Below are 229,934 nucleotides of genomic sequence, written 5' to 3'. Positions count from 1 at the left end.
CCCGGACTGGCACCTGACGATTTTGTCTGGCGAGGCGTCGGCTCGGACGTCACCGATGTGAAGATTCAGAGCGACGAAATCGTTCGCATGGGTCTGATCGACGCGCTGACCGGGATGCCCAACCGACACAATTTCTGGTTGGAACTCGAACGCAGCGTGCGTAACTCGGAGCAAGGGAAACCTCGGATCGCGCTTGCGATGCTCGACCTCGACAACTTCAAATCGGTGAACGACACGCTGGGACATTCGATAGGCGACGAAGTGTTGAAAGAGGTGGGAGCACGCCTGGTGGAGGTAGGCGGAGCAGCACACCTGTGTGCGCGTCTCGGCGGTGACGAGTTCGCAATCTTGTTCCGAACGGTTGACGATCACGACAGCGTGCACACGGATCTGCTGAGTTACGTCGATATTCTCCGAGAACCGGTTTTGGTGTCCGGTAACCGGTTGGATATCGGATGCAGCATAGGGTTCCACGTTCCGGCCGATCGGGGACAAACCGCTGATGCGCTACTGGTGGCCGCGGACCTTGCGCTCTACGCAGCCAAAGAATCGGGGCGAGGAACAATCCTCCAGTATCAGCATTCGATGCAACTGACCGCGACCAGACGCGCACATCTGTTGGAAGACATCGGAAATGGCGTATCGCCCGACGATATCGAGCTCCGCTTTCTGCCGCAGCTCGACGTGGCTTCGCGCTCGATAGTCGCGGTCGAGGTCAAAGCGACGTGGAACAACGCGAGGCTGGGAATGGTGCCGGCAACCGAATTCATGGTTGTTGTCGACGACGCCGGACTGTCGTCGACCGTCGGCTCGATGCTGTTCGAGAAGGCATGCAGCGCTGCGTCGAAAATGCCGGGTGATATCCGGTTGGCAATCAGCGTCTCTGGGCGCGAACTCGAATCGGATGGGCTTGTCGACCATGTTGCGGACGCGCTCGACAGATGGGGTGTTCTTGCTCGTCGAATCGAGTTGCAGCTCACCGAATCATCGGCGATCTCGGATCGAGCGAAGGCTGGGATGCGTGGAGTGGCTGGGCTTGGTGTTTCGTTGACCGTCGACGAGTTCGGAACCGGATTCTCTTCCCTTGCATCGCTGTCGGATCTCCCTTTTACTCGAGTCCGCGTCGATCGGTCGTTCTCGGGAACCGTTCCGGGGCAGTGGCCGATTCTTGCCGCCGTTGTGACTTTGGTCGAGTCGTTGGGTTTGGAGGCGGTGATGCTGGGGGTCGACAGCGAGGTGCAACTCGCGGGTGCGGCCGACATGAAAGTGCGGACGGTGCAGGGTCGTGTCGCGGGTGAGGCGATGACGCTCGAGAATCTGATGCGGATCTTGTCGGTGCACCATGAGTGAGAAGCGAGGGTTGAGGCAGCGGGCATTCCACACGGTGTTTCATCTCATCGACCCGTCGTGGACGGGCGACCCCGCGTCGTACTACGAAGATCGAAGACTTCTCATCCGCCGATTGCACTACTCTGCGCGCGTCGCGCCCATGGCATTCCTCGTCGCGGCATTCTCACTGAGCTTGGTCGTCGCTTTTATGCCTGTCGAAACCGGTTGGTTCCGGTGGACTTGGATGGCTTTGGTACTTGGATCCAATATCTCGCTCGCCGTGTTCTGGTTCACGAGACTCAAAAAACGCGAGGCCGAGCGGGAGATCACGGATCTTGTCGTCGTGGCGATTCAGGTAGTCACATGGGCGGCGTTGCTGGCTTGGGCCGCTTTTGTTCTCTTTCCAATTCTCGGAGCGGCTCAAGAGCTGACGCTGACGGCAATTTTGTTGGGAGGCGTGGTAGTTGGGATCATTCCGGTAGTGATGTTCCGGGGTTTGACGACTGTGTGGATCGTGATTGTCGGCGGTGGTCTGGCGTGGGGATTCTGGTCTGAACCAGGTTCGGAGCGTTGGGTACTACTAGGATTGCTCGGTCTCTATCTCGTGTCGCTCCAATGCGGAACATTGGTGTTGGCAAACGTTTTCGAGCGTCGCCTCCGCGCAGAACTCAACGCGGAGGATCAGCGCGATCTTGTCGAACTGCTACTCAACGATCTCGAAGACGGTGCGCAGGACTGGCTGTGGGAAACCGACGACAAGGGTATCGCGGTGGCTGTGTCCCATCGTTTTGCGGAGAGTCTGGGATTGCCGGCCGCCGAGATCAGTGGACGGGCTATGAGCGAGATTCTGAAGGGCGTCGGGGCCGACAGAACAGCGACCGGACGCATTGCGCTCGACACACTTGTCGAGCGCCTCGACAACGGTGACGCATTCCGTGACATCGAATTGGACGTGTGGATCGGCGGTCGACCTCGACGGTGGTCGATGTCCGGGCATCGTAGGAGTGACAGCCTTTCCGACGGCGGTTGGCGCGGCGTCGGCTCCGACATCACGCGCGTTCATCAGCAGCGGGAGTACATTCGCGAACTTGCCGAGGTGGATTCGCTCACCGGACTTCAGAATCGGTACACGTTCACGGCGCGGTTGTCGAAGATGATCGCCGACGGAGACGATGTCTGGCTGGCCATGCTCGACCTCGACAATTTCAAGTCGATCAACGACCGCTGGGGGCACCGCGTCGGCGATAACGTGCTGGTCGATGTGGCGGCGCGGCTGAACGCCGTGCTGCGCCTGACGGAAATCTGTGCTCGACTCGGTGGGGACGAATTTGCCGTGGCTTTCAGCGGGATCGACGACGAGCAGGAAGTCAAGGAGCGGTTCCAGTCGATCGTCGATGCGATCGATGTTCCATTCGACCTCGCCGGCAACTCGATTCGGGTTCGGGGAAGTCTTGGATACGGTTCACTTCCGAATGATGCGGCAAACCTCGACGATTTGGTCGTTGTCGCGGACCTCGCGCTTTATCACGCGAAGGTGAGTGGTCGGAATCAGATTCGACGGTTCGACTCGACTCTGCGTGAGCGCGCTACCGGTAGGGCCAGGGCACTCCTGGATCTTCGAATGGCGGTGCAGAACAGCGAGTTCGAACTTGCCTACCAACCGCAGGTGTCGGCAGCTACTGGAGCCGTCGTGGGATTCGAGGCGTTATTGAGGTGGAACCACCCCGTCTCGGGTGTGGTTTCACCGGCTGACTTCATCTCGGTCGCGGAGGAAACAGGGCTTATCGTTCCTATCGGGGCAGAGGTCTTGCGCACCGCATCCGCGCTGGCGACGACGTGGCCCGACCACGTGCGTATTGCAGTGAATGTTTCTCAGGTGCAGTTGCGTTCCGTGGGGTACGTTGACTCCGTTCGCGACGTTCTCCGCGAAACAGGCTTGGCTGCGGAGCGACTGGAGATCGAGGTGACGGAGTCGCTGGTCATCGACGACTCGGATCGAGAAGTCCTGCTACGGATCGCGGAGTTAGGTGTTGCCATTGCCATGGACGATTTCGGCACCGGGTACTCCTCGGTCGCGAGCCTGTCCTTGCTGCCGGTGGACAGATTGAAGATCGACCGAGCTTTCGTGAGTCAACTGGACGCGGATCCGACGGAGTCGAGAACCGCGGTATTTCGCGCCATTGTCGACATTGCCGAGTCGATGGGCTTGGAAACGGTTGCCGAGGGCGTCGAAACCGATCGTCAGAGAGCCGTGGTGACCGAGTGTGGCTGCCGCGTCGTTCAGGGCTATCTGGAAGGTCGCCCGATGCCGGCGGCGGACGTCGACGCGTTCATCGAGTCTCGCCGGAATTACAGATTGCCTTCTGCCGCTGAGTGAGAACGCGCGCCGCGTTTGGTTTCTCTTTGTGTGATGGTGCATTGCGGAGCGGCCTCATCTCGAGTTGCCGAGCGAGAACAGTGACGGAGTGATGTGTGGTGAGCGATTCGGCGTTTGTCCCGGGGCCGATGTTGGTGGGCAAGAAGGCGGTGGTGACGGGTGGCGCGCACGCCATCGGCGCCGCAATCGCACGGGCCTATGCGAGTCATGGCGCCCAGGTGCTTGTTGTCGACGTCGACACCGAGCCTGTCGCGGACATCGAATTCGATTCCACAGCAGGTGGTTCGGTTGCAAGTTTGTCCTACGACGTCCGCAAGGCCGAAATTCCGCAGGAGCTGATCGACTTCGCACCGGACATTCTGGTGAACAACGTCGGCCACTTTCTGGCACCGCCGCAAACCTTTTCAGCCACGACGCCGGCGTTCTGGTCGGACATGGGCAATATCAACTTCGACCAGGTTCTGCGCCTGACACATGCGCTGCTTCCCGGCATGATCGAACGCGGCGCAGGCGGATCGATCCTGAATCTGACCACGGTGGAAGCGCATCGGGCAATCCCGGGACACACCGTGTACTCGGCGTACAAGGCCGCGCTGACGCAGTTCACCCGAAGCCTCGGCGTCGAGATCGGTAGAACAGGCGTGCGCGTCAACGCAATTGCGCCCGATCTCATCGAGTCCGTGCAGGTGCCGTACCGGTCGATCGTGGCCGCCGACGACTGGGCCAAGTGGCCGCAGTGGGCGCCGTTGGGTGGTCCGGGGCAACCAGTGGATATCGCCGGGCCGGCACTGTTTCTTGCATCAGATCTGGCAAGGTACATCACCGGCACCGTCATCCATGTCGACGGTGGCTCCCACGCCGCGGGCGGCTGGTTCCCCACCGAAGAGGGTGGTTGGACCAACCGCCCCCGAAAGGCTTGACCCATGACAACTTTGAGTCTCAACGTTCCGAACTTCGGCACTACGTTGGCAGCGGATTCCTACGGGAAACTGGTTCAGGTCTGTCAAAGCGCGGAGTCAGCCGGGTTCGATCGAGTCCTGGTCACCGATCACGTCGTGATGGGTTCGGACAACTCCGCATACACATGGTCGGCGTTTCCCACCGAGCCGGACGCGAATTGGCTCGAACCCTTGAGCGTGCTGGCTTTTGTTGCCGGACAGACTACAACGATTCGACTGGGCACTGGCATCGTGATCGCGGCGTTGCGCGGGGGAGCCGTGCTGGCCAAGACCGCGGCGACCATCGACCTTCTCTCGCGGGGCCGCTTGGATCTCGGAGTCGGAACCGGTTGGCAGGAACGTGAATACGATGCTGCGGGAATCGACTTCGGCAAGCGCGGCCCGCTTCTCGACGACGCATTGGCGATCTGCCGGGCACTGTGGACTTCGGCACCGGCGAGCATCGACACACCCCGCCTGAAGTTCGACGACGTGTACTGCGCGCCTCGGCCAGCCACTGGAATCCCGATCTGGGTGTCAGGTTCGTTGTCGAAGGCCGTCGTGCGGCGTGTCGCAACCTGGGGTGACGGGTGGATTCCGATCATGGGCGCCACCAACGACGACCTGCGAGAGGGTGGAGCGCTCATCCGTAAGGCGATGGCGGATCTCGGACGGGATGCGTCGACCCTGGACATTCGTGGACGTCTGACGATTGTCAGGGCGTCGGACGGATCGATCGACCTACATGCGACGATGCTCGGGGCCGAAGAACTTGTCGAGGCCGGCGCGACCGATGTGCTGGTGGCACTGGGAGCGCTCGACCCGAACCCGGACGAGGCGATGGCCGTATTCGGGGAACTGGCATCTGCCTTCACATCCGTAACCACGTAGTGTCTAACGAACGCTAGTAAATACTCGCTGGTCAAGCCCGAGGAGACGCATACATGACCGAGACCACCGCCACCTTGTCGAGCCTGGAATCTCTCCTCGACTCCCGAATCAGTTGCCGGGCATACGAGGATCGTCAGGTTCCTCGCGAGGTCGTCAACGAGATCCTGCGGCTCGCGCAGAAGACCCCGTCCTGGTGCAACACACAGCCGTGGCAGGTGGCAATCACGGAAGGTGAGGGGACCGAAAGGTTCCGGGCCGGTCTGGGCGCCTATGTCATGGCCAATCCACAGGAGTCCGATTTCGAGTTCCCGCGTGAGTACCAGGGTGTCTACAAGTCGCGCCGGTTCGATTGCGCGATGGCGCTGTATTCGAGCGTAGGTATCGAACACGGTGATCGTGCCGGGTCCGGTGCGCAGACCATGAAGAACTTCGAACTCTTCGGCGCTCCGCACGTCGCCATCATCACCACGGACGAGGCATTGGGGACCTACGGGGCCGTCGATTGTGGGCTTTACGTCAACAGTTTCCTGCTCGCTGCTCAAAGTCTTGGTGTCGCCACGATCCCGCAGGCAGCGCTTGCCGGTTGCTCCAAGTTCATCCACGAGCACTTCGGCATCGACGACACCCGCAAGGTCGTGTGCGCGATCTCCTTCGGATACGCGGACACGGAACACCCCGTGAACGGGTTCCGCACAGCCCGCGAGGACGTCGACAACGTCGTGCAGTGGATGTCGAACTGATCACCTGCTCGGAGCGGGATTGAGTGTTGGGCAGGCGGACCTGAGAGACTGGTCCGCATGTCCGACACCCCCGAAATGTTCGATCGACTCCGCCGCTTTCCCGACATCGAGGCACCCAATCTATTTGCTGTCGATGCGGCTGATCGGCTGATCCTCGACGAGGCGGCCGACGCCCTTGCGGCGGCGCCGTCGGGATCGGTAGTTGTTGTCGGCGATCACTACGGAGCGTTGACGGCCGGAGCGGTTCTCGAGCACGGCCGGTCCGAGGTGCGTGTCTACCAGGACCCGCTCACCGGCGAACTGGCGTTGGCGAACAATGCCCGCGAACTCGGATTCACCGAGCGCTACACATCGCACGGACTGGGCGAAGCCCTGCTGCGCGGCGCTCGCGTTGTCCTCATGCAGTTGCCGCGCAGCCTCGCCGAGCTGGGGGAGATCAGCCAGCTGATTGCGCTGCACGCCGATCCAGAGGTACGCGTCTTCGCAGGAGGGCGCGACAAGCACATCACTCCGGCCATGAACAAGGTTCTCGCAGAGTCCTTTTCGGCGGTAAGCGCGTCGCGAGGCCGGCAGAAGTCCCGGGTTCTGCGGGCCGCTGAGCCGAAGGCCGACGCCGCCGTCACGTTCCCGAAGACCGAGTGGCTCGACGAATTCGGTCTCGACGTGGTTGCCCATGGAGCGGTGTTTGCCGGTGCGAGTCTCGACATCGGAACCCGGTTGTTGCTCGAGAATCTGGGCAAGATCGACATCACGCCCCGCGACGTCGTAGACCTGGGCTGTGGCAGTGGCATTCTTGCGACAGCGATCGCGCTGAAGTTCGCAGACGCGCAGGTCGTTGCCACGGACCAGTCGTCGGCGGCAGTGGCGTCGTCGATCGCCACGGCGTCGGCCAACGGTGTCGGAGATCGAGTGCGCGGCCTGCGTGACGACGCGATGAGCACTCTGCCCGACGCCAGCGTCGACCTGGTCCTCCTCAACCCGCCGTTCCACGTCGGTGCCGCCGTTCATACCGGAGGTGCACTCAAGCTGTTCGAGGCAGCAGGTCGGGTACTGCGTCCGGGCGGGCAGCTATGGACCGTGCACAACGCCCACCTGGGCTACCGGGAACCGTTGAAAGCTGCAGTCGGTGAGAGTCAAGCGATGGCCAAGAACGCGAAGTTCATCGTCATGCGATCGATCAAAGCGTCCTAGTATCGGGAACTGTTGACCCGCCGGAAACCTGCCGGGAACTACGGCGAACGCTCCGACGTTGTAAATTACGAGTGCTTTACTTTTGTAAGTACACGGACCGGTCGGAAACTCGGATCCGTTCGGCGAACCCGCGACGCACCCGTCGCAGGTCACCACGATGAAGGGATGATCACGGTGCGCACCACCAGCAACCCGGTGTTCCGCAATCTGCCCAAGCAAGAGGGCAACGGATACGCCTCGTTCGGATCTGCGACGGCGGGCGCCTCGCAGGTCACCCAGCAGTTCGGTCAGCCGCAGTACGCTCCGGCCGAGCCGTACCAGACCGGCCCCACCTCGCGGGCTATGACAATCGACGATGTTGTCACCAAGACGGGCATGACGCTCGGTGTGCTTGCGTTGACCGCGCTGGTCTCGTACTTCCTCGTGAACAACGACCCGAGTCTCGCATCGCCGTTTGTGATCGTCGGCGGTCTGGTCGGACTTGTCCTGGTTCTCGTTGCGACTTTCGGTCGCAAGATGGACAACCCGGCCATCGTGCTGGCTTATGCCGCGTTCGAGGGCCTCTTCCTGGGTGCTCTGTCATTCATGTTCACTGCCCCGATCGAAGCGGCTGGCGGTGTGTCGGCCTCGGTGCTGATCTCACAGGCAGTTCTCGGCACGTTCGGCGTGTTCTTCGGCATGCTTGTGGTCTACAAGACCGGCGCCATTCGTGTGACGCCGCGACTGACCCGCATGATCATCGGTGCCTTGATCGGCGTCGTGGTTCTGGCTCTGGGTAACCTCGTCGCCAGCTTCTTTATCGACGGCGGACTCGGCCTGCGTGACGGTGGACCAATCGCCATTATCTTCAGCCTGGTCTGCATCGGTCTCGCAGCCTTCAGCTTCCTGCTCGACTTCGATGCCGCTGATCAGCTGATCCGCGCACAGGCTCCCGAGAAGGCAGCCTGGGGCGTCGCCCTCGGCCTCACCGTCACCTTGGTCTGGCTGTACGTCGAGATCCTGCGCCTGCTGAGCTACTTCAGTCGCGACTGACAACTCGCAGTAACAAGAATGGCCTCCGCGATGCGGGGGCCATTTCTTTTGTCATAGCGCGTTCTGTCGACGCCTGCTCGCGAAGAACCATGCCGCAGGCCCGACGATCGGCAGGATGACGGAGAGGGCAGACCATCCGATTTTTGCGACCGGATCGGCATCGGACCTCACGATGGACACCACCGCAGTCACCGTGAGAACGATCCACAACAGCATGAACACAGACCAAACGATGTCGAAACCGATCGGCACCGTCGGATTGTGAGTCTCTTCATTCACGTCGTACTCCTCCATTCCCGCTCCCGTCCCCCGTAGACGAGTCCAGGGAGGCACTGGCATTAACCGTATAGACAGGGTCTCCCTCCTTCGGACAAACCGAGTTTGACTGTGTGTCATGTCTGAAAAGAAGGTGTGGTTCATTACCGGCGCTGGTCGAGGAATGGGTGTCGACATCGCCCAAGCCGCGCTCGCCGCCGGACATTCGGTCGTCGCGACGGGACGAAACGCGGACCGGGTCGAGAAGGCTATCGGTGCACATGAGGAGCTACTCGCCGTTGTTCTCGATATCACCTCAACCGAAGCGGCGCAGGCGGCAGCTGCGACTGCAGTCGAACGATTCGGTCGAATCGACGTGTTGGTCAACAACGCCGGAAATTTCTACGCCGGTTACTTCGAGAACATCAGTCCTGAACAGTTCCGGGCGCAGATGGAAACCAATTTTTTCGGCCCGCTCAACGTGACTCGTGCTGTCCTCCCCGTCATGCGGCGCCGGCGCAGAGGTCAGGTCATCACCATCACATCCACTGCCGGTCTGATCGGTCAGGAGTTCTGCGCCGCCTACGCCGCATCGAAGTTCGCTCTGGAAGGGTGGATGGAGTCTCTGCGCTTCGATCTCGAGCCGTACGGCATCAGCACGATGGCTGTAGAGCCCGGATTCTTCCGGACGGAACTGTTGGTCGAAGGCTCGTCCACGATCTGGCCGGAGCTCGAGATCGAGGACTACGCGGAACGTACTGCCCAGACGATCGAGGCGTGGAAGAGCATGAACGGACAACAGGGCGGCGACCCCAAGAAGCTCGCCCGAGCTCTCGTTACTCTTTCCGACTCGGAGACATTGCCGCTGCGATTCGTCGCCGGCACTGACGCGATAAGCGGAGTCGAGCAGAATCTCGTCGTCATTTCGGGCCAGATCGATGCGAACCGCGGCCTTTCGGAATCTCTGTCCTTCGACTCCTGACAACTTCTTTTGTCGGTGCGACCGGGTTACGGTGCTTGGGATACCTAGCAGTTGCTTGGTTCCTCTAGCTGAAGGGCGTGCGTATATCCATGTCGACACCTGTACTCGTCTCGGACAACGGATCTGTACGGACAGTGACGTTCAACAAACCGGAGCGACTCAACGCTTTTGATGCCGCAGGCTTCCGGGCTCTGACCAAAGCGCTCGACGACGCGGCCGCAGATTCAAGAGTCGCGGTGGTGGTGATCGAGGGTGCGGGCAAGGCATTTTCGAGCGGAGTGGACCTGCGCGCGCTCTCCGCACCTGGGGCGGACACCGCTGATTTCGGACACGCATTTGCTCCTTTGATCGTGGCGCTGGTGGAGTTCCCGAAGCCGCTCGTCGCTGCCGTGCACGGCGCCGCTGTCGGCATCGGTCTGACGATGCTGCTCTTCTGCGACGTCGTCTACGTTGCCGACGATGCTCGGTTGCGTGCCCCGTTCACATCTCTCGGAACAGCGCCAGAAGCGGCAAGTAGTTGGATGCTGCCCAAGGTGATCGGCGCGCAACGCGCGTCCGAACTTCTGTTGACGGCCAGGTGGCTGAACGGAAAAGAAGCAGCCGAGATCGGCATTGCGGTCGCGGCAGTTCCGGCTGATCAGCTGCATCCCCGAGCGATGGAGGCTGCGTCGCAGATCGCGGGCAATGTCGGACCCGCAGTCCTGGCCGCGAAAAAGCTACTGCGCCAAGGATGGTCGGAGGAAGCCCGAGCGGCGGTCCAACGCGAAGACGATGCCGCGCGCGAGCTGATCCGCGAGTTGGGAAGTTTTGCTCAGAAATTCACGACTACCTGAAAACGGCCGCCCGGCAGAAGCCGGGCGGCCGTTTTCGACGTGCTCAGGAGATCAGCTGAGGCGCTCGATCACCATTGCCATGCCCTGTCCGCCGCCGACACACATGGTCTCGACGCCGAAGGTCTTGTCCTGCTCGCGCAGGTTGTTGATCAGGGTGTTGGTGATACGTGCACCGGTCATACCGAAGGGGTGGCCGAGTGCCAATGCACCGCCGGAGATGTTGAGCTTGTCCTCGTCGATGCCGAGCTCACGAGCAGATCCGATGACCTGGACCGCAAAAGCCTCGTTGATCTCGAACAGGTCGATGTCGGAAATCGACTTGCCCGCGAACTTCAGGGCGTTCTTGACGGCCTGGATCGGGCCGAGGCCCATGATCTCGGGGGACAGACCCGAGACGCCGGTGGAGACGATGCGGGCGAGGGGCGTCAGGCCCAGAGCCTTGGCCTTGGTGTCGGACATGATCACCAGAGCGGCAGCGCCGTCGTTGAGCGGGCAGGCGTTGCCTGCGGTGACGGTGCCGTCGGGACGGAAGACGGGCTTGAGGCCGCTGATGCCTTCGTAGGTGGTGCCGGCGCGCGGGCCGTCATCCTTGGAGACGACGGTGCCGTCGGCGAGGGTGACCGGGGTGATCTCACGCTCGAAGAAGCCACGGTTGATGGCTTCCTCTGCGCGGTTCTGGCTGCGAACAGCGAAGCGGTCCTGATCTTCGCGGCTGATGCCGGTAGCGGAGGCAACGTTCTCTGCCGTCTGGCCCATGCCCAGGTAGACGTCGGGGAGCAGTCCCTCTTCGCGAGGATCGGTCCAGGCGACTCCACCTTCGGCGAGCTTGGCGCTACGCGCCTGCGCTGCGTCGAAGAGCGGGTTCTTGGTGTTCGGCAGGCCGTCTGCGTTGCCCGTGACGAAGCTGGAGACGGACTCGACGCCGGCGGAGATGAAGACGTCGCCCTCGCCTGCGCGGATGGCGTGCAGTGCCATACGGGTGGTCTGCAGCGACGAGGAGCAGTAACGGTTGACCGTCACGCCGGGGAGGAAGTCGTAGCCCAGCTGAACTGCGACGACGCGGGCGATGTTGAAGCCCGACTGTCCGGCAGGCTGACCGCAACCCATGATGAGGTCGTCGATCTCGGTGGGATCGAGCTCGGGGATCTTCGCCAGCGCGGCTGCAACCATCTGGGTGGCGAGGTCATCGGGGCGGATGTCCTTGAGCGAACCCTTCATTGCGCGGCCGATGGGCGACCGTACTGCTGAGACGATTACTGCCTCGGGCATGAAAACTCCTTTTGTGTACTGCGTGGTCGGCGCAGACGACTGCGCGACGAGCAGGGCAAGATGAATGCAGCTTCGACTGCCAATTTACGTTGCCGACCCGAAAACAGGGGCACGGAGTCTCACTCAGTCGTCGCCAAGCTCCTGTACTGCGGGTTTCGGGTGGCCGATCCACCCAACGCGGTGCAGAGCAGTGGATACGCGGGCAGCCATCGTCTGTGCCTGTGCGGCGTCCGAGACCTGGGGGAGATCGGGGAGTGGCCCGCCAGTCCATTCGCCTAACGCCGCAGCGAGCACCGGCACGATCTGGCGGGCCGCGAGCTCGTAGCCGGCCGCCGACGGGTGGAACCGATCAGCCGAGAACATGGTGTCCGGGGAAGCGAGGAATTCTTTTGCGAGCAGATCGGCCAGCGGAACAGGATGCCCACCCGCCGCTCTCGTCGCCGACGCCTGCGCTGCCGCCAAACGATGTCCCCACTCGCGTACGACGGTTCGCAGCGGTTGTGGGATCGCGGTGACCACCCCCAGATCGGGACACGTGCCGACCACGACGACGGCGCCGCTCTCGCGCAAGCGCCGTACTGCGTCACCGAGACGCCTGGCCGATGCTCGAATAGCGTTCTTGGCAGTCACGTCGTTTGCGCCGATCAGGATCACCGCCGCGTCCGGCGCCGCCCCGGCAATGAACATGGCGTCGACCTGGCCACTCAAACCGCGCGACGTGGCGCCGCCGATAGCCTTGGTACTCAGGCGGATTCGCTTCCCGGTCTCCTCCGAGAGGAGTTTTGCGATCCGCACCCCCGGTACCTCGTCCGCGGTCACGGCGCCAACACCAGCGGCTGACGAATCGCCGAAAATCATCAGATGGAGGTCGAACGGAACGCCGCGCCACCACCGCTCCGGTGCGTCGATGCCCGGCGAATACACACCGTCCGCTTCGGGTGGTTTGGAGACATTGCGTCCGATCACGCCGCGTGCGGCACCGGCCTGCGACATCAGGTACTGGTACGCCAACCACGTCGCCGTGCCGGCGCTCGACCCGGCCACCACTGTGGCCACCGACGCTTTCACTCCGGTCCGACTCACAGTGGTCAATCTAGCCGGATCGCCGCACCTTCGCCCGACGTCTACGCGCAGCGATTCGCCGGATCTGGGAACATGGAGCGATGCGCATCGCGGAACACGTCGTAGACCTCATCGGCAACACCCCACTCGTCAAACTCACGTCCGTCACGGGCGAGAACTACGGCACTGTGGCAGCCAAGGTCGAATACCTCAACCCGGGCGGTAGCTCCAAGGACCGTATCGCCGTCAAGATGATCGACGCGGCGGAGGCCTCCGGAGAATTGAAGCCGGGCGGCACCATCGTCGAACCGACGTCAGGCAACACCGGAATCGGTTTGGCGCTCGTCGCTCAGAAACGCGGATACAAGTGCGTGTTCGTCTGCCCCGACAAGGTCAGCGAAGACAAGCGAAACGTTCTGCGTGCTTACGGAGCCGAGGTAGTCGTCTGCCCCACAGCCGTCGCACCCGAGCACCCCAACAGTTACTACAGCGTCTCCGATCGGCTCACCCGTGAGATCCCGGGTGCCTGGAAGCCCAACCAGTACTCCAACCCGGGCGGACCGGCAAGCCACTACGAGACCACCGGCCCCGAGATCTGGGCAGACACCGACGGCAAGATCACGCACTTCGTCGCCGGCGTCGGCACCGGTGGAACCATCACCGGCACCGGCCGCTACCTCAAGGAGGTGTCGGGCGGCAAGGTCAAGGTTGTCGGCGTCGACCCCGAAGGTTCCGTCTACTCCGGCGGCACGGGTCGTCCGTACCTGGTCGAAGGTGTCGGCGAAGATTTCTGGCCCACGGCTTACGATCCGTCCATTCCGGACGAGATCATCGCCGTGTCGGATGCGGACTCCTTCGAGATGACGCGTCGTCTGGCCCGTGAAGAAGGCCTGCTGGTCGGTGGATCGTGCGGCATGGCTGTCGTCGCGGCACTCGAGGTCGCCAAGCGCGAAGGCCCCGACGCACTTGTTGTCGTACTCCTTCCCGACGGTGGCCGCGGCTACCTGTCCAAGATCTTCAACGATCAGTGGATGGCGTCGTACGGCTTCCTGCGGACTCCGCTCGACGGCAAGGCAAACGTCCCCACCGTGGGCGACGTGCTGCGCGGAAAGTCGGGAGAACTGCCCGATCTCGTGCACACGCACCCGTCGGAAACCTTGCGTGACGCCATCGAGATCCTGCGTGAATACGGTGTGTCACAGATGCCGGTGGTTGGTGCCGAACCGCCCGTCATGGCAGGTGAGGTGGCCGGCAGTGTCACCGAACGTGATCTGCTCAGCGCAGTATTCGAAGGCCGTGCGCAACTTGCCGATTCGGTCGAAAAGCACATGAGTGCGCCGTTCCCGCTCATCGGATCGGGCGAGCCGGTCTCGGCCGCGACCAAGGCACTCGGCGATACTGACGCCCTCATGGTCGTCGACGACGGTAAGCCCGTCGGTGTCATCACCCGCCACGACCTTTTGGGATTCCTCAGCGCCGGATCCTGAGACATCCGAGTTTGTCCCCCGGAAGGTAGGGTCAGCGCCCATGGGGGACAAACTCGTCGGATATATCGGTGTTCTTGCGGCAGTACTGGTGACAACGGCCTGTAGTTCGACGGTTGCCGGCACTCCGCAAGCAGCATCGGGGGCAAAGGTAGCGGTGTCGACTAGCGCCCCGCCTGGGAAGTCGACTACCGCCGAAACGGCGCCGACGACGGTTAGGCCGACGGCATCGCTCGCTCCGGCCTTCTCAGGCTCGGTGAAATGCTCGACCCTCATGCCGGCAGTCCGTGACATCGTCGAACCGTACGGCGCCCCCAACGACATGCCGAACGGGTGCATCTGGATGGACGGCGGCAGGTCCATCGCCATCACGTCCTTTACGATGACCAACTCGCAGAGTACGCGCGAGACGATGGCAAAAAGTGGATACGACCTGCAGGACCCGCGACTGAGAAGTTTGGGTGCGGTTGCCAAAGGTGGTCTGACGATCACTGTTCTCTCTCCCGAACACATGACCATGGTGATGTACAGCCCCGACCTCGCCGAGACCGCCGCGTTGGATGCGGCAATCAGGGTCGTGGAGTTGGTCGAGAACTGACACAGCCGCCCTGCATCGGCGAGGTGGCTACTAGTCTGGTGGGCATGAGCGAGCAACGCAGCAAGGCCGACAACATCAGCTGGCAGGGTTTCTCCACGAAAGCGGTACACGCGGGCTACGAGCCCGATCCGCTGACCGGTGCCGTCAACGTTCCGATCTACGCGAGTTCCACCTTCGCGCAAGACGGTGTGGGTGGGATGCGCAGCGGATTCGAGTACGCGCGCACGGGCAACCCCACTCGTCGACCGCTCGAAGCGAACCTGGCGGCACTCGAATCAGGTAGCTACGGTCGGGCTTTCAGCTCGGGCATGGCTGCCACTGACTGCCTCCTCCGATCCGTTCTGCGCCCGGGTGACCACCTCGTCATCCCAGACGACGCTTACGGCGGAACCTTCCGACTCATCGACAAGGTCTTCACGCAGTGGGGCATCGAGTACACCCCGGCTCCGGTGTCGGACGTCGACGCGGTACGCGCAGCGATGCGACCCAACACCAAGCTGGTGTGGGTGGAAACACCCACGAACCCACTGCTCAACATCGGTGACATCGAACTCCTGGCCGAGGTTGCGCACGAGGGCAATGCAAAGATCGTGGTGGACAACACCTTTGCCTCGCCCTACTTGCAGCAGCCCCTGCAGTTGGGCGCCGACATCGCTCTGCACTCCACTACCAAGTACATCGGTGGACACTCCGATGTGGTCGGTGGCGCACTGGTCTGCGACGACGAAGAGCTCGACCACGCTTTCGCGTTCCTGCAGAACGGTTCCGGCGGCGTCCCCGGTCCGTTCGACGCCTTCCTCACGCTGCGCGGCATCAAGACATTGGCATTGCGGATGGAGCGTCACAGCGACAACGCCGAAAAGGTTGTCGAACTGCTCGACGGGCACCCCGCCGTCGCGAGCGTCATCTACCCGGGTCTCGCCTCGCATCCGTCGCACAAGGTTGCGGCCAAGCAGATGCGGCGATTCGGCGGCATGATCTCCGTGCGGCTCAAGGGTGGCAAGGCTGCTGCTCTCGACTTGTGCTCACGCACCGAAATCTTCACGCTCGCAGAATCTCTCGGCGGCGTCGAATCGCTCATCGAGTTCCCCGGCGCCATGACCCACGCGTCGACCGCCGGTTCGGCGCTCGAAGTTCCCGACGACCTGGTCCGTCTGTCGGTTGGTATCGAAGATGCCTCCGACCTGGTCGGCGATATCGAGCAGGCGCTGGCGTAACTCTGTGCTGTGCGCCTTTGTCAACCGCGGGCGGTTGACAAAGGCGCACAGTGTCAGTCGTCCGGCCACCCCGCCAGGGTGGTGACCCGGAACTCCTGATCGACCAGGCGGGCCGGGCGATCCAGCTTGTGGAGCCAATCGATGGCGGAGCCGCTCATTCCCACGGCTACCCGGCTCAGTGCTGCTGCCTCCGCACAGGATTCGGCTATCACCGATACCGTGCGCCACATCGATGTTGCCGTCGATTCCCGGGCAAGCGGCTTGACGGTGCTGGCCGTCGCGATGCCGCACCCGGAAGGAACGGCAACCTGACACGTGGGGTCTCCCGGGAGATCTTGAACCTGAATCTGCCAGCCGCCTTCCGGCGACGGTCCGGCCACGGCTATGTCTCCGCCCAAGGCAACGAGAACCCCGCAGCCGAGAAGTTCGGCTGTGGTTGCGGCGCAATGGTCAGCGGAACTGGCGCGCGCAGTGGCGGATAGATCGAGGACAACGTCGGCCGGGCTGAACACCCGGTTGCTCGCGACGCGGATCTTCCACCAGGAGTGTGGATCTCGCGAGCCTGCCGTTGGGGTGAGTTTGCCGTCGGTGAGGCGCGCGATCGCGAGTGCGTCCGTGAGGAAATGCGCAAACATCGGCGTTATGGGGGCCCCGTCGACCTCGAGAGCCGGCCCGGATCCGAATGTGCGGATCTCGGAGTCTGCGCGATCGCGATTGGTGGCCGCGTCGGCAGCGCTCAGATAACCCCGCACGAGACTGGCGGCGGAGGCGAGGGTACCGGGATCGGTGACGACTACGCGGGCCTGGACGCCCCATGTGAGCCATTCGGTTGCGGCGCGTGGTGCGTTCACGAACCGTTCGAGACGGCGTCCGGAACTCCGAACCCGCTGGCTACGACCAGTCGTGATGCGGCCGCATGCTTCGAGGTGGTGTCGGTGGAGATGGCCGTCGTGGTGGAACTGTCGGTGGGGTTGGAAACGAGGGATAAGCCACCACTTGCGATGGCGCCCGCAACAGCCGTCGCAGCAAGCGCGAGGTGAACGGGTCGGTATGCCGAGGTGCGAGCCCGAGTGGGCCGTGTCCGATCGTCGCTCATGTCCACAGCCTGCCCGCCGAACCTGAGAAAAGCCTTGGGGTATGTGGTCATTTGGGTAACGTCTGACGTGATAAATGAGACATTGGTTACAGGTTGGTGTGCCACCGGGGGTATCGAATGCATGTTCGAAACCCTAGGCGGTGCCACCGACAGGTTCGACAGGCTCGTGGATCGATCAGTTACCGGAGGTTTTTGATGGCAGTGAGTGTCCTGGCGATCACTGTGTCGATCGGTACTGCACTGGGGGTGATAGGAGCAACACTGGGGACGCCCGCAGAGGCGAATGCAGCTCCCGCCGCGGAAATCTCACTCGCGGCCTGGGGCGGGCCGGTGCGAGCACAAGAGAATCCGGAAGGGCTTGTGCCCTCGGTGCCGTCCAATTTTCCCGGTGCTGCTCTGGCGCCGGTTGGCGCGGTCGCGGTATTTGCTCCGTGGGTCAAGAAAGCGGGCGCAATCTGCCCGGAGATCACGCCGGCGGTGGTGGCATCTCTGTATTCGACGCGCAGTGGCTTTCAATACGGCCCCGGCGCAGAAGTGTCAGACGAGGGTGGGCGCGGACCTGGCCGATTCACCACAGCAGCGTGGACGGCGTACGGCAAGGACGGCGACGGCGACGGCAAGATGGACATCTTCGGTGTCGCAGACCCCGTGATGACGTCCGGCTACCGACTGTGTGAACTGGTGAAGCAGGCCCAGTCGTGGCAGCAATCAGGGGAGGTCCAGGGCGATACCGTCGAACTGGCGCTGGCAGCCTACGACGTCGGGCCCGAGGCAGTGCGGGCAGCGCACGGCGTTCCGCAGGATCAGACTGCGGCACCCTTCGTCGCGCAGGTCACGTCCTTGCAGGATTCCTTTGCCCTGATGCTTGCGCCGTTCAATTACAACAATCTTGCGGCCGCGGTAGGCGGTGTAGTCCAAGCCGGACTGAAATTCCTCGGACTGCCGTACGTGTGGGGCGGAGGAAACATCAACGGTCCGTCGATGGGCGGGTTCGACTGCTCGGGACTGACGTCGTACGCCATCCACGCCGCAACCGGGATCACTTTGCCACGCACGTCGGAAACCCAATGGGGTGTTGGCGTCGAGATTCCCCTCGATCAAGCGCAACCAGGTGATCTGCTGTTCGGAAACTGGCAGGCAGGCGGCCCCGGACACGTCGCGATCTACGTCGGAAACGGGCAGATGCTGCACGCGCCGACCTTCGGTGACGTAGTGAAAGTCGGTCCGATCTTCGCCGGTATGAAGGCGCGACGAGTGATCTAGGCAAGAAAAAACGTCGCCCGGACGAGTATGTCCGGGCGACGTTTGTTTCGTGTGTAACCGATCAGCTGTGGTACGGCTCCGCGCTAACGAGGGTGACCTTCATGGTGCCGCCGTTAGGCAGGTTGTACTCGCGAGTCTCGCCTTCCTTGGCCTCGAGAAGTGCGCTACCCAGCGGAGAGTTGGGGGAGTACACCTCGAGCTTGGCGTCACGCGCGCCCTCTTCGCGGGTTGCGATCAGGAAGGTCTCGGTGTCGCTCTCGTCGCCGTCGTAGTACACCTTCACTACCGAACCCGGGAGTGCAACACCGGACTGAGTGGGTGCTTCGCCGACCTTTGCGCTGTTGAGCAGATCCTGAAGCTGGCGGATACGAGCTTCCTGCTGCCCCTGATCTTCGCGTGCAGCGTGGTAGCCGCCGTTCTCCTTCAGATCGCCCTCTTCGCGACGCTCGTTGATCTCGGCGGCGATGATGGGGCGGTACGCGATGAGCTGGTCGAGTTCCTTCTTGAGCCTGTCATGTGATTCCTGCGTAAGCCAGGTCACCTGGGTCTCGGTCATCTCGATCACTCCCTAGTAGTCGGAGCCGGGGGCTCCCTCGACAGATCACTGCGACAGCACTGAACTCACTGCAACAGCAATAAACAACGGCTCGAACGCGCCTGGGCTAGGCGTGATCTTGCCGTCAGCGCTGCGCTCGACGCCAACCTGGCCGTCAATGCAGCAATACACGGTTCCACCCGGAACCGTGTACCAAGCAATTCTATCACGCAGGACTACCCGCCCTGTCGGAACTCAAACGTCGGGCAGGGCGGGTAGTAGGCGCAGTCAGTTTTTGGTCAGATACTCCGGGACGTCGAGGCTGCATCCGAAGACGTCGGCCATGCCTGGTGGGAGGGACGTTTTGATCTCGGTGTTGAACTCCAAGGTCTGGTACGTCGTAGCCGGAACGTAAACCTCGCGTCGACCGGTTTCGGATCCGCCCTTGGAGCGGGCGCGAACGATGCACACAGCTTCCTGGCTCGGATCGTCACGCGTGACGGTGAACCGGATCTTCATGGTCGAGTCGTCGGCGATGTCGTACGAGATCGTCTCGGTCGTGATCTCTTTCACCGAGAATTTGGTGTATCCGACGTAGGCGATACCGGTGCCCACAACGATGACGAGGGCGGTCAGAGCCCACACGATCCACTTCTTGGAACCGCCCGTGCGAGTCGCGCTCGGGTACCGATCTTGGGGAAGCGTATTACTCATCACTCTGCTCTCGAAGACTCGAGTTCGTGTTCTACGCAACCGCGGACTGGGGTCATGGCTGCATCAGGAACTCTCGGGTGGAACTATAGAGGACGCGCCCACTGGCGCTGCCGGTAGGTTTGACGGCAAGAGTTCGGAGCAGACGCCGGTAACGGCTACAGGTGAAGTTGAGGTGAACGAACACGTGAGCGGATTCCGGCTCATGGCCGTACATGCCCATCCCGACGACGAGTCGAGCAAGGGTGCGGCCACCACCGCCCGTTATGCAGCCGAAGGCCACGAAGTGATGGTCCTGACGCTCACCGGGGGTGAACGTGGCGACATTCTCAACCCGGCCATGGATGTCCCCGGCGTCCGCGACCGCATCAGCGAGGTGCGCCAGGAAGAAATGGCGGAAGCTGCGCGGATTCTGGGCGTCAAGCACCGCTGGCTGGGCTTCGTCGACTCGGGCCTGCCCGAGGGTGATCCGTTGCCGCCGCTTCCGGAGGGCTGCTTTGCGCTGGTGCCGCTCGAGGAATCGACGCGCGCACTCGTCAAGGTGTTCCGCGAATTCCGTCCGCACGTCATCACGACGTACGACGAGAACGGTGGATACCCGCACCCCGACCACATTCGGTGCCACGAGGTGTCGATGGCTGCGTACGAAGCGGCTGCCGACCCGGAATATCATCCCGAGGACGGCGAACCGTGGGAGATCAAGAAGGTCTATTACTCGCACGGCTTCATCCGTAAGCGTCTCGAACTTTTCCAAGAGGAGTACGAGCGCCGCGGCGAGCCGTTCCCCATGGCGGATTGGCTCAAGAAGTGGAAGACCGAGCGCGGTGACATGATGGTCCGGGTCACCACCCAGATCGCCTGCGGCGATTACTTCCCCCAGCGCGACGACGCTTTGCGTGCGCATGCGACGCAGATCGACCCCAACGGTTCGTTCTTTGCGGTGCCGCTCGATATTCAGCAGAAGATCTGGCCCACAGAAGAATTCGAACTCGCGAAGACGCGGGTTTCTACGTCCATCCCGGAAACCGACCTGTTCGCAGGTCTTGAAGAGGACGTCTGAAAGTGAATGCACTATCCGCCGAGTTGGTAATCGGCACAACACAATTGCTTGCACAGAGCCCGAGTAACCCCTCCGGGCCCGAGTTCGGCAAGTCGTCGCCGGTCGGACTGGTTGTCGTCTTGGCATTGTTCATCGGTGTGATCCTGTTGGTCGTGTCGATGAACCGTCAGCTCAAGAAGTTGCCGGAAACTTTCGAACCCGAACACCCGGAAGCCGATCAGCAGTTGGATGAAGGAACGGATCGTGGTGCGATCGCCACCCCGGAAACGGATGCCGGCGACGCATCAGCCGAGAAGACTCCCAAGCACGATTCCTGACGCGAGCGAGGTAGGGCACATGGACCCACGGATGAAGAACAATCTGGGTGGGTCCACCAGTCCCTACCTTCGTCAGCACGCCGACAATCCGGTCCACTGGCAGCAGTGGGGGCCGGAGGCCATGGAGTGGGCACGCGAACGTAACGTGCCGATTCTGTTGTCGATCGGATACTCGGCGTGCCACTGGTGCCACGTGATGGCCCACGAATCGTTCGAGAACGACGACATCGCGGCGATCATGAACGACAACTTCGTCTGCGTGAAGGTGGACCGCGAAGAGCGGCCTGACATCGACGCCGTCTACATGAATGCCACGGTCGCGATGACCGGTCAGGGTGGCTGGCCGATGACGTGTTTCCTGACTCCTGACGGTTCGCCGTTCTACTGCGGCACGTACTACCCGCCGGCGCCGCGCGGTGGAATGCCTTCGTTCATACAGCTTCTCGAAGCGATTGCCGAGACATTTGCCAACCGTCGCGGCGAGGTCGACGATGCTGCGTCGTCGATCGTGACGGAGTTGGCGCGCGCGTCGGGTGGAATCCCGTACAGCGGTGCGCCGATCGATGCCGCGCTCCTCGACGCAGCGGGCCAGGCAGTATTGGTGGATGAGGACCTGCCCCGCGGCGGTTTCGGCGGCGCCCCGAAGTTTCCGCCGTCCGCGTTGCTCGAAGGACTGCTGCGGCAGTTCGAGCGGACCGGTTCGAACAATATTCTCGGTGGACTGCAGCGCACTGGTGAAGCCATGGCGCGCGGCGGCATCTACGACCAGTTGGGCGGCGGTTTCTCCCGTTACTCCGTCGACGCGGAGTGGGTGGTTCCGCATTTCGAGAAGATGCTCTACGACAATGCGTTGCTGCTCCGGTTCTACGCGCACTGGGCACGTCGGACGGGTTCCGAGTTGGCAGCCCGCATCACGGAGGAAACCGCAGGATTTATTCTCGGCGATCTGCGAACCGAAAACGGCTGCTTCGCTTCGGCTCTGGACGCGGACACCAACGGCGTCGAAGGATCGACCTATGTGTGGACGCCCAGCCAGCTGATCGATGCGCTCGGCGAGGACGACGGACGGTGGGCGGCAGAGTTGTTCCGCGTCACCGACGACGGAACCTTCGAAGAAGGTGCATCGGTGTTGCAGTTGCTCAGCGATCCCGACGATTGCTCGCGCTGGCAGAAGGTTTCCGACGCACTGCGCGCAGTGCGAAAAGACCGTCCGCAGCCTGGCCGAGACGACAAAGTCGTGACCGCATGGAACGGGCTCAGCATCACCGCCTTGACGGAAGCCGGGCTTGCACTGAATCGACCCGAATGGATTGACGCTGCACGGGTGTGCGCGCACACCCTTCTCGGCCTGCATCTCGTTGACGGCAGATTGCGCCGCGCATCTCTCGGTGGCGTTGTCGGTGAGCCGGCCGGGGTCCTCGAGGACTACGCAGCCCTGGCCACCGGACTCCTCGCGCTGTACCAGGCAACCGGGGAATCGGAGTGGTTCGACACCGCCCGGCAGTTGCTCGACCTCACTCTCGATCATTTTGCCGACCCAGCCGAGCCCGGAAGTTGGTTCGACACAGCAGATTTTGCCGAAAGCTTGGTGACCCGACCCCGCGATCCGATGGACGGCGCAACACCGTCGGGAGCGTCAACTGTCACGGAGGCGCTGTTGACGGCGGCTGCGCTCACCGAACCCGAGCGCGCCTCCCGCTATGCCCAAGCCGTATCCGACTCCCTTGCACGCGCATCGTTGCCGCTCGAGCGTGCTCCGCGCTCGGCCGGGCATTGGCTTGCGGTGGCGGAAGCGTCGCTGCGCGGGCCGATCCAGGTAGCTGTTGTGGGTGACGGTGATCTGCTGGACGCGGCCCGTCGCCTCGCCCCCGGCGGCGCCGTGATCGTCGCAGGTGAGCCGGATTCCTCACCGCTGCTGGCAGATCGGCCGTTGGTCGACGGCGCTCAAGCGGCCTACGTCTGCCGAGGCTTCGTCTGTGACCGCCCGGTCACAGACGAAGCAGGCTTGGCGCTTGCGCTGGCGCACTGAGCGGGTCAGGACTTGGCGTGCCGCTTTGCCAACATCCAGCGCGAGATCTTCATGTCGCGCGCCTTCCGCTCGATGGTCAGTAGATCCAGTGGTGCGCTGAACTTCTGAACTGCCATCGATTTGACGCTGCTGAACTCGCGCAGTCCGTCTGCCCCGTGGATGCGGCCGAATCCGGAATCACCGACACCGCCGAACGGGAGGGCGGCGATTCCGGCAAATCCGAGAACCGAATTGACGGTGACCACACCACATTCGAGTTTCTCGGCAATTGCCCGCCCCTTCGATGTGCTCTTCGTGAACACCGACGCGCCCAATCCGTACTTCGACGCGTTGGCGCGCTCGATGCCTTCGTTCATGTCGGCAACCTTGTTCACCACGACGCTCGGTCCGAACGTTTCCTCGGTGACCGCGGTGGAATCTTCCGGTACGTCGGTCAGGACGATCGGGTCTATGAACGGGCCACGGAAGGACTCGAGGCCGCCGAGAACAGCTTTGGCTCCTCGGCCGAGCGCGTCTTCGATCTGACCTCGCACGATCGCCGTCTGCTTGCCCAGCGTCATGGGGCCGTAGGTCGAACCGGCGTGGGCATCGCGCAGCGCCGCAGTGAGTTTCGACAGGAAGGCGTCGTAGACCGGGGCGGCGACGTAGATGCGCTCGACACCGGCGCAGGTTTGCCCGGCGTTGCCGACCGCACCGAATGCCGCGAAGGCTACGGCGGCATCAAGGTTGGCGTCGGAATCCACCAGCATGGCGTCCTTGCCGCCGCACTCGGCAACCAGGGGAGTCAGGGTATCGGCGCAGGCAGCCATGACGCGTTTTGCGGTGGCCGTCGAACCGGTGAACGCAATCTTGTTCACCCCGGACGAACACAGCAGTGCGCCGGTCTTGCCGTCGCCGGTAATCGTTTGGAGGACAGGGTGTCCGGGTGCGGCGAGGTTCCACAGCCGAGCCAGTTCGACGCCGACGCCTGGTGAGAGTTCGCTTGGCTTGAAGACGACGGCGTTTCCGGCGGCCAGTGCGTAGCCGATCGACCCCATCGGTGTGTACAGCGGATAGTTCCACGGACCGATCACACCGACGACGCCCATCGGCCGATAGCCGACGGAAGCGGATTGGTTGGCGCTGATCAAGCCTGCACCGACGCGTCTGCGGCGCAACACCTTCTGTGCGTTGCGGGCGGCCCAGTCGAGATGTTCGACTGCCAACATCACTTCGAGTAGCGCGTCGTCGCTCGGCTTTCCGGTTTCCGTGGAGATGATCGACGCCATCGAATCCGCATGGGAGGCAATGGCAGCCCGGAAGTCACCGAGGACTTTCTTTCGCCCTGCAAAACCGAGTTGATCCCACCACGCCGCTGCGGTGTGTGCTGCGGCCACGGCCTTGTCGACCGCCTGCTGATCGGCGACGGGGTACTGCGCGATCACGGTGTCATCGCGAGGGTCGAGGCTCGCGAAGGTGGGATCGCCTGACGTCGGATCTGTGGACGTGCTGTGTCGGCCGAGCTGTTCGGTCATATTTCTCAGATCCTCCAGGAGTCGACGCATCACATATATGTGATGTGATTTACTGTGCTGGTAGTCACAGTATGCGTCGGACGGAGCTCCGACAAGCCTCCAGCCATTTCTCACCCGGGAGTTTTCGATGCACATGGATTTCACGCAGGAGCAGTCTGATTTTGCCAAGTCGGTGGCCGCGTTCTGCAAGAAGGAAAGCGGTACGCGCGAGCAGCGAGACCTGCTGACCGATCACGGAGCGCACAACCACAATCAGGCGTACTACGAGAAAATGGCGGAACTGGGATGGCTTGGACTGACCGTGCCGGAGGAGTACGGCGGATCGGCCGGCAGCACGGTTGACCTGTGCATCTTCCTCGAGGAAGCGGCCAAGGGGATGGCGCCGATCGGCGGACTCGGCCCGACGGTCATCACGGGGGCGGCGTACGAGAAGTTCGGCAGTCCGGCGCAGAAGGAAGCGGTACTCGGCGGCATCGTCCGAGGGGCTTCGCAGTCGATCTCGATGTCGGAACCCGAGGCGGGCTCGGACGTCGGTAACTTGAGTTGCCGTGCCGAGAAGGTCGACGGTGGATGGCTGATCAACGGACAGAAGACGTGGTGCTCCAATGCGCACTTCGCCGAGAACATCCTGCTCGTCGCGCGTACGTCGAGAGGTGAGGGCAAGCACGAGGGCCTGACGATGTTCCACGTTCCGGCAGATATTTCCGGCCTGAAGATCAGCGGAATCGACACGATGGGCGGCAAGGAGGTCAACGACCTCTACTTCACCGACGTCCTGCTGCCTGACGACGCTGTGGTCGGCGAGGTCGGCAACGGCTGGCGTCAACTCATGGCGGGGCTCAATATCGAACGGCTCATCCTGGCGGCGATGATGCTCGGAACGGCGCAGCGGGCTTTCGATGACACCCTCGAATTCATCACCACCCGTAAGCAATTCGGGCGTCCTGTCGGTTCGTTCCAGGCGCTTCGGCACCGCGTCGCGGATCTGGCTACGGAGATCGAATGCGGCCGACTGCTGGTCTACAGCGTCGCCAGGATGGTCGACGCCAATCCGACGAAGATGTTCCCGCGCGAGGCGTCGATGGCAAAACTGAAGCTCACCGAAACCGCCAAGAAGGTTGCGCTCGAGGGCATGCAGATGATGGGCGGGTACGGTTACGCCACGGAATTCGACATGGAGCATCATGTGCGAAAGACTCTGGTGTCTTCCATTTATGGTGGTACCAACGAGATTCAGCGAGACATCATCGGCAAAACGTACGGACTGTGAGGATCGGTTGTGGCAACGTCTGCACGCACTCGGAGGGCGACGTCTGAGCTGAGGAGACGGCCACAGCTGTCCGAGGATGTGGCGAACCATGTTCGCAACCTCATCATGTCCGGGGAGGTTCGTCCGGGCGAGTTCGTTCGCCTCGACGAAACCGCAGCCGACCTCGGGGTCAGCGTCACGCCAGTTCGGGAGGCTCTGGTCGCGTTGCGCGGCGAGGGGATGGTCGAGTTGGTTCCCCACCGTGGCTATCTGGTATCGCCGCTCAGTCGCCAGGACATCGAAGACATCTTCTGGTTGCAGGGGCAGATTGCGGTCAAATTGGCGTTGCGGGCCGCTGACAAGATCACCGCTGACCAGCTTGCAGAGTTGGTCGAGCTCAATGCCGATTTACGGGCAGCGGTCGACGCGTCGGATGCTGCTGCGATCGAGCAGTGCGAATTCCAATTTCACCGCCTGATCAATCTTGCCGCGGGCGGGGCAAAATTGGCGTGGTTCCTGTTCGGTGCAATCCGCTACACCCCGGCGCGGCTGTACGCGACCGACGCGGGCTGGGGTGAGCTTGCGGTGTCGAGCCACGACAAGTTGATCGAGGCGTTCGAGAATCGAGACCTCGAGCAAGTGGACGCGCAGATGCGAGTTCAGTTCTCCGACGGTGCCGCTCGTCTGCTCGCCCACCTCGACAACATCGGCCTCTGGGACTGAGCTTCGAGTAGGGCCCTCAGGACGGCGGCATTGCCGGAGCGAGCAGGATCGCCGCACATTCGGCAACCAGTTCGTCTTCCGTGACGTCGATGTATCCGTCGAGCCATGCGCTCAGCGTTTGAGCGAGGCCGCCGACCAGGAAGGTTGCCGTCAGCGTCAGCTGGCCGCTGTCGCCGAGTCGGTAGAAGCTCTTGGCGTTGGCGGCGAGGAGACCGATGAATATCGTGGTCGACGCCCGGCGTTTCTCGACGAGGAGCGGGCTTGTGAGCGCGCTCGAGAAGAGTAGTCGCCCGCGCCTTGGGTCGCGGGCAACGGTGCGGACGATGTTGGCTATGGCCGCCACTGCCTTGTCTCGTTCGGCGTCGGCCGCGTCCACTGCTGCCTGGGTGGAGACGGCGATATCCGTGATGACCGTGTCGTACACCGCGGAGATCAGGGCGTCGCGGTCGGTGAAGCTCTCGTAGAAGTACCGGGCAGCTACACCAGCCTGTTTGCACACCCCACGCACCGTCAGTTCGGGTTCGGCTGATCCCATCAGTTCGAGCCCGGCTTCGATCAGCGTCTCGCGGCGCGCAGCGACGCGGAGGGCGCCGTCGACGCCACCGTACAAACGCGGTTGGTCATTCATGTAGACCATCTTGGCATCTCGAAGCTATTGACATCGTGAGGTTTCAGCGCTTCACTCATCTGAGAACACGCGTTCGCAGATATCCGACTCGAAGGGGTTAATGCCGTGACGGTGAGTAGAGATTCGATCGACATCGATGCTGAGGTCGAGAAGGCGATGTCCGGGTTGGGACTGTTGGCCGCCGGCGCAAACGTGATCATGCAACTTGCGCGCCCCGCGGTGGGTTACGGCGTGTACGAGAGCAAGGTCGAGACCGGCAGGTTGGACCGTCATCCGGTCAAGCGCACTCGCACAACGCTGACCTACCTGGCGGTGGCAAGCCTCGCCACCGAGGACGAGAAGAAGCAGTACCGGCGCGCAGTCAACGGAGCACACAAGTATGTCCGTTCGGACGAGAACAGTGCCGTCGAGTACAACGCGTTCGACCCCGAACTCCAGTTGTGGGTTGCTGCCTGCCTGTACCGCGGCTTCGAGGACGTCTACAAGGCACTGTACGGAGATCTCGACCCCGCAACCCAGGACGCCTTCTATCAGCGTAGTTCAAGTTTCGGCACCACCCTCCAGATGCGCCGCGACATGTGGCCGGTGGATCGAGACGCGTTCGAGGTCTACTGGAACGAGAACCTGAACAAGGTCAGCATCGACGACACGATCCGTGAGCACCTGTACGGGATCGCATCGGCTACTTTCACCCCGAAGCTGTTGCATCCCTTGGTCGGCCCGCTCAATCGCTTTCTCACGACGGGATTCCTGCCGCAATCCTTCCGGGACGAAATGCGCCTCCCGTGGTCCGAACGGAGGCAGCGCGGATTCGACCGATCGATGCGCGTCGCGGCGGCAGTCAATCGCGTTACCCCGAAGGTCATTCGCATGTTCCCGTACAACTTTTACCTGTGGGATCTGCGTCGTCGAATTGCCAAGGGGATTCCGTTGGTCTGACGGGACAGTCCACAGTTCAGACGAGGTTCTTGCTTCGCTTGATCCGGCGACGGAGGTCGCGCATCTGAATGGTGTTGCCTGCCTGTCGGATCGATCGAGGTATGAATCTGTTGACGAAGGACACGAAGATGAAGAGATGTTCGAAGCGTCGACGGTCGTCCTCGGTCCACTCGAGTCCGAGTTGGTCACGGTAGATCGGGGGAAGAAACCCGATTGTCAGAAATCGCAGCAGGTTTCGAAACACCAGGCGCAGTGGCCAGGCAATCATGCGTAAGTCGATCAGATCGTTCAGATACCGGCTGGTGCGTTCGTCGATGATCACACGTTCACAGCCGAGGTTCCAGTACCGTTCGAAATCCGCGCGCGTGGCCGGCCACATCTCTTCGGTAACCTGCAGAGTGGTTCCCAGAGTAGAGGCGGATTGGTAGAACGACTCCGCTTGTTCTTCGGACATCACACCGTGCAGCAACTGGTGACTGTCTTCGAATCCGATGAACAGGCAAGCCGCGACCCATAATTGGAGTTCACGGTTGAAGGCGTTGTACTTGACCGGGCTGTTTGCATCTGACCGTACGTGCCGGTGCACCGAGTTGACTGCTTCGCGGTACGCCAGACGCTCTTCCTCGTTACCCAGAATCGCGACAGTCAGATATTGCGTGGTGGTCCGCGCGCGTTTCCACGGATGTGCCGTCAGAGCGCCTGATTCGACCTTGCTTTCCATGACGCCGTACGCCACTTCCGGCCAGCCGAGTTGCAGGACGACGTTGGCGGCGGCGCCGGCAAACGACCAGAAGTCGAGCGCATCGGTGATGTGAGCAGGTTTCCTGGCCCACCGCCGGCGCAGGCCGGTGATGGTGATTCGCGTCTGATCGGTTCGAAGTGACGACTCGGTCTGTTCGGAATCCAGGTAATGAGTGGGCATCGACCCTCCTATTTCGTCTCTACGTTGCTGACGAGCCACTGGTCGTTCGATCGGACCATCGAGATGACCATCCGATACTTCTGCGCATTCCCTTGCGGCGCAGCAACATTTTTGGCTTCCTGATCGACGAACACCAGAACTGTTGCCGATGAACTGTCCATGGACTCGATACCTACGTGTGCCGCCGTAGCGGTTGCCTGCCCCTGCCCGCCGGCGACGACATCGCGCAGCGAATCGACCATGGTTCGGTAAGTGCCGGCAAACTCGTCGGTCGACATGGAGGCAATCGAGTCCTTGTTCGCGTCCAGATCCTGGTAATCGAAGGAAGACATGATGACCGAGTATTCGCGGGCAGTGTCGAGAGCTTCCTGGCGCAGAGTGTTGTCCTGGCTTTCCGAATACATCTGAAATCCCCACGCCGCCACTGCTGCGACCAGTGCCAGCGCCAATACGGCAGTCAGGGCGGTGCGCGGCGTCTTCAGGCGTCGCAGCAACGACGGACGGCCCGGCTGGTCACCCGATTCCTGCTCGGTCGTTTCCATCAGTGTGCTCTCAGCGGGTGCCATTTCCCAGTCCTTCCAACATCGATCTCCAATAGTTCAGTGCGTCTACGCCGGTCGGAATGAGAATGGGATCATCGACAACCGGCGGGCCGATCGGCGTGCCGGGGATGGTGGCATTCTGCAATCCGAGATCGTTCGGTCGCGGAGCATTTCGCGCTCCGCGTTGGACCAGATCATCGGCCGGTGGGCAGTACATCGCGAGGTTCGGGCTGGTGGGGGAGAGATCACCGACTTCGCGCCTGGGAGTGTCGTAGTTGCATACCGGTCCTTGTGTGGCGACCAGCGCAAAATCGGCGCGATCACCCTTCACGATCGAAGCCAGATCCGCGAGGCCTCGAGGGATCGTGACCAATCCCGTTTCCAGGGCATCCGTGCGGTCGGAGATGATCGGAGCAACTGTCACGAGATTGGCCAAGACGGCTCCAAAAGTGTTGTGGTACTGGTCGAACAACTGTTGTGCACTGCTCAACGCTGCCGGTGAATGATCGGTGAGATAGATCAGTACCGGCGCGTTGGAATCGAGTTGCTCGGTGAAGTTCTTGGCAGCCGACATCCCGCGGACAAACGAATCCGATTGTGTTGCCATGGAATCAACCAACGTCGAGGTGCGTGAGAGCAGCGCCGCGAGTTCCACGGACTGATCGTTCAACTGTGCGGACAGCGTCCCACCGTTCTCGATCATCGTGGACAGACTTGGGCCGAGTCCGTTGAACGAGTTTCCCAATTCGGTTCCGATGTCGCTGATCGCCTGCGGATCGAGACCCTCGAGCACATCCGACGCCTGAAGCATCAACTGGCTCATCTGAACCGGCTGTTGATCCGCCGGCATCGCGATCTCGTCGCCGTCCTGAAGGTAAGGTCCCTGATCGGTGTTGGGATAGATGTCCACGTTCTGAATTCCGGCGGCAGTTCCCATCGTCACTTTGGCAACACTGTCGGCGGGTATCTCGGCGTTTTCGTTGAGCGAGAGCTCTACGCGAGCGGAACGGGTACTCGAGTCGAGAGCAACCTCGCTGACCTTTCCCACCTGCACCCCGCGGTACGTGACCACCGTTCCCGCGGTCAGGCCGAAAGCGTCGGACATGGTGGCGTGAAGCCGGATGTGATCTCCGAAACCTTGTGGACCGACGACGTAGACGATGCCGAACGGAATGACGACGGCAGCGGTGAGCGCAAACAAGACAAGTTGCACGAGCGCAAGACGTTTCATCGTCGGCCTCCCTGCAGAAGATCGGTCAGAGTTCCGGGCGCCGCGATAGCTGCTGCGCCGCCGGTCATCCCACCGGTCCAGAGTTTGTCGATCGTGCCGGGAATGTCGAGGGCGCCGTCGAACATCAGGTAGTCGCCGCGCACCGCATAGGTGAAACTTTCGAGCATTCCGTTCATATTTGCCAGTGTCTGGCCCATCTCGGAGTTGAACGAATCGAGAGTCCCGACAACGGTCGACGCATCCTGGAGCATGCTGTCGAGCCCGCCCGGAGAGGAGTCGAGAATCGTGTTCGCGTTGACGGCGAGTTGAACCGTCGAGTTCAACAGGCTGGAAATCTGATCCTTCTGACCGACAAGAATCGACACCACCTGAGGGACGGAATCCAAATAGTTGTCGATGATCTCGCGTTGCCCGGCAAGCTGCGAGGAGACCCGAGCGGCGAGATCGACGGCCTCGTTGAACTCGTCCTGATGACTACTGGCTTCCGCCATGAGGGAGGTGAGAGTATCGGTCAGGGAGCGCACCTCACCGGACCGGCCGGAGAACGCAGTGTTGAGTTCCCTCACGACGGTATCGAGTTGGTCGATGCCGCTCCCGGTGAGAACTGTCCCGAGTGTCGCGAGTGCACTTTCCACCTGCGGGCCGATCTCGGTGCGGGACTCCGGAATGGTGTCACCGTCGCTCAACACCGAACTCGATGGTACTTCCGGCAGAAGTAGTCGAATGAACGGATTACCCAGCGCTGAGGGAAGTTCGACGGATGCTTCGACATTGTCCGGCAACTGAGTCGCAGTGTCCAGACTCAGACTCACCCGGGCTCCGACCACGTCTGCGGACAGTGCGGATACCCGTCCGATCACCTTCTGACCACTGCGGACGTCGGCTCCCAGAACAAGACCGTCAGCGCCCGCCAACTGCACTGCCACGGTGTACGCATCACCGTCTGCCGAGCGGCCCAACGGAAGATCCTGGATTCCGGCGCTGCAACCGCCGAACGCAAAGACCACCGCGCAACCAACACCGACTGCCGCGACTGCGGTGAGTATCCGAACAGACTGCCGCATCAGTTGCCACCTCCCGAGGCCACGCCGCCGGAAACCGCAGACGCGATTCCGAGCGGATCGGACGCACTGAGCGGGAAGGAAATGGGGTTGGTGAAGCCGGCACCGGTGCAGATCGGCAGCTTGTACGTCTCGCACAGCGGTTGCGCCACAGCAAATTGCGTCAGTGCTGTCGAGACATTGAGTCGAATACGTCCACGCTGATCGGGGCCGATGGTGCCGGACAGGTTTGCCATCATCAACGGCACAAGGTCCATGAATTCGGCGAGACCCGGTTGTTTTGCCGCCAGTACGTCGCCGAGGACCGCAACGTTGCCGGCGATGGCACCGACGTCGTCGCCGTGAGTGGTCATGAAGCGCTCCAGCTGATCGAACACTACCTGTAAATCCTGAAGTGGTTGGGAGATGTCCATGTTCTGGCTCGACCACTGATCACCCAATTGGCCCAAGTCGCCGACAAGTTCGTCGAGACTGACCTGCCGGGCGTCGAGAGCGGCCATCAAGGTGCTGAGGTTGTCGACGAGTGCGCCGATGTCTTCGGACCGAGCACCGACTACTCCCGTTGCCGTACTGAGGTTTCGGATTGCCATGTTGAACTGATCGCCCTGGCCCGCCCACCCGGCCGCACCGCGACTGACAAGATCCCCGAGATTGCCGCCGTCGCCGGCAAACGCTTCGGCCAAGGTGCTGACACTTCCCATCAAACCGTCGAAATCGATTGGGGAATGTGCGCGTTCGACGGGAATCTGATCGCCGTCTTCCAAAGTGTCTCCGCCGGTGTACGCCGGTCCGAGTTCGATGTGGCGATCACTGATCACCGAAGGATTGAGAACATACGCCGACGCATCTGCCGGAAGTTCCACGGACGTCGGCATGGACATCGCCACCCGAACCGATGTTCCTCGGGGCTCGACCGACGTGACTGTCCCGACGCCGACACCGAGAACTGTGACCTTGCTTCCCTCGTAGATCCCCCCGACGTAACTGAAATCGGCGTAGACGGTCTTCGACTGATCGGTTCGTCCGAAGATGTACCAGCCTGGCAGCGCGATCGCGAGGGTCACGACGAGCAGGGCAGTGACGGCTTTTCGTGGATTCACTTGCAGCCCTCCATGATGCCGAGCGCGCAGAGCAGATTGTCCGGGATCACGGCTGCCGGTGCGTTGACGTCGGTCCAGTCGCCCGTGCCGGTGGCGTCGGTGACCGAGCGCAACGCAGACGGAAGACGTGTCATCAGCAGGTCGATCTGATCGGCATTGTTCTTCAGCGTTGTGGTGACGGCGACCAGGTTGTCTGTCAGTGCTCCGAATTCGCCCTCGCGTGCGGTGAACGTAGTGGACAGCTTCGAGATGATGATCGTCAGGTTGTCGACGAGTTGAGTGAGGGCGTCCTTGCGCATGGCAAGTGTGCGCACGATGGTCTGAGCGTTTGCGGCCGTGTTCACTATCGAATCAGTCTGCGCCACAGCCATGTCCGACAGCTCTCGCGACATCGTCAGGATTTGGTCGATCTGCTCGCCGTTCTGTGCGAAGGCTGCGGAGGCACCACTGATTCCGGCCAGCGCTCGGCCGACCTGATCGGAGTCGGTCGGAATCACCTGCGAGAGAGTGTCCATCATCGACTCCATCGCTTGCAGATCTACGCCGGTTGCCGCGTGGGTTGCGTCGGCGCTGACGTCGTCGAGGCTGTACGGCACCGTTGTTCGCGAGAGTGGGATGACGCGTCCGTCGTTGTCGTCCACAACACCGGCAGGCACCACTTCGAGGTAACGCTTACCCAGGACGGTCTTGAGTCGGACGGTGGCGGTGCTCTGGTTGCCCAACGGTTGATCCTTGTCCAGGCGGAAGCTGACGATCACGTGGTCTCCGGCAAGTTCGATGGAATCCACCCGTCCGGCGGGAACTCCGGCTACGTACACCGGGTCGGTGTCGGAAAGGCCACTGGCATTGGCAAATTCAGCTGTGTATGCCGACGTTCGAACGTTGTACCAGAGTTTCGGAATACCCAGCGCGGCAGCCAGTCCGACCACCAGAACAAAGATCCCGAGGCTGCCCAACGCCAAAGCAGTTCCGCTGCCGCTCTGGCGACGGTCCCCTTTGAACAGAAAAAGCATGATGCCCACAAAAACGTCGATCAGCTTGACCAGAAACATCATGAGCACACCGGCGAATGTGTTGCGCCGAAGATGTTGGCTTCCACGTCCCCTGCCTTCAGTGTGAAATTGCACAGATAAAGATTGATGAAACTTCCGTAGCTGCCGATCCTGTTTGCGGCATCGGCAAACTGGGGGAGGTTCGCGACAAGTCGATTGAATTCGTCGGTGCTCGCAATCCAACCGGCGGTCACATTTTCGAGTTGCGCAACCGTCGTGCCGAAAGATCCGTTCGATCCGGTCATCAGCTGAGCCAACGACGAGACGGTGCGGTTTCCCTGGTCCAGAAGTGCGGCAAGTTGGTCGTTCTGTTCGACAACCGAGGTACTGAGATCGTTCAAACCGTCAAGGAGGCTGACCATTTCGGGTTGGCGATCGTCGACGGAGGTGAGGAGTGTGTTCATGTTCGTCAACAGTTGCGCAAAAACATCTTGGCGGTCGACGAGACCTGATGTCATGGCGGCGATCTGGTCGAGAAGCGCGGAGATCGCGCCACCTTGCCCGTTGAACGTTTCGACAAAACTCCGAGTGAGTGTGTTGACCTGCTCGGGTTGTAATGCGGCAAACAGTGGTTTGAAGCCGTTCATCAATGCGGTCAGGTTGATCGGGGGCGTTGTCTGCGTCAGCGGAACAGTCCCACCAGGTTCCAGCGTTCTCGCTGACACCGATGCTGGTCCCGATTGCGCACCGTCATTGTGAGTCAGTGCGAGGTAGCGGGCGCCCAACATGTCGCCGTAGCGGACGGTAGCCCGAACATCGGACGCGAGAGAATACTGCGATTCGATCTCCACGTCGACGATCGCTTTGCTTGTGCCACCACCGTTGTCGGCAAACGCGACCGAGTCCACCCTGCCGATCCGGACACCCGACATGGTCACCGGATTACCGGGATTCAAGCCCTCCACGTCCGTGAACTCGAACGAATAGGAAGCGGTGTCCCCACGAACCGGTACCGACAGCGTGTTTGCCACGAACGACGCGCACGCGAGTCCGGTGATACAGAACAGTGACAAGCGAACTACCTGAGCGGTCCGAATTTTCACGGAATACTCACCTCGTTTCCCCGGACCAACGGCCCCAACATGAGAGTTGTTGCGGGGTTGGGAGCGGTGGCCTCGCCGGCCGTGTTGTCGAGTGGCGTGTTGTCGAGTGGCGGGTTGCCGAGCAGCTGATCCTCGAGAATGAGAAGCGCTGAGGCTTCGTCAGCGCCACCGGTAACCGGCACCAGATTGGTGCCCGAACTCAGATTGGTACCCGAACACTGCGCGCCGCGCTCATCCACGTACTGAGGGCAATCCTCGCCTGTGTACGGAAGCGGATCGGCAAACGTGGGAACTGCTGTGATGTTGAATTTTCCGGTGGAGAATACCCGCGCACCGGCGGCACCGAAAGCGCCGGCATTGGCCAGAGTGGAGCGTAGGCCTTCGGGGTTGGCTGCTGTTGTTGCGAGTATCTTTCCGGTGGAGTCGATGACGGTGATGATGTTGCCGGTGTTCTCGTCGACAAAGTTGTCGAGCGTCGCGGCGAAGACCGCGGCCGCACTCATCGATCTCTCGAGGTTTTCCTGGTTGGCGACCATGCTGTTGGAGACTGACGTGGCCGCTGCAAGGGTGTCGAGTATGTCGGGAGTTGCGCGGTCCAATGCGTCGACAACCGACGTGAATTCCGGTGTCGAATCGAGGAATTGGTATGCCGCCGGTGTCAGCACTGACGAGGCGGCGCTGAGATTGTCGATAGTGGCACCGATTTCGGCGCCGTTCCCGTCCAAGGCCTGACCCAGCGCGGTCAGAGCGGTGTGCATTTTCTCGGGGCGCATCGCGGTGAGTACCGACACCAGTTCGGTGTACACGTCGTAGAGTGCGACGGCTTCGGGACCGGTGTCCATGGGGATGGTGTCACCCTGCGACAGCGTTGTCTGACTCTGGGCATTCGGATTGTCGACAAGCTGCATGTAGATGTCGCCGAAAAATGTCCGGGGTACTACTCGTGCCACGACGTCTGCCGGGATCTTCGACGCTTCACCGGTATCGATCTGCAGCTGCACCACTGATTCTGTAGTACCCGAATCGATGTCGCCGATGCGGCCGATATTGACCCCGTGGTATCGAACCGGGGCCTCGCCACTGATCAACCCGGCGTCGGCAGGAATCGCGACGTACACATCGGTGCTGCGTTCGAGATTGCCCGAGCCGCGCAACACCATGGCGACTGCGGCGACGACGGCTACCGCTATAGCCACCGCGCCGCGCAGTGCGTAGGCCATCTTGGTGCGCGTAGTAAGTCTGTCCACGGCTCAGACCCCCATTCCGGGGATTTGGGGAACCAGACCCCACAGGCCGAAAGTCATGATGACGTCGAGGATTCCGATCGCGAGGATTGCAGTACGGAGCGCGCGGCCGGCTGCCTGACCCACACCCGCCGGTCCACCGGAGGCGTAATATCCGTAGGCGCAATGCACCAGCGCGACAACGGCTGCGAAGACCACAGCTTTGAGACCGGAGTAGAGGAGATCCTGCGGGGAAATTGCGAGGTGGAAGAAGTAGTCGTACGTTCCGGCCGATGCGCCGTTGAAGAACACGACGACAAGTCGGGTCGACAGGTAGCTGGCCAGCAGGCCGATCATGTAGATCGGAATGACGCAGATCATTGCCGCGATCACCCGAGTGCCGGCGAGGAACGGGATGGATCTGATCGCCATCGAGTCCAAGGCGTCGATCTCATCGGAGATGCGCATAGCGCCGATCTGCGCAGTAAAGCCCGTTCCGACCTTGGCGGCCAACGCAATTGCAACTACAACCGGCGCAAGTTCACGTGTGTTGGCAACGGCCGACAGCATTCCGGACAGTGAGGTCATGCCCACGAGTTCGAGTCCTCGATGCATTTCGACACCCAGCATCATTGCGGCTGCCAGGGACATCGCGAACACGATGCCGATAGTTCCGCCGCCCGACAGCAGCGAGTTCGTGCCGAAGCTGACTTCGCTGATCTGGCCGAGTACATGCTTGCGATACTTGGTGAGGGCAAACGGAATTGACGCGACTGTACGGACGTAGAACGTCACATGCTGACCGAGCGACACCAAACCGTCGGCAGCGGTCCGCAGCGGTCTGCTTGCCTGGTGTGCTCTGATCCGTAGATCGACGAGCGACATCAGAATTCACCGACTGCCGGAACTATGACGGTGTACAGCGCGGACAGAACCGTGTTGGCGATGAAGACCAGAGCAAAGGCGATGACCACGGCTTCGTTCACGGCATCGGCGACGCCGCGCGGGCCGCCCTTGGCGTGGAGTCCTTTGAAGGTGGCGACCAAAGTCGAAGCGATACCGAAGATCGCGGCCTTGACCAAGGCCATGACAAAGTCGGATGACCGGCCGTACTGGCTGAACGTCGCCATGAATGTTCCGGCAGGCAGATGCTGAACGTAGATGTGGTAGAGGTAGCACGCAATCACTCCGCCGAACGTGACCATGGAACATAGTGCCAGGGAAACAACTACCGCTGCAACCAATCTCGGAGCAACAAGACGCTCGATGACGTCGATACCCATGACTTCCATGGCGTCGATCTCTTCGCGGATCTTCCGTGAACCCAGATCGGTACAGATTGCCGATCCGGCAACCCCTGCCATCATCAGCGCGCACACCAGCGCTGCGGCCTGACCCACGATGATGAACGCGACAACTGCACCGGAGTAACCGCCTGCGCCGATTCGCCCCGCGAGCTCACCGACCGACACCGCGATGAAGACGCCGATCGGGATCATGAGCAGCAGGGACGGACCGGTGCTCACCCGGCCGATGAACAGCGTTTGAGTTATCGTCTCGTGCAACGAGAGCCGCCTGCGGATGATGGCCGTGAACAGGCCGAACAGTGCCTGCACCGAGAATCCGATCAGGTAGCCGCCCTCGAGCGCTACGTCTCGTACCGGGCCTTTCGAGGCTGGCAGTTCGTACGTCACCTGGTTCTATTCCTTTGCAGCTCAAGTTCTTTCATTGAAGATGTCGAGTGTGTTCAGGCGTCGAGACGGGCCGACGTGCAGGGGTGCGATCGTGGCGGATTATGTGTGAATCATTTCACAGCAACTCGCGTGCGGCAATAGTTATGTGAATGGGAATTCTTCTCAGAACTTGTCTGGTTGGCGACGGAAACTTGATATAACTACAGTTGAAAGCTGCATCTTCGAGTGCGTGCACGGTAGGTGCGCGCAAGATGTGTACGACTATTCTCGATACGGAAGCAGGCCGGAGACAGTGACAACAAGAGACCTGAGGGTTGCTCCGGCCGTCGGTCGGAGTCGTGCGGTCGAAGCAAAGAAGAGACCGAAAGACCGCAAGGCACAAATTGCGGCCGCAGCGGCAATCGCCTTCAGTGAGCGCGGCTACCACGGTGTCAGTGTCGAAGACATCGCGTCGTCGGTGGGCATCTCGCCCTCGGCTCTCTACCGCCATTTTCCGAAGAAGTACGCACTGTTTCAGTATTCGGCGCTGTCGTTGATGGAAGCGCTCACCGAGGCTCTCGATGCGGTGGAGAGCAGCGGGCACGATGCCGATCGGCTTCCGCGCGATCTGCTGGCTGTAATCCGAACCACGATCAGCAATCGCCGGACCGCGGGTATCTACCGTTGGGAGAGCAGGTTTCTCGAACCATCAGACAAAGCGGTGATTCGCGAGCATTCGATTCTGATCAATCGCCGGGTGGGTGCCCATTTGTCACCGTCGGACACTCCGGTCAGTGAGCGCGACGCAAGGCTTGTGGTGGCCGCGATGTTCAGCGCGATCGGAAGCATCACGGCCCACAATCTCGTATTGCCGCAGAAGACAATTGAACGCATCCTGCTGAGTGCATGTGTGGCGATAGATCAGGCGAGATTTGCGCGAGGTCGCCAGGACAATCCACAAAGCCGCCGCTCGGTGCTTGCGCCGCTGGGGGACAACAAGCGGGAGCGTCTACTGCATGAAGCGGTGCGGCTCTTCGACTCCCATGGCTACCACGACGTCAAGATCGAAGAGATAGCTGCCGCAGCTGGTTTGAACGCGTCCGGCATGTACCGATACTTCCCGAGCAAAGCCGACCTTCTCTCCGCCATCTTCTACCGGGCTGCAGATCGCCTGGACGTCGCTACGGTGTCGGTGCTGGACGCGTCGGATTCACCGGCCGAGGCACTGACATCACTGTCGTTGATGTATGTCGACTTGTCTTTTGCGCAACACGAGTTGATGTCCATCTACTTCTCCGAGATGCACAATCTGTTGCCCAGTCATCGAAATGACTTGAAGAGTCGGCAAAAACTCTACGTGGTCGAATGGGCGCGATTGCTCCGTGAGATCCGACCGGAGCTCACGGAGCCCGAGAGCATGTTCGTCGTGCATGCTGCGCTGAACGTGGTTCCCGATGTCGGCCGTCTGCTCGGATTCGATCCTGGGCCGGAGAATGTGTGGAAAGTTCACTGCTTGGTTTCGGCAGTTCTGTTCGGTGGACCAGCGCAGCGGTGATGCGTCAGTTGAAGACGACGAGCCAGACGGCGATGTAGTGGCAGATTGCCGCGACGACCGTTGCGGCGTGGAAGAACTCGTGATGTCCGAACGTCGTGGGCCACGGGTTCGGCCATTTGGTGGCGTAGAGAATTGCTCCGACGCTGTAGAGGATTCCGCCGACGAGTAACAGCACCATCGGCGCGACGCCAACCTGGTGGGTCATCTCACCGGCGACGGGCACGATGGCCCATCCCAGAATCAGGTACAGCGGCACACCCACCCACTTAGGGGCTGTCGGCCACAGCATCTTGAGCGCAACGCCTGCGAGTGCACCAGCCCAGACGACCGCAAGGACGACAGTGCCGGTCTCGCTGGGCAAGCCCAGCATCGCAAACGGTGTGTAGCTGCCCGCGATGAACAGGAAGATCATCGAATGGTCGGCGCGCTTCATCCAGATGCGGGCGTCGACGGTTTTCCAGTGGATGCGGTGATAGGTCGCGCTGATGCCGAAAAGGCCACAGATGGTGATGCTGTAGATCGCCGTGGCCAAGGCCGCCTTGGCTCCGACTTGAGCGCCCGCCACCGCGACGAGAACGATGCCCGCTACGACGGAAACGCAGAGTGCCCACAGATGGATCCATCCGCGCATGCGTGGTTTGACCGGAAGTGCATCCAACCCGAGTGCTGTCATCGTTTAACTCCTTTCGGCAACGCTGCCAGAACCTACGGTACCGTAGGTTACGTGTCAGTAGCATAACCTACCTGCAGCTTTTCGACGCGCCCATAAAGCGTGACGGCGCTCGCAAGTGGGGACAAGGTCCCGGCGTAGTCTTTGTCACCATGGTGATGTCACGGTGAAGGTGCGCGGACTGCTGTACAGCATCTACGAGCGACGGCTCTTGAAGCATTTGGATGGACTCACCCATCCGAGGCACGTCGCGGTGATGTGTGACGGTAACCGACGCTGGGCGCGCGAGAACGGTTTCACGGACGTCAGTCACGGGCACCGGATGGGCGCACTCAAGATCTCCGAACTGCTCGACTGGTGCGATGCCGCCGGAATCGAGATGGCAACGATCTACCTACTCTCCACCGAGAATCTGCGCCGGGACCCCGAAGAGTTGGACACACTCCTCGAAATCATCACCGATGTGGTCGAGGAGATTTCCGGGCCGAGCAAGAACTGGAGCGTGCAGATCGTCGGCGCTCTGGATCTGTTGCCGGCCGAGCAGTCGCGGCGCCTTCGTGATGCCGCGGACGGAACCGAAGGCCGCACCGGAACTCACGTCAACATCGCGATCGGATACGGCGGCCGCCAGGAGATCGCCGACGCCGTTCAGTCGCTGCTGAGTGAGAAGCTCAGCCAAGGACTCAGTGGCGACGAACTGGTCCAGGCGATCACCGTCGACGGTATCGACAGTCACCTCTATACGTCAGGTCAGCCCGATCCCGACCTGGTGATCCGCACGTCGGGGGAGCAGCGGCTTTCGGGATTCCTGTTGTGGCAGAGTGCCTATTCGGAAATTTGGTTCACCGAGGCGTACTGGCCCGAGTTCCGCCGGGTCGACTTCCTCCGGGCCCTGCGTGACTATGCGGCAAGGCACCGCCGGTTCGGCGCCTGAGCGAAATCAGAGCTTGCGCAGGCGCAGTCGGTTGATCGTGTGATCGGAGTCCTTGCGCAACACCAGCGTTGCTCGCGGACGGGTGGGGAGGATGTTCTCCACCAGGTTCGGTTGATTGATCGAGTTCCAGATGTCCTTGGCGGCGCTGGTCGCGTCGCGGTCCGATAGTCCCGAGTAGTGGTGGAAGTGCGCGTTCGGGTCGGCAAACGACGTTTTCCGTAGTGCCAGGAACCGTTCGATGTACCAAGCTTCGATGTCCTCGATCCGGGCATCGACGTAGATGGAGAAGTCGAACAGATCCGAGACCATCAGACGCGGACCGGTCTGCAGCACGTTGAGGCCCTCGATGATGAGGATGTCGGGCTGACGGATCAGGTGGAATTGGCCGGGGATGATGTCGTACAGAGTATGCGAATAGACCGGGGCCGCTACCTCTTCGGCGCCCGATTTCACCTCGGTCACGAATCGCAGGAGTTTGCGGCGATCGTAGCTCTCGGGAAAACCCTTGCGGTGCATCATGCCCCGACGGTGCAGTTCTTTGGTGGGGTACAAGAACCCGTCGGTGGTGACAAGATCGACGCGGGGGTGATGGTCCCATCGGGCCAGGAGTGCTTGCAGCACACGGGCCGTCGTGGATTTGCCGACAGCCACCGAACCGGCCACGCCGATGACGAAGGGAACTTGTCGATCGGGATGTTTCTCGCCGAGGAACGTTGCGGTAGCGGCAAACAGTCGCTGCCTTGCGGCAACCTGTAGGTGGATCAGTCGAGCCAGCGGGAGGTACACCTCGGCAACTTCCTCGAGGTCGATCTGCTCACCGAGGCCGCGGAGGCCGTACAGTTCGTCCTCCGTCAGGACGAGAGGAGTCGACTTACGCAGTGTGCGCCACTGCTTACGGTCGAACTCGACATACGGGCTGGATTCGCCGGCGCGTGCCATCAGCGCAGCTCGCCGGTGCCGAGGAACTGTGATGCCGTTGGTACGGGCGAAGCGTGCGAGCAAGCCAGGCGCGAGTGCGCACGATCCAAGTGCATAACCGAATTGTGCTTGGTGCCACGTAAGGAGTTGTCGTCGGGTCGCATTCCGGGCGCGGGCGCTAGGCTTGTGCCTTATGGATCCAGACTCGCTCGTTCGCCGATATCTGCTGCTGGGACTAGGTTTCGATCGACTCGAGGAAGGGTTTGTCGACGCGTTCACCGGCGATCCGGCACTCCGTCAGCAAGTTGAAAATGCAACGAAGCCCGATCCGGGCGTACTCGCCCGCACCGCTCGAGAGCTTCGCGCCGAGTTGCCGGCAAGTGGTCTGAACGCCGAGCGGGCTCACTTCATCGACGTTCACCTACGGGCTCTCGAATGCTCCGGCCGCAAGTTCGCGGGCGAGGAGATCGGGTTTGTCGACGAGGTCGAGGCCTACTTCGACGTGCGAATTTCGAAGGGAAACGAAGACGCCTACGGCGATGCTCACCACCTGATGGGTGAGGTGCTACCAGGCCCGGGAACGCTGGTGGAGCGCGTGCAGGCACATCGCAAGGCCGACGAGATTCCGGCTGCGAAACTGGCCGAGTGCGTCGACGCGATGTCGAGTGCCCTGCGTGATCTGGTGCGTGGCACGTTCCCGCTGCCGGCGTCGGAAACCGTCGAATACGAAGTGGTGGGGGACAAGCCGTGGTCCGGGTTCAACTACTACCTCGGTGACTATCGCTCCAAAGTTGCGATCAATTCCGATCTCCCGCAGTTCATGGCGAATCTGCCGAGACTGATTGCCCACGAGTCGTATCCGGGCCATCACACCGAACATTGCCGCAAGGAAGCCGGATTGGTGGGTGCCGGGCAACTCGAGCAGACGCTCTTCCTGGTGAACACGCCGCAGTGCCTCATGGCAGAGGGCCTGGCGGATTTGGCACTCGAAGCGATAGTCGGCCACGACTGGGGACTATGGGCGCAGGAGATCTACGCGGATCTGGGGCTGGCATTCGACGGAGAGAAGGCCCAGCAACTGTCGGCGGCATCGGGCCAGCTGATCAGTGTGCGGCAGGACGCTGCGCTGATGCTGCACGACGAGGGACGCAGCCACGACGACGTTGCCGGATTCCTCGAGCGGTGGTCACTGTCGACGCCGGAGCGGGCACGGCAATCGCTGCGATTCCTGTCCTCCCCGTTGTGGCGGGCGTACACCAGCACGTACGTCGAGGGATACCGGTTGCTCGGTGGGTGGCTCGATCAGGCTGCAACGCCAGCCGACCGCACAGACCGATTCCGGCGTCTGTTGGACGAGCCGCTGGTGCCGAGCTCACTGCGTTCGGCACCGGGTGGAGACACGTCGGGTGACCTTCGTAGACTGGACACATTCGATCCCGCATCCACCTTGGAGATTCCTCGATGACCGCTGTGCCTGGCTCCGACGTCAACTCTGCACCACTCGCCGAACTCGACCCCGAGGTCGCCGAAGCTATGGCGGGTGAATTGGCTCGTCAGCGCGACACTCTCGAGATGATCGCGTCGGAGAACTTCGTCCCCCGCTCGGTTCTGCAGGCTCAGGGCAGTGTCCTGACCAACAAGTACGCCGAAGGCTACCCGGGACGCCGTTACTACGGTGGCTGCGAGAACGTCGACATCATCGAGGACCTCGCGCGTAACCGCGCCAAGGAACTCTTCGGCGCCGAGTTCGCCAACGTGCAGCCGCACTCGGGCGCACAGGCCAACGCTGCGGTTCTGATGGCTCTGATGAACCCGGGCGAGAAGCTGCTCGGCCTCGACCTCGCTCACGGTGGTCACCTCACGCACGGCATGAAGCTCAACTTCTCCGGCAAGTTGTACGACGTCGCGTCCTACGGCGTCAGCAAGGAAGATCACCGCATCGACATGGACGAGGTGCGTTCCATCGCCCTCGCCGAGAAGCCCAAGGTCATCGTCGCCGGTTGGTCCGCGTACCCGCGTCAGCAGGACTTCGCAGCCTTCCGTGCCATCGCCGACGAGGTCGGCGCGTACCTGTGGGTCGACATGGCGCACTTCGCCGGTCTGGTTGCAGCAGGTCTGCACCCGTCGCCCGTCCCGTACGCCGACGTCGTGTCCTCCACCGTCCACAAGACCCTCGGTGGCCCGCGCTCCGGTCTGATCCTGGCGAAGAAGGAATGGGCCAAGAAGCTCAACTCCGCAGTCTTCCCCGGCCAGCAGGGTGGACCGCTCATGCATGCCATCGCAGCCAAGGCCGTCACCTTCAAGATCGCTGCCGGTGAAGAGTTCAAGGACCGTCAGGTACGCACCCTCTCCGGCGCCCGCATCCTCGCCGAGCGTCTCGGCAACAAGGACGTCGCAGATCAGGGCATCAGCGTTCTGACCGGTGGCACGGACGTTCACCTCGTTCTCGTCGACCTGCGCAACTCCAAGCTCGACGGCCAGCAGGGTGAGGATCTTCTGCACGAGGTCGGCATCACCGTCAACCGCAACGCAGTTCCGTTCGATCCCCGCCCGCCGATGACCACGTCAGGTCTGCGTATCGGTACCGCAGCCTTGGCTACTCGCGGATTCGGCGACGCCGAGTTCACCGAGGTCGCCGACATCATCGGCACCGCCCTCGCCGGCGATGCCGATCTGGTTGCCCTGCGCGCCCGCGTTGCCAAGCTCGCTCTCGACGTCCCGTTGTACGACGGACTCGAGGACTGGGGCTTGCTCAGCAAGAACGTCTAAGCAGTAGTTCCCGACAGCCCGGTACCCGTTGTGGTGCCGGGCTGTCGGCGTTCTTACGGCGCCTACGATGGGCCAATGGCTCAGTCTCGGACAGTTGCATTGGCACTCGGTTCCGGTGGCGCGCGAGGCTACGCCCACATCGGTGTCATCCAGGTGCTCGAGGAACGTGGCTACTCGATAGTCGGGGTGGCAGGTTCGTCGATGGGCGCGTTGATCGGCGGCTTGTACGCAGCTGGGAAACTCGATGAATTCACCGAGTGGGCGACGACGCTGAAGGCCCGCGATGTTGTTCGGTTGCTCGACGTATCGGTGTCGGCACCCGGGGCGATCCACGCGGAGAAGGTACTCGGGCGGGTTCGAGAGATCCTGGGCGAAACGTGCATCGAAGACATGCGCATCCCGTTCACCGCCGTGGCCACCGACCTGGCGGCGGGTAGGTCTGTGTGGTTTCAGCACGGGCCGGTCGACGCCGCGATTCGTGCGTCCATCGCTATCCCCGGAGTCATCACTCCCTTGGTTCTCAACGGCCGGGTGCTGGTGGACGGCGGCATCCTCGATCCGCTTCCCGTCGCGCCGACGCTCTCGATTCGTGCAGACCTGACGATCGGTGTCAGTTTGGGCGCCGACGCCCGTGAGAATCGAACGCCCGCGCGGGTGGGTACGGAGCCACGGCCCGTCGACGAGTGGGTCGGCCGATTCAAACGGGGGACCGCCCAGTTTCTCGATCGGGAGACAGTGAAGTCTGTGGTGTCTCGATTCGGTGGTCACTCGACGGGCCTGGGTCTTGAAGAGGTGGGCCTGGATGGGGTGAGTGTGGACGAGGTGAGTGTGGACGAGGTGAGCCTGGACGAGGGAGTCGTCGATACGGGTCGTGATATCGCTCCGAAGATCGGGCGTTTGGAGATCATGGGTCGTTCACTCGAGGTCGTGCAGTCCGCGCTGGCCAGGTACCAGCTCGCCGTGTATCCACCGGACATTCTTATCCAGGTACCCCGCAAATCGGCCAGGAGTCTCGACTTTGCGCGGGCTACCGAGATGATCGCGATCGGTCGGGCTTTGACCGAGTCGGCGCTCGATGCCGAGGATTTCTGAGCTCACGCGTCGATAGTGCGGACGGCGTCGACAAGCACCTCTGTGGCGGTAAATGACACGAGTGGCATTTTGTAACCTGGCGTTCACGCATTGTGTGTCGGAATTCGTGGCGGGATGGCCCGAAGCACAGTACCGTCGGCAGTATCGAGTAGCGCAGAAGTTACTTGTGCGGGAGGTTCTGATCGTGACTGAAACATTCAGTGCGAGGGGGCCGGCGCCCGGCCCTCGTGTCACCTGACACAAGAGCCGACCGGTCCAGCGAGAACTAGTTTGTGCGGCGTAGCGCAGACCTAGGAGCCCACCGTGACTGCATCACGCTCCGTTTCTGCCCACTCGGTTCCGGGCAGTATTTCAGCCGGTAATTCAGCCGGGAGTCATTCGGTAGATGCACTTCGCACGTATGTCTTGGATACGTCGGTCTTACTGTCCGATCCGTGGGCCGTCACCAGATTCGCCGAGCACAATGTGGTTCTGCCCCTTGTTGTGGTCAGTGAACTCGAAGGCAAGCGACATCATCACGAACTGGGATGGTTTGCGCGAGAAGCACTCCGCATGCTCGACGACCTCCGGATCGAATACGGCCGGCTCGACCGTCCGGTGCCGATCGGTAGCGAGAACGGTACCTTGCAAGTCGAACTCAATCACACTGATCCCGCAGTACTCCCCGTCGGATTCCGCACGGACAGTAATGATTCGAGGATACTTGCCTGCGCGCTCAATCTTGCGGCCGAAGGCAAAGATGTAGTCCTGGTCAGCAAAGACATTCCGCTCCGAGTCAAAGCGGGCGCCGTGGGGCTTCCCGCCGACGAGTACCACGCGCACGACGTCGTTCCCTCCGGGTGGACCGGTATGACTGAGTGTGATGTCGCGTCGACGGACATCGACGAACTGTTCTCCGAGGGCTTTCTCGATCTCGAGGAGGGGCGAGATCTGCCGTGTCACACCGGGGTTCGGCTGCTCGGCGGTTCGTCCAGTGCCTTGGGGAGGGTGACACCGGACAAACGGATTCAGCTTGTCCGCGGTGAGCGTGAGGCATTCGGTCTGCACGGCCGCAGCGCCGAGCAGCGGATTGCACTGGAACTGCTGATGGACGAAAGCATCGGAATCGTCTCTCTCGGCGGCAAAGCGGGTACCGGAAAGTCGGCGCTGGCCTTGACCGCGGGACTCGAAGCGGTACTCGAGCGTCGAAGCCAACGCAAGGTGGTGGTCTTCCGGCCACTGTATGCCGTTGGCGGACAGGAACTCGGATATCTCCCGGGCAGCGAGAGCGAGAAGATGGGCCCGTGGGCTCAGGCCGTCTTCGACACACTCGACGGGTTGGCGTCACCCGAAGTTCTCGAAGAGGTCCAAGCCCGGGGGATGTTGGAAGTCTTGCCGCTCACGCACATTCGTGGACGTTCTCTGCACGATTCGTTCGTGATCGTCGACGAGGCGCAGTCCCTCGAACGAAATGTGTTGCTGACGGTGCTTTCTCGACTCGGAACCGGATCGCGAGTGGTGTTGACGCATGACGTCGCGCAGCGTGACAACCTGCGAGTCGGCCGCCACGACGGTGTTGCCGCCGTGATCGAAAAGCTGAAGGGGCATCCACTGTTTGCGCATATCACGCTCACTCGAAGCGAGCGTTCGCCGATCGCCGAGTTGGTTACCGAAATGTTGGAGGAGTTCGGACCGACTCCCTGAGAATAGTTCTCCCCGTGCGGCATTCTTGCCGCACGGGGAGTGGCTCAGTTCTCCAGCGGTCCCAATTCCGCGTTGAGGACTTCCTGGACAACGCGCATAGCAGCGAGTCCGGCCGGGGCGCCGCAGTACGCGCTGGCATGTATCACTGTTTCGACGATCTCGGTGCGCGTCAAGCCATTTCGCAAAGCGGCACGGACGTGGCCTTTCAGTTCGTTCTCCGCCCGCAGGGCGATCAGCATTCCCAGATTGATCAGGCTGCGACTGCGTCGATCGAGGCCGGGACGCGTCCACACAGATCCCCACACATTGGCCGTCACGAAGTTCTGCAATTCTTCGCTGTCGGTTCCGCGGGTGCGCTCGAACGCTGCGTCGACAAAATCGGCACCCATGACTTCTGTGCGCACGGCCAGTCCGGCGTCGAAGGAATCGGATGTGTTGTATTCGGTCATCGGGCGAGTGCTCTCTTCCGGCAGGTGTTGTCAGGCCGGAGCCAGCCTACTGCGAGAGCCGATACCCAACACCGCCTGCCCGATCGCGGTCACCACACCCCACGCAACGTCGCGCAGCGAGAAGTAGTCCCGCCACACGGCGATCTTGCCGTCGCGTAATTCGAAAGTTCCACACACCCAGAACTCGATGCGCAGTGGTCCGACGGTCAGGATGTCGGTGCGTTCGGTGAGGACGGTGAACTCGTCGCCGATGATGTGATGCATGTCGGCCTCGAACTTGAGTGACGGCTTCGTGACCATTCGAAGCGCCCGGACCACGGCATTTCTCCCGCGCAACGTCGGCAGCGAGACGTTCTGCCAGATGATGTCCTCGGTCATCAACTCGGCGGCGCCGTCCACATCGAAATCGGTGAGGGCGCGGAACATCTTTCGAACTGTGGTGACCGAATCAGTGTTCATCGAAACCCCTGTTCATCACGAGCCTGTGTTCATTCGGTGCTCTGACAAATGTGCCCAAACCGTCGCTGTCGAAGTATTCCAAGGTTAGCGAGTTTCCGTCGAATATGGCTCGGGATGGTTCTGTTCGATCGACTATCTGGGAGATCCCGTGAGGTCAGCTACCGAATCCGGTGAACTCGAGTGATCCCAGGGATCCTGTGGTGGGTTGTTCGGGTGTGATCGGGGCCTCGGCGACATTGACGGTAACGACAAGGGTCAGGTCGGGATTGACGCCGTTGGTGGCGTTGAGGGTGAACGTGTAAGAGCCTGCAGCGGCGGGTGTTCCGGACAGTGTTCCGTTAGTGAAAACCATGCCGGTGGGCAGTTTTGCCGGGTCGATCACTGTGATGGTGGGGGCAGGGTTACCGGTGACGGTGAATTCACGGGTAAGTGCTGTTCCGGCAACAGCATCGAGCGTCACGGGTCCGGCATCGGTGAACATCGGGGCGGCGGGTGCTGCTGCGACGATGAGAGTGGCGTTGAGCGTTGCCGGATTTCCGACGCCGTTGGTGGCGCTGACCGTGAAGGGGAACGATCCTTCGGTGGTGGGTGTTCCGGTCAGAGCCCCAGTTTCACTGAGCGTGAGTCCGGCCGGGAGTCCGGTGGCGGTGACAACGGGGGTGGGGTTTCCGGTGGTGGTGAACGCGTGGGAGATTGCTGTTCCGGCAATACCGTTTACGGTGACGGGGCCCGCATCGGTGAACGCAGAAGCGGTTGCAGTTTTCAATGCCAATGAACGGTTGCCGCCGCCGGCGATGGCGGTGTAGCCGGTACCGGTCGGGGCGGGAAGCTGCCCACCACCGCTGCTTCCCCATTCTGCGATGGTGCCGTCGGCAGTCAAAGCCAGTGAATGGAAGTCGCCGCCACCGATGGCGGTGTAGCCGTTGCCCCTTGGGACGGTGCCTAACCCGTTGCCACTTTGTCCCCAGGTTGTGATCGTGCCGTCGGCGGTCAACGCCAACCCATGGAAACCTCCTGAAGCAATAGTGGTGTAGCCGTTACCGGTCGGAGTGTTGGTCTGACCTTCGTAGTTGTATCCCCAGCCGACGATGGCGCCGTCGGCGGTCAACGCCAACGAATGAAGGCTGCCGGCTGCGATGGCTTTATAGCCGTTGCCAGGAAGCGTGTCGGCCTGTTTCCAGTAGTTGTAACCCCAGCCCACGACGGTGCCGTCGGCGGTCAACGCCAACGAATGGTAACCGCCGGCCGCGATGGCTTTGTAGCCGTTACCAACTGGGATGTTAGCGAGTTGCCCGAGGCTGCTGGCTCCCCAAGCCACGATGGTGCCGTCGGCGGTTAAGGCCACTGAATGAAAGGCGCCGACGGCGATGGCTTTGTAGCCGCTGCCGGCCGGGATGTTGTCGAGTTGACCGTCATTGTTGTTCCCCCACCCCACGATGGAGCCGTCGGCGGTCAACGCCAACGAATGGGAGTAGCCGGCCGCGATGGCGGTGTAACCGCCTCCCGCCGGGAAGTTGTCGAGCTGCCCGTTGTCGTTGTTTCCCCCTACCCCGTAGCCCCAACCTGTGATTGTGCCGGGATCGGTGACCGGCACACCTTCCGCCGCGGCAGTGGTCGCAGCGGCGAGGGCGAGTGCTCCAGCGGCAATGAGAGCGGTGAGCCCTCGCAGTCGTCTGCCTCGGTGAGGTCTGTGACGGTGATCGAGTGGTGCCATCGTGGTGTGCCTTTCCTGGCGGATTCCGCCGGGAGGGCGGTGCGGCCACGGTTAGTGACCACGCAGTGACGATAACGGGCGGGGAGGCACAAAACGCCCATTTTTGCTGGCCATTTTAGGCCAGAGGGCATTGATGGCCGAAAATGGCCTTCTTGTGCCGAGCTGTGAACAGCGCGCCCCACGCGGCCCAAGGCAAGCATTTGAATCAGTGCGAATTGAATGTGCCGGTGCGGAATTAGCCCGCGGTGATCCGTTGTTGAGGCATGCAGCAGTCGCGGAGTGTCGCGACACTCGACGAAGGAGCACAAGAATATGCGCATCGGAATAATCGGAGCTGGTCAGATCGGTGGAACGCTTACCCGCAGGCTGACCGCGCTTGGTCACGACGTGCGCGTCTCGAACTCTCGGACGCCCGACACTCTGGCAGACCTCGAGGCGGAAACCGGTGCAAAAGCGGTACTGAACACCGAAGCCGCCGAAGGTGCAGACCTGGTGATCGTGAGCATCCCGCAGAAGAACGTCGTGGACCTTCCCGCCGGCATTCTCGCGGGCGCTGCCGACGGCGCTCCGGTGATCGAGACCAACAACTACTACCCGCAGCAGCGAGACGGATTGATCGCCGCAATCGAAGACGGTCAGGCAGAAAGCGATTGGGTGCAAGAGCGCCTCGGAGTTCCGGTCTTCAAGGCATTCAACGGAATCTGGTGGAAGCACCTGCTCGAGAAGGGTCTACCGGAAGGGTCGAGCGGCCGCATCGCGCTCCCCATCGCCGGTGACGACGAGCTGAAGAAGCAGGTTGTCTTCGACCTGATCAATCAGCTCGGCTTCGACCCCGTCGACGCGGGCACCATCGAAGACTCCTGGCGCCAGCAGCCGGGAACTCCGGTCTACGGCAAGGATTTTGGTCGCGACGCTACGTTGAAGGCGCTGGCGGAGGCAACTCCCGAGCGCACGGACGAGTGGCGAGCTGTCGCGGAGTGACTGACTGACCTGTGCCTCGCGGCGGTTCCCGAATGCGGAGCCGCCGCGAGGCCGGTGGGTTAGTCCTTGACCTTCGCCATCGCGAGAACGTCGAGGCGTTTGTCGAGTTCGGCTTCGCTGAGCTTGTCCGGAACCAGTCCGCGCTCGAGCACAACCTGCCGAATCGTCTTTTTCTCCTTCAATGCTTGCTTGGCAACGGACGCGGCTTCCTCGTATCCGATAGCCGAGTTGAGTGGCGTCACGATGGACGGCGAGGATTCGGCAAGGGTCTTGAGGTGTTCCTCGTGCGCAACCAAACCGCTGACACACTTGTCCGCAAACAACCGAGAAACGTTGGCCAGCAACGTGAATGACTCGAGTAGATTACGTGCCATCATCGGGATGTAGACGTTGAGTTCGAAAGCGCCGGCAGCGCCGCCCCACGCGATGGCTGCGTCGTTTCCGATCACCTGTGCGGCTACCTGCGTAACAGCCTCCGGCAGAACCGGATTGACCTTGCCCGGCATGATCGAGCTACCCGGCTGCAAGTCGGGGAGCGCTATCTCGCCGAGGCCCGTCAACGGTCCCGAACCCATCCAGCGAATATCGTTGGCGATCTTCGTCAGAGAGACCGCGATGGTGCGCAGGGCGCCTGACGCTTCCACCAGTCCGTCGCGGGCAGCCTGCGCCTCGAAGCTGTTCTTTGCCGGGGTCAATGCGTCGATGCCTGTCGACTTGACCAGTTCTGCAACAACTTTGGGCCCGAATCCGTCCGGCGCGTTGAGTCCGGTACCTACTGCGGTGCCGCCGATCGGTAGTTCGCCGAGTCGGGGGAGCGTTGCCTTGATTCGTTCGATGCCTGCCTCGATCTGGCGGGCGTAACCGCCGAACTCCTGGCCGAGGGTCACCGGAACTGCGTCCATCAGGTGGGTGCGTCCGGACTTGACGACGGACTTCCACTCCGCGGACTTCGCGGCGAGTGCAGCGTGCAAATGCTCCAGAGCCGGAACAAGATCCGTGACGGCGGCTTCCGTCGCTGCGACGTGCGTGGCCGTCGGGAAGGTGTCGTTGGAGGACTGTGACATGTTGACGTGATCGTTCGGATGCACATCCACGTCGTTGGCCTGTGAGATCGACGCGATGACCTCGTTGGCGTTCATGTTGGAACTGGTGCCGGAGCCGGTCTGAAAGACATCGATGGGGAACTGATCGTCGTGCTTGCCGTCGGCGATTTCATTGGCTGCCGAGATGATGGCATCGGCCTTGTCCGCGTCGAGCAGGCCCAGATCTTTGTTGACCTGCGCACACGCGGCTTTGAGAAGGCCCATCGCACGAATCTGAGTGCGTTCGAGAGGTCGGCCGCTGATCGGGAAATTCTCGACTGCGCGTTGGGTTTGCGCTCGCCACAGTGCGTCGATGGGCACCCGAACTTCACCCATGGTGTCGTGTTCGATCCGGAACTGCTGTTCGTTGCTTTCCGTCATGGTTCCAGAGTAGGGGCCTTCGGCCCCTGTGCGCCTTTTTGGTAGCGGTGACTACCAGAAAGGCGCACAGGCGGAGCCTGTCAGAACGTCGGCGGAACCGCGCCCTCTTCGCCGTCGAAGTCCACCGAGCTGTACTCGCGGAGCTTCTCGAGGCGGTGGTACGCGTCGATCATGCGGACGGTGCCGGACTTGCTGCGCATCACGATGGACTGCGTGCTGGCGCCGCCGCCGTAGTAGCGGACACCGCGCAGCAGGTCACCGTCGGTGACGCCGGTGGCGCAGAAGAAGACGTTCTCGCCCGAGACCAGATCTTCGGTGGTCAGGATGCGATCGAGATCGTGACCGGCGTCGATGGCCTTCTGACGCTCTTCGTCGTCGGTGGGAGCCAGCTTGCCCTGCAACGATCCGCCCATGCAGCGCATGGCCGCAGCGGCGATGATGCCCTCAGGGGTGCCGCCGATGCCGACGAGCATGTCGGTGCCGGACTCCGGACGCGCTGCGGCGATAGCGCCGGCAACGTCACCGTCGGAGATCAGGCGGATACGAGCGCCCGTGTCGCGAACGTCCTGGATCAGCTGGTTGTGGCGAGGACGGTCCAGGATGCAGATCGTGATGTCGGAGACCGACGCCTTCTTGACCTTGGCGACGCGCTTGATGTTCTCGGCGATCGGCGCGCTGATGTCGATGACATCTGCAGCGTCCGGTCCGACAGCGATCTTCTCCATGTAGAACACAGCAGACGGATCGAACATCGCGCCGCGCTCGGCAACAGCCAACACCGAGATGGCGTTGGGCATGCCCTTGGACATCAGCGTGGTTCCGTCAACCGGATCGACAGCGAAGTCGCAGTCCGGGCCGTCGCCGTTGCCGACCTCTTCGCCGTTGAACAGCATCGGCGCTTCGTCCTTCTCGCCTTCGCCGATCACAACGATGCCGCGCATGGACACCGAAGAAACGAGCTGACGCATCGCGTCGACGGCAGCTCCGTCGCCGCCTTCCTTGTCGCCGCGTCCTACCCAGCGACCTGCAGCCATCGCGCCGGCTTCGGTGACTCGGACCAATTCGAGAGCAAGGTTACGGTCCGGGGTCTCACGATGAATGCTGCTGGCCGTCATGTGCGGTGCCTCCTGGCGCGGTCGCGGTCGACGGGGTGTGTCGACGCAAGTGGTTTCTACAGGCGTGATTGTCCCAGATGGGAGCCACTGTGTGCGCTGCTGGGTCAGGGGCGTGGTGATTTGTCACGCTTAGGGGTACCGGGAATCGTTACAAGCGGCCGGTACCTGGATACTGGGAGTGTGGCATCGAAGAAACCCCGCATTCTCGAAGACAACAAAGACATGGTCTGGTCTCTCGTACCGCTGGTGCTGTTTTGCATCATCATCGCGGGCATCGCCAGCCAGTGCACGTTCAGCCCGGGAGGCCCCACTCAGGGACCGATCCCGAGCGTCGACATCGACGCAGCGCTGAACTACGACGCCAAGGAACTGGGTTTCCCGATCCGCAAACCTGTAGTTCCCGAGGGCTGGACCCCGAACTCGGGTAGTCGGAAAGTGATCACCGGCGACGGCGGCGGCGATTCCAGCACTGTGGGATTCATCACGACCAACGGTAGCTACATTCAGCTGACGCAGAGCAATGCCGAAGAATTCCCCCTGGTGTCCTACGTAGCAGGCGGACAGCGTTTCGCGACGGGTGTCGAGGACATCGACGGCCATACCTGGAACGTCTTCGGCGGCGAGGGCGTCGAATCGATCTGGGTTACCGACGTCGACGGAGTTCGTCTCCTGATCACCGGCGCCGCTCCGGCCGAGGACTTCACGACCTTGGCGCGCAACGCCGGCCAGGCCGAGCCGATCGTCCCCTAGCTACTCGTCCGACGCGGACAGCCTCTACTCGTCCGACCCGGACAGCCTCTACTCGTCCGACCCGGACAGTGCCGTCTCCACACGAGCCCTAGCGCCCGCCAGGTGCTCCTCACAGCGCTTGGCGAGCGCTTCGCCACGCTCCCACAGAGCCAACGAGGCATCGAGGTCCAGACCGCCCTGCTCGAGGATCTTCACGACGCCCACCAGTTCGTCGCGGGCAGCTTCGTACCCGAGTTCGCTGATGTCGACGTCTGCGGGGTTGTTCTCGGCGTTGCTCATTTTTCTCTTCCCATTACTGCGGCGCGAACAGCGCCGTCTGCAAGTCGAACTCGTATCTGCGTGCCGGGCGGCGCATCCTCGACCGAGCGCAGCACTTCCGGATCTCCGTCGGCGATGATGCGCTGCACCACGGCATAGCCCCGGGCCAGTGTGGCTGCCGGACCAAGAGTTGTCAGGCGTGCCCGTAAGTGCTCGACGGTTCGGGATTCGGAGTCGATCAGCCTGGTGACATCGCGTCGGCCTGCGGCTTGCAGTCGTTCGATTTCCTCGGCCCGACGGTCGATGGCCAGTAGCGGCGACGCCATCACGGGGCGGGTGCGCAGTTGCTCGATGAGGTGCGATTCGCGCTTGACCCAGCTGCGTAGCGCTGCGGCACTGCGATCGCGGAGTTCGGAGACCAGCGCTGCTTCCGCAACGGCGTCGGGAACTACCCGCTTGGCAGCATCGGTAGGGGTGGCGGCGCGAAGGTCGGCGACGTGGTCGCTCAACGGACTGTCGGGTTCGTGGCCGATTGCGCTGACGACAGGAGTCGTACAGGCGACGATGGCCCGGCACAATGCTTCGTCGGAGAACGGAAGCAGATCTTCGACGCTTCCGCCGCCGCGCGCGAGGATGATGACATCGACTTCGGGGTTCGCGTCGAGATCCTTCAACGCCTCGATGATCTGAGGCACGGCTGTCGGACCTTGAACTGCGGTGTTGCGCACAGCAATTGCGACAGCGGGCCAGCGACGATGGGCGACGGACACGACGTCCTTCTCGGCAGCACTGGCTCGTCCGGTGATCAGCCCGATTGTCCCGGGCAGGAACGGCAGCGGACGCTTGAGCCGGGGATCGAACAGCCCCTCGGCGGCAAGCAGTGCGCGTAGTCGTTCGATGCGCGCGAGCAGTTCACCGATGCCGACGGCCCGGATCTCGGTTACGCGCAGCGAGACGGTGCCGCGTCCGGTGTAGAACGAGAGCTTTCCGAACATCACTACCCGAGAACCTTCCGTCAACGGGACGGGAGAGTTGTGCAGTAGTTGCGGTGAGCACGTCACGGACAACGACATGTCGGCCGACGGATCACGAAGAACCAGAAACGCCGTCCGGGTGCCGGGGCGCGCATTGATCTGGGTGATCTGGCCCTCGACCCAAATGCTGCCGAGACGGTCGATCCATCCTGCGACCTTGGCCGAGACGGTACGAACCGGCCACGGTTGTTCGGGGGAGCTGGCACCCGAACCTGTCGGGCGTTGCTGTGCGGGCGGACGCTGGGCGGAAGTCACTTTGCCTTGGCTGTGGTGATGCGGTTGGTCAACATGGTGACGTACGGCGCGCGCGAACGAGTTGCGTTCTCGTAGTCGAGCAGCGTCGTCAGGTTCTCGACGCTCAACGACTTGATGCGGGCACGCAGCTCCGCGAGCGTGAGGTTGGCGTAGTCCAGTTCGGCAACAATGGGCGGTTCCGACGCAGCAGTGTTATCGGTATCACTGTCGAGATCAGCCTCCGCGTCCGGTTGGGGCGCGGTATCAGCTGTGGGATCGACCGAGTAGAGAGCGAACCGTCCGGCGTTGGTCGGGCTCTCCCGAGTCTTCGGCGACGACGGCTTCACGTCCTCGTCGAAAACGGCCCACTCCGGCTGCTCGTCGTCGCCGGACCAGCTGAGCAGCGCAAACGCCTGATCGCCCTTGATTGCGAGCGACGTGATGGACTGCTGTAGCCGCATGCTCGTCTGGAGCATCTGACTGACGGCGGTCATGGGCAGGGCGACTGCGGTTTCCGGAAGCTTCTTGGCTTCTTCCAACGCGGTGACGGCGAGTCCTGCAGCCACACGTGCCACGAACGGGGGTCGAATCATTCCAACAGCTTGCCGTAAAGCACCGACAATCGGTAGCCGACTCGGCGCTAGCGCGGAGGTAGACCTTCGCCGAAGTGTTGCACAAGGAAGCTGCCAGTAGGCTGGTGCCATGTCTTCGGCTGTTCCTCTCAATCTCGGTATCGCGCACTCCGCGGATTCGGCGTCCATTCGCAAGGGCACAGGCAAGCGGGTACTTCTCGCTGAGCCACGCGGCTACTGCGCCGGCGTCGACCGGGCGGTGGAGACCGTCGAAAAGGCGCTGGAAAAGCATGGCGCGCCCATCTACGTGCGCAAGGAAATTGTTCACAACCGTCACGTCGTCGAGACGTTGGAAGATCAGGGAGTGATCTTCGTCGACGAAACCGACGAGGTTCCCGAGGGTTCCCTTCTGGTCTTCTCCGCGCACGGCGTCTCACCGGCCGTCCACGAATCGGCTGCCGAACGCAATCTGCGCACCATCGACGCGACGTGCCCACTGGTCACCAAGGTGCACCAGGAAGCAAAGCGGTTTGCACGAGACGACTACGACATCCTGCTCATCGGCCACGAAGGCCATGAGGAAGTCGAAGGCACCGCAGGTGAGGCACCCAACCACGTCACGATCGTCGACGGCCCCGACTCTGTGGATGCGGTCACTGTCCGCGACGAGAACAAAGTGATCTGGCTGTCGCAGACCACGTTGAGCGTCGACGAGACGATGCAGACTGTCGCTCGTCTGCGAGATCGCTTCCCGAATCTGCAGGATCCGCCGTCCGACGACATCTGCTACGCGACGCAGAACCGTCAGGTCGCGGTCAAGGCCATGGCGCCCGAATGCGATCTGGTGATCGTGGTCGGCTCGCGCAACTCCTCGAACTCGGTTCGGTTGGTCGAGGTCGCACTCGGTGCGGGCGCCCGGGCGTCGTACCTGGTCGACTATGCCCGTGAAGTTGATCTGAGCTGGCTCGAGGGCGTCGAGACGGTCGGAATCACGTCCGGCGCTTCCGTCCCGGAGGTGCTGGTTCGCGGAGTGATCGACCTGCTGGCAGATCATGGTTTCAAGGATGTGCAGTCGGTGACCACAGCCAACGAGACGCTGGTGTTTGCGCTACCGCGCGAGCTGCGAGCAGCTCGCACCTAGTAGTCGCTACGAAAAACCCCGAACCAGCACACACAGGTTCGGGGTTTTTCGTTTGGTACAAGTGCGTCAGGTCGGCGTTTCGTCGCGGTCGCGGTAACGCACGCGCGGAGCCGGGTAGGCCGGCAGGTCCGCGCCCGCTGGGCGCCGACGCGGGGGGAGCGGCACGTCGTCGGCCCCACCGGAGGCAAAGAACGGTTCCATGCGTTCTTCGGAGGGTCGACCGGCTTCAGTTGTACGACGCTCTCCGTACGACGGGTACTCGCGGCGCTCGTACGAAGGGGAGTCGCTCCGCTCGCTGACCGGCTGGTTGCGTCGCGGCGGTTGGTAGCGATCGTGGTCTGGTTGGTAGCGATCGTGGTCGACGGGAGCGGAGCTACGACGCGGTGGTGTGCGATCAGGCGCGGCAGCCGGGCGGTACGACGGCCGCTCGTTGTAGACGGGACGTTCGCTGTACGCCGGGCGATCGGCCTCGCGTCGCCGGGGTTGCGGCGGGATCAGGTCCGTTGCCTCTGCGGCATCCGGTCGGCTCGGTTCCGGCCGACGGCGACGACGTTGCGCAGAATCGTCGCCCGTACTACGTGAGCTCTTGGCCGGCGGCGTGTCGCGCCGGGTTCGGGTGGATCGAACCGGACCCGTCGGACGCTGCTGCAGCAGGAAGTAACGCAGGCAGCCGATAATCAGGACCACGATGCTGGTAGCCAGCATGACGGGGAAGCGGTCTACCAGCGGGTATGCGATGTTGATGGCAATGTCGCGGAGTGAAGTGCTGTTTTCCTTGCCGATCAGGGTCTGAGCAACCGGTACCGCGACCAGAAGCAGGAGCGGGGGCTGCGCCATCGCCGTGAACAGTGACTTGTTTGCGGCGGCAACCACGGCGAACAGGCAACCGAGGAAGTAGAACGTCGAGAAGACGGAGGTCAGCTCGCCGCCACCGCCGGATGCATCGATCAGGACACCGATCGAAGTGACTCCGGCAGCGAGCAGAATGACTCCCCACCAGGGCAGGCCGGGGACTGTGACGACCAGAGATCGTTTGTCCAGCGGTACCCCGGAGCGAGCACGTTGGGTTGCAGACACACATTGACATTAGCCGCTTTCTCGGTGTGAGCAGTGTTTGTGCCGGTCGTGGCTTCGGGTTTATCTGTCGGTGGGGTCCTCTACCGTCACTGGAATGAAGATCCTGCACACGTCTGATTGGCACATAGGTCGCACTTTCCATGGTGTGGACTTGTTGGCCGATCAGGCGAGTGTGTTGAACACCATTGCGGCTCTGGTCCGTGAGCACGGCGTGGACGTCGTGGTTGTTCCGGGGGATATCTACGATCGCTCCATTCCCAGTTCCGACGCGGTCACGGTGTGCAATCGAGGGTTCGAGGCCATTCGTGATGCCGGGGCGATCATCGTCGCCACGTCCGGCAATCATGATTCGGCCGTGCGCTTGGGTGCCGGTGCGTCGTTTGCCGCGGCCGGCGGGCTGCATCTGATCACTCGAGTTGGTCAGGTCGATTCACCGGTTGTGGTCGAGGACGAGTTCGGCCCCGTGGTGTTCTACGGAATTCCGTATCTCGAACCGGAGATTACGAGAGTCGAGTTGGATGTGCCCCGTGCGCGTAGCCACTCGGACGTTCTCGGGGCCGCTATGGCCCGGGTGCGGGCAGACCTGACGGGTCGGCAAGAGAGCGACCCGAAAACCCGGTCGGTGCTTTTGGCACATGCCTTTGTAGTCGGCGGCGAGGCGACGGGTGAGGAGCGTTCCATTTCTGTGGGTGGCGTCGAGACGGTGTCGGCAGCGGAGTTCGACGGTGTCGATTACGTCGCGTTGGGGCATCTCCATTCGCCGCAGATGTTGTCGGAGCGGGTCTGGTATTCAGGTTCGCCGTTGCCGTACTCGTTCGGTGAGCGCAGCCATAGGAAAGCGGCGTTGTTGGTTGAACTCGACGGCAGCGGCCTCGTCTCGACGTCGCGTCTCGATCTTCCGATTGTTCGGGGATTGCGACAGTTGACGGGCACCCTCGAGGTGTTGCTGAGCTCGTCGGATTACGACGATGCCGAGGATTGTTACGTCTCGGCGCTGCTTACCGATCAGGTTCGCCCGATCGATGCGATGCGCGCGTTGCACACGAGGTTCCCGTTTGCCGTCCATCTCGAATGGCAGCGGCCAGAAGGTAATTCGGAACTCAAATACCGCGACGCAGTGCGTGGTCGAGACGATATCGAAATCGCCCGGGGGTTTGTTTCCGCGGTCCGCAGCGAGCCTACCGAGGGCGAAATCTCTCTGATGGAAGCTGCACTCGGTTCGGCTGATCGAGCCGACGAAGCCACAGCTGAACTGGGCGTGAGCGCGTGAGACTTCATACGCTCGAGGTCAGGGCCTTCGGCCCGTTCGCTGACACCGTCACGGTCGATTTCGACAGGCTGGGGGCCGACGGACTTTTCCTGTTGCACGGTGATACCGGCGCGGGCAAAACCACTGTCCTCGACGCCGTGGCCTTTGCGTTGTACGGCCGCGTGCCCGGTGCTCGAAACGAGGGCAAGCGGTTGCTGTCCGATCATGCTCCGGTCGGGTCCGTACCGCAAGTGACGCTCGAAGTGACCATCAGCGGTCGACGCCTCAAACTTGTTCGTAGTCCTGAGTTTTCGCGTCCGAAAAAACGTGGATCCGGTTCGATCGTCGAGAATGCCAAGGCGACACTGACGTGGCTCGACGGCCGCGGCGAGAACCTCTCGCGAATTCCGGATATCGGCGACGAGATCAACCGACTGATGGGAATGAGTGCCGATCAGTTCTTCCAGGTTGTTCTGCTCCCGCAAGGGGAGTTCGCCAAATTCCTTCGAGCCGAGAACGAGGAGCGCGGCAAGCTGCTCGAGCGACTGTTCGACACCAAGAAATTTGTGTCGGTCGAGGCGTGGTTCGACGAGAAGAAGAAAGCCAGTGCCAGTGCTCTCGCCGACAAAGAGCAGGCCGTGCAGGTCTTACTTGCGCGCGTCGAGACTGCGGCGGGTTTGGAAGTGGGAGCGGAAGCGCATCCGCTCGAATGGTCGCGCAAGTTGCTCGCGGAGGCGCAAGACGGCCGCGATCTGGCAAACGGAGTACTCGAGAAGTCCAAAGCTGCTGCAGCGGAGGCAAACCGAATTCTCGGGGTTGCCGAGCGTACTGCGGATTTGGTGCGCCGTCGAGACCGTGCGCGCGCAGAGATCATTGCACTGGACGAGGGGTCGGCAGACCTGGCGGTCATTGCAGACGAGTTGGCTACAGCCACACGGGCGCAACCGGTTTCGGTAATCTCTCAGGATTCGGATTCGGCGCAACGGGCAATGGCGTCGGCACTCGCCCAGGCTGAGAAGGCGGTGACGCTCTACTCCGAGCACGGCGGTCCCGACATCTTCGGTGGGGGAGGGTGGCCGGCGCGAGACGGTGAGCGCGGCGAGGTCTTGGCCCAGGTCCGAGACTGGCGAGACGAGATCGTGCGACTGGATTCGGTGGCCGAGCAGGCGCGGATCGCGGATGCGGCAGAGTCGGAGATCGGCACATTGTCGGCGCGGCACACCAAGATGATCGCCCGCACCGAGGATATCGCCCGCCAGCGCGCGCAGCTGCCGGAACAATTGAGCTCTGCCGCATCGGAACTCGCCGATGCGCAGCGCTGCGAAGCGTCGTTGCCGGGCCTTCGAGCTGCCTATGCAGCGGCGGCAGACAGTGCTTCGGCTGCGCGCGACATCGTTGGTGTGCGGGCAAGGGCCGAGGCAATGCGCGCCACAGTGCTTGATGCGCGGGACGCCCATCAAGCGGCGCGCGGTCGCTGGCTTGATCGCGTGCAAACGCGTATCGAGGGAATGGCGGCGGAACTGGCCGGTTCACTGAAACCGGGTGACGCGTGCCAGGTGTGTGGTTCTCCGGAGCATCCCGCACTGGCGCAGCCCGGAACCGACACCGTGACCGAGGTGGACGTGGAGAAAGCCGCAGTTCTCGAACGCGCCGCAGAAGGTGCTTTGACGGTCGTTCTCGAGCAGGAGAGCGCTCTGGCGTTGGAGATCGAGCGTTTGATCGCCCGCGGCGGCGATGGTGATGTCACGGAACTCGAGGCAGTGCGAGAGCGGGCACAAGCGGCGCTCGAGAGTGCAACATCCATGGCGCGTCGGGCAGCCGATTTGGCTGCAAAGGCAGCGGAACTCAGCGGCCGCGACAACACACTCGAGCAGGAGTCCGCAGCGTTGGCCACGGAAGCGGCCACAGTCATCGAGCGTATCTCTGCTCTGACGCTGCGCGCGCAGGAGATTCGCGCCGCGATTGTCTCTGCAGCGGGCGAGGATTCGAGCATCTCGGCCAGGCGGGCCCGGTTCGAGACCTGGGCAACTGCAGCTATGACGGCTTCGGAGGCCCGTGACGACGCGGCTCGAGCTCGAGCTCGAGCTGTCGAGTTGTCGGCAAAACTGGTGGATGCGGCACGCTCCGCTGGTTTCGAGTCGGCTCCGGCCGCGCTGGCAGCTGTTCGGACGCCGGCACGCATCGCGGCTATAGAGGCTGAGGTTACCCGGGCACGTGATCGCAGGGTCACTGCGCGTTCAGTTCTCGACGATCCGGATGTTGCTGCAACGGCCGATATTGCGACCGTGGATGTGGATGGACCCGCGCTGGTTTCGCGTGAATGCGCGGCGGCGGTCAACGAGGCTGTGGCAGCGGCGTCGTTGGCCGAGAGTCGAGTTTCGAACCTCGAGCGGCTCAACGGCCAACTCGAGAATGCCTACGAGGCAATCGCACCCCAGCGAGCGCGTCACGACGAGTTGGCGGCGCTGGCAGACGTGATCGCGGGCAAGGGGCAGAACAACCGCAAGATGTCATTGCGGTCGTATGTGTTGGCGTCGCGACTCGAGGAGGTTGCATTGTCCGCGTCGGTTCGCCTGCGTCGAATGTCCGGTGGACGATACGAATTCGTTCACAGTGACGAAGCCGGATCCCGTGGTCGCCGCGGTGGGCTCGGGCTTGATATCCGTGACGATTTCACGGGCGTCGTGCGGTCGGCAAAAACGCTGTCGGGCGGTGAGTCCTTCTTGGCGTCACTGTCTTTGGCATTGGGGCTTGCCGATGTTGTCGCGGCTGAGTCCGGTGGCGTTGTGCTGGACACCATGTTCATCGACGAGGGATTCGGGACGCTCGATGCAGACACACTCGACTCGGTGATGGGTGTGCTGGACGAACTTCGCGACGGTGGACGTGTTGTCGGGATAGTCAGTCACGTCGACGAAATGCGGCAGCGAATCCCGAGTCGCCTGCACGTCATTCGGGGACGTGCAGGCTCCTCGGTAGAACTGATTGCCGGCTGATCAGGCCTTCTGGTCTCCGGCGGTGTTTGCACCGTTCTCGGACTGCTCGACCAGGTCGGCCGCGTCGCCCTTCGGCATAGGTTCGTTGTCGGTTGCGCGTTCGTCGATCTGCTCGCCGATGTAGCGGATGACGACGGCGGCGACAGCGGCCACGGGGACTGCGAGGAATGCGCCGATGATTCCGTAGAGGGAGCTACCCGCCGCGACGGCGAGAAGCACGATAACGGCATGGAGCTTCATCGACTTGCTTTGGAGGACAGGCTGAAGGACGTTTCCTTCGATTTGCTGCACCAGCAGGATGATGATCAACACGATGATCGCCGTGGTCAGGCCGTTGGCTACCAACGCAACCAGCACCGCAAGGGCGCCGGCAACAAATGCGCCCACAATCGGAATGAAGCCACCGATGAAGGTGAGAATCGCGAGCACGGGTGCCAGAGGGACGCCGAGGATCAACAGTCCGGCGCCGATGAACACTGCGTCGATCAGACTCACCAGAGCCTGGGTGCGGATGAATCCACCAAGGGTGTCCCACATGCGCGTCAGAACTTCTTCGAGGTGCCGTCCGGCCTTTCCGCCGCCCACCGCGTGGAGCCACGGGATGAATCGCGGGCCGTCCTTGATGAAGAAGAACGACAGGACCAGAACGAGGCCCAGGGTGACGAGAAGGGAACCAGCGGTACTCACGCCACTGAAAACGCCTGAGGCGATAGCGGTTCCACTTTCCTGGACCTTGGCGACAACTGAATGGATGGCGTTGTCGATCTGATCGTCTTGCAAGTTCAGCGGCGGTCCTTGGAGCCAGTCCTGAACTTGGTTGATGCCCTCGGTTGTCTTGTTCGCGAGTTCAGGGGCCTGCCCGACTACTGACGGGATGATCCCGGCGATCACACCTGCGAGCACTCCGATCGACAGCAGCAGGGTGATGCCGGCAGCGGCTGCCGGCGGTAATCCGCGTTTGACCATTTCGCGAGTTGGCGGCCACATGACAGTCGCAAGGACGATCGCCAGAGCCACGGGCAGCACGATTACCCACAGCTTTTCGACGAGCCAGCCGAAAATCAACGCGCCGATCGAAATGGATGCCAGCACCAACGACCATTTGGCGAGCCACAGGCCGCCCTGTCCGATGATCTCGCCGCGGTCGCGTGTACGCACGGGAGTCGGCCCAGCTACCTCGTTGCCTTGCTCGCTCACTGATCGTCCTTTCGGTCGGCGTGGGGTTCTCCCCGCCGATGTAATTGACGTGGTTTCGCTTGCCTGATCGTAACGCTGTCCGGTTTGGTGCAGTACGCGCGACGCTAACGGTTGATCGGTATCTGGCGGCGTCGGTGCGCGGCTACCATTTCCGTTATGAGAATTGCAGCAGCAGTTGTGGCAGCAACAATCGTCGTTCTGGGTCTCACCGCGTGCAGCGAGGAACAGACGAACGATGCACAGGACAAGGTCAACAGCGCGATCACCAGTGGGCAGCAGGCTTTCGAGACTGCAAAAGAGTCAGCGGGCAATGCCATCGATCAGGGAAAATCTGCCCTGTTCGTGGCAACGTTCCGCGGTGCGTACGCGCCGTTGGCGGCTGATCGTGATGACGCGGACATCGAGAAGATCCTGACGACAACGTGTGACGAAGTCGCCAAGGGCACCGACGAGGCAGAAGTGAAGGCAGAGATCATCACTCTGGCGGAAAACAACGGAACTGTTCCGACTCAGGAGCAGGCCGACCACATTTACTCTCTGGCCAAGGCAGCCTGCCCCTGATCGTCAGTCAGCAGCAGCGGGCACCAGGATTGCTGTCCGCTGCTGCGTGACGTCGACGCCAGAACTCACGCTCGCTCAGAACCGGCGCATCGGTGTGGTTCCGCCGTGTGTGTTCGACGTACCGGGCGTAGTCCAGATCGCCCATCACCGAACGGATCCACCACAGGATGCCGCGCAGGGTTGTTGCGACGTGTGCAGTCATGATCAGTGCCCACCCGCATGTGCGGCGCCGGGTGCGCGAACCTTACCCGCCTTGATGAGCTCGTCCCATTCCTTCTGAACTTCCTTTTCTGCCGGTGTCGGGATGAAGCTCGCGGGACCGAAGATCTTCGACGGTTCCTCGGGGGATTCGGTTGTGGGTAGTCCACCGGCCCTGATTGCCTTGATGCACACGATGATTCCGGCAATCACCACGACGATGACGAGTGACGCGAAGATGATCGACAACGTGCCCTGAATGAACGTGTTGCGAATGACGGCGTCGATTGCTTCGGGAGTCTTCGCGGAGCCGTGCGACGTCTCGCCGGCGGCTTTTGCGTCCTTGAACACGTTGTGCTGAGCCCAGTATCCGATTGCCGGATTGTCGGAGAAGATCTTCTGCCACGACGCCGTCATGGTGACGATCAAGTCCCACACCAACGGAACTCCGGGGATCCAGGCCCACTTGAACAGTCCCTTTTTCATCACGATCGTCATGACCACTGTCAGTGCGATGGCTGCGAGTAGCTGATTGGCGATTCCGAACAGGGGGAAGAGCGTGTTGATGCCGCCGAGTGGATCGGTGACGCCCATCAGCAGGATTGCGCCCCAAGCCGCAACAACGATCAGCGAGCAGAGCCATGCACCGATGCGCCACGACGGATCCTTGAACTTCTTTGCGGGACCGCCGAAGTTACCCAGTGAGTCCGAGAGCATGAACCGCGCAACTCGGGTGCCGGCGTCGATGGTCGTGAGAATGAAGAGCGCCTCGAACATGATCGCGAAGTGATACCAGAACGATTTCAGTGAGTCACCACCGAACACGTCGCTGAGGACTTCGGACATGCCGAACGCCAGCGTCGGAGCGCCGCCCGTTCTCGAGATGATCGATTCCTCTCCGACGGCCTCAGCTGCCTGAGACAGGACGTCGGGGGAGATGGGAGCGATTCCGAGGGGCAGGTTGTTGACGTATTCTGCTGCGGTTTCCGGTGTTCCGCCGGTCAGTGCGGCGGGAGCGTTGAGCGCGAAGTACAGGTGCTGATCGAGGATGCAGGCGGTAACCAGGGCCATGATGGCGACAAACGATTCGGTCAGCATGCCGCCGTAGCCGATCATCCTGGTCTGGCTTTCCTTCTCCAGCAGCTTCGGTGTGGTTCCCGACGCGATCAGTGCGTGGAACCCCGAGAGTGCGCCGCAGGCGATGGTGATGAACAGGAACGGGAACAGCGCGCCGGCAAAGGCAGGGCCCTCTCCGTTGGAAGCGAATGGCGTAACGGCAGGCATGTTCAGTGCTGGTCGCGCAACCAGAATTCCGATGGCCAGCAGGGCAATTGTGCCGACCTTCATGAACGTCGACAGGTAGTCGCGGGGTGCGAGGAGAAGCCACACGGGCAGGACAGAGGCGGCAAATCCGTACGCGATCATCAGCCACGCGATGGTGACCTTGGACAGCGTGAACCAGTCTGCGCCCCAACCGGTATCGGCGACCCAGCCGCCGGAGACGATGGCCAGCAGCAGCAGGACCACGCCGATCAGCGACACCTCGGAGACCTTGCCGGGGCGAAGGTAACGCAGGTAGACGCCCATGAACAGTGCGATGGGGATGGTCATCGCGATAGAGAAGACGCCCCAGGGACTTTCGGCGAGCGCGTTGACAACCACAAGTCCGAGAACGGCGATGAGGATGATCATGATGACAAAAACGCCGATCAGTGCCGCGACGCCGCCGACGAGGCCGAGTTCTTCACGAGCCATCTGACCGAGGCTGCGGCCGCGTCGTTTGGACGAGATCCACAGAACCAGGAAATCCTGTACGGCACCGGCAAAGACGACTCCGATGATGATCCACAGAGTGCCTGGCAGATAACCCATTTGCGCGGCCAGGACCGGACCGACCAGTGGGCCGGCGCCCGCGATGGCTGCGAAGTGGTGACCGAAGAGAACCCGTCGATCCGTCGGCATGTAGTCCGCGCCGTTTTCCATGATTTCGGCAGGGGTGGCGACGTCGTCGCGTGGTTTGACGATTTTGCGTTCGATCAACCGCGCGTAGAACCGATAGGCGATCAGGTAGGTGCAGATTGCGGCCAACACGAACCAGACGGCGCTGATGTGTTCGTTTCGCACTATCGCGATCATGTACCAGGCGAGGCCGCCTACCAGTCCGATGACCAGGAACACGAAGCGCGCAGTCGGTGAGATGGGGGTGCGGTCCACCACGCCGACGGGTGGCAGGTCAGGGTCTGTTTTCAGGTACTCGACATTCGGTTCCGGCGCCGTCGTCAGGCTCATCGTCGAACTCCGTCCACTAGTTCAGATGTGGCCGCCGTCACAGCGGGCCATCTGTCACTGTAGGACTAGAAGAGTGAATCCGCGCGGCACCTGGCCGGTATTTCAGAATCGATGGGCGTCGGCGTCGATCCAGTCGGTGAGCCAGCTTTGTGGCGGGGAGTCGAGGAGTTCGCCAGGCATGAGCCAGTCGAAGAGATCGGCATACGTCCGGGTTGTGAGGCCGTCGATCCGGCGGTTGAGCATCGCCGGTTCCAACTGATCGAAGGAGTCGATACCCATCGACGCGATCATCTGTTGCGCGCTTGCGACGGTTGCCTTCTGGAATCGATACACGCGTTCGCTCTTGTCGGGGATGTCGAGGGCGCGGGTGCGGGCCGGGTCTTGAGTCGCAACGCCGACGGGACAGCGGTTGGTGTGGCACATCTGGGCCTGAATACAGCCAACGGCAAACATCATGGCGCGGGCGGCCATCGTGAAATCGGCTCCCTGAATGATGCGTTTGACGATGTCGGAGCCGCTGGCAACCTTGCCGGACGCGCCGACCTTCACGAGACCCCGTAATCCCGTCCCCACCAACGCATTGTGGACCAACATCAATCCCTCGGTCAGCGGCATACCCATGTGGTCCTCGAACTCGACCGGACCTGCTCCGGTTCCGCCCTCGGAACCGTCGACGATGATGAAGTCGGGCGTGACGCCGCGCTCGATCATCGCCTTGCAGATGCCGAGGAACTCACGACGCGAGCCCACACAGAGTTTCAGTCCGACCGGCTTGCCGCCGGACAATGTCCGCAGAGTGTGAACGAAGTCGACCAGTTCGACAGGGGTACTGAATGTGGTGTGCGCAGGCGGCGATATGACGGTCTGGCCGACGGGAACGCCTCGGGTGTCGGCGATTTCGGGGGTGACCTTGACTCCGGGAAGTACCCCACCCAATCCGGGCTTGGCGCCCTGCGAGAGCTTGATCGAGATGGCCTTCACCTGGTCAAGAGCCGCACGCTCGGCAAAGCGGTCCGGATCAAATTGCCCGTCAGCGGTTCGGCATCCGAAGTATCCCGACGCGATTTCCCAGATCAGATCGCCGCCGTGTTTGCGGTGATACGGACTGATGGCTCCTTCGCCGGTGTCGTGGGCAAATCCGCCCTTCGCGGCGCCGGCGTTGAGTGCCTCGATTGCGTTGGCGGACAACGACCCGAAGCTCATCGCGGAGACGTTCAGAAGAGCGATGTCGTACGGTTTGGTGCAATCGCGTCCGCCGAGACGCACTCGCGGAATAGTGTCGGGGGCCTTGCGGGCCCGGATCGAATGTGTCATGAACTCGTAGCCGATTGCATTGACGTCGCGCTCGGTCCCGAACGGTTCCTCGGCCAGAGTGCCTTTGGCGCGTTCGTAGACCAGATCGCGTGTCTCGCGATCGAATGGCGTTCCATCGGTGGATGATTCGACGAAGTACTGCTGAATCTCCGGTCGAATCTTTTCGAGCAGAAAGCGGGCGTGTCCGATGACGGGATAGTTGCGCAGAATGCTGTGCCGCCGTTGACTCAGGTCGTACGTGCCCACCACTGCCAGAGCGAGCGCGACGACAGCGATCACCCACCACCCCGGGACGACGACGCTCGCAAGCGTCGCGGCTCCGAGGCCAACTATCCATATGGCGAGCACGATCAGCATCCGGGTCACACCGCGAGCGTAGGCGCTCACTACGACACGGCAACGCCTGCTTCCGTTAGGTTCTGCAGTAGAGGAACTTAAACCGAATTTTTGGGGGAACGATGACCGAACCGCAGGAACCTAAACCGACTTACGGCGAGACACCGAGTTACGACCAATCGGGCAACGCCGGCCAGCAGTATCAGCAGTACCCGACCGAGCAGTATCCGTCAGGTCAGCAGTACGGCACGCCGCAGCAGTACGCCGCCCCGCAGTCCTACGCGCAGCCTCAATACGGTCCGCCGAAATCGAATGCAGGTTGGGCCGTCGCCGCGATCATCTTCTTCTGGCCCGTCGCGTTTGCCGCGTTCAATCATCTGCACGATATCTACCCGAAGTGGGCGATGGGCGATCACCAGGGCGCGCAGTACGCGTCAGAGCGGGTGAAGAAGCTCGGCCAGATCGCGCTCTTGATTGCCGTCATCGGATGGATTCTGCTGATCGCGTTCTACGTCATCTTCCTGGTCGCGGTCGTGGCGTCCGTCGACAACTACAACTACAACTGATCACCTGCGGCGACGTGACGGTGGGGCGAGTACCCGTCGCGTCGCCGCGAGGCCGTAGAATCCACAGACCGTGAGCCTTACCCTCGGAATCGTCGGACTGCCCAACGTCGGCAAGTCCACCCTTTTCAATGCACTGACCAACAACGACGTGTTGGCTGCGAACTACCCGTTCGCGACCATCGAACCCAACGTCGGCCTGGTCGAGCTGCCCGATCCGCGGCTGCAGAAGCTCGCCGAGATCTTCGGCTCCGAGCGCATCCTTCCCGCGACCGTGTCGTTCGTCGACATCGCCGGAATCGTGAAGGGCGCCTCCGAGGGCGCAGGCCTTGGAAACAAGTTCCTCGCCAACATTCGTGAAGCTGACGCAATCTGCCAGGTAGTGCGCGTCTTCGCCGACGACGACGTCATCCACGTCGACGGCAAGGTCGACCCGGCCTCCGATATCGAGGTCATCGAGACCGAGCTCGTGATCGCAGACATGCAGACGCTCGAGAAGGCTCTCCCGCGTCTGGACAAGGAAGCTCGCAAGAACAAGGAGCTCAAGCCTGCCCACGACGAGGCACTCAAGGCTCAGGCCTTCCTCAACGAGGGCACGACGCTCTTCAGCGTCAAGGACAAGCTCGACTTCTCGCTGCTGCGTGAACTGAGCCTGCTCACCACCAAGCCCTTCCTGTACGTCTTCAACGCCGACGAGTCTGTGCTCACTGACGCAGCGAAGGTCGAAGAACTGCGCGCATCCGTCGCTCCGGCCGACGCCGTGTTCCTCGACGCGAAGGTCGAGCAGGAACTCCTCGAGCTGGACGAGGAAGACCGCCAGGAAATGCTCGACTCGATCGGTCAGACCGAGCCCGGCCTGCACGCTCTCGCACGCACCGGCTTCCACACCCTCGGGCTGCAGACCTACCTGACGGCCGGTCCGAAGGAAGCGCGCGCCTGGACCATCCACAAGGGCGATACCGCGCCCCAGGCTGCCGGCGTCATTCACACCGACTTCGAGCGAGGCTTCATCAAGGCTGAAATCGTGTCCTTCGACGACCTCGTCGAGGCCGGTTCCATGGCCGCAGCCAAGGCTGCCGGCAAGGTACGCATGGAGGGTAAGGACTACATCATGGCCGACGGTGATGTGGTGGAGTTCCGCTTCAACGTCTAAATCCTCTGTACTGTCGCAGGGCGATTATGCGCTCGCGTGGGTTATCAGCCGCGCGTATGCATAATCGCCCTGCGGCGTCTGGTCCTCACCCTGCTGGAATTTCGCTGAGCGTCCGACGTGTGACAAACCGACGCGCTTTCCCCGACAACGGATCGTTGAATTCGAGTTCCCGCGCGAGCAATTGGAGTGGGAGGGAATGATCGTCCGGGGCGTCGGGCAACAGGTCGGGGTATCGCCGGTCGCCCAGGATCCCGGCGCCGAGAGCCGCCAAATGCACCCGCAACTGATGCATCCGTCCGGATTGCGGACGTAGAACCGTGTGCAGCACAGTACGTCCGGAGGCGCTCACGCCCGTCCCTCGCGCCTCGATCATGGTCTCGGAGTTAGGTTCACGGCTGTCGTCGACGAGGACCCGCAACTCGCCGCGCCGAGCTTCGATGTGGTTGCGGTAGACGAGGGGACCGTTGGATTCGCTGAGCCCCGGTGCGCCCTGGACCCACCGGGGCGGTCGCGCCGACACCGCCTCGTAGACCTTCGTGACCTGCCGCTTCTCGAACAGTGACTGGTATGCGCCGCGTGTCGCGGGGCGGGCCGAGAACATCACCACCCCTGCGGTGCCGCGGTCGAGTCGATGGATCGGGGTCAGATCTGGGTTGTCGAGGCGGACCCGCAGTCGGACAAGCGCGGACTCGCGCAGGTAGCGCCCACTGGGGGTGGTCGGGAGAAAATGTGGTTTGTCGATCACGACGAGGTCGTCGTCGACGTGCAGGATCTCCTCGTGGAACGGCACCGGGTCCTCCGCCGGTAACTCGCGGTAATACCAGACGAACCGGTGCGCGCTGAGCTCGGTGCTCCGGCAGATCGGGTGGCCGTCGATACCCACGAACTCGCCGTCGTCGAACCGCCGATACAGGTTTTCGGCGTCCAGATGGTCGAACTTCGCCACGACGTACTCGGCGATCGTCGCCCACGGCCCGGACGGTGGGATGCGTAGGCGCGTCGGGCCAACTCCGTTCTTGACGGGCAGTGGTGGGGACATGGACACGCAGGTCATCATCCCATCGACTGCTGATCAGCGGTGATTCGGTGTGGGCCTTGACGGAGACGTCCCCGCGGGGACGCCGGGACCAACTCGGAGCGGTGGCCACCCAGAGATTCTCGGTTCAGGAAAATCCGAAGTGCGCGTCTGATTCCTACACGCGACGACCCGAGGCCCTCAGCCGGGACAGCTGTTCGACCAACCTGAGGCGATGTTCTCTGAACCTCCGGACTGCATCACCGTTGCCGGTGAGTTCCGCGTCAGCCAGTAGGTATTCACAGTTGTCCAGCTGATCCGCCAAGGTCATCACCTGAAGTCACCTTTCATCGCCTGAATAAGTACCGATTCAGAATGCGGGCGGGGGACGGCTGGAGACATCCGCTGAACTACCTATCCAGGTACCTATAACGGCGTCCTCGCCATCGTCGGTAACGATCCAGCGACACCTGCGGTCAAAGTTGCGCATGGTTCGCCTGTTGTCGTAGATACTTCACCGGTGAATCCGACAAAACGGACCGTCCTTTCTGCTGTATCGATGGTGATGCTTGTTGTCGCGGGATTGCTCGTCGCAGCCCCGGCCAGCGGCGCCGAACCGCCCGCCTGGCGATACACAATGGTGGCGTTCAGCAATGCCAGCGATCGCGACATGGATGTATTCGAGTCCGCGGACGGCACTGGATTCCAACTCGTCAAACCGTCGGCGTATCGGCCCCCGTCCGGGCTGGTACGTGATCCGAGCATCTTCCGGAATACAGACGGAATGTATTACCTCACCTACACAACGGGCGGAACGAGTATCGGCTTCGCGCGCAGTAGCGACCGCATCACCTGGACACCTCTGGCGAACTATTCACTCCCGTTCTGCTGTGCCTTCATGCCAGGCACCGGGGACGGCACGGGTTCAGCGAGCCCGCCGGGTTTCTCGGGGTCGGCCGGCTTCAGCGACGGCCCGTCGTTGTCACCGTTCGTCACCAAAGCCTGGGCGCCCGAGTGGTTCGTCGACGGCGGCCGCGTCAACGTCATCGTGTCTATGTCGACCGGTGGAGGATTTGTGCCGTATCTGATGACGGCACTGGAACCGTCGCTGCGGTTGTGGAGCCTGCCTGTTCCGCTCGCCGGGATCGGTGCGGACCACATCGACACCACCGTGGTCAAGGTGGGATCGACCTATCATGCGTTCACCAAGAACGAGACGAAGAAGGTCATCGAGCATGCGGTCGCGCCGTCGGCGACGGGACCCTATTCCTTTGTCCCGCCGGGAAATTGGGGCACCTTGGTGGAGGGCCCAGCCTTGGCTCAGTTGCCGGACGGCACCTGGCGGCTCTATCTCGACGCCTATACCGAGGGGAAGTATCTCTATTCCGACAGCACGGATGGGTTGAGCACGTGGTCTGACGCGCAAGAGCTTCCGGGTCTGTCCGGGACGGTGCGCCATATCGGAGTGATGAGAGAGCCGGCGTAGCGGCGCCTACCCGTAGGGCTGCAGATTCAGGCTGCGGGGACGTGCTCCCTGACGTCCTGAGCCTGTGCCGTCATCCAATCAGCCAGCACTTGGCAACCCGTGCGTCCGCTGGCGTCGAAGGCCTCGCTCGCATAGCTGACATGCCGGCCGCCACGGGGGTTCCGGATCTGAAAGCGTCGCCAGCTCACAAGGCTCGGTAGGTATCCGAGGACTTCGAGGAAGGCGGTGCGTAGGCGTCGTAGATCTTTGCGCCATTGGCTCGGGCTGAAGCGAGTCTTCTGCGCGTTCTGAAATGTGTTGCTGCGGAGTAGTTCCCACACCTTGTTCGCCCACACTCGCGCTTGGGTGAAGGACATCCAGCCGGTGAGGTCGGCGATGTCGCGAATGTAGCTGTCGTCGCTGGCATTGCAGATCAAGTCCTGCGGATGCCCGATCCACTTGGCCGGAATCCAGGACGGAATTTCAGGTCCGTCGCCGGCGACGCCGTACCCGTCGCAACCTGGGAGAACCCCCACTGGTTGCTGCGGATCGGAGATCAGCCCGATCCCGATGATGTTGCTGCCGTTCGCTTCTGGCAGGGCGGCGCGAATAACCGAGCATCCCTGGGAGTATCCGATGAGCATGACGGGTCCGCGGACCTCGGCGAGAGCTGCCAAGAGTGCCCGGGCGCCCATTTCGGTGCTCCGGCGAAAACTGGAGCCGCCGTCGGCAACAGGTCCGTACGATGCGGGGTAACTCACCCACTTCGCGTCGAACCGATCGTCGAGTTCACGTGTGACAGCGCTCAGTAGTCCGACAACGTGGGTGCGGGTGTCACCGTCGTACGACTCGCCGGTGCCGCCGACTGCAAAAACCGTTACCTCTGTCATGTTCACCATGGTCTACGGCAATTCTGAGAGGTCTGCGATCAAAGCCTGAGAGAACGCTGGCAATCCCGATATCCTGCAGAATCGTTATAAAGGGCGCACCATCAAAGCTATGACGACGGCATATCGCTCTCGGAAGAAGAAGGTTTCCATCGTCGGCGCCGGCAGTGTCGGCACGGCTATCGCCTATGCGTGCCTCATCCGCGGATCAGCGGACGTACTGGCCCTCTACGACACAAACGCCGCGAAGGTGCGAGCGGAAGTGCTCGATCTCAACCACGGCACTCAGTTCACCCCACCGTGTTCGGTGGACGGTGGTGACGACATCGCGGTCACCGCAGGGTCCGATCTGGTTGTAGTGACAGCCGGAGCCAAACAGAAACCCGGCCAGTCCCGTCTCGAGTTGGCGGCGGTCAACGTCAAGATCGTGCAGACCTTGACGGAGCAACTTCTCTCGCAGTCGCCCGAAGCAATCATTCTTTTTGTCAGCAATCCCGTCGACATCGCGACGTACGCAGCGGTTCAGGCCGCGGGTCGGCCGTACCGTCACCGGATTTTCGGATCCGGGACGGTGTTGGATACAGCACGTCTGCGCTTTCTCATGGCGTCGAAGTTGGGCGTGGCGGTCGAGAATGTGCACGCCTTCATCGTTGGCGAGCATGGGGACTCCGAAATTCCTTTGTGGTCCAGCGCCACCATCGGCGGGGTTCCGGCGACGGCATTTGTGGGTCCTTCGGGGAACACACTCGACAGCGCGATCCGTGACGAGGTCGCGACCGCGGTGGTGCAAAGCGCGTATCAGATCATCGAGGGCAAGGGCGCGACCAATCTGGCCATCGGATTGTCGAGCGCCTTCATGGTGGAGGTGGTGTTGCGCGACGAGCAGCGGGTGCTGCCGATTTCGACCCTGCAGAACGGGGTGCACGACCTCGAAGGGGTATGTCTGTCGTTGCCAACGCTGGTTGGTGGCGGCGGAGCCGGCCGAGTGCTGGAGGTGCCGTTGTCGGAAGGTGAACGCGAGGGTCTGCATGCGTCGGCGCGGGCATTGCGCGACGTTCAGGATTCTCTCGGATTGTGAAGTGCTGCCGTGACGTATATCGGGCATATAGGATCGGTTAATGATTAGTTTTCTGATTCGCGCCGCGATATTCCTCGGGTCTGCCGCGGTCGGACTTCTTGTTGCGACGTGGTTGCTTTCGGGGTTTTCTGTGAGCGCGTCGGGTTTCATCACGGCGGTTGTCATCTTTGCGATCGCGCAGTCGGTCCTGTCGCCGTTCATCGCCAAAATGGCTAAGCGCCACGCGCCGGCATTCCTCGGCGGAATCGGGTTGGTCTCGACTTTCGTCGCTCTGCTGATCGCATCGATTTTCGGCGGGCTGACAATCACCGGTGTGTCGACGTGGATTATGAGCACGGTCCTCGTGTGGCTTGTCACGGCCCTCGCGACTCTGCTGCTCCCACTCATCTTCGTGCGTAAGAAAGTTGCGGAGAAGAAGGCTTAGCGATGCACCCGGATATCGGAATGGACTACACAGTCCTGGACTGTCCGGATCCGGCTGCGCTGGCACGCTTCTACGAACAGGTTCTCAGATGGAGAATTGTTCGCGCGGAGGATGATTGGCACGTCATCGAAGGCCTGCCAGGTCAACGACTCGCGTTTCAACTTGCCCCGGGTTTTGTTCCGGTGGACTGGCCGAAGGTGGGTGTGGGAATCCACCTCGATCTCCTGGTAGAGGCTTTCGACCCGGCCGAGGAGTGGGTACTGAGCCTCGGAGCGCAACGCGTCGACGGGATTGCTGAGCATCCGACTTTCCGGGTCTACCGCGACCCGGTCGGCCATCACTTCTGCCTGTGCCTGCGCGATTGAGTTCTGTCTCGACGGCGGCAGCGTCACGGTGGATAATTCCGTCAGACTGATCGCCCCGAGAACTTCTGGAGAGACGACTATGGCTTCACCGAATTCCGACGAGTTTCTTGTCGAACGCTCCGCTGTGATCAATGCGGAGGCTGCCACAGTCTTCGATCTGATCAACGACTTCCACCGCTGGACCACCTGGTCCCCGTGGGAAGGACTGGACCCGGCGATGCAGCGGACATACTCGGGACCGGATTCCGGTGTTGGTGCGTCGTACGCCTGGTCTGGCAACAAGAAGGCCGGTTCAGGCTCGATGAAGATCACCGAATCGGTGCCGGGTAGCCGTGTTGTCTTGGATCTTTCCTTCCTCAAACCGTTCAAAGCGCAGAACGTCACGACGTTTCTTCTCGAACCGCAGGACAGTTCGACTCGGGTGACATGGCAAATGACAGGGAAGAAGAACTTCTTCTTCAAGATTTTCGGATTCATTTTCAGCATGGACAAGATGGTGGGCAAGGACTTCGAGAAGGGCCTTGCACAGTTGAAAGCCGAAGCCGAAAAGGGCTGATGCCGCGGTGGTACCGTCACCCGGTGTTACGGATGACGCCCACCGACGCCCAAACTTTCTGGATTTCGGAAAAGATCCCCAACGATCAACTCCTGCTGTACTGCTTCGAGGGGCAATCGGAATCGCTCGAGGATGTACGACGCGCGGTCCTCGATCGCGCGTCGTCGATTCCGGATCTGTGCGTGCGGATTCGTGAAGTGCCGTGGCATCTGGATTATCCGCTGTGGGAACCGATGCCGGTCGACCAGTCGTTGGTCGTGACGCATCGACTTCCCGACTCTTCGTGGGAGCAGTGCATCAATGCGATCGAGGTGTTGCTCGAGAACCACGTCAATCCGCGCGCGACACCCTGGCTGCTGCATCTTTTCGAAGGCGTGCACGGCGCACCGCGCTGCGACGGCCCTGCGTTGATTGCCGTTCTGCAAGTGGCTCATTCGCTGGCGGACGGCAAGCGGGCGAGTGCTGTTGCCCGCACGCTGTTCTCGGCAGACGAGCCGAAAACCACAGAGATCGACAGACGCTCGATCAGTTCGGTAGAAATACTCGCCCGGGCGGCACTGCGCCTGCCCAGCCAGATCTACCGACTGTTTCGCGACGGCCGCGCGGGTCATCAGGCTCAGCTACAACTCCAGGCCGATACCGAGTCGGGAGTTGTTGCGCCGCAGGCCCCGAACCGTCCGAAGGTTACCTCGAACATCGCCCCGGATGCGCACAGGCTTGTTCGGATGGTCGTGCGCGACGCGGCAGATCTCCGAGCCGACGGGGTCTCCGTGACAGTGGGGGCGATGACGGCTATCTCGGTGGCCATGACCAAGTACCTGCTGGCCGCCGATGGCGTCGTTCCTCCTGAGTTGGGCGCGGAGGTCACGATCGCGAAGGATGGAAAACCGAAATCGCGCAACCACTTCCGGAACGCAGGTGTCGGTTTGTTTCCGGAGGTGGCCGATCTTCGCGAGCGAGCCGAACGCATCACGGAATCGCTGGCCGAGCGCCGAGCGCGAGCAGCGCACCCATCCAGTGCGGCGTCGGACCGGGCGCTCGAGGCTGTTCCGGGGCCGCTGATTCGTTGGGGCGTGCAGCAATACGACTTCACCGCGATTCCCGAGACGGTGACGGGTAATACGGTGGTGTCGAGTGTTGCTCGCGGAGCCGCGGACTTGGTGTTCGGCGGCGCAACGGTGCGATTCACGGCAGGGTTTCCGAGCCTGTCGCCGGTCATGTCACTCACTCACGGTGTCCATGGAATCGGTGACACCGTGACCATCAGCATCACAACCAGTCCGTCGGCGATTGCGGATATCGATCACTACGAACAGTTGATGCATGACGCGATCGACGAGGTGCGCGATACCTTTGCGCGGCGGGTCTGATGTACTGGCGCTATGGGATTCACGCGCGCGGAGTTGGAGTCGTATCGCGACGCCGAGATCGACGATCTGATCGGACCGGGTTGCCGATTGCTGTTCGTGGGTATCAACCCGGGATTGTGGACGGCGGCAACTGGTGCGCATTTTGCGAGGCCGGGTAACCGTTTCTATCCGGCGTTGTTGCGGGCAGGCATCATCGAACGCCCGATAGATCCGTCAGACGGTATGTCGGCAGCAGACACACAACACCTGATCGATCGGGGAGTGGGCATAACGAATCTCGCTGTGCGGGCAACGGCGCGGGCCGATGAATTGACGCCGGAGGAGCTGGCGGCGGGTGGAGTTCGGGTGCGAAACATCGTGCAGGACACCAAGCCTGTTGTTGTTGCCTTCGCCGGGATCACCGCCTATCGAACAGCTTTCGGCAACAAGAAAGCCAAGGCCGGCCATCAGGACCATGATTTCGAGGGGGCGAAACTCTGGATCGTGCCCAATCCGAGTGGGCTCAATGCGCACGAAACGGTGGATACGCTCGCCGCTAAATACCGCGATGCGGCCCGGGACGCCGGAATCCTGTAACTGATAGCGGAGTTCGGTAAAAGCGGCGTGAACTAGGCGCTACAGTGCAGATATGTCATTTCTTTACAATATCTTTGTAGTTATTCACCTGCTCGGTATGGCGGCCCTTGTCGGTAGCTATTTCACAGTCCTGAAGGCTCCGAAGATCACCGAGGTCATGGTCTGGGGTGCACGCCTCCAGTTCCTGTCCGGTCTCATCATCGTCGGACTCGGCGAAGGTGCCCTGGACAAGAACTACATTCACGCGAAAATCGCTGTGAAGCTTGTACTTTCACTGGCCATCGTCGCGTTGGCGGAGATCACGCGGGCCAGGCAGAAGAAGGGGCAGCCAAACCCCAACCTGGTACACGTGGTCGGTGGACTGTCCGTCGTGACTGTTTTTGTGGCTGCTCTCTGGACCTGACAAACCCACAAACAAGCCCCGGCGAATCGGAATTCGCCGGGGCTCTTTGCTATTGAACTGTCTACAGACCCGGACGCTTGCCGATCGTCAGGGTTACTTCACCGGTATGGGCAAAGAAGTCGTTGCCCTTGTCGTCTACGACGATGAACGCGGGGAAGTCCTCGACGTCGATCTTCCAGACGGCTTCCATACCCAGTTCGGCGTACTCGAGGATGTCGACCTTCTTGATGCAGTCGAGTGCCAGACGAGCCGCCGGTCCACCGATCGATCCGAGGTAGAAACCGCCGTGGGTGTTGCACGCGTCGGTGACCTGCTTGGAACGGTTTCCCTTGGCCAGCATGATCATCGAGCCACCGGCGGCCTGGAACTGCTCGACGTACGAGTCCATACGGCCGGCCGTGGTCGGGCCGAACGAACCGGAGGCCATTCCATCCGGAGTCTTGGCAGGTCCGGCGTAGTACACCGGGTGATCCTTGAGGTACTGCGGCATTTCCTCGCCGGCGTCGAGGCGCTCTTTGATCTTGGCGTGCGCGATGTCGCGGGCCACGACCAACGGACCGGTGAGCGACAGACGCGTCTTCACCGGGTGCTTGGACAGCTCGGCGAGGATCTCGGCCATGGGCTTGGTGAGGTCGATCTTGACCGCTGCGCCCTTGCCGGTTCCGGAGATTCCGTCGGTTTCGGAGTCGAGCTGCGCGTCGGTGACCTCGGGCAGGAAACGGCCCGGGTTGAATTCGAGCTGTTCGAGGAAGACACCCTCGGGCGTGATCTTCGCCTTGGCCTGGCGGTCTGCGGAGCACGACACGGCAATGGCAACGGGCAGCGAAGCGCCGTGGCGGGGGAGACGGACGACGCGGACGTCGTGGCAGAAGTACTTACCGCCGAACTGTGCGCCGATGCCGATCTTCTGCGTGAGCTCGAAGACCTTCTTCTCGAGTTCGTGATCGCGGAAGCCGCGGCCCGTGATGGCGCCTTCGGTGGGGAGCTCGTCGAGGTAGTGCGCGGACGCGTACTTGGCCGTCTTCATCGCGAACTCGGCAGACGTGCCACCGACGACGATCGCGAGGTGGTACGGCGGGCACGCTGCGGTACCGAGCGAGCGGATCTTTGCCTCGAGGAACTGCATCATCGAGTCGGGGTTCAGGATCGCTTTGGTTTCCTGGTACAGGTAGGACTTGTTTGCGCTGCCGCCGCCCTTGGCCATGAACAGGAATTTGTACGAGTTCTCGTGTCCGGCAGCAGTATCGGCGTACAGCTCGATCTGCGCGGGGAGGTTGTTTCCGGTGTTCTTCTCGTCCCACATCGTGATGGGGGCGTTCTGCGAGTAACGCAGGTTGAGGCGTGTGTAGGCGTCGTACACACCGCGGGCGATGGACTGCTCGTCATCACCGGGGGTCAATACGTGCTGTCCGCGCTTGCCCATGACGATTGCGGTACCGGTGTCCTGGCACATCGGGAGAACACCAGCGGCTGCGATGTTTGCGTTCTTCAGGAGATCGAGAGCAACGAACTTGTCGTTGTTGGATGCCTCGGGATCGTCGAGGATGCTCGCCAGCTGCGTCAGGTGATCGGTGCGCAGGTAATGGGAGATGTCGTGCAGAGCCGTTTCGGTCAGCAGACGCATCGCTTCGGGCTCGACCTTCAGGAAGGTCCGACCGTCCGGGCCTTCGACTGTCGACACCCCTTCAGTGGTGAGCAGTCGGTACTCGGTGGTGTCCTCACCGATCGGCAACAGGTCCTCATAGAGGAAGTCGGCCATCTTTTCTCCTGAACAAGGGTGCGTGCGAAGGTCCCGTTCAGGTTATCGTTGGGGGTTTTCCTCGATTACGCCGGGCGGTCGGACGGTAGTCGTGACTGGGTCGTTTGCCCTCGAAACGGAGCATTTCGGGCAATAATGTCCATCTGTGCTCGGCAACTCGAGGGACGTTTTCATGAGAGGTATCCGCATAGCGCGTGCATTGATCGGTGCTGCGACGGCCGCAACCGTTCTCTTTGTCGTGTCGTCGCCGGCAGTGGCCGAGACGGGCGGTCCACGCGTGATCAGCGCCGTACCCGCGGAAGGCCGTCTCGTCGACGTCGTCGTGTATTCACCGTCGATGGATCGCGGAATTCCGGTCCAGGTGCTTCGCCCAGCCGACACGTCGACACCCGCGCCGACGCTGTATCTGCTCAACGGGGTGGATGGTGGGAAGAACGACGCGACATGGTCGGTACGTACCGACGTGCCGGAGTTCTTCGCCGACAAGCACGTCAACGTGGTCACTCCGTTGGACGGGGCGTTCAGCTATTACACCGATTGGTTGCGGCCGGATCCGGGGCTCGCACAGATCAACGACAACAACGGCGTGAACAGGTGGACCACGTTTCTCACGTCGGAACTGCCGCACGTGATCGACGAGTATTTCGATACGACGGGCGAGAACGCACTCGGGGGGATCTCGATGGCGGGTACATCTGTGTTGAATCTGGCGATGAGTGCGCCGACGGTCTACAACAGCGTCGCTTCGTTCAGTGGCTGCGCGATGACCAGTCCCGGTCCGGGACAGGATTTCGTCAAAGTGGTCGTCGGGATCGGTGGGGGTAACCCCGAGAACATGTGGGGGCCGTACAACGACCCCGCGTGGGTTGCACACGATCCGGTGGTGAATGCGGAGAAGCTACCGCGAATTCCGATGTACATCACGACCGCAACCGGCATCCCCGGCCCGTACGACACGTTGGCAGATCCGCGAATCGACAACGACGTCGCGGTGCTGGCAGCGACGCTGGCTCTGGGTGGGGGCATCGAGGCTGCGACACATTTCTGCACAATGCAGTTGGCGGATCGCACCACCGCACTGGGCATGGACAACATCCGATACAACATCAAACCGGCCGGTACCCACTCGTGGGGCTACTGGCAGGACGACCTGCACGATTCGTGGCCGATGTTTGCCGCGTCCCTCGGCTTGTAAGGACTTTTGCATGCGTATGTCTCAGATCGCACTGGCGTGCGCCGTGTCGCTGGCGTCGGTAGTCGCTCTCCCGATCGTTGCGAGCGCGGACGAAGCAGCGCCGCCGGCACAAACCGTGTCCGCCGATGCGTCGCCGCGAATCGCCGCGACCACTTCGGTGTCGGAGCGGGAAGTGCTGCTCGACGTCGACAGTCCGGCGATGGGCCGCACGATGGCCGTGCGGGTGTTTCTCCCGGCCGATAGTTCGGAGCCTCGGCCCGTTCTGTACCTGCTCGACGGAAACTCGGGCCAGATCGAGGACAACAACTGGTTCGAACCGACGAAGGGCAATGCTCGGGAGTTCTTCGCGGACAAGAACGTTTTTGTGGTTGCGCCGATCGGCGGAACCGGAACCATGTACACCGATTGGCAGGAAGACCACCCGAAATTCGGCAAGCTCAAGTGGGAGACATTCCTGACCAAGGAATTGCCGCCATTGATCGACGGGGCGTTCGACACCAGTGGGCGCAACGCGATCGGTGGCATCTCGATGGGGGCCGAGGCCGCGCTCATGCTTGCCCAGCGGGCACCGGATCTGTACGACGGGGTAGCTGCCTACAGTGGGTGCTACACGACGGTGGGTGGATTCGGTAAGGCTCTGACGGATCTTGTTGTCATCAACGGAATGGCCACATCGGAACAGATGTGGGGTCCGGTGGACAGCCCCGCGTGGCGCGAGCACGACATCTTTGCCAACGCGGACAAGCTTCGCGGCACAAAGGTGTACCTGTCATCGGGCACAGGATTGCCGGGCCCCCACGAAACACTCGAGACGCCCGACCTTGCTCGGGTCGTTGTCGTCGGTGGTGTCATGGAACTCGGCGCCAATCTGTGTACCGATCAGATTTCCGGTGTTCTCCGCAGTCACGGCGTCGATGTCACGCGCAGCGCGCAACCGGTGGGCACACACGGTTGGCCGTATTGGTCCGACGAACTGGCGCGTTCCTGGCCGGTGATCGAGTCGGCTCTGTTCGACTGAACTACCCGATGATTTCCGGCGGCCGCGACGGTCTATCCCTGTGAAGACCGTCCCGACCTAAGGAGTAGTCATGCCCTCGATCACCCCGTGCCTGTGGTTCGACACGCAAGCGGAGGAAGCAGCACAGTTCTACATCTCGGTTTTCGGCAAAGGGAAAATCATCGGAATCGAGCGATACGGCGAGGGATCGCCGTCCGGTCAACCGGCAGGGTCGGTCATGACGGTGGTGTTCGAACTCGACGGACAGCGGTTCACCGGGTTGAACGGCGGACCGATGTTCACGTTCTCGGAGGCGGTGTCGTTCGAGATTCCGTGCGCCGACCAGGCTGAAGTCGACCACTACTGGTCGGCTCTGACCGAGGGCGGTGAGGAAAGCCAGTGCGGTTGGCTCAAGGACAAGTTCGGTCTGTCGTGGCAGGTGGTGCCGAATCGATTGATCGAATTGATGCAGGATCCTGATCGCGCAAAAGCCCAGCGTGTGATGGACGCGATGATGCAGATGAAGAAGATCGACGTGGCAGAACTCGAACGTGCCGCACTCTGAGAGTCGACTGTGAGTGTCGACGCAAACCTGGCGGGCACGTCAGCAGCGTCGGTACACTTGAATGAGTGAATTTTCAGCTAACTGCGGCGATGGGTGACGGCCTTATATGAGTTTTTCAACCGTGTCTGATGCTGCTGTCCTGAACACGGCCCCGTCTACCTCGCGTCCTCGCGTTCACGCGTACATCGACATCGTGGTGGTCATCGCGGTTCTGGTGGGAACCAATCTGATTGCGCACTTCACCACGGTGTGGGCGAGCATCGCGACGGTTCCGATCTCGGCGCTTGTGCTGCTCGCGATGAGCAAGCGCAGAGGGCTGGGCTGGGCGGAGTTGGGCCTGTCCCCGAAGCATCTCAAAAGCGGTTCGAAGTACGCACTCATCGCAGTCGGACTTGTTCTGACCGTCGTGGCGGTCGGCGCGTTGCTGCCGCTGACCAGGCCGTTCTTCATGGCTGATCGTTACGCGACCATCTCGGGCGCAATCATCGCGTCGATGATCATCATTCCCCTGCAGACCGTCATTCCGGAGGAATTGGCATTCCGCGGTGTCCTGCACGGGACGCTTAACCGGGTCAGTGGCTTCCGGGGCGTCGCCGCAGCGGGTTCGTTGACGTTCGGGCTGTGGCACATCGCGTCGTCGATGGGTCTGACCAGTGGAAACGAGGGACTGTCCGGCTTCCTCGGTAATGGGGTCGTCGGTCAGATCGCCGGTATTCTCGGCGCGGTTCTGGCTACCGCGGCGGCCGGTCTCGTCTTCACGTGGCTTCGCCATCGAAGTGGCAGTCTTCTTGCGCCCATCGCATTGCACTGGTCCCTGAACGGCGCGGGCGCTTTGGCCGCAGCGTTCGTGTGGCACGCCACCATGAACTGATCCGGACAATTCGAACGCGCGGTATCGCCGCGACTGTGATTTGCTCAATGAGTGATACAGCTGCATCGGGGCCATATCTTCCACATTTCCGGTAGCCCGACGGTCGAGGGCGCGGCCGACGCGCTCGTCTCCCTCCCCGACGGTGTGCTCGCGATCGACGACGCCGGTGTTGTGGCTTTCTGCGGTGAATTCGACGCGTTGCCGCAGCATCTGCACGGCGGCGACGTCCACGATCATCGCCCAGGGTTTCTACTCCCCGGATTCATCGACACTCACGTTCACTTTCCGCAGATCTACGCCGGTGACGCCTACGGCGGTGGACAACTACTCGAGTGGCTCGATCTCTGCGTGTTCCCCTCGGAATCACGATTGGCCGATCCGGAATTTGCCGCGCATGCCGCTGCCGCGTTCTGCGCTCGCCGGATAGCCACCGGAACTACCGCGGCAATGGTCTTCGGTTCCGCTTTTCCGCATGCGCAGGACGCGTTGTTCGCGGAAACTCAGCGAACCGGGCTTCGCCTCGTCAGCGGCCGTGGCATCCAAACCACGGGGCCCGAATCTGCAGCAGCGCTCATCACGTCCGAGGACGACGCGATCACGCTGACCCGCGACGAGATCGATCGGTGGCACGGTGCGGACACCGGTGACGTTGACACTGCTCTCCTGCACGTTGCCGTCGTACCGCGGTTTTCCCTGGCCGTAACGACGGAGACCTTGAAGAATCTGGGGGAGTTGTACGACTCGGTGCGAGGCCGTGGCGTGTACTTCCACAGTCACCTCAACGAGAACAACAGGCCGGGCACAGGCGAAGTGGCGACGACGCTCGAGCGTTACCAGGTTCAGTCGTACCTCGATACGTACGACGGCAAGTTCCTGCCAGGCTCCGAAGTCGGTGGCAAGTCTTTCCTCGGACCCCGCGCAATTCTTGCGCACTCCGTCCACTGCCAGGATTCCGAATTGGCTCGGATGGCGGAGACCGGGACGTCGATTGCTCATTGCCCGACGTCGCAGCAGTTCCTCGGTTCCGGCACGATGCCGTGGAAGCGAACGGTGGCGGCGGGAGTCAACATCGCGATCGGTTCGGACTTCGGCGGCGGCGACGAATTCCTCCTGTCGCGGGTTCTGGGCGACGCTTTCAAAGTGCACATCTCGGAGGAGGGCGACAGCGCGCTTTCGCTCCACCCGGCCGAATTGCTGTTCACGGGGACACTGGCCGGAGCGCGTGCGCTGGACATGGAGAACCGCATCGGAAACCTCGACGCCGGTAAAGAGGCAGATTTCCTCGTCGTTGATCCGGCCGGGTGGCCGGCGCTGGGCAGTCTGATCAACTTCGGCACGCGGTCGCCTGATCCGATTCTGGCGCGTGATCAAACTCTGTTCGGATTGTTGATGGCGATGCGTGAGCCGGCGATCTCGCACGTGTACGTCCAGGGTCGCAGGGTGTCGACCTGACGTGTCCGGTTCGGCGACGGTTGTCACGGCCTATCACCGCCTCGAAAACGGTGGTGATGAGCGCTTTGCCGAGTGGACCGCTCAGGCTGTCAGAACAGCGAGATCGGCTCAGGGCTATCTCGGCAGCGCAATCAGTGACGGTTCAGAGCTTTCCGATTACGGTGTGTCCCATACCTTTTCCAGCGTCGAAGAGCTACATGGCTGGCTCGACTCGCCAGAGCATGCACGTCTTGTCGACCACGGGGTGGCGCGGGGGATCCGCGCCAAGAGTTCGGACCTTGTCCTTGTGGACGATGCTGTGCCGCCGCCCGGCATCGGCGTGTACGACCACACGGTTGTCGCCGGACGGCAAGACGAATTTCTGCGGACCCAGCATCGCCTGATCGTGGAAAGTTCGCGTTTCTCGGGGTACGAGAGCGCATTGCTGCTGTGCTCGACTGCCGATGCGACGCGGTGGCAATCGGTTCTGCGCTTCCGGACGGAACCGCAACTGTCCGCGTGGATGCGATCGGAGCAGCGGGCGGCGGTGTTGCCTGCGCTTCGCGAGGAGTTGGCGGAAGACTTCACCGAATCCGTGCGTTCCACCCCGTTCGGCACGATCTTGCGCACCGAGAACGGGCAGACGCGGGCGACTCCGAACTGGAAGACCGCGATGATCATTCTTCTGGTCCTCTACCCGACAGTGATGACGTTGTCGCGATTTCTCGGTCCGGTGCTCGACGGGATCGGCGCACCGCCCTGGCTGTCGATGTGGCTGAGCCAGATCGTCAGCGTTGGGGCGATGACGTGGTTCCTGATGCCGGCGGCGACGCGTCGGTTCGGTCGATGGCTCGACCCGTTCGACGGAGCGAAACTACGCACGAACGTCCTCGGCACCGCCGCTGTCCTGGCGATATATGCCGGGACGCTCGGGCTGTTCGCTTCCGTGAAGTGGTTGCAGTTCTGGGACTACTTCGACTGAATCCTGCCGCGCCGGAAGTACGTGATCGGTCCGAAAAAGTTGATCGCGATGATCGCTGCCCATTTGGCCTTACTGCCGTTGACCGCCGCGCGATCGCGCTTCGCCAGATCGGCCCAGGCGGCGATTGCCAGAATCGACTGGATCGACCCCATCACGATCACAATGCGTCGTTGGCGCGGTGAGAGTTCACTCCATGACTTCTTGTTGCGGCTCATGACATCAACTGTGCCCGATGCGTCTGCAACGGCCCGGACATTTGGTGTGAATAGCATCACGTTCTGGGAGGTCGGGTTTGTTTCGGGCTTCGTTGCGATCGGACTCGACAGGCATCAATGTTCTGTTAATCGCAGCCGTGGCTGAAGAGTTGCGCGGCATGGCCTCCGTGCGCCGATCGGCCTCGCGGGGAATCGTCCCATTCCTGGTCAGGGCGGCGCTAGTGCTGAAACAGGATCAATTAAGTTAGGCTTACCAACATCATTTGGCTGAATTGAGAGATTGCGAAGTAATAACCACTAATGGAAACCGTGTTCGGATATCGTTAAAAATAGGGCGAATTATCTCGATCGGATCACGCCTGCTGGGCGTTACCTGTGAATATGCGTTTGCCGCCTAGGTCCGAAGATGTAACGTCCCGGACACATTTGGTGTCGCGGAAGTAACGGAAGACCTCTAGTCTTAGTCCAGCAGGTCAGCAAGAGGGCCTGTTAGACCACTGATGTTTCATCTTCGACAGGAGTTAACACATGACCAGCGCTGAACTCTCGGGCCAGTTCTCTTTCATCACCGACTTCCTCAGCAACGCATCTGACCTGTTCAGTGCTCTGACGTTCTTCACGTCGCTCAGCTGATAACTTCCGGCCGCTACGGCCGATGACGATGGCCCTCGAAACGAAAGTTTCGGGGGCCATCGTTTTTGTTGTCGCTGGTCACGGCGGTGGTGTGGCTGGTGTTGGTCAAGTGCAAGGCGGTGGCCTTGTGACTGTGGTGCAATCGAGTGAACAAAGAAACTCGACTTTCCGCCTAGATCGGGCGGGATACGCCGATGATCGGAGCAGTGTGCACGTCTCACGAAGAAGTTTGTTCAAGTACGCGGCCGCAGGTTCTGCCGCCGCTGGACTGGCCGCGCTCAGTGGCACGGCCACGGTGGCCAATGCCGGCTCGCTCGGAACTCTGCTCGACTACTCCGCCGGGGTCCCGTCGGCGCAGTCGATTCGGGCGGGCGGCTACGCGGGCGCGATCCGCTACGTATCCGACCGCCGCCCTGACGCAAACTGGATGGTGGGGAAGCCAGTCAAGGCGGGTGAAGTGAACGCTCTGACAGCAGCGGGACTGCAGGTCGTGTCCTGCTACCAGTTCGGAAAAAGTGCGACGGCCGATTGGCGTGAAGGCCGCGAAGGCGGCAAGAGGCATGCAACACGGGGCCTCGAATTGCACCGCCAAGCGGGTGGACCCGAGGGGCGTCCGATCTACGCGTCCATCGACGACAACCCGTCGCCGGCCGAGATCAACAACCTCATCAGGCCCTATCTCGAGGGATGGGCGTCGGTAGTCGGCAATCAGAATCTTGGTATCTACGGAAACACCGGCGTGCTCGACGCGATGATCGGCGTGGGGGTCGGAACCTGGTACTGGCAACATAATTGGGGCTCGCCGAAGGGCTACGTCCATCCTCGCGCGCACCTGCATCAGTTCGAGATCGACAAGCGCACGGTCGACGGAATCGGCGTCGACCTGAATTCGATCCTTGCCCTCGACTACGGGCAGTGGTCATTGGCCGGTTCGATCGTGCCCAACATTCCGATCGGCTCTATCGCACCATAGCGCCGAATTTTGCCAACCAGGCGCGGGCATCCTCGGGAAGGTTGCCCGCGGCTTCGGCGGCCAAGCACCAGGCTTTGGTCATTGCCAGGAAATTCATCGGGTTGTATGCGTCTTCCTCGCGGGAGAACAATCCGTCTCCGGCGTAGTGCAGGATCGTGATGTTCGCGGCGCCGTGAGTGGATCCGTCGCCCGGGTCTTCCATAGGATTGTCGATTTCGCAGATGATCCACCCGCGCTCCTCGTCGATCACGTACCAGTTTGCGGGGAACTCCGTCATGCGTTTTCCCGGGAACTCGGTCATCGTGCGGGTAACCCACTTACGCACTGCCTCACGGCCGTTGAGGGTCCCGAAGGCATGCTCGACGTAGACGACGTCTTCGGTGAACATGTCGGCAAACGCATTCCAATCGCCGCTGCGCGTGCATTCGACGACGGTGTTCTGGAAACCCGCAAAGGCCTGATCGAGTTCAGCGCGTGTCCATGCCATGTGTGACTCCTCGGGTAGACGACCGAGTCAAATTAGAACATGTTCTCGTGTCCGAGAGGTGCGGATTCGGCCGATCTTGTGTTGCGGTACCGTCGTTGACGGGTCGGGACCCGTATTTGCGAGAGGAAATATTTCATGGAGTTTCTCATCGACTTCATCTACACCCTGCTGTCGAAGCTGCAGATTGCCGGCAGCATCGAAGGCGCTCCGGAGAAGTAGCACCTCCCGCAGTTCTTACGGCCGTGTCATTCTTGCGGCCGCGACGTGGTTGATTCCCTGTGCGGCGCTTTCCGTTTGGGAATCAACCACGCGAAGATCATCGCCACGGCCGCCGCGACAATCGAAATCACGAACGTGGCTTTGAACATATCGAGCGTGGGGTAGACGCGGTCGTGGACCATGATGGTGGCACCGGCAAGCACAACGCTCACCACGGCGGCGGAACTCGAGGTTCCGATCGACCGCATCAGTGAGTTCAAACCATTCGCGGCAGCCGATTCCGTGATCGGAACCGAGCTCATGATGAGGGCCGGCATCGCCGAGAATGTCAGTCCCACACCAGCTCCGATCACCATTCCGGCCAGCGCGACTTGCCACACCGCGGACGTCGCGAAGAGGGCGGCGACGTAACCGAGTCCGATGACCAGCGATCCGGTCAGCAAGGTGATGCGCGGACCCTTCCAATCCGAGATGCGGGCGGAAACGGGGGAGAGTGCCATCATCACCAGTCCGGCGGGTGCGAGTACCAGGCCGGTGGTCACCATCGACAATCCGAATCCGTAGCCGGTGTCCTTCGGAGCCATGAGAAGTTGTGGCAACGACAGCGAATTCCCGTACATCGAAAAGCCGATGGCAATGGATGCGAGGTTGGTGAACAGCACTTGTTTACGTGCCGCGATTCGCAGATTCACCAGCGGCGCACTGCGTCTGAGCTCCCAGAAGCCCCACGCCACGAAGATGACGACCGACGACGCCAGTAGCCCCAGGGTCTTGGGATCGGTCCATCCCCACGTGCCGCCCTTGGTGATCGGCAGGAGCAGGGCGATCAGGGCAGCGGCCAGGCCGAGGGCACCGACGAAGTCGAAACGTCCCGGCTTGCGGACGGATGACTCGGGAATGACGAAGAACACCAACAACATACAGAGGCAACCCAGAGCCGCGGACACGACAAACAGGAAGTGCCAATCGGCGCTCTGAGCGATGAGTGCGGCGATGGGAAGGCCGACAGCGCCGCCGACGCCCAGGGTGGCGCTCATGACGGCCATCGCGCCGCCCACCTTCTTTGGTGGCAGAACGTCACGCAGGATGGCAATGCCCAGCGGGATGGCACCAACGGAGGCGCCTTGGAGCGCGCGCCCGATCACCAGCACGATGAGCGACGACGACAGCGCGCAGATGACGGAACCGAGAACCACCAGGCCGAGACTGACCAGGATCATGCGTTTCTTGCCGAACATGTCGCCGAGGCGGCCGCTGATCGGGGTGATGACAGCAGCGGCGAGAAGCGTAGCGGTGATGGCCCACGACGTGTCGGCCGGCGGCGCGTTCAGCAGGCTCGGTAGCTGCGGGATGATCGGGACGACCAGCGTCTGCATCAGGGCGACGACGATCCCGCACAGGCCGAGGACAGTGAGGATCAATCGTGGGCGCGGGGACACTGTCGCGTCGACGGCTGTTTCCGTGTTCGACGGATGGGCGTGAACGGACATTCGGCTCCCGAAGTATGTGGGTAGCGCTTGCCACCTATTCTGTGCACGCTACACATTCTGTGTATCCTGCACAACGTGACGAATGTGCACGGACAAAAGCCGGACCCAGACCGCGACCTTGTCGACATCGAATACGAGTTGACGCTGTTGTCGCGGTATCACGCCCTGGCACAGCGCGCCGAACTTCATCTGGACCGCTCGGCATACCTGCTACTCGGGCGCCTGGAACTACAACAACCGATGAGCTTGAAAGAGCTGTCCTGCGCCTTCGGATTGGACATTTCGACCATCAATCGGCAGATCGGCGCTCTCCGTCGCCAAGGCTTGGTCGAACGCGTCGAAGACCCGGACGGCGGACTCGCGAGAAAGGTCCGCCCCACCGAGTCCGGTCTGGCTCAACTGCGCGCAGACCGTGAACATTCGACTGCCGGTGTGGCAAAGGTGGTGCGAAACTGGACGCCGGAGTCGCGTCGGGCGTTGGGTGACCTACTGCGGCACTTGAACCAATCGGTGGAAGAACTCGAAGGTCGGACCTGGCCGCGGCCGGCACCCGACGATCACGTCTGAGTGTGAGCTAGCGTCGAATCCGGTTCGGGCGCAATCACAACCAGATTCGGCCGGTCGTCCGGCGACGAGTGATTTCCGCGCCACGACATCAGTGACCACCGAGACAGCGCGGAAAACGCCGATCCGAGACTGGCAAAGGAACCAGAGCTCAGGATCGACCCGGCCGAACCGATGCTGCCGATCGACAGTATCGAGAAGGCGCTGCCGATCGACAAGATCGAGTGAGTGCTACCGATCGAAAGAATCGATCCTTCGGAGCGGATCGACAGAATTGATCTGGAATGTCCCATTCCTTGGTCTATCACGAGCACTGCACACACAAAAGAGGCCCGCCGAAAATTCGGCGAGCCTCTTTGCGTCGTTTGTGGATCAAGCCACTGCGAACATACCCACGGTCGGCAGGAAGCTGCAGGTGATGCGATCTGCGCCTTCGGGCTGGGTGGTCAGCGAACCGCTGATCACGGACAGCACGCGTCCCGGGCCGGTGTCGGCGATAGCCGACAGGGTGGCGGGGCCGTCCGGGTTGATGCGAGCGGCCGTGGTGAGATTCTGCGTAGCGCTGCGACCGTTGTCGATGTTGATCCAGGTGACCGTCAGCGGGACGGGCTGGTCATCGGTGGCCGGAGCAGTGCCAAGCGCGGTGAAGACAAACCCGGCCTGACCTGCGGCAGGTCCCGGAGGCGGCAGGTGTGCCGGGCCGGGAACGGCAAGTGCGGTGCCGACGGAATCAGCCGTCGCGGAGATGCAGCCCTTACCCAGAGTCGGGTACAGGAACTGTGCGATGACGGGGGCGTTTTCGTCCGGAATCGCCGGTCCGCCGCCGCCGCTGCCGTCGAGGAAGGTGATGACCTTCTCGAGCGTCGCCTTGATCTCGGGCGGGAGCCCGGCGGAATTGAGAATCGCGCGAGCCTGTGCGAGCAGATCGGCCTGCGGATTGCCGGCGACCTGGGTGACGCCCTGGGCGTCGACGGGGCCTGCGGCTGCGCCGATGATGGCGGGAGCAAACGATGCCAGGAACTCGATCGGCACACTGTCCGGTGTCGGCGCGGGAGCCGGATCGGCCATTGCCTGTGCCGGCAATGCAAGTCCTGCTGCTGCGGCAATTGCGACGGCGGTGAACGCCTTACGCATACCTCGGGTTCGAAGCACTGTTTCCCCATCCTTAGTCAGACCGCGCAGGCGCCGTAGCGCCTGCGTTGACGGCTCGAGGGGTCACTCTATGTAAGTGAGCCCCGGGTTGTACAGCCGTTCAGTTTCTGAGCAGCTACGGATCCCGGTGGAGTCTATTACATGACTGGCCTCGAAATGATTGCTTGCAGACCATACCCTGTGACAGAAGTGATCAATGTGAATATTGATGCAACTGTTATGTCGGTTCAGGCGGTTTCAGACGTCAGCTTTTTGCCGAATCTGCGACGAGCGCATCGATCTTCCGAGCAAACTTCACGTCGAGTTCGGTAATGCCGCCCGCCGAATGTGTCGACAGTGTGTAGGTGACTTTCCGCCACCGGACGTCCATGTCGGGATGATGATCGGCGGCTTCGGCAGCTGCGGCGACGTCCTGAAGCAGCGCGACGGCTTCGGGGAATGTTGTCGATTCGACCACCCGCGCAATTGCATTGTCGGATCTGTGCCAGTCGGGCAGTTCCGCGAGAGCAGCGTCGATCGCGGAATCGGACATCACGGAAGCCATACTCCATCATGGTGTCATGAGCGACGAGGCTGCAAGGGGTGGCGGGGCTGCCGACGAGTACGAGATAGTGGCCGGTGCGATCTTCCGCGATGGCCGGTTGTTGCTGGCGCAGCGCATCCGCCCGCCGGAGTTGGCGGGGATGTGGGAGCTTCCGGGTGGCAAAGTCGAGGCGTTCGAGACGCCGCAACACGCTCTCGAGCGGGAACTGGCAGAAGAATTAGGTGTTGTTGTCCGCTGTGGGCGTCGAATCGGCGTCGACGTTGCATTGGGGAGTGGACGAGTTCTGCGAGCGTATCGAGTGGACATCCTGGCCGGGGAGCCCGCGGCACTGGATCATGCGCAGCTTGCGTGGGTGGACGCCGACGATCTGGAAAAGTTCCACATGGTGGTGAACGATCAGGCGTGGATACCGGATCTGCTCACCGAATTGCGCAGGCTCAGGCTGCCCGAGCCATCTTGAGGCCGACCTTGAGTTCCTTCTTGGAGGCGCCGTTGTTCTCGAGCTTCCGCATCCGCATGATCACAACCGGGCACTTCACGCAGCGAGTCTTCTTGCGGCAGCACTTCTTCTTGGGCTTGAGCTGCGAAACTTTGCTTGGCTTAACTTTTCCCATGTGGCACTGCGTCTTTCCTTCAACGGCGATGGCGGAGAACCGCACTGCAGACAAGGTTAGCGTAACCTTAAAAGCGCTGAATTGCCAGCAAAAGATTTACCCGCTGCAGTAGTGGCGAAAATCACTATCTGCAGGTCGTGGCCGTGATAGAGGACGCACTTTGCGCGAGCAGGTCTTCGGAGCGAGTAGTATTTACTAGGCCGCGGTGCCTTCTCGAGGCGATTCGTGCACGTACTCGGATCACACATTCGTGCAGCGGCCACCAGAAGAGCCGTGCGATGCGAGTTTCGCGTGGCCGATTACTTAGCCGAATTACTCAGCCAGGAGAGCCATCGCGTGACCACCACCAGCTTCCGTAACGTTGCCATCGTCGCACACGTCGACCACGGCAAGACCACCCTCGTTGACGCCATGCTTCGTCAGTCCGGCGCCTTCGAGGAGCGCGCCGAGCTGGTCGATCGCGTCATGGACTCAGGAGACCTCGAGCGCGAGAAGGGAATCACGATTCTCGCGAAGAACACCTCCGTACACAAGCGCAACGACGACGGCTCGATCACCGTCATCAACGTCATCGACACCCCCGGCCACGCCGACTTCGGTGGAGAGGTCGAGCGCGGCCTGTCCATGGTCGACGGTGTCGTTCTGCTCGTCGACGCTTCCGAGGGCCCGCTTCCTCAGACACGCTTCGTGCTGCGCAAGGCGCTTGCTGCGTCGCTGCCCGTCATCCTGGTCGTCAACAAGACGGACCGCCCTGACGCCCGCATCGAAGAGGTTGTCTCCGAGGCACAGGATCTGCTCCTCGACCTCGCATCGGACCTGTCCGACGAAGCCGCCGAAGCCGCTGAGCTCGCGCTCGGTCTCCCCGTCCTCTACGCCTCCGGCCGTGAGGGCAAGGCCTCGACCGTGCAGCCCGAAAACGGCCAGGCACCCGACGCTGAAGACCTCACCGCACTTTTCCAGGTCTTGATGGAGTACGTCCCGGCCCCCAAGGGCACGTCCGACGCACCCCTGCAGGCTCACGTCACCAACCTCGACGCGTCCGCATTCCTCGGCCGCCTCGCGCTGGTTCGTATCCACAACGGTGAGCTGCGCAAGGGCCAGACAGTGTCCTGGTGCCGCGAGGTCGACGGCGAGCCCGTCATCACCAAGACCAAGATCACCGAACTGCTCACCACCATCGGTGTCGAGCGCGTTCCGGCAGAGGTTGCCTACGCAGGCGACATCTGCGCAGTGGCAGGCTTCCCGGACATCATGATCGGCGACACCCTCGCTGATCTCGAGAACCCGGTGCCGCTGCCCCGCATCACCGTCGATCAGCCGGCCATCTCGGTCACGATCGGCACCAACACGTCGCCCCTCGTCGGCCGCGTCAAGGGTCACAAGCTGACCTCGCGCATGGTCAAGGCTCGCCTCGACCAGGAGCTCGTCGGTAACGTCTCGCTCAAGGTCCTCGACATCGGTCGCCCCGATGCGTGGGAGGTCCAGGGTCGTGGAGAGCTCGCTCTCGCCATCCTCGTCGAGCAGATGCGTCGCGAGGGCTTCGAGCTCACCGTCGGTAAGCCGCAGGTTGTCACCCAGGTCGTCGACGGCAAGGTCCACGAGCCGTTCGAAGAGCTGACCATCGACAGCCCGGAGGAATACCTCGGCGCCATCACGCAGCTCCTCGCAAACCGCAAGGGCAAGATGGTCCAGATGTCGAACCACGGCCAGGGCTGGGTTCGCATGGAGTTCATCGTTCCTTCGCGTGGACTCATCGGTTTCCGTACGGAATTCCTCACGGATACCCGCGGAACCGGTATCGCCAACGCCGTGTTCGACGGTTACGGCCCGTGGGCCGGCGAGATCCGTGCGCGCCACACCGGTTCGCTCGTTTCGGACCGCTCCGGCACCGTCACCCCGTTCGCCATGATCCAGTTGGCTGACCGTGGAACGTTCTTCGTCGAGCCCGGCGCAGACACCTACGAGGGCATGGTCGTGGGCATCAACCCGCGTCAGGAAGACCTCGACATCAACGTCACCCGCGAGAAGAAGCTGACCAATATGCGTCAGTCTTCCGCAGACGTGATGGAGACCCTCGCAAAGCCGATCAAGCTCGAACTCGAAGCAGCCATGGAATTCTGCTCCGGCGACGAGTGCGTCGAGGTCACCCCGGAGGACGTCCGCGTCCGCAAGGTGCACCTCAACGCAACCGAGCGCGCTCGTGAGCGTTCACGCAGCAAGTCCCGCGACAAGGCTTCTCTGTAGTCTTTCGCAGTAACAATCATGACAAGGCGAATGTGCCTTTTGCTCGGTGTTCTTCCGGCAAAAGGTACATTCGCCTTCATGGTTTCCAGGCATCGTGTTGGTTGGGAAACCGTGGACTCAGGCTGCGCGTGCCTGAAAACGGAAGGATATCTCTGTGGTTGCTGGACGTCGGTACCTGGCGTTGGCCGTGGCGGTGACAGCGTTGTCTCTGACGGCGTGCACTGCTGATCCACCGCCGCCTGTCGAGAGCACCGAGACGGTCAAGCCGACTACGACGCCCGTCACGCCGGCAATGCGGGTGGTGTCGGTGGCTATCGACCAGGTGGGTGACGGATTCAATCCCCACCTCCTCGCCGATTTGTCCCCGGTGAACTCTGCCGTCGGTAACTTGGTGTTGCCCAGCGTATTTCGTCCGATCAGCTCGCCCGTGCAGCCCGGCCAGGCAGAGTGGGTCCTCGACGACTCGTTGGCCGTCTCCGCGGAAGTTGTCTCGGAGGCGCCGTTCACGATTCGCTATCAGCTCCGCAACGAAGCACAGTGGTCCGACGGCGCACCGATCGCCGCCGAGGATTTCCGCTACCTGTGGCAGCAGATGATTTCGGTTCCCGGTGTTGTGAACCCGGCCGGGTACCAGTTGATTTCGGACGTCACCTCGTCCGGTGGCGGAAAGACCGTGAACGTCGTGATGCGCGCGGCGTATCCGGCGTGGCGTGAACTCTTCACCGATCTTCTTCCGTCGCACCTTGTCAAAGACACCCCCGGCGGTTTCAGTACCGGGTTGAGTGAGGGAATTCCGGTGTCGGGGGCACACTTTCACGTGCGCTCCGTCGACCGTGGCCGAGACGAGATCATCCTCGAACGCAACGACAGGTTCTGGGGAGAGCCGTCGGACCCGGATCAGATCGTGATGCGCCGGGCCGGGTCGGCGGCGCAGTTGGCCGAAGCGATGCGCACCGACGATTCGCAGATCGCGCAGATTCATGCGGGTAGTGCTACCGACATTCAGCTGTCGGCGGTTCCGGGAGTGAGCACGGCATTTACGTTCGTGCCGCGCACTCTCGACATGACGATCAACGGACGCAGCGCCACGTTTGCCGATGTCCGGGTCCGCAAAGCTGTTCTGGGACTTCTGGATTCCGATCTCCTGGCAGTAGTCGCCGCAGGCAGTGAATCTGCTGCGGTTCCGGCAAAAGCGCAGATACTCTCGCCGTCCGATCCCGGCTACGTACCGACGGCGCCGCCCAAGCAGAGTCGTGAGCGTTCGATGGAGCAATTGGTGGAATCCGGCTACGTCGTCGTGCCGCCGGCGGGACCGGTCGTGGTCGGGGGAACAAACGGAAGCGTCGTCCGTGACGGCAAGCCGCTCGAACTGACGCTCGGGGCGCCGGAGAACGACGATATCGCGATCGCGGTGGCCAACACCGCTGCCGATGAACTGCGGGATGCGGGGATTGCGGCAACCGTGAAATCTCTTCCGGCAGAAGAGCTGTACGGTACGGAGCTCACGACGGGGAGCGTAGACATGGTGGTCGGCTGGATCCGCGCCGGCGTCGACCCTGCCACGTCGTTGGCGTCTCGGTTCAGTTGCCCCCTGACTCCCACCGTGCCGGTAACCACTACCGAGACTCCGGAGTCGACGTCTACCGCGCCGACGCCGACGACGGCTCGCGAGTCCGATTCGGAAGCGCCGAGCAATATTTCAGGACTGTGCGACCCTTCGCTGCAGCCGCGGATCGACGAAGCTCTCAGCGGGATCGGTGATTTCGGGGCGCTGATCGCCGACGCCGAGCCCAAGTTGTGGGATCTCGCGGCGGTTCTGCCCATCGTGCAGGACCGCACGTTGGCAGCACTGGGAACCGGCGTCGAAGGTGTCACCCTGACCAGTCCGGTTCAGGTTGGAATATTCGGTGACGCAACCAACTGGGTGAGGGTGAAGGAATGACCGTCGTAAAGAAGAGACTGCTGCTGGTTCACGCGCATCCCGACGACGAAACGATCACCACCGGCGGCACCATCGCCAGGTACGTCGACGAAGGTGCCGAGGTGACCGTCCTGACCTGCACGTTGGGTGAGGAAGGGGAGGTAATCGGTGATCGGTGGGCCGGACTGGTTGCCGACGCCGCTGATCAACTCGGTGGCTACCGGATTGCGGAGCTGACCGCGGCGTTGTCCCGTCTCGGTGTGAGTGAACCCCGATTCCTGCTGGGAGCCGGTCACTTTCGTGATTCCGGAATGGCCGGGACGCCGTCAGCTGCCAATCCGCGGGCATTCGTCAACGCCGATCTCGACGTTGCGGTTCGCGCGGTGGTCGAAGTGATCCGGGAACTGCGCCCACATGTGGTGATCACGTACGACACCAACGGCGGGTACGGCCATCCCGATCACATTCAAGCCAATGCCATCACAACCGCTGCCGTTGCCGCGGCCGGAACATCGGTCTATCCCGAGGCCGGCGAGCCGTGGAGCCCTCAGAAGTTCTACTGGACCGTGACCGAACGTAGCTCTCTGGAGCGGGCAATCGCGTCGATCGCTCAGGTGCCGGCGCAGTGGCGGCTACCTGAGCCCGGTGAGCTTCCCTGTGTGGTCGACGCGGATGTCACGACGGCGATCGATGTGAGCGCCGTTCTCGAGTCCAAGGCCGCCGCGCTGTCCGCGCACGCCACTCAGGTGACTGTCGCGCCGAGCCGCACCGAGTTCGCCTTGTCCAACAACGTCGTGCAGCCCATCCTGCCGGTCGAGCATTTTGTGCTTGTCCGCGGCGAGTTGGGTCCGGTGGACGCAGACGGCCGGGAGGCCGACCTCTTCGGTGGGATCTCATGACCGGTGCCTCACCGGATGCGGTCGAAACACCCGACGGTAGATTTGCGTTTCTCGACCCGGTCATCCTCGGCGTCTTGATCTTCGACGGATTTCTGTGCGCCGTACTGTCGGTCATCTTCCTCCCGAGCTACCTCGGCACCACACCGTTTCCGGTCAGCATCCTGGTGGCAGCCGTGTTCAACCTCGGGTTGGTCATCGCGGCGCGGACAGTGACGACAACCGGTAAGGCAGCGCTTCCGCTGGCCGGTTGGATCGCCGGATTCCTTTTCTGCATGGTTGGCGGGCCAGGCGGCGACGTTCTTGTGTTGTCGTCGCCGCTCACGTTCCTGCTGCTTGTCGGCGCGCTGGCACCGGCGATCGTCTTTTTGTTTCGAGTGGCAGGCAAGGCGCTCGCGTCTATCGATACTTCGAAGCGTTCATAAGGGACACTTGCAGTGTGGCTGAACTAGATCTTGCGGGCGTCACGATCGCCCTGACCGCGGAGCGTCGTTCGGAAGAATTTGCGACGCTCCTCGAACGGCGAGGTGCGGAGACGGTCCGGACCCCGGTGATTCATGTGCTTCCTCTGGTCGACGACGCTGATCTGCGAGTTCAGACCGAGGCATTGATTGCGGATCCGCCGGAACTCGTGGTGATCAGCACGGGAATCGGGTTCCGCGGTTGGCTGGAGGCGGTGGAGTCGTGGGATCTGACGGAGCAGTTTCTCGGCGCGCTGAACCGGACTCGCATCGTGGCTCGCGGTCCGAAGGCGATGGGGGCGATCCGCGGCGCGGGCTTGCGTGAGGAATGGTCGCCGTCCGGGGAGTCGTCCGAGGAAGTGCTGACGCACTTGGCCGGCGAGGGCGTCGACGGCGTTCGCGTGGCCGTTCAACTGCACGGGATCATCACCGAATGGGAACCGCTGACCGATCTGAGTGCGTCGTTGACCGACATCGGCGCGGTGGTCACGGCAGTCTCGGTCTACCGGTGGATTCGGCCGCCGGATCAGTCGCAGGTGCGGGCACTGGTCTCCGCTGTGCGTTCGGGCAGTATCGACGCACTCACTTTCACCAGTGCCCCGGCAGTGTCGTCCATGCTCAGCACGGCCAAAGAGATGGGGGAGTTGGAACGTTTCGTCGCGGCGATGCGAGACAACGTGCCCACCTATTGCGTCGGCCCGGTGACGGCCGCGCCGTTGGAACTTCTCGGAGTCCCCACCATCCAACCGGAACGCTCGCGCCTCGGTGCGTTGGCGCGGTTGATCATCGAGGATTTGCCCAGACGTCGCGCGCTCCGGGCGTGACGGCTTCGATCAGACCCCACGCGCTCTCGGCGGGCAGGTCGATTACGTCGTAGCCGCCGGTGCCTGCCGGGGTTGCGGCGATGACGGTGGCAACTCCGGCGCGTCGCTGGAAGAACGTTTCACGGACCGTCCAGCCGATCACGCCGTCGGCTTCGAGGCTGTGCCGTTTGCGGTCGAGGGAGCCGCTGCGGGTGATGAGCCAGCCGGGTAGTACCGCGTGGCCGAGTCCGTTGTACCGGTCGTAGGCAAGCCCCGTTCCGCCCACAGCAAGCACGACGACGGCGACCCAGACATAGGTGGGCACGTGAACTCCGAAGATCAGGCAGAGCACTGCCGCGACCGCAACGGCCACAGCCGGGAACAGGGCTCGGGTGTATCGGCGGCGGCGGGCCGCCCCGCCGTGGGGAATGAGCGGAACGGACGCCTGCCGGCTGTCGCCGATGACCGTTGCCATGACGCGTTCCGCTTCGGCCCGTGGGCCTTGCGGCAGCAGGAGCGAGGATTCTTTTTTCTCCGCACTCACTCCCGTCATGATCGCGTCCAGGCGCGCACCGCCCGCAAGTCGAAGCAGGAGAGGTTCTTTGAGCGTCGTACCGCGCAGCCGGGCCCGGTCCAACGTTGTCGCCCTGGTCTTGAGCAGCCCGTGGCTGACGTGCAGGATGCGACCGTTGTCGGTGAGCGTCATGTCGCCGAACGCGATCAGATACTGAATGCACGCAAAGGCGCTGGAGAGGATGAGCAGCGCCACCAGCAGAACAATGACCAGCACGGTGATGCCGAGGCCTTCGAGCGATTCGACGCCTCCGGTGACCGCGGACGACTTCGCGATCGCAGAGCCGATTCCGTATTGGAACGCGATGCCGACGATTGCCGCGATGATCGCGATGCCGGTGAACGAGAAGGGCGCAAACCGAACCCAGCTCACGTGCCAGTGCCCGATTTCGACGTCCGCAGACACCGGCGCGGTCGGTGTATCGGGTGTGGGCGTGCCCCGAGACTCGCTCAGCAAGGCTGCGCGTAGATCCGGAACCAGCGCACTCGAGAGTGCGTTGAGCTCGAATTTGTTGGAATCATGGCCGTTTCCGGCACGCTGCCCCGTGCCGATTCGCACGATCGACAGCCCCAGCACGCGGTGCAGGACTCCGGCTTCGACGTCGACTGACCGGATGCGACTGCGCGGCACCGAGAGCAGCTTCTTCTGGAAGACGCCGGTGCGGAGCTGAACGTGGACGGGGCCGATGCGATAGGTGGTGGTGAAATACCGCAGGAGGCCGTAGATCACGAGCAGCGTGACAACACCGAATCCCCAGTAGTGGTTGCCGCTCTGGCTGCCGAGAACAAAGGAAATCAGCAGGACCGGAAGCAGTTTGACCACTTCGTTGATCGGATGGACCAGCAGCATCCGTCGGTCGAGGCGAAGCCACGGCTGTTCCTGCTCCGCGGCCTCGGCGGCTGCGGATTCTGCTTCGTCGGGAATGTCGATCATGAGTTTGTCGATTTCGTTCATGTCGCGTCGCTCGAATTGGTCCCGGCGATTGCAGTCAGTTGTGCAACTGTACGGTCGGCCACGTCCTGATCGAGGGCGGAGATCTTCACGGCGCCTGCCGACGACGCCGTAGTCACGGTGACGGTCGCGAGCCCCAGCATCCGGTCGATGGGGCCACGTTCGGTGTCGACGGTCTGGACCCGTGAGATCGGGGCGATGCGTCGTTCCTGCGTGAACCAGCCGGTGCGGGTGTACACGGCGGTGTCGCTGATTTCCCAGCGATGCACCCGGTAACGCCACATCGGCACCATCAGAATGTGTACCGCTGCGCAGAACACGGTGACCGCACCTACTGCCCCCACCACCCAGGTCGGCAGGCCGGAGATCAGGATCGCGCAGACAATTTCGGCGACGATGACCGGCGCCCAGAAAAGCGCTGCGGTGATGGCCCACAATCTGGGTGCTTTGGTGCTCGGACGCCACAGCGGATCGGCCATGGTGATGGTGTTAGACGCGGTCATGGTGCTTACTTTGGTCGAGTTGAGGCGTTCTGTCGACAACCACCCTATGGTGGAGTGTGGCGACCATGAAGGGAGCACGTGATGACTGAACAGGATTCGGCATTCAGCTCGGAGGCACCGGAGTCCGATGCTCTGGAACAGGCAACACCGGTAGATCCGAATACTCCCGACGAACCTGACCTGACCGATATTCCGCTCGACGCACCGGCGGCCGATGTTGTCGATCAGCGGCGTGAAGTTGCGATCGACGAGGAGTATCCACCCAGCTGAGTTCTGGTACTTCCGGCACCGAGTGGCAGTAGTCGTCGGGTATGGCGCATGATCGCTAGGTGAACCGAACTGGTGATGACTCCGTCAAACCCACGATGCTTCCGATGCCTGGACTGTCCGCGTCGGCAACTGGGACCGCGTCGCCGAGCCCATCAGCGATGCGACGCGTGCTGCGCCGCGCGCGCGACGGCGCGACGCTGAACGTGGACGAGGCAACGACGCTGCTGCAGGCCCGGGGAACCGATCTGGCGGACCTGTGCGCGTCGGCGGCCAAGGTTCGGGACGCGGGTTTGTTAGCTGCCGGCCGCCCGAATACGGTGACGTACTCGCGGAAGGTGTTCATTCCGCTGACCCACCTGTGCCAGGACAAGTGCCACTACTGCACGTTTGTCAAGGTCCCTGGCAAGTTGCGGGCCGAGGGACGCGGCATGTACCTCGAACCGGATGAGATCCTCGAGATTGCTCGTCAGGGCGCTGAATTAGGTTGCAAGGAAGCGCTGTTCACCTTGGGGGATCGTCCGGAAGCGCGCTGGCCGGAAGCAAAGCAGTGGCTCGACGAGCGTGGATACGACTCGACTCTGGACTACCTGCGGGCGATGTCGATTCGGGTGCTCGAGGAAACCGGCCTTCTTCCGCACCTGAACCCCGGTGTGATGAGCTGGCAGGAACTTTCGCGCCTCAAGCCGGTGGCGCCGTCGATGGGCATGATGCTCGAGACCACCGCTACCAGGCTGTTCACGGACAAGGGTGAATGCCATTACGGCAGCCCGGACAAGGACCCGGCCGTCCGGTTGCGGACCCTGACCGATGCCGGTCGCCTCAACGTGCCGTTCACGACCGGCATTCTGGTCGGCATCGGCGAGAACTTTGCCGAGCGGGCCGAGTCGATCATGGCGATCCGTAAGTCGCAGAAGGCTTTCGGTCATATTCAGGAAGTCATCATCCAGAACTTCCTGGCCAAGCCCGATACAGCGATGCGAGACTCCCCGGACGCCTCGCTTGACGAGTTCCTGGCTGCGATCGCCGTGGCGCGTCTGCTGCTCGGTCCGTCGATGCGGATTCAGAGCCCGCCGAATCTGGTCTCGAACAGCGAGTGCCTGGCACTTCTCGGCGCGGGCGTCGACGACTGGGGCGGGGTATCGCCCCTGACTCCCGATCACGTCAACCCCGAGCGTCCGTGGCCCAACCTCGAGACTCTGGCAGCGATCAGCGCGGAAGGCGGCTTCACTCTCACCGAACGCACCGCCGCTCAGCCCGCCTACGTCCTGGCCGGTGCTCCCTGGATCGACCCGCGGATCGCCGGTCACGTTCAGGCACTTGCCGATCCGAAGACCGGACTGGCCAAACTCGACACCAAGCCGGTGGGCCGGCCGTGGCAGGAACCGGACGAATCCTGGGAGTCGAGCGGACGCGTCGACCTCAATACCGAGATCGACACCGACGGCCGCAACACCGAGACTCGCAGCGACCTGGGCAGTGCCTTCGGCGACTGGGAAACCGTGCGTGAGCAGGTTCTGGAATTGAGTGCTCCGGTTCGCGTCGACACGGATCTTCTTGCGGCACTGCGCAGTGCCGAGCGTGATCCCGCCGGGTGCTCGGACGACGAATACCTGGCGCTGGCCACCGCGGAGGGCCCAGGCCTGGAAGCCGTTGTGGCACTGGCAGATGCGCTCCGCAAGGAGGCCATCGGCGAAGACGTCACCTACGTCGTGAACCGGAACATCAACTTCACCAACATCTGCTACACCGGCTGCCGATTCTGTGCGTTTGCGCAGCGCAAGGGCGACGCCGACGCTTTCACGCTCTCGGCCGAGGAAGTGGCGGACCGGGCGTGGGAGGCGCACGTCGCCGGCGCCACCGAAGTCTGCATGCAGGGCGGAATCGACCCGGAACTACCGGTCACCGGTTACGCGGATCTGGTGCGTGCGGTCAAGAAGCGCGTGCCGTCGATGCACGTCCACGCGTTCTCGCCGATGGAAATCGTCAACGGTGCTTCACGTAGTGGTGAGAGCATCCGCGACTGGCTCACTGCGCTGCGCGAAGCCGGTCTCGACACGATCCCCGGCACCGCGGCGGAGATCCTCGACGACGAGGTGCGATGGATCCTGACCAAGGGCAAATTGCCGACGGCGGAGTGGATCGAAGTGGTCACCACGGCGCACGAAGTGGGCCTGCGATCGAGTTCGACCATGATGTACGGGCACGTCGATCAGCCGCACCACTGGGTCGGCCACCTCAACGTGCTGCGTGGAATCCAGGACCGCACTGGCGGATTCACGGAGTTCGTGCTGCTGCCTTTCGTGCATCAGAGCGCCCCGCTGTATCTGGCGGGTGCGTCCCGTCCCGGCCCGACCATTCGCGACAACCGCGCGGCGCACGCGCTTGCCCGCATCATGCTGCACGGGCGGATCTCCAACATCCAGACCAGCTGGGTCAAACTGGGTATCACCGGAACGCAGATGATGCTCAACGGCGGCGCCAACGACCTCGGCGGAACCCTGATGGAAGAGACCATCTCCCGGATGGCCGGGTCCGAGCACGGCAGCGAGAAGACCGTCGCAGAACTGCGGGCGATCGCCGAAGGCATCGGTCGACCGGCTCGTGAGCGCACCACCACGCACGCGCGTCGTGACGGGGTGGCCGTCTGATGCCAGACATCCTGGGTGATCGCCGAGTAGTCGAGGTACTCGACCGAGCGGTCTGGGGCATCAACCCAGTCCTCGACCTCGCGTACAGCGATCCGTTCGGCATCAAGCGTCGTAGTTTCGAGCCCACGGACCCCGAGCGCAGCGCGGCAGAGACAGTTCTCGACGCCGTTGCCTGGGTTCTGGACGTGATCAAGTTCCCCGGTACCGCGGCGTGGTCCGTCATGACGGATGAGCAGCGATCGAAATGGTGGACCACCCGACTGGGCGCCCTCAACACGGTCGCTGTGGCATTTCCCGGAATTTTCGGGGTTTTGCTCAACCGGTTTCCGATCCAGGACTTGCTGGCCTTTGCCAACCAGGCTGTCGTCCTGGTGGCCGTCGCCCGCGAGCACGGCGTGACGGAACGTGATCAGCAGGTTGATCTCCTGGCGTCCGTTCTGTGTCGCCGAGAAGTCAGCACTCGCGATCTGCTGGACGACGAGGACTTCACCGAAAAGGCTGTCACCAGTACGGATGGGACATGGCGACCATTCGCTCTGATCGGAACGCTGTGGCAAACCGCACAAACTTTTCGAGCAATCGGCGACGAACTGCATAAGCGTCCGCTGCGCACCAAGCCGTACGAGATCGTCGGGAAGATTCCGGTGATCGGCGTGGTCGCGGACTATTTCGGTGAGCGCGGCGCGCTTGTGCGGGCCGCGTCCGCGGGCGAGAAGTGGATCGCGATTCGGTCGCGGAACGCCACCACAGTAGGCTGAAATGTGTTAAGTCGCTTGCGCGCAGCAGGCGCACCTCTGGAAGGCAGGGAGAGAAGGCAGTGACCTACACGATTGCTGAACCGTGTGTAGATGTGATGGACAAGGCATGTATCGAAGAATGCCCCGTCGACTGCATCTACGAGGGTGGACGCATGCTCTACATCCACCCCGACGAATGTGTCGACTGCGGCGCGTGTGAACCTGTCTGCCCTGTCGAAGCGATCTTCTACGAAGACGACGTTCCGGAGCAGTGGAGCCCCTACATCAGCGCAAACGTCGATTTCTTCGACAACCTCGGCTCACCGGGTGGAGCCGCCAAGCTCGGCAAGGTCGACTACGACACGCCATTCATCAAGGCGCTGCCTCCCATGGGTGAGGAATAGAGATCTTGTCTCGTACTCCGGTGGCCGCCGGGCTTCCCGATTTTCCCTGGGACTCCCTGGCGGATGTCACAGCCACGGCACACGCACATCCCGACGGCATCGTGAATCTGTCGGTGGGCACCCCGGTGGATCCGGTGGACCCGCTCATCCAGGAAGCTCTTGCATCCGTTGCGGAGATTCCGGGCTACCCGACCACCCACGGCACCCTCTCCCTGCGTGAGGCGATCGCCGAGTCACTCGATCGGCGATACAACATCCCCGATATCGATCCGGCGGCAGTGCTGCCCGCGATCGGTACCAAGGAAATGATCGCGTGGCTGCCGACCCTTCTGGGTCTGGGCGGCGACGATCTTGTGGTCATTCCGGAGTTGGCATACCCCACCTACGAGGTTGCCGCGAAGCTCGCCGGCGCTCGGATCTTGCGGACCGACGGCTTGAACAAGCTCGGTCCCGAATCGGCGTCGCTGATCTTCGTGAACTCACCGTCCAACCCCACCGGCAAGGTTCTCGGTCTCGAGCACCTGCAGAAGGTGGTGGCGTGGGCACGTGAGCGCGGAGCCATCGTCGTATCCGACGAGTGCTACCTCGGCCTGACCTGGGAATCGGACGCACTGTCCATCCTCGATCCCCGCGTCAATGACGGTGACCTCACTGGTCTGCTGGCCGTGCATTCACTGTCGAAGACGTCGAATCTCGCGAGCTACCGCGCCGGTTTTGTCACCGGAGATCCGGCATTGGTCGCGGAACTTCTCGAAGTCCGCAAGCACGCTGGAATGATTCTGCCGCTGCCCATCCAGGCCGCGATGGAAGCCGCGCTCGGCGACGATCTGCACGAGAATGTGCAGCGTGAGCGGTACCGTGAGCGTCGGACCATCCTGCTCGACGCGGTGCGCAGTGCAGGATTCACCGTCGACAATTCCGAAGCCGGCCTGTACCTGTGGGCTACGCGGGGCGAGGCCTGCCGAGACACTGTTGCCTGGTTCGCGGAGCGAGGCATCCTGGTTGCACCGGGCGAGTTCTACGGCCCGACCGGCGGTCAGCACGTGCGGATCGCACTGACCGCCACGGACGAGCGGATTGCCGCTGCGGCAAAGCGGCTGACGACAAGCCTTTAGTGGCCCTTAAAGGCTTCGGCTAACCACCAGGATCCGCCGTCGCTGCTGATCTTGGCGTCGATGACAAGCGGGCCACTACGTGGCCCGCTTACCCATGTACGCACGGCGTCCAGGTCTCGGGCCGTGCGTACCGTGAGGCCGTCGGCGCCGTAACCGCGGGCAACGGCCGCGAGATCGGTGTCCGGGAAGGTCACGGTAGTGCGGTCAGTGTCTGGGTCGGTGAAATGATGGACTTCGGCCCCGTACGCGCTGTCGTTGTAGACCACGATCAGCAGGGGAAGTTTCAGCCGCGCAACGGTTTCCAGCTCCGAAATGCCCATCAGGAAGCCGCCGTCGCCGAGGGCCGCGACGGGCAGACGATCCGGCTGCGCCAACGCGGTGCCGATAGCGGTGGCCAATCCCAATCCGATGGACTGGAAAGCCTGCGTGAAACAGAACCCGAAGTGATCCGGCACCGACAGGTAGGCGCTGGGGTATCCCATGAAGTTCCCCGAATCCACGGACACCGTGCGCTCCATGGGGAGGATGGTGTCGAGTTCGAGCGAGAGCAACCGGGGATCTATCGAGTGCTCGGTGCTGAGATCCTCGAACGGAACCTGACTCCACTTCGATTCCGTCGCAATCGAATCCCGAACCGCATCGGTGCGGTAGCCGACCCGGACGGGTGCCTTGTCGAGTGCGTCCAAGGCGTCGGTGGCCGTGGCCGCGCTGTCGCCGACAATGCCGAGGTGGATCGGCCGGTGGGCACCCAGTGCGGCGGAGTCGAGATCGATTTGAACAACCGTCGTGTCTTTGCCGATCAGATGTCCCTGGCGCATGGTCCACATGTTGAGCGCGCATCCCCATCCGACAACAAGGTCGGCGCCGGCGATGAGTTCCGCGGATCGAGGGGACGAGAACCCGCCGGAGATGCCGAGGGAGAAAGGATCCGAGTGGAACAAGCCGTTAGCAACGGCAGATGTCGCAACCAACGCGCCGGTGTGGCGGGCAAGTTCCGCGATCTCAGGTCCGGCGTCACGAGCACCGCGTCCGGCCACGAAAACGGGGCGGTCGGCGGCGGCAAGTAGTTCGAGGAACTTTTCGAGCGCGATCCCATCCGGCCGAATATGTTGGAGTGCAGGCGCATTGGGTGGCGTGTTTGCACTGGCCGCGATCTGGCTTTGCACATCGAGCGGAAGATTCAGTACGACGGTGCGGCGCTCGCGCCAGGCAGTATTGAACGCTCGAACGGTATCCGCGACAGCAGAATCCGCGCTGTGTACCCGCTCGGCCACTGCGCCCACGCTCCGAGCGAGACCGTCCTGGTCGATCTTGAAGTTGGATTGCACTGCCGTGCCGGCGGTATCGGCGGTCAGCACGATGAGCGGGGTGCGACTCTTGGCGGCTTCGGTGATGCCGGTCAGAGCATTGGTCAAACCACATCCCTGATGGGTGGTGACCACAGCGACCGTTCCGGACATGCGCGCGTAGGCATCGGCCATGGTGGCAGCGCCGCCCTCGTGCCGGGCGGCGACAAACGGAACTCCGTGCCGCCGTAGCGCATTGGTGACGGTGAAGTTTCCGCTGCCGACTACCCCGAACGCATACCCGACGCCCAACTCTGCGAGGGTGCGTCCGACCAGGTCGGCAACGGTATTCACGAGCGTCACGAGCGCTCGACCAATGCAAAGACCCGGGCCGGACTGCCGGTTCCCCCGACGATCGGCAGGGGTGAGACCACGAGTACAGCGCCGAGTGTCGGCAGCTTGTCGACATTCAGCAACTGGGTGAGTCCGTATTTGTTGCTGCCCAACAGGTAGTAGTGCGCCGGAAACATCGGCTCGAAACCGCCTGCAGCGCCGGCATCGATCCCCACCGTCTCCACTCCGAAACCGCTGATCGGACTCGATTCGGCCAGCCACTTCGCTGCCGCTGCCGAGATACCCGGGGTGTGCGGGCCGTCGGCGTCGGCGTTGGCAAAGCGCTCCGGGTCGCCCACCCGCGAACCCCATCCGGTGCGCAGGATCAGCCACGCGCCCTCGGGAAGGGGCCCGTTCGCTGATTCCCAGGCTTCGATGTGCTCGGGTTCGAGCACGAAGTCCGCGTTCTGCTCGACCTCGGCGGTGACGTCGATGACGGCGATGGGGCCGATCAACCGGTTCGGCGGGATCTGATCGACGCTCAGGCCGTCGCGGCCGCTCACCCAGTGCGTCGGCGCATCGAGGTGGGTTCCGGTGTGCTCACCGGTGTGCAGATTGTTCCAGCTCCACATCGGTCCGGCGTCGTCGAAATTGCTGACGGGTTCGAGGCTGGCGGGGATCGTGTTGGCAAAGGGCTCGGGCAGCGACAGGACCGGGGTGGTGGAACTCAAGGGGGCGGTGAGGTCGACGATCTCGATGGACTGTGAACCGATTTTTGTGAGCAGGTCGTTCAGTGTGGTCATGAGCCATCCTTCGATTCGAGCGCTGCGGGTGTATTCGCACACTATCGAGGGCATTCCAGGGGAGATACTGAAGGTAGGCGTTTTTCGGTTACGGAGGGCGATATGGACGGCGTTACTGCAGTTCCGATTCCGGCCAACGAGCCGGTTCATTCCTATGCGCCCGGCAGCCCCGAGCGGAAAAGGCTCCGATCGGCTTTGCGGACTGTGTCCGACGAGCACCTCGAGATTCCGCATGTGATCGGTGGAGTGGAGGTGCGCGGCTCGGGTGCGTCGGTTGATGTTGTCGAACCGCACCGCCGCGCCCACGTCCTCGGCACGTTTCAGAACGGCACCGGTGAAGACGCTGCCCGGGCGATCGAGGCCGCGTCCGCAGCAGCGCCGGGTTGGCGCGAACTGTCGTTCGACGACCGAGCTGCCGTGCTTTTGAGAGCTGCCGACCTTCTGTCCGGGCCCTGGCGCGAGCGGATCGCGGCGGCAACGATGTTGGGTCAGTCGAAGTCGGTGCAGCAGGCCGAGATTGACGCTCCTTGCGAGTTGGTGGACTTCTGGCGATTCAACGTGCACTTCGCGCGTCAGATCCTGGAGGAACAGCCGCAGTCGTCGCCGGGCGTCTGGAATCGGATGGACTACCGGCCGCTCGAGGGGTTTGTCTACGCAGTCACGCCGTTCAATTTCACCGCGATTGCCGGCAATCTTCCGACCGCCCCGGCGCTGATGGGCAACACCGTTCTCTGGAAGCCGTCACCAACTCAGAGCGTGGCGGCGTATCTGACGCTGCAACTGCTCGAAGAAGCGGGTCTGCCTCCTGGCGTGATCAACCTGGTGACCGGCGATGGCCCGGACATTTCCGCAGTGGCACTGCAGGATCGACGTCTCGCGGGAATTCACTTCACAGGTTCGACCCGAACATTCAAGTCACTGTGGGCGCAGGTAGGTGCGAACATCGACAAATATGCAGGTTATCCGCGTCTGGTCGGCGAGACCGGCGGCAAGGACTTTGTTGTCGCGCATTCCTCGGCGGACCCGGAGATCCTCACGACTGCGCTGATCCGAGGTGCCTACGAATACCAAGGTCAGAAGTGTTCGGCGGCTTCACGCGCCTACATTCCCAGAAGTCTGTGGACATCGATGCGGGACGGCTTTCTCGGGCAGGTCGACGCAATCAGTTACGGCGACGTCAACGATCTCGAGAACTTCGGCGGCGCCGTCATCGACCGTCGGGCGTTCGACAAGAGTGCGGCGGCAATCGAACGGGCGGGGGCCACCCCCGGTATCACGATCGCGGTCGGCGGCAAGTCCGACGACAGCGTCGGATACTTCGTGCGGCCGACGGTCCTGCTGGTGGACGATCCACGTGACCAGGCCATGACCGACGAGTATTTCGGTCCGATCCTCTCGATTCACGTCTACGACGACGATTCCTTTGCCCAGATGCTGGAAGAGGTGGATGCTGCGACGCCATACGCGTTGACGGGATCGATTTTTGCCACCGACCGAGCGGCAGTAGCTCAGGCAACCGCCGCACTGCGATTCACGGCCGGCAATTTCTACGTCAACGACAAGCCGAGCGGAGCGGTAGTGGGGCAACAACCTTTTGGTGGCGCCCGCGGATCCGGCACCAACGACAAGGCGGGTTCGCCCATCAACCTGTTGCGCTGGGTGTCGGCCCGTACGGTCAAGGAAACCTTTGTCGCTCCGACGGACTACCGATATCCGCACCAGGGGAACGAGACGTGAAACCGTCTGCTGTGCTTACCAATTCGCTACGCCCCGTCATCCTGGCGGCCGCTCGTTCTCCTCGATGCGAGCATGCGATTACCCGGGCGCCGCTCAGCCGTCAAGTGGTGAACCGGTTTGTCGCCGGCCGCGAGCGCAGCGACGCGATAGCGGTGGTGAGCCGATTACTCGACGACGGCCGGTACGTCTCCGTCGACTTCCTGGGAGAGAACGTGACGGACGCAGGGTCGGCGCGGGCAACCGTGCACGAATATCTGTCGCTGATCGAGGAATTGGGGAAGTTTTCCGGCGCGCTTGCTCCGGTACCGCGGGTCGAGGTGTCGGTGAAACTGTCGTCGTTGGGCGCAGAGCTGAATACCGATGTAGCCGCCGAAAACGCTCGAACTATTTGCGCGGCAGCGCAGTCCGCCGGGGTGTGGGTGACCGTGGACGCGGAGGACCACACCACCACCGATGCGACGCTCGCGACCGTGCGATCGTTGCGCGCCGATTTCCCGTGGCTGGGCACTGTCCTGCAGGCCTACCTGCGGCGCACCGAATCGGATTGCCTCGCTTTCGATGATGCGCGGATCCGGCTGTGCAAGGGTGCGTACAACGAGCCCGAGGCGGTGGCCTATATCCGGCGCGAGGATGTGACGGCGTCGTACCTGCGGTGTCTCGATATCCTGTGCCGGGGAACGGGATACCCGATGGTGGCGTCGCATGATCCGGCGGTGATCGCGGCGGCGGCGCGGATGTTTTGTGGTGTCGAGCGATTCGAGTACCAGATGTTGTTCGGTATCCGGGAACCCGAGCAAGCACGGCTGGTTGCCGAGGGGCAGCATGTCCGGACATATGTTCCGTACGGCTCCGCGTGGTACCCGTATTTCATGCGCAGGCTCGCGGAACGGCCGGCGAATCTTGCGTTCTTCCTGCGCTCGGTCGTGGCCAGACAGTGATGCTGCGACGCAGTGGGATTTCTGCGTTGTGAGATGCTGTCAAAATGCTGCTTCGATCACTGAATCCCCTTGCCATCGCCCGCGGCGACGACGTCGACGACGCGATCACCATCGGGGATACGGTTCTCTCGCGCAGCCATATTCTCGGCGCTGCCACGTCGGTGGCAGAGCGGGTTGCGCAGGCCGAGCGTGTTGCGGTGCTGGCGACTCCCACGGCAAAGACCATCCTGGCGGTAGTCGGAGCGCTCATCGCAGGCGTCACTGTTGTGCCTGTGCCACCGGATTCGGGAACGGCCGAACGTGAACACATACTGAAGGACTCCGGCGCCCAGGCGTGGCTGGGGGAGACCGACGAATTGTGCGTCGGCTTGCCGGTGGTTCCGGTTCGCCTGCACGCCCGTTCGTGGCACAGCTACCCGGAACCGGCGCCGCAATCCACTGCATTTGTCCTCTACACCTCGGGAACGACCGGACCGCCGAAGGGTGTGCTGCTGAGTCGGCAGGCAATTGCCGCAGGTATCGATGCCTTGGCGGAGGCCTGGCAGTGGACACACCGAGACACCGTTGTCCACGGATTGCCTCTCTTTCACGTCCACGGACTGATCCTGGGCGTGCTCGGACCACTACGAGTGGGCAGCCGGTTGGTCCACACTGTGAAACCGACACCGCAGGCGTACGCGGACGCCGGCGGCTCCCTCTACTTCGGGGTGCCGACGGTGTGGTCGCGAATTGCCGACGACGAAGCGTCGGCGCGGGCGTTGGCTTCAGCCCGGCTGCTCGTCTCCGGTAGCGCACCGCTGCCCGTGCCGGTATTCGAGAAGCTGCGCGCCCTCACCGGCCACGCGCCTATCGAGCGGTACGGAATGAGCGAGACCATGCTGACCCTCAGCACCCGCGCGGACGGCGAGCGTCGGCCAGGCTGGGTGGGTTTACCGGTGCGCGGGGTCGAGACCCGGTTGCGCGACGAGGCCGGTAACGACGTGCCTCACGACGGCGAGAGCATCGGTGGACTTCAGGTTCGTGGACCCATGCTGTTCGACGGATACCTCAATCGCCCTGATGCCACTGCCGAATCGTGGACCGAGGACGGTTTCTTCAAGACCGGTGACGTCGCGGTCGTCGACGAGGGGGGATTCCACCGCATCGTGGGCCGTGAATCCATCGATCTGATCAAGACGGGCGGCTTCCGAGTGGGTGCCGGCGAGATCGAGACGGCCATCCTGGGGCATCCCGGTGTCGCTGAGGTCGCGGTGGTCGGCGTTCCCGATCCTGACCTCGGCCAGCGGATCGTGGCATGGGTTGTTCGGCGGCCCTCAACACCCGAGGTCACAGAACCGGACCTCGTGGATCTGGTGGGTGCGCAGTTGTCCGCGCACAAGCGTCCACGCGAAATTCGGTTTGTCGACACCCTGCCGCGGAACGCGATGGGCAAGGTGCAAAAGCGCTTGTTACTGCCCGAATAATCTTGTTTGGTTGGTTTTTCTGTGTTTTTCGCTACACTACCCGCCGGTAAGACTTGCTCCAGTTGCGTGCGCAACTGGCATCGGAGGGACAGGTTTCATGGCGGGCGGACGGCATTCGAGCGCTGACAGCGGGCGATCATTCGGTTTTTACGCAGTCGGCGGGATGGTTGCGCTGGCGCTCGTTGCCACCGGAATTGTCGTCTTCAAGTCCGTGCAACCCGATACCTGCGACAGCGTCGAAGACTTCACCCTGGCAGCAGACCCGTCCATAGCGCCGTCGATATCCGAGGTGTTGGCCGGAACCACCCCGGAGCAGACGGACTGCATGCACGTCGTTGTCGAAGCAGCACTACCAGGCGACGTGGTCGGACGATTGGGTAAGGGCGCCGACGCACCGGATCTGTGGATTCCGGACTCCACGTCGTGGATCAGCAAAGCAGCTCTCACCGCGGCCGGTCCGGTTGCCGCCGCCGGCGGTTCCATCGCGACGTCTCCAGTGGTGCTGGCATCCGGGGGTGAGGAGTTTGCCGACTGGCTGTCGGTGCTCCAAGTGCCCGATCTTGCCCTCGGCAATCCGCTGTCCACCGGAATCGCGTCCGCCCCGATCCAGGCTGCACTGGCCGAGAGTGGGAGCGGCGCGGATGCTGTTCGCACAGCTTTGGTGCCGCACGCCCAGGCCGAAAGTGTGCGCGCCGAGGACCAGCCTGTCGGCGCGAAGATGCTGACCGAACTTGTCACTACCGGCAAGGTAGGGGTGTCGACCGAACAGCAGGTCACCCAGTTCGCAAACACCGCCATCAGCGCGACGGTACCGTCTACCGGAACTGTGCTGATGGACTATCCGTTGGTGGTAAGTGCCTCGGCGCCCGATCGTCATTACGCCGCGGCGCAGAAAGCAAAAGTCCTCGCGACGCTTTTCGAGAGCCCGGAGTCACAGGAAATACTGGCTCGCAACGGTTTTCGCGACCCGTCCGGCCAGGGACAGGTAGATGGGGGCGTCGGAGCTGTCCAGGCCTTGCCGGTGCCGGACCAAGCCGCACTCGACAAGACGCTCGGATCCTGGGCATTGTTGGCTAAACCGATCCGTACTCTCGTCGCGATCGACGTGTCGTCGTCGATGGACTTCCCGGCCGCCGGTGGGAAGACCCGCATGGACCTCACGACAGCTGCCGCGCTCACCGGCAACCAGGTGTTCCCGGACAGTGTCGCAGCCGGACTCTGGGCCTTCTCCCAGGGCATGAACGGAACCCAGGACTACCAGGAACTGGTTCCGATTCGCCGCTACGACACCATGGTTGGTGGATTAACGCAGCGAAGCCTCATGGCAGAGCAGACCAAGACCTTGACGAAACTCAAGCGCGGCGCAACGGGCCTCTACGACACCACACTCGCGGCGTTTCGGAAGGTTCAGGAATCGTACGACCCGCGCGCGGTCAACAGTGTGATCATCCTGACCGACGGTGCCAACGAGGATCCCGACAGCATCACGCGCGAGCAGTTGCTCGACGTGCTCGAACGGGAGCAGGACCCAGCGCGACCGGTGATCATCGTGACCATCGGAATCACCGACGACGCCGATGCGGCTGCGCTGGCAGACATTTCACGGGTGACCGGCGGGTCCACCTACATCGCCCGTGATCCGTCGGAAATTTCCGGCGTGTTTGTCAACGCATTGGCTCACCGCGGCGCTTAGCGCGTCAGGACGAGCGCATCACCGTCGGTGACGGCAATGGTGTGTTCGCTGTGCGCTGTGCGTGATCCGTCGGCCGAGCGGATGGTCCATCCGTCGTCGTCGAAGATGATCTTGTCGGTTGTGAGAGCGAACCACGGTTCGATCGCGAGGGTCAGTCCGCGTCGCAGTTTCATGCCGCGACCTGCGCGTCCGATGTTGGGGATGTGCGGATCTTCGTGCATGGTGCGGCCGAGTCCGTGGCCGCCGAATTCGGTATTGACGGGGTAGCCGTAATCGGCTGCGACAGCGCCGATCGCAGCGGAGATGTCGCCGAGGCGATTGCCTGGCCGGGCGACTGCAATAGCTGCGGTGAGGGCACGTTCGGTGGCTTCGATGAGGCGTTGGTCCTCGGCGCGGGGAACGCCGACGATGAGACTGCGCGCCGAGTCTGCAACCCACCCGTCGATGGAGACCGCGATGTCCATGGTCAGCAGATCGCCGTCCTGTAGCACGTAGTCGTGCGGAAGTCCGTGCAGCACCGCGTCGTTGACGGAAAGGCAGATGACGTTGCGGAAGGGTCCACGTCCGAATGACGGTGAGTAGTCCCAGTAGCAGGACACGGCGCCGCGTTCTTCGATCAGGTGGCGGGCGCGGTGCTCGAGGTCGAGGAGATTGACTCCGGGCTTGGCGCGAGCAGCGAGATCGGCGAGTAGTTCGGCGATGAACGCGCCGGTGACGCGCATTGCTTCGATCTCGTTGGTTGTTTTCAGTTCCACCACAGGAATTTCCTTTCGGGCCGGTATTAAAATACCACCATACGGTACTCTGGTCGCATGGTGCGACTTCCGTTAACTCCGGCCCAGCTTGCTGTCGGTCAGCAGTTGGGCGCCTATCTGCGTCAGGCCCGCGGTGGTCGCACGCTTGTCGATGTGGCGGAGGCCGCCGCGATTTCGCCGGAAACACTGCGCAAGATCGAGACCGGGCGCATGCCGACGCCGGCGTTTGTCACGATTGCCGCACTCGCCGATGTGCTCTCGGTGCCACTCGACGAGCTTGCCCGGATCTGCCTCGCCCGCGTGACTGTTTAGGCGGCTTCGGGGCTGACCCACGGTATCGGAAGTGGCGGAGCGACCGACGAATACCGGTGGCCGGTAGGCGTTGTGGTCGTGAAGGAGTGCCTGGTGCCGGGTGCGTGATCGTCGGTTTCGGCGTACCAGTCCAATCCCTGTTTGGCGTAATTGCATGCCGCGCACAGTCCTGCACCGTTGACTGCGCTGGTGGCGCCGCCTCTCTGGTGGTCGCGAATGTGGTCGCGATGACGAACGGGTGCGTCGCACCACGGTGTGCGGCAGCTTCGATCGCGGAGGTCGATCAACTGCGCCAGTCCCTTCGGGAAGATTCTGGACTTGGACTCCATAGCTGTCAGCTCTCCCGTGGAGGGGCAGGCGTAGAGCCTCCGGATGTCTTTGACGGACTGCGCAATCCACTCTCGGGCAATGCCGGCGGGGATAGGCCCGTAGCCGTTGGCGTGCGCGGGATCGGTGGCGTCGCCGAACAGTGCTTGGTCGGAAATCACAAGATTCACGGTGACGGGTGTGGGCGTTGCGCGGCCGATTCCGGTGACTCGCTCGACGACGAGATCGGCCATGATCTGAGCGCGAGTGCGATCATCGCCACGCGCGAGGATGGAATCTGCATCTCGCATCAATGTGGCGTGAACGGCAACCCCTTCCGTGACAGGGAGCAGAACACTGAGGTAGCACATAGTGTCGGGCGCCGGCCGTGATGTCACCCGCCGGTCACCTACGGCTTTGCGGGCGCGCCGAACCATGCTTTCGGCATCTACCTCGGCGGTGCGTGCGCGGATTCTGGCGGTCAGTTGTTGGTCTCCGCAGCCGGCCAGGTTATCTGCGTCGCAGCAGAACTCGCGATCGAGTGCGGCGCGATCTTGGACTGTGAGGCAGGCGGTTTCGCGCATCAGTATAGTGGCCCGCTGCTCGTTGATGGCGCCGTAGATCAATAGTTTGAGTGTGTAGGGCATCTCGTCGTTCAATGCGCGGGCAAGGCTCAGGTGTTGAGTGCCTGACCAGACTGATTCGCGACGAGCGAGAGCAACTTGGGCGTTGATTCCGCGACCTTGATGTGCAACTGGAACGCCGCGTTCACCACGGCCTTTGCGAGTGGAAGCATCCAGATCAGCAGCTAGCAATGCTTGTGCGCCTGCACAACTGCCTTTCAGTTCCTCGAGTGCACGCAGCAAGTCAATTCGTGCTGCATTGTCGACGGAACGATCCATGTCGATGAGTACTGAACGAAACTGTTTAATCGTGTGGTCGGAAACTGCGGTCGTCATCATGCCCCCCGGTAATGTCGAACGTGTATTCGATCTTACCGTCGAACATCCACCTGCGCAATAGCTTTGACCAGAAAGAAGGTCTTTGGCTCAAGGACATTGACGTGCGCCGCAGATTGGGACCGATATGGTGTCCTCATGCTCCGCCGATGGTTCGCAATCATGATCGTTGTACTCGCTGTCGCCGGCATCTGGCAGGTGACCACCCCTGACCGTCCTGTTGCCGTAATCGTCGACGCCGAGACTCTGGAGTGCGCGACCCCGTATCCCATCGGCCCACTCCAGGCGACACCAAGGGCGACGGTTCCGGACGATTTTGTACCCGTCGCGGCTGTCACGTGCGACCCGATTGTCAGCGGCGACGTGGCGGCCGACCGAACCGTCAGCTTCTCTGAGCACAGTTGGGAGGGCGATTTCGGTTGGGCGGTGGAACTGCTGAACCGCTCGTCCTCGCACAGGGCCGGGTTTCCCGGCTGCGGCGACAACTACAGCTTGGCCGTGCTGGAGGAATTCTGGTTGGTCGACGACCGAGGCCGCGCAGTACGGCCGGGGTATCCCTCCGACTCGTGTGGATCACCGAAACCCGGTGGCCTGGCCGCTGTCAAAGAATTGACGCCGGTCGGCAGTACCGAACATCGAATACCGTTGTCCGACGATCAGATCTACGAACTGTCGAATTGCCGGCCGACGTACCATCCTCCGACAACAGGTACCACGATGCCGACGTCGCTGTCTGTGGGCAGCTATTTCTGTCGATTCTCCTCCACCGAATTTGTCGGTACATCGTCGACAATGGAAACCATCGACGGTCTCCCACCCGCACCCGACTGTGACGCAGTGGCCACCGAGGTGGCGTCGACGAATTACGTGGACAGTTTCACGAACCAGGAACAATTGCTCACCGTCGAGCTCGATGGCTGCCGCCGCGTCATCGCCGACGGGTATGCCCCGCTGCAGGCGTCCGACGAGCTGTTGGAATCATTCGGGTAGGCCTGCGCGACCGCGAGTTTGCGTATCCGAGCGTGGCGATCACTGCAACAAGGAGCTCGAATGAATTCGTGGGATGTGGCTGCCGATGGAGTGATGCCGCTGCCGTCGGGGCGGCTGGTTCGGGGTAGGGGATTGCGCAATCCACTACCTGACGGGCCACTGCCCGATTTCGGGTTGTATGCGCAAGCGCGTCAACCGTCTTCGTTTGAGTGGGAAAGCCGATGGATACGCTGGCCCGACTTCTGGCTGCCAAGCGATCGCCCGGAGTTTCGGCGTGCCCTGGAGGAGCTCTTGCTGCGATCCGAAACCGAACGGGTGGAGATTGCGTGTGGCGGTGGGTTCGGTCGTACGGGAACAGCGTTGGCTTGTCTGACGGTGCTCGATGGTGTTGCCGCCGAGGGAGCGGTTGCCTACGTGCGCGAACACTATTCGCGACGAGCAGTGGAAACTCCGTGGCAGCGGCGGTTCGTTTCCAGATTCGCGTAACTCGGGAGTCCGCTAACTGGTTTCTGCGAGCGCCTTGGTCCTGCGCCACCGCGAGTTTGCGTATCCGAGCGCGGCGATCACCGCAAAAAGGACTGCCGTCGAGATCAACTGATCCCGGGCGTCTTCGTCGAACAGCATGAGGACAACAAACGCTCCGAGCATCGCCAGTGTGGCGTAACTCAGGTACGGGAACAGCCACATGCGGATGGTCAGTTTGCCTTCGGCTTCGAGTTGCTTCCGCAGCCGAAGGTGGGAGATCACGATGAAAATCCAGATGACGAGCAAAGCGGCGCCGACTGCATTGAGCAGGATGCCGAGGAGGTCGTCTGGCAGAAGCCAGTTGAGCATGACGGAGACGAAGCCGAAGAACACGGACAGCAATACCGCATTGGTCGGAACTCCCGTGCTCGAGAGTTTGGCCATGAATGCGGGGCCGTCGCCGCGTCGTGACAGAGAGAAGGCCATCCGTGAGGTGCCGTAGATGTTGGCGTTGAAGGCCGACAGCAAGGCAACAACCACAACAAGTTCCATGAACCCGGCAACACCGGGGATGTTGGCCAGATTGAGGACGGAGACGAAGGGACTTGTCTCGAGATCGGGATCGTTCCACGGCAGAACCAACACCATGATCGAGATAGCGCCGATGTAGAAGACGCTGATACGCCAGACGACGCTGCGGACGGCGAGCGCGATGGAGCGTTCCGGATTCTCCGATTCCGCCGCGGCGATGGTGACGATTTCGATACCGCCGAACGCGAAGGCAACAACAAGAAGGCCGGCAGCGACACCCGAGAACCCGTTGGGCATGAACCCGCCCTGGCCGAAGAGGTTCGAGGTTCCCACCGGGTCAGTATCGGGAAGCAGGCCGAACACCAGCAATACGCCGATGATCAGGAAGCCGATGATGACGGTGACTTTGATTGCCGCGAACCAGAATTCGAACTCGCCGAAGTTACTGACCTTGGCCAGGTTCACGATGGCAAAGAACACCACGAAGACGAGCGCGATCATCCATTGCGGTATCGACGGCAGCCATTCGTTGACGATGGCGGACGCCCCGGTGATCTCGGCGCCCAGAACCATGATGAGCATGAACCAGTAGAGCCAGCCCATCACAAAACCGGCCCACTCGCCGATCCCGAGGCGCGCGTAATGCGAGAACGAACCACTGGCGGGAATCGCAGCACCCATCTCGCCGAGCATTCGCATCACGAAGACGACTACGGCGCCCGCGATGATGTAGGACAGTAGGACCGCGGGACCGGCCGTCGCGATACCGACGCCCGTTCCGAGGAACAGGCCGGCTCCGATGGCGGAGCCCAGGCCCATCATCGTCAGATGGCGGACCTTGAGACCCTGGCCGAGAGCGGTGGTCGTTTCTTCGGGGGCGTCGGTATTACTCATCAGTCGTTGGCGTGAAGTGCGGCATTCAATTCGACGCCGGTGCCCTTCCACGGCACGACCTCGACGGCACCAGAAACGGAGTTGCGACGGAACAGCAGGTTGGACTTGCCGCTCAGAGCCAATGCCTTGACGACGGTTCCGTCGGGGCCGGTGACCTTGGTGCCTGCGGTCACGTACAGACCGGCTTCGAGGACGCAGTCGTCGCCGAGGGAGATGCCGAGTCCGGCGTTGGCGCCGAGGAGGCAACGCTTGCCGACGGAGATCGTTTCCTTGCCGCCACCGGACAGGGTGCCCATGATGGACGCGCCGCCACCCACATCGGAACCGTCGTCGACGACGACGCCTGCGGAGATGCGGCCTTCGACCATGGAGTTACCGAGTGTGCCGGCGTTGAAGTTCACGAAGCCTTCGTGCATGACAGTGGTGCCGGAGGCGAGGTGTGCGCCCAGGCGGACACGATCGGCGTCGGCGATACGGACACCCGAGGGGACGACGTAGTCGACCATGCGGGGGAACTTGTCGACGCTGAAGACGGTGACAACGCCGCGGATGCGCAGACGCGAGCGGACCTGCTCGAAGCCTTCGACAGCGCAGGGCCCGAAGTTGGTCCACACAACGTTGGCGAGGAGGCCGAACTGGCCGTCGAGGTTGACGCCGTGCGGAGCGACGAGGCGGTGGGAAAGCAGGTGAAGGCGCAGGTAGACGTCGTACGCGTCGACGGGAGCCTTGGAGAGGTCAGCGATGGTGGTGCGGACGATGACCTGCGAAACCTCGCGTGCCTCGTCGGTTCCCGCCAGCAGTGCGAGATCGGAAGGAATGTCTGTTCCCTCGACGTTCTCGGTACCGGTCGTCTCGAATGTTCCCAGCTCCGGTGCGGGGAACCAGGTGTCGAGGACGGTACCGTCCGCGGTCACGTTGGCGATACCTACTGCTGATGCTCCGTGTGCGCTCACAGGACTAGAGATTACTGGGTGCGCTGGCTGCGGGCTTAGGCTGGTGGCCGTGAGCATCCTCGATCTTGCCTCCGACCCCATCGATCTGACGGCCGCTCTGGTCGACATTCCCAGCGTTTCCCACGACGAATCCGCTATCGCGGACGCCGTCGAGGTTGCGTTGCGCGAGCAGACCAGCGGCTTCGAGATCATTCGCAACGGCAATGCGGTTCTGGCCCGGACGTCGCGCGGATTGCCGAGTCGGGTGATGCTTGCCGGTCATCTCGACACAGTTCCGATTGCGGACAATGTTCCGTCTCGCCGCGAGGGTGACATTTTGCACGGGTGCGGAACCGTGGACATGAAATCCGGCGACGCCGTGTTCCTGCACCTTGCGGCGACGATCGAGAACTTGGCCCACGACCTGACGCTGGTGTTCTACGACTGCGAGGAAATCGCCGCCGCCTACAACGGCCTCGGACGGATCGAACGCGAGATCCCGCAATGGCTTGCGGCGGATGTCGCGATTCTGGGCGAGCCGACGGCCGGGTTCATCGAGGCCGGGTGTCAGGGAACGATGCGCGTGCGATTGACCGCGTCAGGAACCAGGGCGCATTCGGCACGGTCCTGGTTGGGGGACAACGCGATTCACAAGTTCGGTACCGCGTTGGAGCGGATGTCGGCATATTCGCCGCGTTCGGTGGATATCGACGGTTGTGTCTACCGGGAGGGACTCTCGGCCGTGCGGATCTCCGGCGGCGTCGCGGGGAACGTGGTGCCGGACGCAGCCGAGATGGACGTCAACTTCAGATTTGCACCTGATCGCAGTGAGGCCCAGGCCGAGGCTCACGTGCGGGAAGTCTTCGACGGCTTGGATCTCGGATTCGAGATCACGGACTCGTCGCCCGGCGCTCTGCCTGGCCTGGCGAACCCGTCGGCGGCCGCGTTGATCGAGGCTGCGGGCGGACAGTTCCGGGCCAAGTACGGCTGGACCGATGTGTCCAGATTCTCGGCTCTCGGCATTCCCGCGGTGAATTACGGCCCCGGCGATCCGAACCTGGCGCACAAGCGTGACGAGCACGTCCCGGTGCAGCAGATCACCGACGTCGCGGCCGTGCTGAGGAAGTATTTGTCGGCCTGAGCGTTAGCCTTGCGTGCATGGCACCAGAGAAGAATTCAGCCTCCAAGAAGCACAGTTCGTCGATCAAGCACCGCGGTCCTGTTCAACTCCGACGCAAACGCAAGGATGAGAAAACCACCACGGACCAGCGTCTGCTCGACAAACGCGGCCCCACCGACTGGGTCCATACCGATCCGTGGCGTGTGCTGCGCATCCAGAGCGAATTCATCGAAGGTTTCGGGGCGCTCGCCGAGGTCCCTCGTGCGGTCACCGTGTTCGGTTCGGCACGCACCGCTCTCGATCATCCCGAATACCAGGCCGGCCGTGAGCTGGGAACGGCGTTGGCCGAAGCCGGGTACGCCGTCATCACCGGTGGTGGGCCGGGAGTCATGGAAGCCGCCAACCGCGGTTGCAGCGAGGCCGGTGGCTACTCGATCGGACTCGGCATCGAGTTGCCGTTCGAGCAGGGGCTCAACGAGTGGGTCGACCTCGGCATCAACTTCCGGTACTTCTTTGCCCGCAAGACGATGTTCGTGAAGTACTCGCAGGCTTTCATCTGCTTGCCTGGCGGCTTCGGAACGCTGGACGAATTGTTCGAAGCTCTTACTTTGGTGCAGACCCATAAGGTCACGCGCTTCCCGATTGTCCTGTTCGGCACGGAGTACTGGTCCGGATTGGTCGAGTGGATCCGAAACACACTCGAGCATGACGGAAAGATCTCCGAAGGTGATGTGAATCTGCTGCACGTCACTGACAGTGTGGAAGAAGCAGTCCGGATAGTCGCCGAAGCCAATCTAGGCGTCGACGAGGCCGCCGATCTGGGGAAAGAAGAAGAATGGTGACCGATTCCGACAAGAAGTACTCGATCTGCGTCTACTGTGCGTCGGGTCCGGTGGACGAGTCGTTCCTGGCTTTGGCCGCCGAGGTGGGCACCGCGATCGGTCGACGTGGGTGGCAGTTGGTTTCGGGTGGTGGCAACGTCTCGATGATGGGTGCTGTCGCGGAGTCGGCTCGGGCTGCGGGCGCGTGGACCGTCGGCGTCATCCCGAAGGCGTTGGTGCACAAGGAAGTTGCGGACGTCGACGCGGACGAGTTGATCGTCACCGACACGATGCGTCAGCGCAAGCAGTTGATGGAAGACAACGCGGACGCGTTCATCACCTTGCCCGGCGGTATCGGGACGTTGGAGGAGTTGTTCGAAACGTGGACCGCCGGCTACCTCGGGATGCACAGCAAGCCTGTGGTCCTGCTTGATCCGGTGGGGCACTACACCGGACTGCTCGAATGGTTGGACAAATTGGACGGCACGGGGTTTGTGGGCCGGAAAGCTTTGGATACGTTGCTGGTCAGGACTGATGTCGAGGCCGCGCTCGACGCTTGTGTGAGCTCCTGACCAAGTGCGTGACGGGTCACCTTACCGTGGAGTAAGGTGGCCCCGGGGGTGGCCGTCGAGTCGCCGGATACGTGATTGGGGAGACATGAGTTCGGAAGCACGCGACAAAGTTGGCATGCTGGATCTGGCGGCGAAACTCCCGTCGATGATCACCGAGGTGCCGATACTCCTGAAGGGGGCGTCCGGCCTGCTGCGCAAGCCTTCGGCCGCGATGTCTATCGGACTCATTCTCCAGCAGAACGCCGCAGCGCATCCGACTCGTCCGTTCATCCGGTTCGAAGGCCATGCAACAAGTTACGACGACGCCAACGCGCAGGTAAACCGATATGCCGACGTGTTGCGCACGCGCGGCGTCCAACGCGGCGACGTCGTGGCGATCCTCGGCAAGAACACTCCGGAATCGCTGCTGATCGCCTTGGCTGCCGTCAAACTCGGTGCGGCAGCGGGAATGCTGAATTACAATCAGCGTGATGATGTTCTTGCACACAGTCTTACGCTGCTCGGCGCACGCGTGCTTGTTGTCGCCGATGCGAGCGAAGAAGCGCTCGAATCATTGCCGGAAGGGTTTACCGGACCGCCGCAACTTCTGGTCAGCGAGCTCGACGACCTGGCAAAAACGGCCGACGCAACCAATCCGGCTGTGACGGCCCAGATTCTTGCGAAGGAAAAAGCGTTCTACATCTTCACCTCGGGTACTACCGGAATGCCCAAGGCCAGCTTGATGACTCACTTCCGCTGGCTCAAGTCCATGTCCGGTCTCGGGCTCATGGGTGTTCGGTTACGTCCGTCCGACACGCTGTACTGCTGCTTGCCGCTCTATCACAACAATGCTTTGACGGTGTCGTTGTCTTCGGTGCTGGCTTCGGGTGCGACGCTTGCCATCGGCCGGCAGTTCTCGGCGTCGAGATTCTGGGACGATATCGCGCTCAACAAAGCCACGGCCTTCACCTACATCGGAGAATTGTGCCGGTACCTGCTCAATCAGCCCGAGAAGCCCACCGACCGTGACAATTCCGTTCAACTGATGGTCGGCAACGGGCTGCGGCCGGAAATCTGGAAGGAATTCACGGAGCGTTTCGGTATCGCGCGAGTCGCCGAGTTCTACGGTGCAAGCGAATGCAATATCGCCTTTGTGAACGCGCTCAACGTCGATCGGACGGCCGGAATCTGCCCGTTGCCGCATGCCGTCGTCGAATTCGACGAGGAAACCGGTAAGGCGTTGCGTGGTCCGGACGGACGGTTGCGCAAAGTCTCGACGGGGTCCGTTGGACTACTGCTTTCCAAAATCACCGACCGAGCTCCGTTCGACGGGTACACCGATGAAGCCGCGACCAACAGCAAATTGGTGCGGGGTGGTTTCAAGGACGGTGACACCTGGTTCGACACCGGCGACCTCGTGCGCAAGCAGGGGTGGAGCCATGTGGCCTTTGTCGATCGACTCGGTGATACATTCCGGTGGAAGGGTGAGAACGTCGCAACCACCGAGGTCGAGGGTGCGCTCAGTTCACATCCGGTGATCGAAGAGGCCGTTGTCTACGGCGTCGAGATCCCGGGTACCGACGGGCGGGCCGGTATGGCAGCAGTGACCCTGCGCGACGGTCATTCCTTCGACGGCGGTGACATCGCCACCCATTTGTACGGAAAACTTCCCAGCTACGCCGTGCCGCTGTTCGTTCGCATCGTCGACTCCCTCGAACACACCAGCACGTTCAAATCGCGCAAGGTGGAGTTGCGCAACGACGGATACGACGTCGGCGCAGACACCCTGCACGTCCTCGCCGGCCGTGAGAGCGGCTACAGCGATTCGTACGACGGTTACGTCGACGAGGTGGCCGCAGGCTCGGTACCCAAGGGCTAGACCGCGTTCCGTCATGCCAGTATGAAAGGCATGTCTTCATTGGCCGGTTCATCCGCGCAGTCAGATCCGGCGCCCACTCTGTGCGGTCGACCGGTCGCGGTCGACCGTGCATTGGTCATGGCGATCGTCAACCGAACACCCGACTCGTTCTACGACCAAGGTGCGACGTTCTCGGATTCTGCCGCGATGGCTGCGGTGGATCGAGCGGTCGACGAAGGTGCCGACCTGGTCGATATCGGGGGAGTGAAGGCCGGCCCCGGCGATCTGGTCGACACCGACGAGGAGATCAGGCGCGTCATTCCCTTTGTCGCGGCGATCCGGGACAAGTTCCCGGATTTGTTGATCAGCATCGACACGTGGCGCAGCGACGTCGCCCGTCTCGCGCGTAAGGAAGGTGCCGATCTGATCAACGACACCTGGGCCGGCGCCGATCCGGAATTGGTGATGGTCGCTGCTGAAACCGGTGCGGGCATCGTGTGTTCACACACCGGCGGTGCGGTGCCGCGGACGCGTCCGCACCGCGTCCGATACACCGATGTGGTTGCCGATGTGGTGAGCGAGGTTGTCACCGCCGCCGAACGAGCCCTTGCATTAGGCGTGCCACGCGATGCGATTCTGATCGATCCGACCCACGACTTCGGCAAGAACACCTTTCACGGGCTCGAGTTGTTGCGAAAAGTGGACATTCTTGTAAACACCGGGTGGCCAGTGCTGATGGCGCTGAGCAATAAGGACTTTATCGGGGAGACTCTGGGGGTAGAGCTTTCCGAGAGGCTGGAGGGAACATTGGCAGCGACAGCAATGGCCGCGGCGGGCGGTGCCCGAGTGTTCCGGGTGCACGAGGTGGCATCTACGCGCCGCGTGGTCGACATGGTGGCGGCAATTCAGGGCCGACGCGCCCCTGTTCGAACAGTTCGGGGGCTGGCATGAGCATTACCGGCACTGGGTCCACGCGCACGTGGTCCGAAGCCAACAGTTGGGATCACCCCAGTTGGACGGTCGAGGAACTCGAGCGAGCCAAAGCAGGCCGTACCGTCTCCGTGGTGCTTCCGGCGCTCAACGAGGAGGAGACCGTCGCATCGGTGGTCGACACCATTCATCCGTTGCTCGGCGGGTTGGTGGACGAACTTGTCGTCCTAGATTCCGGGTCTACCGACCGCACCGCGAAGCGGGCACGGGCCGCAGGCGCACGGGTGATCAGCCGCGAGTCTGCGGTGCCGTCGCTCCCTCCCGCAGCCGGCAAGGGCGAAGTCTTGTGGCGCTCCATCGCGGCCACCACGGGTGATCTGATCGCGTTCGTGGATTCCGATCTCATCAATCCGGACCCGGCGTTTGTTCCGAAGCTGTTGGGTCCATTGCTCACCGTCGACGGTATTCACCTGGTGAAGGGGTACTACCGGCGTCCGTTGCGCGTCAGCGGGACAGAAGACGCCAACGGTGGTGGGCGGGTCACCGAGTTGGTGGCGCGGCCGATGCTGGCTGCCCTGCGACCAGAACTCACGGCCGTTCTGCAACCACTGGGCGGTGAGTACGCCGGAACCCGGGAGCTGCTCTCCGCCGTGCCGTTCGCACCCGGCTACGGAGTCGAGATCGGGCTGTTGCTCGATACCTACGACACCCTGGGGCTCAGCGCGATCGGTCAGGTCAATCTCGGTGTCCGGAAACACCGTAATCGGCCGCTTGCCGATCTGGGCGTGATGAGTCGGCAGATCATCGGGACGATGCTGCGGCGCTGTGGCATCGAGGATTCCGGCGCCGGATTGACGCAGTTCCTGGTCGACGGTGATTCGTTTGCACCGGCTACCACCGAGGTGTCGTTGCTCGACCGTCCGCCGATGAATTCGATTATCCGCAGCGCGGGGGTCTGACCGCAGCGGAACGTGTATGGGAGTATCGGGTCATGTTGACGATCCTCCTGTACCTGATTGTCATGGCGCTTGTCGGCGGGATGATTTTCCTTGCCGCGAGTGCTGTATTCGGGCGCTCGGAAGAACTGCCGCCGCTTCCTCCCGGCACCACAGCGGCGGTGCTTCCCGCGGAAGGCGTGACAAGCGCCGACGTCGACGCATTGCGATTTCAGCAGGTTCTGCGCGGGTACAAGGCCAGTGAAGTGGATTGGGCCCTGCATCGGCTCGGGATGGAAATCGACTCTCTCCGTGCGCAATTGGAAGCAAGATCGGATGCTGCCCCAGAAGTGGAGGGCCAGGAGGCGGCGGCCGTGAGTGACTCGGCGGCGGCGGCCGTGAGTGAGCGCCCGCAAGATGTCTGACGGAATTGTTCGCTGCGACTGGGTGATCGAATCACCTGGAGACACGCTGTACCGCGATTACCACGACCAGGAATGGGGGCAACCCCTCCACGGTCGCGACGCTTTGTTCGAGCGACTCGCACTCGAAGCATTTCAATCAGGATTGTCGTGGATCACGATTTTGCGAAAGCGTGAGGCTTTCCGATCGGCCTTCGACGGATTTGTTCCCGGGAAAGTCGCCGAATACGGCCAAGCGGACGTTGACCGCTTGCTCGCGGATTCCTCGATAATTCGCAATCGGGCCAAAATCGAGGCAACAATTTCCAATGCGCGAGTTCTCGTGAATTCACCGGAATTGGATCTCGATGCGTTGCTCTGGTCGTTTGCACCGCCCCGCCGCACCGCACGACTCGCTTCAATTGCAGACGTTCCCGCTATCACCGAAGAATCAACCGCCATGGCCAAGGAACTCAAACGGCTTGGCTTCAAGTTTATCGGCCCTACCACGGCATATGCGCTCATGCAGGCCACCGGAATGGTTGACGATCACATTGCCGAATGTTGGGTTCCACCGGTAGTGCCGTAGTAGTGCGGACACGCGTAAATGTGACTCAGATTCCCGGTTCCGGGGCGGATAGGGAACAATGGAGGCTACGAGCCTCGCTGATCGTTGGCGGGGCGCACCGTTTGTCGACGCGCAGTGAAGTGCAGCGCAGATCTGGAGGGAGCAGAGGATGGCGGCCATGAAGCCCCGGACCGGGGACGGTCCCCTCGAAGCAACCAAAGAGGGACGAGGAATCGTCATGCGGGTTCCACTCGAGGGTGGCGGACGCCTTGTCGTCGAGCTGACCCCGGATGAAGCTGCTGCGCTGGGTGTGGAACTTACAAACGTCACCAGCTAGTCGGGTCCAGGTAGGAAATGCACCCAGGCTCCGCAACCGATCTTCGGTGCGGGGCCTGAAGTGTGTGTTGGTCTGGGCGCGTGTACGAGTCGAGCCGGAAGGGCAGTTGTGTGCTTGCCGAAGTGATCGATCTGCTGGCGTGCCCGCAGTGCTATGTGGACCAGCAGTGCAGTCTTGAACTCGATCTGATCGACCGCGCCCTCGAATGTGCCCGAGGCCACCGATTCGACATCGCCAGGCAGGGCTACGTTTCCCTGATCAGCGGTGGGTCCACCAAATTCACCGGCGACAGCGCCGAGATGATTGCGGCCAGATCCAGGCTGCTCGGTAGTGGGCATTTTGATCCGCTGATGGAAGCGGTTACGGCGGCGTGTGCTCGCTCAGGGGGTGTCGACCCGGCGCGGATTGTTGAAATCGGTTCCGGCACAGGACAATATCTCGAGCATGTGGTCAGCGGACTCCCGGATTCTCGGGGAATCGCCCTCGACGTCTCGAAATTCGCGGCCCGGCGAGCAGCCAAGGTCCACGACAGAATCGGGTCGATCGTCGCGGACGTGTGGCAGCCCCTGCCGATTCGTGACGGCGTGCTCTCTCACGTGCTCTGTGTGTTCGCACCGCGCAACGGTGAGCAGTCCCACCGCGTTCTGGCCGACGAGGGCGTTCTCGTGGTTCTGACGCCCACGGACAGGCATCTGCGTGAGCTGATCGAGTTGCTCGGCATGGTTCGCGTAGACGACAAGAAAGTGGAACGGCTCGGATCGTCCATGGCCGGACTGTTCGAGCGCGAACACTCCGAGGGCGTCGAGTTCACCATGCACCTAACCCACGACGAGGTTCTCGATCTGGTGGGCATGGGGCCTTCCGCGCGGCACCTGACGGCGCAGCAACTCGAAGCCTCGGTAGCGGAACTGCCCGAACTCACACCGATCACCGCGTCTGCGACGATCTCCAGTTACCGCAAGGTCAACCGCGGCGTCTGATCGCGTCGTCGTAGACGTCGATGGTTTGTCTGGCGATCTCGGCCCACGAGAAATGCTCGATGGCGCGGACCCGGCCGGCCCGCCCCATCGCGTCGGCACCCGTTTTGTCGGCAACAACCTCGTTGACCGTCGCGGCCAAGGATTCCTCGAAGGCAGCAGGCTCGTACGCGTTGTAGTGGACGAGTCGCCCGGTCACGCCGTCGTCGACCACCTCGGGGATTCCGCCCACATCCGAAGCGACAACAGCGGTTTCGCAGGCCATGGCTTCGAGGTTGACGATCCCCAACGGCTCGTACACCGACGGGCAAACGAAGACTGTTGCGGCCGAAAGTATTTCGCGGATCTGTTCGGTGGGCAGCATCTCGCGAACCCAGAATACGTTGCCGCGGTGCGCGGCGAGGGCCGCTACTGCCTGCTCCGTCTCGGCCGCTATTTCCGGTGTATCGGGAGCGCCAGCACACAGGACAAGCTGGATGGACGGGTCGAAATCGTGTGCCGCCGCGATCAGGTGGCCGACGCCCTTCTGACGTGTGATGCGGCCGACGAACGCCACGATCGGTTGGCTGACATCGACGCCGATCGCCGTCAACGCAGACGCTTCGCCGGTTCCGGCCGGACCGGGATGCCACACACTCGTGTCGATCCCGTTGCGAACCACATGGATACGGCTGGGATCGAGCGACGGGTACGCGTCGAGGACGTCGGCGCGCATCCCGGCACTGACCGCGATGACAGCGTCGGCATGCTCCACGGCCGTGCGCTCGGACCACGACGAGACGCGGTAGCCGCCGCCCAACTGCTCGGCCTTCCACGGACGCCGGGGTTCGAGCGAATGCGCGGTCAGAATGTGGGGGACGTCGTAGAGCGCCGACGCCAGATGCCCGGCCAGTCCGGTGTACCAGGTATGGGAATGGACAATATCGACACCGCTTGCGGCCGCAGCCATCCGAAGCTCGGTGGACAGCGTTGTCAACGCGGGGTTGGCGCCGTCCAACGCGGGATCGGGGGAGTGGACGATCGCGTCGTCGCGCGGCGCTCCCATGCAGTGAACGTCGACGTCGACGAGCCGTTTCAACTGAGCGACCAGCTCGGTGACGTGCACGCCTGCACCGCCGTAGATCTCCGGTGGGTATTCCTTGGTCATCATCGCGACTCGCACCGGCTAAACCTAACCGCCCGTGGTCGATCCGGCTACCGGCCGGCGCACTTCGAGAGTGTCGCGGACCGCTTCGCTAGCGGGACTACCGGAGTGCGGATAGGTTAAGCGTGTGAGAAGCCAGCCGCATGTGCTTGGAATCGTCCTCGCCGGGGGCGAGGGCAAACGTCTCTATCCGCTGACGGCGGATAGAGCTAAACCAGCGGTGCCGTTCGGCGGCGCCTATCGACTGATCGACTTCGTGTTGAGCAACCTGGTGAACGCGGGCTATCTGCGTCTCTGTGTGCTCACGCAATACAAGTCGCATTCACTCGACCGACATATATCGCAGACGTGGCGGTTGTCCGGGTTTGCGGGTGAGTACATCACCCCGGTCCCGGCGCAGCAGCGACTCGGGCCGCGCTGGTACACCGGCAGCGCCGACGCAATCCTGCAGTCGCTCAACCTCGTTTACGACGAAGACCCCGAGTACATCGTGGTGTTCGGCGCCGACCACGTGTACCGCATGGACCCCGAGCAGATGGTGCAGCACCACATCGACTCCGGTGCGGGAGTGACCGTCGCAGGTATCCGGGTGCCGCGCAGTGAGGCGTTTGCCTTCGGTTGCATCGACAGCGACGAGTCGGGGCGCATCACGCAGTTCCTCGAGAAGCCGGCTCATCCGCCCGGCACCCCAGACGACCCCAATTCCACCTTTGCCTCCATGGGTAACTACGTGTTCACCACGAAGGTATTGGTCGACGCCATCCGCGCAGACTCCGAGAACTCCGATTCCGATCACGACATGGGCGGCGACATCATCCCCGCCCTCGTCGCAGCCGGCGAAGCCTCGGTATACGACTTCAAGGACAACGTCGTTCCAGGAGCAACCGACCGCGACCGCGGCTACTGGCGCGACGTCGGTACCCTCGACGCCTTCTACGACGCACACATGGACCTCGTCTCCGTCCACCCCATCTTCAACCTGTACAACCGCCGCTGGCCCATCCGCGGCGCCACCGAGAACCTGGCACCGGCCAAGTTCGTGAAGGGCGGCCTCGCTCAGGAGTCGATAGTCGGCGCCGGATCGATCCTGTCCGCCGCCACGGTGCGCAACTCGGTTCTCAGCTCGAACGTGATGATCGAGGACGGCGCCACCGTCGAAGGAAGCGTCCTGATGCCAGGAGTGCGCATCGGTAAGGGAGCAGTCGTGCGCCGAGCCATCCTCGACAAGAACGTTGTTGTCGGTGACGGCGAAATCATCGGCGTCGACCTCGAACGAGACCGCGAACGATTTGCGATCAGCTCCGGTGGAGTCGTCGCAATCGGTAAGGGTGTCTGGATCTAGCTAGAGGCTAGATCTTGCTGGCGCAGAGCAGTCCTTCACCGAGCGGAAGCAACACCCGAACCAGACGCTTGTCGTCCGCGATGGCCTTGGCGGCTTCGCGGACGGCCACCGTCGTGGCATCACGGGCCGACGGGTCTGCGACGCGACCACCCGCAAGAGCGTCGTGCAGCACGATCACACCGCCCGGACGCAGCAACCGGATACCTTCACGCACGTAGTGCGGCTGATCGACCGGGGTGCAATCGACGAAGACCAAGTCGTATCCACCGTCGGCGAGGCGCGGCAACACGTCGAGTGCATTGCCGTTGATCAACCGGGTGCGAGCGGGAGCGATTCCACTTTCACGGAACGTCAATTTGGCTGCGCGCTGATGCTCGGGTTCGCTGTCGATAGTGGTCAGGACACCGTCGTCGCGCATACCGTGCAGCAACCACAGGCTGCTCACACCGGCTCCTGTACCGACCTCGACCGCCGTCCTCGCGCCGAGCATGCGGGCGAACATCGCCAGTGTCGCGCCGACTGCGGGCGTCACGGGTGCGGTGCCGAGGTCCAACGCTCGGTCCCGCGCCGCGGTAAAAATCTCGTCCTCGGAAACAACGTCCTCGACGTGGCGGAGTATCTGTTCGGCGTGGGTCACGCTCATGAGGTTATCGGGCCGGTCGCATTGACGCTGCAAGGCGCGCACCCTGACAGATTCTCAGGAATCCCTCAGCCTCTTCATATGGCATGCACACCGCGGTGCGAGAGGGTATCTACATCGCCGGAAGTGCACGGAACATCCGGCGGCGATGGATGAGCTGATCAAAGGTGATCCGGGAACAAAACGCCTCGGTGTTCGGTTGTTCGAATCATCACGTGAGCTGACCGCGCGGTGCGAAAAGACCAGGAGGATCCACTTATTTTCCAGATCAACGACGAGCCTCGCCCTCGAGAGTCGGAAGTAATGACGACGGAATCGGCTGTGGATTCCGAATTGATCGGTACTGCTGTTTTCGACGCAACGGGTGAGAAGTCGGCCATGCCGTCGTGGGACGAACTCGTCCGCCAACACGGTGACCGCGTGTACCGCCTTGCGTACCGCCTGTCAGGCGACGCGCAGGACGCAGAAGATCTGACCCAGGACACGTTCATTCGTGTGTTCCGTTCCCTCTCCGACTACCAGCCGGGCACGTTCGAAGGCTGGCTGCACCGCATCACGACCAACCTGTTCCTCGACATGGTTCGCCGACGCAACCGCATCCGCATGGAAGCGCTCCCGGAGGACTACGACCGCGTACCGTCAGCCGGTCCGGACCCCGAGCAGATTTACCACGACGCCCGTCTCGACGCCGATCTTCAGGCCGCACTGGACTCCTTGGCACCGGATTTCCGTGCCGCTGTTGTGCTGTGTGACATCGAAGGTCTGTCGTACGAGGAAATCGGTGCCACACTGGGAGTCAAGCTCGGAACGGTTCGGAGCCGTATCCACCGTGGACGACAAGCGATTCGCGATCATCTGGCAGCAGCACAACGCGCCGGTGATTCCGAACGTGTCGGCGTCTGACGGGGGAACGTTGGTCAATCATCTGGAGGGACGAATGACGGAGGCGCGGGCACCCCGCCAGTTCGGTTCGACCGAACACCTGGCAAGTGAGGCAATTGCCGCCTACGTCGACGGAGAACTTCGCATGCAGGCCTATCTTCGGGCCTCACACCACATCTCCCTGTGTGCTGAATGCACGGCTGCGGTCGATGCACAGCAACAGGCCCGTGGTGCGCTCCGGCGGAGCGGCGAGATGACGATGCCACTGTCGCTCGTCGGACTGCTCAGCGCAATTCCGACCTGCACCACCAATACTGCCGATACCTCACCGGGATCGGACGCCGGTTTCGGCGCGATCGGCAAACGCCTTTCACGCCGCTGGCGTAAATGACCTGTCCTTTCGGCCCAGTCAGCGACGCCGTGCATCCGCCGATCAGTGATACTGGAACGCGTGACTGACGGACAGAGGGGGCATTCCGGCGTGGATACCGATACTTCGGCGAACGGTTCGGTTACTTCGGCAAACGGTTCGGTGGATCGACCGGCAGACGCGCCTGTTCTGGAACCCCGCCCGGTGTATCGGCCGCAGATCGATCCGGCGTCGCAGCAGGCATTCAGTAGGCCGAGCGGCGTCGACGGTTCCTTCTCCCAGGCAGCTGCCCGGAGCGTGCAGACGCCCGGTGTTGTAGTCGGTTCGCCCGATCCGGTTCTCGCAGAGGCGTTCGGTCGCCCCGAGGGCGCCACGGAATCCATCGGCCGTGATCCCGAAGCCGACACGGAATCCGAACCCGAAGACGAAGTCCCGAACGACCCGTGGCGTGATCCGGCGTCGTCGGTGGCTCTTGGTTCACCCGCGCAGGAAACCCAACCCGAAAGTTTGCCTCCCGCACCGAAACTCGATGTCCGAGACGTACTGTTCGGGCGTAAGGTCGCGCCATCCGCGCTGGCTGCACTCGCCGGAATGGCACTTGTGATTGCCCTGGTGGGCGGGCTGCTCGCGACGGTGATCACTGCCGACCGAAGTTCCCTCACCAGTTCGCACGTCACGTTGGTGCAATCCGGCGGTGGTGAACAGCCGCAATCCGACGTCGCGAAGGTCGCCGACGCGGTGCTGCCGTCCGTTGTCTCCATCCAAGTTGCCGTCGGGGATCAGGGAAGCACCGGTTCGGGCGTCGTGATCGACGACAAGGGATACATCGTCACCAACAACCACGTGATCTCCTCGGCCGCTCCGCCGGCCCAGAACGCTCGGATCCAGGTCATCTTTTCCGACGGCACCAAGACCGACGCTCAGATTGTCGGCCGCGACGTGAAGACGGACCTCGCGGTACTGAAGGTGTCGGCGAGCAATCTGACGGTTGCACAACTCGGGCGCTCCGAAGACGTTCAGGTGGGTGACGACGTCGTGGCCGTCGGTTCTCCGTTGGGACTGAGTAAGACTGTGACACGCGGAATCGTCAGCGCCCTGAATCGCCCGTTGCGGTTGTCCGGAGAGGGCACCGATACCAACGCGGTGATCGACGCCGTCCAGACGGATGCAGCCATCAACCACGGCAATTCCGGTGGCGCCCTGGTGGATGCGGAAGCCCGCGTCATCGGCATCAACACCGCGATGCTCAGCGAATCGGGCGGTTCCGTCGGTCTCGGTTTTGCGATCCCGATCGACACGGTCACCGAGGTGGCGCAGGCCATCATCCGTGACGGTTCGGTACGCCACCCGGATATCGGCGTCAATGTTCGCACCGTCGTCAACGACGCCACCAGTGGTGCTGCGGTCGCCAATGTCCGTGACGGAAGCCCGGCGCAACAGGCCGGAATCGTCGAGGGTGACGTCATCGTCAAGGTCGGGGACAGGCAAGTGACAGGCGCCGACGAATTTGTTGTGGCGGTCAACGCCGCGTCGATCGGTCAGCCGGTCAACGTCGCGTTGATCCGCGAGGGACGCCAGGTAGACATATCGGTCACGCCGGTTTCGGACTGAGAGAACCTACGAGGTTGCTGTGAGGTTGATCCGGACCTGCGCGCAACAACCGGACACACAGTAGGCTTGCCCTGTGTTTGGCAACATCGGTTGGGGCGAGTTCATGATCCTCCTCGTAGCGGCTCTGGTCATTTTGGGACCTGAGCGGCTTCCGGGCGCGGTCTCCTGGGTTACACGATCACTGAGGCAGGTACGTGAATATGCTTCCGGAGCCCAGAATCAGCTCAAGGAAGAACTGGGCACCGACTTCGAGGATCTGCGTAAACCACTCGCAGATCTGAACAAGCTGCGCGGGATGACCCCGCGCGCTGTGATCACCCAGCATCTTCTCGACGGAGACGACTCCCTCTTCACCGGAGACTTCGACAAGAAGTCCCAAAGCGGTGTCAAGCCCCAGGGCGGCAGCGGTGTGAAGCCCCAGAGTGGCGCTCAGGAACCGATGTCACTCACGAAGGACAAGCCTCTCGCAGCCGGAGAGCGTCCACCGGTCGACCTCGACGCAACCTGAGCGCAACCCGCTACATATTGCGCACAGTGTTGATGCCGAGCGACATTCCGGCGAGTCCGCGCTGACGGACGGCCAACTTGTCCGCGATCTCCGTCAATGCCTTCGCGGCAGCGCTCTCCGGTGCACTCAGCACGATCGGCGTGCCGGCGTCGCCGGCTTCACGAACCGACGGATCGAGCGGAATCTGGCCGAGCAGCGGAACCTTCGCGCCGACTGCCTTGGTGAGGCGATCGGATACCGTCTGGCCGCCGCCCGTTCCGAAGACATCCATGCGGGTGCCGTCCGGCAGTTCGAGCCACGACATGTTCTCGACGACGCCCGCAACACGCTGACGCGTCTGTAGTGCGATGGCACCGGCGCGTTCGGCAACCTCGGCGGCTGCCTGCTGCGGCGTGGTGACCACCAGAATCTCGGCGCTCGGGATGAGCTGGGCCACCGAGATGGCGATGTCACCCGTTCCCGGCGGAAGGTCAAGCAGAAGGATGTCCAGATCGCCCCAGAAGACATCGGCCAGGAACTGCTGCAGCGCGCGGTGCAGCATCGGGCCACGCCATACGACCGGGGTGTTGCCCTGAGTGAACTGGGCGATGGAAATCATCTTCACGTCATGCGCGACGGGCGGCATGATCATCTTTTCGACCTGCGTTGGCTTGGCGTCGGTGCCGAGCATACGAGGGATGGAATGACCGTAGATATCGGCGTCGAGAACACCGACGGACAGGCCGCGTGCTGCTAGTGCCGCCGCGAGATTGACTGTCACACTGGACTTTCCGACGCCACCCTTGCCGGAGGCGACGGCGTACACACGGGTGAGGGAGCCGGGCTGGGCGAAGGGGATCACCGGTTCGGCGGAGTCGCCGCGCAGTGACTTGCGAAGTTCCGTGCGCTGCGCGTCGTCCATCACGTCGAGTTCGACGCGAATGGCACCAACACCGGCGACGTCGGCAACTGCCTTGGTGACGCGCTCGGTGATCTCGGTGCGCATCGGGCACCCTGCGGTGGTGAGGTAGATCCCGATGTCGACGCTGTTGTCTTGCGCGAGCGTGATGTTCCTGACCATCCCCAATTCGGTGATGGGTTTGCGGATCTCAGGGTCGAGAACTCGCGCGAGCGCGGAGCGAACGTCGGACTCGGTCAGTGCGGACATGACTCCATGGTAGGTGTCGGCAGATCAGTGAATGCGAGGCAGGTCCGATGCGGCGGGCACGATGCCGGTGGAGTAACCGGCAGTCCAGGCCAGGACGTTGGCGACATAGGCAGCCGAGTTGTTGTAGCGATGGATTGCTTTGGCAGCCTGCGTGAGGTCCTGCATGTTCAATCCGCCGTCGCACAGGTACTTTCCGGTGGTCAGTGCCGAGTCGAAGAGGTTCTGCGGATCGGAGATGCCGTCACCGTTGCCGTCGCCGGCGTACTGCGTCCACGTGGACGGGATGAACTGCATCGGGCCGACTGCGCGGTCGTAGACGGTGTCGCCGTCGAGTGCGCCGCCGTCGGTGTCCATGATCACGGCCTGGCCGGGGAGGCTGCCGTTGAGGGGCAGTCCGATGACAGGTTCGAAGAGGTTGCCGTTTGCGTCGGCGTCCTTGCCGTCGTGGGCGTGGCCGGATTCGACGCGGCCGATTCCTGCCATCAGGGTCCACTGCATGTTGCAGGTGGGGTTCTCGACAGCGAGGATGCGCTCGGCGTTCTGATAGGCGGCGACGCTCACGCTGGGGATGCCGAGGGCGCCTTCGGCCATCGAAGCGGGCAGTGGGGGTGTGGCCTGGACCGGTGCGAGCGGGGCGGGCTCGGCAACTACCGGCGCTGCGGCCAGGTCGGCGACGGGAAGGATCTGAGCTTGCGGCTCCTGCGTGGCCGGGGTCTCGAGTGACCCCACGGCGGTTTCGGCACTGGCGGCATTGACGAAAGGCATATCGGATGCCGCTCCGGCGGAGTTCGCTGCTGTAACCAAACCGATAGGAATGAGGCCGGAAAGCGCGATGACCGAGTTGCGACGGATGTGCGAATCTGTCTTCTTGTTGTGCCGACCCACTGTTACTGCCTCCTGGACCCCGAAATCGGGGTTTTCCGTTCAATGACGGAATCGAGGCTACCTGATTTGTTGCACTTCCGTTACTCAACCGTGATCTAAGTGGGCAGATCTGTGCCGTCGACGCAGTTCAATCGTGATTTTTCCGGCGCGAGCGTTATCGCGACGTGACCGTTATGCGACGGGCATGAACGGCAAACCCGGCAGCAGTGGTGCGGGCGCGGGCGCGGGTGCCGGTGCGGCAGCGGGTGAGGGCGCCACGGCAGCGGGCGCGGCGTCGGATGTAGTCGCCGGGACGGAGGACGGAGTTGTTGTCGTGGCATCGGTGGTGGGGGCCGGCATGGTCGCCGACGCCTCGGCTGTCGGAACGGCGCACGGCAGGTGGATTCCCGGCTGCAACTGAGCGAGCGCTACGGGATCGGGGAGGATCACGCACATGTCGTCTGGCCACGTCCAGCCTGTCGGCGTCAGAATCGGCCACACGAGGCCGCGTGACGTGAGTACGGGCAGTGGGATGATCGGTCCGGTCGGAGCCTGTGGGGTGGTGGCAGGACCGGGCGCGGCGGGTGAGGCCAGCCCGGGTGCTGACGGGTTCGGTGTGGTGGGGAGTACTCCGGGTGGGATCAGCGCTTGGAGATCCGGCGAGAGTGCCGGCATGTCAGGCAGGCCGGGGAGTAGTGGCGCGGGAGTAGCTGCGGCCGTTGCCTGATCGCCGTCCTTCTTCTCGGCCGTCGGATCGACTGCCGCCGCAGCAGCGAGAATGGCCGCAGTCGACGTGGCGTCGGAGCTACCGGCGTTGATGCTCCCGGTGTTGATTCCGCCGGTGTACGGCAGCGATCCGGACGGGAGGACTCCACTCTTGTACGCCGTCGACCACATGATGACGTTTGCGGCGTATGCCGCGGAATTGTTGTATCGGAGAACGGCTTTGGTCTCCTGATCGAGGTTGCGGAGATCGAGCCCGCCGCTGCAGAGATATTTGGCCGCCGAGAGTGCCGCGTCGAACACGTTGTTGGGATCGGTAACACCGTCGCCGTTGCCGTCACTGGCGTAGTGCGCCCACGTCGACGGAATGAACTGCATGGGGCCGACGGCGCGGTCGTGGGTCGGGTCGCCGTCGATCAGGCCCTTGTCGGTGTCGGTGATGATCTGGTTGCCGGCCAGGCGGCCGTCCAGCACCGGGCCGAAGATCGGCGTCACAGTGGTGCCGACGGAGGTGGTGCGTCCACCGTTGGCATGGCCCGATTCGATTCGGCCGATGCCGGCCAGAAGATGCCACGGGACGCCGCAGCCTGGTGCCTCCGTCATCATCACCAGTTCCGCGGAGCGGTAGGCGTTGAGGACGATCTCGGGGATGCCAAGTGAGGTCAGGACAACTGTTGCGGCTGCGGGGTCCAGTGCGGTGGTTGCTGCGGTAGTGCTCGGTGGTGCCGATCGTTGCGTTCGCACCGTGCGAGGTGTCGGAAGGAAATCGGGGCTGTCCGCTGCGTTCACGGCGTTACCTGCGAGTGCAATGGGTATCGGTGATCCCGTTGCAGGGGCACTACCTGCGGTAAGGGCTGCCGGTCCGGTGGCCGCGAGTAGGCCCCCCAGTAGCGTGGACGCTGCGATCAATCCTCGTACGCGCACGATTCCCCTTTGCTGGTAGCCCGGGTTCGGAGTACCCACCGATATATATAAGAGTCTGTGACTTACGTTACATATCGGTCTCGGTCTATGCAGCAAAACTCAGTAAACCCTCAGCTAAGAATCCCGGCTGTCGAGACTCTTTTTCGAGGAACCTGATTCGCGATGCTTCTTCTTCTGGGGCGGTTCGTGTTCGGCGGTGAGGAGCAATTTGATCTCGTCGAGTTCGCGTCGCAGATAGTCACGAGTCGCGACTTCGCCGAGGGAGATACGCAGAGCAGCGAGTTCCCGGGCGAGGAACTCTGTGTCGGCTTTGGTCTGTTCGGCGCGAATCCGGTCCTCTTCGAGCGAGACCTTGTCTCGGTTCTCCTGCCGATTCTGGGCCAGGAGGATCAACGGTGCCGCATACGCGGCCTGCGTCGAGAACGCCAGGTTGAGCAGGATGAACGGATAGGGATCCCACTGCAAGCTGACCGCAAAGACATTGAGTGCGATCCAAACGATGACGATGATCGTCTGAATCGCCAGGTAGCGACCCGTGCCGAGGAAACGCGCAATACGCTCGCTGACCCGGCCCACCGCTTCGACATCGAAGTCGATGTGGAACCGCCGACTCCCACGGGGAGTCTCTAGGCGCTGACGGGCGCTGGAAGACCGATCGCTCATCGGACCAACCCCTCGTCGTCGGAATCGTCTTCGCGCCAGTCCTCGGGCAGAAGGTGATCGAGAACGTCGTCGACGGTGACCGCGCCGATCAGGTGGTTCTCGTCGTCCACCACCGGTCCGCACACCAGGTTGTACGTCGCGAAGTATCGCGTCACGACAGCAAGCGAATCGTCGGCGCCGAGACTGGGTAGGTCGCTGTCCAGAATTCCGCCGACCAGGCTCGCCGGCGGTTCACGTAACAACTTCTGCAGATGAACACACCCGAGGTAGCGTCCGGTCGGCGTGGCCGTCGGCGGGCGCACGACAAATACCATGCTGGACAACGCGGGCGTGACGTCGTAATTGCGGGCCCGGGCGAGAGCTTCCGCCACCGTGGTCGACGCCGTCAGCACCACTGGTTCCGGCGTCATCAAACCACCAGCCGTATCGGGGGAGTGTTCGAGGAGTCGGCGCACCGGTTCCGAGTCCTGCGGGTCCATCAACTGCAGCAACGATTCCGCCTCGGTTTCGGGCAACTCGCCCAGTAGGTCGGCGGCGTCGTCCGGGTCCATCGCCTCGAGGAGGTCGGCCGCCCGTTCCACTTCGAGGTGCATGAGGAGATCGGTCTGATCGTCGGCAGGTAGTTCCTGCACGACGTCGGCGAGACGCTCGTCGTCGAGGGCTACGGCTAGCTCGTGTCGGCGCTTTTCCGGAAGTTCACGCATCGCGTTGGCGACGTCGGCCGGACGCATGCCCTCGTACTGCAGCAGCAGGTGGGCGACGCCCTGCCCCGGCAGTGACAGGTCACTCTGGGTAAGGCCGGCAACGTGCTGCCAGTCCACGATGTGGATCGCGGCCCGGCGACCCAGGCGTCCGCGATGGCCACGGACCGCCACCTTCGACACCACCCAATCGCGGGTGCGCCTCGATTCGATACCCAGATCGACAACAACGGCGTCGACGCCGTGGAGTTCGGTCAACTCCGGGTCGTCCACTCGCACATGTGAATCGAGTACCTGTGCAAGAGCGAGAACTTCGCCGGGGCGCTGGGTGAATCGCCGGATACTGACATTGCCGGTCGTCAGTGTGACGGCACCCGGTTCGATCGCGGTGACACGCAACATCGGCACGAAAATGCGTTTGCGCGTGAACATTTCGATCACCAAACCGAGCACCCGCGGTTGCTGGCGTCCGATGCGGACGGTGATCACGACGTCACGCACTCGCCCGATCGACTCACCGTCGGGGCCGAGGACAACCAGGCCGGCCAGCCTGGCTGCAAATACCTTGCCTGCTGCTGCCATGATTGCAAGGCTAATTCCTCACGCGTCATTATCTGCAACAGAGACGCCGAAAACGTACGAGTCGATACCTCTGAAGGGCACTCAAAAGAGATGACATCACGTAACCGATCCCGCCGATCAGTTCTCGCCGTTCCCGGCAGCAGTCGCAAGATGATCGACAAGGCAAAGGGACTGCCGGCCGACGAGATCTTCCTCGACCTCGAAGACGCGGTCGCACCGTTGGCGAAGCAGGCCGCACGCGAAGCCGTCGGTGACGCGCTGGCCGAGGACGGATGGGGCAAGCAGGTCAAGGTGGTTCGGGTGAACGACTGGACCACCGAATGGACGTACGCCGATGTTGTCGAGGTTGTCGGCCGGGCGGGTGCTCACCTCGACGCGATTCTGCTGCCCAAAGTTCCCGATGCGAGCCACGTGCAGGCACTTGATCTGTTGTTGACTCAGGTGGAAAAGGCCAACGGCCTCGAAGTGGGACGAATCGGCATCGAACCCCAGATCGAGAACGCGATCGGCCTGACCAACATCGATGCGATTGCCACGGCCAGCCCGCGGGTCGAGGCGTTGGTCTTCGGGCCGGCAGATTTCATGGCGAGTTTGAACATGCGCACCCTGGTGGTCGGAGAGCAGCCGGACGGCTACGACCGTGGTGACGCCTATCACCACATCCTGATGACCATTCTGATGGCTGCGCGGGCGCACGGGGTTCAGGCCATCGACGGTCCGTACCTCCAGATTCGTGACGTCGAGGCGTTCACGCGCAGCGCTGCCCGCACTGCAGCATTGGGTTTCGACGGCAAATGGGTACTGCACCCGACTCAGATCGAAGCGGCCAACGAGGTGTTCAGCCCGAGGCAATCAGATTACGATCGCGCTGAATTGATCTTGGACGCCTACGCATTCCACACCTCCGCGGCCGGCGGTGGGCGGGGAGCCGTGATGCTCGGCGACGAGATGATCGACGAGGCAAGTCGCAAGATGGCGCTGGTGATTTCCGCGAAAGGCCGGGCAGCGGGTATGGCCCGGACAACGGAATTCACTCCACCAGAACACGCCTGATCAGCTGTGGTCGAACAAATCGGGTAGGTAAAGGGCACAATAGGTTTGTATGTCTCGCGTTGTTCAGTCACGGATGACGCGCCCGAAACAAGGAGCACGATCACCCATGTCCAATCCGCTCGCACAATCGCCGAATGGGTCGCGCCGTGGAGCGTTGCCGACACCACCTTCGGGCTGGCCGATCGGGTCGTACCCCACCTACGCGGAGGCGCAGCGCGCCGTCGATTACCTGTCCGATCAGGAATTCTCGGTCCAGGACGTCACCATCGTCGGTGTGAATCTGATGCAGGTCGAACGGGTTCTCGGCCGGCTCACGTGGCCCAAGGTGATCGGCGGCGGTCTGGTGTCCGGCGCGTGGCTGGGCGTGTTCTTCGGCCTTCTCCTGGGTCTCTTCACGACCAGCTTCATCGGGCCACTGATCACGGGCATCGTCGGCGGCATCATCTTCGGCGTGATCACCACAACCATCCCGTACGCAGCGACGCGCGGCCAGCGAGATTTTGCCTCGACCATGCAGTTGGTGGCCGGTCGGTACGACGTGCTGTGTGAGCCGAAGACAGCCGAGGCTGCCCGCGATCTCCTCGCGAAGCTCGCGATCTGATCGGTTCAGTGCACGGTGAGCGCGAGGGAACCGTGACGCGTGTACTGACCGATCGCGCCCTCGGTCGGGCGACCCTTGCGCGTCAGTTCCTGCTGGAGCGGGCTGACGTCACTGCCCTCGCGGCCGTCGAACACCTGGCCGGTCTGCAGGCGCAGGCCCCGACGCCGCCGTACCTTGCTCTGTGGGCCCGTGTCAAAAACTTTGCGGCAGAAGAGTTGTCGACACTGATCGAGCGTCGGCAGGTGGTGCGTCTGGTTGCGATGCGCGGAACGGTATTTGTGATGTCGGCCGCTGATGCCGCATCCTTCCGTGGCACGGTTCAGTCGATTATGGACCGTGATCTGCACACCAACACCGCGCACCGGGCGGCGCTGAGCGGAATGGATCTGGCCGCTCTTGCGCAGGCCGGCCGCGAACTTGTTTCCGAGGGGCCACTTACGCAGATGCAGATGAGGCCGCTTCTGGCCGAACGCTTTCCAGGGCGCTCTCCGGAAGGACTCGCGCACGGGATCAGGGGACTCTTGCCGATGGTCCAGGTACCGCCTCGCGGGTTGTGGGGTAGATCGGGACCGCCCGCGTTGACCACGCTGGAGAGTTGGCTGGGCACAGAGCTGGATTCGACTCCTGTTCCAGACGCCCTGGTGTTGCGCTATCTCGCTGCCTTCGGTCCGGCGAGTGTGAAGGACGCCCAGGCGTGGTCGGGATTAACCAGGCTGGCAGAGGTTTTCGAGCGACTACGTCCGAACCTGATGACGTTCGTGAACGAGAAGGGGACGGAACTGTTCGACCTGCCAGGCGCTCCACGCCCGGACGACGGCACACCACCCGTCCGGATCTTGGCTCCGTTCGACAACATTTTGCTCTCGCATGCGGATCGCTCGCGAATCATGGATGAGCAGTACCGAACTCGGGTCTTCACGGTGAACGGAATAATCAAACCCGCCGTGCTGGTACGAGGGAAGGTTGTGGGATTCGCCGCAGAATCCGCGAAAGGTGATACCGCGCGATTGACGGTGTCACTGTTTTCGCAGCAGTCGAAAACCGCCATGTCATCCATCGAGAGGGAAGCGCGTTCATTGCTGCGATTTCTGCATCCGGCGATCTCCAAGCACGAGATATCCGTCGAAATTCTCACCTAGCAAAACAGGCGTTCTGAAGCGCCCCGGCCTCTGCGCTGCGATCAGCGCCGTGATGGTGCTTAGATGGACGCGTGTCTGACAGTGTTGTGTCCTCCGTCCGCGCGCACCTCGTTGCCAATATCGAGGGGCCGGAGCCGGCTGCGGCCTCGGTGACGTTCCTGGGTGTCGAGCCGCTGGACGTGCTCAGATTCGAATCTCCCGACTCAGTGGTGCACTACGCAACACTGGGGTGCTCGCGGCACCCCATGGGCGATCCGGGTGATCTGGTCGCCGATCCCACACGCGGACCTCGGGCGGAACTGGTGCTCTCGCTGCGCGGCGGCACCGGTATTGCGTCGGGAATCGCACGCACCTTGGCTGTTCTGGCGGCGGCCCCGTCGGTCGAGGGCATCGTGTTGCTCGACGATGCGCTGCTCGACCTCGGGGAGCCCCTGTGGAAGGGCGCAGCTTTTACTGCAGTCCTTCTCAGTGACAGCGGGATTGAAGATCTGACGCTCCCCGAGCCGATGGATCCGGTTCGGTTCCTCGCCGTGGTCCCCATAACCGGAACCGAAGCAGCCTGGGTCCGTCTGCGCGGTGCAGGTGCACTACGTGAAGCCTGGGCTGAGGCGGGCATCGACGTCCGAGATCCGCACCGAGCGGCGGCGTCGCTCTAACTGCCGTGTCGCTCTAACTGCCGTGTCGCTCCGATCTTATTGTGCGGCTTCGTTATCGAGAAGGTCGGCCAGATTCTCCAGGCTGGCCTGCTGGGATCGGCCGAATGCCTTGGTGACAAGCGGGTCTGCCATTCTGCCGAACACTCCGCCAAGGCCACTTTCACTGTCGAGTCGATAGGTGACGCGCGTGCCCTTCTCGACTTCCTCGCACGTAGTGGTCAGCGTGAAAGCGACCGGGCTTTTGACAGACTTCGCCGAAGTTCGCTTGGGCGCATCGTATTCCGTGAACTCGGCGGTCCAGTCGATGCGCTTGCCCAGTATTCGGCTGGCCCCCTGCCAGCGGGTCCCCACTCCTACCGGGCCATCCGTGATCTGCCGGGATTCGACAATCGAGTTGTCCCAGTTCGGCCAATTCTCAGCGGTGCTGAGGTACTGAAAGACTTCCGGAACCGCGCGCGAAACTATTACTGACTGCTCAACTGTAGGCATCGTAGCTCCTCCGAATTTGCTTGTGGCAAGGTATTTTTCGGGTGCGGTGATTTCGATGCGAGGGGCCCGCGGGTACACGTGATGCGTGTTGGTACCCACAACTCATTGTCCGCTTGGACTGTAGCTAAGTACAGAGTTAGAGCCAGTTGTTTCGGCGGAACAGAAAAAACAACCCGACACACACCGATGCGATGAACACCATCACCATCGGATATCCGTATTGCGAGCCCAGTTCCGGCATGTTCTCGAAATTCATGCCGTAGATGCCGGCGATTCCGGTCGGCACCGCCGCGATCGCCACCCACGCCGAAATCTTGCGCATGTCGGTGTTCTGCTGTACCGCGATCTTTGCCAGAGCAGCGTCCACGAGCGAACTCAGTACTTCGTCGTACTCGGAGATGCGTTCGGAGACGATGGTGTGATGGTCTCGGACGTCGCGGAAATAGCGTCTGATCTCTTTGGGGACCAACCCGCCTGCTGGTTGTGTCAGTTGCAGGAGTGGCATGCCGAGCGGGGTGACCGACCGTCGAAGTTCGACGATTTCCCGTTTCAGCAGGTAGATGTGCTCAACCGCCACGCTGTTACGTGGGTTGAACACCAACTCTTCCATGTTGTCGACGTCCTGCTCCACCAGTTGTGTCACCGACAGGTACGTGTCGACGACGTGGTCGGTGATGGCATGGAGAACGGACCACGGTCCCATGGCGAGACGCTCGGGTAGCTGTTCGAGGGCTTTGCGGACACTCGCCAGTTCGGAATGGTCACCGTGCCGAACAGTGACGACAAAGTCCGGACCGACGAACACCATGATCTCGCCGGTCTCCACGATTTCGTTAGCCGTCTCCACGGAATCGTGCGGAACGTAGACAACGGTTCGAAGGACGAGAAACATGACGTCGTCGTAGCGTTCGAGTTTGGGTCGCTCGTGTGCGTGGACGGCATCCTCGACCATCAACTCGTGTAGGCCGAAAGTCTTTGCCACGTCCTGCATTTGGGATTCGTCGGGAGCATGGATCCCAACCCAGACGAATCCCTTTCCGCGTCGGCGCACTTCATCGAGAGCGGCGTTGTGAGTGAACTTTCCCGGGAGCCTGGTGCCGTCCACGTACACAGCACAATCCACAATGGCACGAGCTGCGGGGACGGGAATCCTCGGCAACGGTGGCGGAGCTGATTTGCCGTTCGACCAGTTCGGTAGTGACGGCACTGTGTCTACTCCCTCCGCAGATAGGCGAAGCGCACTATTGCTGCCGCGCAATCGTACGTCAGGATCTCAGGCAATCGACCGGAGCGAGATGGTCTTGCGGATTGCTGACAGACTGGAGCGGTGCGAATAGACCTTCACACCCACTCAAACGCATCAGATGGCACGGACACCCCCGCCGAACTGGTGCGCGCTGCTGCCCACTCCGGACTCGACGTTGTCGCGCTCACCGATCACGACACCACCGCCGGCTGGGCGGAGGCGGAGCGCGCACTGCCTGCCGGGCTCGGACTCGTCCGTGGCATGGAAATGTCGTGTGAAGGCGAAGGTGAGGACGGGTGGCCGGTCGCGGTGCACCTCCTGGCGTACCTGTTCGACCCGGACCACCCCGAGTTCGCCAAGGAACGCGAGCGGCTACGCGGCGAACGGGTCGAAAGAATCCGCACGATGGCGACTCTGATGGCCCGCGACGGGCTGCCGATCGACCCGGACGAAATCCTCGCGTCGGCTGGTCCTTCTGTGGGGCGTCCGCACATCGCAGCGGCTCTGCTGCGGGCCGGCGTGGTCTCGAGCATCGGTGAAGCCTTCAAGGACTTGTTGGCAACCCGCGGGCGCTACGACGTCCCGAAATACGACACGCCGATCGACTACGCCGTTGAACTGGTCGCAGCGGCCGGGGGAGTGACGGTGATCGCTCACGGTCGTGCGCGCACCCGTGGTCGTGTTCTCGCTCTAGGCCACATTCGCGATCTGGCGGCCTCCGGACTCGGCGGACTCGAAGTCGATCACCCGGATCATGCGCCCGCAGATCGGACTCTCCTTCGCGGACTGGCCGGCGAACTCGGCCTCGCGGTGACCGGATCATCGGACTACCACGGAGACAACAAGACGATCGACCTCGGCGACGAGCTCACCGACCCCGCCGACTTCGAGGAATTGATGTCGGCGGCAACAGGCGTCGAGGTGCTGAAACACTGATGTTGGACACGACGCTCTACCTCACGGTTTTCATCACTCTCTTTGTCATCATGGACCCGCCCGGAGTCATTCCGGTGTTCCTGTCCCTGGTCGGCCGCAAGGACCGTGCCGACCGTAATCGCGCGGCGTGGCAGGCCCCGGCAGTGTCACTCGCCGTTATTTCCGTCTTCGCGGTCGGCGGGCAGGCAATCCTCAACTATCTGCACATCGGAATACCCGCGTTGCAGGGCGCCGGCGGATTGCTCCTTCTGCTGATCGCTCTCGAACTACTCACCGGCAAGACGTCCAACCGTCCGCAGGGCGCCGACGACGTCAACGTGGCCCTGGTTCCGCTGGGTACGCCCATGATGGCCGGCCCCGGCGCGATCGCCGCGGTCATCGTCTTTGTCGCCCAGGCAGACGGTGACGCGGCGTCGTACTTTGCGATCGCCTTGGCGATCATCTCGATTCATCTCGTTCTGTTCATAGTGCTGCGATTCTCGACCGCATTGATCCGTGTGCTCGGTGTTGGCGGAATCTCGCTGCTGGCCCGCATCGCAGGTTTGCTGCTTGCCGCCATCGCCGTTCAACTCATCGCGGAGTCCGTCCGCGGATTCATCACGGGAGCGTAGATCGTGACTTACGACAACAACGGTTACGACAACAACAGCTACGACGCATACCGGGACGACAATGCCTACGACAACTCGTACGACTACGACGACCGCTATGACGATTACTACGATGCTCCGGACACCAAGCAGTGGGCGTTGATTCGTGGTCTGCGTGCGCTCAGTGGGACCGTCGCGGCTGGAATCGTTGTTCTCACAGTCGTGGTGATCGCGTCGGCGTATCTGGGAGGCAATCGGGGCTTTCCCGGACCGGGCACCACATCGATCACCGCGCACATCGTGGCGTCGGTAGTGGCGCTGGTCGCACAGATCTTCTGTGACCGTCGCCGCGGCGTTGCCGCAATAGCCGCGTCCGTGGTTGTGCTCGTAACTGCCGGGGTGCTGCTGGTGACGCAGTGGTGGGGTTAGGGACCGAAGGATTTGATTGTGATCGCGCGCAGGTGGCAAACTGGAGGGACTTCGTAGGCGGCGCCACAGCCCGGCCATGAAGAAATTGCATGGATCTGCCAGGGCTCACCCGCCCAACACCATGACGCTTCGGATGTATTGCGGCCAACTTTCTTGCGCACCCGAATGCTCTTCTTCTCTGCAGTTGTTCACGGAAGAAAAGACTCTGACCGTTGCTAACGTTCTGTTTCGGCCGTCAGATCACTACTTCCCAGTAACCCAGCCCCGAGTGCGGCTGGTCATATCAGGAGTGTCATTGTGTCCCTTGTGACTGAAGCCATCAACGTACCCAAGGTCGAGCTGACCGACGAAGAAATCTTTGCCGCTCACGTCGGTGGCAAACTGTCGGTCGAGACCACCGCGCCGCTCGATACGCAGCGCGCTCTGTCGATCGCGTACACGCCGGGTGTGGCTCAGGTGAGCCGCGCCATCGCAGCTGACGAGACCCTTGCCGATCGCTACACGTGGACCAATCGACTGGTTGTCGTCGTCAGTGACGGCACGGCGGTTCTCGGTCTGGGCGATATCGGACCCCGCGCATCGTTGCCCGTCATGGAGGGCAAGTCCGCTCTCTTCAAGAGCTTTGCCGGACTGAACTCCATCCCGCTGGTGCTCGACACCACCGATCCCGACGCGATCGTCGAGACCCTGATCCGTCTGCGTCCGAGCTTCGGCGCGGTCAACCTCGAGGACATCTCGGCGCCGCGTTGCTTCGAGATCGAAAAGCGTGTAATCGAGGCACTTGACTGCCCCGTCATGCACGACGATCAGCACGGCACCGCGATTGTGGTTCTTGCTGCGCTCAAGGGCGCCGTGAAGGTGCAGAGCCGCGACATCACCACGCTCAAGGTTGTCATCTCCGGTGCGGGTGCAGCGGGTGTCGCGTGTGCGAACATTCTGCTCGCCGCCGGTATCAGCGACGTCGTCGTGCTCGACTCGAAGGGCATCATCTCCAGCGAGCGCAGCGACCTCAACGAGATCAAGGTAGAGCTGGCGTCGCGCACCAACCCGCGCAGTGTCCACGGCGGTGCCGTCGAGGCTTTGGCCGGAGCGGACGTCTTCCTCGGTGTCTCGGCGGGCAAGATCCCCGAGGAGCTCATCGCGTCGATGGCTCCCGAGTCGATCGTGTTTGCGCTCTCGAACCCGGATCCGGAGATTCACCCGGAGACCGCGTCGAAGTACGCGGCGATCGTGGCTACCGGCCGCAGTGACTTCCCGAACCAGATCAACAATGTGCTTGCCTTCCCCGGTGTGTTCAAGGGCGCGCTCGACGCCGGCGCCCGTCGCATCACCGAAGGTATGAAGCTCGCTGCCGCCGAGGCGATCCTGTCGGTGGTCGGCGACGAGTTGGCCGTGGACAAGATTGTTCCGAGCCCACTCGACCCTCGCGTGGCGACCGCAGTTGCGGAAGCCGTCGCGGCCGCAGCGCACGCTGAGGGCGTGACCAGCTAAGAGGGACTCCTCGAAAGCCCCGATCGAAACCCGCACACAAGGTTTCGGTCGGGGTTTTTGCGTGGGCAGCTACACGCGTGCGAGGTTCGGGGTGCGTCGCAGTCTGCCGGTTCCCGGGACGGAAGCCCACACGACCAGTGCAAGTACGCCGTCCACGACAAGCGCAACCACCGCGACCAAGATTGCGCCGACAACAACGCGGTCGTACTTGTACAGCGCGATTCCGTCGAAGATGTACCGTCCGATGCCGCCCAGATTGACGTAGGCGGCAACAGTCGCGGTCGCGATGACTTGCAGTGTGGCGTTTCGGAGCCCACCCAGAATGAGCGGAAGCGCATTGGGAACCTCGACGCGTAGCAGTACTTGCGTCTCGGTCATCCCCATTGCGCGCGCCGCGTCGACGACGTCACGGTCGACACTGGCGATGCCGGCATACGTTCCGGCTAGCAATGGCGGAATGCCGAGGATGACCAGTGCGAGGATCGGGGGCATCACTCCCAGTCCCATGAGCAGGACGAGGAACGTCAGCAAGCCGAGCGTGGGTAGTGAGCGCAGTGCGTTGACAAGACTGACCACCACGATCTGACCGCGTCGTAGATGCCCGATGATCAGGCCGATCGGGACCGCGATCACTGCGGCGAGGGCGACGGCCAGCAGGCTGTACCAGAGGTGCTGCAGGATTCGGGTGCCGATTCCGGTGTCGCCGCTCCAGTTGTCGGGATTGGTCAGGTACTCCCAGGCGCCGGTGAAGATACTCATACCGGCTCACCTTCGGCCGTGACGATCGCGGGGACCTTCGATGCGGACGGAGTTCTGGTCCACGGGGTCAGGAACCTGCCGAGCAGATACAGGATCAAATCGAGGGCCAGTGCAAGGACCACGATGGCGATGATGCCGGCCACGATCTGGTCGGGGTAGTCCCGGTCGTAGCCCTGTTTGAACAGAACTCCCAGACCGCCGATACCGATCAGCGAACCCACCGACACCAGCGAAATGTTGGTCACCGCAATCACTCTGACATTTGCGATCAGAACCGGCAGCGCAAGGGGCAGTTCGACGGTCAACGCCCGGCGCAGTGCGGTGAAGCCGATGGCCGTCGAGGCATCGATGACGTTGGCGGGTACCGAATCCAATGCTTCCGGGACCGCGCGGACGAGCAGTGCGGTGGAGTACACACTGAGCGCGATGATGACATTGAGCGGATCGAGTGTCTTGAGTCCGAAAATCTGCGGGATGGTGACAAACAGTGCCAATGACGGAATGGTGAACGCAATGCTGGCCAAGGTCAACGTGATTCGGCGCAGCCATCGGATATTCCGAATTGCCGTGCCGACGGGAAGGGCAATGACCAAGCCCACCGCCAACGGCACCAGTGCGAGATACAGATGTGTTCGTGTGTAATCCAGAACCGTCGAGAAATTGTCGATGAGCCAGCGCACGCCGCTACACCCCGAATCCTTCGGTGAAGGCGAGTCGATTGCGTTCCTGGTCCTCGCGCCGACGTTGCTCGGCCAATTTGGCCACAACCTCGGAGCCCAGAATGCCGCCGATCACCGCACCTTCGGCGTCCACGGCAACACCGATTCCCGACGGTGACGAGATGGCCGCGTCGAGCGCCTGCCGAAGATCGCCGCCCGGGCCGAAGAGAGAGCCGCCGGCCGACGTCGACTGTGCCAGAGTGTGTCCGGCGCGTATGCCCTCGACCCCGGTGACGTCGATCCAGCCTTGGGGCGCACCGGACTCGGTGACAACAAGCACCCATTCACCCAATTCGAGTCTCAGGGATGTCAATTCGAACTCGGTGGCCGTCCGGATGGAATGCAGCGGCACCTCGTCCGCGCTGCGGAAGGACAGTCCTCGATATCCGCGATCACGTCCGACAAAACCTGCCACGAAATCCGTAGCCGGCGCGGCCAATACGTCGCGCGGCGCGGCTACCTGCTGCAGGCGACCGCCCGGACCGAAGACCGCGATGTGGTCGCCCAGTTTGACTGCTTCGTCGATATCGTGCGTGACAAAGACGATGGTCTTCTTCAGTTCGCTTTGCAGGCGCAGCATTTCGGCTTGCAGGTCCTCACGAACCACCGGATCGACGGCGCTGAAGGGTTCGTCCATCAACAGAATCGGCGGATCGGCAGCCAACGCGCGGGCGACACCCACTCGCTGCTGCTGCCCGCCGGACAACTGCGCCGGGTAGCGCGTCGCCAGTGACGGATCGAGACCCACGCGTTCGAGAACACCCAGTGCGGCTTTACGTGCGGCGCGGCGAGATTCACCCCGCAGCACCGGAACCGTTGCGACGTTGTCGACGACGGTCCGGTGCGGCAACAGCCCGGCATTCTGGATGACGTAGCCGATACCGAGTCGCAAGGTCACCGCGTCGGTCTGCGAGATGTCGCGGCCGTCGACGCGGATTGTGCCCGACGTGGGCGTGATCATCCGGTTGATCATCCGCATCGACGTTGTTTTGCCACACCCGGACGGACCGACGAACACCGTGAACGACTCGGCCTCGATGGTGAGATCGAGTCGATCAACTGCGGTGGTGCCGTCCGGGAACTGTTTGGTGACTCCCTCGAAGGTGATCACGTGGGTTACGAGACCGGCTTGTCGAGGCCCTGCGCCGAGATCCACGCCTTGGCTGCTGCGGCCGGTTCCGTCTTGGCGTCGCCGGACACCGCCACGTTGAGATCGAGCAGTTCCTCGGTGGTCAGCTTTGCCGAGACCGCGTCGAGGACGGCTGCGAGCTTGTCGGACGATGCCGATGCGCGCAGCACCGGCACGACGTTCTGGGCGGGGAAATTGTTCTTCGGGTCTTCGAGGACAACGAAGTTGTTGGCCGGAATCGACGCCGACGTCGTGAAAATGTTTGCGGCGGTGATGTCACCGGATGCGAGTGCCTTGACCGTTGCCGGGCCACCGCCGTCCGCGATCGGGACAAAATTGGAGGCCGAGATGTCGAGTCCGTAGTTTGCCTTCAACCCGGGCAGGCCGACGGGGCGCTCCTGGAATTCGGCCGGCGCGCCGAACTTGACCTCGGCGGAATGCGGCGCCAGGTCGGCGATGGTCTTCAGGTTCCACTTGTCTGCCGTTTCCTTGGTGACGACTACGGCATCTTTGTCCTCCGCCGACGCGGGTGTGGTGATGGCCAATTCGCTACCCAATGCCGCCGGCAGAGCAGCCAGGACGTCCTCGGAACTGGTCGCGGTGGCAGCGGGATCGAGATACTGCAGAAGATTGCCCGTGTAGTCGGGGATGAGGGTGATCGAGCCGTCCTTCAACGCCGGAATGTAGGCCTCGCGGCTACCGATGTTGAACGAAGTGGACACGTCGAAACCGTTGACGCGAAGTGCTTCCGCATAGATGTTGGCAATGATCTCGGACTCGGTGAAGTTTGCCGAACCCACGACGACGGTGTTGGGGTCCGAACTGCTGTCGCTGTTGTCACTGCTGCCACACGCAGTGAGCGCAGCGAGTGAGAGGACAGTTGCCGCTGCTACGAGCAGACGGCTGGAACGAAATCGTGAGGTGCGCATGTGCGTCCTTCCGTGTTTCGGGCGTCGACAACCATTCCCGTCACCCGAGTGTCACTCGAGTAGGACTGGTTACCGCGCATCGCCAGGCAAGTGTAACGATAGGTACCGACAAGGCACGGTATTCGATCAGTGGGAACGGAATGTGAGGGTTCGGTGCTATCTGCACGCGCGAGGTATTCGACAGTTGTTGCAGCAGTGCTGGTCCTGCCCGTTCTGACCGGATGCAGCACCAGCGATTCGGTGATAGGGAACGACGCCGGTGCCCCGACCGAGCAGGTAGTCGTGGCGTCGGGGGAGTCGGTGGAGGGTTCGGTCCTGGCCGAAGTGTACGCAACCGTGTTGGCGTCGTCGGGGGTGCCAAGTCGAGTCGAGGAACTCACCGGCGGACGGTCGGACGCACTTGCTGCGCTCGATGCCGCGCGTGTGACGTTGGTACCCGAGTTCACCGGTTCGCTACTGACTTACTACGAACCGCAGAATCCGGCCCGCACCGCTGACGACGTCTTCGAAGCGTTGAGTCGTTCTCTGCCCGAGGGTCTTTCGGTTGCAGACTATGCAACCGCAGAAGACCGGGCCGTCGTGGCGTTGGGACGCGATTCCGCATCGGGGACTCAGTCGCGCACCCTCGGGGCATTTGCACCCTCGTGCGCCGAGACCGTTGCCGTTGTATCACCACGGTTTGTCGAAGATGGTGCACTGGAACAATTAGCGGAAGGCGCTGACTGTACTTTTGCGCGCGTCGAGCAATCGGCAGCCGACATATCGGACACTGCTGCGACCGAACCCACCGCCTTCGGAACTACGACGCTCTCGCCCCTGGCTCAGTCAACCGCTGTCACAGTGCTGGCCGATCCGGATCACATCCTGGCTGCGCAGAACGTCGTTCCACTGTTTCGGACCGGTGCATTGAGTGATCCCGCAGTCAAAGCGCTCAGTGTTGTTGCGGGTGAACTGTCCACGACAGACCTTGCCGCGATGATCGACCAGGTCCGACGCGGGCAGGCGACGCCGTCAGCGGTGGCGCGATCCTGGTGGGACACCCGTCAATGACTGGCCGCATCGGCTGAATTGTCCGCTGCCCTGGCTCCGTGTGATTCCAGGAATTGCCCCAGATCGGCTACCGCGTCGGCGGCTTCGGTGACCAGCGACGCCTGGGCGTGCGCGACATGCCACAACCGTGCGTATTCGACCAGTGACACGTCGACGCCGGCCGCGGTGAGTTTGTCTGCGAACTCCACGACCTGAGGGTAGAGGACTTCACCCGATCCGATGTGAATCCTTGTGGGCGGCAGTGTTTCGAGGTTTCCATGTATGGGTGCGTAGCCGGGATCCGTGCGGTTGCCGTGTCCGAGGTAGGCGTCAGCGGCATCGAACGACCAGCCGGTGTTGACGACCAGATCGGCTTTCTTCCCGGCGCTGCGATCCCCGGGATCCACCCAGGGTGAGATCAGTGCCAACGCCCCGGGCTGTACGCCGTGACGCTCGATGAGGCGAAGTGCCGTTGCGACCGCCAAACCGCCGCCGGCGCTGTCACCGGCAATGGCAACCTGCTCGGGCCGGTAGTCGAATTCGGTGATCAGTTGCATGTACGCCGCTGCGGCGTCGTCGAGCGCTGCGGGATAAGGATTCTCGGGAGCGAGCCGGTAATCCAACGTGAAGACAGCGCGGGAAGATTCGCGTGCCAGATGTGCTGCCAGGCTGCGGTGTGTGCTCAGCGAGCCCAGCGTGTAGGCGCCGCCGTGCAAGTAGAGCACTGCCGACGGGCGTTCGGTTGCTCCGACTGTGATCCGCTCGGCGGGTCGGCAGGCGAGTTCCAGCGGACGCACAACGGCGCCCGCTGGAATCTCCTGCAGGGGAGCTCCGGCCTCGAGCAGTAAACGCTGAACCCGATACGGCAGTCGCGAGTTGAAGGCCAGACGGAAGTACGGCTTCAACAAGAAGGCGACAACGGGTAGCGGAAGGGTGAACGTGCTCACCGGCAGGGCTCCTGACTGTGTGAAAGTGGAAAGATCAGTGGGACTTGGGCATCACGCGGCCGGCGATGGTGGCCACGACGCGTTGGTATCCCGAACCGACCAGGCGGACCCAGGCGTCGAGTGCGATGGCGTCCATGCCGATGAGTACGCGTGGCTTGCCCTTGCGAACCCCGTTCACGATGGTCTTGGCTGCATCCTCAGGAGTGGTGCGCGCCAACTTGCGATCGAAGAACTCGGAGAACGACGCGAGGTCCTCGCCCGGTCCGGCAGTGGCGTTGCGCGCGATGGCCGTCTTGATTCCGCCGGGGTGCACGCAGGTCACCTTCACCGGGCTCTTGGCGATCAGCATCTCCTGGCGCAGTGACTCGGTGAAGCCGCGAACTGCGAACTTTGCCGAGTTGTATGCACTCTGACCGGGCATCGACAGCAAGCCGAACAGGCTCGAAATGTTGATGATGTGGCCGTCGCCGGATGCGATGACATGCGGCAGGAATGCTTTGGTGCCGTTGACAACTCCCCAGAAATCGACATCCATGACGCGTTCGAAGTCCTTGAATTCGGACTTCTCGAAAGTGCCGTGGTACGCGATACCCGCATTGTTGTAGATCTGGTTGATCTTGCCGAAGTGGGCGGCAACCGCGTCGGCGTACTCGAGAACCGCTTCGCGCTGGGTGACGTCGAGGTGGTCCGACTTCACCTGGGCACCAAGAGCTTCCACGAGGCGGGTGGTCTCGGTGAGGCCGACGGTGTCGACGTCGGAGATCGCCAACTTCGCACCCTGCCCGGCCAGGTTCAGTGCGAGTGCGCGGCCGATACCCGATCCCGCTCCGGTGATGACAACAACCTTGCCAACAAAATCACTCATTGTGCTACTGCTTTCTCGTCGTCGAGGTCGATCTGTGATGTGGTTCCGGTGCCGACGGCGCCGAGATCGGACGTGGCGACGCTACGGTACGCCGCGAGGTCGAAATGCTTGGTGGCATTGCGGAACTGGAAGGTGAAACCGGGCCACAGGGTGGTGTTGTTTCCGTGCTTGTCCATGTACCAGCTGGCGCAACCGCCGTTGTTCCAGACGCTCTTGGACATCGCTGCCTGCAGGTCCTTGTTGTACTTTTCCTGCTTGTCGCTGCGAACCTCGATGGTGCCGATGTCGTACTTGTCGATGGTGGCGATCGCGTCGACGAGGTAGTTGAGCTGCGATTCGATCATGAACACCATGGACGAGTGGCCGAGACCGGTGTTGGGGCCGACGAGGAAGAACATGTTGGGGAAGTTGGCAACGGCTGCGCCCTTGTATCCCTGCATGCCGGTGTCCTCGAAGACCTCGGCGAGCGAGCGTCCGTCCTTGCCGAAGATTCCCGCAAAGGTGGGGGAGTCGGTGACGTGAAAACCGGTGGCCACGACGATGGCGTCGATCTCACGCGTGGTTCCCGTCTTCGACACGATGCCGGTGGCGGTAACTTCCTCGATTCCTTCTGTCACCAGGTCGACGTTGTCCTGGGCAAGGGTGGGGAAGTAGTTGTTGGAGATCAGCATGCGCTTGCAGCCGATCTGGAAGTTGGGGGTGACCTTCTTGCGAAGGGCCTTGTCCTTGATCTGGGCCTTGAGATGACGCTCGGCGGCAAACTGCAGGGGCTTCATGAAGATCGGCGCCTTTGCCAGGCCGACAACCTGGGTCTCGCGCATCCAGTAGATGCCGGTGCGGCACAGCTTCTGGAAACCGGGGAGGTACTTGAACGCGAGGTGCTCGATCTTGGTGTACTCGCGATCTGCGCGGGGCAGAATCCACGGCGCGGTGCGCTGGTACACGTCGAGCTGTGACACCTTCTTGCCGATGGCCGGGACGATCTGGATGGCCGACGCTCCGGTGCCGATAACGGCGACGCGCTTGCCGGTCAGGTCGGCGTCGTGGTTCCAGCGTGAGGAGTGGAAGATCTCGCCCTTGAAGCCGTCGATGCCCTTGATGTCGGGGAGGGCGGGCTCGCACAGAGCGCCTACAGCCGACACGACGATCTTGGCGACGAACTCGCCCTTGGTGGTGGAGACCTTCCAGTGTGCGCGATCGTTGTCCCAGTGCGCGGAGAGAACGTCGCAGCCGAAGATGTGCTTGTCCAGTACCTTGTGACGGTTTGCGACGGACTGGATGTACTTGTAGATCTCGGGCTGAGTGGAGAAGGAACGCGTCCACTCGGGGTTGAGTGCAAACGAGTACGAGTACAAATGCGACGGCACGTCGCACGCAGCGCCCGGGTAGCTGTTGTCACGCCAGGTTCCGCCGACGTCGTTGCCTCGCTCGACAACTACATAGTCGGTGATCCCGGCCTGCGCCAGTTTGATGGCAGCGCCGAGACCGGCAAAACCGCTGCCGATGATCAGCGTGTTCACGTAGCGCGTATCCGCGGCAGATGCTGAAGTATCTGTAACTGGGAGACTCATGTATGGAACGATATGCCGTTGTTGACGAACGGTCAATAGCTTATTGACGTTTATTCAGTAGTCTGTCGATTATGGACGGAGCCAAGCGCACGCGACTGAGTCCGGACGAACGCCGAGCGCAACTGATCGACCTCGGCGCTCGCATGCTCGCCGAACGGCCACTCGAACAGATATCGGTCGAAGACATTGCCGATCAAGCCGGTGTCTCCCGAGGCTTGCTGTTCCACTACTTCGCGTCCAAAAGCGAGTTCCACCTGGCGATAGTCCGGCACACCAGCCAACAGATGCTCGCCCGAACCGAGCCCATCGAAACCGATGATCCGATCGCGACATTACGGTCGGTTCTGGCATCGTACGTCGATTACGTCACTGAAAATCGCACTACGTATGTCTCGTTGTTGCGGGGAACCGCCAGCGGAGATCCGCACATGCGAGAAGTGTTCGAACAGACCCGCGACGTCATGGCGGCGCGAACGCTCGATCAGCTACCCACCATCGGGTTGCCGAGAACCCCGCAGGTGGAGCTGGCAGTACGAGGCTGGATCGCGTTTGTCGAGGAAGCAACCATCAGCTGGCTCCGATCCCCGGCAATCAGCCGCGAAGAACTCATCGAGCTCACGGTGAACGCTCTGCCTGCTCTTGCGTCCGCTGCCGCAGGGCTGACCGTCACGCCGGAACTGCTGCGATAGCACCGGCGAACAGAGAAAAGGCCGGGCCTCACACTCCGTACGGAATGTGAGGCCCGGCCCCTACTTCAAGAAATCAGTTGGTCGGCAGGAATGCCTCGTCGAGGATTTCCTGCTGCTCGACGGCGTGAACCTTGCTCGAACCCGAGGAAGGTGCAGACATCGAACGACGCGAGATGCGACGGATACCGCTCAACGTGCCGGGCAGGAGTTCCGGCAGAGCCAGGCCGAGGAACGGCCATGCGCCCTGGTTGGCCGGCTCTTCCTGAACCCAGCGGTACTCGGTTGCATTCGGGTACCGGTCCAAGGTTTCCTGCAGGCGACGCTTCGGCACCGGGTACAGCTGCTCGACGCGCACGATGGCGACGTCGTTGCGGTTGTCCTTGTGCTTCTTCGCCAGGAGCTCCCAGTACAGCTTGCCGCTGACCAGCAGAACGCGCTTGACCTGATCGCGCGACTCTTCGCCGCTCTCGATGTTCGGCTCTTCGAAGACAGACCGGAACTTGCCGGTGGTGAAGTCTTCGACGTTGCTGACCGCAGCCTTGTTACGCAGCATCGACTTGGGCGTGAAGACCACCAGCGGGCGGCGGATGCCGTCGAGGTGATGGCGACGCAGCAAGTGGAAGTAGCTTGCCGGGGTGGACGGAACGGCAACTGTCATCGAACCCTCGGCGCACAGCTGGAGGAAACGCTCGATGCGGCCGGACGTGTGGTCCGGGCCCTGTCCTTCGTGGCCGTGCGGCAGAAGCAGCACGACGTCGGAGAGCTGACCCCACTTGGCTTCGCCAGAGCTGATGAACTCGTCGATGATGGTCTGCGCGCCGTTGACGAAGTCACCGAACTGCGCTTCCCACAGCACAAGAGCGTCCGGGTTGCCCACGGAGTAGCCGTATTCGAAGCCCAGACCCGCGTACTCGGTGAGTGCGGAGTCGTAGACCATGAACTTGCCACCGTTGCCGGCGTTGGCAGCGATCTCGGCGATCGGGCTGTACTCGTTGCCGGTCTTCCGGTCGATCAGCACAGAGTGACGCTGCGTGAACGTTCCACGCTTGGAGTCCTGACCCGCAAGGCGAATCAGTGCACCCTGCTCGGCCAGTGAACCGAACGCGAGCAACTCGGCGAACGCCCAGTCGACGTGACCCTCGCGGGCCATTTCGCGTCGCTTCTCCGCGACAGGCTTGACACGCGGGTGGGTGGTGAAGCCCTCCGGAACGTTGACAAACGCGTCGCCGATGCGCTCGAGAACGTCGGGAGCAACAGCCGTCGTGAGGCGAGCCGGGGGAGTCTGGTCGAGTTCGACGGACTCCGACGGTTCGGGCTGGAACTTCTCGAGCTCACGGACCTCGTTGAAGACCCGTTCGAGCTGGCCCTGGTAGTCGCGAAGTGCGTCTTCGGCTTCCTTGAGCGAGATGTCACCGCGACCGATGAGGGACTCGGTGTAGCTCTTACGAACGCTGCGCTTGGTGTCGATGACGTCGTACATCGCCGGCTGGGTCATCGACGGGTCGTCGCCCTCGTTGTGACCGCGGCGGCGGTAGCAGATGAGGTCGATGACAACGTCCTTGCCGAACTTCTCACGGAAGTCGACAGCCAGCTGAGCAACCCAGACACATGCCTCGGGGTCGTCGCCGTTGACGTGGAATACCGGTGCGGCGATCATCTTCGCGACGTCCGTGCAGTACTCGGACGAGCGTGAGTGCTCCGGTGCGGTGGTGAAACCGACCTGGTTGTTCACGACGATGTGCACGGTGCCGCCGGTGCGGTATCCGCGCAGCAGCGAGAGGTTCAACGTTTCCGCGACAACACCCTGACCGGCAAATGCCGCGTCACCGTGAAGCATGAGCGGGAGAACGGTGAAGCCCTCTTCGCCCTTGTCGAGGATGTCCTGCTTGGCGCGAACCAGGCCTTCGAGAACCGGGTCGACGGCCTCGAGGTGCGACGGGTTGGCCGTCAGGGACACGGCGATGTCGTTGTCACCGAACATCTGGATGTAGGTGCCCGAAGCGCCGAGGTGGTACTTCACGTCGCCGGAGCCGTGAGCGGCGGCCGGGTTCATGTTGCCCTCGAACTCGGTGAAGATCTTCGAGTACGGCTTGCCGACGATGTTGGCCAGCACGTTGAGGCGACCGCGGTGCGGCATGCCGATGACAACCTCGTCGAGCTGATGCTCGGCAGCCTGGTCGATGACGGCGTCCATCATCGGAATGACGGTCTCGGCACCCTCGAGCGAGAAGCGCTTCTGACCGACGTACTTGGTCTGCAGGAAGGTCTCGAAAGCCTCGGCAGCGTTGAGCTTGCTCAGGATGTACTTCTGCTGAGCAACCGTCGGCTTGGCGTGATGCCCTTCGACGCGATCCTGGATCCACTGACGCTGATCCGTCTCAAGGATGTGCGTGTACTCGACACCGACGTGGCGGCAGTACGCGTCGCGAAGCACGCTGAGCACGTCGCGCAGCTTCATCTTCTCTTTGCCGTGGAAGCCGCCGACCTTGAACTCGCGGTCCAGATCCCACAGCGTCAAGCCGTGGCTGATGACGTCGAGGTCGGGGTGGCTGTGGAACTTGTCCTTGACGAACTGCAAGGGGTCCGTATCGGCCATGAGGTGGCCGCGGTCACGGTAGGCCGCGATCAGTTCGAGAACGCGGGTGTTCTTGTCGACCGCGCCTTCCGGCACGTCCTTGCGCCAGCGAACCGGCTCGTACGGGTTGCCGAGTGCGTGGAAGATCTCGTCGTAGAACTCGTCGCTGATCAGCAGGTTGTGGATCGTGCGAAGGAAATCGCCCGATTCGGCACCCTGGATGATGCGGTGGTCGTACGTCGACGTGAGCGTCATCAGCTTGCCGACGCCCATCTCGGCCAGCTTCTCGTCGCTTGCGCCCTGGAACTCGGCGGGGTACTCCATCGCGCCGGCACCGATGATGGCACCCTGGCCCTTCATCAGGCGGGGGACGGAGTGAACCGTGCCGATGCCGCCCGGGTTGGTCAGCGAGATGGTGACGCCGGTGAAGTCTTCGCCGGTGAGCTTGCCTTCACGGGCGCGGCGGACGATGTCCTCGTACGCGGCGTGGAACTGGACGAAGTTCATCGCCTCGGTGTTCCGGATAGCGGCGACGACCAGTGAGCGGTTGCCGTCCTTACCGGGAAGATCGATCGCCAGTCCGAGATTGGTGTGCTCGGGGGTGACCGCATGCGGCTTGCCGTTGATCTCGGCGAAGTGGCGGTTCATGTTGGGGAACGCGTTGACGGCCTGGATGATCGCGTAGCCCAGCAGGTGGGTGAACGAGATCTTGCCGCCGCGAGTGCGCGCGAGGTGGTTGTTGATGACGATGCGGTTGTCGAACATCAGCTTCGCGGGGATCGCGCGAACGCTGGTAGCGGTCGGGATCTCGAGCGAGGCCGACATGTTCTTGACTACTGCGGCTGCCGCGCCGCGAAGAACCTTCGTCTCTTCCGCGCCGCCGGCCGGAGCCGGCTTCGCGGGAGCGGCCTTGGCGGCCGGGGCGGGCTTGGCCACAGGCGCTGTGGCGGGCTTGGCAGCGGGCGCTGCGGCGGGCTTGGCCGCGGGCGCAGCGGCCTTCGGCGGAGCCGGGGGTGCGGGCGGAGCGGCCTTAGGAGCAGCAGGCGGAGTGCGCACAGCGGCGGGGGCGGCTGCGTTGCCGTTCGTGGCAGTTCCGTTTCCACCCCCCGTGTTCGCCGACTCCGGCGAGTAATCGGTCAAGAATTCGTGCCAACTCGGATCCACGGACGACGGATCGTCCTGGAAGCGTTGGTACATCTCGTCAACCAGCCACTGGTTCTGTCCGAATTGGGATGTAGAACTGCTGCTCACGGCAGGTGTTCGCCTCGTTTCTATTTCGGTACCCGATCAGAGCGCCTATATACATGAGATTAGCCCGAGCGTGTGACCAGCAATTGTGCGGCACACAATTTGTGATCTGTCTCACGGCGGCGCGTAATCTTTCGACTTCGCGACGCCACTCGGCGGTACAAATCTGTCACTACTGCCGTGCGACGGGGTTACCTTCGACGACAGTTCTCGCTGACAGATTATTCCCTTCGCGCGCCCGAGATGCATCCCAGAGTCTCGAGTAGTGACCATTGGCATACCGCAGGAGCGCGTGCGGGCCGTATTCAACGATACGTCCCCGGTCAACTACGACAATCAGGTCGGCACGTGCGGCCGTCGCGAGGCGGTGTGCAACAACGATCGAGGTCCTTTTCCGGGTGACCGACCGACTTGCTTCGAGGACCATTTTCTCGGTCGCGGGATCAAGCGTCGCGGTCGCTTCGTCGAGCAGCAGGAGGTCCGGGTCGACCAACTCGGCGCGCGCGAGTGCGATGAGCTGTCGCTGTCCGGCCGACAGTCCTTGCCCGCGTTCCCCGACCGGATGATTCATGCCGCCGCGCATGTCGGCGATCGCGCGCAGTGCACCGACGGCGCGTGCGGCCTGCTCGATGTCGACATTCGACGCGTCAGGTCTACCGAAGGCGATGTTCTCCGCGACGCTGCCGGTGAACAGATGCGCTTCCTGCGGTACGACGCCCAACCTGTGGCGGTACTGCGTCAGGTGAAAATCACGGATGTCGGTGCCGTCGACCTGCACTGATCCGCTGGTCGGATCGTAGAATCTGGCCAGTAGTTTGACCACTGTCGACTTCCCGGCGCCCGTCCGTCCGACCAGCGCCACGGTTGTTCCGGCCGGGATGTGTAAGTCGATATCGGTGAGGGCGTCGACCTCGGCGCCGGAATATCGAAAGCCGACATCCCGCAGATGAACGTCGCCGTCCAGGTGTCCGTCGAGGGAGATCAGGTCCGCGGAGTCGGCTGTTTCGATGGAACTGGGCGTCCGGAGAAGATCCCCGATCCGCTTGAGCCCCACGTTTGCCTGTTGGTAACCGTCGAACACCTGTGAGAGTTGCTGAATCGGTCCGAACAACAGGCCCAGGTACAGAACAAAGGCGATCAGAACACCCGCGGACGTCGAGCCGTCGGACACCTGACGGGCTCCGACGAAGACCACACCCGCAAGCGCGAGATCGGAGAGAAACGCGATGAACGGGAAGTACAGCGAAATTGCCCGCTGTGAACGCATCCGTGACCGGCGGTAGCTTTCGGCGCGCTCGGCAAATCGGCGTGCGGCGCCCTCTTCCCGGCGGTAGGCCTGCGCTGCCCGCAACCCGGTGATGTTCTCCTGGAAATCCGCGTTGACCATGGAGATCCGCTCGCGGGACTGGCTGTACGCCACTGCGGAGAACTTTCGGAAGATCAGGGTCGAGATGATGAGCGGCGGAATGACGGCGAGCGCCACCAACGCCAGGGTCACATCGGTGACGAGGAGGGCGATCGCGATGCCGCCTATCGTCAGGACACTCACGATTGCGGTCGACATTCCGGTCTGGATGAACGACGACAGTGCGTCGACGTCCGTGGTCATCCGGGTCATGATCCGCCCGGACAGTTCGCGCTCGTAGTAGTCGAGACCAAGCCTCTGCAGGTGTGCGTAGCTGCGGATACGTAGCCCGAACAGGACCCGCTCGCCCGCTCGGGCGGTGAGGACCGTCATCACAGCGACTATCGCCCAGCCCGCCACCACCAGCAGCGCGCCCAGTATCGCCGCGACGGTGAGAGTCCCTGAGTTCTTGTCGACAACCCCGTGGTCGATCGCGTACCGAACCAGTGACGGGAAGGCAATCGTCGCAGCGGAATCAAGAGTCAGGCACACGACGACTGCCACCAGAATCCAGCGAACCGGGCGGAGTATCCGAAGCAGTGAGAACTGCGGATCTGACTCGCGAAGGTGCGCAGTGTCGGTGGTCGGAGCCTCGCGCAGCGGAGGCAACGCGTCGAGCGCAGCCTCCAACGACGGCGTGATGGCCAGAGCACCGGCCGCACCTGCCGAATCGGCAGGCGATACCGCAGGCCACAGTTGCTCGGCAGTGGGTTCGGAGTGGTCTGGATCGAATGGTTCGATGTCGGTAAGTGCAGGGTCGATGGCTGCCGGCTCATCGCTCGAGGTGGCGAAAAGGGCCCGAAACAGTGGGCACCGCGCTTCCAACTCGTCGACCGTCCCGGAGTCGATGATCCGCCCCTGGTCGAGGACGGCAATTCGATCAGCCAGGGTCAGGGTCGATCGGCGGTGCGCAAGGATGAGAGTTGTCTGCCTCCGCCTGGCCCGGAACGCGTCGAAGATCGCCGCTTCGGTGGCAGCATCGACGGCCGAGGTGGCGTCGTCGAGGATGAGGATTCGAGGGTTCACGAGTAGGGCGCGCGCGAGCGCGATGCGCTGACGTTGCCCGCCTGAGAGCGTCAGACCGCGTTCACCGACAACGGTGTCGTAACCGTCCGGAAGCGCCTCGATGAACTCGTCGGCGTGGGCCATTGCGGCCGCTGCGCGGATGTCGTCGGCGGACGCGTCCGCGCGGCCTAGGGCGATGTTGGCGGCGACGGTGTCGGAGAACAGGAACGGCTCGTCGAAGGCCAGGCCGATTGCAGCGCGGAGTTGCTCGCTGCGAAGTTCGCTGATCGGCAGCGACGCGTCGGCGCTGTCGAGACTGATGGTCCCGGACTCGGGCGCGTAGAAGCGGGGGAGCAGCAGCGACAGTGCTGTTTTTCCCGAACCGGCTGGTCCGACGACGGCGACGGTCTCGCCTGGTTTGATCTGCAGGTCGAGACCGGACAAGACACGGCGGTCGGAATCGAAGCCGAAAGTGACGTCGTCGAACGTGACCCCGAGCGGTCCGTCGGGGAGATCGAGCGGATGGTCGGGTTCGGCGATGTCGGGCCCCGCGCCGATTACGTCGTAGACGCGTTCGACGGCGGCGCGGGCGAGTTGTGCCATCACCACGACGGAGGACAGCGTGCGCGTGACCGCGGTCATCGTCACGATGTAGGTCGCGAACGCGAGGAAAGTACCGATGGTGATCTGGCCGTGGAGTGCAAGATAACCACCGACAGCGATCACTGCCACCTGTCCCAGTTGGGGTAGTGCGGCCATCGTCGGCGTGAAACGTGAGTTGATCCGGGCCACGCGCATCCGTTCGCCGTAGAGCGTCCGGCCGTGTTTCTCGAGTTGATCGATTGCTCGTTCTTCTTGCCCGAATCCCTTCACCACCCGAACCCCGGTGACGGTTTCTTCGACGTGCTGGGCGAGGTCGGCGGCGCGCTGCTGCGCCGACCAGGTGGCGGCGTAGAGGGTCGGTCGCAGCAGGAAGACCACAAGCCCGACAGCGGGGATGATCGCCAGCGCGATGAGGGTCAGCAGGGGCGAGAGCCACGTCATGATGCCGATGGCCAGCACAAATTGCAGCAGGGCGCCGGCGGACATCGGGACCATCGCGAGCAGACCCTGCACGAGTTGCAGATCGGAGATCGAGCGCGAGACGACTTGTCCGGTGCGGATGTCGTCCTGCCCGCGGCCGTCGAGTCGCTGCAAGGATCCGAGCAACGCGAGTCGCAAGTCGTGCTGGACGTCGAGTGAGAGACGACCGGCCAGCATTCGCCGGCCGTACTGGCAGGCGAAGCGCACGATCGCCAAGCCGACGATAGCAAGTGCGGTGAGTGTGATGACGGTGCCGGCGTTCTGCTCGCCGGCCGCATCGAGGGCATAGCGGGTGAGCAGCGGGAAGGAAATGTCGATGGTTGCGGCGACCACCGTCACGGTGAGCGCGCCGATTGCCAGCCGGCGGTGCAGCCAGCAGGCATGGGCCAGTCGGCGTATCCACCCAGGGTTGTCAGCGATCGTGTTCATCTCGATCCACGGTAGACCCGGGGGCAGACACGCTTTATCACTCAGGTGATGTCGCGCATCCTGGTGCGCAGCCAGCCGCCCCCGACGAGTGCGACGACCCACGCGGCGAGGATCATCGCTGCACCGGGCCAGGAACTCAACACGTCGATGTCGATCGAAGGCGCGGCATTGACGAGCACTCCGAGGGTGGCCGACACCGGCAGTGCCTTGCCGATACCGTCGGCACCGACGGCAAAGGCCAAGGCTCGCAGAATCCATTCACCGAAGACGAACCAGCCGACCACGGACAGCATGCCGACCACTTGTGAGCCGGCGAGCAGTGTGACGCCTGCACCGATCAATGCCCACAGCGCGCAGGCGACTATTCCGACGCCACAGATCGCAAACAGATCCGCGGTGAAGCTGAAGTCGCGAGTGAACAGGATCATCGCGCCGACGGCAACGACCTGCACTACCAGTGCGTATCCGACCGCGAATGCGGCAACAACACCCAATTTGGCGGCCAACACCGCGTCGCGTCCGCGGGCGGTGAGGAATGTCGTGGTGTATGTGGCGTAGGTGAATTCGTTGCCCGCGGCGGTTGCACCGAACAACGCCGCAAAGACGAGGGCGATGGTGGTGGGTCCGCCAACCGCGATGGCAGTGGACACGAGATTCACGTCGAACGCGGTGTCGGCTCGCTCGGCAATGGCCTCGACAATCGGACGAGTGAACGACGCGGCCGCGAGCGCAACAACGACTGGTGCCACAGCGAGTGCCCACCAATAGCGCAGCGAGAGGACCTTCTTGATTTCTGCTTGTGCGAGCGTCGTCACCGGTGGCCTCCCGACGGTCCGTAGGCGGTGGGACCGTAGTAGCCCGACGGTGGACTGTAGTGACCGGATGGCGGGCCGTAATGGCTGGATGGCGGACCGTGTCCGGGATGGCCGGTGGCATAGTGCGGTGTGGTCATGGCCACGAACAGTTGCTCGAGATCCGCGTGATCAGCGACGACACTGAAGATCGTGACGCCGGAGGCTGCCGCAACCGGAGCAAGTGCGTCGCTGTCGGTACCGCTGACGGCGAGTCGGCCGTCCGGTGCGATCGTGGCCGCCGTGATCCCGCGGGCGGCCAGCGCCGTCGCGAACAGCGCGGGGTTGGAGCACGAGACCATCAGTCGACTCCGATGTGATGCGCGGAGGGCCTCGACACTGCCGTCGTAGACCAGAGAACCCGCGCTCAGAAGCACCAGGTTGTCCACGACGGGTTCCACCTCGCGCAGCGCCTGGCCCGTGATCAGTACGGTCCGCCCGGACTCGGCAAACGTCGTCAAGAACTGCTGTAACCAGGCCGTGCCTTCGGGGTCCAGTCCGTGGGTGGGTTCGTCGAGGACCAGGATTTCCGGGTCCCCGAGCAACGCGGTGGCAAGGGCGAGCCGTTGCTGCATTCCCAGTGAGAAAAGTCCGATTCTGCGGTCGGACGCCGAACTGAGTCCGACTGCCGCGAGAACCTGTGTCGTTCGCTGGGCGGGCAGGCCGATCGCGGCAGCGTAGATGTCGAGGTGAGCGCGCGCCGTCCGCGCTGGATGGAGGCCGCGTGTATCGAGGACGGCACCCACAGTCCGGGCGGGCGACGCCAATTTCGAGATGGGGAGACCGTTGATCGTCGCGGATCCATCGCTGGGCGTCACTAAACCGAGCAGCATGCGCAGAGTCGTGGTTTTTCCGGCGCCTGCGGGGCCGAGCAAGCCGGTGATCGAGCCGGCGTGGACGTCGAAGCTCAGGTCGTTGACCGCCCGTGCCGCTTTGAACGTCTTGGTCAAACCGCGAACTTCGATCGGCGCGGAGACCCGCCCCGGTGCACTACTGGTCAAAGATGCTCCCGCGTCGACGGACGTTGTGTTGTGTCGAGCCTACGTTCTCGGCTGTTATCCGCGGAGTACCCGAGTGGTGGTGGCGGGATCGGGCGCGAAGTCGTCCTCGGGGAGTATGACGAGGTGATCGGTCCAGCGCATCGGGGCCGGGCCAAAGGCGTCGCGCGCATTCTTGACGACGCCCTTACCGATGACGCGGTTGCCTGCGCCACCGATGACCGCGCCGATCCCGGCGGGGACCAGCTTGCCGAGTATGAGTGCGCTTCGCTTTGCGGCGTATTTCATCACGAACTTGCGGACCAGCGTGCTGTTCATTCCGCGCATCGTGGAACTCGGGATTTTGCTGGTGATCGCGGTGCCCCAGTTCTTGGCGGTGACCCCGGTGACCTTCTGGACGATTTCCATGCCGGATTCGCCGAGGGCGACAGCGAGGACGAGGGCGCGTCGTTGTTGGTGGTTCTCGATGGAGATTCCGTGGACCGACGCAACTGCCAGAGTGAGAAGTGCCGATGCTTCGAGGAAGAATGCCGACTCCGCGCCGACCGCGGCGATCGATGCCACAGTTCCGACGCCGGGGATTGCGGCTGTGGCGCCGACCGCGCTGCCGCTTCCTGTGACGGCCAGGAGAAACATCTTCTCGAGTCGATCGATGATCTGTGCAGGAGACTCGTCCGGATGCGAGTGCCTGACGTGCTCTACGTACTTGGCGACGGCGGGCGCCTGGAGGCGGCTGCCGTTGTCGAGTACCGAGATGAGGATTTTCTCGACCCGCCCGGCGTCGTTGCTGCTTGCGTTGTCGATCGACTTGGCCATCGCTCTGCCCCTCCACAGGTGTCCACTCTGCAATCGGTGAACTTCGCTGTCGAGGATAGGTGAAGTTTTACAGCGGAGCAGGTGGCCTGCGCCATAGGCTTGTGCTGTGTAGTACGAGAGGGAAGGGGACTGCTGTGGGAACCGATGCTGTGGGAACCGTAGTGTGGCCGACGCTGGTGTATGCCGATGCCCGAGCGGCTGTCGATTTTCTTGTGAAGGCCTTCGGCTTTGTGGAGAAAGCGCTGTACGCCGACGGTGACGTCGTTGCGCATGCTCAGCTCGACTGGCCCGGTGGCGGTGGGGTCATGTTGGGTTCGCCCCGCGCCGATTCGTCGATTGCCGGTCTACCGCCGGGAGTGGGTTCTGTGTACATCGTTGTCGACGATGCCGACGGCCTCCATGATCGGGCTGTTGCCGCCGGCGCCGTGATCACGCAGGGTCTTCGCGACGAGGACTACGGTTCGCGGGGTTTCACGTGCCGTGATCCTGAGGGCGTGTTCTGGAGTTTCGGAACGTACGGCGGGGAGTAGTTCTTTACCCGATCTCGGGTTACCGTGTCGCCCAATGTTCTTGCGGCACTACCTCGCTCGGGATCGGGGGATGTGGCGGTGTGCCGTCTCCGAACGGCCGGCCGCCGAGTTGTTCGCGGCCATGCGGTTCGAGCCAGTGCGTCAGTTCGGGTCCCTTGGGAACGATCTGGCTGGGATTGACGTCGGAATGAACGATGTAATAGTGCTGCTTGATCTGGGTGAAGTCGATGGTGTCGCCGAACCCGGGGGTCTGGAAGAGGTCACGGGCATAGTCCCACAAAACCGGCATCTCGGTGAGTTTGCTTCTGTTGCACTTGAAGTGGCCGTGGTAGACGGGATCGAATCGGGCTAGCGTCGTGAACAGTCGGACGTCCGCTTCGGTGATGGTGTCGCCGACCAGGAAACGTTGCCGTGCAAGGCGTTCCGTCAGCCAGTCCAGTCGCGCGAACAGTTGGTCGTATGCCTTGTCGTAGGCTTCCTGGGATCCGGCAAAGCCGCAGCGATAGACACCGTTGTTGACGTCGCGGAACACTTGTTCCGCAACATCGTCGATTTCGGCGCGGAGAGCCTCCGGATACAGATCCGGTGCCCCTTCTCGGTGGTACTTCTTCCACTCGGTGGACAGATCCAGTGTGATCTGCGGGAAGTTGTTGGTGACGACCTTGCCGGTCGCGATCTCCACCATCGTCGGCACCGTGATGCCGCGCGAGTAATTGGGGTCGCGGGCAAAATATGCGTCCTGGAGTCGGGGGATCTTCAGAACCGGATCGACGCCGCCGGGGTCGAGATCAAAAGTCCAACTGCGTTTGTCGTGGACCGGTCCGCAGATTCCCATCGACAGAACATCTTCCAGGCCTAGGAGTCGGCGGACGATGATGGCGCGGTTCGCCCATGGGCAGGCGCGCGCGACAATCAATCGATAGCGATTCGGTTCGACGGGATATCCGTCGCGGCCGTCCTCGGTGATGCGTGCGGCAATGTAGTTGGTGTCGCGAGTGAATTCGCGGCCTTCTTCGACAAATGTTGCAGAGTTGTCCGCGTTCATGGAGATTCCTCTCGATCGCGTGTCTCTACACAATACGTCGTTGGACCTGCGCCGTGGTGTGTATTCCCAGGACAGTGAAATCGAGTGCGCGTGCGATTGCAGCGCCGCCGAGATGTCCGCTCGGGATGCGGAGTTGCGGTATCAGACCGGCGTCGAGAGCGTCTTCGGCAGCGAGAAAGACTGTTCCGCAAGCCAAACCGCGCCGCCGCTGCGCGGGATCGGTGAGCACCGTGAGATCCGCGACGAATCCTTGGAACTCGCGGTAGGCCGCGCAGGCGAGGGGTTGGTGATCATCCCCGAGTGCTGTGAACCAGTGGTCCTTGGCGCTCAGGTCGGCAACTGTGGCGTCGTCGGGTGGGCAGGATCTGGCCACGTTCATTGCGTCGGATCGCTCGCGGCTGATCAGAAGTTGTTCTGCGGGTGTGTGATCCGTGTAGTCGGGAAGGAATGCGAGCTCGGTGTGCGATGTGGGTCGGCCGCCGTGATCCTTGGTGAGTTCGAGAAGTCGCGTTGGTTCCAGCAGTGAGGCGGCGGCCTCGTTCGCGGTGCGCTGCGTAAACCATTGCGGTCCGACGACGGCTGCTGCCTCGGCGAGTTGCAGTACGTGGATCAGATCGTTGTGATCGTCGTCGACGCGAGCGGTATGCGCCGGACGCAATGCGGAGTCGCCCAAGCCCAGTTCTCGGGCCCACGCGAGTCGGATGATGTCGAGATGATGGTCGTCCACTCGCTACACGCTAGTCCGGTTCGGGTGGGTTGATCGAGATGGCCCGGCGTCGTATATTCCATGTGGACTATTTCGGGTGGAATAGTCAAGAAATCGTCAATTGCGGCTTGTCAGGAAGGGGGATCTCATGGGTGACGTCTCATTGACGCCCTTGGGAATCACCGTTCTGGGCCTGCTGTCCGAGCGTTCGATGCACCCGTACGAGATGTATCAACTCGCCTCGGTCCGTCGAGGGGACCAGTTGGTGAAAATCAAGCCGGGCTCGCTTTATCACACGGTTTCCAGGCTGGAAAAGCAGGAACTGCTCGCTTCGATCGGGACGGATCGTGAAGGCAATCGGCCGGAGCGGACGACGTACGAGATCACCGATCGAGGCCGGAGCGCCCTCGAGCACCAACTGCGGGAGATGTTGGCGGTTCCGGTGCGAGAGTATCCGCGCCTGCCTCTTGCGCTTGCAGAAATGCATAACCTGTCCGCTGCAACTGCGTGTCGGATGCTCCGGATACGTCTCGCGCATCTCGACGAGACGATTGCGAAATTCGAGGTCGACTACGAAGCGTTGAAGGCCGCGGAAAAGCCACGAATCTTTACGGTGGGCGCCGATTACGCCCACGCACTGACCGTCGCCGAACGAGAGTGGATCGGCGCGTTGGTGACAGACATCGAGAGCGGCGAAATGCCCTGGCTCTCACAAGAACTTCTCGACCGGCTGGCCGGCTCAGCAGGCTCGTCCGCACTATCTAAGGACTGAAGATGGAAAAGCAGGTCAATCCCTGGCACGCGCTGTGGGCGCTGTGTATCGGGTTCTTCATGATTCTCGTGGACAGCACGATCGTTGCGGTGGCCAATCCGGCGATCATGGAGGACCTCGGAACCGACATCAACAAGGTGGTCTGGGTAACGAGCGCCTACCTTCTGGCTTACGCTGTGCCGCTGCTGGTTACGGGTCGATTGGGTGATCGGTTCGGGCCCAAGAACCTGTACATGATCGGACTCGTCCTGTTCACCGCCGCTTCATTGTGGTGCGGTTTGTCCGGCAGCGTCGAACTTCTCATCGTTGCAAGGGCTTTCCAGGGCTTTGGTGCCGCGATGATGACGCCGCAGACGATGGCCGTCATCACCCGTACCTTTGCGCCGAACAAGCGCGGCGCGGCCATGGGTCTGTGGGGCGCCGTTGCCGGTGTTGCCACCCTGGTCGGACCGCTCGCCGGTGGCGTTCTGGTCGACAATCTCGGCTGGGAATGGATCTTCATCGTCAACGTCCCGGTTGGTGTGATTGCCTTCCTGCTGGCGTGGAAGCTGGTTCCGTCGCTGCCCACGAGCGAACACAAATTCGACATCCCCGGGGTGATTCTCAGTGCCGCGGGCATGTTCCTGCTGGTGTTCGGAATCCAGGAGGGAAGCTCGTACGACTGGAACGGATTTGTGTGGAGCCTGATCGGCGCGGGCGTGCTGCTGCTCGTCGTGTTCGTCTTCTACCAGTCACGCAACAAGAACGAACCACTGCTGCCGCTCGGACTCTTCAAGGATCGCAACTTCTCACTCGCCAACGTCGCCATCACGGCAATGGGCTTTGCCATCACGTCGATGGTGCTGCCGCTGATGTTCTACACCCAGGCGGTACGCGGACTCTCGCCGACACAATCGGCATTGCTGCTCGTTCCGATGGCCGTGCTGACGGGTATTTTTGCGCCGATCGTCGGCAAACTCGTCGACAAGACGCACCCTCGCTACATTGCCGGAACCGGCTTCGCGTTGTTTGCCATCGCACTGGGTTGGCTGGCGATGGTGATGACCCCCGATGTCGCGATTTGGGAGCTGTTGCTGCCGATCGGCCTCATCGGATTCGCGAATGCGTGCATCTGGTCGCCGCTGGCCGCCACAGCCACGCACAATCTTCCGCCCCTGCAAGCGGGTGCCGGAGCCGGTGTCTACAACACCACACGCCAGGTGGGTGCGGTTCTCGGTAGCGCCGCGATCGGCGCGTTGATCACCGCGCGGTTGGCTGCACAGGGCCTCACCGGCGGCAGCTCCGAAGCCGGCGTCGGACATCTGCCCGAGGTAGTCCGCGAACCGTTCAGCACCGCGATGTCGCAGTCCGTGTGGCTCCCGGCCGCGGTACTCCTCGTCGGATTCGTGGCGTCGGTGTGCTTCGAACGGCCGCAGCGCGGCGACGCCCATGACACGGCGATGGCTGTCAGCGCCGAAGCGAGTCGGGAAACATCACTGAAGGATTGAGAAAGTCGTCCCGGCTCAGATGGGGCGAGCGCAGGCGCACTGGGTTGCGGCCAAGGTGCATTCTCCTTGTGTAGCGTCGTGCGTTGCACCGGCGGTCGACGGGGCGGGCATTTCGGTGCTCGCCTCGCGAGGCCACAGCACCCATCCCGAGGCGGCTCCCACCGCGGCAAGGGCTGCGAGGATGCTCCAGGTGAGCGCGAATCCCGCGCTGGTGCCAACCCATCCGGCAATCGGATAGGTGAACAGCCAGGCGAGGTGCGACAGGGAGAATTGGGCTGCGAACACTTCCGGAATACCTGCGGGGTCTACTGACCGTCGAAGCACCTTTCCGGTCGGGGTGACGATCATGGCCATCCCGGCGCCGATGAGCGCCCACACCGCGGCGGTGAGAATCCACGTGAACACACCGGCAACGGCGAGGGACGCTGCCGCACTTGCGCTGAAGACCAGGACGACGGAACCTGCTGTCATCACGGTACGTTCGGCGGTTCGGTCGAGGACGCGGGGAAGAGCCAGCGCGGTCAGCAACGTACCGCTACCCGATGCGGCCAGCATCCAGGCCACGTCGGATTGGGTTCCGCCGAGTTGGTCGCGGACGTAGTTGACGGTGTTGACCACGACGATCGAGCCCGCTGCTGCCACCACGAGATTGAGTGCCATGATGCCGCGCAGTCGCGGCGTGGTCACGAAGATCCGCACTCCCGACGCGATCCGGTCCCACGCGTTTCGGTGAGTGCTGGGACGGGCGTTGGGGATTCGGGTGGCCAGCACGAGTAGTGCGGAGACGGCAAAGCCCACCGAGGTGGCGACAAACAACAGGTTGAACGTCATGAAGGACAGCGCGACCGCTGCGAGAACCGGGCTGAGCAGGCTTTCCATCGTGTAAGCGACCTGCGATGCCGACAGTGCGCGGGTGAAATCGGCCTCGTCGGTCACGATGTCCGGGATGACCGCCTGGAATGTGGGTGTGAACGCTGCCGACGCAGCTTGGAGAACACCCACCAGCACGTAGATGTGCCAGATCTCGCTGACGAAGGGCAACGCGATCACCACCGACGCGCGAATGACATCGAGTGCGACGAGGAAAGCCCGTCTCGGCAATCGGTCGACGTACGCCGCCGCGAGTGGGGCGATCAGGACGTACAGGGACATCTTGATCGTCAACGCGGTGGCGAGCACCGCCCCTGCGGACGGTCCCGCCAAGTCATACGCGAGCAGGCCGAGTGCCACCGTCGCCAACCCTGTGCCGAACAGTGCGATGATCTGGGCGCTGAAGAGTAGGCGGTAGTCGCGAATCGCGAACAGACGCAGGCTGTTCCGTTCCGGTGCGGTCCTAGCGGTCCGGTTCATCTGGTTTCACTCCCGCGACAAGATTGAAAGCTCCGGTCAGGATATTGAGGGCGACGATCCCGACTACATCGGCGATCTCGCGATCACCGTAGCCGTACGCTCGAAGGCCCGCGATGTGTTCGTCGGAAGTCGAGGCAGGCTCTCGATAGACGCGAAGTCCGAGGTCGATCATTGGCTGAGTTTCGCTCGCTTCATTGCCCGTACTGAGTTGCAGATAGCCACCCAGTACGGCGGGCGAATGAGCCATCGCCGCGACCATGTCACCGACCTGTCCGTGACGGTTGACGAGTTCGGCGAGAAGGTCTTTCGATGCACCGACAGCGGTGGCCGGTGTGAGAGATGCAAGGCGCGACATAACGAGTCCTCAGTGGTTCCGCCGGTGGTGGGTTCGGCCGGTGATCGCCGGCCGAACCCACCACCGGAGTTGGTCAAGAATTGACGGTGGAGTGAACGGTTTCAGGCTCTTCGACCTTGGTCGACCGCATCACGACCGCGGTGATTACTGCGCCCACCACTGCGATGGCGGCGGCACCGAGGAACACCGCGGAGAACCCGTTCGTCAACTCCGTCAGGTCACCGAGTTGATCAGCGCCGAACACTGCTGCGATCGCGGTCATCACCGCGAGGCCGACAGCCGAGCCGACCTGGTAACTGACATTGACGATGCCCGAAGCCAGTCCACCCTCTTCCGGGCGTGCAGCCGAAATCGCCGTACCCAGTGAAGGAATGAACGCCAGCGTCATACCGGCCGCGGCCACCAACGATGCCGGCAGCACGTCGACCCAGAAGTTACCGGTGGGCCGGATCAAGGACATCCACCCCAATCCGATTCCCAGCACCAGCAAACCGGCGACGATCATTGCTTTCGCACCGAAGCGCGCCATGGCCCGTGGCGCGACGACGATCATGCCGAGCATGACGAAGATCGTCATCGGCAACAAAGCTGCGCCGGCGGGGAAGGCGCTGTATCCGAGCACTTGCTGCAGGTACAGGTTCAGGAAGAACCACATCGGTATCCAGGCCGCGCCGAGGACGAGCTGAGCGACGTTCGCGGCACCGAGGTTGGGCGCCTTGAAGATTCCCAGCCGCACCAGTGGTTCCCGACGCTTGGACTGGATCAACACGAATGCGCCCAACAATGCGGCCGAGACGGCGAGCGCAAGCCATGTCTGCCCGGATCCCCAACCGACGTCAGGTGCTCTGACGATGCCGAAGACTCCGACGGCGAGGCCTGCGGTGACCGCCAGTGCGCCGAGGAAGTCGATCGATCCGGTGCGTGCCGGTGCATTCGGCATCAGGATGGGCGTGGCGATCAATGCGATGACTGCGATGGGGATGTTCAGATAGAAAACCCAAGGCCAGCTGGCGTATTCGGTTATGGCGCCGCCGAGGAACACTCCGGCAGTACCGCCGGCCGGCGCCGCGGCACCGTAGATGGACAGCGCCTTGGTCATCTCCTTTTGCGTGCTGCCGAACAGCATCATCAGCAGGGTCAGGGCGGACGGCGCGATGAGTGCTGCTCCTGCGCCCTGAACTGCGCGACCGGCAAGTTCGACGGCGACGTTGCCGGCGGCACCGGCGACGACGGAACCGATCAGCAGGATCAGCCAACCGGCGGTGAACACTCGGCGCGCGCCGAACAGATCCGACAGGCGCCCGCCGAGGAGGAGCAGCCCGCCGAAGGCGATGACGTAGGCATTGAAGACCCAGGTCAGGCCTTCCTGGGAGAAGCCGAGATCGCTCTGCATCTGGGGGAGAGCGACACCGATGATCGAGGTGTCCATGATGACCATGAACTGAGCGGCGGCGATCAACGCCAACGCCCACCACTTACGGGTGGATCTAGGTTGTGTGGACATTCTGAGTTCCTTACGGGTACGGGGTATGCATCATGTTTGCGAGGTCTGGGAGTGTCATAGTCGAGGCGTCGCGACATCGAGGCTGCGGATCGATGAAATGCCCGGAAATAGTGCGCTTTTCGAACTCGATCGGCCGGCGCTCGGCGTAGGTGCGCATCGGATCTCCTTCGAGTGAATTCGGAGTGATTTGTTTTGTTCGTTGCATACCCTAGGGGGGTATGGTACAAATTGCAACAGGTTCGACTTCAAGAAGTGAAGAACCCAACGCAGACGGCAACGGAAGTGCCGTCGACCCAACCTTTGGAGGGCAAGATGTTCAGCGAAAACGGCTACACATTGGAATTGGCAACGTCGGAGGCGGCCGTCGGCAGTCGCGTACCCCTGCAGTTCCGGATCGTGGATGCGACCGGATCTCCGTTGATCCGGTACACGGATACTCACGACAAGCAGCTACATCTGATCGTGGTCGGCCGCGACCTGACCGGATTCCAGCACGTGCATCCCGAACTGGACGCGTCCGGAACCTGGCATGTTTCAGTAGATTTCGCGCATGCAGGGGAGTATCGGGTCTTCGCCGACTTCACTCCTGACGGGGGCGACGGAATCACGCTGAGCGCGGATGTACACGTTTCCGGCGCCTATGACCCCCGGCCGTTGCCTGCTGCGGCCGCCACCACGACGGTCGACGGCTACATCGTCTCCCTCGACGGCGCAGCCCACGCCGGCCAGACATCGAAGCTCACGCTCTCGGTCAGCCGAGGCGGTCACCCGGTCACAGACTTGCAGCCCTACCTCGCCGCCTATGGGCATTTGGTTGCGCTGCGCGCCTCCGACCTCGCGTATCTCCACGTCCACCCGGACGGCCATCCCGGTGACGGCGTTACCCCAGCCGGGCCGGCAATCACCTTCTACGCCACCATGCCGAGCGCTGAGGATTACCGATTGTTCTTGGACTTCAAACACGACGGAGTGGTGCGTACGGCCGAATTCACTCTGACTGCCGACAATGCGACCGCGCCCGTGTCAGAGCACGCACACGCTCACCACGGGCACTGAACTCGAACGCCGACATGCAGAATGAGGCTGCCCCGTCAATTGCCAGACGGGCGTGGGCGGTAGCCAGGCATCCTGTGGTTCTTGCCGCGGCACGCTGTGCGGCAAGGTGCGCGCTGATTGCCCTGCAGGACAACCGAAGCCGAAAGGTCCACAGCGTCTAGTAGTCAGCGCCGAAGGGAGTCGGGAAACATCACTGCACGATTGAGAAAGTCGTCCGGATCGAAGGCTCGCTTGATCGCCCACATCGCGCCGATGTCCTCCGGCGTGAGCGCCATGTCGAGGTAATTGCGTTTGAGCGAGCCGACTCCGTGTTCGGAACTGATATTTCCGCCGTAGTGACGCACCAGTTCGAGAATGCGGAGGTAGACGGCGTCGGCGTCGGGGCAATTCAGGACGTTCAGATGGATGTTTCCTTCGGCCACATGACCGAACAGGATCGGGATAGCTTGCGGTGCGTATTCTGCGACAACGCCGACCGCCGAGTCCGCGAATGCCGCCAGTGTGTCAAGGGGGAGTGCCGCGTCGAACTTGAGAGGTGGTCCGAACAATCCTACGACTTCCGCGAAACATTCACGTGCAGACCATAATCGGGCCGAACCGGCCGTGTCGAGCGCTACGGCGGGCGCATCCGGTGGATTGATCCGGTCCATGATTGCGCTCACGTCTTCGGAAGGGTCGTGGGCGCCGGATACCTCTGCCAGCAGATACCATCGGCGTCCCGTCGGAACGCCGGCGCCAAGTCGGTTCGCAGCAAGTTCCAATCCGCGGCCGTCGAGTAGTTCAAGCGCGTCGACGCCGCCGACGGTGCGCAGAATGCGACCCGCGTCGACAACGGCGCCCAGTGAATCGAACCCGGTGAGTGTTGTGACGCGGTGTCTCGGCACGGGGTGAAGTGCCAGGTCGACGCGTGTGATCACCCCGAGAGTTCCCTCGCTGCCCACCCAGAGCGCTGGCAGGTTGTAGCCGGAGTTGTCGACGCGGACGGCTACCTCACGGCGCACGGTGGTGCCGTCTGGAAGAACAACTTCGAGTCCGGTGACCTGCTCCGCCATGTTGCCGTATCGAACCGTGTGCAGCCCACCGGCGTTGGTGGCAGCCATACCGCCGATTGTCGCCGTATCACGCGACGCGATATCGACGCCGAACTTCAGTCCGGCATGGGCAGCAGCGGAATGTACTTGTGCGAGTGTCACTCCCGCGTCGACGGTGATCCTCCCCGCGGCGGCATCGACCTCGCCGATTGTTGTGAGACGTTCGGTGGAGAGCAGGACGTCGTCGTGTTCGGGCACGGTTCCGGCGACAAGTCCGGTGCGTCCACCCTGCACGGTGACGGGTGCGCCGAATTGTCGGCAGATGTTGAGTGCTGCGGCTACTTCGGCGGTGTCGGCCGGGCGGACCAGGGCCTGGGCACGTCCACTGTATCTGCCCGTGTGATCGACCGAGCGGGAGCGCAGAACATCGGGATCGTCGGTGACGAACCGTTGTCCCACAACGTCGGCAAGCGCTTTTCTCAGACCGTCCACTCCCTGATCGTATGTCGCCCGCGGTGTGGCAAGGTGACGGCCATGACTGCTTCCGAAACGCATCCCACCCGTCTCGAGCGAATCATCACCGATGGCGGTGCCGAGGTTGCTGTGCTGACGTTTGCTCACGGACCGCTCAATTTGTTCGATCAGGCGATGTTCGACGCAGTGATCGCGGATATCGCGTCGTTGACGGCTGCGCCGCCGCGCGCGGTGTTGCTGCGGGCCGAGGGCAAGGTCAACTCGGCCGGTGTCGACGTCCATGTTTTCGACGGTTTGACCGCCGAGCAGGGCGCCGAGTTGTGGCGCGAGCTTTTTGCGCAGATCTGCCATCCACTAGAGGCGCTTCCGTGTCCTGTGGTCTACGCCGCGCACGGGTTGACGCTGACGGCTGCGTTCGAGATTTCGCTGGCCTGCGACATCATTCTTGCCGCGCCCAAGGCGAAGTTCGGTTTGGTGGAGACAGTGGTCGGGTTGACGCCGTCGATGGGTGGGCCGCAACGCCTGGCCGAGCGTGCGGGTTCCGGACGCGCTCGCGAACTGGTGATGACGGGCGATCTGTACGACGCGGCGACGCTTGCATCATGGGGGGTGGTCAATGCCGTTCACGACGATGTCGACGCAGCCGCGCGGGCACTGGTAGCGCGGTTGGCTGACGGGCCGACGCGGGCACATGATGCGACCAAGCAGATCGTGGCGGCGTGGCGTTCCGGCGGTATCGCTCATGCCGATGCGGTGACACCGACAGTGTCGGGGGCGTTGTTCGAGACCGAGGACCTTCGCGGCGCTGTGCGCAGCTTCCTCGATGTCGGTCCAGGAAAGGCCGTCTACACAGGCAAGTAAGCACACGGGTATCGCCAGAGTGCTCCACTACCTGTGACTCACGTCATATAGTCGAATGGCGCGGGTGTGGGTTTGTCACGGTCTGTGGAGGTACAGATGCGGTCGAGGCTTGTGGAGTATCACTGTTCGAATGGGCTGCTCACGGATACGCGAGTCAGTCGGGCGACGGACGGTCTGCTGCGTTACCGGCAGTTGGATCCGTCGTTGTCGGAGTTACTCGACGTTGCGGTGCACCGGTTTGCCGGGCGAACGGCAGTCGAGGAAGTGCACGGAGAACAGGTCACCTACGCCGAACTGTGGGCTGAAGCGTCTCGGGTGGCCGGCGGGTTGAAGTCGCGGGGAATCGAGATCGGCGATCGGGTGGCCATCCGGTTTGCGGCCGGCGTTCGGTGGCTGGAAGCGTGCCTCGGAGTCATTCTGGCCGGTGGGGTTCCGGTGTCTCTCGGCATGGCGTGGGGCGACGCGGAGGTTTCCGCGGTGATTGCGGACAGTGGATCGGTGTTGGTGCTCGATGGGGAATTGCCGCACGGGGTTCCGTTCATCGACGACGGTGCTGCGCCGGACGAGTTGGCGGTTCTGGCGTACACGGCGGATCCGTCCGGCGCGATGCTTGGCGTCGAATTGAGCAACGAGAATGTGCTCTCGACAATCGAAGGGCTTCTGCATTCGCGTGACTACGGCGTCGAGGGTGTGCGGAATCTTCTGGTGGACAGCGATTTTCGATCCGTCCGGGAGCTTGTTCATGTGCTCGCCACGTTGGTGATCGGCGGCACCGTTGTTGTGGCGGGTGATTTTTGGCGTGAGTCCGCCCATACCGTCGACATTCTCACCGGGCGCCCCGAGGATCTCCTCGAACCACGATTGCTTGCGGTGGGTCCGGCGGCGCGAGCAGCCTCGCGATCGGTGAAGTGGGTGGACTGCAGTGGGTCTCCGGTAACGGCCGAGCAGGAAGACAAGCTACTGGCGGCGTTTCCGGCCGCTCAGCATGTGATGGGTTGGGGAAAGACCGAGACGTGTGGCGGAGGTCTGATCTTGCCGATCGAATCGGCTTCGACACATTTGGGGAGCGTGGGAATCGCTTTTGGCGGAATGGAAGTCGCGTTGTACGGCCCCGACGCACCGGGGGGATACGGCGAACTGTGGTGCCGCGGGCCGAGTGTCGCGCGTCGGTACTGGAATTCGCCGGAAGTGACGTCGTCGCGTTTCATGCAGGGCTGGTTCTGCACCCATGACACCGCACAGATCGATGCGGAGGGCTTCGTCCGTATTGTCGAACGAAACGCAGCATGAGCATGCGCGGTGTCGAAAGACTACGAGAGGGAGATGCATGGCAGACGAGGTTCTCACCGAGCGGCGTGGGCGGACGCTGATCATCACGATCAACCGGCCCGAGGCACGAAACGCGATCAACGCCGCGGTCAGCCACGGATTGGCAGCAGCTGTCGAAGAACTCGACGGTAACGACGAGCTGTCGTTGGCAGTGCTGACCGGTGCGGGCGGAAATTTCTGTGCCGGTATGGACCTCAAGGCGTTTGTGGCCGGCGAGAACGTGCTGGTTCCTGGCCGCGGTCTCGGTTTCACCGAGGGACCGCCGCGAAAGCCGATCATTTCGGCGGTCGAGGGCTTTGCCTTGGCAGGCGGCACCGAGTTGGTGCTGGCCACCGATCTGGTGGTTGCCTCTCGCGAAGCCAAGTTCGGTATCCCCGAGGTCAAGCGGGGTCTGGTCGCAGGCGCCGGCGGATTGTTCCGTCTACCCAAGCGCATTCCGTATCAGAAGGCCCTGGAATATGCCTTGACCGGAGACGCTTTCACAGCGGAGGAAGCGCACTCGTACGGTTTTGTGAACACACTGACAGAACCAGGTCAGGCGTTGGACGGTGCGCTGGATCTCGCCGACCGCATCAGCCGTAACGGTCCGCTCGCCGTCACGGTCACCAAAGAGATCATGGTCAAGGCCGCCGGATGGTCGGACGACGAGGCATTTGCCAACCAGATGCAGTTGTTGGCACCGATTTTCATATCCGAGGACGCACGTGAAGGCGCGACGGCTTTTGCCGAGAAGCGCGCGCCGGTATGGAAGGGTCGGTAACACGACATGGCTACACCAGTTGCCGAATTGCACATGCACATCGAGGGTTCTCTAGAGCCCGAGCAGATCTACCGCCTCGCCGAGCGAAATCGAATGGACTTGCCGTACAAGGACATCGAAGATCTGAAGTCCCGGTACGAGTTCTCGGATCTGCAGTCGTTCCTCGATCTGTACTTTGCCAACATGGCCGTTCTGCGCACAGCCGAGGATTTTGCGGATCTCACGCGGGCGTACTTCCGCCGTGCTGCCGCTGCCGGCGTATCGCACGCCGAGTTCTTCTTCAACCCGCAAGCGCACGTGGTCCGAGGCGTTCCGTTGACCGAGGTGCTCGACGGAATCATGGACGCCGTTGCATCGAGTGAGCGGGAGTTCGGACTCAGCAGCAGCGCGATTGCCGCGATTCTGCGCGATCAACCCGTCAGAGATGCCGAGGAGATCTTCTCGGAGATCATCCGGTTGCAGGCCCCGATTGTCGGTCTGGGCCTCGATTCTGCGGAGGTGGGTAACCCGCCATCACTCTTCGAGGACGTGTTTGCGCGGGCTCGCGCCGAGGGGCTTCACGTGGTTGCCCACGCCGGTGAGGAAGGCCCGCCGGAGTACATCTGGCAGGCGCTCGACATCCTCGGTGCGGAACGTATCGACCATGGCGTCCGCGCGCTCGAAGATCCGGCGCTGGTCGAGCGGTTGGTAGACGAGGAGATTCCGCTGACGGTCTGCCCGTTGTCGAACGTTCGTCTTCGGGTGTTCGACAAGCTCGAGGATCATCCGTTGCGGACGATGCTCGACCTCGGGCTGATCGTGACGGTCAACTCCGACGATCCGGCATATTTTGGCGGGTACGTCGACGACAACTTCGCCGAACTCGGTCGAGCAATCGGGCTGACCGAGTCCGAACGTGAGACGTTGGCCCGCAATTCCATCAAGGCGTCGTTTGCCAGTGAATCGCGGAAAGCGGAATTGCTGCGTTAGCGAAGCGAACTCAGGCGCCGAGCACTTGGCGTAGGTAGTCGTTGTCGAACACACGATCCGCGTCGTACTTGTCTCGCACAGCAATGAAGTTGTCGAGTTTTGCGTACGTCGGGCGTAAGTCGTCGATGGTCCGGTTGTGCATTTTCCCCCAGTGCGGCCGGCCGTCGACGGCCTTTGCCATCGCTTCGACTGCGGCAAAGTACTCGGTCTCGGACCGGCGGTGATACTGGTGCACGGCGACGTATGCGGTATCGCGTCCGTTGGCGGTGGAAAGCCAGAGGTCGTCGGCGGCGGCAAAACGAACCTCGACGGGGAACGCGACGTTGGTTCCGGTTCGCTCCAGCCACTGATTGATCTCGTGGAGTAGACCTTTGACGTGTTCGACCGGGACGGCGTATTCCATTTCCTTGAACTTCACGCGACGCGGCGATGCAAAGACCCGATAGCTGCGGTCGGTGAATTCCCGGGCGCCGAGCAGGCGTGACGATATCTGGTTGATGGTGGGTATCGCGGCCGGCGCCAGGGTGGCGATGCGGTTGACGCCCTCGAAGAGCGTGTTCGACATGAATTCGTCCTCGACAAAGGTTCGGATCGCGCTGACGGGCTTCAACGGTGTGTCGCCGGGCAGGCGTGTGTTCCGTTTGGTGAGGACCCGATCGGTGTGGGGGAACCAGTAGAACTCGAAGTGGTCGACGGTGCGGCACTCGTCGTCCAGGGTGTCCAAAATGTGGGACAGCGTGTCGGGTTTTTCGATGGCGCGCAATGTGAACCGAGGCGAACACGCGAGGGTGACCTTGGTGATGATGCCGATTGCGCCAAGGCCGATGCGGGCAGCTTCGAACAGTTCCGGATTCTGATCCGCGGACGCGGTGACGATTGCTCCGTCGGCTGTCACGATTTCGAGGCCGTGAATCTGCGTCGCAAGTCCACCGAACGCGGCGCCGGTTCCATGGGTTCCGGTGCCAAGGGCTCCCGCGAGAGATTGGGCGTCGATGTCGCCGAGGTTGGTCATGGCGTACCCGCGTTGCCATAACGCCTCGTTGAGGGCGCGCAGGCGCGTGCCTGCGAGAACCGTCACCAGCGCCCCGTCGTCGGTGGGGGTGATCGATTCGATCCCGGAGAAGTTGTCGAGGCTGACAAGAACTCCGTCTGTGACCGCAGCACCGGTAAAGGAATGGCCCGCTCCGACTGCCTTCACGTGCCACCCTCGTGTTGCGGCTTCGACGACAAGTGCTGCGAGTTCACGGGTGTTCCGCGGGGTTGCCCATTGTCGTGGTGAAGCCCTCTGAGTGCCTGCCCAGTTCTGCCAGATATCCGAAGCCATTGGACAATCATGTACTTGGACGTTCGTCCAAGCAAGCATTGTGCCTAGTTTTTCCGATCTCCGTTCTAACATCATGGGATGCTCAACAGGCTTCCGGCGGACGAGCGCCGCACACAATTGATCGAATCCGCCATTTCCATTGCCGAACAGCGCGGCGTGAGTTCAGTGACGGTCCGTGCTGTAGCCGAAGAGGCGGGCGTATCGCTCGGCGTAGTTCACTACTGTTTCGAGAGTAAAGAGGAGCTCATCGCCGCGATGGGCGAGACGTTGATTGTTCAGCTCAGCGAATCGCTCCAGCATGCCTTCGGGCAGGTTCGCCACGCGCCTGATCTGACCGGGATCCAAGGGCTGAAGGAACTGCTGCACATCGGGTTGACCGGGATGTGGCCGCTCATCGAGGTGACGCCTGATCGGCAGTTGCTGACCTACGAAATCACCGCGCAGGCTCTGCGTAGTCGCAACCTCGGCGCCGAGCGTGCCGGTGCCGTCGCCAGCGATCAGTACCGGATCATGGATGAGCATGCCATTGCATTTCTCGAAGAATGCGCCACGATTTCCGGAACTGTCTGGACAGAATCTTTGCAGTCGTTGGCGAGATGGAGTCTGGCGATGATCGACGGATTGGTCTTGCGCTGGCTCGTTGATCGTGATTCCGACGCCACCATTGCGGAATTCGGCGAAATGGTTCAGGTCATCGCCGGCAAGGCGATCGAGGCGCAGCACTGACCCCGTCATGGACATGCGTCCAATTCAGGTGTTGACTTGACCGCGACGCCGCGACGATGGGACACACGTGACCACAACACTGGATCGACTGACATCCGCTACTGCTGATTTCGACCCGCCCCTGGCCGCTCTCGACCTGACAACTCTGCGCAGCAATGCTGCCGATCTGATTCGCCGGGCCGGGGGAACACCGGTGCGCGTTGCGAGTAAGTCGGTCCGGTGCCGCGCCGTTCTCGAGGAAACACTGGGCGGTGGGCTCACCGAGCAGGGTGGCTTTCGCGGAATCATGGCCTACTCACTGCGGGAGGCATTGTGGTTGGTCGGTCTCGGCGCCCGCGACATCCTGATGGGATATCCCACCGTGGATCGTGGAGCGTTGGCCGAACTCGCCGGTGATCCGGTTGCGATAACGGCGATCACGCTGATGATCGACGACGACGCTCAGCTCGATGTCATCAGATCAGCTGCGCCAGGCGCCGCGCCGATTCGGGTGTGCCTCGACGTGGACGCGTCCCTGCGCATCGGGCCGATTCACCTGGGGGTACGACGCTCTCCGCTCCGCGAACCGAATGATGTTGCCGCACTGGCTGTGCGTGCGCGGTCCCGTGGATTTTCCGTCGTCGGTGTCATGTTCTACGAAGCGCAGATCGCCGGACTGCCGGACACCAGCGCGCCGATCGGCTGGGTCAAGAAGGCCTCCGCCCGGGAACTGTCGCACCGGCGAGGTGCTGTCGTTTCTGCGGTCACGGATGCGGTGGGCACCCTCGAGATCGTGAACAGTGGCGGTACCGGATCACTCGAAGTCAGTTCGGCCGATCCGGTGGTCACCGAGGTGACGGCGGGTTCGGGGCTGTATGTGCCGACACTCTTCGACAGGTACCGCGCCTTCCGGCCGGACCCCGCCCTGTTCTTCGCACTCTCCGCGGTTCGCAAGCCGACCCCGAAGGTCACCACCCTCTTCGGCGGCGGGTACATAGCCTCCGGACCGGCCGGCGCCGCGAGGGTTCCGAAACCGATGCGCCCACTCGGTCTGAAATTGCTCCGCAACGAAGGCGCAGGCGAGGTGCAGACGCCGGTCACAGGACGGGTTGCCGGCGACATCGCGATCGGTGACCGAGTGTGGTTCCGCCACGCAAAGGCCGGCGAATTGTGTGAGCGTTTCGACCACGTGAATCTGGTCGATGCCGACGGCACCGCCACCGCGGTACCGACGTATCGCGGCGACGGGCAGTGCTTCGGCTAGCCGGCTGTCAGGCGCATGAAAGCGCCGAGTTCCACCAGCCCCGCCGGCGTGGTCGGCATGTACTGCGTCAGTGCATACGACCGGACGATGATGGCGCACCATTTTCCGCGTGAGACAGCAACATTGAGGCGGTTGCGCGAGAGTAGAAATGACATGCCTCGTGGAACGTCCTCGATTGCGGACGCTGCCATCGACACAATGGCGACTGCCGCTTCACGTCCCTGGAACTTGTCGACGGTACCCACCTCGACGTCGGTGAATCCCGCTTCGGTGAGATCGCGCTCGATGGTGCCCACTTGGGCGTTGTAGGGCGCGACCACCAGAATGTCCGCCTCGGTCAGGGGCCGGGTGCCGTCGAACTCGCTGGGATCGGTCCACGGCGTGCCGAGGAGTTCGCGGATCTGCGTCACGATGACGGCAGACTCTTCGGGTGAATACGTCGAGTTGCCGGAATGGTCGACGTACACCGTGTGTACGCCCGCTGCCAGACCGTCGAGTTTCCGTGCAGCGCTTACCGATTCCTGGGACAGCAGCTTGCCCTCGTAGGACAGGGCCGACACCGGCGCGCACAGGTCGGGGTGCATCCGCCACGTCTTTTCGAGGAAGTATCCCAACTCCGGCGGCAGGGCGCCGTGCCCTTCGGCCAGCCAGCCGAGAGCGGATTCGTCAACAGGTTCGGGATGAGTTCCCTGGCTGACCTGCGGCAGTTGTTGCGGATCGCCGAGCAGCAACAGATTCCGAGCGGAGACGGCAACGGCAATGGTGTTGGCCAGCGCGAACTGTCCGGCTTCGTCGACGACAAGGAGATCGAGGCTGCCAGGGGGCACTCGATCGGTGTTCGCAAAATCCCACGCGGTGCCACCGATGACGCAACCAGTGGATTCCGCTTCGGACAGGAAGCGGGGGAACTCCTGGGGCGTGATGTCGGTCCACTCCGCAATTCGGCTCCGGCTGCCCTTCTTGGCGACCAGAGCCGGATCGAGGCCGGCCTTGACGATACCGCCCAGCATGTTCTCCACCACCGAATGCGATTGCGCAACAACACCGATACGCCACTGGTGCTGCTCCACCAGAGCCTTGACCACTCGCGCCCCGGTGTACGTCTTACCGGTGCCGGGTGGGCCCTGCACCGCAACATAGGAGTCGTCCAGATCGAGGACGGCAGCTGTGATCGCGGACGCGTAGTCATTGCCTTCGTTGACCGGTGGGAGCGCGTCGCCGGACAGGGTTCGAGGCGTGAGTCGACGCAGAATGTCGACCGCCGCGCGGCGCGGCAACCCGGGCAATCCGTCGCAGGCTTCTGATGCCGCTGCAGCGATGGATTTTTCCATCGGCACCGTCGGAATAGGGCGTCCGGGAGCCAACGCAACGGGAGTCTCGGAGAACTCGTCACCTCGGAGTAGTTCCTCGATGGTGACAACGTCGAGATTGCCGGATTTTTCGACCGAGACTATCTTCACGCCGTTGGTGCCGCGCTGCGCCGGATTGTCGCCGGCAACGGCGTCGGGAGAGGGAACGTCGTACAGCGCGAACATGTCGGTGCCGGGGCTCAACGTCGTGCCGGTGCCCAGGGTGCCCGTCAACTGGATGTGCCGTCGCGGCTTCTGCCTGGCGGTGTTCTTGTGCCAGTCTGCTTGAATGTCTGGCACGTCGACCACCATCACGTCACGGACATCGACAAGATCTTCGATGGGGGCCGACAAGCGATCGAAGTGCGCCCACCAGTGCGGCTTCTTCTCTCGGCTGTGGTACCCGACCGCAGCAGCGAGGAGGGCTGCGGCGTGTTGCTCGGCGGTTCGCGTCGGGCCGGCTTTGTGCCCGGCGAATTCACGCAATGCGATTTCGGTTTCGGTGAGGTCTTCGACGGGCAGGGCGATCTGTCCTGTCGGCGGACGCAAGGTGATGTCGTGTTCGGCTGCTCGATCGACCAACCAATTACGCAGTCGGAGAGTCGATTCGCAGTCGTACTCGTTGTAGTCGGAGATGCCTTGCAGCAGTTCACTGGCTTCGTCGTCCTTGCCGCGCTCGCGTAGCTCGCAGTAGTCGGAGTACGCAACCACGGACGCCGCGGCATTGACGACGTCGCCGTCCCGGCCGTGTTCTCCCATGTACAGCGGTTCGAGTTTCTTGATGCTGTACGAGCGAGCCCCGATTCGCATGGCCGAGCGAACGAGCGGATACAGATCCACGAGCACACTCTCGCGCAGCAGCGTGTCCACTACCTGCTCGCCCACGCCGTGACGCGCGGCGAGTCGCAAAAGTGCGGACTTCTCGTAGGCCGCGTAGTGATAGACGTGCATGCCCGGATGAGCCTCGCGCCGCGCGGTCACGTAGTCGAGAAAGTCGACGAGCGCTTGGCGTTCACCGGTGCGGTCGTGTGCCCAGAACGGCTTGAACACGTAGTTCTCCGCCGGACCTTCGACGACGCCGAACAGGTACTCCAGCCCCCAATCGGTGGAACCGTCCTCCGCCCACAGGGGATCACCCTCGAAGTCGAAGAAGATGTCTCCGTCGTCCGGCACGGGTAGCCCCCCGAGCACGGACGCGTTGTAGATGTGGAACTCGGCCTCGCCGGATTGTTCCTGGCGCAACTGCAACGCGGCCTGCGCGCGCAACTTGTCCAGAGTGTCGCGGCGGATACCGTCGACGGGTTCGGTGCTGACGGCCAGTTGATCGATCGACCCGATGCCGGCGGCAATCAGCTGCATCCGCTGATTGCCCCGGAGACCAGCCACCAGGAGCAGGTCACGATGGTTCTCGACTTCCACGCTGCACGTATCGCACCGTCCGCAGCGCAGGTACCGGCCGTCGAGCCACTCGGCGGGTGTTCCCTCAGCGTGATGTTCGTCGAGAACCTGCTCTAGCTTGGCTCGGCTTGCCGAGAACACCGGCGCGATGTCACCGATGTCGTGGGACGACGTGCTGCCGTCGCCGAGCATCAGATGCACCTGGTCGGAGGCGGCGATTGCGTTGCGGCCCAGCGCGTCCGCATAGGCGGCCAACTGCAGGAGTGCCGATACCTTCGCGTGCCGCGACAGCTTGCTGTCGTACACCGCGTACCGATCGCCCTCGCGCACCAGGAAATCACAGAACCCCAGGAACCGGCCGTCGAAGAACGTTCCCTGGTAGATGACGGGGGCACCGGAGCGTAGGGCTTCGACGGTGGCGAGTGCTGCTTCGGTAAGCCCGGCGCGGGTGTGTTCGGGCCGTTCCATGACAACCACACCGTCGCCGTGTTCGGCGATGAACCGCTCCAACTGTTCGCGCTCGTGGTGTTGACCGAGCGCGGACGTTCGTTCCAGCATCGGATCGGCGTCGACGCCCTCCGCCTTGATCAGCCCGGTCCGCGCGTCGAGTCGCCGCAGTAGGCCGAATTCGCATGTAGCGGCCGCCGAGAGGTCACTGGCGCTGTAGATGATCTGATCATCGAGGAGGAACACAGGGGCGATTGTGCCAGCGATGACCGACAAAACGGCGGGTTGGACATGTCAGGCACGTCGCAATGCCCGTGAGCCAGGCAGAATGTCCACCATGCCCTTTTTTGACGGTCGACGCGGTCAGGTCCATTTTCGGCGGTGGCCCGCTTCCTGCGACGAGTCGCTGGCGATGTCACTGGTGTTCCTGCACGGGCTGGGGCAACACAGCGGTCAGTACCACCGATTTGCGGACGCTCTCACGTCTTCCGGCATCGAGGTCTGGGCGATCGACCACACCGGGCACGGACTGTCCGAAGGGGAACCGGGCGTGGCGGCGCCGTTGTCCGATCTCGCGGCTGATGCCGCGACCTTGGCGGATATCGCCCGCGAAGCGCTACCAGGTATCCCACAGGCGGTCATGGGGCATTCCCTCGGCGCCGTGACCGCGCTGTCGATGCTGACGCATCAGGATCATCATTTTGTGTCGGCTGTCCTGTGTGGAATCCCGCGCAACGCGGTTGCCCAGAGCGGGTGGGCGGACTTGGCCGATTCCGGGATCCCGGTTCTGGTGGTGCACGGCGTCGACGACCGGATGGCACCGATCGAGCCGGTGCGCACCTGGGCGTCGGCGCTGCCGAATGTGGAGATGCGGGAATTCGAGGATGCCGGCCACGACCTGTTGCACGAGAAGGTACACACCAGCGTCACTGCTGTGAGCCGCGATTTCCTTCTCGCGCACAGTCGTTGAATCAGGCGAGTGCGTCGAGCACATCCTTGGACGTCACCGGGTGCGAGAACATCGGGTAGTCGTAGGTGATGGCGTTCTCATGTTCTGCTGCTGAGGTTCCAGCGACGCAGTCGGTGAGAGTGATGACGCGGTAACCATTTTCGTAGCCGGTGCGCATGGTGGACTCGACACAGCAGTTGGTCAGGAATCCGCCGAGAATGATCGTGCGGATTCCCTTGCTGCGCAGGATGAAATCGAGATTGGTGCTTGCAAAAGTGTCGAGGCCACGCTTGCCCTCGACGAGGATATCGCCGTCCTGTGGAGTCAGTTCGTCGACGATTGCCGCTCCCCAGCTGCCCTTGACGAATGCCTTTCCGTCCACGACGCCCTTGAGGATTCCGTACGGGTGCGAGGTGATCTCGTTGTAGCCCTCGGCAAACGTGATCGGCGCGTGCATAACTGTGACACCGGCGGAGCGAGCGGCCTCGACCAGTGCCGTGGTGTTCGCCAGTAGTCCGGTCGATTCCATCACGGGAGCGACAGCGTCATGAAGGACGCCGCCTTCGGTGGTGAAGTCGTTCTGGTATTCGATGAGCACGACTGCGGTGGTTGCGGGGTCCAACTCGAGCTTTTCGGTCATGTCGACACCTTTGGTTGTGTGTTTCGGGCCACTTCCATTAAACAGTTTGTCTGACAAGCAGGCAAGAGGTAGCGTTGGCGACATGGACATAACTCCGCTCTCGCGTATCCCGCTGAGCCTTGCGGTGTCCGGCAGGCTCCGAGACGCGATTCTCGACGGGTCTCTACCGGTCGGCGAGTCCTTGCCAACGGAGCAGGAACTGGCACAGGCTTTTTCGGTGGGCCGCTCCACCGTCCGCGAAGCGCTGCGCGTACTTCAGGCGCAAGGGTTGGTGACCGGTGCCGACACCGTGTCGACAGCGCGTCCCAAGGTGACGCACGAGAACACAGCCGATTCTGCAGCCACGGCGTTGAGCACGGCTGTGCAGGTGGGTGCCGTTCCGCTTCCGGACCTGGTCGAATTGCGGGTGCTCCTCGAAGCGGCGGCACTGCGCGGTGTCCGTGAGGTTCCTGGTGCTGCGCGCGTTGCCATCGAGGAGATGCGTCGCGCCACCGAGAACAACAACGCGTCCGCGTTCCACGACGCGGATGTCGACTTTCACGTCGCCTTGGCGGGTGCCAGCGGGAACCGCGCCTTTGCGCTGGTGATGACGGTTCTGCGCGAGTGTATCGCCGGTTATCTGATGAGTGAACTCGCGGCGATCGAGGACTCGGCGGCCACTCTCGGGGTGCTGCTCGTGGAGCACGAAGCCATCGCCGATGCGATTGCGGCCGGTGAATCCGATTATGCGGCACAGCTTGTCGAGAAGCATGTGCGAGGTTTCTACGAAGGACACACGAAATGACGACAACGGTGGACATGTTGGGAGACCGACTGCGGGAAGTGCTGGGGGAGAAGGCGACCACGGATCCCGATCGGATGGGCGCCTATACCCGGGACCAATCCTTGCTGACCACCGCCGGTGTTCCGGCGGCTCTGGTCAAGGCAACGTCCGTCGATGATGTCGCCGCGACGATGACGGTTGCCCACGAACTCTCCATTCCGGTCGTGACCCGCGGCGCGGGAACCGGTTTGGCCGGTGCTGCCAATGCTCTCGACGGGTGCATTGTGCTCAGCGTTGCGGGTATGAATCGCATTCTCGACATAGATGCCGCGGCCCGCACGGCAACAGTGGAGCCTGGTGTGATCAACGGCGATCTTGCGGAGGCGGCTCGCGCACAAGGACTTTGGTATGTTCCGGACCCCGGTAGCCGGGCAATCTCGAGTATCGGCGGTAACTTGGCCACCAATGCCGGTGGTATCTGTTGCGCCAAATACGGGGTCACAGGCGACCATGTCGCGGCGCTCACCGCAGTTCTCGCCGACGGTCGCGTGATCCGCACCGGAGCAAAGACTCGCAAGAATGTGGCAGGTCTGGACCTGACCCATCTCCTGGTTGGTTCCGAGGGGACGCTTGCCGTCATCGTAGAAGCCACGATGCGGCTGCGGACCGCGCCCACGGCTGCAACCACGGTTGTTGCGTTCTTCGACTCGGCGGAGAAAGCGATCGAGGCGGTCCTGGCCGTCGCCGCGGTTGCCGAACCGTGTCAGTTGGAGTTGATGGACGCAGTGACCATCGACGCTGTAAACCGCTTCACGAGAATGGGTCTCGACGAATCGGCAGGGGCGATGCTTCTCATTCAATGCGACGGTAGATCTGCCGTGCAGGAAGCGGCAGACTGCGCGGCGGCCTGCACGCGCGTCGGCGCAACCGAGGTGTTCCACACCGACGATCCCGAGGAAGGTGACGCGTTCACCGCCGCGCGTCGCATGGCGTTGCCTGCGCTCGAGGCGATGGGAACCGTGCTACTCGACGACGTTGCCGTCCCGGTACCGGCGTTGCCCCGAATGCTCGAACGTATCCAGGACGCGGCTGAGCGGCACTCGGTGACCATCGGAACCTTCGGTCATGCGGCAGACGGAAATCTCCATCCCACCATCGTGTTCGACGCCGGGGAAGTGGGCGCGCAGGATCGCGCGCGTGGGGCGTTCGACGACATCGTGCACGCGGCACTCGAACTGGACGGCACGATCAGCGGTGAGCACGGCATCGGAGTTCTCAAGGCGCCGTACATGTCCGACATGATCGGTTCGGTCGAACGTGAGTTGATGCTCTCGGTGAAAGCCGCCTTCGACCCGAGGAACATCCTGAACCCCGGTCGCGGTATCTGAGCAGTCATACAGAAATGGCCCGGTTCGCCAACGATGTGAATCATTGGCGAACCGGGCCACATGCTTGCTGTGAGATCAGGCGTACAGATCCGTGATCGCACCCTTGTGTGCTTCGTGAATGATGTTTCGCTTGAGTTTGAGCGTCGGGGTCAGTTCGCCGCCCTCCTGGGTGAAGTCGACCTCGAGGATCGTGTACTTCTTGATCTGCTCCGGGTTCGAGACCTTCTTGTTCGCGTCCGCGACCGCGGAGTCGATTTCGGCGATCAGATCGGCATTCTTGATCAGATCGGCGATGGGGCTTCCGGCCGGCAGGCCGTTGCGCTCGACCCAACCGGGCAGGGTTTCCAGGTCGAGTGTGATCAGTGCGCCGATGAACGGTTGGCCGTCACCGACCACGAGGCACTGGCTGATCAGAGCGTGAGCGCGGAGTGAATCCTCGAGACCGGCCGGTGCGACGTTCTTTCCGCCTGCGGTGACGATGATTTCTTTCTTGCGCCCGGTGATCGAGACGTAGCCTTCGTTGTCGATCGATCCGAGGTCACCGGTGTGGAACCAGCCGTCGATGATCGACTCTGCAGTGGCCTTCTCGTTGTGCCAGTAGCCGGCAAAGACCACCGGACCCTGCACCAGGAGTTCACCGTCGTCTGCGATGCGAGCGGCATGACCGTTGATCGGCTTGCCCACGGTTCCGACGCGCTGCGCGGCGGAGGTGTTGACCGTGATGGCGGCGCTGGTCTCGGTGAGGCCGTAGCCCTCGTAGATCGGGATGCCGACGCCACGGAAGAAGTGACCCAGGCGGGCTCCGAGTGCAGCGCCGCCGGAGACCGCACGTTCGCAGTCGCCGCCGAGGGCCGCACGCAGCTTCGAGTACACAAGCTTGTCGAACACAGCGTGCTTGAGCTTGAGTGCGATGCCGGGGCCGCCCTTTTCGAGCGCTTCGCTGTACTCGATGGCCGTTGCTGCTGCCTTGTCGAAGATGCTGCCCTTGCCGCCGTCGACTGCCTTCTGGCGTGCCGAGTTGAACACCTTCTCGAATACTCGCGGAACCGAGAGAATGAAGGTCGGCTTGAACACGGCAAACTGCTCGAGGAGTGTCGTGAGGTCCGACGTGTGGCCAACGGTGACCTTGGAGTCGAAGGCGCCGAAGGAGATTGCCCGCGCGAAGACGTGAGCGAGCGGCAGGAACATCAGGGTCTTCTTGCCGGGAACCATGGATTCCGGCATGGCCAGGCGGCACGCGGCGGACTCTGCGTAGAAGTTGGCGTGTGTCAGCTGGACGCCCTTGGGGCGGCCAGTGGTGCCGGAGGTGTAGATCAACGTTGCCGGCGATGCGGCCGTGACCTGGTGACGACGGGTTTCGAGTTCTTCGTCGGTGATTGCGGCGCCGCGACTCGTCAGGTCTTCGAGAGCGCCCGATTCGACGACGAGGACCTCACGAAGCGCCGCGGCGGCTTCGGTGACGTCCTTGATGTTTTTGGCGTGATCGGCAGTCTCGACGATCAGCAGAGACGTAGCCGAATCCTCGAGGATCCACTGCGCCTGATCGGGGGAAGAGGTTTCGTAAATGGCGACGGTGCAGCCGCCGGCTGTCCAGATCGCGTAGTCGGTGACAACCCACTCGTAGCGTGTTGCCGAGAGGATAGCGACGCGGTCGCCGAGCTCGACTCCGGACGCGATCAGCCCCTTCGCTACGGCTGAGACCTGCTTGGCGAATTCGGCTGCTGTGACATCGACCCACGCGCCGTTGACGAGTCGCTGGAACGGCACGAATGTGGGGTCTTCGCTGGCGTGCCGGAACACCGAATCCGCCATTGACGCGTTCTCCGGAATTGTGAACGTCTGTGGAACTGAAAACTCACGCACTTTGACCCCTCCAGTGACTACCGATAACTTCGATGTGCATTGCATCACATTAGTCGTTATTTTGCACTGTCGTTACTATTCGGTAGATCCAGTTGGGCCCCGACCAGGGAATTAGTGTTACTCGATGTTGCGGGTTACTTATGCCGCGCGCTCCAACGACCGCCCGTGGATCGACAGCCAGCGCCTGATTGCGTAGTCCAATCTGTCTGAATCCACTCCCAGTTGCTCCGCGGTTGCTGCCAGTATCTCGGCCGCGTCCGTCAGAGGTTCCGTCGTGCCGAGTGTTGTGCTGATGAACGTGTCGGCGGCGGTGCCGAGATCGGTGTGGGGAATGCCCGCCAGCATCAGCAGATGTGCCCAGGTGACTTCCGCGTCGTCGCCGCACGCTTCGGTCCACGCTTGCCGGACGGCGTCGAGTGAGTGATCGGAATCAGCGGCGGCGAGAAGATCTTCGACAGAGTTGATGTGCAGGTGATGCAAGCGCTCGGCGACCTGCTGGATGTGTCGTGCCTCGATCGGAACGCCGGTCGCGGTGTATCGACGCTTGTACGAGCCGATCTTGCCGGCCCATTGGTCGGAACTGCCCGCTTCCTCGAAGGTTCGGAGGAGTTCACGTGCGCCGTCGGTCACTGGTAAGGATTCACGAGCTTGCCGGTAGGCGAGGTACCGGTCGACGACGGCAACTTCGCTGTGGCCGCAACTGGACTGCACGGACTCGATGATGCACAGGGCCAGGCTCGCGCGGTAGGCGTCGGAAGCCACCCATGCAGAGGGGTCGCCCAATCGGTCGCGGCATGCTGCTGCGACTACGTCGACGGTATCGGTCGAGATGCTCACGATGTCCTCCAGAAAACTTCGCTATGCCTGTGTCGTTTCTGCTCCACACGGGCTATCGGCACCGAGGCGCAAAATGTTGCACACATCACACAAGTTTTCTGAAATGTCGAGAAGTTTCATCCTTCGAGCAGGTCAACGACCTCGGAGTCGGTCAGCTGATGGAAGTCGTCGAAGGCCGCGCCGACCCCACCGAGTATCGCCGGAACGAAGGGACATATGACGCGGTCGGCCGAATCGGCAAGCAGGCGGATCGATTCCGGTGATGCGACGGGGACGGCAACGATCACTCCCGTTGCACCCTGCGCCCGGGCACATGCCGACGCCACAGCGGCACTCGCTCCCGTCGCCATTCCGTCGTCGACGATGACGGCCGTTCGCCCGCTGAGCGGAACTGCCGGGCGGCCGGCCCGGAGGAGGTGTGCCCGACGCTCGAGTTCTGCTCGCTCGGACTCTTCGACCCGCGCCAGCGCTTGCGGTGATACCCGCTCGGCGGCAATCACTTCGTGGTTGAGTACGCGGGTGTCACCTTCGCCGATGGCACCGAGAGCCAGTTCGGGATTTCGGGGGGCGCCGAGTTTGCGTACTACGAGGATGTCGAGCGGTGCATCCAGCGCCGACGCGACCTCGATCGCGACAGGAACGCCGCCGCGCGGCAGTCCGAGAACGACGGGATCGTGGAGTCGCGCGGCGTCCAGCGACCGGGCGAACATCGCAGCAAGGGCCCGGCCTGCGGCAAATCGGTCTCGGTACTGTGCCATAGCTGTCCTGATTGAGGTGTGACCCCGATACTTCCGACGCTACTCGGTTCTCCCGTCACCGTTCGGTAACTGTGAACCGACGCAGTGAGAGGGCGGGATTCTTTTCGCGTACCTCGTCGATTCGCCTGCGGCTGACCTGCGCGGTCGCCACACCCACCTGCTCGCCGAGAGAGCACAGCACCACACCCATGGGGTCGACGATCATGCTGGCACCGGCGCCGCCGCGGGCGCTTTGATCCGCTGCGGCGATGTACATGGTGTTCTCGATCGCGCGCGCCCGGATCAGCGTGGTCCAGTGGTCTTCCTTCAACGGCCCGGGTACCCACTGCGCCGGTAGGAGCAGGACGTCAGCGCCGGCGTCGACGATCCTGCGGGTGACTTCGGGGAACCGGAGGTCGTAGCAGGTCTGGAGACCGAATGTGAAGCCGTCGCACTGAAAGGTCTGTGGGTCCTCGATCTCGCCAGGCGCGATCACTGCCGATTCGAGGTAGCCGAACGCGTCGTAGAGGTGAAGCTTGCGATACGTGGCAACCAATTCGCCGCGCGGGTCCATTGCGACAAGCGTGTTGGAGATCCTGCTCACGTTGGGCAGACGTTCGTTCATTCCGGCGACGACGAAGATCCCGAACTCCGCGGCAATGGCGGACAGCCCGGTTCCGAAGTCACCGCCGAGGTCCTCGGCGGACTCGATCAGGCGCTCGTCACTGCGCGGCGGCGTGAACATCGAGTACTCGGGAGCGACCAGCACTTTTGCACCCTGACCAGCACCATCGGACGCCAGAGTGCGCAGTGACTTCAGGTTCGCCTCCTTGTTCATGTCGGGGGCGAACTGGGCAACGGCAACGACGGTCCGAGAGGGGCTGTTGGCGGCGTCTTCAGTCATGCTTCTTACGCTAGGCGAAACGCCCGGTGAACGCGGATGCACCGGAATAGTTCAGCAGGTCGGTTCTCGTGTCTATACTCCTTCGGCTAAACTGCTGGTCAAATGAGTGATATTGAGCGTGACCCCGAACCCCCAACATTTGCCGACCTCGACATCGATGATCGGGTACTGAAGGCACTGTCTGACGTGGGCTACGAGTCGCCCTCGCCGATCCAGGCTGCCACCATTCCGCCGCTGCTCGAAGGCAAGGACGTCGTCGGACTTGCCCAGACCGGTACCGGTAAGACCGCGGCCTTCGCGGTTCCCGTCCTGTCGCGGATCGACACGTCGATCAAGCAGACGCAGGCACTGGTGCTGGCTCCGACACGTGAGCTCGCGTTGCAGGTTGCCGAGGCATTCGGCAAGTACTCCGCGCACATCCCCGGCCTCAACGTCCTGCCGATCTACGGCGGCCAGAGCTACGGTGTCCAGCTGTCCGGCCTGCGGCGCGGCGCGCACGTTGTGGTCGGTACGCCCGGTCGTGTCATCGACCACCTCGAAAAGGGCACTCTGGACCTGACCAACCTCAAGTACCTCGTTCTCGACGAGGCCGACGAGATGCTCAAGATGGGTTTCCAGGAGGACGTCGAGCGCATCCTCCGCGACACCCCCAGCGAGAAGCAGGTTGCCCTGTTCTCCGCGACGATGCCCGGTTCCATCCGCCGCATCTCGAAGCAGTACCTGAACAACCCGGTCGAGATCACGGTCAAGTCCAAGACCTCGACGGCGTCGAACATCACGCAGCGCTACATCCAGGTCGCGCACCAGCGCAAGCTCGACGCGTTGACCCGTGTCCTCGAGGTCGAGGCCTTCGAGGCGATGATCATCTTCGTCCGCACCAAGCAGGCCACCGAAGAGCTGGCAGAAAAGCTGCGCGCTCGCGGGCACTCCGCTGCCGCCATCAACGGTGACATCGTGCAGACGCAGCGTGAGCGGACCATCGGTCAGCTCAAGAACGGTGCACTCGACATCCTCGTGGCCACCGACGTCGCTGCGCGTGGTCTGGACGTCGACCGCATCTCGCATGTCGTGAACTACGACATCCCGCACGACACCGAGTCATACGTCCACCGCATCGGCCGTACGGGTCGCGCCGGACGCCAGGGTGACGCGCTGCTGTTCGTCGCTCCGCGTGAGCGTCATCTGCTCAAGTCCATCGAAAAGGCAACCCGCCAGCCGCTGGCCGAGATGCAGTTGCCCAGCGTCGACGACGTGAACGCGCAGCGTGTTTCCAAGTTCGGTGACTCCATCACCGAGAGCCTGGCATCCGAGAACCTGGCGCTGTTCCGCAAGATGATCGAGGACTACGACCAGGAACACGATGTTCCGCTCATCGACATCGCTGCCGCCTTGGCAGTGCAGTCGCGTGACGGCGACGCCTTCCTGCTCGCTCCCGAGCCGCCGGCACCGCCGCGTCGTGAACGTGAGCCGCGCGAACCGCGTCCGCCGCGCCGATTCGACGACGGTCCGGCTCCGCGTTCGCGTGGACCCGAGGGCCAGGAGTTGGCGGCGTACCGCATCGCGGTCGGTAAGCGTCATCGCGTAGTGCCGGGTGCCATCGTCGGTGCCATCGCCAACGAGGGCGGCTTGCGTCGCAGCGACTTCGGACACATCAGCATTCGTCCCGATCACTCCATCGTGGAGTTGCCGGCAGATCTGTCCAACGAGACCCTCGAGGCTCTGCGACGGACGCGTATCTCCGGCGTCCTGATCCAGTTGCAGCCTGACTTCGGCCCGCCGCAGGGACGCCCGAGCGGCCGCGGTGGTCGTGACGACCGTGGTGGACGCGACAGTCGTGGTGGCGGACGCGATCGCTACGACAGCTGATCTTCTTCTCGAAAACTAACAGGCGCTGCTTCCCGTTCAAGGGGAGCAGCGCCTGTTTTTTGTAGCCTGTTTCTGTATCAGAGGGTGCTGGGCTCGAGATCGTGGGAATCTTTACTGCCGGTGTTGAATTGGGTTCGGTACAGCTCGGCGTACCGACCGCTGTGAGCGAGCAGTTCGGTGTGCGTTCCGCGCTCGATGATGCGGCCCGCTTCGACGACCAGGATGAGATCGGCCGCGCGAATGGTGGACAGGCGGTGCGCGATCACGACTGCTGTCCGGCCGGCAAGAGCTTCACCGAGTGCTTCCTGAACCGCAGCTTCGGACGTCGAATCCAGATGGGCGGTGGCTTCGTCGAGGATGACAACACGAGGTTGGGCGAGCAACAACCGCGCAATGGTGAGGCGTTGACGCTCACCGCCTGATAGTCGATAGCCACGTTCGCCGACAACGGTGTCGAGTCCTTCCGGCAGTGACGCGACCAGAGCGGTGAGGCGAGCACGCTCGAGGACCTCGCGGAGTTCGGTCTCGGACGCACCCGGTCGTGCGAGTAGCAGATTGGACCGGAGACTCTCGTGGAACAGGTGCCCGTCCTGGGTGACCATACCGACGGTTTCGCGGATGGAGTCGGCGCTGAGGTCGCGGACGTCGACGCCGGCAAGTTCGACGGAACCCGAATCCGCGTCGTAGAGGCGCGGAATCATTTGGGCGATGGTGGATTTACCGGCGCCGGATGTTCCGACGAGCGCAACCATCTGGCCGGCTTCGGTGCGAAATGACAGGTCATGGAGCACGTTCTCGCCGCCGCGACTGTCGAGGATCGCCACTTCCTCGAGCGATGCGAGGGATACTTTGTCCGCCGACGGATACGCGAACTTCACGTTCTTGAACTCGACGGACACGGGCCCGTCCGGTACAGCGACGGCGTTGGGCTTCTCGGTGATCAACGGCGCGAGATCGAGTATTTCGAAGACTCGCTCGAAACTGACGAGGGCGCTCATGACGTCCATTCGGGCGCTCGCGAGAGCCGTCAGCGGGGAGTACAGCCGAGTCAGCAGCAACGCCATCGAGACAACGGCACCGGCGTCCAACTGCCCGCGCAAGGCGTAGTAGCCGCCGAGGCCGTAGACGAGGGCTAGAGCCAAGGCTGAGACGAGCGTCAGGGCCGTGACGAAAACGGACTGAAGCATGGCCGTCCGCACGCCGATGTTGCGCACGCGTCGGGCACGCACCGCGAACTCGACCGACTCTTGTGTCGGGCGTCCGAACAGTTTGACCAGCGTTGCGCCCGGCGCCGAGAAACGCTCGGTCATCTGGGTGCTCATCACCGAATTATGGTTGGCGGCTTCACGATTGAGAGCCGCCAGCCGGGCACCCATGCGCCTGGCCGGAATCACGAAGATCGGCAGGAGCAGTAGTGCGAGGACGGTGATCTGCCAGGAGATGCCGAGCATGACGATCAGCGTGATCACCAGCGTGACCAGATTGCTGACCACTCCGGACAGGGTGTCACTGAACGCGCGTTGGGCGCCGATGACGTCGTTGTTGAGGCGGCTGACCAAAGCTCCCGTGCGCGTGCGGGTGAAGAACGCGATAGGCATTTTCTGGACGTGGTCGAACACCGTGGTCCGCAGGAGCAAGATCAGGTCTTCGCCGATACTCGCGGAGAGCCAGCGCGTCAGCAGTCCGAGTGCGGCTTCGAGAATCGCCACAATCGCAATCAACACCGCCAGGATGACCACAACCTTGACGGCGTCGCCGCCGACTATCGCGTTGACCACCCGGCCTGCCAGGACCGGTGTTGCGACGGCGAGTGCCGCCGTCACCACGCTCAGAAGGAGGTACCAGCTGAGGTTGCGTTTCTGCGGAATCGCGAACGTCGCGATTCTTTTCAGCGTCGCCTTCGAAAAAGGCCGCTTGTCGTCTTGCGCGTGCATCGCGTTGTACATCGCGTTCCACGCGGTGACTTCCATACTCATGTGTCAGGCCCTTCGGTCGCCGGCCACGAAGATTACGCGGCCGGTACGACACGAAGGTAAAACCTCGAGTGTGCTTGAGGTCAAGCCCACTACTTGGCTACGTCTACCACCACACGCGTGGGGTTCGTCAGCAGCGTCACCGAGAATGGCTGATTTTCCGTTACGCCGATGAACGACTGTGTGACACCTTCGAAGACCGACGACCCGTTGACTTCGGTGACAACTCCACCAGCGATTCCGGGGACGGGGTTCGGGCCGGAGTACTGTTCCACGCCGCTGTCGAACGGGTAGGCGGAACCGTCGATCAGCACCTGGATTATTGCGCCGCCGGCAATCTCCATGGGCTTGCCGCTGCCTTCCTGAACAGCCGCGTCGACGTACTTGACGCGCCATCCGGGGGTTCCGGTTCCACCCATCTCGTACACGACGCGGTCGAAGTTCTCGTGCGAGCCGATCCGGACGTCGGTGACGGTCAGCTTCGATTCTGCGACGGCTGCGGCGGTTTTGTCCGAGCTGTCGGTTGGCGCGGGTTCTGCGGCTGCGGCGCTCGTGGTCGCGGAGACCGAGGTGGTGACGGCGGTCGGTGTGGTCTCTGCGGTCTGTGAGCACGCGGTCAGGCCGGCCCCCACGATGATGGCAGCGATGGCGGCAACTGATTTAGTCCGGTTCGTTGTCATGGTTCGATCGTAGGACTCTCGGTCAGTGGCTCTGCGACGGCGTGCGCGGAGTTACCTAACCGATATCGCCGTCGACGTAGAGCCAGCGGCCATCGATTCGAGCAAATCTGCTGCGCTCGTGGAGGTTTCCGCGTTCGGTCCCGTAGGAGTAGTGGGCGCGGAATTCGACTGTGCCGTCGGAATCGAACAGGCTTCCGCGCTCGGTGGAAAGAATCTCGAGCCCGGTCCAACGCTGGTGCGGGTCCAGATCCAATGTGGCGGGACGGTGATCGGGATGCCAGGTCAGTTTCAGATAGTCGGTGTCCATGAGGGCAAATGCCGTGTACCTCGAGCGCATGAGAGTTTCAGCGGTCGGTGCGGACGCACCACCCTCGAGATATTTGCCGCAGCAGTCGGCGACGGAATTGCCGGTGCCACACGGGCAGAGTTGGGCGGTAATGGGGCGGCGTGAGGTCACCACCCCATTACAGCACGCGAGCTCAGACCAGCTTGCTTTCGTGGTTGTCCCAGTACGGCTTACGAAGATCTCGTTTGAGGATCTTGCCCGTCGGATTCCTCGGGAGTATCTCGACAATATCGATACTGGTGGGGCACTTGAACTTTGCGAGACGCCCCTGGGTGTACGTGATCAGTTCGGCTTCGGCGATCTGGGTGTCGGCATGCAGGACGACCACGGCTTTGACGGTTTCGCCCCACCGGTTGTCCGGTACGCCGATTACGGCGACTTCGGCGACGGCGGGGTGCTCGACGAGGACTCGTTCGATTTCGGGTGAGTAGACGTTCTCTCCGCCGGTGATGATCATGTCTTTGAGGCGATCTTCGATGAAGACAAATCCCTCGGAATCGGCGCGGCCCATGTCGCCGCTGCGCAGCCAACCGTCCGTTGTGATTGTTTCGGCAGTGGCTTCGGGCTTGTTGAGATATCCCGGCGTGCATTGCTCCGATCGCCACCAGAGTTCTCCGACGGTTCCGGCGGGGGTGTCCTCGAGAGTGACGGGATCGACGATGCGCATCTCGACCCCCGGAATGGCAGTGCCCGCCGATGCCATGCGTTCGACTTGCGATTCGTCGCGGTGGACGTCAGGCATGAGAGCGGTGACAACACCGGCCATTTCGGTCATGCCGTAGACCTGGACGAACTCGGTGTCCGGCCAGGCCGCCAGCGCTCCTCGCAGCAAAGGCAGAGGCATAGGGGCTGCGCCGTAGGTGATGCGTTTGAAGGCGCGGAAGGCGGCGACGGCCTGATCGCCTGCTGCCAGGACACCGGCGATGACGGGTGGCACCAGGAATGCGATGTTTGCCCCTGCGGCGAGGCCGGCGAAGATCGACGGTCCGTCAGCTTCGCGGGTGAAATAACAGCGTCCGCCTGCGTGAATTGCCATGATGGCGTAGCAGGTTCCTCCGACGTGGAACATCGGCATGGCGACCAGGAATATGTCGTCATCGTGTTTCGGTAGGAGTTCGAGGACATTGTTGCTGTGCGCGAACAGGTTTCGGTGAGTGAGTTGAACTCCCTTGGGGCGTCCGGTCGTTCCGGAGCTGTAGAGGATCAGGGCTGTGCTGTCGGCGGTGACTACGGGACGAGCTGCCAACGGCGGGGCTTCGTCGAGCCACGGTTCGAATTCATCGTTCTCGCTACCGACGGCGATGATCAGTTCGACGGCGGTGAGGCGATCGCGCATGGCAACGACCTGAGGGAGGAGTTCGTTACCGACAAATAGGATGCGTGCCCCGCAGTCGCCAAGGATGTAGTCGAGTTCCTCGCCGGCGAGCCGCCAGTTCGGAATGGCATTTGCGGCCCCGAGTAGTGAAGCGGCATAAGTGATTTCGAGACAGGAGAGATGGTTCTTGTCCAGGAAGGCGACGGTGTCTCCCGGTCCGATCCCGGATTCGGCGAGTGCGCCCGCGATGCGCAGGATGCGACCGTGCCACTGGGCCCACGTATAGGTGGTTTCCTGGAACGTCACGGCCGGTTCTTCGGGTTTGACGCTCGCCCAGTGTTCGAGTTGATCGAAGATGATTGCAGTGGCGGCGTCGGACATCGGACCACCTTTCTCGAGTGATGTGTGTCACAAGGCTAGTGGGCGGTTGGCGTCCGCATGTGTGTTTTCCGTTGACAACTCAGGGGAGTCCCTGTGGAAATCAGGGTGGTCCCTGATAGCGGTGGCGCCGAGTAGACGACAGGATGGAGCAGTGCCAGTTGGCGCCCGCGTGCTGTGGGGTGCTCGATCCACCGAAGAAGTTCCATCGAAGAAGTTCCACCGACGAAGACCCACCGAAGTGAAGACGAAAGGCGATCATGAGTTCGCACGCCCAAGATGTCGCGGCCCGCGCTGTCGGCCTGTCCAAGACGTACGGCACCGGGGATACCCAGGTGCATGCACTCAGCGCTGTATCCGCCGATTTTGCTCGGGGTGAGTTCACGGCGATCATGGGCCCGTCGGGTTCGGGGAAGTCGACGCTGATGCATTGCCTGGCCGGTCTGGATTCGGCGAGTTCCGGTTCGGTGCTCATCGGTGACACCGAATTGACCGGACTGTCGGACAAACAGATGACGGCGCTACGACGCGACCGCATCGGATTCGTTTTTCAGGCGTTCAATCTGGTGCCGACGCTGACGGCACTCGAGAACATCACGTTGCCGCTCGATATCGCGGGGCGCAAGGCCGATCCGGCGTGGTTGGACAATGTACTGACGAAGCTCGGTTTGAAGGACCGCCTGGATCACCGGCCGGGTGAGTTGTCGGGTGGGCAGCAACAGCGTGTTGCGTGTGCGCGGGCTCTGGCCGGTCAGCCCGAGATCATTTTCGGTGATGAGCCAACGGGCAATCTCGATTCGCGTTCCTCCGGTGAGGTTCTGTCGATTCTGCGGTCCGCGGTGGACGAGTTCGGTCAGACCGTGGTGATCGTGACGCATGATCCGCGTGCTGCTGCGTATGCGGATCGCGTCGTATTTCTGGCGGACGGCAAGATCGTCGACGAACTGCGTGAGCCGACGGCCGATTCCGTTCTGGATCGGATGAAGCGTCTGGATGCTCCGCAGGTTCCGGTCAACGTAGAAGCCGGAGCTTGACGATATGGCTTCGATAACCAATTCGCCGATGCGCAAGGTGTCGTTGCGTAACCTGGCGGCGCACAAGGTGCGGTTGGCGCTCACCGTGTTGTCGGTGGTGCTTGGTACGGCGTTTGTCGCCGGGTCGTTTGTGTTCACGGATACGTTGCAGAAGACGTTCGACTCGATTTTCGAGAACACCGCTCAGGGCGTCGACGTCCGGGTGTCGATGCCGGATCGCAACACCAGTGGCGTTCCGATCGAGGATGTCGACAAGCTGGCAGCCATCGACGGAGTTCGTGCCGTGGCACCTGCCGTGAGTGGACAGATCGTTCTGATCAACGCAGACGGTGGTGCCGTGCAAACAGGTGGCGCTCCGAGTATCGGTACGTCGTACCTGCCGGCAGAGCGGGCGATCACACCGCCCGATCCGTACTCGGAAGGTGGCCCACCTGAGGCTGCCGGAGATATCGCATTGAATGCGAGTGCGATGGAGAAAGCGGGTTTGTCGGTCGGTGACCAGGCTCGGATACTGGTGCCGGCAAGAGGAATCGTCGATGTCACGGTGACAGGTATCTACGAGGGGTCCGGTAGTGACACCGGAGGTTTCATCGGAGCGTTGTTCACCGACGAGCAGGCACGCAGCCTGTTCACGGACGGTAAGCATGTCGACTACATCGACGTAGCCGGTACCGGTCTGTCGCAGACCGAGATGCAGCAACGGGTGGAGCAGGTCTTCCCGGACTTGCAGGTGCAGACCGGAGACGAGGTCCGTGAGGAGACCAAGGCCGAGGTCGATACCGCGCTCAGCTTCATCAACTACTTCCTGCTGGCGTTCGGCGCTATTGCTCTCTTGGTCGGCACGTTCATCATCTACAACACCTTCTCGATGATCGTGGCGCAGCGGCTGCGTGAATTGGCACTGTTGCGTGCCGTGGGTGCGAGCCGGGCTCAGGTCGGCCGATCCGTCGTCACCGAAGCGCTGATCGTCGGATTGATCGGCAGCGTCATCGGATTGCTGGCCGGTATCGGACTGGCCTACGGTTTGCGCGGGTTGCTCAATGCCTTCGACGTCGGATTGCCGGAGGGCTCGCTGCAGGTCAGCCCACGGACGGTTGTTGTCGCGTTGGTTGTCGGCGTTGTCGTGACGACGCTCAGTGCCTATGCGCCTGCGCGGCGGGCGTCCAAGGTTCCGCCGGTTGCCGCGATGCGCGAGGAGTTCGCTTCTACCGGTGACTCGCTCCGTGTCCGGACGCTGATCGGCGCAATTCTCGGTGTTCTCGGCGTCGTCCTGGTGGTTGTCGGTTCGAGGGGCACCGGTCAGGGTGCGGCGCTGACCGTCGGCGGCGGAGCCTTTGCGCTGATCATCGCAGTTCTGCTCGGTTCTCCTGCGCTGTCGCAGCCCATCGTGGGTGCGCTCGGTGTTGTCTTCGCGAAACCGTTCGGCTCGGTGGGCCGTCTGGCGCGTACCAATGCGGTCCGCAATCCTCGTCGTACCGCGGCCACGGCCTTTGCCCTGACCTTGGGCTTGATGCTGGTGACGGTCATCGGCGTGTTCGGTTCTTCGGCCAAGGCGAGTATCAATGCACTGATCGACGTTGGCGTGACCGCGGATTACATCCTGACGGGTCCCAACGCGGTGGGCGTGCCGCGAGGCGCAGCCGATGCAGTGCGCGCGCTCCCGGATGTGCAGAGTGCAACGTCGCTGCACGGGGTTCGGGCGACCGTGAACGGACAGGACGAGCAGGGCGCGTCGTTGGACGGTCCGATCGACGGGGTGCTCGACTACAACATCGTCGACGGAACTGCCGACCTGTCCGGAAACAACATGATGGTCTCGCAGACCACGTCGACCGACAACGGGTGGACAGTCGGATCGACGCAGACGTTGGTCGGCGCGGACGGGACCCAGTACCCGGTTGTTGTTGCGGGAGTGTTCGAGGACAACCAGCTGATCGGTTCGTGGATCGTCTCGGACGAGGCGTATCAGGCCTTGATGCCGGTAACCAGCCTGCCTGATTTTGCGGTTCTGGTGAAAGCGAAGCCGGGTGCCGATGTGACGGCCTTGCGCGGCGAACTCGAGCAGGCCACGGAAAAGTACGTGGTTGTCCAGGTTCAGGATCGTGAGGAGTTCAAGGGAACCCAAGGGCAGCAGATCAATACGTTGCTTGCGATTTTGTACGGACTCCTGGCGCTGGCGGTGGTGATCGCGATTCTGGGCATCATCAACACCTTGGCTCTTTCGGTTGTGGAACGCCGTCGAGAGATCGGCATGCTGCGGGCGGTCGGTATGCAGCGGGCTCAGATGCGGCGCACGATCTACCTCGAATCCGTTCTCATCGCGGTCTACGGTGCGGCCGTCGGTGTGGTGCTCGGCATCGGATTCGGTTGGGGATTCGTCAGCACGCTCCGGGACCAGGGCCTGGGCGAGATCACGATTCCGTGGGGTCAGGTTGCGTTGATGCTGGTCGGTTCCGGCATCGTCGGTGTGCTCGCGGCACTGTGGCCGGCCAATCGAGCGGCCAAGACGAAGCCGCTGGAGGCGATTGCGGACCTCTAGGCGGCGGAGCCGCACGTGCGCACTTTTGGCTGTTCACGCTGCCAAAAGTGCGCACGGGTAGCGTTGCTACCCATGATTACTCTTCAAGAAGTCGGCGATCGTGAATCCTGGCGCTGCTGGCTGTGTGACGAGCCCGTCGACCCCGATATGTCGGTGAACGATCCGCGTGGCCCGAGTGTCGACAGCATCAACACCGCCAAGAAGGGCGGCAAGTCCAAGGGCGGTATGGAGCGACTCGCACACCGCGCGTGCAACACCAAGAAGGGTGCTGTCAAACCTGTTGTGGCGTGGCCGGATCGGTTGTTCGTGGTTGATCCCGCGCCGATCATCGGTGTTGTGGAGCAACTCGAACGTAAAGGTGGCCGGGTCGCGGTTGCACGTTGCCCCGGCAAGGACGACGCCCAGGACGCGTCGGAGTGGTTGCTCGATCGGCTCTCGCGATTGGCCCCGGATCTGAACGTCGAAACGAGCATCGACCCAGCTGGTGGTGGGTTCCTTTTGGTTTTGAAAACCGTGTAGTCGGATTCGGTCCGCCTTTTCTCCGGGTGTCCTAGCCTTGTCGTGAGCGATCGGGGTACGGTCGAGTCGAACATGAATCCGGTTTCGAGTGCGAAGGAATCACGATGAATCTGGCGTTGACCGACGAGGAACTGGCGTTCCGGGACGAAATGCGGACTTTCTTCCGCACACAGATTCCTGAATCGACCAGGAACGCGTACGCACACGGGGAAGAGCTGGGGCGCGACCGGATGGTCGAGTCGCAGCAAATCCTCAACGCCCACGGCCTGGCCGTGCCGCACTGGCCGGTCGAGTGGGGCGGAAAGGATTGGACTCCGGTTCAGCACAACATCTGGCTCGACGAGCTGCAGTTGGCGTCTGTTCCGGAGCCACTTGCGTTCAACGCGAACATGGTCGGACCGGTCATCGCGGCTTTCGGTTCGCAGGAACAGAAAGAGAAGTTCCTCCCCGCGACGGCCAACCTCGATATCTGGTGGTGCCAAGGATTTTCGGAGCCAGAGGCAGGTTCCGATCTCGCGTCGCTCAAGACTCGCGCTGTCCGTGACGGTAACGACTGGGTGATCAACGGCCAGAAAACCTGGACCACGCTCGGTCAGCACGCAGACTGGATCTTCTGCCTCGTTCGCACCAATCCCGATGCGCCCAAGCGGCAAGCGGGAATCTCGTTCATCCTGGTCGATCTGAAGACGCCGGGTGTGACGGTCCGTCCGATCAAACTGATCGACGGTGGCTACGAGGTCAACGAGGTCTTTTTCGAGGACGTCCGCGTTCCGGGCGAGAATCTGGTCGGCGAGGAGAATCAGGGCTGGGGCTACGCCAAGTTCCTGCTCGGCAACGAGCGCACCGGCGTCACCCGCGTCGGTTTCTCCAAAGTTCGTGTGGCTCAGGCAAAAGCGCGTGCAGCCGAAGTCAAGGTCGGGAACGGGACGCTTCTCGAAGACCCATTGTTCGCCGCGCGCCTGGCCGAGCTCGAAAACGAGTTGCTTGCGCTGGAGCTCACCCAACTGCGTGTTGTCGCAGGGTCCGCGGACGGTAAGCCGAACCCGGCTTCCTCCTTGCTGAAGTTGCGTGGCTCCGAATTGCAGCAGGCCAGCACCGAGTTGCTGATGGACGTTGCCGGCCCCGATTCGCTGCCGTTCGACGCTGGCACCGACATCGCGTCGGCGGGCTGGGCACAGCACTCGGCCCCGGCTTACCTGAACTACCGCAAGGTATCCATCTACAGCGGATCGAGCGAAGTGCAGCGCAGCATCATCGCCTCCTCGATCCTCGGATTGTGAGGCGTGGCATGGACTTCGAACTCAATGACGAACAGAAGCTTCTTCGTGACACCACCAAGGATCTTCTCGCACGTAGCTACGACGCGGAAAAACGAAATGCCACTACCGACGCAGAGCCTGGGTGGAGTCCGCAGGTGTGGAAGCAGTTGGCGGAGGTCGGACTACTTGGTCTGACGTTCTCGGAGGGCGACGGCGGAATGGACGCGGGTCCCGTCGAGATCGGTGCCGTCATGACCGAGATCGGTCGCAGACTTGCGCCCGAGCCGGTTCTGGACGCAGTCGTGACGCCGGGTGGACTGATCTCCGAAGGCGGCAGCGCCGAGCAGCGATCGTCCATCCTTCCTGGAGTCGCCGAAGGTGTCACGTTCCTGGCGTTTGCCGATCAGGAACCTGGAATTCGTTGGCCTGCAACGCAGCGCGCGACGACGGCAACGCCGGCAGGTGACGGCTGGAGCATCACCGGCATCAAGAATCCGGTCGGCCACGGTGGGACTGCGGACATCCTGGTTGTGAGCGCGAGCTTGCCGAGCGGCGGAGTGGGCCTGTTCCTGGTCAAGAGTGACGCATCGGGTCTGGTGCGCAAGTCGTACGCAACTCACGACGGTTTGCGTGGTGCGCAGGTCGAGTTCACCGATACTCCCGCCGAGGCGCTCGGTGAGGGCGGCGACGCTTCGGCTCTGATCCAGGCCGCTCAGATCCGTGAGCAGGCCGCCTTGTGTGCCGAGGCTGTCGGGGCGATGGAAGAGGCACTGCGCCTGACCACCGAATACCTCAAGACCCGCAAGCAGTTCGGGGTTCCGCTGGCCAAGTTCCAGACGCTGACGCATCGCGCAGCAGACCTGTACGTGTCACTCGAGTTGGCGCGCAGCATGAGTTTGTACGCGACTATGTCGCTGGCCGACGGTGTGGTCGATCCGGTCATCGCGTCTCGGGTCAAGTTGCAGATCGGGCGATCGGCGCGGCTGATCGGTCAGGAAGCAATTCAGATGCACGGCGGCATCGGTATGACGGCGGAGTATCCGGTGGGTCATTACGTGAGCAGGCTTGTTGCCATCGAGCACACGCTCGGCAGCACCGAGGATCATTTGCGTGTGTTGGCCGCGGGCGTTGCCGACCATGAAATGGTCAGTGCAGTCTGATCTTTCACGAGAGCTGATCGGGGTCGCATTCCGCAGTCGCGGGGTGCGGCCCCGATTGTTGTCAGTGTCCGCCCCGCAGTACCTCCAACCGGAGTCGCCGGGCTTCGATGTGTTCGGCGGTCTCGGTGAACGCCCGTTGCCAGTCGGTGGACGCAGTGCGCTCGGCCGCATCCAGTAGGAGTGTACCGGCGTCGAGGGGGAACCTGGCTTGCGCGCTTCGCAGCGTCGAGTAATGGCTGTGGCGAGAGTGGATGCCCAGTTCTTCGCCGGAGGCAGTGTGTTTGGCGGCTTCGCATTCGAGGGCGCTGACAAGTTTGTGGGCAATCGCCAGAGGCCAGGGGCGGTCGATGCCGTCCAACAGGGCACTGCCGTCGACGCCGAGAAGGTAGCTGTCGGCATGGCCGGCAAGGATGTACGCGATCCGTTCGCGGGGATGTGCAATTGCGACGACGCGGCGGTCGGTGTTTCGGCCGTCCCGCTCGAGTAAAGCCGATGCCCAGGCCGGGTTCTTCTGCAGAACTGTTGCGGCGGTCCACGATTCGGTCATCACTTCGTGCCATTGTTTCTCGATGGGAATGCGAAGAACGTCGTGTGGTGAACCGATCATCGCTTCCCATAATGCCAAGGGAGTAGCCGTGACCACTTGCCGCAGCCACCATTTGCCGATTCCCTTGTACTGGGCCCCGACATCTTCGATACCGTCGCGTGGGGCTTTGTCGTCGAGTGAACCGGGCAGCCGAATGACGAGGCGAGGCCGTAGGGGTTTGGTCTCGAGCCGCACCCAGGTGCGAGCCCGGGTAGCCATACGTTCGGCAAACGGGGACTCGGGAAGTTGGCGGAGCAGTTGGATCGAACGCTCACGGACCGGCGGCGACAGATCGTCGAGTCCGCGTTCGAGAGTGTCGTAGTCGTGCTCGCCCAGGCCGACGCTCAACCGGCTCAGGAACTCACGCCGTAAATCTGCGGGTTCGTTGTCCCACGCGATGTCGAGTTCTTCCGTTGCGAGTGCGGGGTCAACTGTTCGGATGTAGTCGAACCAGGCAAGGCGGTCGTCCGGGTCGGGTGAGAGCCACAGTTCGTCGCGACGTGACCCGACCCGACGCAATTGCGCCCAAGCAGGATTGTGGTCTGCAAGATACTGTCCGCGCGGGCCGGCGAGCCGAAGGAGTGCCTCGCGATGTTCGAGGTGGGTGCGCGCCGCTTCCATGAGCGCGGGAACAGTTGGTGCGGGGGCAACGTATCGGTAGGTTTCGGCAACCTCGAACCACTCGGGTAATGACGGTGACCGTGTCTCGAGCAGTGACGTCATGTGCGTGATCGCCGACGCGGGGAGCGTCGGACGCTCTGCCGTTCTGTCGGTTCGCAGCGAGATCACTTGCCTACGGTAAGGCAGGGGTGTGTCGACTTTCACTCGGGGTATCGGCGCGGATGTCGAGATTCTGGGAGAGTGGACAGCGGCACCTGGGAGGCTTGACATGGCAGAAATTCACGGCGTCACGGTGGGTGATGGAACCAGTGGGGCGGAAGTTAACAGTGGTGCAGATGTGTCGGTTGCCGAACGTCGTGCCCTGATTTCCAGCCATGTTCGAACCTGGTGTGAAGCAGGAATCGTCGAATCGAATCGCCCTGAGTTGTCCACCGAAGTCGCGCTGTTGTTGGCCGGTGGCTACGTCGACGACGAGACCCGGGCGATCATGGCCGATCGCCGCGCGGTCGGACGGTCGTTCCCGGATATCGGTGGTTGGTCCGAACTGAGGTACCTGACGGACGAGTACACGCGAACATGTCGACGGCTGAGCGCTGCCCGAATCGGTCCGGTGCAGGTTGTTCTGGAACGACGTGTGCAAGCCCTGGAGAAACGCGTCAACACCGCGCGCTCGGCGGTCGTTCGGTCCAATCGCCATTTTGCCAGCAGCGTCCGCGCTATTCGCAAGGATCGGCGTGACGGATTACATCTCGACGTGGAGCAGCGCGAAGCCCTGTTCGTCGGACTCACGCGTACGCCGGTTCCGGCGAAGTCGACTACTGGACTGGGCTCCGTTGCCGGTAGCGGGAGCGCGGCACTCGACAAACTCGCCGGACGGTTGGCAAGTATCGAGGGTTCCGGAGTCCTCGCCGACGCCGGCCGTCGTGTGGCCGAGGTGCTCGACGGCTTGGCGCCACACGACGACGGCGGCCTGGCCGGGAAATATGACGCGCTGCTCTATCTGGCCGGCAACGTGTACGACCGCATCGAGTCATCGAATGCCTGGCATTCCGATCATTTTGTCGTCCAACGCAATCAACTTGACCTTGCCGACGAGATCACCCAGATATCCGTGGATACGGTTGCGTTGCGGTCGATTCTCGCCGAACTCGACGAGGCCGCTGACCTTGCGCGCGACGAGGCAACCCGAGCGTCGATCGACTCGCGAATACGGGCCCTCGGCGCAGTGTGGGATCAGTTGGTCGAGCGAGTTGCGGCATTGGCGCGGATCGGTGACCTGGTCTCCCGGGCCGAAGATCAGCTGAGTTCGCAGCGCGCGGTTGCACATGCCGCGAGCTTGGACAGCCGCATCGACGACCTGCTCGCGCGGTCCGGATCGCGGGAGTTGTCGGCAGCCAACACGCACTATGTCGGGGATCAATTCGACGGTGTCGAGGAGTTGATGTTCGCCCACCGTGCGGCGCTGTACGGCGACATCGCACTTCTGACCTCTGCGAACGAGCGGCCCGCACCTTAGGTGTTGAAGCGAGGGCGCGGTAAGGTCGAGGTAAGTAGCCGGCCGTGAGCCGGATTCGCCGGGCGTTGGACGCGACAATTGTTCGCTGGCGCCTCACCCGCAGGCCGATCTGGCGATACCGGGCGCAACAGCTTCAAGAAAGTCGACCATGGAAGACACCGCAAGTCGTGGCATCAACGCGTTCATTTCCGAAGTAACCCAGCGTGGGGGCCAGGCCGTGCGGTTGACGCATTCGCGCCGCAACCCGGTGCAGGTGACGGGCAATGACGGCAGTACCCGCATCGTCCGGGTTCGGTCCAAGCTCGATGGTGATTGGCAGGCCAGGCGCCAGGACGAGTCGATCGAGAGCGACGACACTCGCTCCGAGTTCTGGGTTTTTGTCGATCTTGCGATTACGCCTCACCAGTTCTTCATGCTGCCGTCGGTGGAGGTGGCGGACGATATCCGGTCCGAGGTCGATCTGTGGATGATGGACACCCCTGGTCGCACCCGGACGGGGCATCACGCGATTGCGCGTGGACGGGTTGCCCACGGTCATGACCGCTGGGACGTTCTGGGCGTCGCTGCGGTCAAGGATCCGAGCATCCAGGTTGCAGCGCCGGTAGCACCGAAGCGCGCGAAGGCTGCGGTTGTCGTCAAGAAGCGTCGTGCGAGCGCCGCCGACGACGAGATCCCGGTGATCGATCTGCGCGTCGAGGTGAGCGCCGATTGCCACGGGTACCGCTGGATCGGTCGATTCGACGAAACGAGCGGTGTACTCGAAATCATGCGTGGCCCCATGGAGGGACGAAGGTTCCCCAACCCGACAGCTGCTGCGAATGCTGTCACCGGACATATTTCCGGAGATATCGAGAGCTACGACGGTTGGGTGTTCTGGACTGTCGACGGCGCCGCGTTGGGTTCGCGGCACCGCCGAAGCGCCTAAGCTCCCGTCACTGCGCCTAAGCTCCCACTGCTGCAGACACTTGTTCGAGCAGGTCGAGCTCATCCGACGTGAGCACCAGATCCGGTGCGTCGAGTAGCGCCGGAAGCTGTTCCACTCGGCTGACGCTGGCAATGGGCGCGGTGATACCGGGCCGGGTCAGCAGCCAGGCCAAAGCGACGGTCGACATTTCACAGGTGTGATTTTCGGCGATCTCGGCAATCGCGTCGACCACCGCCAGGCCTGCGTCGCTGAAGTAACTTGCCGTGATGCGTTCGCGGGGACTTCCGTCGATATCCGCGCGGGTTCGGTACTTTCCGGTGAGGAACCCGGACGCGAGTGCAAAGTAGGGAAAGACGCTGATGTTGTTGTCGGTGGCGATCTTCGCGAGCTCCGGTTCGTACGATTTCCGGTGCACCAGGTTGTAGTGGGGCTGCAGCGCTATGGGTCGCGCGTACCCGTTCTCCTCGGTGATTCGCAACCATTCGCGCACGCGTTCGGGGGTGTAGTTCGAGATTCCGAGGTATCGAACCTTGCCGCTCTCGACCAGTGCGTTGAGCGCTTCGAGAGTTTCCTCGAGCGGTGTACTCGGATCGTCGAAGTGTGCGTAGTACAGATCGATGCGGTCGGCTTGGAGGCGGCGAAGTGACGCGTCCGCTGCCGCGGCGATGGTTTCTGCCTTCAACCCCTTGAAATCGGGGTGGCTGCCGACCTTGGTGGCAACGACTATGTCGTCCCGGAGGCCACGATCGGTGATCCACTTTCCGATGATGGTTTCGGATTCTCCGCCGGAGTTACCCGGAGCGGAGGCGGTGTACGAGTCCGAGGTGTCGATGAAGTTCGCGCCGGATTCGGCAAAGGCGTCGAGTATCTCGAAGGACGTCGCCTCGTCAGCGGTCCACCCGAAGGGGTTGCCGCCCAAGGACAACCGAAAAATGTCGATATCCGAGCTGCCGATTTTCGCCACTGCGCAGAACTCCCGTCGATGCAACGTCGACGCCATTCGCCGACGTTCGAACCGTACCGCGTAGCAGTCCTGTAGGGGGTGTGGCGTCCGGAGAGCGGGTCGAAATCGTTGCTGTTCGTGATTGCCTCTGGCGGTGTGGGGTATGGCCAATTGGTAATGAACCTTGTTCGACGGACTGTGAGAAGGAGAGTCCGATGTCGATGGTCAGTGAAGCGACGCGGGTAGTAACGGGCGCGGCGAGCGTGACCACCAGTGCGGTGGGAGCCGTGGGTGGTGGCGTTGTCGGAGGAGTGAACGGCGGAATCCGGGGCGCCGTCGGTGGCATGCGCAACGGTATGCGAGCGGGTAGCAAGTCGACGCCGACGGCTGTTCTCACGCTCGCGGCGATGGGTGCTGCCGGTTTGGTCGAGTGGCCGATCCTACTGGGCGTGGGCGGCGCGGCCGTCGTGCTACGGCAGTGGGATCGTCCCGACGGTGAGCGGGATCGTCACGGTGAGAGAGAAGGTGAGCCGAAGAAAATCGAAAAGACTGCGAGAGCGGAACTGGGTGCCGCCCAGACGCCTGGTTCTGCGCAGGTGGCAGGTGTGGGCACGCCGGAAAAATATACGACCAAACCGGGACCGGTGGCGTGAGTATGTTCCCAGCCGGACTCACCGGGCTTCTGTCCACGCCGTTTCGATCCACGGCCGAGCGCCAATTGATCGGACGGGCCTTCAGTACGGCCATTGCGGCCGCGGGAATTGTTCCGGCACTGGCAGGTTCGGTGACGCGGGTACCGAACCTGCCTGGATCGTCGTTGCTCGCGGCCGGCGTCTCGGTCCTGCATCATCAACCGGCTCTGCGTCAGCAGTTGGAACGTATGCTCGGGCGCGAATTGACCGATCTGGTCCTCGAATCGGCCAAGTCGGTGACCGACGTGGTGACACAGGCCCCTGCGGCGTTGACGGTTGATCTCGGCATGCGGTCGCTGCTGCTCGGCGAGGCCTGGAGCCTGCGTAATGCATCGCAGGAGTGGGGTGTTGCCGTGTCGTCGGAGGTGCCGGACGGCGAGAGCCGCGGGCAAGGTGAGCGTCACGCGGAGCGAGTAGCGCTGGCCCAGTTGGCAAGTGGTGCTGTGATCGGTGCTGTCACTCAGAATTCCGAGATCGCATCGACGGCAGTGCGGGTTGCGGCGCCGCGGGCGTTGCGGATTTCCCGAGAGGCGTTTGCCGCAGTACTGACGAGGGAGCTGTGGCAGCGCGAGGGATCGCTGGTTGTCGACCCCGGTGCCGCTCGGCGGCTCGACCGGGTCGACACAGTTCTGATCGATCCGCGTGTACTCCTCACGCAGGAGCTTCGGGTGGCAGACATCCGCGGTGTCGCGGACTCGGACCGGGTTCATATCTGGAACCGTTCGCGGCGAAAACTGGGAAACGACAAGCTTACTGTTGGGTGGCATCGGATCGGCGGCGCGGATGTGCTTGTGCGTCCCACCCGCAAACCGTTGGCACAAGCCGTAGTAGCGGAATTGCGGATTGCTGGGGTGCGCGCCGTCAGCCTCGATGTCGACACTCTCGGGTCTCTGCGCGGCGGTTTCGACGAACTCCTCGAGGCTCCCGGCGACAGCGACCGAGACGTCGACCGGGCTTTGGAATCGGCACTGACGACGCTGTCGGAAGCCGGCGCACATGTCTGCGTGGTCAGTTCAGTCCGCCTCTACGGGCCCGCTGAGCTCAGGATCGGTGTGGCCGAGCCTGATCGGGCGCCGCCGTCGGCGGATATCCTCGAACACGACCTTGCCGGAGTATGGCGCGTGCTGCATGCTCTGCCGGCGGCGCGGGCGGCGACGAGACGCGGCGTCGAATTATCCAGCGGTGCTTCGGTCCTGGGTGCATTGGTCATGCTTCCCGGCGTACGCGGACGCGGGCCGGGGCCGATAACGGTCGGGGCCGGCGCCGCGCTGTGGACCGGGTTCAGGTTGGCGCGCTCGGCAGTTGGTGTCGAAGTACCCGAAGGTTCCTCGCGTAACGACTGGCATGAACTGGGTACCGACGAAGTGCTACACGAACTACCGTCGCCCGACGAGAAAGTGCCGGCTGAAACACGATCCGGAAGCTTGGCGCGCGTGGCTGCGCCGGTCCGGGTGGGCCGTGACGTTCTGGATGCGGTCCGATCCGAGTTGTCGGATCCCTTGACGCCGGTGCTGGCGACGGGATCGGCGGCCAGTGCAATTCTGGGCTCGCCGATCGATGCATTTCTGGTGGGCTCCGTATTGACCGGCAATGCCACTCTGTCTGCGATACAGCGACTGCACTCGGAACATGTTGTTCGTGAACTACTTCGGGTGCAGGAGCCGTTGGCGCGACGGGTATCGAACGGGTCGGAGCCCGAGCGGGTTCCGGCAGATCAATTGAGAATCGGCAATATCCTCGTTCTCGAATCCGGAGATGTGGTGCCTGCCGACGCTCGGCTTCTCGACGTCGATTCGCTCGAGGTCGACGAATCCTCTTTGACCGGAGAATCCATGCCGGTCGAGAAACAGACCGACCCCACTCCAGGAGTGCCGGTGGCCGAGCGAAGCTGCATGATCTACGCTGGCACAACCGTCGTTGCCGGCGCGGCTCGCGCAGTGGTGACCGCCGTGGGCTCGCAGACCGAAGCGCGCAAAGTCGATGTCCGGGCACCGCAGCGTGGCCCCGAAGTTGGATTGACGCACAGACTCCGAGATCTCACCCGAAAAACGCTCCCCGTCAGTCTCGGCGGCGGGGCGTTGGTGACCGCGCTAGGACTGCTACGTGGCACAGCGCTACGGCAGGCGGTGACCGGTGGCGTCGCTGTTGCCGTTGCCGCTGTGCCGGAAGGTCTGCCGTTGGTTGCCACTCTGGCGCAGCAGGCCGCTGCGCGCAGACTGACCTCGGTGGGAGCGCTGGTACGTTCACCGCGTTCGATCGAAGCGCTGGGTCGTGTGGACGTGGTGTGCTTCGACAAAACCGGAACGCTGAGCGAGAACCATCTGCACGTCGCGGCAGTAGAGCGGGTCGACGGGTGGCGGGGAAATCGGATTCTGGAAGTTGCCGCGCGAAGTGCCTTGAGTAACAGTGGAGATCAGGTCTTTCACTCGACCGACGCGGCTGTCGTCAGTGCAGCCGACGACGTTTTGGCGCATCCACTTGTATTCGAGGATGAGGAAGCGTCGGCGATGGTGCCGTTCCGATCCGGCCGGCCGTATTCTGCCGCGTTGATCGGGCATCGGATTGCTCTCAAAGGTTCACCCGAGTTCGTTTCGCATGCAGCCGCATCGAAAAAGCGTGTGTCCTCAGGGCATGTCAAGAAGATGGCAAAGCGCGGACTCCGGGTCATCGCGGTGGCTCAGCGTGAGCTGTCCGAGTCGGCCGCTCAGCGTGCTGCGCAGGATCCCGAGTTTCTGGAAGAGTGTTGCGCACATGATCTGGAGCCGGTCGGACTGCTCGGGCTCTCCGACACGCTCCGCTCCGATGCCGGGCAACTCGTCGCGGAACTTCGCGACCGGGGACTGGGCGTGCGGGTCATTACCGGCGATCATCCACTGACCGCGGCAGCGGTTGCGGGGGAGTTGGGGTTGGACGTGGACCCGGATGACGTGCTCACCGGTTCGGAGTGGGAGAACATGTCCCACACCGAAAAGGAGGCAGCGGTCGCGGAACGAACCGTGTTCGCGCGGATGACACCTGAGCACAAGGTGCAGGTTGTCCATGCTCTGGAGTCCAGTGGCTCGGTGTGCGCGATGGTGGGCGACGGCGCCAACGACGCGGCCGCGATCCGCGCTGCCAGCGTGGGTATCGGAGTTGCGTCCACCGGTAGTGATCCCGCCAGGGGCGCTGCGGACATCGTCCTTCTGGAAGGTCGGGTCAGTGGACTGATCGACGCACTCGACGAAGGAGCCCAGTTGTGGCAACGGGTGCGCTCGGCGGTGGGTGTCCTGCTCGGCGGTAACGCGGGTGAAGTGGCGTTTGCCTTGATGGGTAGCGCTTTGTCCGGGATATCTCCGCTCAATGCGCGGCAGATGTTGCTGGTCAATCTTATGACCGATGCGTTGCCCGCCGCAGCATTGGCAGTGAGTACGCCGACTGCCGAGGGCCGCAGCGATACGCCGGCGACGGACGCAGACGCTTTGTGGCGCACCATAGCCGTCCGCGGCGGCGCAACCGCGGCCGGTGCTCTGTCCGCGTGGATTCTTGCCCGGATGACCGGTCGACGGAGGCGTGCGTCGACGGTGGCTCTGGTGGCGTTGGTGGGCACTCAACTCGGGCAAACCTTGATCGAATCGCGGAGCCCGCTGGTGGTGGCGACGGCTGTGGGGTCCGTTGGGGTGCTCAGCGTTCTGGTCAGTACCCCGGTAGTGAGCCAATTCCTTGGCTGTACCCCGCTCGGTCCGCTCGCCTGGGCGCAGGCAATCGGATGTGCTTGCGGCGCAACCACTCTTGCTGCCGTCGTCGCACCCGTCATCGAGCGGTTGGTGATGCCCGAGAACAAGAGCTGAAACACAGACGGCCCTCGCCGGAATTATCCGACGGGGGCCATCTGTCTGCTGTGATTACTGCTGCGCGACTGCGCGCTTCATGCCACGCTCGACGGCCGCGATGATCTGCGGACGCAGTTCGGCGGCAGGCACGATCGCATCCACCGATCCGACCTCACGGGCGCGCTGGATGTTGTGGATGGCCTCGAACTCCGATGCCACCTCGCCGAGCTTGTCGGAGCGCACTGCGATGCGCTGCGCACTCAGTTCGACTCGCAGACGCGCCTTTTCGGTGTCGTCCTTCGCTGCGGCAAGGTCCGACTCGAGCTGCTGAACCTTCGGGTCCTTGTTGGTGCGGGTGTTCACGTCGCGAGTGAACACCACGGCTGCGGCGGGGGCGCCGCCGAGGACGGACGCAAACGATCCTTCCACGGCCAGAACTTCCATGTTGTCGTTGAGTGCTCCGGAGAACACCACAAACGCGCCACCGTGGTAGCGGGAGACGACACAGAACACGATCGGACCGTCGAAGTTGACGATGGCCCGGCCGATCTCGGCGCCGTATTCCAGCTGAATGTTGCGCAGCGACTCGGGGGAGCCGTCGAAGCCGGACAGGTTGGCCAGCACCACGATCGGACGGTTGCCACTTGCAGCGTTGATGGCGCGGGCCGTCTTCTTCGACGAGTTCGGGAACAGCGTTCCCGACGTCCAGGTGTCCGGACCGTCGGCGGGGAAGTGTCCCTTACGCGGAATTGCGCGAGACTCGATGCCGACAACGGTGACCGGGTATCCGGAGAGGTGCGCGTCGATCACCACGGAGGTGTCTGCGCCGGCCATGTCGGCCCACCGCTCGAGCACGGAGTGGTCCTGGTCGACCACCGAACGCATGACCGTCCGAATGTCGAAGGGCTTCTTGCGATCCGGGTTCTTGACGGACGAGAAGACGTCGCCGACGGTCTCGAAGTCGCTCGACGGGTGGGTGTGCGGGAAACTACGCACGTCACGGTCGACCGGGTCGGCGGTGTTCGCCCGACGCGGGAAGCGTTCTCCGGGAGCGAGGTACGAGTGCGCGTAGTGGCGGAACAGGATTTCGCACGCGGCCGTGAGGTCGGGTGCCCAGTACTGTGCCTGACCGTTGGGGCCCATGACGCGGTCGTAGCCGCCGATGCCGAAGTTGTCTTCAGCCGAGACGCCACCGGAGTAGTCCAGTGACTGCTTGCCGGTCAGAACCATGGCGCTGTCCGGGGTCATCACCAGAATGCCCTTGGTGTGCATGAGCATCGTGGCTTCGGCGTTCCAGTACGGCTGCGCGCCGACGTTGATGCCGGTGACAACGATGTTGATCTCGCCGCCGTTCTGGGTGAACGTGATGATCCGGCGCAGTCCGCGCGAGATCCAGTCCATGTTCTCGGTGCCGCTGTCCATGGAGATGGTGGCACCGGAAGAGAGTGCAAACCACTCGACGGGTGCGTTGAGCTTTTCAGCCAGATCGATGGCAGCGACTATGCGGGAACTCTCGGCCTCGGCAACCGTTCCCAGTGCCTTCGTGGGATCACCGAAGAGTGCGACGCGAGTCATGCCCTCGGGGTAACGAGGCGTCGGCGTGTTGACAAGTCCGACAACAATTCCGGCCTTGTTGAGGCCGAACGGCCGGTCGACGGGAGCCAGAACTCCGGCGTCGTCGAAGTCGTGCTCGACAAACGTGCCCTTGTTGCCGGTGAGGAGCGGCACCAGTTCGTACGGGTAGACGGTGCCGCGGGCGCGCGAGCTCTGCACCTTCTGGGCGTACGCGTCGAGGGGGAGCAGCGGTTCGGTGGGCGGGGTGGTCTTGTTGATGACCACCCCGGCGCCGGCTCGGTACGAGAAGCGCAACGCAACTTCCTCGGGCGCTCCGCCCTTGGGATCCTTGAGACGAGTGATCAGGGTGATCTCTTCGATTCCGGCGCCGACAGTGAGGCGCGCGGCGTTCTGGGCGATCACGGAGAATCGATCGGCGGGAACGTCGGCAAGAGGCCACACATAGAGGACAACCCGGTTGGCGGCGAGTCGACGCTTGTCACCGCGTTGGCTCTGGGCGCGGCGGATACCGTCGAGGCAGGCAGCGAGGGTGCGTTCGATTGCGGGAAGCGCAACCATCCGGCCTTCGTCGTCGAGTTGCGGTGTCACGTCACGAATTTCGGCCAGCGCGATGAGGCGCTCGTCCGACGGGTTCTCCTTGGCGGAGAGATGGAACAGGTAGGTGTTCTCCGGGGCGGGAAGGCGCTTGCCGTTGAAGTTCTTCAGACGCCACATGTCGAGACGCTGACCGGTCAACGGGTGCATGTCGCGAATGATCTGGTCCTCGACCAGTTCTCCGTCAACAGGACGGAACGTGACCCAGCGGACCGGATCACCGTTCGGGTTGCAGACGATGACCGTCACGCGGCGTGAGCGACTGACGGTCTCGTTGCGAGAGAGCGCAGTCCGGAGTGTCTCGACAAGAGTGTCGCCGTCCGCCGGCTGGTTCGGCCAGTCGAGGTAGATGTCGATTACCAGACCGCGACCTGTTGGGGCGTCCTGCGCGATCGTTGTGACGTCGTCGAGAGCCGTTCCGAGAGCATCGAATTCGGCCACGGTCGAGACCAGATGGAGGCCGTCACCCTTGAGATCGAAGTTGCCGGTGACAAAGCGACGGTCGACATGCTCGAATGCGCGCACGTCCTCGAAGGAGTGAATCTTGTAGTAACGGCGCGTGATGACCTCGACCAACGGTCCGCCGTCACGGCTACCCAGACCGATCTTGCGGCCCAAGAGATCGAGCAGCGGTTCCGGTGTTGCCACGAGATTGGCGATCCGCTGGTCGCGGTCTGCGGCGTCCGGCTGCTCTTCGAGATACGCGATGTTTCCGCGCACACCGTCGTACACGTCTTCGCGAACCTTGCGGATGCGCGGCTCGTCGAAGTACCGGAATCGAAGGTTGCGGGCGACGTCACCGATAACCGGGAAGCGCACCTGCGTTGCCACGATCAGCCGGTCGAGGACCTCGTTCAGTTCCTGCGCCGAGCAACCGGGTGCCTTGTCGCCTGCGAGCCAGCCTTCGAGAAGTGCTGCGATGACCGGGATCTGGGCTTCCATGCGCTGCAATGCGAGGAAGAGTCGGTAGACAGCTTCCTCGACTGCGACGCGATCGTCGAGATCGGTGACGTCGTAGTGGCGCAGGGCGCGCTCGAGGCGAGTGCGGAACGACGCCGGGACGCCCTCACGTTCGACGTCCAGCGAATGCAGGAACGTGTGGAAATGCTCGCGCGGGCTGTGGACGGACTCGTCCTTCTCCGTCTCGCCTGACGTGGGCTTGTTGCGGGAGAGCTCGCAGATATCGGCAAACGTGGTCAGAACGGCAAGTTCCGCCTGCACCAGTTCGCGATCTTCCGACTCTAGAGCGCTGCGCAGTGCGTCGTACTCGGCGAGAACCGCATTGGCATGCTTGCCGCTGACGTCGTAACCGCTGATCATCGCGGTCAGGGCTTCGAGCTGGGCCAGAGCGTCGGAGCGGGTGTCCGAACGGGAAGTCGAAGCGGACAGATCGAATTCGACGCGCGGAGCCTTCTCGGTGACAGCTTCCTCGCCTACCTGATCGACACGCAGCAGCGGTGCTCCCGCGTCGACCTGCGAGTTGACCGTCGCAAGGACCTCGCGGACCTTTCCGGCATACGGCGCGCGAACCGCGGTTTCCATCTTCATGGATTCGAGAACCACAAGGGTGGAACCGGCTTCGACGTCGTCACCGACGGAAACCGGCACTGCGACAACCACAGCGGGAGCGGGCGCGCGGACTACACCGGCGTCGTCCTGGCTGATCTGGTGGCTGATGCCGTCGACCTCGACGAGGTAGCGCGACGGGCTTGCGACGGAGACAATGTGGAAACGTCGATCACCGATGACCAGGCGTGACTCGAAGTCGCCGAGCCGATCGACGTCCACCTCGACATCACCGGCATCGCCGTCGACGCGATAGCTGTGCGGACCGGTACGGCCGACGGTCAGCTTGTACGCCTGACCCTGGTAATTCAGCTCGACCGTGCGGCCGATCGCGTGGTTGGCGCGGGGACGGCCACCACGGGCGGACGCGAGGAATGCTGCGCGCTCGAGCGATTCCTCGGCGTCGTAGGCGTCGATCGCGGTGGCGACAAGCGCGACGTCGGCGCGACGCGTCGTGGAATCCAGAGCGCCGGTGCGGTCCAGCCAACCGGTGTCGGCGGATGCCGAGATGACCTCGTCACGATCGAGAAGATCGAGGAGGAACGACTTGGTAGTGGTGCCGCCGTCGAGTACGACGGTGGTTTCCCGCAACGCCGTGCGCAGGCGTGCGAGGGCTTCCGGACGGGTGCGTCCCCAGGCGATGACCTTGGCGACCATCGAGTCGTAGTCGGGAGGAATGACGTCGCCTGCTGCGATTCCGGTGTCGACGCGGATACCCGAGCCGAGGGGGAACTTCAGCAACTGGACGGTGCCGGGCGCCGGCGCAAAATCGTTGTCGGCGTCTTCGGCATTGAGACGAGCCTCGACCGCGTGACCGAATGCGGGCGGGCAATCGCCGACCAGTTCCTCACCGCTGGCAACAAGGATCTGCAGCTTGACCAGGTCGATACCGGTGGTGACCTCGGTGATGGGGTGCTCGACCTGCAGGCGCGTGTTGACTTCGAGGAACGTGAACAGCTTGTTCTCGGGCTGATAGAGGTACTCGACTGTGCCTGCGCCCTGGTATCCCGCGGCCTTGACGAGTTCTGCCGACACCTCTTTGAGGTGGTTCGACTGCTCTTCGGTCAGAACGGGGGAGGCAGATTCCTCGATGACCTTCTGGTTGCGACGCTGAATCGAGCAGTCGCGGACGCCAGGAGCCCAGACATTGCCGTGGTTGTCGGCGATGATCTGCACCTCGACGTGGCGTGCGTCGGTGACCAGGCGTTCGAGGAAGACGACGGGATCGCCGAAGGAACGTTCAGCCTCACCCTGCGTGCGCTCGAGTGCAACTTCGAGTTCGTCCTCGGCCCACACCTTGCGGATTCCACGTCCACCACCACCACTGCGAGCCTTGATGATCAGCGGGTAGCCGATGGCCTGTGCGTGGCGACGAGCGTCGGCGCGCGTGTCGACCGGCCCACCGCTCCACGGCGCGACGGGGACGCCGACCTTCTCGGCGAGGATCTTCGCGGCAACCTTGTCGCCGAGCAGTCGCATGGCGTCGGCACTGGGGCCGATGAACGTGATGCCAAGTTTTGCCACGATCTCTGCGAAAGCCGGATCTTCGGCGACAAAGCCCCAGCCGACCCAGACTGCGTCGGCCTTGGCTGCAAGCAACGCGCGTTCGAGTTCGACGTAGTCGAGATACGGACTGCCGGTTCCGGTGCTGCGCAGCGTTACGCCTTCGTCGGCCTGGCGAACGAACATGGCCCGACGCTCGGCCTCTGTGTGCAGTGCAATGACGCGAATGCCGTAGTCGTGTTCAGCATTCAGTTCGCGTACTGCCCTGATCAGGCGGACTGCGGCCTCACCTCGATTGACCACTGCGATTCGTTTGAACATTGTCACTGCCACCGTCCTTGATGAGATTCATACGTCGCGTACGACGCGATATGGGCTGATCGTGCGTCACATACCGTCATGCTGTGGTTTTGACTTGCTCCGGGTTGTGGGCACTGCTGCTGTGACAAAAACTGCGGTGATGCGAATTGCTAGCCCCCGGATACGCATCTGCAGGTGTTTGCCATGTGGGTTCGTGAGTCCGGTGACGCCGAGTGCACGCGTCACGCCTGTGGCATGGACTCAGAACCGCTCCAATCACGAAATAGCAACATAGTGTTTCTGCCTCCAGGGAGTCCCTGGTTTATCTAAGGATGCAGTATGTGCGCCCACATGTCACCTGGGCGAATTCAAGAATATTAGTCAACGTGAACTGCGGTAACGCTTATCGTTTAATTGGCTGTGCCACAGACACTTTCGGCGTTGTGATGCGGATCACGGAGCGCTGAGTCGGGGCCGAAAACGAATACTCGTGGGTAACAAATTCGATTCTGGCGCAGTAGTTTTGAATTTGCCCTATGCTACTGGCCAGTGTTACCCGTCGGTACTACTGGCGAGTACGTTAACGCCACGCAAATGCAGAGCAAGGAAATTGCGTCTCACAGGTTTAATCGGATCTACCCCGGCGCGGCCCCGAGTGACTCGCGGCAAGGGTTCAACCCAGGCCTCACTGCGATGACTGCCAGTTACGTTGCTGTAGAAGTGCTTCCGGGCTCGCGGGGATCTGAGCTCTCGACCGGAAGGCGAGCCTCCAGTTCGTCGAGATGGTGAGTGATGTCGTCAAGTCCGGACTGGGGAAGATTCAACTGGTTACCGAGTGTGCTTGCCCCCGTGCGGAAATACCGGACCAGGGGGGCGTACTTGGCGGACAGCCTTGTTCGCGTCGGCTCGCCGAGATGCTTCACGCTGCCCGCGTTGTCGACGAAATCGCTGAATTTGACGAGAAATACGGCGGGATCTTCAATTGCCGCCACGACACGATCCTGATAACTGACAGCATTTCCATCTTGACTGTCGTTGATCGGATTAGTAACGGCTGCAACGATATTCGCTACTCGACTGCCGAAGGTATTCGAAATGGCCTGTGACGCCAACTGTTGGAGTAAGGATTGGTCCTCTTCGGAGGTCGGGTGGCCGGACAACAGTTCGATAACGGCGCGGGGTTGATCTTCCACCGTGTCGTGGAGAGCCGTGGCCGCCAGAACGTCGGCATCGACGCATCCGTATCGGAGGAGCCTGAGAACATTGCGCAACGGGTGGACGATATAGGGGTCCTCCGGGTTTTTGATTCCGTTCTTGCGGTTCTGGTCGATGTGAGCGAGCGCGGCTACATTCATCGCTTGCTGCAAGGCTTCGACGGAAATGGACGCCCGCTCCGCTGCCTCCAAGACTGCGAGCGCAAGGAGTGCTGGGTCCATCTCTTTGAGAGCGATAGCGTCGAAAGTGCGGCTGATCGATGTGGTGTCGTGCATAGGAACCTCTCGTTTGTGGGGCAGGAAATGACATGCATTGTTGCCTCGAGTCCTCCTGTGTATCTCGGCTTTGGCAACTAGTCTGAGGAAATGACAGTCGATCAGGCGTTGGACAGCGATTTTCTGACACTTGCCGATCCGTATCGGCGAGAGCTTCTGGCGCACTGCTATCGCATGATGGGTTCCATCCATGATGCTGAGGACCAGGTCCAGGAAACATTCATCCGCGCGTGGCGGGGGTTCGACGGTTTCCGCGGCCAATCGTCGTTTCGAACCTGGCTTTATCGTATCGCGACGAATACGTGTTTGACCGCCTTGGAAGGGCGCGCCAAGCGACCACTTCCGACAGGGTTGGGTGCGCCCAGTTCGGATCCATCCGACGAGTTGATCGAGCGCAATGAGATCGCGTGGCTCGAACCTATCGCCGACTCGTCGCTGGGTGATGTGAACGATCCGGCCGTCATGGTGGTGCAGCGAGATTCGGTGCGGTTGGCATTGATCGCGGCGCTGCAGCATCTCTCTCCGAGGCAGCGAGCGGTATTGGTGTTGCGCGACGTGTTGCAGTGGAAAGCGGCAGAGGTAGCCGAAGCCCTCGATACCACCACGACCGCGGTCAACAGCGTTCTACAACGAGCGCGCGCACAGATCAGCAATATCGCGCCTACCGAAGACACTCTCATCGAACCCAGTTCCGGGGAAGCGCGAACATTGCTGCGTGAATACGTCCGTAGCTTCGAGAGCTACGACGTCGACGCCATCGTCGCGCTGTTCACGCGCGACGCGGTCTGGGAAATGCCGCCATTCGAGGGTTGGTACCGCGGCCCCGAGGCGATCGGCCAGCTCATCGGGGACAAATGCCCGGCCGACGGGCCAGGGGCAATGCGTCTACTACCTACATCGGCCAACGGTCAGCCGGCGTTCGGGCTCTACATGCGTCAGGAGGACGGCATTCACCATGCCTTCCAGCTGCATGTTCTCGACGTCACCGAGTCGGGGATATCGCATGTGACCTGCTTCTTCGATCTCAGCCTGTTTCCCAAGTTCGGTCTACCAGCCGAGCTGTAATAAATCAGGGGTTGCACGCGAAACCCGCGCACAACCCCTGACGGTTGCAGTCTTACTGCGGATTCGCCACTACTGGGGATTTGCCGCAGCCGGGTCCATCCACATGACCTCCCAGACGTGATTGTCGAGGTCGCGGAATGCACGTCCGTACATGAAGCCGTGATCCTGAGGCTCCATCCACTTGGTGCCGCCGGCCGCGATGGCCGCATCGACAAAGCTGTCCACCTCCTCTCTGCTCTCTGCAGAGATGCACAGGAGGGCTTCGCGGGCTTTCGACGTGTCACAGATGTCGTCCGCGATGAAGTCGCCGAATCGGGGCTCGTTCAGGAACATGACAGTCGCCGCATCGCTGACGATCATCGACACGGTGTTCTCGTCACTGAACATGTCGTTGAACTCGAAGCCGAGCCCGGCAAAGAAAGAACGGGTGGCGGAAACATCCTTCACAGGCATGTTGACGAAGAGCAGTCGGGACATCAGGTACTCCTTGCTGTCGGGTGGAACCGCTGTTGTTTGGTTCCTTTCACAGATGCAGACCATCCGAGACGCAGAAAATCATCGGGGGAGCGGGGATCTTGGTGAGTATTTCCCTCTGTTAACTGTCCACAGCGCTGTGACCAGGCGATTTGGTGTTGTGTTGATCTTCGCGTAACTTATTCCAAGTCAGAGCGACACGGACACCGACTCCCGCTTCACAGCGAGTGACACGAGGTTGTACGAAGTGCCTGGCCAAAATTCGAAGTAGTTTCCATCATGTATGGTTGTGCTTCAACCCCAGTTCTTCTTCACGATGTTCCGGTTTGCGCCGGTGACTTCGATGGGATAGGCTGGAAAAGTTGCCCCGGAGCGAGCGGCTGAAGGTCGCGGTGATGGTGTGCGCGTGTTCTTTGAGAACTCAACAGTGTGTCGATGAATGTCAGTGCCAAATTATTTTGGTACTTCGCATGTCGAATGATGTTCCGGGCCTTCGGGTTTCGGTTCTGATGTTCGGGGTGTGAGTATTTTTCGTCGGTGATTGTT

Annotated in this window: 212 protein-coding genes (1 of these 212 running past the window's edge); 116 read left to right on the top strand and 96 right to left on the bottom strand. The window is 62.5% G+C overall.

Annotation, left to right across the window (positions count from 1 at the left end; all coding sequences use genetic code 11):
• From EEB13_RS22165 to EEB13_RS22135, 7 genes are all read left to right on the top strand, one after another.
• Positions 1–1,350 carry the 3' portion of a putative bifunctional diguanylate cyclase/phosphodiesterase gene (locus EEB13_RS22165; RefSeq protein ID WP_239654782.1) on the top strand. 957 nt of this gene lie to the left of the window's left edge, so only the last 1,350 of its 2,307 coding nucleotides appear in the window; the start codon falls outside the window, past its left edge; its stop codon occupies positions 1,348–1,350.
• Entirely contained in the window at positions 1,343–3,706 is a 2,364-nt protein-coding gene (locus EEB13_RS22160; protein WP_141486291.1) for a putative bifunctional diguanylate cyclase/phosphodiesterase, read from the top strand. The genes EEB13_RS22165 and EEB13_RS22160 overlap by 8 nt, the downstream gene beginning before the upstream one ends.
• A 128-nt stretch (positions 3,707–3,834) precedes the next feature.
• A complete protein-coding gene (locus EEB13_RS22155; RefSeq protein ID WP_045069865.1) occupies positions 3,835–4,626 on the top strand; it encodes an SDR family NAD(P)-dependent oxidoreductase in 792 nt (263 codons plus the stop codon).
• A gap of 3 nt (positions 4,627–4,629) precedes the next feature.
• Entirely contained in the window at positions 4,630–5,535 is a 906-nt protein-coding gene (locus EEB13_RS22150; protein WP_141486290.1) for a TIGR03619 family F420-dependent LLM class oxidoreductase, read from the top strand.
• A gap of 53 nt (positions 5,536–5,588) precedes the next feature.
• Positions 5,589–6,275 carry a nitroreductase gene (locus EEB13_RS22145; protein ID WP_141486289.1) on the top strand — a complete coding sequence of 229 codons (687 nt, stop codon included), beginning with the start codon at positions 5,589–5,591 and terminating at the stop codon, positions 6,273–6,275.
• 57 nt (positions 6,276–6,332) lie between these two features.
• Entirely contained in the window at positions 6,333–7,466 is a 1,134-nt protein-coding gene (locus tag EEB13_RS22140; protein WP_141486288.1) for a class I SAM-dependent methyltransferase, read from the top strand.
• Between the two features lie 174 nt (positions 7,467–7,640).
• Positions 7,641–8,498 (top strand): Bax inhibitor-1/YccA family protein, encoded by an 858-nt coding sequence (locus EEB13_RS22135; protein ID WP_172937472.1) that lies wholly within the window; start codon positions 7,641–7,643, stop codon positions 8,496–8,498.
• Between the two features lie 51 nt (positions 8,499–8,549).
• Here the strand turns inward: EEB13_RS22135 and EEB13_RS31615 are convergent, their stop codons facing one another.
• Complete coding sequence (locus EEB13_RS31615) at positions 8,550–8,777, bottom strand: PLD nuclease N-terminal domain-containing protein (protein WP_187328607.1); 228 nt, start codon at positions 8,775–8,777, stop codon at positions 8,550–8,552.
• Between the two features lie 115 nt (positions 8,778–8,892).
• Here EEB13_RS31615 and EEB13_RS22125 point away from each other — a divergent pair, with 115 nt between their 5' ends.
• Positions 8,893–9,735, top strand: a complete 843-nt coding sequence (locus tag EEB13_RS22125) for an SDR family oxidoreductase (RefSeq protein WP_141486286.1) — start codon at positions 8,893–8,895, stop codon at positions 9,733–9,735.
• Between the two features lie 89 nt (positions 9,736–9,824).
• Complete coding sequence (locus EEB13_RS22120; protein WP_261984616.1) at positions 9,825–10,568, top strand: enoyl-CoA hydratase/isomerase family protein; 744 nt, start codon at positions 9,825–9,827, stop codon at positions 10,566–10,568.
• A gap of 51 nt (positions 10,569–10,619) precedes the next feature.
• On the opposite strand, the gene EEB13_RS22115 is transcribed toward EEB13_RS22120, so the two are convergent.
• Both EEB13_RS22115 and EEB13_RS22110 read right to left on the bottom strand, forming a co-directional pair.
• Positions 10,620–11,837, bottom strand: a complete 1,218-nt coding sequence (locus tag EEB13_RS22115) for an acetyl-CoA C-acetyltransferase (protein WP_033234533.1) — start codon at positions 11,835–11,837, stop codon at positions 10,620–10,622.
• Positions 11,838–11,960: 123 nt separating this feature from the next.
• The gene (locus EEB13_RS22110; RefSeq protein WP_410055777.1) at positions 11,961–12,929 is read right to left on the bottom strand and encodes an SGNH/GDSL hydrolase family protein; all 969 of its coding nucleotides are present in this window, start codon (positions 12,927–12,929) and stop codon (positions 11,961–11,963) included.
• A 71-nt stretch (positions 12,930–13,000) separates the two neighbouring features.
• On the opposite strand from EEB13_RS22110, the gene EEB13_RS22105 reads away from it, so the two are divergent.
• Genes EEB13_RS22105 through EEB13_RS22095 form a run of 3 tightly spaced genes read left to right on the top strand, consistent with a single transcriptional unit; the run spans position 13,001 to position 16,198 of the window.
• Complete coding sequence (locus EEB13_RS22105) at positions 13,001–14,386, top strand: cystathionine beta-synthase (RefSeq protein ID WP_033234532.1); 1,386 nt, start codon at positions 13,001–13,003, stop codon at positions 14,384–14,386.
• A gap of 40 nt (positions 14,387–14,426) precedes the next feature.
• A complete protein-coding gene (locus EEB13_RS22100) occupies positions 14,427–14,981 on the top strand; it encodes a hypothetical protein (protein ID WP_141486283.1) in 555 nt (184 codons plus the stop codon).
• A 44-nt stretch (positions 14,982–15,025) separates the two neighbouring features.
• Positions 15,026–16,198: a cystathionine gamma-synthase gene (locus tag EEB13_RS22095; protein WP_045069354.1), complete on the top strand. Its 1,173-nt coding sequence runs from the start codon at positions 15,026–15,028 to the stop codon at positions 16,196–16,198.
• 53 nt (positions 16,199–16,251) lie between these two features.
• Here EEB13_RS22095 and EEB13_RS22090 read toward each other — a convergent pair whose 3' ends face one another.
• Together EEB13_RS22090 and EEB13_RS22085 are read right to left on the bottom strand one after the other, a co-directional pair.
• Positions 16,252–17,049 (bottom strand): FAD:protein FMN transferase, encoded by a 798-nt coding sequence (locus EEB13_RS22090; protein ID WP_141486282.1) that lies wholly within the window; start codon positions 17,047–17,049, stop codon positions 16,252–16,254.
• A complete protein-coding gene (locus tag EEB13_RS22085; protein ID WP_239654783.1) occupies positions 17,046–17,345 on the bottom strand; it encodes a hypothetical protein in 300 nt (99 codons plus the stop codon). Before EEB13_RS22085 ends, EEB13_RS22090 begins: the two co-directional genes overlap by 4 nt.
• A gap of 144 nt (positions 17,346–17,489) precedes the next feature.
• Between EEB13_RS22085 and EEB13_RS22080 the strand changes: the two genes are divergently transcribed.
• Complete coding sequence (locus EEB13_RS22080; RefSeq protein WP_141486281.1) at positions 17,490–18,557, top strand: NlpC/P60 family protein; 1,068 nt, start codon at positions 17,490–17,492, stop codon at positions 18,555–18,557.
• 61 nt (positions 18,558–18,618) lie between these two features.
• Here the strand turns inward: EEB13_RS22080 and greA are convergent, their stop codons facing one another.
• Positions 18,619–19,113 (bottom strand): transcription elongation factor GreA, encoded by a 495-nt coding sequence (gene greA, locus EEB13_RS22075; RefSeq protein ID WP_033234619.1) that lies wholly within the window; start codon positions 19,111–19,113, stop codon positions 18,619–18,621.
• Between the two features lie 267 nt (positions 19,114–19,380).
• Positions 19,381–19,806, bottom strand: coding sequence for a DUF4307 domain-containing protein (locus EEB13_RS22070; protein WP_033234528.1), 426 nt, complete (start codon positions 19,804–19,806; stop codon positions 19,381–19,383).
• 184 nt (positions 19,807–19,990) lie between these two features.
• On the opposite strand from EEB13_RS22070, the gene mca reads away from it, so the two are divergent.
• From mca to EEB13_RS22055, 3 genes are read left to right on the top strand one after another with little or no spacing between them, the layout of a single operon-like run.
• Positions 19,991–20,863, top strand: coding sequence for a mycothiol conjugate amidase Mca (gene mca / locus EEB13_RS22065; protein ID WP_033234618.1), 873 nt, complete (start codon positions 19,991–19,993; stop codon positions 20,861–20,863).
• A gap of 2 nt (positions 20,864–20,865) precedes the next feature.
• Entirely contained in the window at positions 20,866–21,180 is a 315-nt protein-coding gene (locus EEB13_RS22060) for a hypothetical protein (RefSeq protein WP_033234527.1), read from the top strand.
• Positions 21,181–21,199: 19 nt separating this feature from the next.
• Positions 21,200–23,209, top strand: coding sequence for a thioredoxin domain-containing protein (locus EEB13_RS22055; protein WP_141486280.1), 2,010 nt, complete (start codon positions 21,200–21,202; stop codon positions 23,207–23,209).
• 5 nt (positions 23,210–23,214) lie between these two features.
• On the opposite strand, the gene EEB13_RS22050 is transcribed toward EEB13_RS22055, so the two are convergent.
• Positions 23,215–24,723, bottom strand: a complete 1,509-nt coding sequence (locus EEB13_RS22050) for an aldehyde dehydrogenase family protein (RefSeq protein WP_033234525.1) — start codon at positions 24,721–24,723, stop codon at positions 23,215–23,217.
• Between the two features lie 127 nt (positions 24,724–24,850).
• Here EEB13_RS22050 and EEB13_RS22045 point away from each other — a divergent pair, with 127 nt between their 5' ends.
• Together EEB13_RS22045 and EEB13_RS22040 are read left to right on the top strand one after the other, a co-directional pair.
• A complete protein-coding gene (locus EEB13_RS22045) occupies positions 24,851–25,993 on the top strand; it encodes an acyl-CoA dehydrogenase family protein (RefSeq protein WP_033234524.1) in 1,143 nt (380 codons plus the stop codon).
• Positions 25,994–26,002: 9 nt separating this feature from the next.
• The gene (locus EEB13_RS22040; RefSeq protein WP_141486279.1) at positions 26,003–26,695 is read left to right on the top strand and encodes a GntR family transcriptional regulator; all 693 of its coding nucleotides are present in this window, start codon (positions 26,003–26,005) and stop codon (positions 26,693–26,695) included.
• Positions 26,696–26,711: 16 nt separating this feature from the next.
• Here EEB13_RS22040 and EEB13_RS22035 read toward each other — a convergent pair whose 3' ends face one another.
• Positions 26,712–27,332, bottom strand: a complete 621-nt coding sequence (locus EEB13_RS22035; RefSeq protein ID WP_052683598.1) for a TetR/AcrR family transcriptional regulator — start codon at positions 27,330–27,332, stop codon at positions 26,712–26,714.
• Positions 27,333–27,479: 147 nt separating this feature from the next.
• Here EEB13_RS22035 and EEB13_RS22030 point away from each other — a divergent pair, with 147 nt between their 5' ends.
• The gene (locus tag EEB13_RS22030; protein WP_051730520.1) at positions 27,480–28,262 is read left to right on the top strand and encodes an oxygenase MpaB family protein; all 783 of its coding nucleotides are present in this window, start codon (positions 27,480–27,482) and stop codon (positions 28,260–28,262) included.
• A gap of 16 nt (positions 28,263–28,278) precedes the next feature.
• On the opposite strand, the gene EEB13_RS22025 is transcribed toward EEB13_RS22030, so the two are convergent.
• From EEB13_RS22025 to EEB13_RS21980, 10 genes are read right to left on the bottom strand one after another with little or no spacing between them, the layout of a single operon-like run.
• Positions 28,279–29,184: an oxygenase MpaB family protein gene (locus EEB13_RS22025; protein ID WP_045069357.1), complete on the bottom strand. Its 906-nt coding sequence runs from the start codon at positions 29,182–29,184 to the stop codon at positions 28,279–28,281.
• An 8-nt stretch (positions 29,185–29,192) separates the two neighbouring features.
• On the bottom strand, positions 29,193–29,750 hold the full coding sequence (locus EEB13_RS22020; protein WP_141486278.1) for a mce associated protein mas1a: 558 nt from the start codon (positions 29,748–29,750) through the stop codon (positions 29,193–29,195).
• Entirely contained in the window at positions 29,737–30,957 is a 1,221-nt protein-coding gene (locus EEB13_RS22015; protein ID WP_141486277.1) for an MlaD family protein, read from the bottom strand. Before EEB13_RS22015 ends, EEB13_RS22020 begins: the two co-directional genes overlap by 14 nt.
• Entirely contained in the window at positions 30,954–32,021 is a 1,068-nt protein-coding gene (locus tag EEB13_RS22010) for an MCE family protein (RefSeq protein WP_261984614.1), read from the bottom strand. The genes EEB13_RS22015 and EEB13_RS22010 overlap by 4 nt, the downstream gene beginning before the upstream one ends.
• A complete protein-coding gene (locus tag EEB13_RS22005) occupies positions 32,021–33,118 on the bottom strand; it encodes an MCE family protein (protein ID WP_045069365.1) in 1,098 nt (365 codons plus the stop codon). The genes EEB13_RS22010 and EEB13_RS22005 overlap by 1 nt, the downstream gene beginning before the upstream one ends.
• Positions 33,115–34,170 carry an MCE family protein gene (locus tag EEB13_RS22000; protein ID WP_092807367.1) on the bottom strand — a complete coding sequence of 352 codons (1,056 nt, stop codon included), beginning with the start codon at positions 34,168–34,170 and terminating at the stop codon, positions 33,115–33,117. The genes EEB13_RS22005 and EEB13_RS22000 overlap by 4 nt, the downstream gene beginning before the upstream one ends.
• Positions 34,170–35,213 carry an MCE family protein gene (locus EEB13_RS21995; RefSeq protein ID WP_141486276.1) on the bottom strand — a complete coding sequence of 348 codons (1,044 nt, stop codon included), beginning with the start codon at positions 35,211–35,213 and terminating at the stop codon, positions 34,170–34,172. Before EEB13_RS21995 ends, EEB13_RS22000 begins: the two co-directional genes overlap by 1 nt.
• Positions 35,210–36,460, bottom strand: a complete 1,251-nt coding sequence (locus EEB13_RS21990) for an MCE family protein (protein WP_141486275.1) — start codon at positions 36,458–36,460, stop codon at positions 35,210–35,212. Before EEB13_RS21990 ends, EEB13_RS21995 begins: the two co-directional genes overlap by 4 nt.
• Positions 36,461–36,463: 3 nt before the next feature.
• Positions 36,464–37,321, bottom strand: a complete 858-nt coding sequence (locus tag EEB13_RS21985) for an MlaE family ABC transporter permease (RefSeq protein WP_033234515.1) — start codon at positions 37,319–37,321, stop codon at positions 36,464–36,466.
• On the bottom strand, positions 37,321–38,130 hold the full coding sequence (locus EEB13_RS21980; RefSeq protein ID WP_033234514.1) for an MlaE family ABC transporter permease: 810 nt from the start codon (positions 38,128–38,130) through the stop codon (positions 37,321–37,323). Before EEB13_RS21980 ends, EEB13_RS21985 begins: the two co-directional genes overlap by 1 nt.
• A 292-nt stretch (positions 38,131–38,422) precedes the next feature.
• On the opposite strand from EEB13_RS21980, the gene EEB13_RS21975 reads away from it, so the two are divergent.
• Positions 38,423–39,664 carry a TetR/AcrR family transcriptional regulator gene (locus EEB13_RS21975; protein WP_141486274.1) on the top strand — a complete coding sequence of 414 codons (1,242 nt, stop codon included), beginning with the start codon at positions 38,423–38,425 and terminating at the stop codon, positions 39,662–39,664.
• 4 nt (positions 39,665–39,668) lie between these two features.
• On the opposite strand, the gene trhA is transcribed toward EEB13_RS21975, so the two are convergent.
• Positions 39,669–40,337 carry a PAQR family membrane homeostasis protein TrhA gene (gene trhA / locus EEB13_RS21970; protein ID WP_033234512.1) on the bottom strand — a complete coding sequence of 223 codons (669 nt, stop codon included), beginning with the start codon at positions 40,335–40,337 and terminating at the stop codon, positions 39,669–39,671.
• A 163-nt stretch (positions 40,338–40,500) separates the two neighbouring features.
• On the opposite strand from trhA, the gene EEB13_RS21965 reads away from it, so the two are divergent.
• Positions 40,501–41,268 (top strand): isoprenyl transferase, encoded by a 768-nt coding sequence (locus EEB13_RS21965; protein WP_033234511.1) that lies wholly within the window; start codon positions 40,501–40,503, stop codon positions 41,266–41,268.
• 6 nt (positions 41,269–41,274) lie between these two features.
• Here the strand turns inward: EEB13_RS21965 and coaA are convergent, their stop codons facing one another.
• The gene (gene coaA, locus EEB13_RS21960) at positions 41,275–42,207 is read right to left on the bottom strand and encodes a type I pantothenate kinase (protein WP_033234510.1); all 933 of its coding nucleotides are present in this window, start codon (positions 42,205–42,207) and stop codon (positions 41,275–41,277) included.
• 172 nt (positions 42,208–42,379) lie between these two features.
• On the opposite strand from coaA, the gene EEB13_RS21955 reads away from it, so the two are divergent.
• The 4 genes from EEB13_RS21955 (at position 42,380) to EEB13_RS21940 (ending at position 47,730) form a co-directional block, all read left to right on the top strand.
• The gene (locus EEB13_RS21955) at positions 42,380–43,651 is read left to right on the top strand and encodes a DUF885 domain-containing protein (RefSeq protein WP_141486273.1); all 1,272 of its coding nucleotides are present in this window, start codon (positions 42,380–42,382) and stop codon (positions 43,649–43,651) included.
• Positions 43,648–44,955: a serine hydroxymethyltransferase gene (gene glyA / locus EEB13_RS21950; RefSeq protein WP_045069374.1), complete on the top strand. Its 1,308-nt coding sequence runs from the start codon at positions 43,648–43,650 to the stop codon at positions 44,953–44,955. Before EEB13_RS21955 ends, glyA begins: the two co-directional genes overlap by 4 nt.
• Before the next feature lie 75 nt (positions 44,956–45,030).
• On the top strand, positions 45,031–46,047 hold the full coding sequence (locus EEB13_RS21945) for a patatin-like phospholipase family protein (protein WP_141486272.1): 1,017 nt from the start codon (positions 45,031–45,033) through the stop codon (positions 46,045–46,047).
• A 303-nt stretch (positions 46,048–46,350) separates the two neighbouring features.
• Positions 46,351–47,730: a PhoH family protein gene (locus EEB13_RS21940; protein WP_033234507.1), complete on the top strand. Its 1,380-nt coding sequence runs from the start codon at positions 46,351–46,353 to the stop codon at positions 47,728–47,730.
• 44 nt (positions 47,731–47,774) lie between these two features.
• On the opposite strand, the gene EEB13_RS21935 is transcribed toward EEB13_RS21940, so the two are convergent.
• The 3 genes from EEB13_RS21935 to EEB13_RS21925 all read right to left on the bottom strand — a co-directional run bounded on the left by EEB13_RS21935 (position 47,775) and on the right by EEB13_RS21925 (position 50,352).
• Positions 47,775–48,179 carry a carboxymuconolactone decarboxylase family protein gene (locus EEB13_RS21935; RefSeq protein WP_095888503.1) on the bottom strand — a complete coding sequence of 135 codons (405 nt, stop codon included), beginning with the start codon at positions 48,177–48,179 and terminating at the stop codon, positions 47,775–47,777.
• A 30-nt stretch (positions 48,180–48,209) separates the two neighbouring features.
• Positions 48,210–48,638: a limonene-1,2-epoxide hydrolase family protein gene (locus tag EEB13_RS21930; RefSeq protein WP_033234505.1), complete on the bottom strand. Its 429-nt coding sequence runs from the start codon at positions 48,636–48,638 to the stop codon at positions 48,210–48,212.
• 154 nt (positions 48,639–48,792) lie between these two features.
• Positions 48,793–50,352, bottom strand: a complete 1,560-nt coding sequence (locus EEB13_RS21925) for an RCC1 domain-containing protein (protein WP_141486271.1) — start codon at positions 50,350–50,352, stop codon at positions 48,793–48,795.
• 279 nt (positions 50,353–50,631) lie between these two features.
• On the opposite strand from EEB13_RS21925, the gene EEB13_RS21920 reads away from it, so the two are divergent.
• Complete coding sequence (locus tag EEB13_RS21920; protein WP_255285230.1) at positions 50,632–51,333, top strand: NADPH-dependent F420 reductase; 702 nt, start codon at positions 50,632–50,634, stop codon at positions 51,331–51,333.
• A 59-nt stretch (positions 51,334–51,392) separates the two neighbouring features.
• On the opposite strand, the gene EEB13_RS21915 is transcribed toward EEB13_RS21920, so the two are convergent.
• Both EEB13_RS21915 and glpX read right to left on the bottom strand, forming a co-directional pair.
• A complete protein-coding gene (locus EEB13_RS21915) occupies positions 51,393–52,796 on the bottom strand; it encodes a class II fumarate hydratase (protein WP_141486270.1) in 1,404 nt (467 codons plus the stop codon).
• Between the two features lie 80 nt (positions 52,797–52,876).
• Positions 52,877–53,911: a class II fructose-bisphosphatase gene (gene glpX, locus EEB13_RS21910; RefSeq protein ID WP_033234502.1), complete on the bottom strand. Its 1,035-nt coding sequence runs from the start codon at positions 53,909–53,911 to the stop codon at positions 52,877–52,879.
• Between the two features lie 180 nt (positions 53,912–54,091).
• Between glpX and EEB13_RS21905 the strand changes: the two genes are divergently transcribed.
• A complete protein-coding gene (locus EEB13_RS21905; protein ID WP_033234501.1) occupies positions 54,092–54,661 on the top strand; it encodes a DUF4245 domain-containing protein in 570 nt (189 codons plus the stop codon).
• A 48-nt stretch (positions 54,662–54,709) separates the two neighbouring features.
• Here EEB13_RS21905 and EEB13_RS21900 read toward each other — a convergent pair whose 3' ends face one another.
• From EEB13_RS21900 to EEB13_RS21890, 3 genes are read right to left on the bottom strand one after another with little or no spacing between them, the layout of a single operon-like run.
• Entirely contained in the window at positions 54,710–54,940 is a 231-nt protein-coding gene (locus EEB13_RS21900) for an exodeoxyribonuclease VII small subunit (RefSeq protein WP_033234500.1), read from the bottom strand.
• Positions 54,937–56,208: an exodeoxyribonuclease VII large subunit gene (gene xseA, locus EEB13_RS21895; RefSeq protein ID WP_045069395.1), complete on the bottom strand. Its 1,272-nt coding sequence runs from the start codon at positions 56,206–56,208 to the stop codon at positions 54,937–54,939. Before xseA ends, EEB13_RS21900 begins: the two co-directional genes overlap by 4 nt.
• Positions 56,205–56,780: a lipid droplet-associated protein gene (locus tag EEB13_RS21890; protein WP_033234498.1), complete on the bottom strand. Its 576-nt coding sequence runs from the start codon at positions 56,778–56,780 to the stop codon at positions 56,205–56,207. The genes xseA and EEB13_RS21890 overlap by 4 nt, the downstream gene beginning before the upstream one ends.
• A gap of 109 nt (positions 56,781–56,889) precedes the next feature.
• Between EEB13_RS21890 and EEB13_RS21885 the strand changes: the two genes are divergently transcribed.
• Positions 56,890–57,900 (top strand): 4-hydroxy-3-methylbut-2-enyl diphosphate reductase, encoded by a 1,011-nt coding sequence (locus tag EEB13_RS21885; RefSeq protein ID WP_033234497.1) that lies wholly within the window; start codon positions 56,890–56,892, stop codon positions 57,898–57,900.
• Between the two features lie 66 nt (positions 57,901–57,966).
• Here EEB13_RS21885 and EEB13_RS21880 read toward each other — a convergent pair whose 3' ends face one another.
• Positions 57,967–58,977, bottom strand: a complete 1,011-nt coding sequence (locus EEB13_RS21880; RefSeq protein ID WP_141486269.1) for a DUF6542 domain-containing protein — start codon at positions 58,975–58,977, stop codon at positions 57,967–57,969.
• A gap of 94 nt (positions 58,978–59,071) precedes the next feature.
• Between EEB13_RS21880 and EEB13_RS21875 the strand changes: the two genes are divergently transcribed.
• Together EEB13_RS21875 and EEB13_RS21870 are read left to right on the top strand one after the other, a co-directional pair.
• Positions 59,072–60,247, top strand: coding sequence for an exonuclease SbcCD subunit D (locus EEB13_RS21875; protein ID WP_141486268.1), 1,176 nt, complete (start codon positions 59,072–59,074; stop codon positions 60,245–60,247).
• Positions 60,244–63,222: an AAA family ATPase gene (locus EEB13_RS21870; RefSeq protein WP_141486267.1), complete on the top strand. Its 2,979-nt coding sequence runs from the start codon at positions 60,244–60,246 to the stop codon at positions 63,220–63,222. Before EEB13_RS21875 ends, EEB13_RS21870 begins: the two co-directional genes overlap by 4 nt.
• Here EEB13_RS21870 and EEB13_RS21865 read toward each other — a convergent pair whose 3' ends face one another.
• Positions 63,223–64,419, bottom strand: coding sequence for an AI-2E family transporter (locus EEB13_RS21865; protein WP_116102088.1), 1,197 nt, complete (start codon positions 64,417–64,419; stop codon positions 63,223–63,225).
• Between the two features lie 156 nt (positions 64,420–64,575).
• Here EEB13_RS21865 and EEB13_RS21860 point away from each other — a divergent pair, with 156 nt between their 5' ends.
• Positions 64,576–64,980 (top strand): hypothetical protein, encoded by a 405-nt coding sequence (locus tag EEB13_RS21860; RefSeq protein WP_033234492.1) that lies wholly within the window; start codon positions 64,576–64,578, stop codon positions 64,978–64,980.
• A gap of 7 nt (positions 64,981–64,987) precedes the next feature.
• Here EEB13_RS21860 and EEB13_RS21855 read toward each other — a convergent pair whose 3' ends face one another.
• The 3 genes from EEB13_RS21855 to EEB13_RS21845 all read right to left on the bottom strand — a co-directional run bounded on the left by EEB13_RS21855 (position 64,988) and on the right by EEB13_RS21845 (position 69,147).
• The gene (locus EEB13_RS21855; RefSeq protein WP_141486266.1) at positions 64,988–65,182 is read right to left on the bottom strand and encodes a YbdD/YjiX family protein; all 195 of its coding nucleotides are present in this window, start codon (positions 65,180–65,182) and stop codon (positions 64,988–64,990) included.
• Between the two features lie 2 nt (positions 65,183–65,184).
• Entirely contained in the window at positions 65,185–67,467 is a 2,283-nt protein-coding gene (locus tag EEB13_RS21850; protein ID WP_033234490.1) for a carbon starvation CstA family protein, read from the bottom strand.
• A 102-nt stretch (positions 67,468–67,569) separates the two neighbouring features.
• Positions 67,570–69,147, bottom strand: coding sequence for an FMN-binding glutamate synthase family protein (locus EEB13_RS21845; protein ID WP_033234612.1), 1,578 nt, complete (start codon positions 69,145–69,147; stop codon positions 67,570–67,572).
• A gap of 92 nt (positions 69,148–69,239) precedes the next feature.
• On the opposite strand from EEB13_RS21845, the gene EEB13_RS21840 reads away from it, so the two are divergent.
• Together EEB13_RS21840 and ychF are read left to right on the top strand one after the other, a co-directional pair.
• On the top strand, positions 69,240–69,683 hold the full coding sequence (locus tag EEB13_RS21840) for a CD225/dispanin family protein (protein WP_033234489.1): 444 nt from the start codon (positions 69,240–69,242) through the stop codon (positions 69,681–69,683).
• A gap of 70 nt (positions 69,684–69,753) precedes the next feature.
• Positions 69,754–70,833, top strand: coding sequence for a redox-regulated ATPase YchF (gene ychF, locus EEB13_RS21835; protein WP_033234488.1), 1,080 nt, complete (start codon positions 69,754–69,756; stop codon positions 70,831–70,833).
• Positions 70,834–70,918: 85 nt separating this feature from the next.
• On the opposite strand, the gene EEB13_RS21830 is transcribed toward ychF, so the two are convergent.
• Positions 70,919–71,890 (bottom strand): pseudouridine synthase, encoded by a 972-nt coding sequence (locus EEB13_RS21830; RefSeq protein ID WP_033234487.1) that lies wholly within the window; start codon positions 71,888–71,890, stop codon positions 70,919–70,921.
• Positions 71,891–72,407: 517 nt separating this feature from the next.
• Here EEB13_RS21830 and EEB13_RS21825 point away from each other — a divergent pair.
• Positions 72,408–73,334 (top strand): glycoside hydrolase family 43 protein, encoded by a 927-nt coding sequence (locus EEB13_RS21825; RefSeq protein WP_051730501.1) that lies wholly within the window; start codon positions 72,408–72,410, stop codon positions 73,332–73,334.
• A 26-nt stretch (positions 73,335–73,360) separates the two neighbouring features.
• On the opposite strand, the gene EEB13_RS21820 is transcribed toward EEB13_RS21825, so the two are convergent.
• Positions 73,361–74,203: a PE-PPE domain-containing protein gene (locus EEB13_RS21820; protein ID WP_033234611.1), complete on the bottom strand. Its 843-nt coding sequence runs from the start codon at positions 74,201–74,203 to the stop codon at positions 73,361–73,363.
• Positions 74,204–74,312: 109 nt separating this feature from the next.
• Between EEB13_RS21820 and EEB13_RS21815 the strand changes: the two genes are divergently transcribed.
• From EEB13_RS21815 to EEB13_RS21785, 7 genes are all read left to right on the top strand, one after another.
• Positions 74,313–75,278 (top strand): L-lactate dehydrogenase, encoded by a 966-nt coding sequence (locus tag EEB13_RS21815; RefSeq protein WP_033234485.1) that lies wholly within the window; start codon positions 74,313–74,315, stop codon positions 75,276–75,278.
• Between the two features lie 40 nt (positions 75,279–75,318).
• A complete protein-coding gene (locus EEB13_RS21810; RefSeq protein WP_033234484.1) occupies positions 75,319–75,702 on the top strand; it encodes a phage holin family protein in 384 nt (127 codons plus the stop codon).
• 2 nt (positions 75,703–75,704) lie between these two features.
• Positions 75,705–76,067, top strand: a complete 363-nt coding sequence (locus tag EEB13_RS21805; RefSeq protein ID WP_033234483.1) for a VOC family protein — start codon at positions 75,705–75,707, stop codon at positions 76,065–76,067.
• A gap of 79 nt (positions 76,068–76,146) precedes the next feature.
• Positions 76,147–76,623, top strand: coding sequence for an SRPBCC family protein (locus tag EEB13_RS21800; RefSeq protein ID WP_033234482.1), 477 nt, complete (start codon positions 76,147–76,149; stop codon positions 76,621–76,623).
• Between the two features lie 32 nt (positions 76,624–76,655).
• Positions 76,656–77,993, top strand: coding sequence for a WS/DGAT domain-containing protein (locus EEB13_RS21795; protein ID WP_033234610.1), 1,338 nt, complete (start codon positions 76,656–76,658; stop codon positions 77,991–77,993).
• Between the two features lie 12 nt (positions 77,994–78,005).
• A complete protein-coding gene (locus tag EEB13_RS21790) occupies positions 78,006–78,569 on the top strand; it encodes a mismatch-specific DNA-glycosylase (protein WP_033234481.1) in 564 nt (187 codons plus the stop codon).
• 52 nt (positions 78,570–78,621) lie between these two features.
• Positions 78,622–78,972 carry a hypothetical protein gene (locus EEB13_RS21785; protein WP_033234480.1) on the top strand — a complete coding sequence of 117 codons (351 nt, stop codon included), beginning with the start codon at positions 78,622–78,624 and terminating at the stop codon, positions 78,970–78,972.
• Between the two features lie 61 nt (positions 78,973–79,033).
• On the opposite strand, the gene EEB13_RS21780 is transcribed toward EEB13_RS21785, so the two are convergent.
• Positions 79,034–80,731 (bottom strand): fumarate hydratase, encoded by a 1,698-nt coding sequence (locus EEB13_RS21780; protein ID WP_033234479.1) that lies wholly within the window; start codon positions 80,729–80,731, stop codon positions 79,034–79,036.
• 172 nt (positions 80,732–80,903) lie between these two features.
• Between EEB13_RS21780 and EEB13_RS21775 the strand changes: the two genes are divergently transcribed.
• The 6 genes from EEB13_RS21775 (at position 80,904) to EEB13_RS21750 (ending at position 86,772) form a co-directional block, all read left to right on the top strand.
• Complete coding sequence (locus tag EEB13_RS21775; protein WP_045069435.1) at positions 80,904–81,926, top strand: alpha/beta hydrolase; 1,023 nt, start codon at positions 80,904–80,906, stop codon at positions 81,924–81,926.
• A gap of 10 nt (positions 81,927–81,936) precedes the next feature.
• Positions 81,937–82,944 (top strand): alpha/beta hydrolase, encoded by a 1,008-nt coding sequence (locus tag EEB13_RS21770; RefSeq protein WP_045069438.1) that lies wholly within the window; start codon positions 81,937–81,939, stop codon positions 82,942–82,944.
• A 70-nt stretch (positions 82,945–83,014) separates the two neighbouring features.
• A complete protein-coding gene (locus EEB13_RS21765; RefSeq protein WP_033234476.1) occupies positions 83,015–83,488 on the top strand; it encodes a VOC family protein in 474 nt (157 codons plus the stop codon).
• A 106-nt stretch (positions 83,489–83,594) separates the two neighbouring features.
• A complete protein-coding gene (locus EEB13_RS21760; protein ID WP_187328606.1) occupies positions 83,595–84,359 on the top strand; it encodes a CPBP family intramembrane glutamic endopeptidase in 765 nt (254 codons plus the stop codon).
• A gap of 51 nt (positions 84,360–84,410) precedes the next feature.
• On the top strand, positions 84,411–85,811 hold the full coding sequence (locus EEB13_RS21755) for an amidohydrolase family protein (RefSeq protein WP_033234474.1): 1,401 nt from the start codon (positions 84,411–84,413) through the stop codon (positions 85,809–85,811).
• A 1-nt stretch (position 85,812) separates the two neighbouring features.
• Positions 85,813–86,772: an antibiotic biosynthesis monooxygenase gene (locus EEB13_RS21750; RefSeq protein ID WP_141486265.1), complete on the top strand. Its 960-nt coding sequence runs from the start codon at positions 85,813–85,815 to the stop codon at positions 86,770–86,772.
• Here the strand turns inward: EEB13_RS21750 and EEB13_RS21745 are convergent.
• Complete coding sequence (locus EEB13_RS21745; RefSeq protein WP_033234609.1) at positions 86,760–86,987, bottom strand: PLDc N-terminal domain-containing protein; 228 nt, start codon at positions 86,985–86,987, stop codon at positions 86,760–86,762. The genes EEB13_RS21750 and EEB13_RS21745 overlap by 13 nt on opposite strands.
• Before the next feature lie 841 nt (positions 86,988–87,828).
• Here EEB13_RS21745 and EEB13_RS21740 point away from each other — a divergent pair.
• Positions 87,829–88,593: a DUF1906 domain-containing protein gene (locus EEB13_RS21740; RefSeq protein ID WP_033234472.1), complete on the top strand. Its 765-nt coding sequence runs from the start codon at positions 87,829–87,831 to the stop codon at positions 88,591–88,593.
• Here the strand turns inward: EEB13_RS21740 and EEB13_RS21735 are convergent.
• Positions 88,580–89,080: a nuclear transport factor 2 family protein gene (locus EEB13_RS21735; RefSeq protein ID WP_138872526.1), complete on the bottom strand. Its 501-nt coding sequence runs from the start codon at positions 89,078–89,080 to the stop codon at positions 88,580–88,582. The genes EEB13_RS21740 and EEB13_RS21735 overlap by 14 nt on opposite strands.
• A gap of 245 nt (positions 89,081–89,325) precedes the next feature.
• Positions 89,326–90,789, bottom strand: a complete 1,464-nt coding sequence (locus tag EEB13_RS21730; protein WP_092807187.1) for an MFS transporter — start codon at positions 90,787–90,789, stop codon at positions 89,326–89,328.
• Positions 90,790–90,864: 75 nt separating this feature from the next.
• On the opposite strand from EEB13_RS21730, the gene EEB13_RS21725 reads away from it, so the two are divergent.
• Complete coding sequence (locus EEB13_RS21725; RefSeq protein WP_245005944.1) at positions 90,865–91,356, top strand: MarR family winged helix-turn-helix transcriptional regulator; 492 nt, start codon at positions 90,865–90,867, stop codon at positions 91,354–91,356.
• Here EEB13_RS21725 and EEB13_RS21720 read toward each other — a convergent pair.
• The 3 genes from EEB13_RS21720 to EEB13_RS21710 all read right to left on the bottom strand — a co-directional run bounded on the left by EEB13_RS21720 (position 91,347) and on the right by EEB13_RS21710 (position 93,049).
• The gene (locus EEB13_RS21720) at positions 91,347–91,646 is read right to left on the bottom strand and encodes a hypothetical protein (protein WP_092807383.1); all 300 of its coding nucleotides are present in this window, start codon (positions 91,644–91,646) and stop codon (positions 91,347–91,349) included. The genes EEB13_RS21725 and EEB13_RS21720 overlap by 10 nt on opposite strands.
• 79 nt (positions 91,647–91,725) lie before the next feature.
• Positions 91,726–92,487, bottom strand: coding sequence for a hypothetical protein (locus EEB13_RS21715; protein WP_033234469.1), 762 nt, complete (start codon positions 92,485–92,487; stop codon positions 91,726–91,728).
• A 262-nt stretch (positions 92,488–92,749) separates the two neighbouring features.
• Entirely contained in the window at positions 92,750–93,049 is a 300-nt protein-coding gene (locus EEB13_RS21710; protein ID WP_141486264.1) for a 4a-hydroxytetrahydrobiopterin dehydratase, read from the bottom strand.
• Positions 93,050–93,065: 16 nt separating this feature from the next.
• Between EEB13_RS21710 and EEB13_RS21705 the strand changes: the two genes are divergently transcribed.
• Positions 93,066–93,509, top strand: a complete 444-nt coding sequence (locus EEB13_RS21705) for a (deoxy)nucleoside triphosphate pyrophosphohydrolase (protein WP_141486263.1) — start codon at positions 93,066–93,068, stop codon at positions 93,507–93,509.
• Here the strand turns inward: EEB13_RS21705 and EEB13_RS31610 are convergent.
• On the bottom strand, positions 93,487–93,663 hold the full coding sequence (locus tag EEB13_RS31610; RefSeq protein ID WP_092807195.1) for a hypothetical protein: 177 nt from the start codon (positions 93,661–93,663) through the stop codon (positions 93,487–93,489). The two genes, EEB13_RS21705 and EEB13_RS31610, sit on opposite strands and share 23 nt — an antisense overlap.
• 336 nt (positions 93,664–93,999) lie before the next feature.
• On the opposite strand from EEB13_RS31610, the gene typA reads away from it, so the two are divergent.
• From typA to EEB13_RS21680, 5 genes are all read left to right on the top strand, one after another.
• A complete protein-coding gene (gene typA, locus EEB13_RS21700; protein ID WP_045069461.1) occupies positions 94,000–95,907 on the top strand; it encodes a translational GTPase TypA in 1,908 nt (635 codons plus the stop codon).
• 154 nt (positions 95,908–96,061) lie between these two features.
• Positions 96,062–97,849 carry an ABC transporter family substrate-binding protein gene (locus EEB13_RS21695; protein ID WP_092807197.1) on the top strand — a complete coding sequence of 596 codons (1,788 nt, stop codon included), beginning with the start codon at positions 96,062–96,064 and terminating at the stop codon, positions 97,847–97,849.
• Positions 97,846–98,727, top strand: a complete 882-nt coding sequence (mshB, locus tag EEB13_RS21690) for an N-acetyl-1-D-myo-inositol-2-amino-2-deoxy-alpha-D-glucopyranoside deacetylase (RefSeq protein WP_092807199.1) — start codon at positions 97,846–97,848, stop codon at positions 98,725–98,727. The genes EEB13_RS21695 and mshB overlap by 4 nt, the downstream gene beginning before the upstream one ends.
• Entirely contained in the window at positions 98,724–99,149 is a 426-nt protein-coding gene (locus EEB13_RS21685; protein ID WP_092807201.1) for a hypothetical protein, read from the top strand. Before mshB ends, EEB13_RS21685 begins: the two co-directional genes overlap by 4 nt.
• A 14-nt stretch (positions 99,150–99,163) precedes the next feature.
• Complete coding sequence (locus tag EEB13_RS21680) at positions 99,164–100,009, top strand: uroporphyrinogen-III synthase (protein WP_033234462.1); 846 nt, start codon at positions 99,164–99,166, stop codon at positions 100,007–100,009.
• Here the strand turns inward: EEB13_RS21680 and EEB13_RS21675 are convergent.
• Positions 99,969–101,516, bottom strand: coding sequence for a PH domain-containing protein (locus tag EEB13_RS21675; RefSeq protein ID WP_187328605.1), 1,548 nt, complete (start codon positions 101,514–101,516; stop codon positions 99,969–99,971). The two genes, EEB13_RS21680 and EEB13_RS21675, sit on opposite strands and share 41 nt — an antisense overlap.
• Positions 101,513–102,016 (bottom strand): PH domain-containing protein, encoded by a 504-nt coding sequence (locus EEB13_RS21670; protein WP_033234460.1) that lies wholly within the window; start codon positions 102,014–102,016, stop codon positions 101,513–101,515. The genes EEB13_RS21675 and EEB13_RS21670 overlap by 4 nt, the downstream gene beginning before the upstream one ends.
• Positions 102,017–102,097: 81 nt before the next feature.
• Between EEB13_RS21670 and EEB13_RS21665 the strand changes: the two genes are divergently transcribed.
• The 5 genes from EEB13_RS21665 to dapC all read left to right on the top strand — a co-directional run bounded on the left by EEB13_RS21665 (position 102,098) and on the right by dapC (position 107,190).
• The gene (locus EEB13_RS21665) at positions 102,098–102,286 is read left to right on the top strand and encodes a hypothetical protein (RefSeq protein ID WP_033234459.1); all 189 of its coding nucleotides are present in this window, start codon (positions 102,098–102,100) and stop codon (positions 102,284–102,286) included.
• A 95-nt stretch (positions 102,287–102,381) separates the two neighbouring features.
• The gene (locus EEB13_RS21660) at positions 102,382–104,934 is read left to right on the top strand and encodes a bifunctional FO biosynthesis protein CofGH (RefSeq protein ID WP_141486677.1); all 2,553 of its coding nucleotides are present in this window, start codon (positions 102,382–102,384) and stop codon (positions 104,932–104,934) included.
• Positions 104,934–105,692, top strand: a complete 759-nt coding sequence (locus tag EEB13_RS21655) for a hypothetical protein (RefSeq protein WP_141486262.1) — start codon at positions 104,934–104,936, stop codon at positions 105,690–105,692. Before EEB13_RS21660 ends, EEB13_RS21655 begins: the two co-directional genes overlap by 1 nt.
• A gap of 59 nt (positions 105,693–105,751) precedes the next feature.
• Complete coding sequence (fdxA, locus tag EEB13_RS21650) at positions 105,752–106,075, top strand: ferredoxin (RefSeq protein ID WP_033234456.1); 324 nt, start codon at positions 105,752–105,754, stop codon at positions 106,073–106,075.
• A gap of 5 nt (positions 106,076–106,080) precedes the next feature.
• Positions 106,081–107,190, top strand: a complete 1,110-nt coding sequence (gene dapC / locus EEB13_RS21645; RefSeq protein WP_141486261.1) for a succinyldiaminopimelate transaminase — start codon at positions 106,081–106,083, stop codon at positions 107,188–107,190.
• On the opposite strand, the gene EEB13_RS21640 is transcribed toward dapC, so the two are convergent.
• On the bottom strand, positions 107,187–108,839 hold the full coding sequence (locus EEB13_RS21640; RefSeq protein ID WP_141486260.1) for a thiamine pyrophosphate-binding protein: 1,653 nt from the start codon (positions 108,837–108,839) through the stop codon (positions 107,187–107,189). The two genes, dapC and EEB13_RS21640, sit on opposite strands and share 4 nt — an antisense overlap.
• Entirely contained in the window at positions 108,836–109,612 is a 777-nt protein-coding gene (locus EEB13_RS21635; protein WP_141486259.1) for a cyclase family protein, read from the bottom strand. The genes EEB13_RS21640 and EEB13_RS21635 overlap by 4 nt, the downstream gene beginning before the upstream one ends.
• Positions 109,613–109,714: 102 nt before the next feature.
• Here EEB13_RS21635 and pruA point away from each other — a divergent pair, with 102 nt between their 5' ends.
• The 4 genes from pruA to EEB13_RS21615 all read left to right on the top strand — a co-directional run bounded on the left by pruA (position 109,715) and on the right by EEB13_RS21615 (position 115,443).
• On the top strand, positions 109,715–111,349 hold the full coding sequence (gene pruA / locus EEB13_RS21630) for an L-glutamate gamma-semialdehyde dehydrogenase (RefSeq protein WP_141486258.1): 1,635 nt from the start codon (positions 109,715–109,717) through the stop codon (positions 111,347–111,349).
• Positions 111,346–112,287, top strand: coding sequence for a proline dehydrogenase family protein (locus tag EEB13_RS21625; RefSeq protein WP_141486257.1), 942 nt, complete (start codon positions 111,346–111,348; stop codon positions 112,285–112,287). The genes pruA and EEB13_RS21625 overlap by 4 nt, the downstream gene beginning before the upstream one ends.
• 44 nt (positions 112,288–112,331) lie before the next feature.
• Positions 112,332–113,750 carry an acyl-CoA synthetase gene (locus EEB13_RS21620; protein ID WP_141486256.1) on the top strand — a complete coding sequence of 473 codons (1,419 nt, stop codon included), beginning with the start codon at positions 112,332–112,334 and terminating at the stop codon, positions 113,748–113,750.
• Positions 113,751–113,847: 97 nt separating this feature from the next.
• Positions 113,848–115,443, top strand: a complete 1,596-nt coding sequence (locus EEB13_RS21615; protein WP_045069479.1) for a substrate-binding domain-containing protein — start codon at positions 113,848–113,850, stop codon at positions 115,441–115,443.
• Here EEB13_RS21615 and map read toward each other — a convergent pair.
• Positions 115,440–116,201: a type I methionyl aminopeptidase gene (gene map, locus EEB13_RS21610; protein WP_033234450.1), complete on the bottom strand. Its 762-nt coding sequence runs from the start codon at positions 116,199–116,201 to the stop codon at positions 115,440–115,442. The genes EEB13_RS21615 and map overlap by 4 nt on opposite strands.
• A 54-nt stretch (positions 116,202–116,255) precedes the next feature.
• Between map and EEB13_RS21605 the strand changes: the two genes are divergently transcribed.
• The gene (locus EEB13_RS21605; RefSeq protein ID WP_045069480.1) at positions 116,256–116,510 is read left to right on the top strand and encodes a helix-turn-helix domain-containing protein; all 255 of its coding nucleotides are present in this window, start codon (positions 116,256–116,258) and stop codon (positions 116,508–116,510) included.
• Here the strand turns inward: EEB13_RS21605 and EEB13_RS21600 are convergent.
• Positions 116,507–117,775, bottom strand: a complete 1,269-nt coding sequence (locus EEB13_RS21600) for an HNH endonuclease (RefSeq protein WP_261984613.1) — start codon at positions 117,773–117,775, stop codon at positions 116,507–116,509. The two genes, EEB13_RS21605 and EEB13_RS21600, sit on opposite strands and share 4 nt — an antisense overlap.
• 138 nt (positions 117,776–117,913) lie before the next feature.
• Between EEB13_RS21600 and EEB13_RS21595 the strand changes: the two genes are divergently transcribed.
• Positions 117,914–118,765: a hypothetical protein gene (locus tag EEB13_RS21595; protein WP_141486254.1), complete on the top strand. Its 852-nt coding sequence runs from the start codon at positions 117,914–117,916 to the stop codon at positions 118,763–118,765.
• 60 nt (positions 118,766–118,825) lie between these two features.
• Positions 118,826–119,251: a protein-tyrosine phosphatase family protein gene (locus tag EEB13_RS21590; RefSeq protein ID WP_141486253.1), complete on the top strand. Its 426-nt coding sequence runs from the start codon at positions 118,826–118,828 to the stop codon at positions 119,249–119,251.
• 12 nt (positions 119,252–119,263) lie between these two features.
• Here the strand turns inward: EEB13_RS21590 and EEB13_RS21585 are convergent, their stop codons facing one another.
• Together EEB13_RS21585 and dapD are read right to left on the bottom strand one after the other, a co-directional pair.
• Entirely contained in the window at positions 119,264–120,655 is a 1,392-nt protein-coding gene (locus EEB13_RS21585) for an amino acid permease (protein WP_095888533.1), read from the bottom strand.
• Complete coding sequence (dapD, locus tag EEB13_RS21580; RefSeq protein ID WP_033234446.1) at positions 120,655–121,608, bottom strand: 2,3,4,5-tetrahydropyridine-2,6-dicarboxylate N-succinyltransferase; 954 nt, start codon at positions 121,606–121,608, stop codon at positions 120,655–120,657. The genes EEB13_RS21585 and dapD overlap by 1 nt, the downstream gene beginning before the upstream one ends.
• A 49-nt stretch (positions 121,609–121,657) precedes the next feature.
• Here dapD and dapE point away from each other — a divergent pair, with 49 nt between their 5' ends.
• The 10 genes from dapE to EEB13_RS21530 all read left to right on the top strand — a co-directional run bounded on the left by dapE (position 121,658) and on the right by EEB13_RS21530 (position 130,088).
• Positions 121,658–122,728 (top strand): succinyl-diaminopimelate desuccinylase, encoded by a 1,071-nt coding sequence (gene dapE, locus EEB13_RS21575; protein WP_230590146.1) that lies wholly within the window; start codon positions 121,658–121,660, stop codon positions 122,726–122,728.
• A gap of 17 nt (positions 122,729–122,745) precedes the next feature.
• Complete coding sequence (locus EEB13_RS21570) at positions 122,746–123,549, top strand: TIGR00730 family Rossman fold protein (RefSeq protein ID WP_033234444.1); 804 nt, start codon at positions 122,746–122,748, stop codon at positions 123,547–123,549.
• Positions 123,543–124,100, top strand: a complete 558-nt coding sequence (locus EEB13_RS21565) for a TIGR00730 family Rossman fold protein (protein ID WP_092807229.1) — start codon at positions 123,543–123,545, stop codon at positions 124,098–124,100. Before EEB13_RS21570 ends, EEB13_RS21565 begins: the two co-directional genes overlap by 7 nt.
• An 85-nt stretch (positions 124,101–124,185) precedes the next feature.
• Positions 124,186–125,958, top strand: coding sequence for a long-chain-acyl-CoA synthetase (locus tag EEB13_RS21560; RefSeq protein WP_141486252.1), 1,773 nt, complete (start codon positions 124,186–124,188; stop codon positions 125,956–125,958).
• A 30-nt stretch (positions 125,959–125,988) separates the two neighbouring features.
• Complete coding sequence (folP, locus tag EEB13_RS21555; RefSeq protein WP_141486251.1) at positions 125,989–126,888, top strand: dihydropteroate synthase; 900 nt, start codon at positions 125,989–125,991, stop codon at positions 126,886–126,888.
• Entirely contained in the window at positions 126,885–127,826 is a 942-nt protein-coding gene (locus EEB13_RS21550; protein ID WP_033234441.1) for a glucosyl-3-phosphoglycerate synthase, read from the top strand. Before folP ends, EEB13_RS21550 begins: the two co-directional genes overlap by 4 nt.
• 32 nt (positions 127,827–127,858) lie before the next feature.
• The gene (locus EEB13_RS21545; RefSeq protein ID WP_141486250.1) at positions 127,859–128,227 is read left to right on the top strand and encodes a DivIVA domain-containing protein; all 369 of its coding nucleotides are present in this window, start codon (positions 127,859–127,861) and stop codon (positions 128,225–128,227) included.
• On the top strand, positions 128,220–128,792 hold the full coding sequence (locus EEB13_RS21540) for a DNA-3-methyladenine glycosylase I (RefSeq protein WP_095888537.1): 573 nt from the start codon (positions 128,220–128,222) through the stop codon (positions 128,790–128,792). Before EEB13_RS21545 ends, EEB13_RS21540 begins: the two co-directional genes overlap by 8 nt.
• A 148-nt stretch (positions 128,793–128,940) precedes the next feature.
• Positions 128,941–129,108 carry a DUF3117 domain-containing protein gene (locus EEB13_RS21535; RefSeq protein WP_003945169.1) on the top strand — a complete coding sequence of 56 codons (168 nt, stop codon included), beginning with the start codon at positions 128,941–128,943 and terminating at the stop codon, positions 129,106–129,108.
• Between the two features lie 110 nt (positions 129,109–129,218).
• Positions 129,219–130,088 (top strand): putative RNA methyltransferase, encoded by an 870-nt coding sequence (locus EEB13_RS21530; RefSeq protein ID WP_045069494.1) that lies wholly within the window; start codon positions 129,219–129,221, stop codon positions 130,086–130,088.
• Here the strand turns inward: EEB13_RS21530 and glgA are convergent.
• Positions 130,072–131,247, bottom strand: a complete 1,176-nt coding sequence (glgA, locus tag EEB13_RS21525) for a glycogen synthase (protein WP_033234437.1) — start codon at positions 131,245–131,247, stop codon at positions 130,072–130,074. The genes EEB13_RS21530 and glgA overlap by 17 nt on opposite strands.
• A 109-nt stretch (positions 131,248–131,356) precedes the next feature.
• Between glgA and glgC the strand changes: the two genes are divergently transcribed.
• Positions 131,357–132,571, top strand: a complete 1,215-nt coding sequence (gene glgC / locus EEB13_RS21520; RefSeq protein WP_033234436.1) for a glucose-1-phosphate adenylyltransferase — start codon at positions 131,357–131,359, stop codon at positions 132,569–132,571.
• Positions 132,572–132,578: 7 nt separating this feature from the next.
• On the opposite strand, the gene EEB13_RS21515 is transcribed toward glgC, so the two are convergent.
• Positions 132,579–133,214 carry an O-methyltransferase gene (locus EEB13_RS21515; RefSeq protein WP_045069498.1) on the bottom strand — a complete coding sequence of 212 codons (636 nt, stop codon included), beginning with the start codon at positions 133,212–133,214 and terminating at the stop codon, positions 132,579–132,581.
• 300 nt (positions 133,215–133,514) lie between these two features.
• Between EEB13_RS21515 and sigE the strand changes: the two genes are divergently transcribed.
• From sigE to tatB, 4 genes are all read left to right on the top strand, one after another.
• Positions 133,515–134,114, top strand: coding sequence for an RNA polymerase sigma factor SigE (sigE, locus tag EEB13_RS21510; protein WP_033234434.1), 600 nt, complete (start codon positions 133,515–133,517; stop codon positions 134,112–134,114).
• A gap of 34 nt (positions 134,115–134,148) precedes the next feature.
• The gene (locus EEB13_RS21505; protein ID WP_033234600.1) at positions 134,149–134,484 is read left to right on the top strand and encodes a hypothetical protein; all 336 of its coding nucleotides are present in this window, start codon (positions 134,149–134,151) and stop codon (positions 134,482–134,484) included.
• Positions 134,485–134,574: 90 nt separating this feature from the next.
• Positions 134,575–136,074 carry a S1C family serine protease gene (locus tag EEB13_RS21500; RefSeq protein ID WP_095888539.1) on the top strand — a complete coding sequence of 500 codons (1,500 nt, stop codon included), beginning with the start codon at positions 134,575–134,577 and terminating at the stop codon, positions 136,072–136,074.
• A gap of 73 nt (positions 136,075–136,147) precedes the next feature.
• Positions 136,148–136,582, top strand: a complete 435-nt coding sequence (tatB, locus tag EEB13_RS21495) for a Sec-independent protein translocase protein TatB (RefSeq protein WP_033234432.1) — start codon at positions 136,148–136,150, stop codon at positions 136,580–136,582.
• A gap of 10 nt (positions 136,583–136,592) precedes the next feature.
• Here the strand turns inward: tatB and EEB13_RS21490 are convergent, their stop codons facing one another.
• From EEB13_RS21490 to EEB13_RS21470, 5 genes are all read right to left on the bottom strand, one after another.
• Positions 136,593–137,729 carry an Mrp/NBP35 family ATP-binding protein gene (locus tag EEB13_RS21490; protein WP_033234431.1) on the bottom strand — a complete coding sequence of 379 codons (1,137 nt, stop codon included), beginning with the start codon at positions 137,727–137,729 and terminating at the stop codon, positions 136,593–136,595.
• A 24-nt stretch (positions 137,730–137,753) separates the two neighbouring features.
• Positions 137,754–138,614, bottom strand: a complete 861-nt coding sequence (locus tag EEB13_RS21485) for a lytic transglycosylase domain-containing protein (RefSeq protein ID WP_092807244.1) — start codon at positions 138,612–138,614, stop codon at positions 137,754–137,756.
• Positions 138,615–138,785: 171 nt separating this feature from the next.
• Complete coding sequence (locus EEB13_RS21480) at positions 138,786–140,279, bottom strand: lytic murein transglycosylase (RefSeq protein ID WP_261984612.1); 1,494 nt, start codon at positions 140,277–140,279, stop codon at positions 138,786–138,788.
• 75 nt (positions 140,280–140,354) lie between these two features.
• Positions 140,355–140,903 carry a DUF1003 domain-containing protein gene (locus EEB13_RS21475; protein ID WP_045069506.1) on the bottom strand — a complete coding sequence of 183 codons (549 nt, stop codon included), beginning with the start codon at positions 140,901–140,903 and terminating at the stop codon, positions 140,355–140,357.
• Positions 140,900–142,186 carry a magnesium transporter MgtE N-terminal domain-containing protein gene (locus EEB13_RS21470; protein WP_141486249.1) on the bottom strand — a complete coding sequence of 429 codons (1,287 nt, stop codon included), beginning with the start codon at positions 142,184–142,186 and terminating at the stop codon, positions 140,900–140,902. The genes EEB13_RS21475 and EEB13_RS21470 overlap by 4 nt, the downstream gene beginning before the upstream one ends.
• Before the next feature lie 90 nt (positions 142,187–142,276).
• Here EEB13_RS21470 and EEB13_RS21465 point away from each other — a divergent pair, with 90 nt between their 5' ends.
• The 4 genes from EEB13_RS21465 to EEB13_RS21450 all read left to right on the top strand — a co-directional run bounded on the left by EEB13_RS21465 (position 142,277) and on the right by EEB13_RS21450 (position 145,635).
• Positions 142,277–143,239, top strand: a complete 963-nt coding sequence (locus EEB13_RS21465; RefSeq protein ID WP_033234427.1) for an HpcH/HpaI aldolase/citrate lyase family protein — start codon at positions 142,277–142,279, stop codon at positions 143,237–143,239.
• A gap of 106 nt (positions 143,240–143,345) precedes the next feature.
• Entirely contained in the window at positions 143,346–143,840 is a 495-nt protein-coding gene (locus tag EEB13_RS21460; protein ID WP_033234426.1) for a general stress protein, read from the top strand.
• Positions 143,841–143,872: 32 nt separating this feature from the next.
• The gene (locus tag EEB13_RS21455) at positions 143,873–144,979 is read left to right on the top strand and encodes a winged helix DNA-binding domain-containing protein (protein ID WP_187328604.1); all 1,107 of its coding nucleotides are present in this window, start codon (positions 143,873–143,875) and stop codon (positions 144,977–144,979) included.
• Positions 144,980–145,050: 71 nt separating this feature from the next.
• Entirely contained in the window at positions 145,051–145,635 is a 585-nt protein-coding gene (locus tag EEB13_RS21450; RefSeq protein WP_033234425.1) for a suppressor of fused domain protein, read from the top strand.
• 36 nt (positions 145,636–145,671) lie between these two features.
• On the opposite strand, the gene EEB13_RS21445 is transcribed toward EEB13_RS21450, so the two are convergent.
• Positions 145,672–146,124 (bottom strand): SRPBCC family protein, encoded by a 453-nt coding sequence (locus EEB13_RS21445; RefSeq protein ID WP_141486248.1) that lies wholly within the window; start codon positions 146,122–146,124, stop codon positions 145,672–145,674.
• Between the two features lie 136 nt (positions 146,125–146,260).
• Positions 146,261–147,331: a magnesium and cobalt transport protein CorA gene (locus EEB13_RS21440; RefSeq protein ID WP_045069510.1), complete on the bottom strand. Its 1,071-nt coding sequence runs from the start codon at positions 147,329–147,331 to the stop codon at positions 146,261–146,263.
• A 120-nt stretch (positions 147,332–147,451) separates the two neighbouring features.
• On the opposite strand from EEB13_RS21440, the gene EEB13_RS21435 reads away from it, so the two are divergent.
• The 4 genes from EEB13_RS21435 (at position 147,452) to EEB13_RS21420 (ending at position 150,816) form a co-directional block, all read left to right on the top strand.
• On the top strand, positions 147,452–148,306 hold the full coding sequence (locus tag EEB13_RS21435; RefSeq protein ID WP_033234423.1) for a PHP domain-containing protein: 855 nt from the start codon (positions 147,452–147,454) through the stop codon (positions 148,304–148,306).
• On the top strand, positions 148,306–148,917 hold the full coding sequence (locus EEB13_RS21430) for a MarC family protein (protein WP_045069511.1): 612 nt from the start codon (positions 148,306–148,308) through the stop codon (positions 148,915–148,917). The genes EEB13_RS21435 and EEB13_RS21430 overlap by 1 nt, the downstream gene beginning before the upstream one ends.
• 3 nt (positions 148,918–148,920) lie before the next feature.
• Positions 148,921–149,325, top strand: coding sequence for a hypothetical protein (locus EEB13_RS21425; protein ID WP_033234421.1), 405 nt, complete (start codon positions 148,921–148,923; stop codon positions 149,323–149,325).
• A 297-nt stretch (positions 149,326–149,622) separates the two neighbouring features.
• Positions 149,623–150,816 (top strand): NADP-dependent malic enzyme, encoded by a 1,194-nt coding sequence (locus EEB13_RS21420; RefSeq protein WP_045069512.1) that lies wholly within the window; start codon positions 149,623–149,625, stop codon positions 150,814–150,816.
• 69 nt (positions 150,817–150,885) lie between these two features.
• Here EEB13_RS21420 and EEB13_RS21415 read toward each other — a convergent pair whose 3' ends face one another.
• From EEB13_RS21415 to EEB13_RS21400, 4 genes are read right to left on the bottom strand one after another with little or no spacing between them, the layout of a single operon-like run.
• The gene (locus tag EEB13_RS21415) at positions 150,886–151,575 is read right to left on the bottom strand and encodes an ABC transporter permease (RefSeq protein WP_033236695.1); all 690 of its coding nucleotides are present in this window, start codon (positions 151,573–151,575) and stop codon (positions 150,886–150,888) included.
• The gene (locus EEB13_RS21410) at positions 151,572–152,255 is read right to left on the bottom strand and encodes an ABC transporter permease (protein ID WP_033236696.1); all 684 of its coding nucleotides are present in this window, start codon (positions 152,253–152,255) and stop codon (positions 151,572–151,574) included. The genes EEB13_RS21415 and EEB13_RS21410 overlap by 4 nt, the downstream gene beginning before the upstream one ends.
• A 4-nt stretch (positions 152,256–152,259) precedes the next feature.
• A complete protein-coding gene (locus EEB13_RS21405; RefSeq protein ID WP_141486247.1) occupies positions 152,260–153,405 on the bottom strand; it encodes an ABC transporter ATP-binding protein in 1,146 nt (381 codons plus the stop codon).
• A gap of 5 nt (positions 153,406–153,410) precedes the next feature.
• The gene (locus tag EEB13_RS21400; protein WP_141486246.1) at positions 153,411–154,352 is read right to left on the bottom strand and encodes an ABC transporter substrate-binding protein; all 942 of its coding nucleotides are present in this window, start codon (positions 154,350–154,352) and stop codon (positions 153,411–153,413) included.
• 153 nt (positions 154,353–154,505) lie between these two features.
• On the opposite strand from EEB13_RS21400, the gene EEB13_RS21395 reads away from it, so the two are divergent.
• Positions 154,506–155,402, top strand: coding sequence for a glycine betaine ABC transporter substrate-binding protein (locus EEB13_RS21395; protein WP_141486245.1), 897 nt, complete (start codon positions 154,506–154,508; stop codon positions 155,400–155,402).
• Here the strand turns inward: EEB13_RS21395 and EEB13_RS21390 are convergent.
• The 3 genes from EEB13_RS21390 to EEB13_RS21380 are packed head-to-tail and all read right to left on the bottom strand — an operon-like array spanning position 155,396 to position 158,764.
• A complete protein-coding gene (locus EEB13_RS21390) occupies positions 155,396–156,328 on the bottom strand; it encodes an alpha/beta hydrolase (RefSeq protein ID WP_141486244.1) in 933 nt (310 codons plus the stop codon). The genes EEB13_RS21395 and EEB13_RS21390 overlap by 7 nt on opposite strands.
• Before the next feature lie 34 nt (positions 156,329–156,362).
• Positions 156,363–157,193, bottom strand: coding sequence for an SDR family NAD(P)-dependent oxidoreductase (locus tag EEB13_RS21385; RefSeq protein WP_045069520.1), 831 nt, complete (start codon positions 157,191–157,193; stop codon positions 156,363–156,365).
• Positions 157,190–158,764, bottom strand: a complete 1,575-nt coding sequence (locus EEB13_RS21380; RefSeq protein WP_045069522.1) for a flavin-containing monooxygenase — start codon at positions 158,762–158,764, stop codon at positions 157,190–157,192. The genes EEB13_RS21385 and EEB13_RS21380 overlap by 4 nt, the downstream gene beginning before the upstream one ends.
• A 71-nt stretch (positions 158,765–158,835) precedes the next feature.
• On the opposite strand from EEB13_RS21380, the gene EEB13_RS21375 reads away from it, so the two are divergent.
• Positions 158,836–159,453, top strand: coding sequence for a TetR/AcrR family transcriptional regulator (locus tag EEB13_RS21375; protein WP_033236702.1), 618 nt, complete (start codon positions 158,836–158,838; stop codon positions 159,451–159,453).
• A 73-nt stretch (positions 159,454–159,526) separates the two neighbouring features.
• Here EEB13_RS21375 and EEB13_RS21370 read toward each other — a convergent pair whose 3' ends face one another.
• The 5 genes from EEB13_RS21370 to EEB13_RS21350 all read right to left on the bottom strand — a co-directional run bounded on the left by EEB13_RS21370 (position 159,527) and on the right by EEB13_RS21350 (position 169,863).
• On the bottom strand, positions 159,527–163,279 hold the full coding sequence (locus tag EEB13_RS21370; RefSeq protein ID WP_141486243.1) for a multifunctional oxoglutarate decarboxylase/oxoglutarate dehydrogenase thiamine pyrophosphate-binding subunit/dihydrolipoyllysine-residue succinyltransferase subunit: 3,753 nt from the start codon (positions 163,277–163,279) through the stop codon (positions 159,527–159,529).
• Between the two features lie 169 nt (positions 163,280–163,448).
• A complete protein-coding gene (locus EEB13_RS21365) occupies positions 163,449–167,198 on the bottom strand; it encodes an ABC transporter ATP-binding protein (protein WP_141486242.1) in 3,750 nt (1,249 codons plus the stop codon).
• Positions 167,199–167,239: 41 nt separating this feature from the next.
• Positions 167,240–168,013: an ABC transporter permease gene (locus EEB13_RS21360; protein WP_033236705.1), complete on the bottom strand. Its 774-nt coding sequence runs from the start codon at positions 168,011–168,013 to the stop codon at positions 167,240–167,242.
• On the bottom strand, positions 168,010–169,050 hold the full coding sequence (locus EEB13_RS21355) for an ABC transporter ATP-binding protein (protein WP_141486241.1): 1,041 nt from the start codon (positions 169,048–169,050) through the stop codon (positions 168,010–168,012). Before EEB13_RS21355 ends, EEB13_RS21360 begins: the two co-directional genes overlap by 4 nt.
• Before the next feature lie 54 nt (positions 169,051–169,104).
• Complete coding sequence (locus EEB13_RS21350; protein WP_141486240.1) at positions 169,105–169,863, bottom strand: hypothetical protein; 759 nt, start codon at positions 169,861–169,863, stop codon at positions 169,105–169,107.
• Positions 169,864–170,024: 161 nt separating this feature from the next.
• Between EEB13_RS21350 and EEB13_RS21345 the strand changes: the two genes are divergently transcribed.
• Entirely contained in the window at positions 170,025–170,393 is a 369-nt protein-coding gene (locus EEB13_RS21345; RefSeq protein WP_033236744.1) for a VOC family protein, read from the top strand.
• Positions 170,394–170,412: 19 nt separating this feature from the next.
• Here the strand turns inward: EEB13_RS21345 and EEB13_RS21340 are convergent, their stop codons facing one another.
• Together EEB13_RS21340 and EEB13_RS21335 are read right to left on the bottom strand one after the other, a co-directional pair.
• The gene (locus EEB13_RS21340) at positions 170,413–171,438 is read right to left on the bottom strand and encodes a glutathione S-transferase family protein (RefSeq protein ID WP_141486239.1); all 1,026 of its coding nucleotides are present in this window, start codon (positions 171,436–171,438) and stop codon (positions 170,413–170,415) included.
• Between the two features lie 25 nt (positions 171,439–171,463).
• Positions 171,464–172,165 (bottom strand): GNAT family N-acetyltransferase, encoded by a 702-nt coding sequence (locus EEB13_RS21335; RefSeq protein WP_141486238.1) that lies wholly within the window; start codon positions 172,163–172,165, stop codon positions 171,464–171,466.
• Between the two features lie 127 nt (positions 172,166–172,292).
• On the opposite strand from EEB13_RS21335, the gene EEB13_RS21330 reads away from it, so the two are divergent.
• A complete protein-coding gene (locus EEB13_RS21330) occupies positions 172,293–172,916 on the top strand; it encodes a PadR family transcriptional regulator (protein WP_141486237.1) in 624 nt (207 codons plus the stop codon).
• A gap of 2 nt (positions 172,917–172,918) precedes the next feature.
• Positions 172,919–174,403 (top strand): DHA2 family efflux MFS transporter permease subunit, encoded by a 1,485-nt coding sequence (locus EEB13_RS21325; RefSeq protein WP_033236711.1) that lies wholly within the window; start codon positions 172,919–172,921, stop codon positions 174,401–174,403.
• Between the two features lie 15 nt (positions 174,404–174,418).
• Here EEB13_RS21325 and EEB13_RS21320 read toward each other — a convergent pair whose 3' ends face one another.
• The 4 genes from EEB13_RS21320 to EEB13_RS31605 all read right to left on the bottom strand — a co-directional run bounded on the left by EEB13_RS21320 (position 174,419) and on the right by EEB13_RS31605 (position 177,769).
• Positions 174,419–175,753 carry an MFS transporter gene (locus EEB13_RS21320; RefSeq protein WP_187328603.1) on the bottom strand — a complete coding sequence of 445 codons (1,335 nt, stop codon included), beginning with the start codon at positions 175,751–175,753 and terminating at the stop codon, positions 174,419–174,421.
• Positions 175,737–176,108, bottom strand: coding sequence for an alkylhydroperoxidase (locus EEB13_RS21315; protein ID WP_141486236.1), 372 nt, complete (start codon positions 176,106–176,108; stop codon positions 175,737–175,739). The genes EEB13_RS21320 and EEB13_RS21315 overlap by 17 nt, the downstream gene beginning before the upstream one ends.
• A gap of 73 nt (positions 176,109–176,181) precedes the next feature.
• Positions 176,182–177,612: an MFS transporter gene (locus EEB13_RS21310; protein ID WP_141486235.1), complete on the bottom strand. Its 1,431-nt coding sequence runs from the start codon at positions 177,610–177,612 to the stop codon at positions 176,182–176,184.
• A 10-nt stretch (positions 177,613–177,622) separates the two neighbouring features.
• Positions 177,623–177,769, bottom strand: a complete 147-nt coding sequence (locus tag EEB13_RS31605) for a hypothetical protein (RefSeq protein WP_155276698.1) — start codon at positions 177,767–177,769, stop codon at positions 177,623–177,625.
• A 95-nt stretch (positions 177,770–177,864) separates the two neighbouring features.
• Between EEB13_RS31605 and EEB13_RS21305 the strand changes: the two genes are divergently transcribed.
• On the top strand, positions 177,865–178,668 hold the full coding sequence (locus tag EEB13_RS21305) for a hypothetical protein (RefSeq protein ID WP_095888551.1): 804 nt from the start codon (positions 177,865–177,867) through the stop codon (positions 178,666–178,668).
• A gap of 164 nt (positions 178,669–178,832) precedes the next feature.
• Here the strand turns inward: EEB13_RS21305 and EEB13_RS21300 are convergent, their stop codons facing one another.
• A complete protein-coding gene (locus EEB13_RS21300; protein WP_187328602.1) occupies positions 178,833–180,191 on the bottom strand; it encodes an FAD-binding oxidoreductase in 1,359 nt (452 codons plus the stop codon).
• Between the two features lie 42 nt (positions 180,192–180,233).
• Between EEB13_RS21300 and EEB13_RS21295 the strand changes: the two genes are divergently transcribed.
• The 4 genes from EEB13_RS21295 (at position 180,234) to EEB13_RS21280 (ending at position 184,092) form a co-directional block, all read left to right on the top strand.
• Positions 180,234–181,034 (top strand): enoyl-CoA hydratase/isomerase family protein, encoded by an 801-nt coding sequence (locus EEB13_RS21295; protein WP_033236715.1) that lies wholly within the window; start codon positions 180,234–180,236, stop codon positions 181,032–181,034.
• A 96-nt stretch (positions 181,035–181,130) separates the two neighbouring features.
• Positions 181,131–182,324, top strand: a complete 1,194-nt coding sequence (locus EEB13_RS21290) for a class I adenylate-forming enzyme family protein (RefSeq protein ID WP_033236716.1) — start codon at positions 181,131–181,133, stop codon at positions 182,322–182,324.
• Positions 182,325–182,361: 37 nt separating this feature from the next.
• Positions 182,362–183,123, top strand: a complete 762-nt coding sequence (locus EEB13_RS21285; protein ID WP_141486233.1) for a crotonase/enoyl-CoA hydratase family protein — start codon at positions 182,362–182,364, stop codon at positions 183,121–183,123.
• A gap of 6 nt (positions 183,124–183,129) precedes the next feature.
• Positions 183,130–184,092: an adenosine deaminase gene (locus tag EEB13_RS21280; RefSeq protein WP_045069556.1), complete on the top strand. Its 963-nt coding sequence runs from the start codon at positions 183,130–183,132 to the stop codon at positions 184,090–184,092.
• 10 nt (positions 184,093–184,102) lie between these two features.
• Here EEB13_RS21280 and EEB13_RS21275 read toward each other — a convergent pair whose 3' ends face one another.
• Complete coding sequence (locus tag EEB13_RS21275) at positions 184,103–185,416, bottom strand: D-arabinono-1,4-lactone oxidase (RefSeq protein ID WP_141486232.1); 1,314 nt, start codon at positions 185,414–185,416, stop codon at positions 184,103–184,105.
• A 78-nt stretch (positions 185,417–185,494) separates the two neighbouring features.
• Here EEB13_RS21275 and EEB13_RS21270 point away from each other — a divergent pair, with 78 nt between their 5' ends.
• Positions 185,495–186,142 carry a TetR/AcrR family transcriptional regulator gene (locus EEB13_RS21270; protein WP_033236720.1) on the top strand — a complete coding sequence of 216 codons (648 nt, stop codon included), beginning with the start codon at positions 185,495–185,497 and terminating at the stop codon, positions 186,140–186,142.
• A gap of 67 nt (positions 186,143–186,209) precedes the next feature.
• Positions 186,210–187,385, top strand: a complete 1,176-nt coding sequence (locus EEB13_RS21265; RefSeq protein ID WP_092807294.1) for an amino acid deaminase/aldolase — start codon at positions 186,210–186,212, stop codon at positions 187,383–187,385.
• Here the strand turns inward: EEB13_RS21265 and EEB13_RS21260 are convergent.
• Positions 187,382–190,825 carry a TM0106 family RecB-like putative nuclease gene (locus EEB13_RS21260; protein ID WP_141486231.1) on the bottom strand — a complete coding sequence of 1,148 codons (3,444 nt, stop codon included), beginning with the start codon at positions 190,823–190,825 and terminating at the stop codon, positions 187,382–187,384. The genes EEB13_RS21265 and EEB13_RS21260 overlap by 4 nt on opposite strands.
• Before the next feature lie 82 nt (positions 190,826–190,907).
• Between EEB13_RS21260 and EEB13_RS21255 the strand changes: the two genes are divergently transcribed.
• Positions 190,908–191,549, top strand: a complete 642-nt coding sequence (locus EEB13_RS21255; protein WP_033236722.1) for an alpha/beta hydrolase — start codon at positions 190,908–190,910, stop codon at positions 191,547–191,549.
• 1 nt (position 191,550) lies between these two features.
• Here EEB13_RS21255 and EEB13_RS21250 read toward each other — a convergent pair whose 3' ends face one another.
• On the bottom strand, positions 191,551–192,168 hold the full coding sequence (locus tag EEB13_RS21250) for a cysteine hydrolase family protein (RefSeq protein WP_141486230.1): 618 nt from the start codon (positions 192,166–192,168) through the stop codon (positions 191,551–191,553).
• A gap of 82 nt (positions 192,169–192,250) precedes the next feature.
• On the opposite strand from EEB13_RS21250, the gene EEB13_RS21245 reads away from it, so the two are divergent.
• On the top strand, positions 192,251–192,952 hold the full coding sequence (locus tag EEB13_RS21245) for a FadR/GntR family transcriptional regulator (protein WP_141486229.1): 702 nt from the start codon (positions 192,251–192,253) through the stop codon (positions 192,950–192,952).
• Positions 192,949–194,319: an FAD-binding oxidoreductase gene (locus EEB13_RS21240; protein ID WP_141486228.1), complete on the top strand. Its 1,371-nt coding sequence runs from the start codon at positions 192,949–192,951 to the stop codon at positions 194,317–194,319. Before EEB13_RS21245 ends, EEB13_RS21240 begins: the two co-directional genes overlap by 4 nt.
• A 75-nt stretch (positions 194,320–194,394) precedes the next feature.
• Here EEB13_RS21240 and EEB13_RS21235 read toward each other — a convergent pair whose 3' ends face one another.
• The 4 genes from EEB13_RS21235 to EEB13_RS21220 form a co-directional block, all read right to left on the bottom strand.
• Positions 194,395–196,182, bottom strand: coding sequence for an AMP-dependent synthetase/ligase (locus EEB13_RS21235; RefSeq protein ID WP_141486227.1), 1,788 nt, complete (start codon positions 196,180–196,182; stop codon positions 194,395–194,397).
• Between the two features lie 138 nt (positions 196,183–196,320).
• Positions 196,321–197,019 (bottom strand): hypothetical protein, encoded by a 699-nt coding sequence (locus EEB13_RS21230; RefSeq protein ID WP_033236748.1) that lies wholly within the window; start codon positions 197,017–197,019, stop codon positions 196,321–196,323.
• 116 nt (positions 197,020–197,135) lie between these two features.
• Positions 197,136–197,777: a phosphoribosyltransferase gene (locus tag EEB13_RS21225; protein ID WP_141486226.1), complete on the bottom strand. Its 642-nt coding sequence runs from the start codon at positions 197,775–197,777 to the stop codon at positions 197,136–197,138.
• 55 nt (positions 197,778–197,832) lie between these two features.
• Positions 197,833–198,660, bottom strand: coding sequence for a carbon-nitrogen hydrolase family protein (locus EEB13_RS21220; protein WP_141486225.1), 828 nt, complete (start codon positions 198,658–198,660; stop codon positions 197,833–197,835).
• A 102-nt stretch (positions 198,661–198,762) separates the two neighbouring features.
• Between EEB13_RS21220 and EEB13_RS21215 the strand changes: the two genes are divergently transcribed.
• On the top strand, positions 198,763–200,526 hold the full coding sequence (locus EEB13_RS21215) for a DEAD/DEAH box helicase (RefSeq protein WP_033236729.1): 1,764 nt from the start codon (positions 198,763–198,765) through the stop codon (positions 200,524–200,526).
• Positions 200,527–200,603: 77 nt separating this feature from the next.
• On the opposite strand, the gene EEB13_RS21210 is transcribed toward EEB13_RS21215, so the two are convergent.
• The 4 genes from EEB13_RS21210 to EEB13_RS21195 form a co-directional block, all read right to left on the bottom strand.
• On the bottom strand, positions 200,604–202,502 hold the full coding sequence (locus tag EEB13_RS21210) for an ABC transporter ATP-binding protein (protein ID WP_141486224.1): 1,899 nt from the start codon (positions 202,500–202,502) through the stop codon (positions 200,604–200,606).
• 89 nt (positions 202,503–202,591) lie between these two features.
• Positions 202,592–203,179: a hypothetical protein gene (locus tag EEB13_RS21205; RefSeq protein ID WP_141486223.1), complete on the bottom strand. Its 588-nt coding sequence runs from the start codon at positions 203,177–203,179 to the stop codon at positions 202,592–202,594.
• A 55-nt stretch (positions 203,180–203,234) separates the two neighbouring features.
• Positions 203,235–203,636, bottom strand: a complete 402-nt coding sequence (locus EEB13_RS21200; RefSeq protein WP_141486222.1) for a YchJ family protein — start codon at positions 203,634–203,636, stop codon at positions 203,235–203,237.
• A gap of 22 nt (positions 203,637–203,658) precedes the next feature.
• Complete coding sequence (locus EEB13_RS21195; RefSeq protein ID WP_116104568.1) at positions 203,659–205,221, bottom strand: long-chain-fatty-acid--CoA ligase; 1,563 nt, start codon at positions 205,219–205,221, stop codon at positions 203,659–203,661.
• Between the two features lie 257 nt (positions 205,222–205,478).
• On the opposite strand from EEB13_RS21195, the gene EEB13_RS21190 reads away from it, so the two are divergent.
• The 5 genes from EEB13_RS21190 (at position 205,479) to EEB13_RS21170 (ending at position 211,729) form a co-directional block, all read left to right on the top strand.
• A complete protein-coding gene (locus tag EEB13_RS21190; protein WP_033236733.1) occupies positions 205,479–206,252 on the top strand; it encodes an ABC transporter ATP-binding protein in 774 nt (257 codons plus the stop codon).
• A 4-nt stretch (positions 206,253–206,256) separates the two neighbouring features.
• Positions 206,257–208,791 carry an ABC transporter permease gene (locus tag EEB13_RS21185; protein ID WP_033236734.1) on the top strand — a complete coding sequence of 845 codons (2,535 nt, stop codon included), beginning with the start codon at positions 206,257–206,259 and terminating at the stop codon, positions 208,789–208,791.
• A 72-nt stretch (positions 208,792–208,863) separates the two neighbouring features.
• On the top strand, positions 208,864–209,310 hold the full coding sequence (locus EEB13_RS21180) for a hypothetical protein (RefSeq protein ID WP_033236735.1): 447 nt from the start codon (positions 208,864–208,866) through the stop codon (positions 209,308–209,310).
• 104 nt (positions 209,311–209,414) lie between these two features.
• Complete coding sequence (locus EEB13_RS21175) at positions 209,415–210,590, top strand: acyl-CoA dehydrogenase family protein (RefSeq protein WP_033236736.1); 1,176 nt, start codon at positions 209,415–209,417, stop codon at positions 210,588–210,590.
• Between the two features lie 8 nt (positions 210,591–210,598).
• Complete coding sequence (locus EEB13_RS21170) at positions 210,599–211,729, top strand: acyl-CoA dehydrogenase family protein (protein ID WP_141486221.1); 1,131 nt, start codon at positions 210,599–210,601, stop codon at positions 211,727–211,729.
• 61 nt (positions 211,730–211,790) lie between these two features.
• On the opposite strand, the gene EEB13_RS21165 is transcribed toward EEB13_RS21170, so the two are convergent.
• On the bottom strand, positions 211,791–213,104 hold the full coding sequence (locus tag EEB13_RS21165; RefSeq protein ID WP_261984611.1) for a DUF5691 domain-containing protein: 1,314 nt from the start codon (positions 213,102–213,104) through the stop codon (positions 211,791–211,793).
• Positions 213,105–213,204: 100 nt separating this feature from the next.
• Between EEB13_RS21165 and EEB13_RS21160 the strand changes: the two genes are divergently transcribed.
• Together EEB13_RS21160 and EEB13_RS21155 are read left to right on the top strand one after the other, a co-directional pair.
• Entirely contained in the window at positions 213,205–214,452 is a 1,248-nt protein-coding gene (locus EEB13_RS21160; RefSeq protein ID WP_261984610.1) for a hypothetical protein, read from the top strand.
• Between the two features lie 148 nt (positions 214,453–214,600).
• Complete coding sequence (locus EEB13_RS21155; protein WP_045069586.1) at positions 214,601–215,377, top strand: hypothetical protein; 777 nt, start codon at positions 214,601–214,603, stop codon at positions 215,375–215,377.
• 16 nt (positions 215,378–215,393) lie between these two features.
• Here EEB13_RS21155 and EEB13_RS21150 read toward each other — a convergent pair whose 3' ends face one another.
• A complete protein-coding gene (locus EEB13_RS21150) occupies positions 215,394–216,341 on the bottom strand; it encodes an aldo/keto reductase (RefSeq protein ID WP_084702989.1) in 948 nt (315 codons plus the stop codon).
• 194 nt (positions 216,342–216,535) lie between these two features.
• On the opposite strand from EEB13_RS21150, the gene EEB13_RS21145 reads away from it, so the two are divergent.
• Together EEB13_RS21145 and EEB13_RS21140 are read left to right on the top strand one after the other, a co-directional pair.
• A complete protein-coding gene (locus EEB13_RS21145; protein ID WP_141486220.1) occupies positions 216,536–216,973 on the top strand; it encodes a hypothetical protein in 438 nt (145 codons plus the stop codon).
• A 2-nt stretch (positions 216,974–216,975) separates the two neighbouring features.
• A complete protein-coding gene (locus tag EEB13_RS21140) occupies positions 216,976–220,839 on the top strand; it encodes a cation-translocating P-type ATPase (RefSeq protein WP_141486671.1) in 3,864 nt (1,287 codons plus the stop codon).
• 54 nt (positions 220,840–220,893) lie between these two features.
• On the opposite strand, the gene EEB13_RS21135 is transcribed toward EEB13_RS21140, so the two are convergent.
• Together EEB13_RS21135 and EEB13_RS21130 are read right to left on the bottom strand one after the other, a co-directional pair.
• Positions 220,894–226,380 carry a carboxyl transferase domain-containing protein gene (locus EEB13_RS21135; RefSeq protein WP_141486670.1) on the bottom strand — a complete coding sequence of 1,829 codons (5,487 nt, stop codon included), beginning with the start codon at positions 226,378–226,380 and terminating at the stop codon, positions 220,894–220,896.
• 683 nt (positions 226,381–227,063) lie between these two features.
• Positions 227,064–227,849, bottom strand: a complete 786-nt coding sequence (locus EEB13_RS21130) for an HD domain-containing protein (RefSeq protein ID WP_187328601.1) — start codon at positions 227,847–227,849, stop codon at positions 227,064–227,066.
• Positions 227,850–227,939: 90 nt separating this feature from the next.
• Between EEB13_RS21130 and EEB13_RS21125 the strand changes: the two genes are divergently transcribed.
• Positions 227,940–228,914, top strand: a complete 975-nt coding sequence (locus EEB13_RS21125) for a sigma-70 family RNA polymerase sigma factor (protein ID WP_141486218.1) — start codon at positions 227,940–227,942, stop codon at positions 228,912–228,914.
• Between the two features lie 69 nt (positions 228,915–228,983).
• On the opposite strand, the gene EEB13_RS21120 is transcribed toward EEB13_RS21125, so the two are convergent.
• On the bottom strand, positions 228,984–229,391 hold the full coding sequence (locus tag EEB13_RS21120) for a VOC family protein (protein WP_141486217.1): 408 nt from the start codon (positions 229,389–229,391) through the stop codon (positions 228,984–228,986).
• Positions 229,392–229,934 lie beyond the last annotated feature (543 nt).

It is taken from the genome of Rhodococcus sp. WS3, assembly GCF_003797085.1.
GTDB classification, from domain to species: domain Bacteria; phylum Actinomycetota; class Actinomycetes; order Mycobacteriales; family Mycobacteriaceae; genus Rhodococcus_F; species Rhodococcus_F globerula.
The sequence above is the reverse complement of the archived record's forward strand: the minus strand, read 5'-3'. Positions and strand labels throughout refer to the sequence as shown.

Bases quoted from the DNA above. Each gene is read 5' to 3' on its own strand.
- EEB13_RS22160 (WP_141486291.1), top strand. From the start codon at position 1,343: ATGAGTGAGAAGCGAGGGTTGAGGCAGCGGGCATTCCACACGGTGTTT.
- EEB13_RS22155 (WP_045069865.1), top strand. From the start codon at position 3,835: ATGTTGGTGGGCAAGAAGGCGGTGGTGACGGGTGGCGCGCACGCCATC.
- EEB13_RS22150 (WP_141486290.1), top strand. From the start codon at position 4,630: ATGACAACTTTGAGTCTCAACGTTCCGAACTTCGGCACTACGTTGGCA.
- EEB13_RS22145 (WP_141486289.1), top strand. From the start codon at position 5,589: ATGACCGAGACCACCGCCACCTTGTCGAGCCTGGAATCTCTCCTCGAC.
- EEB13_RS22140 (WP_141486288.1), top strand. From the start codon at position 6,333: ATGTCCGACACCCCCGAAATGTTCGATCGACTCCGCCGCTTTCCCGAC.
- EEB13_RS22125 (WP_141486286.1), top strand. From the start codon at position 8,893: ATGTCTGAAAAGAAGGTGTGGTTCATTACCGGCGCTGGTCGAGGAATG.
- EEB13_RS22120 (WP_261984616.1), top strand. From the start codon at position 9,825: ATGTCGACACCTGTACTCGTCTCGGACAACGGATCTGTACGGACAGTG.
- EEB13_RS22115 (WP_033234533.1), bottom strand. From the start codon at position 11,837: ATGCCCGAGGCAGTAATCGTCTCAGCAGTACGGTCGCCCATCGGCCGC.
- EEB13_RS22105 (WP_033234532.1), top strand. From the start codon at position 13,001: ATGCGCATCGCGGAACACGTCGTAGACCTCATCGGCAACACCCCACTC.
- EEB13_RS22100 (WP_141486283.1), top strand. From the start codon at position 14,427: ATGGGGGACAAACTCGTCGGATATATCGGTGTTCTTGCGGCAGTACTG.
- EEB13_RS22095 (WP_045069354.1), top strand. From the start codon at position 15,026: ATGAGCGAGCAACGCAGCAAGGCCGACAACATCAGCTGGCAGGGTTTC.
- EEB13_RS22085 (WP_239654783.1), bottom strand. From the start codon at position 17,345: ATGACCACATACCCCAAGGCTTTTCTCAGGTTCGGCGGGCAGGCTGTG.
- EEB13_RS22080 (WP_141486281.1), top strand. From the start codon at position 17,490: ATGGCAGTGAGTGTCCTGGCGATCACTGTGTCGATCGGTACTGCACTG.
- greA (WP_033234619.1), bottom strand. From the start codon at position 19,113: ATGACCGAGACCCAGGTGACCTGGCTTACGCAGGAATCACATGACAGG.
- EEB13_RS22070 (WP_033234528.1), bottom strand. From the start codon at position 19,806: ATGAGTAATACGCTTCCCCAAGATCGGTACCCGAGCGCGACTCGCACG.
- EEB13_RS22055 (WP_141486280.1), top strand. From the start codon at position 21,200: ATGGACCCACGGATGAAGAACAATCTGGGTGGGTCCACCAGTCCCTAC.
- EEB13_RS22050 (WP_033234525.1), bottom strand. From the start codon at position 24,723: ATGACCGAACAGCTCGGCCGACACAGCACGTCCACAGATCCGACGTCA.
- EEB13_RS22045 (WP_033234524.1), top strand. From the start codon at position 24,851: ATGCACATGGATTTCACGCAGGAGCAGTCTGATTTTGCCAAGTCGGTG.
- EEB13_RS22035 (WP_052683598.1), bottom strand. From the start codon at position 27,332: ATGGTCTACATGAATGACCAACCGCGTTTGTACGGTGGCGTCGACGGC.
- EEB13_RS22030 (WP_051730520.1), top strand. From the start codon at position 27,480: ATGTCCGGGTTGGGACTGTTGGCCGCCGGCGCAAACGTGATCATGCAA.
- EEB13_RS22025 (WP_045069357.1), bottom strand. From the start codon at position 29,184: ATGCCCACTCATTACCTGGATTCCGAACAGACCGAGTCGTCACTTCGA.
- EEB13_RS22020 (WP_141486278.1), bottom strand. From the start codon at position 29,750: ATGGCACCCGCTGAGAGCACACTGATGGAAACGACCGAGCAGGAATCG.
- EEB13_RS22015 (WP_141486277.1), bottom strand. From the start codon at position 30,957: ATGAAACGTCTTGCGCTCGTGCAACTTGTCTTGTTTGCGCTCACCGCT.
- EEB13_RS22010 (WP_261984614.1), bottom strand. From the start codon at position 32,021: ATGCGGCAGTCTGTTCGGATACTCACCGCAGTCGCGGCAGTCGGTGTT.
- EEB13_RS22000 (WP_092807367.1), bottom strand. From the start codon at position 34,170: ATGTTTCTGGTCAAGCTGATCGACGTTTTTGTGGGCATCATGCTTTTT.
- EEB13_RS21985 (WP_033234515.1), bottom strand. From the start codon at position 37,321: ATGTCGCTCGTCGATCTACGGATCAGAGCACACCAGGCAAGCAGACCG.
- trhA (WP_033234512.1), bottom strand. From the start codon at position 40,337: ATGACAGCACTCGGGTTGGATGCACTTCCGGTCAAACCACGCATGCGC.
- coaA (WP_033234510.1), bottom strand. From the start codon at position 42,207: ATGGCACGCGCCGGCGAATCCAGCCCGTATGTCGAGTTCGACCGTAAG.
- EEB13_RS21955 (WP_141486273.1), top strand. From the start codon at position 42,380: ATGGATCCAGACTCGCTCGTTCGCCGATATCTGCTGCTGGGACTAGGT.
- glyA (WP_045069374.1), top strand. From the start codon at position 43,648: ATGACCGCTGTGCCTGGCTCCGACGTCAACTCTGCACCACTCGCCGAA.
- EEB13_RS21945 (WP_141486272.1), top strand. From the start codon at position 45,031: ATGGCTCAGTCTCGGACAGTTGCATTGGCACTCGGTTCCGGTGGCGCG.
- EEB13_RS21935 (WP_095888503.1), bottom strand. From the start codon at position 48,179: ATGACCGAATACAACACATCCGATTCCTTCGACGCCGGACTGGCCGTG.
- EEB13_RS21930 (WP_033234505.1), bottom strand. From the start codon at position 48,638: ATGAACACTGATTCGGTCACCACAGTTCGAAAGATGTTCCGCGCCCTC.
- EEB13_RS21925 (WP_141486271.1), bottom strand. From the start codon at position 50,352: ATGGCACCACTCGATCACCGTCACAGACCTCACCGAGGCAGACGACTG.
- EEB13_RS21915 (WP_141486270.1), bottom strand. From the start codon at position 52,796: ATGACGGAAAGCAACGAACAGCAGTTCCGGATCGAACACGACACCATG.
- glpX (WP_033234502.1), bottom strand. From the start codon at position 53,911: ATGACGGCCAGCAGCATTCATCGTGAGACCCCGGACCGTAACCTTGCT.
- EEB13_RS21900 (WP_033234500.1), bottom strand. From the start codon at position 54,940: ATGAGCAACGCCGAGAACAACCCCGCAGACGTCGACATCAGCGAACTC.
- EEB13_RS21890 (WP_033234498.1), bottom strand. From the start codon at position 56,780: ATGATTCGACCCCCGTTCGTGGCACGTGTGGCTGCAGGACTCGCCGTC.
- EEB13_RS21885 (WP_033234497.1), top strand. From the start codon at position 56,890: ATGTCTTCGGCTGTTCCTCTCAATCTCGGTATCGCGCACTCCGCGGAT.
- EEB13_RS21875 (WP_141486268.1), top strand. From the start codon at position 59,072: ATGAAGATCCTGCACACGTCTGATTGGCACATAGGTCGCACTTTCCAT.
- EEB13_RS21860 (WP_033234492.1), top strand. From the start codon at position 64,576: ATGAGAATTGCAGCAGCAGTTGTGGCAGCAACAATCGTCGTTCTGGGT.
- EEB13_RS21855 (WP_141486266.1), bottom strand. From the start codon at position 65,182: ATGACTGCACACGTCGCAACAACCCTGCGCGGCATCCTGTGGTGGATC.
- EEB13_RS21850 (WP_033234490.1), bottom strand. From the start codon at position 67,467: ATGAGCCTGACGACGGCGCCGGAACCGAATGTCGAGTACCTGAAAACA.
- EEB13_RS21840 (WP_033234489.1), top strand. From the start codon at position 69,240: ATGACCGAACCGCAGGAACCTAAACCGACTTACGGCGAGACACCGAGT.
- EEB13_RS21830 (WP_033234487.1), bottom strand. From the start codon at position 71,890: ATGATGACCTGCGTGTCCATGTCCCCACCACTGCCCGTCAAGAACGGA.
- EEB13_RS21825 (WP_051730501.1), top strand. From the start codon at position 72,408: ATGGTGATGCTTGTTGTCGCGGGATTGCTCGTCGCAGCCCCGGCCAGC.
- EEB13_RS21820 (WP_033234611.1), bottom strand. From the start codon at position 74,203: ATGACAGAGGTAACGGTTTTTGCAGTCGGCGGCACCGGCGAGTCGTAC.
- EEB13_RS21815 (WP_033234485.1), top strand. From the start codon at position 74,313: ATGACGACGGCATATCGCTCTCGGAAGAAGAAGGTTTCCATCGTCGGC.
- EEB13_RS21810 (WP_033234484.1), top strand. From the start codon at position 75,319: ATGATTAGTTTTCTGATTCGCGCCGCGATATTCCTCGGGTCTGCCGCG.
- EEB13_RS21805 (WP_033234483.1), top strand. From the start codon at position 75,705: ATGCACCCGGATATCGGAATGGACTACACAGTCCTGGACTGTCCGGAT.
- EEB13_RS21800 (WP_033234482.1), top strand. From the start codon at position 76,147: ATGGCTTCACCGAATTCCGACGAGTTTCTTGTCGAACGCTCCGCTGTG.
- EEB13_RS21795 (WP_033234610.1), top strand. From the start codon at position 76,656: ATGACGCCCACCGACGCCCAAACTTTCTGGATTTCGGAAAAGATCCCC.
- EEB13_RS21790 (WP_033234481.1), top strand. From the start codon at position 78,006: ATGGGATTCACGCGCGCGGAGTTGGAGTCGTATCGCGACGCCGAGATC.
- EEB13_RS21785 (WP_033234480.1), top strand. From the start codon at position 78,622: ATGTCATTTCTTTACAATATCTTTGTAGTTATTCACCTGCTCGGTATG.
- EEB13_RS21780 (WP_033234479.1), bottom strand. From the start codon at position 80,731: ATGGCCGACTTCCTCTATGAGGACCTGTTGCCGATCGGTGAGGACACC.
- EEB13_RS21775 (WP_045069435.1), top strand. From the start codon at position 80,904: ATGAGAGGTATCCGCATAGCGCGTGCATTGATCGGTGCTGCGACGGCC.
- EEB13_RS21770 (WP_045069438.1), top strand. From the start codon at position 81,937: ATGCGTATGTCTCAGATCGCACTGGCGTGCGCCGTGTCGCTGGCGTCG.
- EEB13_RS21765 (WP_033234476.1), top strand. From the start codon at position 83,015: ATGCCCTCGATCACCCCGTGCCTGTGGTTCGACACGCAAGCGGAGGAA.
- EEB13_RS21760 (WP_187328606.1), top strand. From the start codon at position 83,595: ATGAGTTTTTCAACCGTGTCTGATGCTGCTGTCCTGAACACGGCCCCG.
- EEB13_RS21745 (WP_033234609.1), bottom strand. From the start codon at position 86,987: ATGAGCCGCAACAAGAAGTCATGGAGTGAACTCTCACCGCGCCAACGA.
- EEB13_RS21735 (WP_138872526.1), bottom strand. From the start codon at position 89,080: ATGGCATGGACACGCGCTGAACTCGATCAGGCCTTTGCGGGTTTCCAG.
- EEB13_RS21730 (WP_092807187.1), bottom strand. From the start codon at position 90,789: ATGTCCGTTCACGCCCATCCGTCGAACACGGAAACAGCCGTCGACGCG.
- EEB13_RS21720 (WP_092807383.1), bottom strand. From the start codon at position 91,646: ATGGGACATTCCAGATCAATTCTGTCGATCCGCTCCGAAGGATCGATT.
- EEB13_RS21715 (WP_033234469.1), bottom strand. From the start codon at position 92,487: ATGCGTAAGGCGTTCACCGCCGTCGCAATTGCCGCAGCAGCAGGACTT.
- EEB13_RS21710 (WP_141486264.1), bottom strand. From the start codon at position 93,049: ATGGCTTCCGTGATGTCCGATTCCGCGATCGACGCTGCTCTCGCGGAA.
- EEB13_RS21705 (WP_141486263.1), top strand. From the start codon at position 93,066: ATGAGCGACGAGGCTGCAAGGGGTGGCGGGGCTGCCGACGAGTACGAG.
- EEB13_RS31610 (WP_092807195.1), bottom strand. From the start codon at position 93,663: ATGGGAAAAGTTAAGCCAAGCAAAGTTTCGCAGCTCAAGCCCAAGAAG.
- mshB (WP_092807199.1), top strand. From the start codon at position 97,846: ATGACCGTCGTAAAGAAGAGACTGCTGCTGGTTCACGCGCATCCCGAC.
- EEB13_RS21685 (WP_092807201.1), top strand. From the start codon at position 98,724: ATGACCGGTGCCTCACCGGATGCGGTCGAAACACCCGACGGTAGATTT.
- EEB13_RS21675 (WP_187328605.1), bottom strand. From the start codon at position 101,516: ATGAACGAAATCGACAAACTCATGATCGACATTCCCGACGAAGCAGAA.
- EEB13_RS21670 (WP_033234460.1), bottom strand. From the start codon at position 102,016: ATGACCGCGTCTAACACCATCACCATGGCCGATCCGCTGTGGCGTCCG.
- EEB13_RS21665 (WP_033234459.1), top strand. From the start codon at position 102,098: ATGACTGAACAGGATTCGGCATTCAGCTCGGAGGCACCGGAGTCCGAT.
- EEB13_RS21660 (WP_141486677.1), top strand. From the start codon at position 102,382: ATGCTTCCGATGCCTGGACTGTCCGCGTCGGCAACTGGGACCGCGTCG.
- EEB13_RS21655 (WP_141486262.1), top strand. From the start codon at position 104,934: ATGCCAGACATCCTGGGTGATCGCCGAGTAGTCGAGGTACTCGACCGA.
- EEB13_RS21635 (WP_141486259.1), bottom strand. From the start codon at position 109,612: ATGACCACACTGAACGACCTGCTCACAAAAATCGGTTCACAGTCCATC.
- pruA (WP_141486258.1), top strand. From the start codon at position 109,715: ATGGACGGCGTTACTGCAGTTCCGATTCCGGCCAACGAGCCGGTTCAT.
- EEB13_RS21620 (WP_141486256.1), top strand. From the start codon at position 112,332: ATGCTGCTTCGATCACTGAATCCCCTTGCCATCGCCCGCGGCGACGAC.
- EEB13_RS21615 (WP_045069479.1), top strand. From the start codon at position 113,848: ATGGCGGGCGGACGGCATTCGAGCGCTGACAGCGGGCGATCATTCGGT.
- EEB13_RS21605 (WP_045069480.1), top strand. From the start codon at position 116,256: ATGGTGCGACTTCCGTTAACTCCGGCCCAGCTTGCTGTCGGTCAGCAG.
- EEB13_RS21600 (WP_261984613.1), bottom strand. From the start codon at position 117,775: ATGACGACCGCAGTTTCCGACCACACGATTAAACAGTTTCGTTCAGTA.
- EEB13_RS21595 (WP_141486254.1), top strand. From the start codon at position 117,914: ATGCTCCGCCGATGGTTCGCAATCATGATCGTTGTACTCGCTGTCGCC.
- EEB13_RS21590 (WP_141486253.1), top strand. From the start codon at position 118,826: ATGAATTCGTGGGATGTGGCTGCCGATGGAGTGATGCCGCTGCCGTCG.
- EEB13_RS21585 (WP_095888533.1), bottom strand. From the start codon at position 120,655: ATGAGTAATACCGACGCCCCCGAAGAAACGACCACCGCTCTCGGCCAG.
- EEB13_RS21570 (WP_033234444.1), top strand. From the start codon at position 122,746: ATGGCACCAGAGAAGAATTCAGCCTCCAAGAAGCACAGTTCGTCGATC.
- EEB13_RS21565 (WP_092807229.1), top strand. From the start codon at position 123,543: ATGGTGACCGATTCCGACAAGAAGTACTCGATCTGCGTCTACTGTGCG.
- EEB13_RS21560 (WP_141486252.1), top strand. From the start codon at position 124,186: ATGAGTTCGGAAGCACGCGACAAAGTTGGCATGCTGGATCTGGCGGCG.
- folP (WP_141486251.1), top strand. From the start codon at position 125,989: ATGTCTTCATTGGCCGGTTCATCCGCGCAGTCAGATCCGGCGCCCACT.
- EEB13_RS21550 (WP_033234441.1), top strand. From the start codon at position 126,885: ATGAGCATTACCGGCACTGGGTCCACGCGCACGTGGTCCGAAGCCAAC.
- EEB13_RS21545 (WP_141486250.1), top strand. From the start codon at position 127,859: ATGTTGACGATCCTCCTGTACCTGATTGTCATGGCGCTTGTCGGCGGG.
- EEB13_RS21540 (WP_095888537.1), top strand. From the start codon at position 128,220: ATGTCTGACGGAATTGTTCGCTGCGACTGGGTGATCGAATCACCTGGA.
- EEB13_RS21535 (WP_003945169.1), top strand. From the start codon at position 128,941: ATGGCGGCCATGAAGCCCCGGACCGGGGACGGTCCCCTCGAAGCAACC.
- EEB13_RS21515 (WP_045069498.1), bottom strand. From the start codon at position 133,214: ATGAGCGTGACCCACGCCGAACAGATACTCCGCCACGTCGAGGACGTT.
- sigE (WP_033234434.1), top strand. From the start codon at position 133,515: ATGACGACGGAATCGGCTGTGGATTCCGAATTGATCGGTACTGCTGTT.
- EEB13_RS21505 (WP_033234600.1), top strand. From the start codon at position 134,149: ATGACGGAGGCGCGGGCACCCCGCCAGTTCGGTTCGACCGAACACCTG.
- EEB13_RS21490 (WP_033234431.1), bottom strand. From the start codon at position 137,729: ATGTCCGCACTGACCGAGTCCGACGTTCGCTCCGCGCTCGCGCGAGTT.
- EEB13_RS21475 (WP_045069506.1), bottom strand. From the start codon at position 140,903: ATGAGCGATCGGTCTTCCAGCGCCCGTCAGCGCCTAGAGACTCCCCGT.
- EEB13_RS21470 (WP_141486249.1), bottom strand. From the start codon at position 142,186: ATGGCAGCAGCAGGCAAGGTATTTGCAGCCAGGCTGGCCGGCCTGGTT.
- EEB13_RS21465 (WP_033234427.1), top strand. From the start codon at position 142,277: ATGACATCACGTAACCGATCCCGCCGATCAGTTCTCGCCGTTCCCGGC.
- EEB13_RS21460 (WP_033234426.1), top strand. From the start codon at position 143,346: ATGTCCAATCCGCTCGCACAATCGCCGAATGGGTCGCGCCGTGGAGCG.
- EEB13_RS21445 (WP_141486248.1), bottom strand. From the start codon at position 146,124: ATGCCTACAGTTGAGCAGTCAGTAATAGTTTCGCGCGCGGTTCCGGAA.
- EEB13_RS21430 (WP_045069511.1), top strand. From the start codon at position 148,306: ATGTTGGACACGACGCTCTACCTCACGGTTTTCATCACTCTCTTTGTC.
- EEB13_RS21415 (WP_033236695.1), bottom strand. From the start codon at position 151,575: ATGAGTATCTTCACCGGCGCCTGGGAGTACCTGACCAATCCCGACAAC.
- EEB13_RS21400 (WP_141486246.1), bottom strand. From the start codon at position 154,352: ATGCGCACCTCACGATTTCGTTCCAGCCGTCTGCTCGTAGCAGCGGCA.
- EEB13_RS21385 (WP_045069520.1), bottom strand. From the start codon at position 157,193: ATGAGTGATTTTGTTGGCAAGGTTGTTGTCATCACCGGAGCGGGATCG.
- EEB13_RS21380 (WP_045069522.1), bottom strand. From the start codon at position 158,764: ATGAGTCTCCCAGTTACAGATACTTCAGCATCTGCCGCGGATACGCGC.
- EEB13_RS21375 (WP_033236702.1), top strand. From the start codon at position 158,836: ATGGACGGAGCCAAGCGCACGCGACTGAGTCCGGACGAACGCCGAGCG.
- EEB13_RS21365 (WP_141486242.1), bottom strand. From the start codon at position 167,198: ATGAACACGATCGCTGACAACCCTGGGTGGATACGCCGACTGGCCCAT.
- EEB13_RS21350 (WP_141486240.1), bottom strand. From the start codon at position 169,863: ATGGCCAAGTCGATCGACAACGCAAGCAGCAACGACGCCGGGCGGGTC.
- EEB13_RS21340 (WP_141486239.1), bottom strand. From the start codon at position 171,438: ATGAACGCGGACAACTCTGCAACATTTGTCGAAGAAGGCCGCGAATTC.
- EEB13_RS21330 (WP_141486237.1), top strand. From the start codon at position 172,293: ATGGGTGACGTCTCATTGACGCCCTTGGGAATCACCGTTCTGGGCCTG.
- EEB13_RS21325 (WP_033236711.1), top strand. From the start codon at position 172,919: ATGGAAAAGCAGGTCAATCCCTGGCACGCGCTGTGGGCGCTGTGTATC.
- EEB13_RS21320 (WP_187328603.1), bottom strand. From the start codon at position 175,753: ATGAACCGGACCGCTAGGACCGCACCGGAACGGAACAGCCTGCGTCTG.
- EEB13_RS21315 (WP_141486236.1), bottom strand. From the start codon at position 176,108: ATGTCGCGCCTTGCATCTCTCACACCGGCCACCGCTGTCGGTGCATCG.
- EEB13_RS21310 (WP_141486235.1), bottom strand. From the start codon at position 177,612: ATGTCCACACAACCTAGATCCACCCGTAAGTGGTGGGCGTTGGCGTTG.
- EEB13_RS31605 (WP_155276698.1), bottom strand. From the start codon at position 177,769: ATGCGCACCTACGCCGAGCGCCGGCCGATCGAGTTCGAAAAGCGCACT.
- EEB13_RS21295 (WP_033236715.1), top strand. From the start codon at position 180,234: ATGACTGCTTCCGAAACGCATCCCACCCGTCTCGAGCGAATCATCACC.
- EEB13_RS21290 (WP_033236716.1), top strand. From the start codon at position 181,131: ATGCGGTCGAGGCTTGTGGAGTATCACTGTTCGAATGGGCTGCTCACG.
- EEB13_RS21285 (WP_141486233.1), top strand. From the start codon at position 182,362: ATGGCAGACGAGGTTCTCACCGAGCGGCGTGGGCGGACGCTGATCATC.
- EEB13_RS21280 (WP_045069556.1), top strand. From the start codon at position 183,130: ATGGCTACACCAGTTGCCGAATTGCACATGCACATCGAGGGTTCTCTA.
- EEB13_RS21275 (WP_141486232.1), bottom strand. From the start codon at position 185,416: ATGGCTTCGGATATCTGGCAGAACTGGGCAGGCACTCAGAGGGCTTCA.
- EEB13_RS21270 (WP_033236720.1), top strand. From the start codon at position 185,495: ATGCTCAACAGGCTTCCGGCGGACGAGCGCCGCACACAATTGATCGAA.
- EEB13_RS21255 (WP_033236722.1), top strand. From the start codon at position 190,908: ATGTCCACCATGCCCTTTTTTGACGGTCGACGCGGTCAGGTCCATTTT.
- EEB13_RS21250 (WP_141486230.1), bottom strand. From the start codon at position 192,168: ATGACCGAAAAGCTCGAGTTGGACCCCGCAACCACCGCAGTCGTGCTC.
- EEB13_RS21245 (WP_141486229.1), top strand. From the start codon at position 192,251: ATGGACATAACTCCGCTCTCGCGTATCCCGCTGAGCCTTGCGGTGTCC.
- EEB13_RS21240 (WP_141486228.1), top strand. From the start codon at position 192,949: ATGACGACAACGGTGGACATGTTGGGAGACCGACTGCGGGAAGTGCTG.
- EEB13_RS21225 (WP_141486226.1), bottom strand. From the start codon at position 197,777: ATGGCACAGTACCGAGACCGATTTGCCGCAGGCCGGGCCCTTGCTGCG.
- EEB13_RS21220 (WP_141486225.1), bottom strand. From the start codon at position 198,660: ATGACTGAAGACGCCGCCAACAGCCCCTCTCGGACCGTCGTTGCCGTT.
- EEB13_RS21215 (WP_033236729.1), top strand. From the start codon at position 198,763: ATGAGTGATATTGAGCGTGACCCCGAACCCCCAACATTTGCCGACCTC.
- EEB13_RS21210 (WP_141486224.1), bottom strand. From the start codon at position 202,502: ATGAGTATGGAAGTCACCGCGTGGAACGCGATGTACAACGCGATGCAC.
- EEB13_RS21205 (WP_141486223.1), bottom strand. From the start codon at position 203,179: ATGACAACGAACCGGACTAAATCAGTTGCCGCCATCGCTGCCATCATC.
- EEB13_RS21195 (WP_116104568.1), bottom strand. From the start codon at position 205,221: ATGTCCGACGCCGCCACTGCAATCATCTTCGATCAACTCGAACACTGG.
- EEB13_RS21190 (WP_033236733.1), top strand. From the start codon at position 205,479: ATGAGTTCGCACGCCCAAGATGTCGCGGCCCGCGCTGTCGGCCTGTCC.
- EEB13_RS21185 (WP_033236734.1), top strand. From the start codon at position 206,257: ATGGCTTCGATAACCAATTCGCCGATGCGCAAGGTGTCGTTGCGTAAC.
- EEB13_RS21180 (WP_033236735.1), top strand. From the start codon at position 208,864: ATGATTACTCTTCAAGAAGTCGGCGATCGTGAATCCTGGCGCTGCTGG.
- EEB13_RS21175 (WP_033236736.1), top strand. From the start codon at position 209,415: ATGAATCTGGCGTTGACCGACGAGGAACTGGCGTTCCGGGACGAAATG.
- EEB13_RS21170 (WP_141486221.1), top strand. From the start codon at position 210,599: ATGGACTTCGAACTCAATGACGAACAGAAGCTTCTTCGTGACACCACC.
- EEB13_RS21160 (WP_261984610.1), top strand. From the start codon at position 213,205: ATGGCAGAAATTCACGGCGTCACGGTGGGTGATGGAACCAGTGGGGCG.
- EEB13_RS21155 (WP_045069586.1), top strand. From the start codon at position 214,601: ATGGAAGACACCGCAAGTCGTGGCATCAACGCGTTCATTTCCGAAGTA.
- EEB13_RS21145 (WP_141486220.1), top strand. From the start codon at position 216,536: ATGTCGATGGTCAGTGAAGCGACGCGGGTAGTAACGGGCGCGGCGAGC.
- EEB13_RS21140 (WP_141486671.1), top strand. From the start codon at position 216,976: ATGTTCCCAGCCGGACTCACCGGGCTTCTGTCCACGCCGTTTCGATCC.
- EEB13_RS21135 (WP_141486670.1), bottom strand. From the start codon at position 226,380: ATGTTCAAACGAATCGCAGTGGTCAATCGAGGTGAGGCCGCAGTCCGC.
- EEB13_RS21130 (WP_187328601.1), bottom strand. From the start codon at position 227,849: ATGCACGACACCACATCGATCAGCCGCACTTTCGACGCTATCGCTCTC.
- EEB13_RS21125 (WP_141486218.1), top strand. From the start codon at position 227,940: ATGACAGTCGATCAGGCGTTGGACAGCGATTTTCTGACACTTGCCGAT.
- EEB13_RS21120 (WP_141486217.1), bottom strand. From the start codon at position 229,391: ATGTCCCGACTGCTCTTCGTCAACATGCCTGTGAAGGATGTTTCCGCC.